We start from the raw sequence: 230,686 nt of genomic DNA on the forward strand, positions 1-230,686 counted from the left end.
AGGTGTATTTTTGATTCTCTCGTGCCTTTTTACTGCACCAACTGCAATGGCAGTGACGAAGACTTGTGATGGGTGCACGGACGCTCAAATGCAAACAATGGTTAGGCAGATACTAATCTTCGAGGGGGGCGCATATAAAAACCCCCGTCAACCCGCGTACGTGGCAAATCCCCAGTCAAAAACTGTCCTGAAGGGAACTTATAGTTGGAGTTATGAGTCGGATGGAGAAACAATTGTTCAACATGTCACAATGACCCCTGTAGAGAGTCAAATTCTGGGCTATGTCAATACTTTAGCTGCAGCATATGGCGACAGGATACTAACTAGCAGCGCTATAGGCCTACCGACTCCAATGGCCCGACCTCTGTCTATGACATCATAAACAATCCGTCTCGTGAGCAGCAGGTCGTCAGCGCAATCGAGAACTCAAAGGCGGACTTTTTTCAAAGAGCGGCAGAGGCTGCAAAAGTAATAAACCCATTTCCTGGCTTCAATCCAGGCGCGGTTGGTTTAACGGTGAAATTCTTTTTTAAAGACGGAAGCACTGCAACGTATACTTTTGACAGTCAAACGAAGTCCTGGGCGCGGGTGAAAGACAGCCAACGCGATTCTAGTGGCAATATCGTGCCCCTAACGAAGTCTGACTTCGCGGGGGGTCCCGGTAGTACGCGCACTTACGACTTCACCAATAGTCAGACTGACATGGATAAATTTTATTCATGGGCCAATCAAAATGGTATCAAGTTCACTCAAGCTACGGGATCTGGATCGAGGACGGGCGTGACTTGCATTAGCACTGAAGATGGCGTGGTCTGTCATATAGTTGCTTATTAGCCACATGAACCTTTCGAAAAGCTCAGCAAGGACCAGATGGTCCTTGCTGATTTTGTTCTGTGCACTTGCTGCACTCTTCTTTTTCTTGTTTTGTAAGACAGAGAGAGCTCCTGGGCGCAAAGAAACAGTGCCCTCATCCCATCAAGTGGTCGCTTTACATTCGGAAGGGAAATTTAACAGCCCATCCATTGATACGATCCCAACCACTTCTGTGCCCGCACGGATGTCCCTTGACGACTTGGAAAGGCAATCCAGCCGAGGCGATGCCAAGGCAGCGTGCCACGTGGCGGCTATTTATGAGCAATGCCTGATGCTACTCCGCCAATATGACGACATATTAGCGATGATCGAGACGAAGAACCAAGGCGCTTCTGGCTATTTTGAGGCACTTCGATTGCGCTCCGATTATTGTGCTGGCATCTCAATAAATACAAACGACGCCATCGACAAATGGAAAGATGCTGCACAGAAGGGCAGCACCAATGGCATGAGAGGTTACGTCAGCGGCTCTTCTCTCTTGGGGATTTCGGACGCCACAAAGTACCGTGATGCTCTCAGGGAATACTCTCGCTCTGCCGAGGGCTTCGCATGGAAACTAGCAGATCGGGGCGACATCAATGCAATTATTGCATTAGCGCACGCTTATAATAATGGACCTACGCCGGCCGGATCCAAGCTATCCCAAGTGGTAGAAAAAGACCAAGTCAAGGCACTGGCTATCTTTTATTATCTTCAGAACTCATCATCTCACATGACGACGCACTCTGCCTCTGAGAATCGAGTAATGGAGCTTGCATCGAGATCCATCAAGAAACTTGAATCCAGCTTGAGCGCGACATCGATTCGCGATTCAGCAATTATGGCAGGCACTTTAACAAAACGCTGGACCGCCCCTCTAAACTACGAAAAAATTTTCATGTCAACTCTTGAGGACGGAACATTAAGCTCTGCCCAAGCTGAAGACTGCCAAGATGAGGACAACCGCAATTGAAAATTAAACACAGTGCCTGCATCGCCGCGATCTTGATTTCTCTTGCATCGCTATGGCTCACGCAGTTCAATCAGTTCCATCGTTATTATTTAGCCCCCATTATTTTTTCAGCCGCTACGGTTGCGACCTTAACAACTCAAGAAAAAAGCATAGGTCGCCACTTTGAGATGGTTGCAACTCTAAGCATACTTGCTCTTTCTATTTTCTTAGGCTTACAGCACTATACTCTGTAGACATAATGAATTATTAGGGGTATGACTAGAGCGGCTAATAAAACTACTGCGGGCCGTCAGGCGTGCGTACACTGCGATTCTGAGCGTGCCGTCCGCACCCACCTGACGACCGCTCGCTACGTTTTGTTAGCCGCTCTTAGCCTCACCGGTGTGCAGGCCTGGAGGCAGCCGGGTTAGAGTTTTTTTGGCGAGCTTCTGGACCAGCAGCAGGTTGCGCACTCCGGCCGGAGTGTACCTTTCGGTGAGGCTCCACTGTATTCATGGCGCCTGCCAAAGTGCGATGGTCGCTAGCTACTGCGCTACTCTATCTCGTGACGGCGCGTCGTCGGCGACGCACGATAGCTGCAGGGGGACAGCTCGCTCTTCAGCGCATCCGCGCATATTCGATCAGCGGCGCTGCAAACCGCGCATCAAGTGATCGAAATCTAACGCGGCAATGGCGACAATGGCGGCCCACTTCCTACACAGGCTGCCCGTTCTCATGTCGCGTCCCTCGCTGACCCGCTTCCTGATCGAAGAGCAACACGCCGGCCGTATCGATGCGGAATTGCGCCAGCTGATCACCATCGTCTCGCGCGCCTGCAAGCGCATCTCCATCGCCGTGAGCAAGGGCGCCCTGGGCGGCGTGCTCGGCGATGCCGGCACCGGCAACGTGCAGGGCGAAGCACAGAAAAAGCTCGATGTGCTCAGCAACGACATCCTGCTCGAAGCCAATGCCTGGGGCGGCCATCTGGCCGCGTGCGCGTCCGAAGAAATGGACCACAGCCAGCCGGTGCCCGACCAATACCCCAGCGGCGATTTCCTGCTGTTGTTCGACCCGCTCGACGGCAGTTCCAACATCGACGTCAATGTCTCGGTGGGCACCATCTTCTCGGTGCTGCGCGCGCCCAAGGGCACGGAAAAGCCGCGCGATGAGCACTTCCTGCAGCCGGGCACCCAACAGGTCGCTGCCGGCTACTGCATCTACGGCCCCAGCACCATGCTGGTGCTCACCCTCGGCCACGGCACCCACGCCTTTACGCTGGAGCGCGAGGAAGGCAGCTTCCTGCTGACCCAGGCCAACATGCGCGTGCCCGAAGACACCGCCGAATACGCCATCAACATGTCCAACCAACGCCACTGGGAACCGGCAATGCAGGCCTACGCGGGCGACCTGCTGGCCGGCAAGGAGGGCGCACGCGGCAAGGATTTCAACATGCGCTGGATCGCCAGCATGGTGGCCGACGTGCACCGCATCCTCACCCGCGGCGGCATCTTCATCTACCCCTGGGACAAGAAGGACGCCTCCAAGCCGGGCAAGCTGCGCCTGATGTACGAAGCCAACCCGATGAGCATGCTGGTGGAACAGGCCGGCGGCGCGGCCACCACCGGGCGCGAACGCATCCTGGAGATCCAGCCCACACAATTGCACCAGCGCGTACCGGTGTTCCTGGGCTCGAAGAACGAAGTGGCCGAGGCCACGCGGTATCACCTGGATGCCGATAAGGCGTAAGGCTGCGGGTGCAGCTTGCAAGGCATGCACACTGGATTCCACAAGACACCCGCCTAGTGCGGGTGTCTTGGTTTATGGCGCCCGCTGATTGCACCGCTCATCAGACGATGGCAAACGAGGGCCGCCGGCGCGATATGTTTTCACGGGTCGTCATTTGACTCCACACGTGGCAGCAGTGAGTATCGCCCTCGGGCCGGCGCAGGAGTAGGACGGTCTACGCGAAGTCGATTCCCATCGCACTGCCTTGCAACAGTCGGCCGACTGCCCGCAAGGATCACGTCTGGATCAGGGAGTTCTCATGAAAACCGCACGCGTTGCACTGGTGGCTGCCGTCCTGTTGCAGGCCACCCCCGCCTTCTCCGCGCCGACCGCCGCATCGCCACTGGTCGGAACCTGGCTGCTGGACACCAGCAGCCTTCCTATGCCGGAAGCTGTACGCCCCAAGCGTGTCGTTTTGCAGTTCAAGCAGGTCTCGGGCAACAAGTGGGCAACCCATGCCGAAATCGTCGAACACGACGATACGAAGCTGCAAGCGCAATCCACGCTACTGCTGGATGGCACACCGGGTCGGGCGTCCGGTACATATCTGGTGGACCGTGCCGCGGTCAAAATGCCAGAGCCCGGTGTACTGGTGATGCAGCTGATGTATCAAGGCGTCCCCGCCTCCACCCGCACCTATACGGTCAGCGCCGACGGCAAAGTCATGACCGAAATCGAAGCGTATTTCAAAGATGGCAACCCGATGATGCGCACGGCCTATTTCAAGCGCGCGCCGAGTCAGAGCAGGTAAGCAACACCACGTCGTGCCCATTCACGGCGCGACGTGGTTTTCGAGGCGCCGGTGTAGGTCGACGGCTCGCCTCCCACGCCGCGTTGTGCGCTCCAGACAGTGAAGAGGCTGGAAGATGACCCTGATGGCACTCTGCACTAGCACTCCCAATGGCGGCGTGGGACCACTCGAGTTCGACATGCCGCAAGCGCAAGTTGCCGAGTTCGAAGCGGTCATGGGGCCTATCGAGGAAATCACCGCAGACTCGCTGCCTGCCGGTAGCCTCGCAATCAACCAGTTCCGTCATCGCGGTGCGCCGTTGTGTGCGTTTCACCGGGGGCGCTTGCGCTATCTCGATTGGGCCGTCCGACATCATCGCGGCCAGGTTCCAGGACATATCGCGATTCAGCGGCGATCCCAAACACGTGTATTGGACACCTGGACAGGCAGCCCGTGCCGTCCTTTGGCGTCACAACAGCGGTGTCCTGCCGTCGTTGGGGTTGGAATTGGCCGGTTTCGTGATCGAATACGGCCCGAAAGGCAAACCACTCGTGTTCGTCAGCACGACAACGGCATTTACCTGGCCACACCCGGCGCTCTTTCGACCCGGCCGGGAACGTTTCAGCAAAGGGGACCTGATCGCAACTTCCAACCTGGCAGCGTGAGACCGCGCCAGACAATCAGGCTTGATGGCAGCAACCGCCTCCTCCGTGGAGCGCTGACATTGATTCCCAGCATGGCCTTGTTTGCGGTGCGGCAGGCATGACGGAGCCGCTGCAGCGCAATACGCTGCTGCTGGCCATGGCACAGCTGACGAAAGCGGGATTGAAGATTATCGCCGCCTCGATATACGCGTGCTTTGCCGCCTCATTTTTCAGTGGCATCGTCCTGTTCATCCCGTTCCTTTTTTTTGGCGGTTTTGTCGTTCTTTTTATCTTTTTTGTTACGTCATTCGTGATGGAGTTGCCTGCATTCTTGATGGTGGGCGTGCCCGTCTTGCACTGGGATTCCCGCGCTGAAGTCCGCGCGTCCTCGCGATGCGGCGTTGGCGGGGGCAGTCAGTGCAGCTATCGTCGACTGCTACATTTATTGGGCTGGCTTTTTCCCGGATCTGACCCGTTCTTCAAAATCTGCGCCGCTATTTTTCGGATCCACCATTGTCTGGGCGGTCTTCGCTGGCTGGCTGTATCAGCGCGCCAGAAAACACCCTAAAACCACCTAGCCGCAGCGGGTAGTGGTGTTGCCTGCTGCGCACCGTCAAAGGCAAACATGCGGGACTGACGGATGCTCGCGCGGCGCAAAATGCCGGAATGCACATCGGCATGGCACCCGCTTGATCAGGCAGATCTTGTTGGGCGCAAAGCGCGGTCGCCAGCATCGGCAACCGTGCCAACGAGCGTGCTACGCGCCATCGCTACGCTTGACGATCGCCACCTGCTGGGCAGGTTGTTGTGGGTCATCGGCCGCGCTACCGGATGCGCTCGCCTCACACCTCTCGGCGTCTTGCCATTGCCCCTTGACCGCCAGCGCACACAACGGCCAGTCTCGAGGGCTGGCACGGCGGGGCCGTGTCGCGCGTCTTCAATGGAGAACCGCCGTGGACCGTCGTACCTTCCTCACCCTGTCCGGCATCGGTGCCGCCGGGCTGCTGCTGCCCAATACGCGGCTGATCGCCGCCGAGCAGTTGCTTGCGCCAGTGGATGCAGCACGCAACCGGCGCCTTTCCGATGCCGCGCTCACCACCGCCAAGGCCGCCGGTGCCAGCTATTGCGATGTGCGCGTGGGGCGCTATCTGCGTCAGTTCGTGATCACCCGCGAGGCGCAGGTGGAAAACGTGGTCAATGCCGAATCCAGCGGCGTGGGCGTGCGCGTGCTGGCCGATGGCGCCTGGGGGTTCGCGGCCACCAACACGCTGACCAGCGATGGTGTGGCCACCGCCACGCGGCAGGCGGTGGCCATTGCCAAGGCGAATGCGCGCTTGGGCGGCACGCCGGTGCAGCTGGCGCCGGTGACGCCGGCCGGACAGGTCAGCTGGAAGACGCCGATCAGGAAGAACGCCATGGAAGTGCCGCTGCAGGACAAGGTGGCACTGCTGATGGACGTCAACGCCGCTGCGCTCAATGCCGGTGCAACCTTCGTGGCCTCGCGCATGTTTGCGATCAATGAGCAAAAATATTTTGCCAGCAGCGATGGCTCCTATATCGATCAGGACGTGCACCGGTTGTGGCTGCCGTTCACCGTTACCGCAGTGGACAAGGCCAGCGGCAAGTTCCGCACCCGCGACGGACTGTCCTCGCCGATGGGCATGGGCTACGAATATCTGGATGGCGATGCCAGCCAGAAGCACCCGCTGCCAGGCGGGCTGATCGGTTACGGGCACAGCTACGATGCGCGCGAGGACGCGATCGCCGCGGCCAAGCAGGCACGCGCCAAACTCACCGCGCCGTCGGTAAAAGCAGGCAAGTACGATCTGGTGATCGACCCGAGCAATCTGTTCCTCACCATCCACGAATCGGTGGGGCATCCGCTGGAGCTCGATCGCGTGCTGGGTTACGAGGCCAACTACGCCGGCACCAGTTTCGCCACCCTGGACAAGCGCGATGCCAAGTTCCGCTGGGGCAGCGATGCGGTGACCTTCGTCGCCGACAAGACGCAGCCGGGCAGCCTGGGCGCGGTGGGCTACGACGATGAAGGAGTGAAGACCAAGCAGTGGGAACTGGTGAAGGACGGCATCCTGGTCGATTACTAATGCACGCGCGATCAGGCGCACCTGCTCGGCAAGACCGCGTCCGATGGTTGTAGCTACGCCGATTCATGGTCGAACGTGCAATTCCAACGCATGCCCAATGTGTCCTTGGCGCCAGGCAAGATGCCGTTGGCAGTTGCCGACATGATCAAGAACGTGGAGCGCGGCTTGTACATCCATGGGCGCGGTTCGTATTCGATCGATCAGCAGCGCTACAACGCGCAGTTCGGCGGACAGCTGTTCTACGAGATCGAAAATGGCCAGGTCACCCGCCTGGTGGAAGATGGCGCCTACCAGATCCGCACGCCGGAATTCTGGAATGCCTGCAGCGCGGTGTGCGATCAACGCGATTTCCGCCTGGGCGGCTCGTTCTTCGATGGCAAGGGTCAGCCCAGCCAGGTCTCGGCGGTGTCGCATGGTGCGTCTACTGCGCGTTTCGATGGCATCAACGTGATCAATACCGCGCGTTCGTTGGGGTGAGGCCAGCCAACCGTTGGATGGCAGGTGGCTTGGTTGAAACTGGCTTGGTTTTTGTGCAGATGGTGCATCCGCATCGTCCTGTCGCTTCGAAGCACGCGAAAATGTCGCTTTATTTGGTTGCCTGTTGGATCAAACTCTGTTGGTCGAGTGCGCGGTGTCCTCACCGCTCGCGGGACACGCCGTGAACCCGTCCATGGGGCTCGATGGCGGCATCCATACCGCCAACGGTCCCGCAATCGGTGAGGACACCGCGCCAGACAGTTGGCTGGTGGTTTGTTGAAGAGCAAAGACGCTGCGTCGCTAATGTGCTGATCGCTTGTTCAAACCTGTGCGCACCGATCAACGCGACTGGCCCTTGCCCGCCCACCGTCGCAGGACCCGTGGCGGCATGGATGCCGCCACGGAGCTTGCATGGACGTACTTGCAGCGTGTCCCGCGAGGGTGGGCGGGTAAGGGTCCTGCAGCGAGCGCACAGATCCTCCGCTCTGCACCTGAGTTTCCGCACGCATCCAAACGCCACGATTTCATCTGTTGCAATCGCTTGGCATGCGCCGACCCTGGTCAGTCGAAGGCACGGTGCCTCACCGCGCCAGGCAGTTGGTCGGTGGTCTGGTAAAGCTCTTTTGTTGCTCGGCTTTCGCTGAGAAGAGACCAGTCTGCGTATCCAACGCGCGGCAACAGTCCTCGCACACCGCCAGCCGCGCTCGCCACACATCAACGCAAGCCGGGAGTGCCACTGGCTTCGTACGGGCCAACGTTTGCACACGCACCCCTGCCGAAAGTCATTTGACGCAGCATTCATCGGCCGGCAAGAATCGGTGGATACCGCGCGCAGAGCCATGTGCGTGTCACCACACCACCTGCGCGCCGCGCGGGACTATTGGGGAGTTGCCCGTGCAGCGACGTGATTTCCTGGCCCTCACCGGGCTGACCATGGGCGGGCTGATCGTGCCGGCCTATTTCGGCAAGGCAATTGCCGCCGAACAGTTGTTGACACCCTTCGATGTGGGCCGCAAGAAACGCCTGGCCGATGCCGGCTTGAACGCTGCGCGCCAGGCCGGCGCCAGCTATTGCGATGTACGCATCGGCCGCTATCTGCGCCAGTTCGTGATCACCCGCGAGGACAAGGTGCAGAACGTGGTCAACACCGAGTCCATCGGTGCCGGCATCCGCGTCATCGTGGGCGGCGCGTGGGGCTTTGCCGCCACCAACGAGCTGACCGAACAAGGCGTGGCCAAGGCTGCCGCGCAGGCGGCGGCGATCGCCAAGGCCAACGCCAAGGTGCAGGGCACGCCGGTGCAACTGGCGCCGACGCCGGGCGTGGGCGAGGTGAGCTGGAAGACGCCGATCAAGAAGAACGCCATGGAAGTGCCGATCAAGGACAAGGTGGACCTGCTGCTCGGCGTCAACGCCGCAGCCACCGCGGCTGGCGCCAACTTCGTCAACTCGATGCTGTTCGTGGTCAACGAGCAGAAGTATTTCGCCAGCACCGACGGCTCCTACATCGACCAGGATGTGCACCGCATCTGGGCGCCGATGAGCGTGACCGCCATCGACAAGGCCAGCGGCAAGTTCCGCACCCGCGATGGCCTGTCCGCGCCGATGGGCCTGGGCTACGAATATCTGGATGGCGCCGCCTCCGGCAAGTTCGTCTCGCCCAACGGCGTGGTGAACTACGGCCTGTCCTACGACATGAAGGAAGACGCCATCGCCGCCGCCAAACAGGCGCAGGAAAAGCTCAAGGCGCCGTCGGTGAAGCCGGGCAAGTACGACCTGGTGCTGGACCCCTCGCACACCTGGCTCACCATCCACGAATCGGTGGGCCATCCGCTGGAGCTGGACCGCGTGCTCGGCTACGAAGCCAACTACGCCGGCACCAGCTTCGCCACGCTGGACAAGCTCAAGGCCGGCTTCCAGTACGGCAGCGACAAGGTGCATATCCTCGCCGACAAGACGCAGGCAGGCAGCCTGGGCGCGGTGGGCTACGACGATGAGGGCGTCAAGACCAAGCAGTGGGACCTGATCCGCGACGGCAAGCTGGTGGACTACCAGGCCATCCGCGATCAGGCGCATATCCTGGGCAAGACCGCCTCCGATGGTTGCTGCTACGCAGACTCGTGGTCGAGCGTGCAGTTCCAGCGCATGGCCAATGTGTCGCTGGCCGCCGGCAAGACGCCGCTGAGCGTGAGCGATCTGATCAAGAACGTGGAAAACGGCATCTACATCATCGGCGATGGCTCGTTTTCCATCGACCAGCAGCGCTACAACGCGCAGTTCGGTGGACAGCTGTTCTACGAGATCAAGAACGGCGCCATCACCCGCATGCTCGAAGACGTGGCCTACCAGATCCGCACGCCAGAATTCTGGAACGCCTGCAGTGCCGTGGCCGATCAACGCGACTACCGCCTGGGCGGCTCGTTCTTCGACGGCAAGGGCCAGCCGAGCCAGGTCTCGGCGGTCTCGCATGGTTCGTCCACCGCCCGCTTCGATGGCATCAACGTCATCAGCACCGCCCGCTCGCTCGGCTGACAGGAGAAACCCACATGAGCATCCTTACCGAAGCGCAGGCCAAGGTCATTCTGGACAAGGTCATCAAGCTGTCCAAGGCCGACGAGTGCACCGCCACGCTCACCGGCTCGATCGACGGCAATATCCGTTTTGCGCTCAACAACGTCTCCACCAGCGGCATCGTCGACAACACCGACCTGCAGGTGCAGGTGGCGTTCGGCAAGCGCGTGGGCGTTGCCACGATCAACGAGTTCGACGACGCCTCGCTGGAACGGGTGGTGCGTCGCGCCGAAGACCTGGCGCGACTGGCTCCGGAAAATCCGGAATTCATGCCGGCGGTCGACAAGCAGACCTACAAACCCAGCCCCACCTTCAGCGAATCCACCGCAGCGGTGGACCCGGCGTTCCGCGCGCAGGTGGCGGCCGATTCGATCGCCCCGTGCAAGGGCAAGGGCCTGATCGCCGCAGGCTTCCTGGAAGATGGCCAGAGCTTTACCGCATTCGCCAACAGCAAGGGCAATTTCGGTTACCAGCGCGGTGCGCGCTTCGACTACACCTGCACCGTGCGTACCGAAGACGGCCGCGGCTCGGGCTGGGTGGGCCGCAATCTGAAAGACGCCGCCGACTTCAAGGCCGAGCAGGACATCCGCATTGCGATGCGCAAGGCCAGCGATTCGGCCGAAGCCAAGGCGCTGGAGCCGGGCAAGTACACCGTGATCCTGGAGCCGGCCGCGGCAGCGGGGCTGATTTCCTTCATGATGAATTTCTTCGACGCACGCCGCGCCGATGAGGGGCGCAGCTTCCTGTCCAAGAAAGGCGGCGGCAACAAGCTGGGCGAGCAGGTCTACGACCCGCGCGTGAACATCACCGCCGATCCGTGGGATCCGCGTGCGGCGGTGATGCCGTGGGACGAAGAAGGCCTGCCGCGCGAAAAGATGGCCATCGTGGAAAACGGCAAGATCGCCAACCTGCAGTATTCGCGCTTCTGGGCACAGAAGAACGGCAAGCGCGCGGTCGGCGAACCAGGCAATCTGTTGATGGCCGGTGGCGAGAAGAACATCGCCGAGCTGGTGCGCGGCACCGAGAAGGGCATCCTGGTCACGCGGACCTGGTACATCCGCATGGTCGACCCGCAGACGGTGCTGCTGACCGGGCTCACCCGCGACGGCACCTTCTACATCGAGAACGGCCAGATCAAGTACCCGGTGAAGAACTTCCGCTTCAACGAATCGCCGGTGATCATGCTCAACAACATCGACGAGTTGGGCAAGCCGGTGCGCGTGGCCGGCGACGAATCCAACTTCGTGATGATGATTCCGCCGATGCGGCTACGCGACTTCACGTTTACCTCGTTGTCGGATGCGGTGTGACTGAGGGCCGGGAATTGGGAGTGGGGAATCGGGAATGGGAGAGCGGGAGCCGCTCCACTCAACCTGAGCGTTCACCAGTGCTTCCGGTTCCCGGTTCCCTCCCAGCGACGACATCGCGCCGTCGTTTCCTTGGCCTGCTGCTCGGCAGCGTCTCCACGTTGGCGTTGGCGCTGCCGCGGCAAGCACGTGCGGCCGGGGCTTACGATTTCTGGTTTACCCGGTTGCGCTACGACTCCGGCGATTGGGATGTGGATGCGCGCATGCCGTCCAACCTGATCACCTCGTTGATCGACTACACCCAGCTGCGCGTGGATCCGCAGGAACATGTGCTGGATCTGGCCGACCCCCGCATGTTGCAGGCGCCGTTCTGCTATCTGTCCGGGCACAAGCTGGTGGAGTTCAACCCGGCCGAGCGGCGCAATTTCGAGCGCTATGTGCGCAACGGCGGCTTCGTGTTCGTGGACGATTGCAACCACGATATCGATGGTTTGTTCGCCACTTCGTTCGAAGCGCAAATGACCTCGATCTTCGGCAAGAGCGCGCTGCAGAAACTGCCCAAGAACCATCGGCTCTACAGCGCCTTCTTCGCCTTCCCCGATGGCCCGCCGGCAACCGGTTTCGAGCTCAATGGCTGGGGCGACGATCTGGTGCACGACTATCTCAAGGGCATCAGCATCGATGGCCGCCTCGGGGTGCTCTACAGCAACAAGGATTACGGCTGCGAATGGGATTACGACTGGCGCAACAAGCGTTTTCTGGCCGAAGACAACACCAAGTTCGCCGTGAACATCGTGATGTATGCGTTGACCAATTGATCGCGGCATGTCGATCGCCCTGCAGGAGCACGCTCGCACGCGATGAAAATGTATCTGTGAAGCATCGCGCGCAGGCGCGCTCCTACATCAGCAGCCATCCAACGAGATCTCCCGTATGAACGCCCCCAACCACGACATCCTCGCCGCGCAACGTGCCCAGCTGGGCACGTTGCGCGCGGCCCTGGCCCAGGCGGTGGTGGGCCAGGACGCGGTGGTGGAGCAATTGCTGATCGGCCTGCTCGCCGGCGGCCATTGCCTGCTGGAAGGCGCGCCTGGCCTGGGCAAGACGCTGCTGGTGCGCTCGCTGGGGCAGGCGCTGGAACTGCAGTTTCGCCGCGTGCAGTTCACGCCCGACTTGATGCCCAGCGACATCCTGGGCACCGAGTTGCTGGAAGAAGACCACGGCACCGGGCATCGGCATTTCCGCTTTCAGCAGGGGCCGATCTTTACCAACCTGCTGCTGGCCGACGAACTCAACCGCACCCCGCCCAAGACGCAGGCCGCATTGCTGGAAGCGATGAGCGAACGCACCGTCAGCTATGCCGGCACCACCTATGCGCTGCCGGCACCGTTCTTCGTGCTGGCCACGCAGAACCCGATTGAACAGGCCGGCACCTACCCGTTGCCGGAAGCGCAGCTGGATCGCTTCCTGCTGCATGTGCGCGTGGGTTACCCCAGCGAACAGGAAGAGCGCGACATCCTCAGCCAGACCACCGGCAGCGCAAGCGCGCAGGTGCCCAAGGTGATGGACGCGGCCAGCGTGCAGGCGCTGCAGCAGCACGTGCGGCAAGTGCATGTGGGCGCGGAGTTGCTGACCTGGATCAACCGCCTGGTGCGTGCCAGCCGTCCCGGCCCGCAGGCCAGCGACGAGGTGCGCCAGTGGATCAAATGGGGCGCCGGCCCACGTGCGGGGCAGTCGCTGGTGCTGGCGTCCAAGGCGCGCGCACTGCTGCACGGCCGCTTTGCAGCCACCCGCGAAGACGTGGTGGCGCTTGCGGCGCCGGTGATGCGCCACCGCCTGTTGCTCTCGTTCGCCGCCGAAGCCGAACAACGCACGGCCGACGACGTGGTCGCCGCATTGCTGCGTGCCGTGCCGTTCCCGACGTGAGACATCGCGCGGCGTGAATGCAGACCTGCCGGCATTGATTCCCAGCGACGTGCGCAGCCGCCTGCGTGGTCTGCAGCTGCGTGCGCGCCACGCGCAGGGTGCGCACGGCATCGGCCAACATGCCAGCCGCAGCCGCGGCGCCGGGCTGGAATTCGCGCAATACCGCGCCTACGAACCGGGCGATGCGCTGCGCCAGATCGACTGGAAACTCTACGCACGCTCGGACCGCTTCTTCGTGCGCGAAGCCGAGCGCGAAAGTCCGCTCACGCTGTGGTTGTTGCTCGACGCCACCGCCTCTGCCAGCCAGGCCGACCACGCGCGCCCCGGCAGTACGCGCCTGCAGGCAATGGCGACGGTGGCAGCCTGCGCTGCGGAGATCGCGCTGCAGCAGGGCGATGAGGTCGGCCTGTTTGCGGTGCACGGCGGCGGGCTGGTGGCAGTGCCGGCCGGTACCGGGCCACGACAGCGCGACCGGTTATGGCTGGCCCTGCACGGACTGCAGGCCGGTGGGCGCTGGCCGGGCCTGGCCGCCGTACGCCCGCTGTGGGAACGCATCGCCACGCATGCGCTGGTGCTGTCGATCGGCGATGGCTTCGACGAAGAACTCAACACTGCACTGGAAAAACTTGCCGCCGCTCGTCGCCAGGTCATGCAACTGCAGGTGCTGACCTGCGACGAACGCGATTTCAGTTTCAGCGGCGGCCACCGCTTCCGCGACCCGGAAACCGGCGAGGAACTTTTGGGCGATGGCGCAGCGATGCGCGCCGATTATCTGCAACGCTTCGGCGCGGCACAGCGCGCGCAGCAGGCGCGCTGGCAGGCCGCCGGCATCGCGCACGCACTGCATTACCTGGACGCCGCACCCGACGCGGCGTTGCGCCAGTTGTTCGGGCAAGGCGCGCCGCGATGAGCTGGCAGGTCGGCCGCACGCAGGTCGCCAGGCGGGTGCCGCGATGAACCTGCTGTTGCTGTTCCCTGCCGGCCTGGCCGCGCTGGCCGCGTTGCTGCTGCCGCTGCTGATCCATCTGGCCCGGCGCAGCGAACACCGGCCGACCGATTTCGCCGCGCTGCGCTGGTTGCGTGCAATGCCGCGCCCACGCCACCGCGTGCGTCTGGACGAATGGCCGCTGCTACTGGTGCGGGTGTTGCTCCTGGTTGTGCTGGCGCTGCTGCTGGCCGAACCGGCCGTACGCGATCATGACGATGCACGCCCACGCATTGCGCTCAGCCCCGGGGTGGATGTGGCTGCCGCACGCCAGCTACGCCACGCCGCGAACGCGCAATGGCTGTGGCTGGCGCCGGGCTTCCCGCCGGTCGATGCAGATGCGAATGCCGATGTATCGAAGACACCCGCCACGCCTGCGGGCGCGGCACCACCGGTCTCCAGCCTGTTGCGCGAGCTCGATGCCAGCCTGCCGCCAGCTGCGGCGCTCAGCGTGATCGTGCCGGCCCAGTGGGGCCCGCTGGATGCGCAGCGTCTGCAGTTGTCGCATCCGGTGCGTTGGCAGGTCGTGCCCGGTCAATCACCAATTGCTGCGCCCGCCGCTGCCGCGCCGCTAGGCCTGCAGGCGATTGCCGACGACAACGCCGCGCCGGCCCTGCGCTATCTGCGCGCCGTGCATGCCGCCTGGGCGCTGCCGGGCAGCCTGCCGGTGGGCACGCCGGCCGATGCGCAGCCTGCGCGCTGGGCCCCCGGCACCGTGGTGGCCTGGCTGTCGCGCAGCGCGCCGCCGGCGCCGGTGATGGCCTGGGTCGCAGCCGGTGGGCAGCTGCTGCTGGATGCGCAGACACCCGTTCCACCCCGCCTTGCCGCGACCCTGCAGCCCGTGCAACAGACTGCCGCTGGCGCGCCATTGCTCGATGCCGCAGCGCTCGGCCGCGGACGCGTGCTGCGCTGGGCCGCACCGCTACAGCCGCGGCAACTGCCGGCGTTGCTGGATGCCGATTTTCCCACCCGCCTGCACGGCGCCCTGCAGCCGCTGCCCACACCACAACGCGCACTGGCGCAGACCCAGCAACCGCAGCGCGGTGCCGCCAGCCGCCTGACCACTGCACCGTGGCCGCTGGCGCCATGGCTGATCGGCCTGGTGCTGCTGCTGTTCGCGCTCGAACGCTGGCTGGCCACCGCACCGCGCCGGGCCACCGCCGCATGAGCACGCCTGCGCTGCAGCAGGCGTGGCAGGCGGCACGGCGGCGGCAGGCCGCTGGCGTGTTGTTGTTCGGGCTGCCGCTGGCAGCGGTGCCGGCGGCGCTGGCGTGGCGCGCCGGCGCACAGGTCGCCGTGGTGCTGCTGCTTCTGGGCTTGCTGGCACTGGGCGGCATGGCGCTGCTGGCCGCGCGGCGGCTCGACCAGGCCTGGCTGATCCGCCGGCTGGACCGCGATACCGATCTGGAAGACAGCAGCGACCTGCTGTTCGCCCCCGCCACCCAGCTCGGTCCGCTGCAGACCCTGCAACGGCAACGGCTGGAACAGCGCCTGCGCAGCCGCCCACGCGACCTGCGCCCGGCCTGGCCGTGGCGCCGCGCCTGGCCTTGGAGCGTGCTGGGTGTGCTCGCCTGCGCCGCGTTGCTGCTGTGGCCACCCCCGGCCACCCGACGCACCCCGCCAACCGACCGCGTGGCCGCCGCGCGTGCCATCAGTGGCGCCCCCACACTGCGGCACGCGCAGCTACGCAGCAGCCCGCCCGCCTATACCGGTCTGCCCGCCGCGCGCCTGCCCGGCCTGGACGCGAAGGTGCCGGTCGGCACCCGGCTGGATTGGCAACTGCAGGTCAGCCCGGCGCCGCGCAGCGTGGCCCTGCGGCTGACCGACGGCCGCACCGTCGCGCTGGCCCGACAGGGTGGCAGCGATGCGTGGCACGGCCAGTGGGTCACCGAGCGGGCCACCCTCTACCGCATCCTCATCGACGGCGCGCCGGCCGACCGCCAGCTGTATCGGCTGGACGTGCTGCCCGACCGCCCACCGCAGGTGCGCGTGCTCGCGCCCGAGCAAAGCCTGGTGCTGTGGTCGCCGGCCAACCGCAGCTGGACGCTGCGCTTCGAGGCCAGCGACGACTACGCGGTGGCCGCCAGCGCCGAGTTGCGCCTCACCCTGGCCCAGGGCAGCGGCGAAAACATCACCTTCACCACCCAGCGCCGCCCGCTCACCGGCAGCGGCACGGCCAGGCAACGCGGCTTCGCCACCACCCTGCAACCGCAAGCCCTGGGCATGAAAGCCGGCGACGACCTGATTGCCCAGCTCATCGTCCACGACACCCGCCAGCCCGGCCCGCAGGAAGGCCGCAGCGCCAGCGTGATCCTGCGCTGGCCGCCGCCCGAACAGACCATGGCCGCCGGTCTGGAAGCCAGCGTCAAGCAGACCTTGCCGGCCTACTTCCGCAGCCAGCGCCAGATCATCATCGACGCGCAGGCGCTGCTGAAGGAACAACCGCGCCTGGATGCAGCCACCTTCCTCAAGCGCTCCGACGCCATCGGCGTGGACCAACGCCTGCTGCGGCTGCGCTACGGCCAGTTCCTGGGCGAAGAAAGCGAAGGTGCGCCGCAAGGCCCGCCGACTGCCGACGCGCCACCCACCAGCGACGCCCCGGCCGACGATTTACCCACCGCCGACATGCCCACCGCCGATGCGCCAAGCACGCCCGCCGCGGCTTCTGACACGCAGGCCGGGCATGACCACGACCCTCACGATCACGACGCCCATGCCACCGAACCCGGCGCCGCCGCACTGGACGAGCACGATCACGACCATGACGCCCGCAACGGCCGGCCCGAGCGCAGCAGCTTCGGCCAGGCCGAGAACGTGCTGGCCGAATTCGGCCATACCCACGACCACGCCGAAGCCGCCACCCTGCTCGACCCGCAAACCCGCGCCCTGCTGCGCGCCGCGCTGGACCAGATGTGGCAGTCCGAAGGCGACCTGCGCCAGGGCCACCCCGAGCGCGCGCTGCCGTACGCCAACAAGGCGCTGGGCTTCATCAAACAGGTGCAGCAGGCCGAACGCATCTACCTGGCGCGCGTGGGCACGCAGTTGCCGCCGATCGACCCGAGCCGACGGCTGAGGGGCGATCGCGCCGGACTGGGCAACCGTGCCGCCGGGCTGGACACCCGCCCGGACCCGGACCCGTCCGCGCTGCAGCTGTGGGATGCATTGGGCGAGGCCGCCCCAGTGCCCGCTGCCACCCTGGCCCGCTACGCACAGTGGCTGCAGACCCAGCAAGATCGCCTGCACGACCCGCTGGGCCTGGCCGCCGCCGTGGAAACCCTGCGCGCCGAACCCGATTGCGCCGGCTGCCGCACCCAGCTGCGCGCCCAGGTCTGGCGCACCCTGCTCGCCCCACCGGCAGCACCGCATCGCCGCGCCGCGCCCGACCCGCGCGGCCAGCGCTACCTGGATGCGCTGCGGCAGGAGACGCAGCCGTGAGTCCCACCCTGATCCGCCTTCTTCCGGTGCACCGGTCGTTCGGACCGACGTGGCTTGTAGAGGTGGCAGCAAGCAGCCCGCAGCGGTGCGCTCGGCACGATGCCGATGCCTGTTGTCCCCGCCGATGCCTGGCGCCAGGAGCAGCAGCAATGAACCTCTCGATGCGACCGCCGTGCGCCATCGTCCGCTGCGGGCACGTGGCTGCAAGCCGCCGGCCACCCGCATGCGCGCACGCCGCGCAGCGCCGTGCGCGCGGACAATGCGTTGCGGGCGCATTGCGCCAGGAGCAGCAAGCATGACGCTCTCGCTGCCCTGGCTGGTCGGCGCCGCATTGCTGCTGATCGCCGTCGTCGGCTGCGTGCGCCTGCTGCGGGCGTACCACCGGCAGCCGTATTCGCGCACTCGGCTCTGGCTGCTGCTCGCCGCCCAAGCGTTACTCGCTGCATTGCTCTATCCGGTGCTGTTGCCCCCGCCGCGCGCCGGAACCGGTGCGGAACTGCATATCGCCACCGCCGGCACCGCCGTCGGGCAGCGCTCCACGGGTGACACGGCGCACTGGGTCGCCCTGCCGGAGGCGCCCGCCTTACCCGGCGTAACACGCGTACCGGACCTGGCCACCGCGCTGCGGCGCGCACCCGGCACCACGGTGCTGGTCGTGCATGGCAGCGGCCTGCCCGCTCGCGACCGCGAGGGCCTGAACATGCCGCTGCGGCTGAAGCTCGGTCCCGCCCCCCGCGGCGTGGTCGCGGTTTCGCCACCGCCGCCAGTGGCCCCGGGCGACACCATCGCGGTGGCTGCGCAGGTGCAAGGCCTTGCCGACGCGCGCGTGGAACTGCTCGATCCGGCCGGGCAGGTGGTGGACAGCGCCGTGGCCGACCGCGCCGGCCGCGTGCGCCTGCGCGGCCTGGCGCGCGCGCCGGGCCAGGTGCTGTTCGCCGTGCGTGCACGCGATGCCGCCGGTGCCGAACGCAGCCGCGTAGAGGTGCCGGTCCTGATCGCGGCCATGCCGCCGGCGCGCGTGCTGCTGCTGGCCGGCGCACCGCAGCCGGAGCTGAAGTACCTGCGCCGCTGGGCCAGCGACGCCGGGCTGGAGGTGCGTAGCCAGATCGCGGTCGGCCCTGGCGTGCAACTCGGCGAGGGCGCCGCGCTGGATGCGGCCAGCCTGGACCGGCTGGACCTGCTGATCGTCGACCCGCGCCGCCTGGTGGCGCTGGGCCCTGCGCAGCGCCTGACCCTGCGCGCGGCGATCCAGCGCGGCCTGGGCGTGCTGGTGCGCACCGACGGGCCGCTGGATGCCGGCACCCGCGTCGCCCTGGCCGAGCTGGGCCTTGCCATCATCGGCGGCGGCACCAGCAGCCCGGTGCCCGCACCGCAGCGGCTCTCGCCGCCGGTCGCAGCGGCCGATCCTGCCAGCGGCCCTGGCGACGCCCCAACGCTGGCGCCGCTGCAACGTCGCGACCTGCAACCGCAAGCCACCGACGCCCTGGTCGCCGCACGCGCCGACGATGGCAGCGCCCTGGGCTGGTGGCGCGCCCAAGGCCGCGGGCGCATCGGCATCGGCCTGGTCGAAGACAGCTTCGCGCTGGTTCTGGCCGGCCGCAGCGATCTGCACGCCGCGCTCTGGGCGCAATTGGCTGCCGCCGTCGCCCGCCCGGGCGGTGCGCTGCCCAGCCCGGTGCAGGAAGGCTGGTCGCAACAACGCATGACGCTGTGCGAGCTGCACGCCGACGCCTTCGTGACCGCCCCTGACCAAGCCCGCCAGCCGCTACTGCCTGAGCGCAACGGCAACGCGCCGCGTTGCGCTGGCTACTGGCCCGCCAGCAGCGGCTGGCATCGCCTGCACACCGGCACCTCGCAACGCTGGCTCTATGTCCGCGCGCCCAACGATGCAGCTGCCATGGACGCGCAGCAACGCCGACTCGCCACCCTTGCCATGGCGGCCGGCACTGCTTCGATTCCCATCGCCACATCTGCTGCCCAACCCGGCGCGCGCTGGCCGTGGCTGCTCGCCTGGCTCAGCGTGGCGGTAGCGCTGTGGTGGTTCGAGCGGCGGCGTGGGAGCCAGGCATCCGCGCGCTGACGGTGCAACACCACTGACGGCCGTTATAGCCTCTGAAAACGCGGCGGACCCTCACTATTGCGGCCGTCGCGAATCGGCGGCAGTGCCTATACCCTTCCGTTTAGGCGCCGCCTCATCATCGAAACACGTTGGGGACTGTATGAAGCTGCGTTGGTATTTCATCCCATGGCTCACATATGCGAGCCTGCTTGTACTCCTGCGCTTTACCTTCGTAGGTCCAAGCGAAGCACTGGCAACCGCTTATGGCTTCGGGAGCCTGCTGGTGCTCGGCATCCCCTGCTTGATTGGAAGTGCTCGGATCCGCCGCGAGCTGGAAGCGACGGATCGCAAGCTATAGGAACAGCTGACGCATTTCCCCGGGCTTGGCCCCGGTGCTTACAACAACTTCGCCACACTTGCCTGGATCACCCAACCCGCTTCATCGATTCCCGAGCACGTCAAACCACTATGGTTGAATGCGCGCAGGCTTCGCTGGATTGCGCTTGCCTGGTTCCTGACAGGTATCCCAATGATCACGCTCCTATCGATAGGGCATCCGTAACGGAAGCGAGCGTCTGCAGACCTGTCAGGGTCACCTGAGGTATCGCCAGCCGCATCGTCCCGCCGGGCAGCTTAGAATCAGAGGTGCCCTCGTTTAACGCCATAGCGGCACAAACTCTGCTCGTCACTGCATCTGCGCTTAGTGCGATGGGGCAAACGTTTCCTATGGACGTCGCCACACGCGGCAGTGATTGTTCGCCGGCATTGCTACGTCGTCGATCAGCTGCAACCCAACCGATGCTGCCAGCGCATCCACCGCTTCGGCATCACGGATGCCCGATGCAGGATCGCGCTCGCGCAGCATCGCGTCGAAGGCGCGATTGCTGTCGCTGGTAAATTGCCCATTGCGATTGAACGGCCCATACACCGCCAGCACTGCCTGCGGCGCCATTACTGCGGGTAAGCCTGCAAACAAGGCCTGCACCTGCGGCCAGCCCATGATGTGCAAGGTATTGGCGCTGTAGATCGCATCGAAGCCGCGCTGGCCGTCACGCAGCACGGGCAAGCTGGGCGCCGGTGCAAGCCCGGGCGTGGGTATCAACACGGCCTGGAGCGGAATTGGTGGCGGCGTGTTCGGCAGCGCCGCCTCGTCCAGCCATTGCCGCATGCCGGCAAGATGATCGAGGTGGTCGCTGGCCTGCCACTGCAACCACGGCATCGCCGCAGCGAAATGCACGGCGTGTTGCCCGGTGCCCGCACCGATTTCCAGCACCTGCTGCCGGTCGGCAAAGTGCGGGCGCAGTACCTCAAGAATCGGGTCGCGGTTGCGCGCGGACGCTGGCGAAAACGGTTTGGGCATCATCGGCATCTGTCGTGGTGGCGGTGATTATCGCGGGCAAGCATCGCTTGGCGGCAACCGTTCGGTGAACACGGTGCCGCTGCCCTTCGCCCGCAGCGCGTGGTGTTGCGTTGAGCAGCCTTGCCCATGGCTGCGGCTGCGGCACTGCACGCTGAGCGTGCAGCCATGCTGAGCTTCGCATGCAGCCGCACGCATCACCGCGGTGGCGGCAAGGCCTCATATGCACGCCGCACCGCATCTTCGCCGAAGCGACGTTCCAGCCGACGCACGATGAAATGGCCGTGCGCCATCGCCTGGAAGTGGCGCATGAACACGGTATTGAGCGTGGCACCGCTGACCGCGCCAACCAGCGGCACCGCCTGCACGGCGAGCTTTTCGCCCACATTGACCGAAAACTTCGCCGCGATGCGCGAGACCAGCGAGACCAGTGCCGGTGCACCCTTGCTGGCGAAGCCGTGTGCGGCCACGTAGCTGGCCGCGGCACTCAATTGCTGAGCCATCGCCGCACGGACCGCGAAGTAGCCGGATTCGGCGCCGTCGTCGCTGGCACTGCGCCCGCCATGCGCCAGCACTTCCAGGCACGCCAGCGCGGTGTCCGGGTCGTCCAGCGATTCGCCTTCGGCACGGGCAATATCGGCGATGGAGCGCAGCATCACCGTGGTGGTCACCGGCAGCTCCACCATCAAGCCCGGCAGCCCGAAAAACCCGCCCGCGCCACCGGAAACCGCCACCGCCAGCGTATGCCACGTCGTGGATGCCGGCTGCTGCGCATCGGCCTTGCCGCGCAGGCTCAGCAACGCCGATTTCATCGCCACCTGCAGCGCGCGCCGGGTCACACCGTCGATGCTGCGGGTCACCACCTTGGGAAGCCGTTTGGTGATCAGGCTCTCGATCGGCGCGCCCAGCGCATTGGCCAGTTGCGCTGCCACGCCGGGGTTTTCCAGTAATGCGTGGGCCGTGGCCAAGTCGCGCTGCGCGGCAGCGTCCATCACCGTTATCGGAAGCGTTGTCATGCCTGCTCATCATGGTTGGGACCTGGCCGATGGTACCCAGCGCGATGTGAGTGCCGCACAAGCGAACTGGACCCTTCTGGGCCTGCAGCGCAATTGGCTGTTAAAATGCGGCAATCATCGGCGTCCAGGTAGCAAATGCGCAGCAGATGAATTGCGAGATCCGCCACAGCATCGTCATTGCCGCAGCGCCGGAAGTGGTCTGCGCTGCGTTGTCAGAGCCCAAGCAGCTTGCGCGTTGGTGGACCCGCGAAGTGAGCCTGGCCGACGATCTGGTGCGGCTGGACTGGAGCCGGCAGGGCTGGCGTGTGGAACTGAGCATCGACGAAGGCGCCAATCACCAACTGGTGTGCTGGCGCTGCCACGCCTCCAACATGCTCGACACCGACGCCTGGAAAGGCACGGTGATGCGCTTTGAACTGCGCTCCATCAGCCAGGGCACGCAGGTGGATTTCGTGCAGTCCGGCTATCGCGATTCGCCGTGCAAGGAGGCCTGCGCGCGCGGCTGGCGTTTCTTTCTCGGCAGCAGCCTCAAACGCTATGTGGAAACCGGCGAAGGCGCGCCGTCGGCCGATATGCCCATGCCCCCGTTGCCAGAAGACAACCCGCACACCGCGCGCTGAGGGTAGCAGCGGCGAGCTGCAGCATCGTTCAACGCGCTGGGTCGATGACAGGCAACCGCGTGTGGACGCCAAACCTGGCAAGGTTTCCGCCCATCTTGTGCGTGACGAACAAGAGCAGCCAACAAGGCCGCTACGCAGACCGCCAAGCGGTTGCTGCGGCCTTCGCACACAGCGGTGAAGTGCACCTGCGCTGCGATGAACCATCGGGCCACTCACAAATCTCGGCATCTTCCGAACACGCGACGGTTGCTAGCCCGCAGAGCTTTATCTTCGAAGGTTCCGGCCGTCGCCCGCCGGCAAGTTGGCAGTGATGCGTCGCACCATCGCCCGCATCGCGTCTCGCATCAACTAACCGGTTACTGCAACCGCACGCCATGCGCCTGAAGCCACGGACGCATGCCGTGCGAATCGCCGGCAACTCACGCGGTGCGCGGTTGGCCCATCGACGCGGCGGTGGCAACCGGCAACTGCGCATCCACCGTCACCGGGCTGTCGGCCTGCAACAGGGCACGCGCTTCGGCATCGCTGGCCACCGCCGGCGGCGAGCCGCGTAGCGGCAATCCTGCGGTTTCGCGCACGAACAGCATGGTCAGCAAGCCGATCGCCGCCGCACCCATCAGGTAATACGCCGGCACCAGCGGGTCGCCGGTGCGCTCCACCAACCAGGCGGTGACCAACGGCGTGGTGCCGCCAAACAACGACACCGACACGTTGAAGGCAATCGACAGCGCGCTGTAGCGCACCGGCGTGTAGAACAGCGCCGGCAAGGTGGACGGCATCGAACTGGTGAAGCACACCAAGGCCAGGCCAAGCAGCATCAGCCCGGCGAAGATCAGCCCATCGTGGCCGCTGCCGATCAGCAACAGGCAGGGGATGGCCAGCGCAAACAGCGCAACGCAGGCACCGATGATCATCGGCCGCCGGCCCAGTCTGTCGCTGAACATGCCGCCGACGATGTTGAGCGGCATCATCACCAGCATCACCAGGATGATCAGCAACAAGCCCTTGCTCTCGGCGTAACCCATCGTGACGCTCAGATAGCTGGGCATGTAGGTCAGCAGCATGTAGTCGGTGACGTTGAACACCAGCACCAGGCCCACGCACTTGAGCAGCTGCGGCCAATGCAGGCGCAGCAGCGTGGTCAGGCCTTGTGCGGCGCTCTGCCGCTCGCGCTGTTCGGATTGTTCGGTGTAAGCGCGAAATGCCGGGGTTTCTTCCAGTTTCATGCGCATGTACAGGCCCAGCAACCCCAACGGCCCGGCGATCAGGAACGGCACGCGCCAGCCCCAGTCGAGCATCTGCGCCGGAGTGACGCTCATGTGCAAGGCCGTCACGGTGGCGGCGCCGGCGATGTAGCCGCCCAGCGTGCCGAACTCCAGCCAGCTGCCCATCAGGCCGCGATTGCGGTCGGTGGCGTATTCGGCAATGAAGGTGGCCGCGCCACCGTATTCGCCACCGGTGGAAAATCCCTGCAGCACGCGCGCCAGCAGCAGCAGTGCAGGCGCCCATAAGCCAATGCGCTCGTAGGCCGGAATCAGTCCGATGCTGAAGGTGCCCAGCGCCATCAGGATCATCGTGGCGGCCAGCACTTTCTGGCGCCCGTAACGGTCGCCGAGCGGTCCGAAGACCATGCCGCCGATCGGCCGCACCAGAAAGGCCACGGTGAAGGTGGCGAAGGTAGCGATCAATTGTGCAGTGGGGTTACTTGCCGGGAAGAACACCTGGCCCAGCGTCACCGCCAGATAGCCGTATACGCCGAAGTCGAACCACTCCATCGCATTGCCGAGCGCCGCAGCGCCGACGGCCTTGCGCAGCATGCTGCGGTCCACCACGGTAACGTCATCCAGTTGCAGCTGGCGGCGGCGTTTGAACCAGCCAAAGTGCGAACGCATCGCGCGGGCATCGTGCATCTATGGTCTCCGTAAGGTGCGCCTGGGATATCTCGCCGGGCGCAGGCCGTCGCTGCCCACTCGCCCTGGCAACGCACAGGACACGGCACATCACGCAAGCACGGCAGCGCAGTGCACTCAGATGACACCGGAGGCATTCCCGGACGGTCGCGTGGATTCAACGACGCTGCGGGACAGACGACCAAGGGATGGGCATTGCCCAAGGGCTTGATCAGCGCGTCATGTTACTACAGACGCACAATTGATGCAGGCGCGACGGTGCCAGGCGCGAAAAACGCCTTGTTTTCTGGCCGATTCGTCGGCGTTGGTGCGCGATGCGCGCATACCCGATCGCTCTACGTACGCATCCGCCGCGACGATGTCGCGCAGGCCTCGCGTGACGCCGCACAACGCATCGGATATCCACTTGTTACAGCGAAGATGAAAACTGCTGCGCCTGTGTCAGGCGACCGCACGCCAGCTTCCATTCGCCATTCTCAGTGCCGTGCAAGCGATCTCAAGGCACTGCGATGGTGCGCGCAATCAGGCTGGATCCAGCGCCGACAACAGGTCCTGTAGATCCTCACGCGTTTGCGGTCTGACGGCGCGCGCCACTTCCTGCCCATCGCGCAGCAGGATGATGGTGGGCCACAATTTGACGCGAAAAGAGCGACCTAGCGGCCGCCCTTTTCCATCTTCGATCTTGCGGTAATCGAGCGCTCCGTACCCGCCCAACAGCTTTTGCAGCAGCGGCTGCGCGGCGATGCAATGGCCGCACCAGTCGGTACCGAATTCCAGAACCTGCAGACCGGCCTGCGCCTCCAACGCGCTGCGTTCCGGGGCCTGGGTGGCGTACTGGCGAACGAAGCCCATCGTCTGGATGCTCCGCGTGATTACGACAAGGCACGCTGGATATCTTCCAGCGGCAGGTTGGTCAGATCCTTGGCCAGGTCGCCCACCAGGCGCTGCTGGGTTTCCTTGTGCAGCAGTGGGCGCACGCGGCCCAGCGTAGTCGGGTCGGCCACCAACACCAGGTGCGTGTATTCGTGCTTCAACGCGCCATCGTTCAAGGCGTGCGAAAGCTGCTTGGCGAAAGTCATTTCGTCCAGGTCTGTTTCGGTGAGGTCTTGCGGCGCCTTGCCGGCCGGGCCGTCGTCATCGACGTTCTGCACGTCGGTACGCGCGTGCTGGCGCAGCACCACCTTGGCTTCGTTGCCGGTATTGGTGAACCAGCGGGCTTCGCCGCCGTCGGCCACCACTACCAAGGCGCCCTGAGGAATTTGCAGACTCATCCGATTTCTCCTGGTCGATGTTGACGCTGCACGTGCAGCCAGTCGGTCTCAACCTAGGCGAGAAGATGTAAGGATTTCGCCTAGCCGCTGTCAGCATCGCGTTAGTGCTGCACATCCCATCGTGACGGCGGCAGTGCCAGCTGCTTACCGAAAAGCGCGCGAGGACGCGTAGCGCCTGCTGGCTTTCGCCAGCGCGTGAGCAATGGCAGGTATGCCGCCGTCGGTCTACACCCGCGCGGCGGCGCGCGCAGGTGTTGTTCGTTGCTTGGCGCCCTCCCGGCACCGCGGTGTCATCCCGTGCGCTTCGTTCGGCAGCGTTTCGAGCGCGGGACGTCACGTCCCACCTGAGCCGGTGCATTGCCATACAACGGCATTGCATCAGCCCAGATAGGGACGCTCGCTGTCGAACAGCAACTGCCGGGCGCCACGCCGCCATGCATCCGGGCAGCGCTGGCCCAGCAGCACCGCGGCCATCGTGTAGGCCAGGCCGCGGCCGACCAGGCTCACGCCGCCCAACGCCGCTTCGGCCTGCTGCTGGCTGCCGCCGGCCTGCACCGCGTCGAAGAACCGCGCAATGTAGGCGCCATCCTCGCCGGTGCCTTGCAGCGTTGCCGCGCGCAACGCATCGGTTTGCCAGCCCTCGCGCGCGGCCAGTGCCCAGGCGCTTGGTGCTGTGATGGCGTCGAGCCCGGCGTTGTCGGGTAGCACGCGCGCGCGCTGCAGCAATGCGGCGCTTGCGCCACGGGACGCGGCCGCGAGCCGGACGATGCGCGCCTGCACGTCGGCATCGGCGGCCGCCTCTGTCACTGCCGTGTCCAGTTGCCCGTGGGCCAGTGCGTAATAGCTGTGGTATGGCGTGCCCTGGGTGCGCTCACCGCCCTCCAGTGCCACGATCGATGCCAGTGATGGCGACTGCTGCGCCATGCCCGGCAGATCCGTCGCCAGGCCGCGGTAGCGCTGCAAACGGGCCAACAGCGGCAGCACTTCGTCGGCCAGTGCCGGCGCGCGCGCTGCCTGTTCGTACAGCGCCTGGGCCTGCGGCAGATGCAGCTGGCCGACGTGCACGGCCGCTGCAGCGCGCTGCAGCCACGGGTCGTTGGGCCAGCGCGCCTGTGCGGCGACAAACGCCTGGTCGCGCTCGGGCGTGTCGCTGCGGCAGCGGATCGCCGCGTACTGCAACGCAGGCGCATCCGGGTGCGCCTGCGCAGCGGCGGTCTGCTCGCCGCACACCTGCGCCCGTTGCTCGGGCGTGGCGGTGTCCTGCTGCATCCGCAGCGCCACCACGTCGTGCGGGTTGCGCTGCAGACGCTCGGCCAGAAGTGCAGGCACGGCCTGTGGCGCAGTGCGGCCCAACTGTTCCATCCACTGCTCCAGATACGCCGAGCCCGCATCGTCCCAGCGTGCGTGCGCGGTGATCAGGGCCAGATCGCGCTCCGGGCCCAGTTCGCCCAGCAGCTCGTGTGGCGAACGCCCGGACACGGCCGTCAGCACGTCGCGGTACTGGCCGCCCTTGCCACTGACCTTCTGCGGCGGCTCGCTGAAGATGTCCTGCGCCTGGGTGCGTTCCCAGCGTGTGGTGCTCAGGCTACGCGTGGTGTCTTCGCTGGCCGAGCCGTAGCTGGCGCGCCAGTTCAGCAGCAGCGCGGCACCGGCCACGTTGTAGGCGAACTGGCCGCCGTGGCCGCCACTGGGCGCATCGAAACTCTCGATCGTCGCGCCGTCGGCCGTGCGGGTTTCGACGTGATGGGTCGAACGCTCGGACAGGCGAAACACATGGCGGTCGTTGGCCGGGAGGGTGGCCGACTGCCCGTCGATGGCCACCGTCACGGTCTGCTGCAACCCGTTGTAGGCGACCACTTCGGCCATGCCCACCGCACCGCCGGCCCACAACACGCCAACCACGATCGATGCGGCCACCGCCACCCGCGCCACCGACGGAAACACGTCGTCGGCGGCCAGGAAGCGCTGCCACAGGTTCTGCCGCAGATCGCGTTGGCGCATCTCGCCCGGCAGGCGGATCGGGTAGTCGGCCGGCGCCGCCGCAGGGGTATCGTCGGTCGACGAAGCGTCGCCGTTGCGCAGCCGCTCGGCCACGGCATTTTCTGCACGCAGCAACTCTTCCAGGCTGGCATCGCGCAACGTGCCCAGGGCGTCCAGGGTGACTTGCACCCAGCTGCCGGCGGCCTTCATCCAGGCATTGATGTTGTCCTCGTCGGCCTCGACCAGACCGAATTCCGGCAGGCATTGCGACCACTGCGGCTTGTCCAGGGCCTGCGCCAGCGGCGCGTTCAACTGCACCTGCCCGGCTTGCGCATACACCTGACCCAGCGCGCGTTGCACCTGATTGCAGGCCGCCACCAGCTTGCGCAATTCCTTGGCCGAAACGCGGCCATCGGCAATCACGCTATGAAAGGTCTGCAGATACAGCAGGTTGGCGTCTTCCAGATCGGCGATGGTGTGGTCGGTGTAATGCAGCACCGCCAGATAGCCGCGCAGCAGCGCCGGCCAGCCGCCGCCGATACGGTTGGCGGCCGCCATGTGGACGCTGCGGCAACGCTGATCGTGGCCGCTGACGCGTGCGCGCAGCACCCGCAGTTCGTCGTCCAGCTCGGCGATCACCGCCGGCAGCTGTGTGCGCGACAGCGTCGTGCCCTTCCAGGTCACCACCCCGCCAGCGGCGCGCAATCCGCCATCCATCAAGCCTTGCAAGGTGGCGCGTTGGCGCTCGCGCTCGCGCAGCTGTTCGATCGCCTGGCCATCGTCGGGCAGGTACAGGCCGTCCAACGCCTGCAGCAGATCGCCCGACGGCAGCGGCGTGGCATACAGCTCGTCCAGGGTGCGCGCCGTGCGCGTGCACGAGCGACCCAGGTACAGCCCCTGGTAGCGCCGCGACAACGACAACGCGGCGAATTCGCGCTCCAACTGCTCCAACGAGACGGCAGTGTCCACGCAGGTGGGCGCCTGGCCGTTGAACATGCCCAGCGAAATACGCTCACGCAGCGCCTGGGCATCGTGCAGCAGCTCCATGGCCGGGCGCGCATCGATGGGGCAGGCGATGTAGCGGCGCTTGAGATTTTCCTCGCGCGCGGCACTGGGCGGATGCGTGGCCCACATCTGCGAGGGCTGCGCGATGTCGCTCTGAAACAGCCGGTGCATCGGCGCTGCCTCGCTCGGCACCGCCGGCACCGCCCCATGGCCGGGGTCGTTCAACACCACGCGCATGTGTTCGATGATGCGCGACTGGATGGCGAACAGGTCCTTGACCGGACGGTCCTGGGCGCACTCGCGCGCGGCAAAACGCAGCGCGCGCTGGAAGCCGTCATCGGCCGCTTCCAGCTTGTGCAAGGCGTGCACCAGCGCATCGCTGCCGGTGAGCGATGCGGCCACCAGGTCGGCCTGATATTCCATCTCGCGCGAGAGTGCGCGCTGCGCCAATACCACGCCGCGAAAGGTGATTTCGACCAGCGAGCGGATCGACCACACGATCAACGACAGCCCCCAGCCGATCCACGCCACGCGCAGGTCGATGCGCGACAGCGTGGCCAGCACGCGGTCCAGCGCATCGCGCTTGCCCACGATGTGCGCGGCGATCTGCTGGGCGATGTACACCCAACGGCCGACCGCCATGGTGCGCTGGGCGAAATGCCCGAATTCGTGCGCCAGCACCGCCTTCAATTCGCCCAGGTTGAGCACATTGACCAGGCCCAGGCCGATATCCAGATTCTTGCGCGAGGGCAGCAGCAGGTTGATCAGCGACAGGTCGTAGAACACCCCGGCGTTGACTTGCGCCGACAGATAGACCTTGTGCGGACGCGGTGCGCCGGCATCGTCGGCCAGCCGGTACAGGAAGGCGAACAGCGCCGGCTGCTCGGCGGGGGTGAGTTCCAGCGCGCGGGTGTCGCGTTCGGCGCGCTTGTTGAACACCAGCGCCTTGGCCATGAACACCGCCAGAAATGCAGCGCCGGCGGCCACCACCCATCGCCAGAACGCCTGCTCGCCACCGGAACCCTGCAGCAAGCCGGCGACCAGCCGGTAGGCGGTCCAGCCGAACCACACCAGCAAGCCCAGGTACACGGCGATGAAACCGCCCAGGCCGAGCATGGCCAGCCAGGCGTTGCGGCGATAGTTGCTACTGGGTGCAGTGAGCTGTTCCGGCACCACGGCCGGGCCTTGCGGATAGAGCGATTCCATTCGTGTCCCCTGATGAGTGGCCGGGCGCCACGCAGTCGTTCGGCATCCCGGCCGTGCGATTCGATCCGCCGGGCGCGGCGTCCCCTCGCCCCGGCAGCGCAGAAAATAGCCGAGCGTGGCGACAAAATCCATGTGGCCTGCGCGGCGCAGCACATGCCTGCCGCACGATTGCCTCAGCGCCGCTGTAACGCAGTCATGCCTGCGTGGCGGCGCGCTCGGCCCGCACCTGCTGCACCGCCTGCATGGCCGAGCGGGTCAATGGCGTGGGCAGGGCATCGAGTGCGAACCAACCAAGTTCCAGCAGCACCTGCGGTTCGCGCAGCACCGCCTGTTCCGGGCCCTGGATGCTGGCCAGATATACCGGCGCCACCCAATGCTGCGGCGGGTCCATGTCCGGCTCAAAGTGACTGACCACGCAGAGCACGCGCTGCGGGTGCACCTGTAGGCCGGTTTCTTCGAGCACTTCGCGCACCACCGTGGCTTCCACGGTTTCCATCCAGTCCACCTTGCCGCCGGGCAGCCCCCAATGGCCTTGCTCGGGCGCACGCCCGCGCAGCACCAGCAGCAAGCGCCCATCGGCCCGCTGGATGAAGGCACCGCAACCAACGCGCGGGCGTAATTCGGAAGACATCGGCATCGGCAACGCTCGCAGGCTCTGGCGCACCAGTGTCCTCGATGTGGCGGCTGCGGGGAATGCGGGCCGGCATGGTCGATCGCAACGCGCCTGGTTGTTTGAGGAGCGCCACGCAGCAAGCAACGGCCGCTGCGCGCAGAGACAAAAAGCATGCGCCTATCGCGTCATGGCAGTACCGATACGCGATGACATCGCCTTAGCACCGCATTGGCGAGGATGGCGGCTTTCGGCGCCATGCCGGCGCGCAGCTGTTGGAGAGGTGCATGTCCCGAGTTCTCGTCATCGGCGGCCACGGCAAGGTGGCGCGCCTGCTCACGCCGCTGTTGGTGCAAGGCGGGCATCAGGTCACCGCGCTGTTCCGCAACCCCGCACACGAAGACGACGTGATTGCAGATGGCGCCACGCCGGTGGTGTTCGATATCGAACACGCACAGACCGATGCCATCGCCGCGCAACTGGCCGGCCACGATGCGGTGGTGTGGTCGGCCGGGGCGGGCGGCGGCGATGCGGCGCGTACCTATGCGGTGGATCGCGATGCGGCCATTCGCTCGATGCACGCGGCCGAGCAGGCGCGCGTGCGTCGCTACGTGATGGTGTCCTATCTCGGCGCCGGGCTGGAACACGGCATCGGGCCAGACGATGGCTTCTTCGCCTATGCGCAGGCCAAGGCCGCTGCCGACGCGCACCTGCGCAGTACCACGCTGGACTGGACCGTCCTCGGCCCCGGCCGGCTCACGCTGGACCCGCCCTCGGGCCGCATCACCCGCGACCCGGGCAGCGATGCCGACGGCGGCGTCTCGCGGGCCAACGTGGCGCAGGTGATCGCCGCCGCACTGGCCACGCCGCACAGCATCGGCAAAACGATCGGCTTTATCGACGGACAGACCCCCATTGCGCAGGCGCTGTCGCAGCTGGAATGAACGCAATACCCCGCGCGATCCGCACTGCGCGCAGCAACCGGCTCCGGCTAACGAATTCCTAAAGCCGTCGCCCGCATAGTCGCCAGCGCAGCCATTGTGGAGGTCGCTTATGTCCGCGTTCGTCAGCCCGCGCCGCGCCGGGATCCTGCCGCCGTATCTGCTCGAACACGTGGCGCAGGCCGCGCCCGCACATGCGCGCCAGTGCGCGCTGCTGTCGCGGCACATCACTGCGCAGCTACGGCAGCAGCGCGCACTGGGGCTGCTGGCACGCACCGATGCGCTGGCGGCAGACGCCAAGGCGCAACAGACCGCCCAGGCGGTACAGCGGCGCATTTACGATGCCGAGCAAGGCACCGCCTTGCCCGGCACCCTGGTGCGTGACGAAGGTGCCCCTGCCACCCAGGATGTGGCGGTGACCGAAGCCTACGACTATCTGGGCGCCACCCACGATTTCTTCCAGACCGTGTACGGGCGCAATTCGATCGACGCGGCGGGCATGCCGCTGATCGGCACCGTGCACTACGAGCGCGGCTACGACAACGCGTTCTGGAACGGCGAGCAAATGGTGTTCGGCGATGGCGACGGCGAGGTGTTCAACCGCTTCACCATCGCCCTGGATGTGGTCGGGCACGAGCTCACCCACGGCGTCACCGAGCGCACCGCCAACCTGATCTATCAAGGCCAGTCCGGTGCCTTGAACGAATCGATTTCGGACGTGTTCGGCGTCCTGATCAAGCAGTACACGCTGCGCCAGAGCGCCGACCAGGCCGACTGGATCATCGGCGCCGGCTTGCTGATGCCAGGCATCCAGGGCGTGGGCCTGCGCTCGATGCAGGCGCCCGGCAGCGCGTACGATGACCCGGCTCTGGGCAAGGATCCGCAGCCGGCCACCATGGCCGGCTATGTCGACACGCAAGAGGACGATGGCGGCGTGCACTACAACTCCGGCATTCCCAATCACGCGTTCTATCGCGCCGCCGTCGCGATCGGTGGGGCGGCGTGGGAGAAGACCGGGCGCATCTGGTATCGCGCGCTCACTGGTGGCGAGCTGGCCGCCGGCGCCGACTTCGCCACGTTCGCCGACCTGACCGCCAGCGTGGCCAGCGCCGACTACGGCGCCAACAGCCGCGAGGCTGTGGCGGTCCGGCAAGCCTGGCGCGACGTGGGCGTGCTCGCATGAGCCCACAACGGCCACCGGTGGAAGCGGGCGTGACCTTGCGGCTGGCGCGCGAAGGCGGGGTGGCGGCGTTTCCGGCCATGCGCCGCGAGCGCCAGTTGGCGATGGATGCGCTGGACGATGCGCAACGGGAGCAGCTGCGCAGTCTGCTGGATCAGTGCATGGCGCACGCGTTGCCGGCGCCGCAAGCCGGCGGTGGCGACCGGCGCTATTTCAGCATCGTCTGGGACGGCGCCAGCGAGCCGCTGCGCATCCCCGAAGAACATGCGCCGGCCGAAATCGTGCAGCTGTGGAAGCAGGGCACGCTGTAGCGCAGGCCTTCGTCGCTGCGTCGCTTGCAGGTTTTGCTCTACGCCGCGCGTGCGCGCAAATCACGGCAGGCCCCTGCACGTAAACGAAAACACCGCGCAATGCGCGGTGTCTGTCGGTCGGCGAAGATGGTCCAACTGCGGATGCCTGCACCCTTTAAGCTGCCTAGATGCTCCAAGGCTGCACAGCTGGTGACGCATGGTGGCGTGCAGCGCGTTAGCGCCACGTGCAGCGCAGCGGTCAGTCTGAAGACATGCTCCTCATTGCTGCAGCGCACCGCCGTCCGCGCACGGGACAGCGCAGCTAGTGCTCCGGATGCGCTTCCACCAGATGCGCCAGCAGCATCAACGAATCCTGCCAGCCCAGATAGCAGGCATGCAGCGGAATCTGCTCGGGAATGCCTTCCTGCACCACATGCAGATCGGTACCGCACGGCAGCGTATGCAACTGCACCGTGGTCAGCATGGTGCCGGGCAGCGAGGGGTTGTCGAACGCATCGTCGTAGCGCAACAGCACGTTGGGCTGCAGCTCGCGATAGGTGCCACCGAACGCATGCCGCTGGCCATTGGCGAAATGAGTAAACGCCATGCGGAAGGTACCGCCGACATGCGCATGCAAATGCTCCACGGTGCAGGTGAAGCCATTGGGCGGCAGCCACTTTGCCACCGCGTCGGCTTGGAGGAAGGCACGATAGATCCGCTCGGGGCTGGCACGGATGACGCGGTGGAGCGTGACGGTGGACATGGGCACTCGCCTGGGCAGAGAACGTCTCTGCATCCTAGCGGCGGACCGGCGGTTGCACCTCATCGGCAGGCCATGGCCCGCATGCGCCACTCGCATGCCCGGGCCGCGACTGCTTCGGCACCGGCTGCTGACTGCCGTACGCAATGCGTTGCGTGAGCGGCGACGACGCGATGGTGGCCTTGCTGCATGTGCGCGCCGGCCTGCCGATCGGCCCCGCGGCAATGCCCAGCGACACACGCTCGCATTGCCGCCGCGACCGGCTTCGCGGATAGTCGCCGCACTGATCAGACGATTTTTCCATGATGCTTGTCACTGTGTTGCTGCTCGCCGCCGGACTGCTAGGTGCCGTTGTGCTCGTCGGAGGTCTGTGGTGGTGGCTGGCGCGACACCGCGACGCCAATGCCGATGACATCGCGCCGTCGGCCGGGAATGTGCCCACAGCACCAGCGTCGCCCTCGCCCATTGCACCGGAACCATCGCCCGCCGCGCCGCTGCAGCAGCCCGTGCCGCCGCCCGTTGCGCAGATGTTGCAGATCGAACCGCCACCGATGCGCCCGCTGCTGCGGCGCATGTACGCGGCGGTGATGGCCACGCCATCGCTGGCCGAGGGCACGCTGCCCGCCGACCCCGCCCAGGCCGAGGTGCTGGCCGCCGTCGCCGCCGCGCTCGAACATGTCGACCTGCGCCCGCAATTGCTGCCGCGTCGCCCGCACCTGCTGCCGCAGCTGATGCGTGCGGTGAACGACCCCGACGCCTCCGGCCGCGGCATCGCCGCAATCATCGCGCAGGACCCCGCGCTGGCAGCCAACCTGCTGCGCATCGCCAACAGCGCGCTGTACCGCCCGCAAGGCGGCCCGCTGGAAAGCCTGGAGCGCGCGGTCGTGCATATCGGCACCGAAGGCGTGCGCCAGATCGTCGCTGCGGCCGTCATGCAGCCGGTGCTGAGCCTGGATGGCGGGCTTTACTCGCGCCTGCCTGCCGCCGTGTGGGATTACGCCTTGCGCACCGCGGCCGCCGCGGCCGCCTATCTGCGCGAACGCGGCGGCGACACCTTGTCCGGTCAACTTGCCGGCCTGTTGCAGGGCCTGGGTGCGGTGGTGATCCTGCGCGTATTGCGCGACACCTATGCCGAACGCCCCGCCGTGCCCTACAGCCTGGAAGTGGCCGCCGCCCTGGTCGAGCGCCACACCGCCGCCGTGGCCAAGACCATTGCCACCGCCTGGGAACTGCCGCCACAGCTCGGCACCGCGCTGGACGAACAGCGCCCCGAACACGACACCAGCTTGCTCGCCACCCCGCTCGGCCTGGCATTACGCTACGGCCGCCTCGCCGCCGCGCTGGCCATGCTCGCCCGCCACGGCGCCGAGCACGAAGACCGCGCGCTCGGCATCCTGTCCACCCTGGAACCGGACAGCCAGGCCAACGCCGCCCTGTGGCAGCGGCTGGTGGCGGCGAGCGTGGAGTGAGTTGCTGCGATGCAACGGCCCTTGCGTTACCGCAGCATCCAGCGCCAATCGGCCGATGACCATGTCCACTGGGCGCGTTTGTAAATTCCGCTCAGCCATGGCCTGCCAGCTGCAAGCGGCTGGCACGAATGCATTCACGGGTTGAGTGCATTCGCAACTGGGGCATCCAGGCGCAAGCGCACATCATGCTCACACCGCCACGCACAGACTGGCCCGGTTCCCCAAACGATGAGAGACATCCCATGGATAAGAACCGTATCGAAGGCGCCGCCAAGCAGGTCAAGGGCTCGGTCAAGGAAGCCGTCGGCCATGTCACCGGCGACAAGAGCACCGAACTGGAAGGCGCCGCCGAAAAGAATGTCGGCAAGGTGCAGCGCAAGGCCGGCGAAGTGGCCGATGACGTGCGCGACGCGGTCAAATCGACCAAGTAAGTTGGTTGCATGATCGGTAGGCGGATGCCTGCAACGTTATAAACCGCATCAGGACTATGCGTCGCGTACATCGCAGTGAAGTAGCGCAAGCAGCACTCCATCACCAACGCCCTGCCTTGGTCGGGGCGTTGGCGTTTTGGAACACGGCTCTGACGCCGTATCGCACGTATGGAACAGCAGGCTGGCGTGCATTCCGAACTGGGTCTGCAGGTGGGTATGCAGATTAGCGAGCGCCTTGCCAGCACCGGACCTATCGGGGCCACTCACTGATGGCAGCGCCTGGCGTGACGGCTGCGAGACGGAAGGCAACCATCTCATCACCCGCGGCGGCAGCTTCGCTGCCTCACGCCAGGTGCTCCACAGTGCAGCACGCGGCAATGCGAGCCGCACCAATGCCAGCAGCCTGGACGAAGGCTTCCGCATTGCTGAATACCTCGGCACCTGCACCGCAAGTCCATGTAACGATGCAGATGCAGATTCGTGGCGGCGCTGGAAGCGGCGCGGCGGCGTGAGCGCGAACGACGTGCGGGAGAGACAATGCGGTGAGTGGGGTCGGCGCGTTTTCGGGCATCGGTCGGTGCAAAGGCTAGCGATTGAAGGCGATTTTTTAGGTCTCGTGGTTGTTGACAACATGGGTTAGTAAAACTAACGTCGCTGGCGTTAGAGTATCTTCCGGCATTTCGGTAATGGAAGACCGGCAGAAAGTGGCAGGCAGTGTGCAACAAGCACGGTCGCTGCTCAGATCATCAGGATCCCAATCCTAGGCCGCGGCGTTATTTAGAAATTGAGATGGTATGTGTGACACCGGCCTGGCACTGCGTCGCGTTGTTTTTGGATAGCAGTGACACAATCGAATACCTACGCCCAGATGACCCTGAGTCTGACATCGCTGAAGTACGATGGTCTGCCTACATGCACGCATCGATTATAAGACCCAGCAAGGTTGCAATATTCTCGGCTGCCATTCTCTGCGTAACTTCGCTATGTGCATGCGCACGTGCGCCTGGCAACCCAATTTCGCCACTTCCGAAGGAAGCCGCGCGCAATGACAACACCTGCTACTTCAATGGTCAACCCTACGCTTAGCGCTGGTGAGATTGGCGAAAGATTTCTGAAACTGCTTGGAGGTTTGGAATCCAGGAAAGATCTGACAGTCGATCGGGTCCGCGAAGTCACTGGCATTTCTCTGAAGAAAGTTTCCTTCCCCTCTGAGGGTCTTGAATCGTATATCCACGGCCAGGCGCTTACTAACGGCTGGAGCTACTTATTGGAGCTTACTCCCGAGTCTCGTGCTCTCAAACAGGGCATTGGCCTGTCTTTTGTCAACGAAGACAAAGGATCTTCAAGTCTTCAAGGTAACTGCGTCGACTTTGAGAAATACAAAGGTTCGCTTGTTGAGATAGGATTTGTGGATTCGCCCGTGCATGGTGAAATTGGCCAATTACAAAGCTGGCGGTTTGCCAAGTTGGCGAACGACAGAAGCGGAAACGATATTGTGATCTCGCTTGTCCCCCAAAATGAAGTGCCTGGTTCTCCCGGCAGGCTATGTGTCAAATCAGTTGGAACATTGAACTAACCAAGGACGGAAGCTGATGGCAGCGCCTAGCCCGCGACTCGAAGCAGCTCTCGCCAACTATGCTGCATCATGAATCCAGGCGTGTATGCTGCGTCTGTCACCTCTTAGGATCTGCTAAGGAAGGTCTGAACAACGCGATCGGAGGATGTGGTAAGCCATATCGGTCGCGGTGACCGCGCTCAGATCCTCGGTTTTTCGCCGTTTTTGGCGCTTTTTCGGGGTATCGTCCCGATTACGGGCGCACCTACCCCGCGGCGGTAATGAACTCTTTGCGCTTCAGCCACAGATTCGACAGCGCAAACAGCATCAGCATCTGTGCGGTGTTCTTCGCCAAACCGCGATAGCGCACCTTGACGTAGCCAAACTGGCGCTTGATCACCCGAAACGGGTGTTCCACCTTTGCACGCAGGCTGGCTTTTGTGTGCTCCCAGCGCTTGGCCAACTTCAGTTCGCGCTTGTTCTTAATCTGCTTCAGCTTCGAGGGCTTCTCCGCGATCAGGTAGCGCAGTTTGCGCTTGCGCTTCATCTCCTCGCGTTTCTCAAGCCCGGTGTAGCCGCTGTCCGCGCACAGCGTGTCCTCCTTGCCGTGCAGCAGCTTGTGCGCTTGTGTGATATCGGCCACGTTGGCCGCCGTGCACTCCACGTGGTGCACCAGCCCGGAGTCATCGTCCACCCCGATGTGCGCCTTCATCCCGAAGTAGTACTGGTTGCCCTTCTTGGTTTGGTGCATCTCCGGATCGCGCTCGCCATCCTTGTTCTTGGTCGAGCTGGGCGCAGCGATGATCGTGGCGTCCACGATCGTCCCGCCGCGCAAGCTCTGCCCCTTGCGCGACAGGTGCGCGTTGACCCGATTGAACAGCTTGCGCGCCAAATCGTGCTGCTCCAACAGATGGCGGAAGTTGAGAATCGTCGTCTCGTCCGGCACCTCATCCAGCCCGCCGATCTTGGCGAAACGGCGCATCGACACCGTGTCGTACAGCGCTTCTTCCGCCGATGGATCGCTCAGTGCATACCACTGCTGCAAAAAGTGGATGCGCAGCATGGTCTCCAGCCGATACGGCTGTCGCCCCGGCTGCCCCGACTTCGGGTAGTGCGGCTCGATCAGCGCCAGCAGGTCCTTCCACGGCACGACCTGGTCCATCTCGGCCAAGAACACCTCACGCCGCGTCCGCTTGCGCTTGCCGTTGTACTCCGCGTCGCCGAAGGTCAGCTGCATCGAAATCGTCTACTCGGGTCGTTGATCGATTGTGGCAGATCACGATGGATTGTTCAGAGTTTCCCTAATGCGCTTCTCTCGAGCCTTACTCTTCCTAGTTGCACTCTGTGCACCCGTACTGAGTGCTTGTGCCCATAGACCACTGAAGCCGCTTCCGAAGGAGCATGCTGACATGACTTTGCCAGAGGCTGTCACCGGCGACTAAATTACCCTTAGCGCCGAAGAAATCGGCGAGCGCTTTTTGAAGCTGATCGAGAGCCTTGATTCCCGAGATGACCTGGGTCCCGAGCGTATCCGGGAGAAGATTGGAATCACACTAAAGCAGCCAGAGCAGGGACGACTTTCGGTTGGCTACTGGAGCAACGACCTAGGGGACGGATGGCGGTACGCCTTTACCTACATGCCGGAATCGGCTTCTCTTTTAAAAGGCGTCGGGTTGACGTTTCAAAACAGCGTGGATGACTTTGGAAACATGTCTGCCATATGCAAGCTGGATTTTGAATACTACGATCGCAAGCTTAAAGAGATGGGCTTTAACGCGTCTCCTACCTATGGCCCGATTGGGCAGTTGGAGGATTGGCGCTATACAAAACTTGCGAAGAATGGGATTGGAAGGAACATCGTGATCTCCATCATTCCGCAGAATCTTGTGTCCGGTGAGCAGAAGCGCCTGTGTGTCAAATCGATCGGCACATTAAACGGACGCTAATTTTTTCGGGAGGTAGGACATGGCTAGGCCAAGCCCGCAACTGGAAGCTGCACTTTTACGTTTTTCTGCAAACTACGGCGTAAGCAACGACCAAGCCGCCCAGCTCAGCAATGCGATCAGAGCGCGCCAAATTGCTTGATCAGCTTGATCAGCAGGACTCAGGCGTGGCGACCGAGTCATAGTTCTCACCGCCAGATTTTTATACGCGGATGCACTGCTAACCACCGCGCCGACTAAGATAAGATGCGCTCTGGCAACTTTCGATTAACCGCTCATACTAATGGGATTTTGGATGCGCGCCCCCCGAACTTTTTTGCTTTTACTCACAGGCTTTTATGGCCTAAGGAAACTCTGAACAATCCATCGTGATCTGCCACAATCGATCAACGACCCGAGTAGACGATTTCGATGCAGCTGACCTTCGGCGACGCGGAGTACAACGGCAAGCGCAAGCGGACGCGGCGTGAGGTGTTCTTGGCCGAGATGGACCAGGTCGTGCCGTGGAAGGACCTGCTGGCGCTGATCGAGCCGCACTACCCGAAGTCGGGGCAGCCGGGGCGACAGCCGTATCGGCTGGAGACCATGCTGCGCATCCACTTTTTGCAGCAGTGGTATGCACTGAGCGATCCATCGGCGGAAGAAGCGCTGTACGACACGGTGTCGATGCGCCGTTTCGCCAAGATCGGCGGGCTGGATGAGGTGCCGGACGAGACGACGATTCTCAACTTCCGCCATCTGTTGGAGCAGCACGATTTGGCGCGCAAGCTGTTCAATCGGGTCAACGCGCACCTGTCGCGCAAGGGGCAGAGCTTGCGCGGCGGGACGATCGTGGACGCCACGATCATCGCTGCGCCCAGCTCGACCAAGAACAAGGATGGCGAGCGCGATCCGGAGATGCACCAAACCAAGAAGGGCAACCAGTACTACTTCGGGATGAAGGCGCACATCGGGGTGGACGATGACTCCGGGCTGGTGCACCACGTGGAGTGCACGGCGGCCAACGTGGCCGATATCACACAAGCGCACAAGCTGCTGCACGGCAAGGAGGACACGCTGTGCGCGGACAGCGGCTACACCGGGCTTGAGAAACGCGAGGAGATGAAGCGCAAGCGCAAACTGCGCTACCTGATCGCGGAGAAGCCCTCGAAGCTGAAGCAGATTAAGAACAAGCGCGAACTGAAGTTGGCCAAGCGCTGGGAGCACACAAAAGCCAGCCTGCGTGCAAAGGTGGAACACCCGTTTCGGGTGATCAAGCGCCAGTTTGGCTACGTCAAGGTGCGCTATCGCGGTTTGGCGAAGAACACCGCACAGATGCTGATGCTGTTTGCGCTGTCGAATCTGTGGCTGAAGCGCAAAGAGTTCATTACCGCCGCGGGGTAGGTGCGCCCGTAATCGGGACGATACCCCGAAAAAGCGCCAAAAACGGCGAAAAACCGAGGATCTGAGCGCGGTCACCGCGACCGATATGGCTTACCACATCCTCCGATCGCGTTGTTCAGACCTTCCCTAAGGAAACTCTGAACAATCCATCGTGATCTGCCACAATCGATCAACGACCCGAGTAGACGATTTCGATGCAGCTGACCTTCGGCGACGCGGAGTACAACGGCAAGCGCAAGCGGACGCGGCGTGAGGTGTTCTTGGCCGAGATGGACCAGGTCGTGCCGTGGAAGGACCTGCTGGCGCTGATCGAGCCGCACTACCCGAAGTCGGGGCAGCCGGGGCGACAGCCGTATCGGCTGGAGACCATGCTGCGCATCCACTTTTTGCAGCAGTGGTATGCACTGAGCGATCCATCGGCGGAAGAAGCGCTGTACGACACGGTGTCGATGCGCCGTTTCGCCAAGATCGGCGGGCTGGATGAGGTGCCGGACGAGACGACGATTCTCAACTTCCGCCATCTGTTGGAGCAGCACGATTTGGCGCGCAAGCTGTTCAATCGGGTCAACGCGCACCTGTCGCGCAAGGGGCAGAGCTTGCGCGGCGGGACGATCGTGGACGCCACGATCATCGCTGCGCCCAGCTCGACCAAGAACAAGGATGGCGAGCGCGATCCGGAGATGCACCAAACCAAGAAGGGCAACCAGTACTACTTCGGGATGAAGGCGCACATCGGGGTGGACGATGACTCCGGGCTGGTGCACCACGTGGAGTGCACGGCGGCCAACGTGGCCGATATCACACAAGCGCACAAGCTGCTGCACGGCAAGGAGGACACGCTGTGCGCGGACAGCGGCTACACCGGGCTTGAGAAACGCGAGGAGATGAAGCGCAAGCGCAAACTGCGCTACCTGATCGCGGAGAAGCCCTCGAAGCTGAAGCAGATTAAGAACAAGCGCGAACTGAAGTTGGCCAAGCGCTGGGAGCACACAAAAGCCAGCCTGCGTGCAAAGGTGGAACACCCGTTTCGGGTGATCAAGCGCCAGTTTGGCTACGTCAAGGTGCGCTATCGCGGTTTGGCGAAGAACACCGCACAGATGCTGATGCTGTTTGCGCTGTCGAATCTGTGGCTGAAGCGCAAAGAGTTCATTACCGCCGCGGGGTAGGTGCGCCCGTAATCGGGACGATACCCCGAAAAAGCGCCAAAAACGGCGAAAAACCGAGGATCTGAGCGCGGTCACCGCGACCGATATGGCTTACCACATCCTCCGATCGCGTTGTTCAGACCTTCCCTAATCCAGCCCGCCGACTTTGGCGAAACGGCGCATCGACACCGTGTCGTACAAGGCTTCTTGCGCCGATGGATCGCTCAATGCGTACCACTGCTGCAAAAAGTGGATGCGCAGCATCGTCTCCAGCCGATACGGCTGTCGTCCCGGTTGTCCCGACTTCGGGTAGCGCGGCTCGATCAGCGCCAGCCGCTCCTTCCACGGCACCTACCTGCTCCATCTCGGCCAAAAGCACCTCACGCCGCGTCCGCTTGCGCTTGCCGTCATACTCCGCGTCGCCGAAGGTCAACTGCATTGAAATCGTCCGCTCGATTGGTTGATCGATTGTGCCAAGTTAGGCCGATTTGTTCAGACCTTTCCTAAAGTGGCATCTCTCCCAACCACTGAAATAACGCATATGAACATTTCCATCATCGGCGCTGGTGCCATTGGCTCTGCGATCGCACGCAAGTTGGCCAAGGCTGGCATCTCGGCGACCATCGCCAATCAGCGTGGACCCGAATCGCTGAAGGCACTGGTTGCAGACCTCGCCCCCTACATTACAGCGGTGACAGTTGCAGAGGCGACCCAAGCGGACGTCGTCTTTGTCGCGGTGAATTGGGGCGGTGTCCAAGACGCGCTGGCCAACGCCAAGTCATGGAGCAACCGAATCGTTGTCGATGCTAACAACGCTGTCGAGGTTCCCTAGTATGCACCTGTGGACCTGGGCGGACTGGCCTCCAGCGAAGTGGTGGCGCAGTGGGCGCCGGGTGCGTGGGTCGTCAAGGCATTCAACCATCTGATTGCTACGACGCTGGATTCGGACCCTTCTGTCTAATGCGGCAAGCGGGTATTGTTTGTTTCCGGAGAAGACGCCGAGGCTAAGAGGGTCGTGAGCGATCTCGGAACGGAGATGGTTTTGCCGTAATTGACATCGGTGGTGTTCAGCAAGGAAGGTTGACTCAATTCCCGGGCGGGCCACTGGCCATTATCAATATTGCAAAGCTCGACTAAACGCCAGGCGCGGACAGTTTCCGATTAAAGGCCGTCTGTCGTTGTTTTTTGCCTGAGTGGACACTAACGAGTACCCGTCAGCTGGTACTCGTTGCTGCAGTCTCATAGATTACAAGAGTTCTGCGAGGTGGTACTGGTTACCTACATGCAGATCAAACCGGTCGCAGTGACCACTACTCAGGCGTCAGCAGACGGATGTGCATCCAGGCCTTGTAGACACCAAACCGCGCCGCTGCGCTGGCACTCCATCAAACGACGGTTGTTGGGGAGCGACGCGTCATCGACGTCCGTCTGTGCCCGCGAACGGTGCTCCAGATGGCAGGCGAGCGCCGCCCATTTCAGTGGATGCTTCGCCACGCCTGCATTGGCTAAGCGAACCGCCAACTCGCGATCCTCTGCGCCATAACCCTGCATCGCCTCGTCGAAACCGTTTACCCGCACAAGATCCTGGCGCCAAAAGCTCATATTGCAGCTCATTACCCGACCGCCGGGGCGAGCTGACTTCCAACGCGCCAGCCAAAGCTGGCGGAACGCATACAGACGTGGCGTTGCGTCGAATGCACGAAAATCCGCAGGTGCCCATGGGGTGTAGCTTGGCGGCCGGCGGCCGGCAAGAACCTCGATGGTGGCACGCTGATTGAGTTTGATCCGACCACCCTGCAGAAAGCGCCCGGGACGCGCCAGCGCCAGATGGTCGGCAACGAAATCGCGATGCAACAGCATGTCGCCGTCGATCAGGACTACATACTGCGCGCTGGTAGCGGCAATGCCCAGGTTGCGGCAGCGTGCAGCACGGAAGCCGCGATCCTCTTGCCACACGTGCCGCAGCGGCACCGGAAAATCAGGGATCAGCGCATTCATCAACGCGGAAGTCTCCGCGCCGGACCCGTCATCAACGACAATCACCTCGTCAGGCAGTCGTGACTGCCGTTTCACACTCTCTAAAACCAGACGTAGCGCCTGCGGCCAGTTATAGGTCAACACGATCAGGGCGCACGAAGGCAGCGAGGCGAAAGAGGCAGACATGGAAATAAATTTTAGGGAATTAGTGGAGGAAATATCATGCAGCAACGCACGAAATAGGTCCATTACATAGCTGATCGAGCTAATAGCGCCGGTCAGTGCCAGCACTTCGTCATCGGTCAGGATGAAAGTGAGATCCATCCTGCTAGCACATCGGCACGCACATGCAGCACGGACCACGATCTGTGACCGACTACATGCAGCAGACACCACACGTCAATCACGTCAAACGCACCATTGCAGGCAAACTCGGCCGCTAGCCCCGCCAAGGTTCTCAAAGTTCAAGCCCATCATCGGCAAGCCTTTAGCCAGTATGCGAACGCAGCCACGCCCAGTACAACGACTCTGGTGACGCAAAGATAGGAAATGCATTACGGGCCTGTAGCAGATGCGACACGTTGACACAAATAGCTTCCACGCGCTTTGACTTGCTGCATCATATCGAAAAGTTTCATTGGGGTGTATAACCTAGCAATTGCATCGCACCAGAATTATTAATCAGCATATCGACGCCACCAAATGTCTCGACCGCGGCAGCCAATGCTGCCAAGTTAAAATTTAATATACTAGACCGAAGAGACCTAACTATCCGCCACAGACTCAACATTTCTCTCATCGCTTTCCTCCCTTCCAATATTGCATCAGAGGCATTAGTGCAAAAACCGCCAGATACGTGCGCATCCAAGCGACGATCAAATAGCTCCCACTCCCATGCACACGATTTTTCTACCTGCCATATAGCCAAAATTATATTTTTATCGTCATTATTTTTGAACTAGCCTGCTCGACCGACAAGAATTTTTCATCAAAATTCCCACTGACACATCCATCGCCAAATATAGGAAGATCAACCTTCTGAGAATTTACGCCCGAAAGCAAATTACCAAAATAAACAATCGCACTTATTTTCATCGCAAAACTCCGATAACCGAATTATTATGATTATATTATTATCGATCGCCCGAGATCTCAAGCAAACCCTCTAGGGAAGGTATGAACAACGCGATCGGAGGATGTGGTAAGCCATATCGGTCGCGGTGACCGCGCTCAGATCCTCGGTTTTTCGCCGTTTTTGGCGCTTTTTCGGGGTATCGTCCCGATTACGGGCGCACCTACCCCGCGGCGGTAATGAACTCTTTGCGCTTCAGCCACAGATTCGACAGCGCAAACAGCATCAGCATCTGTGCGGTGTTCTTCGCCAAACCGCGATAGCGCACCTTGACGTAGCCAAACTGGCGCTTGATCACCCGAAACGGGTGTTCCACCTTTGCACGCAGGCTGGCTTTTGTGTGCTCCCAGCGCTTGGCCAACTTCAGTTCGCGCTTGTTCTTAATCTGCTTCAGCTTCGAGGGCTTCTCCGCGATCAGGTAGCGCAGTTTGCGCTTGCGCTTCATCTCCTCGCGTTTCTCAAGCCCGGTGTAGCCGCTGTCCGCGCACAGCGTGTCCTCCTTGCCGTGCAGCAGCTTGTGCGCTTGTGTGATATCGGCCACGTTGGCCGCCGTGCACTCCACGTGGTGCACCAGCCCGGAGTCATCGTCCACCCCGATGTGCGCCTTCATCCCGAAGTAGTACTGGTTGCCCTTCTTGGTTTGGTGCATCTCCGGATCGCGCTCGCCATCCTTGTTCTTGGTCGAGCTGGGCGCAGCGATGATCGTGGCGTCCACGATCGTCCCGCCGCGCAAGCTCTGCCCCTTGCGCGACAGGTGCGCGTTGACCCGATTGAACAGCTTGCGCGCCAAATCGTGCTGCTCCAACAGATGGCGGAAGTTGAGAATCGTCGTCTCGTCCGGCACCTCATCCAGCCCGCCGATCTTGGCGAAACGGCGCATCGACACCGTGTCGTACAGCGCTTCTTCCGCCGATGGATCGCTCAGTGCATACCACTGCTGCAAAAAGTGGATGCGCAGCATGGTCTCCAGCCGATACGGCTGTCGCCCCGGCTGCCCCGACTTCGGGTAGTGCGGCTCGATCAGCGCCAGCAGGTCCTTCCACGGCACGACCTGGTCCATCTCGGCCAAGAACACCTCACGCCGCGTCCGCTTGCGCTTGCCGTTGTACTCCGCGTCGCCGAAGGTCAGCTGCATCGAAATCGTCTACTCGGGTCGTTGATCGATTGTGGCAGATCACGATGGATTGTTCAGAGTTTCCCTAGCGCGTGTCATGAACTTTGCTCTTGCCACTCTAACGTATACGGATAGAACCGCGTAAGCCATATTGGACTGCTATCTCCGACGGAGAATGGGACTTTGCTGTGCCATAGTTGACATTGATGGCTGCGCAGGCGCCGCAGCGCTTCAAGGCGAATGCGATTTGCTCTTCGATGAACGTCGACTTCTTCATGGCGACGGGCCTCCTTGGGCCTGAGTGTCGCCGATTTTTCTATGTTTGGCTGGTCCAATACAAGCAGGAAGTCACTCATGCGTTGCTCCGGTAGGTTTGTGGTGTGGCTGGGCCAGGCTTTGGGCCAGACCCAGTTGGATGTGATACGTTCGGCCAGCATCATGGTGGTCCGTTCGTTGTCACTCATGCGCTTGACTGCCGCCGTTAGCTCAGGTCGTTAGTACGAAATCCGTTTTGAGTACGCCAGCGCTTTAGGAGCTGCGAGCGAGCTTCTGTATAGCGCTCGTCTAAGATAGTTGCCTGTGCGACCCGGTCTAAGCGGAACAGACGGAAGTCGTTGCGCAACTCGCACCAGGCGGCGAGAAAACGTCGGGACTCGATAAAGCCGATCAGAATGGGCCAGATCCTGCGGGTTGACGTTGATCCAGTGTCGTCGACATAGGCGATTTCGATTTTTCTCTGTTCCCGCAAAGCTCTGCGGAGAGACTTGAAGTCGATCGTAGCGGGTGGGGCGCTTGATTGCCGTCCGACATAACCCTGCTCGTCATGCAGTCTATGCTTCATTTCAGGAGCGATGACAGCACCAATCTTGCCGATCGCATTTCTTGCAGCAAGCGCAAGGTCCGGATCGGTTTGCCTGGTCACCCACTGGGCTCCCATGATCAGAGCATGGAGCTCATCTTCCGTGAAGGACATGGTTGGTAGCACGTAGCCATGTTTGAGGACATAGCCGATGCCTGCCTCGCCCTCAATATTTGCGCCCAGCGCCTGTAACTCTGTGACGTCCCTATACAGGGTCCTCAAAGAGGTGCCTGTCTCCGACGCCAACGCGGCCCCGGAGACAGGCGTGCTGCTGCGGCGCAGCACCTCAAGGATATCGAACAGGCGTTGACTTCTGGACATGGCAGATAGCCTAACCCATCACCACGACGCCTTTTCCTCCCAGACGTTTCCCGTTTTCGAGCTGAGCCAACAGGTCTATTGCCGCCTTCAAGGGAACAGACGCGCCAACCGTGGTCTTCAGTAGGCCATCTTGTGCTGCTACGGCGACCTTTTTTAGGATCTCTTTTCGCGGTTTGCAAACGACAACCTTGAGGGTACTGTTGAAGACCGATTGCAGAAATTTAGCAGGCGTCGGGTGAATATCTACGAATCGCCCACCACGCTTCAAGAGCTGCCTGCCTTGAGCTAGCCCGAGATGGCCCGAGGCATCCAAGACCATATCGAATTGACGTTGAAGCAACGAAAAATCGATGCTTCGATAGTCGTGGAGTTCCGCGAGACCCGCCTTATGCATCCTTTCAAACGCTTCAGCGCTGCAGCTCCCCGCGACATTTGCCCCAATCATCTGGCAGAGCTGTGCAGCCGCGCTTCCGACCGCGCCGCTGCAGCCGTTGATAAAGACACTCATGCCAGGGTGTAGGTTCCCCTTATCGATCAACGCATTCCATGCGGTGACGAAAGGCGTAGGCAGGCACGCCGCTTCCTCATGGGAGAGGTTTGTCGGTTTCCGGGCGATGAGACTATCCGTTGTTACGACGAATTCAGCGATTGCTCCGCTCTGCTTGAGAGGCACCATTCCTATAACTTCATCGCCTGGGGCCAACTCGTTAACACGAGCGCCGATTGCTGTGATGATGCCCGAGAAGTCACTCCCCAGTGCTCTTGGGAAGCTATTGCCTGTCACCATCCTTAGCTCCCCGTTCCGAACCTTCCAGTCGATTGGGTTTATCGCTGCGGCGCTAACCCGAACGATGACCTCCTGTTCCTCTGGCGGTGACAAGGTGTAGTCGTCGAGCTGCATGGCTGTTGCCGGGCCATAACTGTAGTACTGAACTCTGCGCATGAGATGTCTAGACGTTGGGGATGCGAAACCTTCAATGGAGCCAGGCTTTACTGGTCTTCGTGATGAATCTGCTTGACCTTCAGCTCTTCTGTAGGCTAGCAACGAAAGTGGCATAAGGCGCATAGTCGTAGATAACGTGGGTCGACTTGATCAGCCCTTCTTCAATGACGAGCAGCTCTGAAACGAACGAACCCTTAACCGGCACGGTATCCGCCTCATAGACAACCGTTGCATGAGTGTCACCAGCAAGGGCCGAGTAGAGCTCCGCCCGCTGGAGCATGCGCGAAAAGCCGGTTTGAAATTTTTCAAAGGCCTCGCGGCCCTCAACCGTTCCTAATGGACTGGTGCAGACAACATCATCCGCACTCATCGCCAGAATCGTAGCGACATCCTTGTCCCGAATCGCATTAAAATAGGACTGTGCAATTTCAATGGCACTGCGTTTTTGGTTGGTCATGGTGCGTGCGGCTCTTGTAGGTGAGTCAAGAGGCTAGCAGGGCCTACTGACACCATATGTCAGCAGTCAGGTCGCTTCCCGAGACGCCGCTAGCTCCAACGACGTCATCAAGCCGCTGGACGCGTCCAGAACATGGCTGGCCTTAGCAATTAGCCAGCTCTGTGCATCAATCTCTGTCTTGAAACCTTCAACGATGACGCGTTGCTCGCGGAATAGATCTGGCTCACCAGTAGCGAGTCGCTAGCTCATCGTTGAGGCTCCACGCCTCAGGCACTCAAGCTCCGCACCTGCTAGCTGTCGGGCGGTTGCCTCAGCGGCATACAACTCGCGCAGTCGCTTGGCATTATTGTCCGTGCCGATCAATACCAATTGCCGCCTGGCCTGGCCTTGCCTCTCTCTGCCCAGTACGCGTGCACCTCGGTGTAAGCATCTCGGTGGGCGACTGCGCAGCGGTGCTGATCGCCATGCGCCGGGTCAGCGTGGCAGTCGGCAGTGGCTTGCTGGTCGTCGTGGTGCCGGCGTCAATCGGAGTGAAGATCAGCGTGCCGGCTTCCATGGTGGCAACAGCGTCAAAGCGCTGCCCCAGTCGTGTCAGCAGATTCATATCGCTCTCGTTGGCCTGGTCCAGATGCGGCAGCTTGGTGCCCGCCAGCCCATCTGCCACTCGCGACGTCAGTCCGTGCTCGCCGGCCAGCGCATTGAGGACCGCGCCCAGCATGGTGTTGTGCCAGCTGCCTTCGCGCCGCGTGCGCATGTCAGCGGCGAGGTCGGCGCTACGCGCTCGCACGGTGATGATGTCGGGCGAACCGCTGTATTCACTTCGTCCACGATGAACGTGCCTTTTTCGAACAGGCCGGTGGCCTTCCAGCCCAGCGCGACGGCAAGCCGCACGCCGCGCTAGAGTAGCGCCATCTTGCCGTCGTGGTCGTGGATGCGCAGATCAAGTTGATCGGCCTCACTGTCACGGCACTCGGTGAGTGTGAGATCGAGCAGGCGCGGTGAAATGCGTGCGGTAAGGTCGGTGCCATCGAGCACGACAGGCCACTGTGGAATCGGGTAGCTCATGAAGCGGGCGACTCCAGAGCGATGTCGCCTGCGCAGCGCAGGCTCAGCTGGAACTCGATCCGGCGAGGTGTACCGTTCGGGAAGAACAGCGTCGCCGTCTCGTTGACCGCCAGCAACAGATACGGGCCATAGACCCAGCCCGTGCCATCGACCAGCGGCTGCGATTCACCAGCGGTGCCCAGTCTGCGCAACGTGGTCAGCGATCCACGCGAGCCGGTCAGATCTGGCGCGATCAGCCCCGACAGCTCAATGGTGTCCTCGCCAGGGCCGGGAACTGGCTGGCCGGCCGCGCCGACGCGCTCACTGCTGGAGTGGCGCCAACTCATCTGCCGCTGCAGCTGTGGGAATACCGCGCTTTCTAAAGAAAGCACGAAGCTGCCGTCGGACATCATCATCGGGGTGGATCCTCAGTCGTCGCGCAGGCTGAAGCGGCGGGCCGCCGCTGCGCGCCGGTCGCGCTCTTCAAGCAGGCGCGCCACTTCGCGCGCCAGTGCGGTGGTGTCCATGCCGGGTGCGGCGTGGATGTGGATGACGTAGCTGTTGCCGCCTGCAGCCGCGCTCGCGGCACGCTCAGGTGGCGACAGCGGAGCGCGGCTGTCGATCGCGGCCACTGGCGCTGTCGCTGTCGCCAGGGCCAGGCCGGCGCCGACCGCGCGCATGCGGTTGCCAAGCGCCGCCACGGCCTGCACAGGCGCGCCCTGGCCGCGCTGCAAGTCCGCGGTGAGGCCGGTGAAGTCGTCCAACTGCACAAGACGCGGGAGGGGCTGTGGATGCCCAGCAGGCCCTTGAAGCGGTCGACCACGCCGGTGCCCACGCTGGCGATCGCGTTGCCCGCGTTACCGAGCTTGGAGCGGATGCGCTGAAGCAGGCCGCTGATCATGTCGGTGCCGGCCCGCAGCATCCGCGCCGGCCAGTTGGCCAGCTGCAGGTTGATACCGGCCCACAGCTGCAAAAGGCCCTGACGGATGCGATCGCCGTTGCCGGTAAATACGCCGACGATCAACGACCAAGTGCCCTGGACGGTTTGCCACACGCCGCTGAGGCCCTGCTTGATCACCGGCAGCACGAACACGAACGCGCGCACCAGCAGCCGATCGCCTTTACCGCCATCAGTTGCACCGTGCAACTGGGCGGTGGTGGCCTCGAATGGCGTCAGCGGCTGCCTCACCCAACTATTCATTTCTAACAGACGTCAGGCCTTTGCTACGCGCTTAGCTGTCAGTCGGTGCCAATTCCCATCCGACATTTTCCCCGCTGGGGGATAGAGGATTGTCGTCGCCCGCGGAGGTAGGCAGGTCTGCCGGCGCTAGGGAGTAGCTAAACAGCTCATGCAATACCTGTTGCATTGGCGTGTAGTAGACGATGGAGCGGCCACCAGGCTCGCCGGAGGAGATAATCCCGAGCAGATGCCGGTCGTAACTAACGACGGGGCCGCCCGAGTCCCCGTTATCAATACTGCTAAACTCGGACGCGTCTGCTGCACTGATATGCTCATAGCTCGGTCTCCAGATTCCCGGTGCGAGAGACATACCTTGCCACACGCAGCGAACGCCGGTTCGCCAACCGCTTGTGCAGAACCGCCCATCTGGTGCGTTTGACCATCCGCTAACAGCGAGTCGTGCTTCCCGCCCCGCACGCGGCATGAAGACCTGATTGTTCGCTAGGGGAATATAAGACTGGATCGGATTACAGAACACCGCGCTACGGTGCGAAGCGCAGTACAGCGCTGTCGACGGATCCTGCATGGGCGACACTCGCACAAGCTCGATGTCCGAGGCAGCCGACTGCCAAACGACGGTTCCGATGGCAGTGGTACCTACGTGGATGCTCGCGTACATCGGCGCGCAGTGCTTGGCTAGTACGATCCAACGTGTGGCACGTTGGTAAGGTGTCAGTCTGTGAAAGATGCTCGTTGGGACCAACACTGCGCCCACCGTACATGACCCACCGGGAGTGCTGACTTTGGAGCCGGAGATGACTGGTAGGACGGCGCGGTCCGGATTACGAGGTTGTACGACGCCCGGGGTTTGCGCTGTGGCAACCGAGGATGTGAGCGCTGCGAAAAGGGCAATCGCAAGGGCTGCCACTTGCAGTTGTTGGGGATCGGCTTTCATTGGGCGAGAGTTCTCTTAGGGATTTGGAAGTTAGAAATGGTTGTTCGCGGAGCCATTCGAGCATCGACAGATCGGGGATATCTGCGCTTGACATCAGGCGTTCACTGTCGCCCAGCTTGCTACCATCAACACGCAAAATGACCGTTATCCCAACCTTAGTCGTGGTTGTCCTCGGCGGCTGCCATCATCGACGGCGTGTCCCAGCTCGGTGCTGCTCGCACACGAACTGCTGCATTGTGAAGCGAACGGGTGGACAGTGTGACTGCTACTTCGGCAGCAGCTCGATGAGTATTTCTCTGGTGTAGCGCTGGTGTCGATACAGCACTGGCGGACTTGTTGTGAGGCTTCGGCATGCACGCAACGTTTTCGAGCTCATCGCGGATTCGTGTGTGTGCCTTAAGGCCCTTGTAGGTGCATTGAGCCTTGAAAGCAGGCCCTTTCCGGCGCCCCAGAAGGTAGTGCATCCTGTGCTGACTTTTTGACGCGGTGTTGTGCATGAAAACGGGCCGTCGGCTAAGCGCGTTATTTTCCTTCCCCGCTTCGCGGCAGGGTCCACGCTGAAGGGCGTGTTCGGTGTCCCGAAGGCGCGGATCGTGACCTTGCGGCGCCGAAAAAGCAGCCGTGTGCTCCAACTGTGGCCATCGGTGTCGTAGCGGCTACGACAAGCGTCTGTGCCGCGCCCGCGAATTGCGCGTGGCCAGCTGGACGCTGTGTCAACTCCCCGTAAAATTGGTCCATCCATAGTTAGAGGTCTCCGGACACTAGCCACCGAGGAGACCAACGATGCGCAAGAGCAAGTTCACCGAGAGCCAGATTGTCGCCACGCTGAAGCAGGTTGAGGGCGGCCGCCAGGTCAAGGATGTGTGCCGTGAGCTGGGTATTTCCGACGCGACGTACTACGCCTGGAAGTCCAAGTACGGCGGCATGGAGGCCGCCGATGTGCAGCGCCTTCGCGACCTGGAGACCGAGCACAGTAAGCTCAAACGCATGTACGCCGAGCTCGCGATGGAAAACCATGAATTGAAGGATGTCATCGCAAAAAAGCTGTAGACCCGGCGCACAAACGCCCGCTTCTTGCCTGGCTCGTCGAGCAGCATGGCTGGAGCGAGCGCCGGGCCTGTGCGGTCGTTGGCGTGGCGAGCTCGACAGCGCGCTATCGGCGCCGTCCCGATCGCGACGAGGAGGTCATTGCGCTGCTGTACGAATTGGCTGAGCGCTTTCCCGAGCGTGGTTTTGGAAAGCTTTTTCAGATCATCCGGCGTCGCGGACACGTGTGGAATCACAAAAGGGTCTGGCGTGTGTATTGCCTGATGAAACTCAATCAACGGCGTCGCAGCAGGCGCCGGATCCCGACCCGTCATCCGCAGCCGCTGGCATGCGGTGATCGACCCAATGCTGGATGGTCGATCGGTAATCCCCCCGCTTTGAGCGTTCGCCAAAAGTGGAGCTAGGCGGCCATCGCCAATTTCATTGCTGGCGTGATACCGCCGAGCGCCATGTTGGGGCGCTCATGGTTGTACGTCCATAGCCAGCGCGTGGCCTTGTCCTGAACCTGCTCGATGGTGTCGAACAACGTTGTGGCCAGCCAGGCGTAGCGGACGGTGCGGTTGTAACGTTCGACATAGGCATTCTGCTGCGGCTTGCCTGGCTGGATGTGCTCGATCCGAATCCCGCGCTGCTGTGCCCAAGCTAGCAGCGCGCCGCTGATGTACTCCGGGCCGTTGTCGCAGCGAATGGCGTTTGGCTTGCCGCGCCAGTCAATGATCTGTTCCAACGAGCGGATCACCCGGGCCGATGGCAGCGATAAGTCGACCTCGATGCCCAGACCCTCACGGTTGAAGTCATCGAGCACATTGAACAACCGGAAGCTGCGGCCGTCGGCCAGCTGGTCGTGCATGAAATCCATCGACCAGACCTGGTTGATCGTCTCCGGCACCGCCAACGGCTCTGGCCGCTCGCGCACCAGCTGCTTCTTCGGCTTGATCCGCAGGTTCAACTCCAGCTCCCGATAGATGCGGTACACCCGCTTGTGATTCCAGCCAAAGCCCTTCACGTTGCGCAGGTGCAGAAAGCACAGGCCGAACCCCCAATCACGATAGGTTGTGGTCAACCGCACCAGCCAATCGGCAATCCGGGCGTTCTCCTCGCTGGCCTTGGCTTGATAGCGAAAGCAGGTCTCGCTCACCGCAAAGGTCCGGCAGGCATGCCGGATGTTCGTGTGGCCACCATCTACGGCCCATCGGGCCATCTCCCGGCGTTGAGATGGCCTCACCATTTTTTTGCCATCGCCTCCTTCAGCAGGTCGGCGCTGAGCTGGGCATCGGCGTACATCTTCTTCAGGCGCCGGTTCTCGTCCTGCAGCTCCCTGAGCTGGGACATCAGCGATGCGTCCATGCCGCCGAACTTGCTGCGCCACTTGTAGAACGTCGCCGAGCTGATGCCGTGTTCCCGGCACAACTCCGGCACGGGCGTGCCGGCCTCGGCCTGCTTGAGGACGGCAATGATCTGGCTGTCGGTGAAGCGGGATGTCTTCATGGAACCTCCTCGGAAAAGGGTACGAGAAAATTCCACTTCTGGCGTCAGCTAACCTGTGGGGGGATTACCGATCGACTTCATGTCCGATGCGCTATGGGATGGTCGACGCTTCCGTGCGTTCAATGTCATCGACGACTTCAGCCGGGAAGCCTTGGCGATCGAAGTGGACTTGAATATTCCAGCCGCCCGCGTCATCCGCACCTTGGAACGCATCGCAGCCTGGCGCGGCTACCCCGGCAAACTTAGCTTGGCCAATGGCCCGGAGTTTGTTGCATTGGCATTGGCCGAGTGGGCCGAGCGCAAGGACATCGCCTTGGACTTCATCGAGCCGGGGCGTCCAATGCAAAACGGTTTCATCGAACGCTTCAACGGCAGCTACCGGCGCAGTGTGCTGGACATGCATCTGTTCCACACGCTGAGCGAGGTTCGCGAGCATACCGAACATTGGCTGGCCGACTACAACCAGCAGATCTCGCACGACAGCCTGGGCGGGCTAACACGCGCCGAGTTCCGTGATCAACATCAATCGCAGACCTCCAGTTTTGGCTGGCACTGAATTGAGGGAAGTCGACAAGGTCGCCTTGCCAACTCCTCTAAGGAAGGTCTGAACAACGCGATCGGAGGATGTGGTAAGCCATATCGGTCGCGGTGACCGCGCTCAGATCCTCGGTTTTTCGCCGTTTTTGGCGCTTTTTCGGGGTATCGTCCCGATTACGGGCGCACCTACCCCGCGGCGGTAATGAACTCTTTGCGCTTCAGCCACAGATTCGACAGCGCAAACAGCATCAGCATCTGTGCGGTGTTCTTCGCCAAACCGCGATAGCGCACCTTGACGTAGCCAAACTGGCGCTTGATCACCCGAAACGGGTGTTCCACCTTTGCACGCAGGCTGGCTTTTGTGTGCTCCCAGCGCTTGGCCAACTTCAGTTCGCGCTTGTTCTTAATCTGCTTCAGCTTCGAGGGCTTCTCCGCGATCAGGTAGCGCAGTTTGCGCTTGCGCTTCATCTCCTCGCGTTTCTCAAGCCCGGTGTAGCCGCTGTCCGCGCACAGCGTGTCCTCCTTGCCGTGCAGCAGCTTGTGCGCTTGTGTGATATCGGCCACGTTGGCCGCCGTGCACTCCACGTGGTGCACCAGCCCGGAGTCATCGTCCACCCCGATGTGCGCCTTCATCCCGAAGTAGTACTGGTTGCCCTTCTTGGTTTGGTGCATCTCCGGATCGCGCTCGCCATCCTTGTTCTTGGTCGAGCTGGGCGCAGCGATGATCGTGGCGTCCACGATCGTCCCGCCGCGCAAGCTCTGCCCCTTGCGCGACAGGTGCGCGTTGACCCGATTGAACAGCTTGCGCGCCAAATCGTGCTGCTCCAACAGATGGCGGAAGTTGAGAATCGTCGTCTCGTCCGGCACCTCATCCAGCCCGCCGATCTTGGCGAAACGGCGCATCGACACCGTGTCGTACAGCGCTTCTTCCGCCGATGGATCGCTCAGTGCATACCACTGCTGCAAAAAGTGGATGCGCAGCATGGTCTCCAGCCGATACGGCTGTCGCCCCGGCTGCCCCGACTTCGGGTAGTGCGGCTCGATCAGCGCCAGCAGGTCCTTCCACGGCACGACCTGGTCCATCTCGGCCAAGAACACCTCACGCCGCGTCCGCTTGCGCTTGCCGTTGTACTCCGCGTCGCCGAAGGTCAGCTGCATCGAAATCGTCTACTCGGGTCGTTGATCGATTGTGGCAGATCACGATGGATTGTTCAGAGTTTCCCTAACTTGACTGTGGGAACTGTTTGCGCTGCATTAGCATTGCATAGACACGAATGACAGGGACGGCGCTGACAGCCAGGCGGCGCAGCCGAAGGGCACGATCTGGCCAGCGCAAGGATTGATCTGCCACGCGCTTGAGATCGCGGAACCAAACATCGTGGTCGCGCTGGTAATACACTCCGTTAAGTAGGCCCTCGAGCAAGGCAAAGCCACGCTCGCGCGAACTGCCTGGCGGTGCATACTCCAGATAGCGGAGGATCTCCATTAGTTGTGCGCGTTCGATGCGGCCGGTCACGTCGGTGTTTGCCGCCATACGTAGCGGTTCTGCATCGATTTGATCGAGGAACTCGCTTGATGCAGCGGCCAGTGCAGCGTCACGGAGTGGCTCTTGTCCAACGTAGCCAAGTAGCTGGGTGCGGATGTTGTAGCCAGCTTGGCGAATCAGGGATACAGCATCATCAACGTCTGATTTCGCTGAAACCGGTGTGCCTGCAGGTTCGCGGATTCTATCATCGGGTAGCTCCGCGACGTAGCGCTGCTCAAGTAGTCGATGGTTGCCAACTAAGCTAGCCGGACAACGAGTTGCTGACACATGCTCGTCCACATAGCTGCGATAACTGGCCCGCAATTGTGAGTGGATTCCAGGAATGCTTTCAACGCGCTGAAGTGCCAGTTGAATGTCCGACGCAACACTCAACTCGGTTGCCGTGAAAGTGGCGTCATCGCCCCGCGCACGCAGCAGCATCTTCGCCAGGCGTTGTGCAATCGCGACTTCAGTCGCCGGCGCTTCAAGAGGTAATGCAGTCACGAACTTTAGCGCAGGTGCGATTTCAGCCTCGCTCCGAGCGCGATCAACTTGGCCAAGGAGTAGTTCGGTGTTTTGGGAGGCATCATTGACAGAGAGTGTCGGAGCGACCGCGTAGATCGGCGTCGGGTCGTCCACGTAGTCGCTCTCGCAGTTGGCGACAGCAGGCCTGGGCAACTCCGTCAGCAGCGCGGTGGCGCGGCTGATTGAATGGCTTTTCATAGCAGAGATGGCGCGCGTCTGTAAGGTGAGCTGGTCCAGACCGGCGGTCCGTGCGCTTCGCAGCTCGTCCTCGCTTTCTTCACCCGCAAAACCGACAGTGGCAATACCGGGAAGTCTTCGCGTGGCGTGTTCAGCAAGGGTGTAGGCCTGCTCGCTGAGGCCTACGATCGCGCTGTCGCGAGCGCCGTGGTTTTCCAATAAGGGGATATCTTCGGACGCGGCCACACGCAAAAGCACATCGGCCTGGAAATCTGGAGGGAGTGCCGCCGCCGCGGTGATGACCTCTTGAGCGGACGGCCTGTCTTGCCCAGATTGCACAGGAGCCAACGCACTTCCGCTAGCTAAGGAAGGTCTGAACAACGCGATCGGAGGATGTGGTAAGCCATATCGGTCGCGGTGACCGCGCTCAGATCCTCGGTTTTTCGCCGTTTTTGGCGCTTTTTCGGGGTATCGTCCCGATTACGGGCGCACCTACCCCGCGGCGGTAATGAACTCTTTGCGCTTCAGCCACAGATTCGACAGCGCAAACAGCATCAGCATCTGTGCGGTGTTCTTCGCCAAACCGCGATAGCGCACCTTGACGTAGCCAAACTGGCGCTTGATCACCCGAAACGGGTGTTCCACCTTTGCACGCAGGCTGGCTTTTGTGTGCTCCCAGCGCTTGGCCAACTTCAGTTCGCGCTTGTTCTTAATCTGCTTCAGCTTCGAGGGCTTCTCCGCGATCAGGTAGCGCAGTTTGCGCTTGCGCTTCATCTCCTCGCGTTTCTCAAGCCCGGTGTAGCCGCTGTCCGCGCACAGCGTGTCCTCCTTGCCGTGCAGCAGCTTGTGCGCTTGTGTGATATCGGCCACGTTGGCCGCCGTGCACTCCACGTGGTGCACCAGCCCGGAGTCATCGTCCACCCCGATGTGCGCCTTCATCCCGAAGTAGTACTGGTTGCCCTTCTTGGTTTGGTGCATCTCCGGATCGCGCTCGCCATCCTTGTTCTTGGTCGAGCTGGGCGCAGCGATGATCGTGGCGTCCACGATCGTCCCGCCGCGCAAGCTCTGCCCCTTGCGCGACAGGTGCGCGTTGACCCGATTGAACAGCTTGCGCGCCAAATCGTGCTGCTCCAACAGATGGCGGAAGTTGAGAATCGTCGTCTCGTCCGGCACCTCATCCAGCCCGCCGATCTTGGCGAAACGGCGCATCGACACCGTGTCGTACAGCGCTTCTTCCGCCGATGGATCGCTCAGTGCATACCACTGCTGCAAAAAGTGGATGCGCAGCATGGTCTCCAGCCGATACGGCTGTCGCCCCGGCTGCCCCGACTTCGGGTAGTGCGGCTCGATCAGCGCCAGCAGGTCCTTCCACGGCACGACCTGGTCCATCTCGGCCAAGAACACCTCACGCCGCGTCCGCTTGCGCTTGCCGTTGTACTCCGCGTCGCCGAAGGTCAGCTGCATCGAAATCGTCTACTCGGGTCGTTGATCGATTGTGGCAGATCACGATGGATTGTTCAGAGTTTCCCTAAAGGGTGCTTCTGCACCTGGGAAAGCATGTTCGTTGACGGTGAAACACTCTTGGAGTCGTCAGCCTGTCGTAACAAGAGCCAGGCGAGGGCGGCGATTGCACTAACAATGAGGATGGATTTCCAACTGCTTGCAAGACGCATAAGGTGACCTGGCCCGGATAGGCTTGTCTTCGAACCGTTATGGAAGGGGCCGGCATGCGCCGGCCCCGTTTGGAAATCACAGGTAGCGAGTCGTATCGCGTTTGATAGAGGAACGAATAACGCCTAGCGGGTCGTCAGTGATGATGCTAGTGAAACCGGCAACCACCTGCAGCAGGTAGTTGTGACGCTCATCTGCGGTTTCATCACCGAAGTGCTTGGTGCGCGTCAGGTAATCACTCAGTGCAGCGCAACAGGTGCCATTGCTGCGGACGAAGTGATAACCATCGTGTGAGCTGACGCGATATTCCGACACCGGCGAGAACGCACCAATAGCCTCCTTTTTCGCTTGATTGTCCGCTAGCAGCTCGGCGGTGGGATCACCACGGCGCGGTTGCTTATTGCCAATTTCCAACCACGCGAAGTTTTGTTTGCCTCTGACCTGACTGATCCAGGCGTTGACTCGGCAGAACGGCGTGTCGCTACTGATCGTGCCGCATAGTCCGACATAGCCACCATCGGCAAGGTTGTCCATGTCGCCAGCGTAGATGGTGGGTGCAAATGCAACGCCCTTGGTATAATTGGTGATGCTGTCTGGGTTGCGCGCAAGTAGCGACGCACTGAACTTCAGGACGACCTGGTTCTCCATGCCATATGCCCGTGCAAGATCAGCGGCGCGCGATACTGCGTCAAGTATTTTCAAGTCCAGCACGATGACCATGTGATTCGCCGAGTCGCGAATCGTGGTAAGCGCGCGAGTCAGTGTGACGGGGTGGTAGCCCGTCTTGGCGAAGTTCCGATCGCGGAGCAACGCAGCATTGAGCTCCGCATTGCTCAACGTGCGCACGTCGGGATTCCAACCCGTCGGATTGTTAGCAGCCTGGAAAATATTGAAATTTGGGCTGTGCTCAAGAAGGCGCCCGACATTCTGATCGTGGAAGAGCCAAGGTGTTCCATCAGCGGACTGCTTGACATCCAGTTCGATCGCCTCAACATTGTTGTTGTAGGTGGCAAGGATTGAGCAGGACGAGTTCTCTGGGCAGCCGGCACTCACGACGCCACGATGTGCGATGACGGCGATACTGACGCCACTGATCTGATGCGGTCGCTTGAGCGCGCCGAGGATGTGCTGGGGATTCCAGTTGTTTGCAGCCGATGCTGCGCCGGAAAGCGCTGCAATTGCCAGGCAAGCAAGAGTGCAGATCGTTTTCTTCCAGGGACGCGTGGATCGTTTCACGATGGTTCTCCAGGAGGGTCAAGGGTAGTGAATGAGTGGTGCGATTACGAACAGCCTTACATCTCACGGCGCTCGCGATTTCTTGAGCAGCGTGAAGATCGTGGTGATGATTTAGCGCTTGTAGATAGCAACCACGGTCATGAGTAGGCCGCCCGCTTGTCTATCCGCGCGGCCTTTTATCTGCCTAGAGTATGAAATCGGTTAACGCAGTTTGCCTGGCCATAAAATGACCATCTAAAGTATTCGGCGCCCGTATTGCAGGTAGCTCTGTAGGGCAAAGGGTTGATCTGTTTGCATCATGCTGACACCGCGGTCGCGTAAGACTCCCCAGATCTTCGCCGGATCCCTCAGCGCTTTTGAATCGGTATAGTCGCCTGAAAGGTTCATCGGATGCCCGCTGGCAATATCGTTCGTCATTGTATTGACGAAAAGCCGGATCTTCCCTTTGGAAACGTGACGTGCCGTCTCGATGAGCGAAGCATCGTCGAACATAAGTTGTAGCGATGTAGGCCGCAACGTCGCGGCGCGTTGAAAAGCCTCTGCTGCAGCTATCTTGGTATCGCGTTCGATGTACAACACTTGCAGTGCAATATCAGAGCGATGCGCGCGTTCGACAATTTCGCTGGGCACACCTATCGGTACGTTCAGCAGGACGTCTCGCTGTGCATTGGCCGCCTCAACTGCATCCATGACCTGGCTCAACGAAGCATCCTTGACATCGAGGTTGATCAAGGTTTTCCCGCGCGCGACAGCAAGGGCTTGTGCAAAAGTGGGTGGATGCCACTCGGTCAATGAAGCGTCTGGGCCACCGCCTTTGGTGCGGATGCGCATACGTGCGATCTGTGCGGCGGTGAGATCGGTAACGGCGCCGTGACCGTTCGTGGTCCGGTCAACGCTATCGTCATGCATGAGGACCAGTTGTCCATCACGCGTGGTGCGGATGTCGATCTCTACCATGTCGATGCCGCGTGCCACGCATGCATTGATGCCAGCCAACGTGTTCTCCGCGGCCAGCATCCAGCAAGCACGATGCGAGACCACAATGGTGCCAGCATTGGGGTCGCGCAAGCGCTCGGACAACGTCAGTTTTGCTGGAGTCGAGGCAGCGACGTGGAACGTTGGCAACAACAGCGTCAGGACTGCAACCATAATGTGTGCACGCATGCTCACCACCTCCAGGTCAGCGATGCAGTGTAGTTACGCCCAAAGATGGGTCGCGCGTAGATCGCTTCAGCGGTGCCTTGACCAGACAAGGTATCTACGCGCGCATTGCCTTCGGTCAAGCCAACAACGTTGCTGATGTTGGCTGCATGTAGTTGCAGCTCCAGGTGCTTACTCAGGTAGGTGGATAGACCAAGGTCGTAGCTTGTGTAGGCGGGCAATGCGGTGGCGTTGGTGTAGTCGACGTAGCGCTGCCCGATACGATATGCCGTTGCGGTCAGCTCGGTGGGCTTGCCAGCGATATCGAAATACAGCGTCGGGCTTAACGAGACGATGTATTTCGGGATGCGTGAGATCTGGTTACCATTCAAACCAGGAACTGCGCTGTTGGTGGTCGCGTTGCTCAGGCTTTTAGTCTGCGGATCTTGTAGAGTCACAGAGCCCGTCATACCGAACAGGTCGACTGGACGCCACGTGAACTCAGATTCCAAACCAAGTGTTTGCGTGCTGCCGACCAGGTTGAGGTTCTGCACCGCGCCCGTTGCATCCAGAACGATTGCGCTGATCGAGAGATCATTGAAGCGGCTCCAGAACGCGACGCTGGAGAGCGAAAGCGCGTCGCCAACTGTGCCGCGCAGACCGACCTCGCCCTGGTCGATGTCGGTAACTGCTGCATTCTGGGTCTGGTAGACGTTTTGCAGGCGTGGCAGTCGCTGTGAGGCGGTGTAACGCGCGAAGGCCTGTAGCGCTGGGTTCACCGCATACTCGCCGCCGACGGTCCATTGCAACGCATGCTGGCGATCATCGCGCGCATTGAATGTGCCACTGAGGCCGCCAACGTTGTCGTCCGCCAATGTTGTTGGATCGCCAAGGTTTCGATTGGTGTTGGCGTAGACGCCGCCGTCGGCGGTATAGCGGGTGTAGCGCATGCCGGCGTCGAGACTAAAGCGTCCGAACTTCACCGAATCCCATAGATGCGGTGACAGGTAGGTGCCGCTTGCAAAGCCTCGCGTAACGCCGTTGCCGTAGCGAACAAAACCGTTCTGCGTGACAGCGCCTACCATGTTGCCGGCCGCGTCATAGGCCAGTACGTCCAGACGCTGTGGGTTGTTGCGTAGTGTGGTCAGCACCGTATTCTGCAGACGATCTTGCGCGTATTCGAAGTGCTGCACATTGATGCCGGCAGTCACCGTGTGTTGTCCGGCTTCACTGGCATCGAAGGCCTTGCTCAGGCGCAGGTCGTCGGACAACGTGCGCAGGCGGGTGCGGCTGTTCCACAAGCCGCTTTCCAATACCAGGCCGTTGCTGCCGGACGGGTCGTAAGGGAAGGTCTGAACAACGCGATCGGAGGATGTGGTAAGCCATATCGGTCGCGGTGACCGCGCTCAGATCCTCGGTTTTTCGCCGTTTTTGGCGCTTTTTCGGGGTATCGTCCCGATTACGGGCGCACCTACCCCGCGGCGGTAATGAACTCTTTGCGCTTCAGCCACAGATTCGACAGCGCAAACAGCATCAGCATCTGTGCGGTGTTCTTCGCCAAACCGCGATAGCGCACCTTGACGTAGCCAAACTGGCGCTTGATCACCCGAAACGGGTGTTCCACCTTTGCACGCAGGCTGGCTTTTGTGTGCTCCCAGCGCTTGGCCAACTTCAGTTCGCGCTTGTTCTTAATCTGCTTCAGCTTCGAGGGCTTCTCCGCGATCAGGTAGCGCAGTTTGCGCTTGCGCTTCATCTCCTCGCGTTTCTCAAGCCCGGTGTAGCCGCTGTCCGCGCACAGCGTGTCCTCCTTGCCGTGCAGCAGCTTGTGCGCTTGTGTGATATCGGCCACGTTGGCCGCCGTGCACTCCACGTGGTGCACCAGCCCGGAGTCATCGTCCACCCCGATGTGCGCCTTCATCCCGAAGTAGTACTGGTTGCCCTTCTTGGTTTGGTGCATCTCCGGATCGCGCTCGCCATCCTTGTTCTTGGTCGAGCTGGGCGCAGCGATGATCGTGGCGTCCACGATCGTCCCGCCGCGCAAGCTCTGCCCCTTGCGCGACAGGTGCGCGTTGACCCGATTGAACAGCTTGCGCGCCAAATCGTGCTGCTCCAACAGATGGCGGAAGTTGAGAATCGTCGTCTCGTCCGGCACCTCATCCAGCCCGCCGATCTTGGCGAAACGGCGCATCGACACCGTGTCGTACAGCGCTTCTTCCGCCGATGGATCGCTCAGTGCATACCACTGCTGCAAAAAGTGGATGCGCAGCATGGTCTCCAGCCGATACGGCTGTCGCCCCGGCTGCCCCGACTTCGGGTAGTGCGGCTCGATCAGCGCCAGCAGGTCCTTCCACGGCACGACCTGGTCCATCTCGGCCAAGAACACCTCACGCCGCGTCCGCTTGCGCTTGCCGTTGTACTCCGCGTCGCCGAAGGTCAGCTGCATCGAAATCGTCTACTCGGGTCGTTGATCGATTGTGGCAGATCACGATGGATTGTTCAGAGTTTCCTAAGGGCTGCCATCGGCGGCGATAACATAACCGGTGCGTGCAACGTTGGCGCCGAACCCGGTGCGCGCGCGCCCCAGTTGGGTGCCGAGATATCCTGCCGCATCGCTAGGGGCTGCGCCGGAGAACAGCGAGGTATAGTCGACCTGCGCACTGACATAGCGCATGCGGTTATCCAGCGTAACTCCATGCCCGAGGCCCCATTCCAGGTGTGTGCCGAACTGTTTGACGTTGGTGTGGATGCCGTCGGCAAGATCCAGGCTCCGCTGTTGGAGTTGGTTGCCGAAGAAGGTGGGCACGGTGGTATGTCGCAGATCGCTGGACAGCAAGGTACCGTCCAATGGATCGATCAGCGCCGAGAGCGAGCGATCGGGCACGCGTGGGTCCCGCAACGGGATCGGGTTGTAGAACGCGGTGCGGTCGTTGAGAAGTTTCGCATCCACATCCAACACCGCATCCCCCAGCAGAAAGGTGAGGGTGCCGCGCAACTGGCCTCCCTTGTCCGCTGTGTAGCCGGTGCGGCGCAAGCCATCGTCGGTACGATGGAAACCACCGATGCTGTAGAGCACGTTCTCGCTTAGCGGACCGGCACTGTAGGCATCCTGGCGCCACTGCCCATTACTTCCATTGGTTAGCCGAACCGCGCCCTCCGGCGTCGCGGTGCCATGCCGTGTGATCGCGTTGACAGTGCCGCCGGGCGCGTTGGTGGCAAACAGCGGCGAGGTGCCCCCGCGAACCACCTCCAGGCGCTCGGTCATCATGTCCAAGGAAAAGAGGTTGTCGATGTTGAGGAAGCTTTCCTGTGGCTCGTCGAACAGGGTCAGGCCATCTTCTTGGTACTGCATGTAGAACCAACCACCAGCGGGCAGTCCGCGCACGTAGAGGTTCTGGCCACCGCCTTGTCCGCCGGAGGGTTCAGCAGAGATCCCGGGCACTGCGCGAAGCATGTCCACGCTGCTGGTCGCCGAGCGGCGTTGCAAGGTCTCTTCGGAGATCACACTGATGGCGAACGGCGCGTCCTTCTGAGAGCGTCCATTGGGTGTTCCGGTTACAACGACAGCGTCCAAGTCGACGGCTTGCCGATTCATGGATTGAGCCTCTTGGGCGGACGCCCCGGAATGGGCGGTGGCGGCCGCCAAGGCAAGCGCCAACGCGGTGATGGAAGGTGAGGTAAACGGCATGCAAAGGTCCCCAGTAAAATAATGTGGGGGTAATACTATTTACCATGTATGAAATTATTGTGTCCACATGGTAGATTTGTCGCCCGCTCCATGCAGGGCCGCATCGCGTATTCATGATGGACGTTTCCTCTGGCGTTCCAAGCCCTGGCGGGCGCTTGCTACTTGACCATCTCTTCAAGTTCGGTGTGCAGAGCCAGGCCGCCTTACCGCGACTGCTGGGCCTCTCACAGCCCACCGTGGCCCGCTTGCTGCGGGGATTTGCGCAGAGCGATCTCTTGCGCCTTGCCTCCAGAGCGCCAGAGGGGCCGGGCAACCCAAGCGTGGACGTGCGCTTGAACCCCAACCATGCCTTTGCCTTCGGAGTCAGCATGATGGGTGACGCGTTCGCGATTGCCCTACTGGATCTGAGCGGCGCTGTGCGTGGGCAACGGCGACAGGCGATGGCACAGATGGATCGCGTGCAGGTGTTGGCGCAACTGCGTGAATTTGCTGATGAGCTGCTGGCAGAGGCGGGTGTTACGCCCACGCGCGTCCTCGGTGTGGGCGTGGGTATCTCCGCGTTTTTCAGCGGGCAGGGGGCCGAGATGGTGGGCCCACCCGCGCTGGAGGACTGGACAGGAATGGAGCTGGTGCCGTTGTTCGAACAGGCCCTCGGAGTTCCGGCGATCGTCGAAAACGACGGCGCAGTGGCCGCGGTCGCCGAGAGCCTTTACGGCATCGGTCGTGACTGCGCCGACTTCGTCTATCTCCATCTGACTAATGGATTCGGCGGCGGCATCATCAGCAACGGCCGCCTGCTCCGTGGTCATCGAGGCAATGCAGGCGAGTTCGGCGGCATCTGGACTGTGTCCGGTCTGGAGTATCCCAATCTTGACTCCTTACTGCGCTATGTGCAGGCCGCGGAAGGGAAGATGGAAACCGTCGAGCAATTGCTTCCAAACCTGACCATTGCAACGCCTGGTGTGGAAGCATGGCTCGCTATGGCCCAAGAGCCGTTCGCCCGACTCTGCAGCATCCTGTCCTATGGCCTAGACCCCCAAATGGTTATCATTGGCGGGCGGCTCCCAGCCCCATTGACAGAGGCCTTGGTGGCGCGTTTGCATGTCCCACGGGCGCCGAACCGTCACGGCCTGTCGCCGCCGCTACCTGAGCTCCGTGTCGCAGGCGTGCGTGGCGATGCCGTCATGCTTGGGGCGGGCTTGCTGCCGCTGCAGCGTGCTTTTTTTGTCTGATGTCTTTACTGGTTCAACCCAACAGCGTGAGATGAACTCCGAGCTCCCCCCGCGGCCGTAGGCGGATCAAAGAGTCATGCCCTTAACCGACTGACGTCCCTGATGAAGATCGGGACTTCGCAGCACCCTAGCTGGTGCTGGCACAAGGGCTCACGGTCGCTCAACCCGTGCGACGCCTGAGCCAACCCGTGCGACGCCTGAGCGGCAGCGTGCCCGTGCCTTACAAGATTCGACTCCCGCTGCTCTGGCAGTGCTGCGTTTCATGCAGTACGGAAGTTGCGCACACGGCTGAAAGTGTCTGGAAGGAAGTGGTTGTCGATGGTGTCGAAGGTTCTGGTGGGTCTGCTTTTGGTTTTTGCTTCGGTTGCTGGCATCGCAGCAGAATTGGTAGGCCGCGCCACGGTCACGGACGGCGATACCCTCACCGTGTCGAAGCAACGCATTCGCCTATGGGGGATCGACGCCCCGGAAAGTAACCAGCTATGCATCAGGAGCAACGGACGCTCCTGGCCATGTGGCCGGCGGTCCGCAGCCGCGCTAGACGACTATCTGCTGGACAAGACCGTTCGCTGCCAGCCCAAGGACACGGACCACTACGGCCGAGTGGTAGCCGAGTGCTTTCTCCACGGGGAGTCGGTCAACCGCTGGATGGTGAGTTCTGGTTGGGCAGTTGCGTATCGACAATATTCCACGTCCTTCGTTGCTGACGAGAGCATTGCTCAGCAACACAAGCTCAACATCTGGAGCGGCTCTTTTCAGTTGCCAGCAGACTTCAGACGCGCAAAGCGCGCTTCATCAGTTAAGACCTCATTTTCTACTACGCTCCCAGTCGCTACTGGCTGCAACATCAAAGGCAACCTCTCCCGCAACGGAAAGAGGATCTTTCACATGCCTGGGCAACGTGACTACGAACGCACTTACACAACTCCCGCACGGGGCAAGCGAATGTTCTGTACGCCCACCGAGGCCCTGAAGGCAGGATGGCAGCCGGCAAGGCGCTGATGCCCTTGCTGTGGAAGGCCGGCCCAGTCGGTATATAGGGAGGACTAAAGCAGGAAATTTGATGTGGAACATGGCACAACATAAAAGGGATGAGGGCCACATGTAATCGCTGGTGACAGATCAGCTAAGTACTGGCTTTTTTTTTTCGCGAAGTCAGGGGCGATGGGACGTGAAGTTGTTGGGTAGTTTTAGGGCGGCTTCAACAAGTCATGGTTGACGTTGACCGAGCGGCTTTCGCGTTTTCGTAGAGTGAGAGACCGCCCTTACTGACGGCACAGCTTACGGCTTCATCAACGCGCCAGCAATCCTGATTTTTCTGGCTCAGTTGCCCGAGTTGGTCGGCATGCCTTGGCAGGTCTACGCAGTCTGTGCGGTGGCCCTGGCCATCATCTATTTGCTGCCGCTGTTTACCAGGACGATTCCCTCGCCCTTGGTCGCGATCGTGGCGATGACGGCCGTATGCATGTTTTGGGGCATCGATATCCGTACTGTCGGCGACATGGGCAGATTGCCCGATAGCCTGCCGACATTTTTCCTGCCCGATGTTCCTTTGACCTCGGATACCTTTCGCATCCTGTTTCCGGTTTCGGCGACGTTGGCGATGGTGGGTGTACTGGAGTCGCTAATGACAGCGCAGATTGTGGAAGACATGACCGACACGCCTTCGCAACGCAATCGCGAATGTATCGGCCAGGGCGTGGCCAACATGATTGCTGGGTGTTTTGGCGGCATGGCAGGGTGCGCGATGGTCGGCCAGTCGGTGATCAACGTAAGTTCAGGCGGGCGCGGACGCCTGTCCTGCCTGGTGTCGGGCGTGGTGCTGCTGCTTATGGTGGTCTACGGCGGGCCATGGGTTAGCCAGATTCCGATGGCCGCGCTGGTGACGGTGATGATCATGGTGAGCATCGGCACTTTCAACTGGAGGTCGTTTGGCGACCTGAAGACTCACCCCAAGAGCTCGTCGGTGGTGATGATCGGGACGGTGGTCGTCACTGTGCTGACACACGACCTGGCCAGGGGAGTGCTGGCGGGCGTGCTGCTGTCTGCCTTGTTTTTTGCCCGCAAGGTTGGGCGCATGTTGAATGTCTTGGAGCGGGATGTTGATTCGGACACGCGCGTGTACGAGGTGCGTGGCCAGGTGTTCTTCGCCTCTGCTGGACAATTCGCGTCCAGCTTCGATTTCCTGAGCAGTCCGAAGAAAGTGATCGTCGATCTCACCCATGCCCACTTCTGGGACATCAGCGCGGTGGGGGCGCTAGATCGCGTGGTGCTGAAGCTGCGATCCCATGGGGTACAAGTCGATGTCATCGGCTTGAACGAGGCCAGCGATACGCTCATCGATCGGCTGGGAACCCATCGCCGGGAAGGTGCGACGCTGTCGCTTGGCCATTGAGGCCAACGGACACCAGCGTGCCAGTGGCATGGTGATGCCGGGTGCATGCCCATGTCTGCGAGCACGGCGGAGTGCCTGCGGCAGCCTGTCAGAGAGTGCGCCGGGGTGGCAGCCGCCCGGCTGGGTTACCGGCCGTCGGACTGGGGAGGGATCGCCTTGCGAGGCAACTGGATGGCGGCAAGGAGTCCGCCTCCATCCCGGTTGCTGAAGCTCAGCTGCCCACCGTGGGTCTGGCAGATCGCCGAAGCGATCGCCAGCCCCAGTCCACTTCCACCGGACTGTCGCGCGCGTGAGTGTTCTGCGCGCCAGAAGCGATCCATCAAGCGCGGAAGATCGCCAGGATCCACGCCGGGACCTCGGTCGCCGACAAGAATGTGGTACAGCTCTGGCTCGGCCGCGACGGACAGCTCCAGCACCTGGCCAGAGCTGCCGTAGCGGATGGCATTGTCGATCAGGATCGACACCACCTGACCCAGGCGAGCGCGGTCGCCCGGCACGTCCAGATCGGATGGAATGTTGCAGCTGATGGCCATACCTGCCCGGCTTAGTGCAGGAGTAGCCCATTCCAGCCGCTCGTTGATCAAATCGGTCAACGAGAAGTTATCTATCTCCAGGACCAACTGTCCGGCACGCGCAAGCGAAACCAGATGTAGCTCGCTCACCAGCCGGTTGATCTGTTCCAGCTGTGCATGCACCAGTGCCAATTGCTCCGGCGCACGTGGGAATACCTCGTCCAACATCCCTTGTACGCGACCCATCGCTGCGGTGAGCGGGGTACGCAGTTCATGCGCAAGCATGGCACTGGATTCGCGCAACTCCCGCTCATACTGCTGAAGCTTGGAGCTCATTCCATTGAAGTCAACCGCGAGTCCGGTGAGTTCCCTGGGGGCGCCATCCACGACGGGGACGCTCCCGCCGAACTGACCCTCACTGACCCGATGTGCGACGCGAGCGACATGCAGCAGCTGCCGTGAAAGCGGCCGGGCAATCAATAATCCACAGAGCAGGATCAACGGAATAAACACCACCACCATGCTACTCAACACAACCCAGTCCGGATTGCTCATTCTAGGAAGCACCAGATGGATGTCGTAGTAACGTTCGAGCAATTGCCACAAGCGCGCCTCGTTTACGTCGGGCTGTGCCCGCAACAACTGGATCTCTGCCTGAACGTCTGGTGGAACATCGCGCAGGATTAGGTAATCTCGGATATTGAAGTACGTCCACATGCTGAATGCGATCAAGCAGACCGTGGTGATCGCCAGGCCACTGATACGCATCCCGATCCACAACGAAAGCGGCGCGTTGCGGTGTGCCATGAGCCATCTGCGTAGTTTCCGCATCATTCTCACTTGAACCGGTATCCGACAGAGCGGACTGTAATCAGCACGCCGGTGATGCCGTGTTGATCGAGCTTGCGTCGTAGATTCAGGACGTGAGTATCCAGAACCCGCTCCAACGCATCGCTATCGGGCAGACAGGCCTCCAGTAACTCGCTACGCGTAAAGGCCTTGGAGGGGGTCCGCAGAAGGGTCATCAGGAGCGTGAATTCGGTGCGAGTCAGCTCCAATGGCACGAGGCTGCCGTCTGCGGACTCGATGTGCGCCGCGAAGCTGGCGGGATCTACACGCAGGCGCTCATAGCGGAGTACTTCTTCGATGTTGCGCGTTGTCATCGTGCGGCGCATGACGGCAAAGACCCGTGCTACCACTTCCTTGGGGCTGTAAGGCTTGACGACGTAATCATCGGCGCCGTAGCGCAAGGCGCCGAGCTTTTCCGACTCATCACCAATGGCAGTCACCATGATGACAGGGGTGTCGCCCACTCGGCGGATCGCCGACAACACTTCGATGCCACTCAAGGCGGGCAGCATCATGTCCAGCAGGACAAGGTCAGGCTTCCACTGCGCATGCAATTGCACCGCGCGAATCCCGTCTGCGGCAATCGCGACATCGAAACCTTCCCTGCGCAGGTATGCCTCCAGAACGCTGGCGCTATCAGCGTCGTCCTCGACGACCAGGACCTTCTTTGCTGCCATGCGTCCTCCGGTGTTCTTGTCTTGATGAAATCTTGATGAAGTCCCGAGGGAACCTTGAATATCGGCCCCGATGCTATGCCTCGGTCGGTCCACAGGCATATCCCATGATTCCACAGATTGCAGCAGGCAACCCCGTCAGACATGCGGCCCTGGCGCTGGCATTGGCCGCCGTATTGGGTGGCTGTTCACTTGCGCCTACCTATGAACGCCCCTCGGTGGCGTTGCCGGCCAGTTTTGCTGCCGCGCAGGCACCTGCCGCCGGTGCACCAGATGCGACGGCGCAGGCCCAGGAATTGACCGCACAGGAACTGGAGTTCTTGCGGTCCTTCGCTCCCCGCACCGACCTGGCGCCGCTGGTGAAGGCCGCGCTGGCTCACAATGCCGATTACCGCCTGGCAGCACTGCAGGTCGAACAGGCGCGCGCGCAGTACCGCATCGAGCGCTCGGCGCGCCTGCCGACGGTGGGAGTGGATGCGCAGCGCATTCGCCAGATCTACGATGACCCGGACCTGCAACTGCGTTTCCAGCAGGAACTGTCGGTGGCCACGGTCGGTATTGGCGATTTCGAGCTGGATTTCTTCGGCAAGCTGAAGTCCCTGTCCGACGCCGCACGTGCACGCTACCTGGCCTCCACGCACGGCCAACAGGCTGCGCGTGGGGCTCTGATCGCCGAGGTAGTGCGCGCCTACACGCTGGAGCGTACCGCCGCGCAATCGCTGGCGATCCAACGGTCCATCGAGGCGGACGCCACTATTTTACTGGGCTATGCCGCCCGCCAGCATGCGGTGGGCCTGCTGTCGCAGGATGACCTTGGCCGGCAGCGCGCCGAGGCCGATCTAGTGCATGTGCGCACGCGCCAGGCTGCGGACGACCATCGCGCCGCACAACGCGCCTTGCGCGTTCTGGCCGGCTTCGATGCCGGCCAGACGGGGGGCGAACTGAACGCCTTGGTTAGCGACCAGGTCGCGACTACCGCATTGCGTGGGCTGAACTCGGAGGTGTTGCTTCAACGTCCGGATGTGCAACAGGCCGAGGCCGAATTGCGGGCGCGCAATGCCGATATTGGTGCAGCCCGCGCGGCCTTCTTCCCCTCCATCCGCCTGAGCACGGGGCTTGGAACGGCAAGCAGTGCGCTCAGCGGCCTGTTCGACAGCGGTAGCCGGACCTGGTCCTTCATCCCGCAGATCACGCTGCCGATCTTCGACTTCGGCCGCAACCGTTCCAATCTGGATCTGGCGCAGGTGCGCAAGCAGGCCGGCATCGTCGAGTACGAGCGCACCATCGAGTCGGCGTTCCGCGAGGTGGCCGATGCACTCGATGCGCATGCCACGCTGGGCGATGCACGCCAGCGCAGCCAGGCCTACGTGCAGCGCGAGCAAGCACGAGTGGAGCGCATGAGGGTGCGGGTAGAGCACGGCCTGCAGGACCGTAGTGCGTTGCTGGAGGAACGGGTGCAGCTCGGACGCGCGGAGCTGGACAACCTGGCGGTCGAGCGCGATGTCGCGCTGAACCGGATCGCCGTGTTCCGCGCGTTCTACGGCGTCCGGCTTCCCGCCGCATCGTGACAGCCAGCCTTCGGCAACAGCGTTTTCCAACGCACTGATGGTGCCCACTTCTTTTGATCATCAAACACTCGGACAGGACTTCTCGTGACCATGCAATCCTCCATTCTCACCACTGCCCTGCTTGCCGCACTACTGGCGCTGCCGGGTTGTTCCAACGATGCCAAGCCTGCACAGGATGCTCCGCGCGCGGTCAAGCTGACCCCCATCGGGACCGACATCGCCGGTCCGACGCGCTTCACGGCCACCGTCCGGCAGGAGCAGCGCAGCGAGCTGGCATTCGAAAACGGCGGGCGCATCAAGGCCATCTATGTGGATGTGGGTGACCGCGTGCGCGAGGGGCAACTGCTGGCGCAACTGGACCTGGAGCCGGCGCGTCTTCGCTTGCAGCAAGCCCAGGCCAATGCGGCATCGGCCGCCGCCGACCTGCGCGAGCGCAAGATTCAGCTAGACCAGCAGACTGCCATGTTCACCGATGGCGCCACCTCGCAGGCCACCTTGACCACCGCCACCGTGGCAGCCGATGCCGCCCGGGCGCGGCTGCAGGTGGCCGAGTCCGATCGTGCTCTGGCTCAGCGCGCGCTGCGTCAGGCCGATATCCGTGCGCCGTTCGATGGCAACGTAGTTGCCCGCCTGCAGCAGCCGCACGTGGATGTGCCGGCCGGCCAGGGGGTACTGCAATTGGAAGGGCAGGGCCGGACCCAGGTGGTGGCTTTGTTGCCGCCGCAGGTAGCCGACCTCAGCCCCGGAAGCACGGTTGCCGCGACACGCACCGACGTGGCCAAGGAGCCTGTGATGCTGCGCCTGCGCAGCGTGGCCGCCGGCCTGGATAACGCCGCCACCGTACAGGCGATCTTTGATGTGCAATCCGGTGGCGGCACCCTGCGCAGCGGCGAGAGCATGCTGCTGTCTCTGCCCGGTGCGCACGAGGCGCAGCCATCGCTGCCGCTTGCCGCGCTTTTGCCTCATCGCGATAACCGCAGCGGCACGGTCTTCGTCTACGTTTCGGGCAAGGGGCGGGTGGAGCGCCGCAAAGTGACCATCGGAGCGATCGAGGGTGATCGGGTGCAGATCCGTGCGGGCCTGCGTGCTGGTGAGCAAGTGGTCAGCGCAGGCGCGGCGTTCCTCACCGATGGCCAGCCGGTGGTGCCCTTCGCTTCCAGTAGCAAGCTCACTGCGGGAGGTGCGCTGTGAATCTCACCCGATCGGCGCTTGCATCGAGCCGCCTGACCCTGTTCACCGCACTGCTGGTACTGGTGGGCGGTGTGCTGACGTTTCTCAATTTTCCATCGCAGGAGGAACCCTCGGTCACCATCCGCGATGCAGTCGTGCAGTTGGCCTATCCGGGCATGCCGACAGAGAAGGTGGAAACCCTGCTTGCGCGTCCGGTGGAAGAAAACCTGCGCAGTCTAGCGGGCATCAAGAAGATCGTGACGACCGTGCGCCCGGGCAGCGCCATCTTGCAAATCACCGCCCACGATTCGGTGGCCGATCTGCCCGCGCTATGGTTGCGTGTCCGCGCCAAGGCCGCGGAGGTAGGGGGCGCCCTGCCGGCCGGCACGATGGGGCCCTTCGTGGATGACGACTTCGGGCGCGTATCGGTGGCCTCAATCGCCGTGACCGCACCGGGTTTCAGTATGAGCGAAATGCGCGGGCCGCTGCGCAAGATGCGCGAACAGCTCTACACGCTGCCCGGCGTGGAGCGCGTATCGCTGTATGGCTTGCAGGAAGACCGCGTCTACATTGCCTTTGATCGTGTGCGCCTAGTCGAAGCCGGCCTGAGTCCGGCATCGGTGATCGACCAGCTGCGCCGCCAGAACGTCGTTGTCCCCGGTGGGCTGGTATCGGCCTCCGGGATGGCGATGACGGTGGCCACCTCCGGCGAGGTCGGCAACGTACAGGCCCTGAAGCAGGTGCTGATCAACACGCAGGGCAGCGGTGGTGCGCGCGAGATCGCGCTGGGTGCACTGGCCCAGGTGCAGGTCATGCCTGCCGATCCCCCGGAAACGGCAGCTATCTACCAAGGACAGCCGGCAGTAGTGGTGGCCGTATCGATGGCCAGTGGCTACAACGTGGTGAGTTTCGGCAAGGCGCTGCGCGAGAAATTGGTGGAAACCGCCAGCCTGCTGCCCACCGGCTTCCAACAGCATGTGGTGACCTTCCAGGCCGACGTTGTCGACCGCGAAATGAGCAAGATGCACCAAGTGATGGGCGAGACGGTGGTGATCGTCATGGCCGTGGTCATGCTGTTCCTGGGCTGGCGTACAGGATTGATCGTCGGTGCGATCGTGCCCCTGACCATCCTTGGCTCGCTGATCCTGATGCGCGTGTTGAACGTTGAACTGCAGACCGTATCGATCGCGGCCATCATCCTGGCCCTGGGGTTGCTGGTGGACAACGGCATCGTGATCGCCGAGGACATCGAGCGACGCCTCATGGCCGGTGAAGAACGCTTCCATGCCTGCGTGGAGGCCGGGCGTACGCTGGCGATCCCGCTGCTGACATCTTCGTTGGTGATCGTGTTGGCCTTCTCGCCGTTCTTTTTCGGGCAGACAAGCACCAACGAATATATGCGTTCGCTGGCAGTCGTGCTGGCCATCACCCTGCTCGGCTCGTGGCTGCTCAGCATTACCGTCACCCCGCTGCTGTGTCTGTACTTTGCGCGCGCACATGCCGGTGAGCACAACGAGGGCAACTACAACTCCAAGTTCTATCGCGCCTACCGTGCAGTTATCGAGCGTCTGCTCGAGTTCAAGTTGCTGTTCATCAGCACGATGCTGCTAGCGCTGGGCGGCGCGGTCGTGGTCCTGTCTTCGATTCCCTATGACTTCTTGCCCAAGTCTGACCGGCTGCAATTTCAGATCCCGGTCACCCTGCGCGCCGGCGCGGACTCACGCCAGACCCTGCAGTCGGTGGAGACCATGAGCCGCTGGTTGGCCGACAAACGCGCTAATCCGGAGATTGTCGACAGCATCGGCTACGTGGCCGACGGCGGTCCCCGCATCGTTCTCGGTCTTAACCCTCCGCTGCCTGGCTCCAACATCGCCTACTTCACCGTGAGCGTGAAGCCTAAGACCGATATCGACCAGGTCATCGACCGTGTCCGCCAGTACGTGCGCAAGACCCTGCCGGACGTACGCGCCGAACCCAAGCGTTTCTCCCTCGGTGCCACCGAAGCCGGCGTGGCGGTGTATCGGGTGACTGGTGCCGATGAGCAGGTGCTGCGAACGGCCGCCGACCAGATTGCCGATGCATTGCGCAGCTTGCCGGGAACCCTGGATGTCACCGATGACTGGCAGGCACGCATCCCACGTTACATAGTGCAGGTGGACCAGTTGAAGGCACGCCGTGCAGGGGTCAGCAGCGACGACATCGCACAGGCACTGCAACTGCGCTATAGCGGCGTGCCGGCCTCGCAGATACGCGACGATGGTGTCGACGTGCCGATCTTGCTGCGTGGCGATGCGGGCGAGCGTGCGGGCAACGGGAGCCCAGCCGACACCCTGGTGTACCCGCAGAGCGGCGGCAAGCCATTGCCACTTTCGGCAATCGCCAGCATCCAGCATGACAGCGAGCCTTCCACCCTGATGCGGCGCAACCTGGAGCGTGCTATCACCGTCACCGGCCGCAATCCGGACTCCACCACCAGCGAAATGGTTGCCGCGCTGGCTGACAAGATCGCCAAGATCACGTTGCCACCCGGTTACCGTATCGAACTGGGTGGAGAGATCGAAGACTCGGCCGAAGCCAACCAGGCCCTGCTGGAGTACATGCCGCACGCATTGGGAGCGATCCTGCTGCTGTTCATCTGGCAATTCAACTCTTTCCGCAAGTTGTTCATCGTGGTGTCGGCGATCCCCTTCGTACTGATTGGCGCTGCCCTTGCCTTGCTGGTCACCGGCTATCCGTTCGGCTTCATGGCTACCTTCGGCCTGCTTGCCTTAGCCGGTATCATCGTCAACAACGCAGTACTGTTGCTGGAGCGCATCGAAGCCGAACTGGCCGAAGGTCTGCCGCGACGCGAGGCGGTGATCTCTGCGGCAGTCAAGCGGCTACGCCCCATCGTGATGACCAAGCTCACGTGCATCGTCGGCCTGATCCCGTTGATGCTATTTGCCGGCCCGTTGTGGACCGGTATGGCCATCACCATGATCGGCGGCTTGGCATTGGGAACCCTGGTCACCCTGGGGATGATCCCGATCCTGTACGACGTGCTGTTTGGACTGCGCTTGCTGGAACGCGACAAGAGTGTCCCATGACATGAGACTGTTGCCGCGACGTTCCAGTGTGTGTCGTCTGTCCTGCCTGCTGTGGCTGCTGGTCGTGATTACGGCCAGTGGCTGCGCGGCGGTGACGCTCAAGCCTGTCAAGCCACGCGCCTATCTAGAGATGCGCCGCGGCGATGCACTCACGACCGGTCAACTGGGCGACAGCACGACCGAAAGCCTGCGTCTGCTCGGATTGGATCGCGCCCGCTGCATGCATGCCCGCAACCAGTGTATCCAGGCGCTTCTGCACGAGGGGGCGCTGACCTCGGAGCGGGGCTTGTCGGCGGCGGCGGAGGTGTCTTTGCTGCATGCGCTCAAGCAAACATCCGGTGCCAGCGATGCCATGTCCGACACTACACTTTCCGGTTGGCTGGAAACGGCCCGGTATGCCTACGCCTATCTGTTCTTCAGTGAGCGCGCACCGGACAAGCGTGCTTTCGAGGATCGCCAAACCCAGGTCCGCGATTACTACAACTATGCGACCGAGCAGATCGTGGCGGGACTGTTCCAGCGTTACCGGCAGCTGACACCGGAGGGTGGCACCTCCACCCATCTGCCCGCACCCGCGCCCTGGCAGATTGATCTGGATGTCAGCGCGCTAGGGCCGCTAGAGCAGATTCCCATGCCCGAGGCATTGATTCCGGCCTCGAAGATGCAGTTCAAGGGGCTACGCAGCGTGTACCGGCGTGATGGATTTGGTACGGAAATGGTAGCGGTGCTGCCAGATCAGGAACACCAGGCTCCAGCTGCCTCCGACAATGTGGTGATGCCTGGTGACTTCAGCGAAATGCACACGCCCAACATCACTGCCGTGCTGCGCTTCAAAGGCGACTCGCTCGCCGAGGTGCTTGCGACCTCCCGACTCATCCTGGAAGGTTACGATCCATTGCAGAGCGACAGCGCGCGGTTCGGCGGTTACCAGGTCCCGCTGGCAGCGAACTACACGGCCGGCTATGGGGTTTGGTTGGCACGCTCGGGCTTTGCCGGACAATCACTGCGCACTTTGTTCGGGATGCGCAAAGGCTTGACCCAGCCACGCCTGATCATGCTGCAACCCTACGACCCGAATAGACGGGTCCTACTCCTCATGCACGGACTTGGCAGCAGCCCCGAAGCCTGGGTGAATCTGGCCAGTGAAGTGGTTGGCGACGCCTCCCTGCGCCAGCGCTATCAGATCTGGATGATGTACTACCCTACCAATCTGCCGCTGGCCTACAACCATATCGCTATCCGCCGTACCATCGAGCGCGCGTTGAACGCCTTCGACCCCCAACGCCGCAACCCAGCATCCGGGCACATGGTGCTGGTTGGCCACAGCATGGGCGGAGTGTTGGCGAGGCTGATGATTTCTTCCAGTGACGGCGACCTATTATGGCAACGCCTGCTCGGTGAACTCCAGCAGGAGCGCAGCGTACGCGCACGCAGCAAGTTGGGGCCGTTGCTGCAGTTCGAACCGATGCCGGAGATCGGGCGGGCGGTGTTCATCGCTGCCCCACAGCGCGGGACGGTGGCAGCCAGCGGCATGATGGCCGGCGTCGTGCGTCGCATGGTCGGTATTCCTAAAGCATTCCTGCATCGCTTTGCCGATGTCATGGATGTCGCCAGCGATATCCCCAACCGTCTGCCCACCAGCATGGACAACCTGCGCGAGAGCGATCCGTTCATCCAGGCTGTCGTAGACCTGCCCATCAGCCCGCAGGTCCCTTATCACTCCATCATTGCCCGGCGCTCGGAGCAGGGTGACCTGTCGCTTGCCGACGATGGCTTTGTTCCTTACAGCAGCGCGCACCTGCCAGGCGCCGTGTCGGAGAAGATCATCTTCTCCGGGCACAGCGTACAAGAAACACCTGGAGCCATCCTTGAAATAAAACGTATCTTAAGTACAGATTAACGAACCAACTAAAGGAGATTTGAAATAAAAATCAGCGCGCAGCCGTAAGATGGGCAATCTTGTGTAGTAGATCATTGAAAAAATGGGGCTTGCTGATAAATATTGTTCTTGGAGGAAGGCCTCTAGGGAAGGTCTGAACAACGCGATCGGAGGATGTGGTAAGCCATATCGGTCGCGGTGACCGCGCTCAGATCCTCGGTTTTTCGCCGTTTTTGGCGCTTTTTCGGGGTATCGTCCCGATTACGGGCGCACCTACCCCGCGGCGGTAATGAACTCTTTGCGCTTCAGCCACAGATTCGACAGCGCAAACAGCATCAGCATCTGTGCGGTGTTCTTCGCCAAACCGCGATAGCGCACCTTGACGTAGCCAAACTGGCGCTTGATCACCCGAAACGGGTGTTCCACCTTTGCACGCAGGCTGGCTTTTGTGTGCTCCCAGCGCTTGGCCAACTTCAGTTCGCGCTTGTTCTTAATCTGCTTCAGCTTCGAGGGCTTCTCCGCGATCAGGTAGCGCAGTTTGCGCTTGCGCTTCATCTCCTCGCGTTTCTCAAGCCCGGTGTAGCCGCTGTCCGCGCACAGCGTGTCCTCCTTGCCGTGCAGCAGCTTGTGCGCTTGTGTGATATCGGCCACGTTGGCCGCCGTGCACTCCACGTGGTGCACCAGCCCGGAGTCATCGTCCACCCCGATGTGCGCCTTCATCCCGAAGTAGTACTGGTTGCCCTTCTTGGTTTGGTGCATCTCCGGATCGCGCTCGCCATCCTTGTTCTTGGTCGAGCTGGGCGCAGCGATGATCGTGGCGTCCACGATCGTCCCGCCGCGCAAGCTCTGCCCCTTGCGCGACAGGTGCGCGTTGACCCGATTGAACAGCTTGCGCGCCAAATCGTGCTGCTCCAACAGATAGCGGAAGTTGAGAATCGTCGTCTCGTCCGGCACCTCATCCAGCCCGCCGATCTTGGCGAAACGGCGCATCGACACCGTGTCGTACAGCGCTTCTTCCGCCGATGGATCGCTCAGTGCATACCACTGCTGCAAAAAGTGGATGCGCAGCATGGTCTCCAGCCGATACGGCTGTCGCCCCGGCTGCCCCGACTTCGGGTAGTGCGGCTCGATCAGCGCCAGCAGGTCCTTCCACGGCACGACCTGGTCCATCTCGGCCAAGAACACCTCACGCCGCGTCCGCTTGCGCTTGCCGTTGTACTCCGCGTCGCCGAAGGTCAGCTGCATCGAAATCGTCTACTCGGGTCGTTGATCGATTGTGGCAGATCACGATGGATTGTTCAGAGTTTCCCTAGGTGATCACCCCAGCCCAGACGTTAACATGGCTGGCAAGTTGTTGCCTCTAGAACGGAGAAAAGAAATTAGTCCGTAGCCATCCAGTTCGCCTGATATCTGAAGGTCCGTGAATATCAAGAATATCTCGGGTGCTCTTTAATCAGTGAAATCGCTTCCAGAGGGTTTGATGCTTCGAGCGTTCTATACACCCGTGAGCTTCCCAGCCTGACAGACACCGCATAAGTAGATATTTCTGGCATCGTTACCTCAGCCAGGAGTTTCTATGCGCACCTCAAAAGTCACCGGGACGTAGAGCGTCGCGACGCTCAAGCAGGCCGACGCCGGCGTGGCCGTCAAGGACATCTGTCGCCAGGTCGGTATCAGCACAGCGACCTACTGCCAGTGGAAGAGCAAGTACGGAAGCCTGGGGGGCTTCGGAGCTGCTGCGGGTCAAGGAGCTTGAGCCCGAAAACGCCAAGCTCAAACGGATGTACGCCGAGTTGGCGCTCGAAAACGCAGCCATGAAGGATCTCATTGCAAAAAACTCTAGGGCCGGCGCGCAAGCGCGAGGCCGTGCGGTACCTGATCGAGGTGCATGCGCGGCCGCTGCGTCGGTCCTGTGCATGCGTCGGGCTTGCACGTGCGGCGTGGTAAGTGCTACCGCTCGACTGGACAGTACGCGATGCCGAGTTGATCTCGGCGATCGCACGTGTGGTCGAAGATCGGCCGACTCGCGGCTTTTGGAAATGCAGCGACGTGCTGCGCAGGACGCGCTCTGACTGGAACCCGAAGAGAATTTGTCGCGTGTATAAGGCCATGCGGCTCAACCTGCGCCGCGCTGCGAAGCGGCGACTTCCCAAGCGCGAGCATGTCGCGCTGTATGTCCCAAGGTTGCCTGATACCGTCTGGTCGGTCGACTTCATGAGCGACGCTTTGGCGTGTGGCCAGCACTTTCGCACCTTCAACGTGGTCGACGACTTCAACCGCGAGATGCTTCACATCGAGGTTGATACGTCGATCAACTCGCATCGTCTGGTGCGCGTGTTCGAGCAGATCAAGCACGATCATGGCCTGCCGCAGGTCGTGCGTTCCGACTACGGGCCCGATTTTCTGGGCGAAGCACTTACCAGCTGGCTGAAAGTCAATGGCGTGACGATCAACTACATCAAACCCGGCAAACCGAACCAGAACGCCTTCATCGAACGTTTCAACCGCACCTTCCGCTACGCCTAGCTGGCCACAACATTATTCGACACCATCGAGCAGGTTCAGGACAAGGCCACGCGCTGGCTATGGACGTACAACCATGAGCGCCCCAACATGGCACTCGGCGGCATCACCCCAGCAATGAAATTGGCGATGGCCGCGTAGCTCCACTTTTGGCGAACGCTAGGGAAGGTCTGAACAACGCGATCGGAGGATGTGGTAAGCCATATCGGTCGCGGTGACCGCGCTCAGATCCTCGGTTTTTCGCCGTTTTTGGCGCTTTTTCGGGGTATCGTCCCGATTACGGGCGCACCTACCCCGCGGCGGTAATGAACTCTTTGCGCTTCAGCCACAGATTCGACAGCGCAAACAGCATCAGCATCTGTGCGGTGTTCTTCGCCAAACCGCGATAGCGCACCTTGACGTAGCCAAACTGGCGCTTGATCACCCGAAACGGGTGTTCCACCTTTGCACGCAGGCTGGCTTTTGTGTGCTCCCAGCGCTTGGCCAACTTCAGTTCGCGCTTGTTCTTAATCTGCTTCAGCTTCGAGGGCTTCTCCGCGATCAGGTAGCGCAGTTTGCGCTTGCGCTTCATCTCCTCGCGTTTCTCAAGCCCGGTGTAGCCGCTGTCCGCGCACAGCGTGTCCTCCTTGCCGTGCAGCAGCTTGTGCGCTTGTGTGATATCGGCCACGTTGGCCGCCGTGCACTCCACGTGGTGCACCAGCCCGGAGTCATCGTCCACCCCGATGTGCGCCTTCATCCCGAAGTAGTACTGGTTGCCCTTCTTGGTTTGGTGCATCTCCGGATCGCGCTCGCCATCCTTGTTCTTGGTCGAGCTGGGCGCAGCGATGATCGTGGCGTCCACGATCGTCCCGCCGCGCAAGCTCTGCCCCTTGCGCGACAGGTGCGCGTTGACCCGATTGAACAGCTTGCGCGCCAAATCGTGCTGCTCCAACAGATGGCGGAAGTTGAGAATCGTCGTCTCGTCCGGCACCTCATCCAGCCCGCCGATCTTGGCGAAACGGCGCATCGACACCGTGTCGTACAGCGCTTCTTCCGCCGATGGATCGCTCAGTGCATACCACTGCTGCAAAAAGTGGATGCGCAGCATGGTCTCCAGCCGATACGGCTGTCGCCCCGGCTGCCCCGACTTCGGGTAGTGCGGCTCGATCAGCGCCAGCAGGTCCTTCCACGGCACGACCTGGTCCATCTCGGCCAAGAACACCTCACGCCGCGTCCGCTTGCGCTTGCCGTTGTACTCCGCGTCGCCGAAGGTCAGCTGCATCGAAATCGTCTACTCGGGTCGTTGATCGATTGTGGCAGATCACGATGGATTGTTCAGAGTTTCCTTAAGCGCCGGAGCATGCCGCGCATCGTTGCGTCGTCGGCTGGGGGGAAGGACTGGCCGATGACCTGCAGGACGCGAAGGCTGGGCCGACTCAACCACTGGAATGCTGACGCGATGAATCCGACCACGTTGTTGCTGGTGCAGTTGGTAGTGATCCTGGGCGCTGCGCGCTTGTGCGGTGCGGTGTTGCAACGCATTGGGCAGCCACCGGTCATCGGCGAAATGGCGGCAGGGTTGTTGCTCGGCCCGATTGCCTTCGGTGCCTGGCTGCCCGAGCTGCACACGGCGTTGTTCGCCGCCAACAGCCTGCCGCCGCTGTCCGGCCTGGCCACGATGGGCGTGGTGCTTTTCATGTTCGTGGTCGGCGCGGAATTGCGGGCGCCGGAAGGCACCAAGGCGCAAGTGCGCGCCTCGATCCTGGTGGGCGTGTCCGGCATCGTGTTGCCGCTGCTGCTCGGGCTGGCTGCCGCACCGTGGCTGTTCCCGCGCTTCGCACCGCACGGCATCGGCTTCTGGCCGTTCGCGCTGTTCATCGCCGCGGCGATGTCGGTGACGGCATTTCCGGTGCTGGCGCGCATCCTCAAGGACCGCAACATGACCCGCACCCCGGCCGGCCGCCTGGCGCTGGGCGCGGCCGTGATCGACGATGCCACGGTCTGGATCTTCCTGGCGATCGTACTGACCCTGACCGGCAACAACGCGCATGGCGGCGTGGCGTTCACGGCCATCGGTGCGTTGGTCCTGATCGCCGCCGTGTTGGGTGTGCTCAAGCCTGCCTATGCGCGCCTGCTGCGCTCCCGCGCGCATGACGGCCGGTATGCACCGAGCGCGTTGGTATGGGTCTTGATCGGTCTGCTGGCGTGCGCTGCGCTGGCCGAGTGGATCGGGCTGCATGCGATCTTTGGCGCCTTCCTGTTCGGTATTTGCCTTCCGCGCGATGACCGCCTGCTGGAGCATCTGGCCGGGCGTATCGAACCGCTGGCCATCACCTTGCTGATGCCGGTGCTGTTTGCGGTTGCCGGTCAAGCCACCAGCCCTGGCGCGTTCGCCGGCGCCGGCCTGAGCGGACTTGTGCTGGTGATCGGCGTGGCGGTAAGCGGCAAGTTGCTCGGCTGCACGCTGGGCGCGCGCCTGAGTGGCCATCAATGGCGCGACAGTCTCACCGTCGGCTCGCTGATGAACGCACGCGGGCTGATGGAGTTGGTGGTGATCAAGATCGGCCTGGATAGCGGTGTGATCGGGCCGGACCTGTTTACGCTGTTGTTCGGCATGACGCTGGTGACCACGGTGATGGCCTCGCCGATGGTGGCATGGTTCCAGCGCAAACGGCACGCAGCCGCCGATGCGCTGGCCGCAAGCAACTCGCCTCGATGATGAGGGCGCGATGCTGCTGCAGTGCCGCGATGGGCCGGATATCGTGCATGCAACTGAGCTGGAGCCGAGCGCACAGTGTTGAATCGCCGCACGCTCCACGTTGCGGCACTGCGCACACCCGCATCCGCTTCCACGCAGGGCGCCATCATGTCCAACCCAGCTGAGCCGTGTTATGCCGAAAGCGCGGCACCGCCTGCATTACGCGCGCAGCTGCAGTGCACTTGGCAATTTCGCCAGGGCAATCACACGCCACAACCGGTGCTGGTGTTGCCCGATGGCAGCGTCGATCTGATCTGGAATGGCAGCGAAGTGTTCGTTGCCGGGCCGGATCGCACTGCCAATCCCGCACTGGTGGCAGCAGGCACGACGCTGACCGGCGTCCGTCTGGCGGCGGGCGTGGCGGCCGGTCTGCTGCAGCTGCCCTTACACGCCATTGCCGACCAACGCGTCGCGCTGGAAACGCTGTGGGGCGTGCAGGGCCGCACGTGGCAGCATCGCCTGGAAGACGGCGCCGACCCGTTACAGATATTGCAGACACTGTGCCAACAGCACGCCGCAGCGCGCGATCGGCAGATGGCGTGGCTGTTCGAACAACTCACCGTCGGCACGCCGCCACGGCTAAGCGCGTTGACCGAGGCGTTGGGCATCAGCGAGCGCTCGCTGCGCCGCCGCTGCCAGGACGCATTCGGCTACGGCAGCAAGACGCTGGAGCGCGTTCTACGCCTGCAGCGCTTTCTGCGGATCGTGCGAAGGCACCGCAACTTGACCGAGGCCGCGCTGCACGCCGGCTACGGCGATGCGCCGCATCTGGTGCGCGATGCGCGCCAACTGACCGGTCTGAGCCCGCGCGCACTGGTGCAGCAGCACGCCCGCTGACTTGGCCGTTTTCGCCAAGCCAGCGGCCTGCGCCATCTGCATGCTGTGCACTCGCTCAGGAGCACGCCATGACCGACACCACGCAACACCGCATCGATTACCTGGAATTTGCCGTCGACTCGATCGCCGTCGCCAAAGCTTTTTATGGCCAGGCCTTCGGCTGGACATTTCAGGACTACGGCCCGGACTACTGCGAATTCCGCGACGGCCGCCTGAGCGGCGGTTTCTTCCATGGCACGCCGCAACCGGGTGGCGCGCTGGTGGTGCTCGCCGCCGATGATCTGGCCCGCAGCCAGGCGCGTATCGAGGCGGCAGGTGGACGCATCACCCAAGCGGTGTTCGCGTTTCCGGGCGGGCGCCGTTTTCACTTTGCCGACCCGCATGGCTATGCCTTGGCGGCGTGGTCCAAAGACTAAGCGCAGCGACCGAAACGCCTACGCGCACCGCCTGGCGGGCGCAGTCGGTGCGCGGAATCGGCCGGTACCACTTGTGCACTGCTGTTCCGGGCGCGCTGTCGGCGCCCACCTGAAGACTGTTCGCAATGCTTGTTAGCCAATCAAAGAGCACAAGTGAGCGTGCTGCCCGCGCTCACTTGCGCGCGTACAGCCCCAAAAACATCGCCACCGCCGATTCGGCCACCTGCGTCCGTTGCTGCGGCGACAGCGGCGGCTGGCCCATGGTGATCTGTGGCCAGAACGCAAAGCCCTTCACCAGCGCCTGCAACTGCTGCGCGGCGAATTCCGGCTCCACCCCTGCCAGCCGGCCGTCGGCCAGTGCGGCACGCAGCCAGGTGGTGGTGCCCTCTTCCTTGCTGCCCAGCTGCGACAACAATTCGCGCGCGCGCGCCGGCGAGTGAATGCCTTCGGCGATGGCCACGCGCGACAGATCGATAAACGCCGGGTCGTCCAACAGCCGCAGTTTCTGTTGCAGCAGCGCGATCAACTGCAGGTGCAGCGGTTGATCGGACCGATACGCCAGATTCACCGCCTCGGCGCTGCGTTGCCACAGCCCGCGCAAAATCTCGCCGAACAAGGCGTCCTTGCTTGGGAAGTGGTTATAGACCGTGCGTTTGGAAACGCCGGCGGTGGCGGCCACGCGGTCCATGCTGGTCGCTTCGAAGCCATGCTGCCGGAACTCGGCAATGGCGGCCTCGACGATGGCGTTGCGCTTGCGGTCGGTCAGGCGCTGGGGCGTGGTCGGTGAGGAAGAGGTGGTCGACATCCGGCAATTTTACACCCGGTAGTTTACTTTCACGCAGATAAAACTACACTGTGTAGTGTAATCGATCTGGTACTGCTGGCCCGCCGTTGTCATCTCGCCGCAGTTGGTCTGTAGGAACCTGCCTGTACGCCCGTCCATGCCGATCCTGACGCCAGTTGCATCCAGTGCTTGCTGCATCGCCGTTGCCTGATCGCTCGTCCTTTTGCTTTCCCACGTCTTGCTCGGACTTCCCATGGCCTCCCCACGTCCCTCCCCGTATGCCGATTCGCCACAGTTTCGCGCTGGCCGCTTCCGTAATGCGATGCCGTTGCCAACCACCGTCATGACCCTGCGCGAACAGCTCGGCCTGATGTGGGCCATGGTGTTCGGCAAGCCCCGCACCACGGTGCCCGCCGCGCCCTTGCCGGTGCAGCCGCTGACGGGCGCGCAACTGCTGGCCGCGCCGGATCGCAGCCTGTACCGGCTGGGCCATTCCACACTGCTGATGAAGCTGGCGGGCGGGCTGTGGCTGACCGACCCGGTGTTTTCCAAACGCGCCTCGCCGGTGCCGTTCGCCGGACCCAAGCGCTTCCACGCCCCGCCGATCGCGCTGGACGCACTGCCGCCGCTGGCTGGGGTGATCCTGTCGCATGACCACTACGACCATCTCGACCGCGCCACCATCCGCGCGCTGGCCGACCGCGTCGGCGTGTTTGTGGTCCCGTTGGGCGTGGGCGACCTGCTGGTACGCTGGGGCGTGGACCCGGCCAAGGTGCGGCAGCTGGATTGGTGGGAGTCGATCAGCGTTGCCGGCCTGCAGCTGACCTCTACCCCGTCGCAACATTTTTCCGGCCGCGGGCTGTTCGACAACGGGCGCGCGCTGTGGTGTTCCTGGGTGATCCAGGCAGGCGACCTGCGCCTGTTTTTCAGCGGCGACGGCGGTTATGGCCCGCACTTCAAGACCATCGGTGAGCAGCTCGGGCCGTTCGATGTGGCATTGATCGAAAACGGCGCCTACGACCAGATGTGGCCGCACGTGCACATGCAGCCGGAACAGAGCCTGCAGGCGTTCATCGACGTCGGCGGCCGTAGCCTGCTGCCGATCCACAACGGCACCTTCGATCTGGCCTTGCACGCGTGGCAGGAGCCGCTGGACCGGATCGTGGCGCTGGCCGACTCCGCTGGTGTCGCACTGATCACCCCGTGCATGGGCGAGCGCGTGGACTTGAATGCCCCTGGCAACCGGGTGCGTTGGTGGCGGCAGGACGCTGCGGCCACCGCATCGGATGGATTGGTGGCAACGCCGTAAGCGGCGGGCGGCGGGCTGGCGTGGGTTGCGGGTGTGACTACGCCATGGTGCTTGTGATGCTTGTCGGCATCCTGGTGACTGCGTGCACCGCGTGAGGCAAACATCGGCGATGTCAGTCTGTTTGACATCGCGAGTGCCATTGCCACGCGTCTGGATCTGCGTGTCTCGATCTTCGCGTCTGGCACTGCAACGGCGGGCAGTCGGAGACGACCGGCACGATATGGCATCACCCTGCGCACGGTGCGTTGAAGAACTGAATGCTGATCCTGAAAGTGGCAACACCATCATCTAGTGCGTTACATCCGCACAAACAAAGACGGGATGGCCATGGCCATCCCGTCTTTGTTTGCTAGTCGTACTGGCCAGGCATGCATGCCTGCGCATGCAAACATCGCCTACGCACGCGCATCGCTCACTCGGTCAGCCCGCGGTTTTCCAGCAACGCCTTGACGCTGGGATCCTTGCCACGGAAATCGCGGTACAGCGTGGCCAGATCGACGGTGTTGCCGCGCGAGAGGATCTTGGCGCGGAAGGTGTCGCCGTTCTTGCGGGTCAGGCCGCCATTTTCCTTGAACCATTCGAAGGCATCGTCGTCGAGCACTTCCGACCAGAAGTACGCGTAGTACCCGGCCGAATAACCGCCGCCCCAGATGTGGTCGAAATAGCTGCTGCGGTAGCGCGGCGGCACTTCAGCCAGATCCACCTTGAAGCGCTTCAAGGCGTCGGCTTCGAACTTGCTCACATCCTGCAACGGCGCATCGGCCGGCTGGGTGTGCCAGGCCAGATCCAGCAGCGCGGCCGACAGGTATTCGGTGGTGGCGTAGCCGCTGTTGAAGGTCTTGGCCTTCTTGATCTTTTCCACCAGCTCGGCCGGCATTGCAGCGCCGGTCTGGTAGTGCTTGGCGTAGTTGGCGAAGACCTTCGGATCGGACGCCCAGTGCTCGTTGAACTGCGAGGGGAATTCCACGAAGTCGCGCGAGGTGCTGGTACCGGCAATCGAGGGGTACTTCACCTTGGAGAACATGCCATGCAACGCATGACCAAACTCATGGAACAGCGTGGTGACGTCGTCGAAGCTCAGCAACGCCGGCTGGCCGGCGGCCGGCTTGGTGAAGTTGCACACGTTGTAGACCACCGGCTTGGCGCCGGTGAGGCCGTCCTGTTCGACGAACACGTCCATCCACGCGCCGCCGGACTTGCTGTCGCGCTTGAAGTAGTCGGTGTAGAACAGCGCCATCGAGGTGCCGTCGGCATCGAACACCTCGTACACCTTCATATCCGCGTGGTAGGTCGGGATGTCGGTGCGCTGCTTGAAGGTGATGCCATACAACTGCGTGGCCGCATAAAACACGCCGTTCTGCAGCACGTTGTCCAGTTCGAAGTACGGCTTGATCTGCGATTCGTCCAGGTCGTACTTGGCCTTGCGCACCTGCTCGGCGTAGAAGTCCCAATCGGACGCGGCGAGTTTGAAATCTCCGGTCTTTGCATCAGCACTCTGCGCGTCGATCACCTTCTGCATTTCGGCCACTTCGCGGCGCGCCTTGGCGGTGGCCGCCGGCACGGTGTCGGTCAGCAGCTTGAGCGCAGCGTCCGGCGTCTTGGCCATCTGGTCGCCCAGGCTGTAGGCGGCGTAGTTGTCGAAGCCCAGCAACTTGGCTTTCTGTGCGCGCAGCTGGGCCAAGCGCTGGATGGTCTGGCGGGTGTCGTTGGCATCGCCCTTTTCCGCACGCGTTTCAGAGGCCTTGAGCACGTCGGCGCGCAGCTGGCGGTCCTTCAACGAGGCCAGTACCGGCTGCTGCGTGGTGTTCTGCAGGGTGAGCAGATACTTGCCGTCGAGCTTGCGCGCCTTGGCGGCATCGGCCGCAGCGGCGATATCGCCTTCGCTCAGGCCATCGAGCTTGGCCTTGTCGTCCACCGCCACCGCACCGGCGGCGGAAGCGGCGACCAGGCGGGTATGGAACTGCGTGGAGAGGGTGGTTTCTTCCACGTTGAGCTTGCGCAGGCTGTCCTTGTCGGCATCGGACAACTGCGCGCCGGCGCGTACCAGCTCTTCGTAGTCGCGCTCGACCAGACGCTTCTGCTCCGGGTCCAGATTCAGCGTGTCGCGCTGGTCGTAGATGGTTTTGACGCGCGCGAAGAGTTTGGGGTCCAGATTGATCTCGTCCTGGTGCGCGGCCAGCTTGGGCGCGATCTCTTCCTGGATCTTCTGGCGTGCGTCGCTGGTATCGGCCTGCACCAGCCCGAAGAAGATGCGCGACACGCGCGTGAGCGTTTCGCCACCGCGCTCCATCGCTTCGATGGTGTTGTCGAAGGTCGCCGCTTCCGGGTTATCGGCGATCTTGCGGATGTCGGCCAGATGCTGGCGCATGCCTTCTTCGAACGCCGGCAGGTAATCGGCGTCCTTGATCTTGTCGAACGGCGGCGCCTGGAACGGCAGCGTGCTGGCGGTCAGCAAGGGGTTGGATGCAGCATCCGCGGCCGGGGCCGGGGCAGTTTTTTCGGGCACGGTGGAGGACTCCTGGCCGGACGACTCTTTTCCAGAACAAGCAGCCAGTGCCAGGGTGATGGCAGCGGCCAGAACGACGGTACGCGACATGGCGTGTGATTCCTGAGTGGGTAGTGCAGCCGGCCACGCTAGCGGGTTTCGCGGCCGCCGGCATGTGCCGTTGGCTGGGCATCGATGAATGGCGCTGTGCGGAGCAAAGGCGGCTGGCGGTGCGGCGCCCTCATCCGCCCTTCGGGCACCTTCTCCCGCGTGCGGGAGAAGGACGAGGCGGTGAGCCATGCAAGCGGCTTCGGTATGCGGCGACAGCGGCCAAAGCCGGCCGTCAGCACCGTTCCGGCCTTGGTAACGCTGCCGGCCAGCGACGGCACAGTGCCAACGCGCTGCGCTCCCTCAAAGCGTCTCATCCTTGAAGATCGCCACATGCGGGGCGCCGTCCGCACCGATCCAGCCGCGGTACATGCCTTCGGTATTGAACGGAAGCGCCACGTTGCCTTGCGCATCCAGCGCAATGGCCCCGCCGTCGCCGCCGGCAGTGGGGATCTCCTGGTCAATCACCGTCTCGGCCGCCTGCCGTAACGACTGGCCGGCGTATTTCATGCGTGCGCAGATGTCGTAGGCCGCCACGGCGCGAATGTAGAACTCGCCCCAGCCGGTGCCCGAGACCGCGCATTGGCTGTTGGCATAGGTGCCGGCGCCGATGATGGGTGCATCGCCGACCCGGCCATAGCGTTTGTTGGTCATGCCGCCAGTGGAGGTACCGGCAGCCAGATGGCCGTCGCGGTCCAGCGCCAGCGCGCCGACGGTGCCGAAGTGCTTGGCGGTTTCCAGATCCAGCGCGGCCTGCGCCTGGCGATCGCCGGCCTCGGCCTTGAGCGCTTTTTGCAATTGCTGCCAGCGCTTGTCGGTGCGGAAATAACTCGGATCGACCAGGGTAATGCCCTGCTCGCGTGCGAATTGTTCGGCGCCATCGCCGACCAGCATCACGTGCTTGGAGTGGTCCATCACGCTGCGCGCCAGCTGGATCGGGTTCTTGACCGTGTGCACGCCGGCAATCGCACCGGCCTTGCCGCTGGCGCCATCCATGATGGCCGCATCCAGTTCGTTCTTGCCGTCGTGGGTAAACACCGCACCACGCCCCGCATTGAACTGCGGCGCATCCTCCAGCACGGTGATGGTGGCGGCCACTGCATCCACTGCACTGCCACCGCGGTTCAACACCGCGTGCCCGGCGCGCAGTGCGCGTTGCATCGCCTCGCGCGCCTGGGCTTGTTCGTCGGCCGAGAGGCTGGATTTCTCCACGCCCGCACCGCCGTGGATCACCAGCATCGGCGTGGCTGCGAGCGCCGGGCCGGTAGATAGCAACAAGGACAGGCAGAGCGCGCGGGCGGATAAGTTGATCATGATGTTTCCTCCTTCAAGTGATCAAGATAACCGGTGGGGCGGGCACGGGCCGGCTCTCTCTCTCGCAAGCGAGAAAGACATGTTCGGCATTTAGCGAGGCGTTCGATTGCAAGTAACCGCAGCGCCGGAGTGAGGTGCTGCACGGGGCACGCAGGAACTGAAGCAGCCAACCGATGAAAAACATCTAGCCTGCGCGCTTTTCAGGGAAGATCACGCATTGCGGCGGACAGTCGTTGTTGAAAAGTCGTCCCCAGCATGCGATCCACCGCGCCGAGCCTGGTGGCCACACTCTCAGGATCGAACGACCGGCCTTGCAGGACCGCCTCCGCATCGCTGTGCAGTGCATACGCCAAGTGCGCGGCGGCACGCACCGATAGAGGCGATTCACTCTGGCTTCCGAGGTGCCCGGCCAGCAGGAGCCGAATCTCGTAGAGCGCGAATGCGAACAGCTGTTCCTGGGACATGCTCATTCGAACACTCTCTATCCTGTGCCCGTAGGCCTGATCCGACTGCCGCGCACCGCACCATGCTTTAGAACGGCCGCGGCGCACGGTGGACTCACACACACGTGCGGCGACCCGTCCGCCTCCTACAACGTATCGCGATGCTTGCCCCGCCACGGCCGGTACCAGGTACGAATGGCGGCGATGTCGGCGGCCATGTCGTCACCGGTCCAGAACGGCTCGCCGATGCCCACGGTCTTGCTGGGGTAGTCGAAATACACCGGCAGGATGGGCACGTTGGAATCGGAGGCGATCTTCCAGAAGCCGGCCTTCCACTGCTCAACGCGTTTGCGCGTGCCTTCCGGGGTGATCACGTACCACATCTGCTCGGAGTTGCGGATCAGCCGCACCGCCTGGCCGATGGTGCCCTGCGGCGAGCTGCGGTCCAGCGGGATGCCACCGAGCTTGCGCAGCAGCGGGCCCAGCGGCCACCAGAACAGCTGCGCCTTGCCCAGCACGCGCACTTCGAAACCCAACGCGAACTTGGCCGCAAAGCCCAGGAAGCCGTCCCAGTTGGACGAATGCGGGGCCACGATCATGACCAGCTTGGGCTCGTCGGGCAGCCGCCCGAGCAGACGCCAGCCAGTCACGCGCAAGGCGGTACGGCCCAGCCAGCGGATGAAGCGGCCATGGGCACGCGGCATCCGGGGCGGAGGTGGCTGCAGCAGGATGTTGGCCTGTGTTACCGGTGGCAACGACGGGTCGGGTTGACTCACGCTTACTCCCAGTGGGACGCAGAGCGTCCACGCTTGATTTGGCTGCGTTCCCGCTTGGCATCCAGCCGCCGCAGCTTGGCACCATGACTCGGTTTGGTGGCGACCCGGCGCTTGGGCACCGACAGGCACGCACTGATGATCTCGACCAGCCGCTCGCGCGCATCGTCGCGGTTGCGGTCCTGGGTGCGGAAGCGCTGCGCGTCGATCACCAGCACGCCCTCGGCAGTCATGCGGCGGTCGCGCCGCGACAGCAACCGCGCCCGCAATGGCTCGGGCAGCGAGGGCGAGCCAGCCACGTCGAAACGCAGCTCCACCGCAGTGGACACCTTGTTGACGTTCTGCCCGCCCGCGCCGCTGGCACGCACGAAGCGCTCGACGAGTTCGCTGGGCGGAATCGTCAGGCTGGGGGTGATCTGGATCGGGTCGCTGGCCATGTGCGCCGATTGTATCGGCAGCGGCGTGGACGCGCGCGCGAACGCCGGCTTCCCGTATGCTGCGGCCGGTCCCCCGTTTGCAGGATGCTCCGATGACACCTACTTGTTCTCTCGCTGCCACGCGCCGCCTCGCACGCCGGCTGCTGCTGTCGGCCCTGCTGGCCGTGGCCGCCCCGGCGGCACTGGCGCAGGCGCCCAGCGATGCCGACATCAACCGTCTGCTGGCCGCCTCGCGCGCGCAAACCATGCTGGACACGATGCTGCCACAGATCGAAGCACTGCAGCAGCAGCAATTCGCCCAGCTCACCGCACAGCGCCAGCTCGACCCCGACCAACAGGCGCAGCTGCAACGCATCCAGGAACGCACCCGCCAGACCGTGCGCAAGGCACTGTCGTGGTCGGAACTGCGCCCGATGTATGTGGATATCTACAAGCGCTCGTTCTCGCGCGAGGACGTGCTGGCCATGGCCGAGTTCTACGAGAGCTCGGCAGGCCAGAGCCTGCTCGACAAGACCCCGGCCCTGACCCAGAACCTGATGGGCGCCATCCAGCAGAGGATGCTGCCGCTGTTTGCCGACCTGCAGAAGGATCTGGAGACCATCGTCAACGAGCCGGCGCCGGCGAAGAAGCCCTGAGGGGCGGGGAATCGGGAATCGGGAATCGGGAATCGTTAGAGCATGGCTTGCTGGTATTTAGATCAATAGGGCGCTTTGGTGAAGCCCTCTCCTGCGGGGCCAGAAGGCACCGCTTACGCGTCACTTGCGCGCGTGCCTTGGAACGCCCTCGCTGCTAGCGCAGGCCGGGGCGTGGAGCGAGGGTTGGGGTGACGGTATGGGGCGAAGCCCTCGCGGTACCAACTGCACGAGGCTTCGCCCGTCCCCTCATCCGTCCCTGCGGGGCGCCTTCTCCCCCATGACGGGGGACAATGTCCCGGTGGGGGAAGGAAGTATTTGCTCACACGAGTGAGCCGCTGCCGCGAGAAACAACACGATACGCATGCAACGCCCCTCTCCCTGCGGGCGAGAAGGCGCCGCTTGTGCGCGTGCCTTGGAACGCCCGCGCTGCTAGCGCGGGCCGGGGCGCGGGGCGGGGATTGGGGTGAGGGTGAGGGTACGGTTCACCAGACGCGTTGCCGATCGCCACTGCGGCGTCGACAGACCGCTGCGCACCCCCGCATCACCGTGCGAGTGGCATCGCCTGCAATTGCGCCATGTCCCAATCAAACAACGCACACGCCTTGGCAAATTCCGCATCCAGCGGCGCGGTGACGCTGATGCGCCGGCCATCGCCCGGATGCGGAAATTCCAGGCGTTCGGCGTGCAGCAACATGCGGTGGATGCCGAGCATGCGGAAACTGCGGTTGTGGCGGCCGTCGCCGTGGCTGGTGTCGCCGATCATGTGATGCGACAGATGCTTCATGTGCCGGCGAATCTGCCGGAAGCGGCCGGTTTGCGGCTGACAGCGCAGCAGTGCGTAGCGCGAGGTGGTGAACCCGGTGGACGGAATCTCCAGCTCGCCGGTGGCCAGACGCTGGAAATGCGTCACCGCCGGCTTCTTGACCGGCTTGCCCGGCCCGCCGTCCAGGTCATGGTCGACGATGAAGCGCTGCTCGGCCGGCCAGCCGCGACAGACGGTGAGATAGTGTTTCTCCACCTCGCCCGCCATCAAGGCCTTGCCCAGCGCACTGGCGCTGTCGCGATCGAAGGCCAGCAGCAGGCAGCCGCTGGTGGCGCGGTCGAGCCGGTGCACCAGGAAGATCGGCTTGCCCAGCTGCTCGCGCAGGCGGTCGGCCAGGAAATCGTCTTCCCCGCGTGCCAACTTGCTGTCATGGACCATTAGGCCGGCGGGTTTGTCGACCACGGCCAGGACATCGTCCTGGTAGAGAATCTGCAGATGCTTGGGGGATATGCTCACCGGCGGATTATCCGCGTCGCCGACACCGCATGCCACTGCATCGCTGCGCTGCCAGCAGCGAACGCAGCCACGGTGGCGTCGCCAGGCCACGCGCACGGCAACGGCTGCGGCCCGCACCGCGCGTACGCTACGATCGCTGCGCGCCCCCCACTCAGCTGATGCCTGCCCGCTGCGTGCGTGGCTGCCTGACGTCTCACTTGCCCGAACCACGCCAGCGTCAGAGCAGGCGGATACGCGTATCGCCGTATGTTGGACCATCGTGCAACGCCAATAGAGGGCCCCCCACCGGCGCGCTCAGTAGGGCGTGCCGTCCTTGTGCCGGTACGCGCGCTGGCCGTCTGCCAGGGGGACCAGCATCAGGTCATCGTCCGGATAGGTCACGCAATCGCCGGCACTGCGGTCGCCCACTTCCAGGTACGTCACCACCGCCTGGCTGCGATTGATCAGGCAATGCGCATCGCCATCGCCGGCGCGGAAGCCGACGCACATGCCCGGCTGCAGCAACTGCTCGCCGGCGTTGGTGATCAGGCTAGGCGCGCCGCTGACGATGTAGACGAACTCGTCCTGCTGCGAATGCCCGTGCCGCAGCGCCGAACGTGCACCCGGCGCCAGCGTGGTCAGGTTGACGCCGAAGTTGCGCAGCCCGAACACCTCGCCCAGCGCGCGCTTCTGGCGGCCGCCCATCTGCGCGGCGAACACCGGCGGATAGCTGGATTCTTGCGTGCGCGGTGGCGCATCCAGCGCAGCCATCGCCGCCACCGGTGTGCTCGCGTCCAGGGCATCGGTTGCGTCAGGCATGGTCGTCCCCTACCGCCGCAACCAGGCAACCAGCAGCGCGGCCGAACCGGCGCCGCCGCTGATCCAGCTCCACACCGGCACCGTGCCCAGGTACCAGCCATCCGGATGCAGGCCATAGAGCACGGCCGCGACCACCAGTAACCCGCTGCCGGTGATGGCGGTCACCACGCGGGTCTGCAGCTTGCGCAGGCTCAGGTCCAGGGCGAGCAGTTCGGGCGAGCGGATGTCGATCTGATGGCGGCCTTCCACCTGCTGCTTCAGCCAGCTGTGCACCAGCCGCGGCATGTCCGGCGCATGGGTCATGATCTCCGGCAACCGCTTGCCCAGTTCGCGCAGCACGCGGCGCGGGCTGTAGCGCTCGCGCAGGATGCGTTCGAGCACCGGTCGCGCCACCGCCCAGATGTCCAGCTTGGGGTCCAGCTGACGGCCCACGCCTTCGATATTGAGCAGCGTCTTCTGCAGCAGGATCAGTTGCGGCTGCAGCGTCAACTCATAGCGCTGCGCCACCCGGAACAACTTGATCAGCACCTGCGCCAGCGAAATTTCCGACAGCGGCCGGGTGAAATACGGCTCGCAGACCGAGCGCGCGGCCGCTTCGAGTTCGTCGATGCGCACGTTGGACGGCATCCAGCCAGCCTCCACGTGCAACTCGGCCATGCGGCGGTAATCCTTGTGGAAGATCGCCATGAAGTTCTCGGCCAGGTAGTACTGATCCTCCTGCGAGAGCTGGCCCATGATGCCGAAATCCAGCGCGATGAAGCGCGGATTGAGCCGACGCTGCGGATCCGAATCGACCCAGATGTTGCCGGCGTGCGCATCGGCATGGAAGAAGTTGTCGCGGAACACCTGGGTGTAGAACACGCGCACACCCTTGGCCGCGAGCGCCTTGCGATCGATGCCGGCCGCATCGAGCTTGGCGATGTCGTCGGACGGAATGCCGTACACGCGCTCCAGCGTGAGCGCGCGCTCGGCGGTGTGCGACCAGATCACTTCCGGCACGTACAGATCGTCCGAGCCTTCCCAGAACCGGCGCAGCACGCTGGCGTTGGCGCCTTCGCGTTGCAGGTCCAGTTCGGCGGCCAGCGTGCCTTCGATCTCGGCCACCACTTCGCGCGGACGGATCTTGTCGGCGCGCGGATGGGTGCGCTCGACCAAGGTGGCCAGCGAGTGCAGCAACGCGATGTCGGCATCGATCTGGCGTTCGATGTCCGGACGCAGCACCTTGACCACCACTTCGCGGCGCACGCCGTTGGCATCGGGCGGCAACGTGGCCGCATGCACCTGCGCGATCGATGCCGAGGCCAGCGGCACGGTATCGAAGCTGGCGAACGCCACGCTGACCGGCAGGCCGAGTGCGGCTTCGACGATCAGGCGTGCAGCCTCGCCATCGAACGGCTTGACCCGGTCCTGCAGCAAGGTGAGTTCTTCGGCTACGTCGGCCGGAATCAGATCGCGCCGGGTGGACAGAATCTGTCCGAACTTGACGAAGATCGGCCCCAGTTCCTGCAGCGCCAGGCGCAGCCGCGCGCCGCGCGATTGCGCGGCGATTTCGGCGCTGGCACGCGGCACGAAGGGTTTGGCCAAACGCAACCAGCGCTCGGCCGGGGTGCCTTCCAGCAAGGCATCCAGGCGATAGCGCAAGATCACCCGGCCGATGCGGCTTGCCCGCAGGATCGCCTTCATGCCGCGCCTCCGCTCGCACGCAGGCGGCTCACGCGCGCGGCCAGCCGTTCGACGTCATCGCGTAGCTCGTCCACGTCGTCATGGAACGCCTCTAGCTCGGCGCGGGGCACTACGTCGCGCGATTCTTCGGTGACGAATTCGGCCGCGCTATGCGCCAGATCCACCGCACTGCGACGTGCCTGCTGCAGCGCTGCGCGCACCGCACCGGCGATCTGCACGCCCAGAATCTCGCCGAACACCGCAACGAACGGCAACTGCCAATCCGGGTCGAAGCGGCTGGCCAGTTGCTGCAGCTGGCGCGCCAACTCGGCATCGCCGGACACCTTGAGCCGACCGGCCGGCGCGCCGCTCCGACGTGCATTGGCCAGCAGCGGCAGTTGCCCGAGCAAGCCGGCCAGGCTGCTGCGCACCGCCAGGTCAGGTTCCTGTGCCGGATCGACCGGGCCGACCAGCAACCGGCGCTCGTGCACGCGGATCTGCAGGGCCAGCGCGGGCGCCTCCAGGGTCAGCGCGATGCGCTGGCCTTCCAGCGGCAGCAGGGCGTCGCGCGTATCCGGGTCCAGCGCCAGCGCACGGTTGAGCGCTGCCTGCAGGGCCTGGCCGGCGAGCGGCTTGAGGGAATTGAAGAGTGATCCGGGCATGGGCGCATTCTACCGCCCCTGCATGTCGCAGCTGCCTGACGGCGGTGTGGCACGTGTGCCGGCTGCCGGCGTGGCGGTTGTGCGGTCGTTGCTAGGGTGCGTTGCCGGGCAAGGTAGGGCATTGACAGGCGCATTGGGCACGCCGGCGTTGTTTGCCATGGCTGGCTGCAGCAAGACTTCCTTCAGCGCATGCGCCACAGGCATCCTGTCCACTTCGAATGGCAGGAGCAGGCAATGCGCATGATTCGGGTCGGCCTCATCTTCGGTGGCAAATCGGCCGAGCACGAGGTCTCGTTGCAATCGGCGCGCAATATCCTGGATGCGCTGGACCCGCAGCGCTTCGAGCCGGTGCTGATCGGTATCGACAAGCAAGGTCAGTGGCACGTCAACGACCCCGACAGCTTCCTGCTGCATGCCGACGACCCGGCGCGCATCGCGCTGCATCGCAGCGGCCGCGGCGTGGCGCTGCTGCCGGGCGCGCAACAGCAGCAGGTGCGCCCGATCCAGCCGGAGCAGGCACTGGCGCAGATCGATGTGGTGTTTCCCATCGTGCACGGCACCCTGGGCGAAGACGGCTCGCTGCAGGGGCTGCTGCGCATGGCCAACCTGCCGTTCGTCGGCTCCGGCGTACTCGGTTCGGCGGTCGCGATGGACAAGGACATGGCCAAGCGCGTGTTGCGCGATGCCGGGCTGGCGGTGGCGCCGTTCGCCTGCTTCAACCGCCACACCGCCGCCATGGCCGATGTGGATGCGTTGATCGCGCAGTTGGGCTTGCCGCTGTTCGTCAAACCGGCCAACCAGGGCTCGTCGGTCGGCGTCAGCCAGGTGCGCAGCGCCGACCAGTTCGCCGCTGCACTCGCCCTGGCCTTGGCCTACGACCATAAGGTGCTGGTGGAAGCGGCCATTGCCGTGCGCGAAATCGAATGTGCCGTGCTGGGCAACGATGCGCCCCAAGCGAGCGTCTGTGGCGAAGTGGTGGTGCACGATGCGTTCTATTCGTACGAAACCAAATACATCAGCGAACACGGTGCGGAGATCGTGATCCCGGCTGCCATCGATGCGCAGACCCAGCAGCGCATCCAACAAGTCGCGGTGCAGGCCTACCAGGCGCTGGACTGTGCAGGCATGGCGCGCGTGGACGTCTTTCTGTGCGCCGATGGACGCATCGTGATCAACGAGGTCAACACGCTGCCGGGCTTTACCCGCATCAGCATGTATCCGAAATTGTGGCAAGCAAGCGGGCTGGACTATCGCAGCCTGATCACGCGGTTGATCGAGCTCGCACTACAGCGGCATGCCGAGGACCAACTGCTGCGCAGTGCGGTCCAAACGCAGTGATGGCGCTGCCGCCGCGACATGCCGTACCGCCGCACAACCACGACGCGGCGCTTGCGCTCAACAACACCGATGCCACCGCTGGTCCTTGCTCGATTTCGATGGCCTCGCCGCGTTGCTGGCAATGGCTTGGCGCCTCCGTATCGTCGCGCCGGCTGACGGCTTGCTGCTCGCGCTGGATCAGGATGCGACGTGCCACTGCGAACTTCGGGTGGACGGCCGAGCGCGTTGCACGCTTCATGGAAGTCGGTCGCATCGTGATCGCCGCACCCGCACGTCGGCGAGGTCTTGCCACGCAGGCGCATGGCGAACTCATCCGTCAGTCGCGTGCAGCAGGACAGCGGCGACTGGTGTGCGAGGTCGATCCGAGGCCTGCCAAAGCCGCCTTCAGCGCGCTGCATCGGTCACTGGAATTTGCTGCGATCGGCGATGCCGTGCCGGCCAATGGCAAGCACGTGCGGTCTAAGGGAAAACAGCGGTAATCAGCCAAAATCCGGGCACTTGCCGCCACAACGCACAGGGCCCGCGTCCTTGCGGAAGCGGGCCCTGTGAGCGCCAACCGGCAGCGCCGCTGCCGTGACGTATCGCAGCGAAGCGTTATACCTTGCCGCGACGGAACATCGAGATCACTGCCAGGATCAGGAACACCACGAACAGGATCCAGGCGATGTTGGTCGCCGCACCGGCGATACCGCTAAAGCCCAGCACAGCAGCGATGATGGCGATGACGAAAAAGATGATGGCGTAATGCAGCATGGCAAGGTATCCAAAAGTTGTCGTGCCGAATCGGCGCAGACGTATCTTGTGGATATGCCGGTCTTTATCCGGTGATGGCGATGTCGTTGGAAGATGAGGATCGCAGCCGTTGCAGGCCTTCTTCGATGCTGACGCGCGGTACATAGCCGAAGTCGCGACGTGCCGGCTCCATGCTGTACCAATGCGGCGTACACAGCTGTTCCACCAGGAAACGGGTCAACGGCACCTCGCCTGGCAGACGCAACAGTGGCCATAGCGTTTCGCACACAGCACCGATGCGGTAGGCGGTGTTGAACGACAACGAACGCGTGACTGCCGGCGCACCCACTGCAGCCAGCAAACGATTGAGCAACTCGCGCATCGGCAGCGGTTCGCCATTGGAAATGAAGTACGCCTTGCCTGCGCAGGCAGCGCCCACGGCAAGGTGCTCGAACGCATCGAAATGCGCCTGCGCGGCGTTGTCGATGTATGTGCTGTCGACCAGATTGCTGCCATCGCCGACCATGCGCAGCCGCCCGGAACGTGCACGCGCTGCCAGGCGCGGCAGCAAATGATTGTCGCCCGGACCCCAGATCAGGCGCGGTCGCAGTGCCACTGTCGCCAACTGGGCGCCGTTGGCGGCCAGTACTGCACGTTCGGCAATGGCCTTGGTCGCCGCGTAGGCGGCGCGCAGATTGTCGCCATACGGCACTTCATCGGCACCGAGTCCTTCCACCGGGTTGGTGGCGCGATGGGTGACGCTGGGCGTGGAGGTATAGATCAGCCGCGGCACGCCATTGGCGCGACAGGCCTCGATCACGTTCTGCGTGCCCACCACATTGGCCTGGTGGTAGCTGTCGTAACTGCCCCAGGCGCCGGCCTTGGCGGCATTGTGGAACACCGCATCGATCCCGGCAAAGGCATGCCGCACCGCCTGCGGGTCGGCCAGGTCGCCGCGGATCTGGCCCACGCCCAGGTGTTGCAGCACCGGGTAATCGCCGCGCTGGAAGCTCACCACCTCGTGCCCACGTGCGCGCAGGCCGCGGCACAACGCCTGGCCGAGAAAGCCGCCACCACCGGTCACCAATACCTTCATCGCACCACACCTCGCCTTTGAGGGACGACACCATAGCCGGCCACACCCGACTTGGCGATCTTGCCTCGACGCGCGGCCACGCAATCTGACGCAGGCGACCCGAAGCGACCAACGCACACTGCGCCTGATGTCCGGCGCAGTGTGCAGTGCTCGGAATCGATCGCTCGCACACTGCGATTTCTGAGCGCGCCATCCACGCCCGCCTGACCACTGCGCGCGCCCTGTGGTCAGCCGCTCTCCTGCAGCTGCTGCGCTGCCCACACCGCCAGCGTTTCGCGGCCGATCTTGGCGTTATGGCGGATATCCACCGGAAAGCCCGGATGGCACAGGAAATCGGCGATGCCGGCGGTGAGCGGATGCGCTGCAGCGGTACTGCGCAGCTGCTGCCTGAAATCCTCCTGCTCCATCGGGCTGGACATCCAGGCGTAGGCGTCCGGTTCGTAGCACAGCACCGGACGCTGCCGGCCCCTCTCGCCCACGCCCACCAGCGCGCTGCGCCCCATCCCGGGTAGCGCATTGAAGATCTGCTCCACCTGCTCGGTGTACATCGGGCCTTGCGCGGTTTCCACGCGCTGGGTCTTGCGCCCGCAGAACCACAAGCGTCCCTCGGCATCGAAATACCCCACATCGCCCATGCGGTGCACGATGCGCTCGCTGCCATCGCCGCAACGTTCGCGGATCTTGGCGATGCGCGTGGCCGCATCGCGGTTGAAATAGGTGTCGGTGGCGGTGGGGCCGGCCACGGTGATCTCGCCGACCTCACCCGTCGCCAGTTCGCGCACGCCGCTCCAGTCGGCAATGGCCGCATCGTCAATCGCAATGATGCGCACCTGGTTGGGCGGCACCACATGGCCCACGCAGGTGCCGGCACCGGCTTCCGTGGCGCTGCGCGTCGCTTCCAGGGTGCGGCCTTCGATCGCGGCCACCGGCAGGCACTCGGTGGCGCCGTACGGGGTCCAAAACTGCGCATCGGCCGGCAGCAGCGCGCGGATCTTGGCCACCACATCCGGCGGCACCGGCGCACCGGCCGAAGTGGCCAGGCGCACGTTGGGAAGCGGCTGGCCATACTCGGCCAGCACGCGCATCAAGGCGGGCGAACCGAACAACTGGGTGACGCCAAAGCGCGCGATCGCATCATGCAACTTGCGCGGGTCGGCGCTGCCCGGGCGCGTCGGGTCCATGTCCGGAATCACCGAGGTCAGCCCCAGCGCGGGGTCGAACAAGGCAAATGGCGGGAACGTCGGCAAGTCCACGCCGCCGGGCTGCATACCGAAGGCATTGCGCAGCAATTCGATCTGCCCGACAAAATGCCGGTGCCGGTAGACCACGCCCTTGGGCACGCCGGTAGAGCCGCTGGTGAACAGGATCGCCGCCACATCGTCGGGCGCGGTGTCGGCCAACTGGCTGCCTGCGCCGGCGCCATCGCGCTCTACACGCGCCAGCGTGACTCCGCCCCAGCCGTAAGGTCCGCCGACGGTGACGATCTGCTTTGCCGAGCGCGCCCAGCGCAACAGGCGACGCGCCAGCTGCGCCAGCGCAAGGCCGATAAACGCCTGCGGCTGCGCTTCGTCCAGACACTGCTTGAGCGCGCGCTTGTCGATGCCCGGGTCCACCAGCACCGGCACCGCGCCAGCCTTGAACAAGGCGAACATCAGCAAAAAGAATTCCGGCGACGGCCGCACCATCACCACCGCACGCGCGCCGCGCCCGATGCCGTGGCGTGCCAGTCCGGCGGCAATCGCATCGCTGCGCGTATCCAGCTCGGCATAGCTCAAGGTCACATCGTAGGCGGCAAACCCGTTGGCGCCGCGACCGCCCGGGCAGCGGATGGCGATCTGGTCGGGGCGCTCGCGCGCCAGTTGCGGAAGGGTGGCCGCGATATTGCAGAGGGTCGTCATGGGCGCATTATCACTCATGCACCAATGCCGCCGGCCGCCTGCAGGCTACCTGGAGACAACGCGCGGCGCAGGGGGAGGCAGGCGCGGCTCACCATCGCGCGGCGCCCATGACGCATCGACGCGCGACAGTGGCCGACCCAATCGCGGCAATAGGTTCGCAGCGCATGCCAGAGCGCGACGGCACGCGTGGAGCCCCGCGTCCCCAGGCATGGCGGCGCATCTGAATCGCTAACCGGTCACCGCAGCACGCTACTTGTATCGCGGCGCGGTTCGGTCAAAATGCCGCGCTTCCCACGCGATTTCGCCGCGCCAGGCCCGGCATTCCATGGCACACCCCTGCCTTACCTGCGGCGCCTGCTGCGCCTATTTCCGCGTCAGTTTCCATTGGAGCGAGGCCGATCCTGCATTGGGCGGCAGGGTGCCGATCGAGCTGACCGAGGCGCTACGCACGCATGAGCGGGTGATGCGCGGCACCTCGCAATCGCAGCCGCGCTGCATCGCGCTGGACGCAGACATCGGGCGCTACAGCCGCTGCAGCATCCACGACCGCCGCCCATCGTCCTGCGCGGCCGTGCCGGCCTCACTGGAATTCGGGCAGCGCAGTGCGCAATGCGATAAATCGCGCCTGGCGCACGGCCTGCACGCGCTGACCGATGCCGATTGGGTCGGCGTGGACGACGCGCAACGCAATCCGCTGCCGCCGGTGTAACACCGTAGCGCAGCACCTGTGTCGTGCTCGCAACAGCGTGGGCAGGCAGATGGCCCAGATGTCCGGTGCGCTGCATCGGATGTCGATGCAGTCATTCCAGTCATTGCGTGCGGTGAGCTGACGTGTTCCCGCACGCTGTGCCGGCGCGATGCGCTACAGCCGATTGCGCTCCAGAAACGCGCGAATCGCCGGCACCAACACCTCATGCTTGTCTTCCAGCACATAGTGATTGGCATCGTCGAATGCGGTCACTTCGGCCTGTGGCAATGCCTTGCGAAAGCCGGCCAGGAAGTGCTTGTCGAAACAGATGTCGCGCAGGCCCCAGGCAATGAAGACCGGGCGATCGGCGAACGCAGACAGCGCCTGCGCCGAGCGCTCCAGCAGCGACCACCCCTTGTCGGCCGGCGACAGCGGAATATCCTGCATAAAGCGGATGGTGGAGATGCGATTGCGCCAGTTGTTGTATGGCGCCACATACGCACGACGCACTGCTGCCGGCATCCGCCGCGACACGCCTAGCCACGAAGCGCCGGACGAGAACGCATTGAACGTGCGGATGAACCACTCGCCCAGCCGCCAGTGCCGGCCCATCGCAATCTGCCATGGCATCGGTTTTTCCGCCGGCAGCGGGAACGCGGCCGTATTGGTGATGACCAGCCGCTTGACCTGCGCGTGATGCGACAACGCCCACCCGAAACCGATCATGCCGCCCCAATCGTGCACCGCCAGCGTGACTGGCCCGGTAATGCCCAGATGCCGCAACAAGGTGTCCAGATCGTCCACGCGCGATTGCAGCGTGTAGTCATAACGCGGCTGCGCGTCGGGTGCATCGTCCGGCTTGTCGGACAAGCCCATGCCGATGTGATCGGGCACGATGCAGCGGTAGCGATCGGACAGGCCGCTCACCAGATGCCGCCACAAATAGCTCCACGACGGATTGCCATGCAGCATGACAACCACCTCGCCATCGCGCGGGCCTTCGTCCAGATACGACATCGCAACGCCGGGTCGCACCTCAAGGCGCTTGGGGGTGAAGGGATAGCCGGGGTAGTTCATGATCTCTCGATGTAAAGCAGGGACTGGAATGTGTCTGGCGCCTGGTCAACACCATCGCGCCCCACGATCGCTACAACGTTGACCTGTGTTGCATAGGCAGCAGCAGTGATGAGCGACGTGATTACTTACAGCGGTTGCGCTCCTTCGCTGAGGATGTCGAGATATGCCTGATAGGCAAAGATGCGATGCCGCTGCTGGCCGGTGAGTTCATTGACGATTTCCAGCTCTTGCAGCGTGCGTACCGCTGCGCGGATTGTCGGCACACTCAGCGACAGATGCGGCGCAACCTGCGGCACCGCCAGCACCACACGCCGCGCGAATTGCTCAAACACCAAGCCCACATTGCCCGCACGCTGGCCCAGGGCAGCAATGCGTGCGCGGTCCCGCGCCAATAGCGCGAGCAATCGCTGCGCGGTATCGACAGCTTGCTGGGCGGTTTCGGCCACGCCGTCCAGAAAGAAGCCCAGCCACCCTTCCCAGTCGCCATTGAGCCGGACTGCATTGAGACGGTCATAATAGTCGGCGCGGCGCCGCTTGAAATACAGACTCAGATACAGGCTCGGCTCCCGCAGCACACCCTCGCTACACAGGATCAAGGTAATCAGGAGCCGTCCCAATCTTCCATTGCCATCACTGAAAGGATGGATGGTTTCGAACTGGACATGCGCAAGCGCCGCTTTCACCAAGGGCGGTATCTGCCCTGGTGGCGCATGCAGAAATTGTTCGAGTGCCGCCAGGGTGCCGGGCACTGCGTCGGGCGGCGGAGGCACGAAATGGGCGAGCGCCGGCGACGATCCTCCTATCCACACCTGACTGCGACGGAATTCCCCGGGCTGCTTGCTGGCGCCGCGGCCACCCTGAAGCAATAACGCGTGCATTTCGCGGATCAGTCGCAAGGACAGCGGGAAATCGTCATCACGCAGACGACGCAGCCCATGATTGAGGGCGGCAACGTAGTTGGAGACCTCTTCGACGTCGTCCATGGGGACGCCCGGTGCCGCGTCCATTTCAAACAACAGCAAATCCGAGAGCGACGATTGCGTCCCTTCGATTTGGGACGACAACAAGGCTTCCTTGCGAACATACTGATAAAGGAACAGCTCCGGGTCCGGTAGCATCAACGTAATGCCGTCAAGCCGTCCCAACGCCTGATCAGCGCGTTCCTTGCGCGCAACCAACTCGACCTGTGCGAAGTCCAATGCCGGCACCGGCGGCAGTGGGCCGGGCACGAACGCTTGATAGCGGCTACCGGCTAGGGCGCCAGCCACATAATGCCCGGTCGTGCGATGCGGCATCTTCTTTCCTTACAGTCAGCAATGGTTCTTGCAAGGAAACTTAGATAGCACTTTTTTTCTTAAGCAGCGATGTTGCACGGCATGCAGCGACGCAGGCCGTGCAAATGCGCATCACCAAACCACTTCCGCCATCGAGCAATTCAGGCCCGAGCCAATGCCCAGCAGCGCGATGCGGTCGCCCTTCTTCAGGCGCCCAAGCTCCTTGAGCTTGCTCAGCACGATCGGCACCGAGGCCGGGCCGATGTTGCCGTGCTCGCCGAAGATGGTCATGACCTTGGCCGGGTCGATGCCGAACGACTTGACGAAGGCGGCGGTATGCGGGCGGCTGACCTGGTGGATGACGAACTGGTCCAGCTCGTCCACCGCCCAGCCCAGCACCTGCCTGGCGGCCATGAAGGTCTTCTGGGCCAGCTTGATGCCTTCGATCAGCAGCAGGCGGGTATCGGTGACCATACGATCCAGGTTGCCCCGGCACAGCTTGTTCCACTCGGTGGCCGAGCGGGTCACGCCTCCCTTGTAGCGCGGCGCGTCGGGCACCAGTTCGGTGCGCGCCATGACCATGGCTGCTGCACCGCACCCCAGGGTCAGCGCGGCAAGTTCATTGCGGAACTCCTCCTCGGTGACATCCGGCGAGGTCATGCGCTCAAGGGTCTTTTCGTAGACCAGGTTGGCCGTCTCGCCATCCACGACCAAGGCATAGTCGATCTCGCCGCGCTCGAGCATGCGCGCGGCGATGTCCATGCCATTGATGAAGGCAAGGCAGGCATTGGCCACGTCGAAGGTGACGCAGTGGTCGCCCACGCCCAGGTTGCCGGACACGATGGACGCCGTGGACGGCTCCAGGTAGTCGCGGCTCACCGAGGTGTTGACCAGCAAGCCGATCTTCTCGATGCCGATACCGGCATCGATCAGCGCCTTGCGCGCGGCCTGGGTGGCGGCGTCCGATGCCTGGACATCCTGGTCCCACAAGCGCCGTGCATGGATACCGGCAACGTCGCCCAACACGTCGGTCTTGATCCCGAGACGGTCGTAGGTCGGTTGCAGGCGTTCGTTGATTTCCTTGGAAGTCAGCGTGTGCGGCGCATCAACATGCGCCAGTCCCGCGATGGAGACATTCTGGAAGAGCATCGAAGTAGCGCCATGGCGTCAGGCGAGGGGGCGCTAGTCTAGCCGCTGGCCGGTTTTACCGCATCTTTACAATTCGCCTGCGCCCCAGCCCAACGGTTCAGCGCGGCGGGCAGCGGAAGGCGTTGAAACGCTGGCTGCCGTCAGCCGGCTGGCCTTGCGCCTGCACCGCATTGGCGTTGGCGCCGGGGGCCTCGTTGCGCGCCAGCGTTTCCAGCTCTTCCTGCACGCGCAGTGGGTTGCGATTGTAGAAACCGACCTTGCTCTTGACCGTCACCACCACTTCGCCCTGCTGCTGACACCCCGCTGGCACAGGGCCTGCGGGCAGCACCCGCACGCTTTTGCCGCTTTGTTCGATCGGCACCCAGGTGCACGCCGCAGTGGTGGTGGCAACCAGAACAGACAGCATCAGCACGCGCATACGTCATCACACCTGTGGGGAAAGCCGGATTGTGCCGCAGTTGCCTGCTGGCGATCCGGCGCGCCGTGGTACCCGCCATCCACCCATTCAGCGCACCGAACCGCCCTGCCTTGAGCGCTCATAGCTGTCTGGCCGCGATGTCCGGCGTCCTGTAGTGCGTCCGGGTGTCCGGACGCGGACACCTTCAAGCATCTAAAAACCCTTTAAAAACAATGGTCTTTGGTTGGCACATTATTTGCTCTGCTGTATCTCGCAACCGCCGGCAGGAGACGAAACTGACTTTTCGCTGAACAAAATAAAAAACCACGCAAAAGTTCTTGTACATACCGAAACGGTGTACTACATTACTACCACACCACTGACTAACAACACCAAGAGACCTCGCCATGAAGACCCAGACCCTGCGCATCGCCCTCTCTACCGCCCTGCTCGCTGGCGCCACCCTGGCCGGGCTTGCCCAGGCCACCAGCCTGACCACCCTGGAGACCGTGCAGGTACGCCCGGCCGCCGACCAGATCGCCCAGCAGACAGTGGAGCGCAATAGCGACATTCGCACCCTGACTGCCGTGCAAGTGCGTCCCTCGGCCGAGCAGGTGGCCGCCCTGGCCGCCGAACAGGCTGGCCCGCGCATCGTCACCCTGGCGGCGGTGCAAGTGCGCCCTTCGGCCGAACAGCGTGCCGATCTGGTGGTGCGCAGCGCTGCCGCCAGCGCGCAGAGCGTCACCGGCCAGGCAGCTGGCGCCATCGGGGCACTGATGGGCCAGGTCATCGTGAACCTGCCGACGCCGCAGCTGCAGCCCTCGCCGGCCGAACTGGAAGCGCTGGTCAACGCCGCCATCAGCCTTTAAGCACGCGCGCCGCTACACTTGCGCGCATGCCAGCACCTGTCCTCGACGTCATCCTGTTTCAGCCCGAAATTCCGCCCAATACGGGCAATGTGATTCGCTTGTGCGCCAATACCGGCGCGCGCCTGCACCTGATCGAGCCGCTCGGCTTCGACCTCAGCGACAAGCAGCTCAAGCGCGCCGGCCTGGACTACCACGAATACGCGCCATTGCAGGTGCACACCGACCTGCCTAGCGCACTGGCCGCGATCGCGCCCAAGCGCGTCTTCGCACTGAGCACCCGCAGTACGGTGCGCTACGACACGCCGCAGTTCGCCGATGGCGATGCGTTTTTATTTGGTCCGGAAACCCGCGGCCTGCCGGCCGAGGTGCTGGAGTCGATTCCGCCGCAGCACCGGCTCCGTCTGCCGATGCGCCCGGACAACCGCAGCCTCAATCTGTCCAATACCGTTGCGGTGATGGTGTTCGAAGCCTGGCGGCAATGGAATTTCGCCGGCGGCCAGTAGCCACGCAATCGCCGGAACCGTGCGCAACGGCATGTGAATGCGTGCCCGCTGGCAAGACCGCATCGCGGACGCGCGGGCAGATCCTGGCTGTCGCATCTGCTCTCTCGCCAAGACACGTCATCTGTGTTGGCGGCGATCGGTGGACGGCCAACGACAGTGCATCGATCCGGACTCACGAAGCGATGCTGCGCGTCGCGTCATCTGCGCGCCTTACAGGCGTCCTCGCCGACGCGACCTGCCGCTGGACAGCATGCACTTGCCCGCCCTTGCCCGCGCAGTGCGGTCGATAAAGCGCAAGCCGCAACGAACATCGATCGGTCGTCACCTGCGTGCGCGCACTGCGCACCGGTCACAGCCCTGTCTCGGCCTGCATAGAAGCCGCTGCCTGCAACATGCCGCGGCAGCCGGCCCACAGCGCCACCGCCAGCAGCGCGATCGCACCCAAGGTCAGAAACGCAACGCGGTAACCGAAGGCATGCGCCAACCAGCCACCGAACGCAGGACTCAGTGCCGCACCGACGCCCTGCACGGTCATGACCGCACCCTGGCCGACATTCACACGCCCGGTGCCCTGCAACAACCGCGCGACCAGCGCCGGCACCACCACGCTTTGCAAGCCGGCACCCAGCCCATCGAGGATCTGCACCGGGAACACGCCCCAGCCGTGGATCACCGATGCCGCCACCAGGGCGCGCAATGGCAACGCCATGAACGCCACCAGCAGCACCCACCAGTGCCCATGCACGCGAATCCAGCGCATCGCCAGCAGCGCGACCACCACCATCGTGGCCTGTGCCACCACGATGGTGGTGGCCGTCAATGCACTCGGATCGCCGGCGTGCGCCGCCACGATCGCCATGCCGTACAGCGGCAGCATCGCCGCATTGCCTAGATGGAACAGCCCCAGCGTCACCGCCAGCAGCGCCAACGGGCGGCAGGTCAGCAGCACACGCCACCCACTCAGCGCATCGCCACCGTTGGTAGTTGCCAGACCGCGTGCTGCGCGGTGGTCGATGGTCGCAGCCGGAATCGCCAGCACGGCCACCAGCGCCAGGGCGCCGAAGAATGCGGTCAGCAGGAACACCGCGGCAAACCCATAGCGCCATCCCAACCAGCCGGCCAGCACCGCGGCCAGCACGTTGCCGGCATGGTTGGCCACCTGATTGCGCGCCAGTTGATGGTCGAAACCGTGCGCGTGCACCAGCCCCAACGTAATGCCCGTCAATGCCGGGCCGATGCCGGCGGCCGCCAACGCCGAGGCGATCTGTGCGGCGACCACGCCGGAAGAAGTGGGCTGCAGCCAGATCAAGGCGGTGGCAAGCAGGATCGCCAGGCAACCGATGACCACCACGGCGCGTTTGCGCCGGGTGGCATCGACCAGCGCGCCGGCCGGCGTGGTGGCGAGCATGCCGGCAATGCCGCCCACGCTCATCACCGTGCCGATCGCCGCCACCGACCAGCCTTTGGATTGCAGGAACACGCTGAGGAACGGCCCCAGCCCGTCCTGCACGTCGGCCACGCTGAAGTGCAATGCTTCCAGCGCGCGCGTCCCCCGTGGCCTGGCCTTGGTCATTGGCATGGCACTGCTCCGCTGCAAGCGCGCACGAAGGCGTACGTGCCAGACCAGTAGGCGAGCATCTCCGTGGCGCGCGGTGGCCGCATGTCCGGCTCCTAGTGTTTGGGCTTGGGTTTGGGTTTGTGCCCAGGGCCGTGCGGTGGATGCGCGATCGGCTTCAGCGTCGCCGCCTTGCCGCCCAAGGCATGGGCATGGATCAGCACACCGTGCGGCGTGGCCTTGGTCTCGCCTTCGGCCACCAGCGGCTTGCCGACCACCAGCTGTTTGGCGAAGTCGCCACCGGCATGCGGCGGAAACCGCACCGTGACCGCATCGTCCAGCAGCACGCCATGCACCTGCCCATGCGGACCGTGCAGCAACCGGGTGATGGTGCCGCTGTGCTGGGCTACTTCCGGCTTGGGCGGTTTGCCGGGCGGCTTGGGTTTGGGCTTGGGATGCGGCCCGTGCGGGCCTTCATCGAGAATGCGCTTGCCGCCTTCCGGATCGATGGCCAGCGCCACCAACATGTCCACATCGCGCGGCTTGAGGCCACGCACAGTGAGCGTGCTACCAGGCTTGAGCGCCTTCAGCAGCGCCTCGGACAGATGCGGCGGGGTGTGCACTTCGGTGCCATCGGTGAGCAGCAGACCGTCGATATCGGCCTTGGGGTTGAGCAGAAAACGCGCCAGGGTGCCGCGGGTGGCGGGGAGGAAATCAGGGTCGACCCAATGCATGGTGTTACTCCGAAAAAGGACCGGCATTACCGGTCAAGCCGCTGGCCGCGCGGAGGCGTGACCAGCGGAGGAAACCGACGAACAAGACAGGGGCGCTACGGTTCAACGGCCGGCCGGCGGAACCGGAGCGCCCGGCGGCGGTGGCGGCAGCGGGCCGTCCGGACGCGGCGCGCTGAACAGCGCACGCAGCGAGGAGCGATCACGCCCCAACTGGGTCGCCTCGATCGCACGCCCGTCCGGAGTGGCCACACCGAAGCCGCTGGCACTCAGTGGTGCGCCCACGCGCAGCAGATCGGTGAACTGCAGCGCCAGATGCGGCGGCATCCGCACCACCGTGCCATCGCTGACCAGCGCACCATTGACCTCGCCGGCAGGTCCATAGACCAGGCGCTGGATGGTGCCATCGGACTGCAACGGGGTCAGCTGGCCGGGGGTCGGCGGCGGCGGCGGGGCAGCGCCGAAGGTGGGCGGACGGTCGACCACCTCGCGGCCGCTACGGCCGGAGCGGATCGAACTGACCTGCAGCACCGGCAGATTGCCCAGGCGGAAGCCCTTGACGACGACACTGTCGCCGGCACGCACGGCCGCCTTCACTTCGCTGGAAAGATGCGGCGGAAACCCGACCTGGGTGCCGTCGCGCAGCCACAGTCCGTCGACCTCGCCATTGGGGTTGAGCAGGAACCGCTCGACGGTACCGCTCACGCTGACCGGCGTGGCGGCGACGGGGGTCGGCGGGGCCGGCGGAGCGCCGACCGGACCATTGGGAGCCGGGGGCGGCGGCGGCGCGGCCACCTGTGCGGCGGCGGCGCCGATGGTGCAGGCCAGGGCAATTGCAAGAACAGTGTGACGCATCATGGGGATATCTCCTGCGCGGCGGGAAAGGGCCGCGTACCAGAGACGAAGCAGCAATCGTGCCAACCTATAAGTAACTGTTTTAAAATGACTTTATCTGGTCGATCGCTGTGTGGAGACGTCTGCATTTCATCCATCCTGTCCGGTTTGGGGACACCTGCCCCGCAGTCTGCGATCGATGCGCGCACGCGTGTCACAAGCCGTATTCCTCCAGCTTGCGATAGAGCAACTGCCGGTGGATGCCCAGCCGGCGCGCGGCCTCGGCGCGATTGCCCTGGCTTTGTTCCAGCGCCGACCGGATCATCTGCGTTTCCAGCCGCGCCACCGCTTCGGGCAGGGTGCCGGTGACCGCCGATGGCTGCGGCGGCGGCAACTCGCCCGCCTCGCCCAGCGCGTCATCCAGATCCGCCGCATCGATGCTGGCGCCGCGCACCAACACCTGGCTGCGCTGCATGACGTTGCGCAATTCACGCACGTTGCCAGGCCAGCGGTGCGCAAGCAGGCGCTCCTGCGCGGCCGGCGACAGGCTCTGCGCACGCGCTGCATCGGCGCTCAGGAAGTGCTGCGCCAGCAGCAGGATGTCCTGGCCACGCTCGGGCAACGGAGGCAGTTCGATCGGCACCACATTGAGGCGGTAACGCAGATCGCTACGAAAGCGCCCGTCGGCCACGCAGGCCGCCAGGTCGCGATGGGTGGCGGCCAGCACCCGCACATCCACCTTCTGCGGGCCGCTGCCACCCAATGGCGTCACCTCGCCTTCTTGCAGGAAACGCAGCAGCTTGGCTTGCATCGGCAATGGCATGTCGCCGATTTCGTCCAGAAACAACGTGCCGCCATCGGCTTCGCGAATCAGCCCGCGGCGGTCGCTGCTGGCGCCGGAAAACGCCCCCTTGCGATGGCCGAACAACTCGCTCTCCATCAATTCCAGCGGAATGGCCGCGCAGTTGACTGCAACAAATGGCGCACTGGCGCGCGGGCTGGCGCGATGCAGCGCGCGTGCGGCCAATTCCTTGCCGGTGCCGGTTTCACCGGTGATCAGCACCGGCAGATCGGACGCCGCTGCCAGCCCGATGCGCTTGTGCACGGTGCGCATCGCCGGGCTGTGGCCGACCAGTGCATCGTCGTCCTCGACCGGCGCAGGCGAGCTGTCTGCCGCTGCAGCCTGCGCATCGGCGCGACTGAGCAGCGCACGCTCCACTACCTCCACGATATCGGCACGACCGACCGGCTTGACCAGATGATCGAAGGCGCCCAGCGTCATCGCCTCGATCGTGTTGCCGCTGGAGACATGCGCGGTCAGCATCACCAGCGGCACCTGGCGCGCCTGCGCATCGTCCAGGCGCGCACGCAGCACCGCGATGCCATCCATGCCCGGCATGCGGAAATCCACGAACGCCATGTCGATGCCGCCTTCGCTCAGACGCGCCAGCCCGTCCGGCCCGTTCTCGGCGGCGACCACCGCATGCCCGAGCGAGCGCAAGGTGACCTGCAAGGTGGTACGAAACGCCGCATCGTCGTCGATGATCAGGATGCGCGCCATGGCAACTCCAGGATGAAATGGGTCAGCCCGTCGGCATGTGCGTAGCGCGCGTGTCCGCCATGCGCACGCGCGATCTCGCGCACCAGCGCCAGCCCCAGGCCATTGCCGTCGGCGCGGCCGCTGACGAACGGTTCGAACAACTGCGCAGCGATCGGTTCGGCGACCGGCGCGCCGCGGTTGCAGACATCCACTTGCAACATGCCCTCCACTGCTGCCGCTTGCAGCGTAACCTCGCTGCCTGGCTCGGCATGCTGCGCGGCATTGCGCAGCAGGTTGTGCACCGCGCGCCCCAATTGCTGCGGATCCAGCATCCAGCGCAGCGGCGCCGCCGGCAGCAACAGACGGGGCGATGGCATCCCCGGCGGTAAGGGACTGTGTTCCAGTAGCCTCGCCAACCAGTCCTGCACCACCACCGTCTCCAGGTGCAGGCGAATCGGCTGCACCATGCCGAGCAGGCTCTCGACCACACCATCCAGGCGACGCATCTGCCCCAGCATCAACTCGCCATGCGCCGTGTCGTGAGGCGTCGCATCGCCGCGCGCGATCTCGTTTTCCAGCGCCAACCGCATCGTGGCGATCGGGTTGCGGATTTCATGCGCCACGGTGGCCGTCATGCGCCCGAGTGCGGCAAGCCGTTCGTGCCGCGACAGCTCGTCGGCCAGCCGGCGCGTCTGCGCCAGCGCCTGCGCGTTGCGCTGCGCATAGTCGTTGACCGCCGCGCCCAGACGGTCCAGTTCCGGCGTACCGGTCGGCGGAATGTGCGGCATCTCGGTGTCGGCCGCCAGCGCCTGCTGGATACGCTGCAGGCGCTGGCTCCAGCGCCGCACCAGCACGCCCAGCGCAATGGCCGATATCGCCACCATCGCGAAGATCAGCAACATGCCAACGACCAACGGCCGCCATGCGTCGGCCTTGCTGGCCGGCACCCGCGTCATGGCCCATGCCGCGCTGCTAGATGCCAACGGACAGGCGCTGATCAGCAGCACCTCGCGGCGACCGTCGCGACGGTATTGCGCCGCCTGCCTTGTCGTCACGCTCTGCTGCGCCGTGTGGACGATGTTGGCCCACTCGGCGGCGGGAATATCGGTCTTGTGATCGCTGCCGTCGTAGGTCGGGTACGCATAGGCGACAAAGCCCTTGTGCAGGTCCCAGACACCGCCTTCGACACCTGGCGCATCGGCCAGCACCAACTGCACCACCACCGCTGCCAGGCCCACGCCATCGTCGCCGCGACGCGCCGCCTCGCTTGCCCCGGCATAACGCTGCACGATGCGCGCGCATTGCCCGTCCAATTGCTGGCGCGCCTCCTCCAGCCGCACTCCCTCGGTCTGCCGATACAGGCCGTACAACATCGTGGCCACGCCCACACAGGCGGCCACGATCACCATCCAGATCAGCAACAGTTGCCGGAGCAGCGAACGGGGCATGGACAAAGCGGCCTGAAGAGGACAGCCAGTGTGCGTGAGTGCAACTGAATTAACGCAGGTTGGTCTTGACCAACGCGATGACCTCATCGCCACGTCCGCTCATCACCGCCTTGAGCAGATACAGGCCCATGCCCTTGGCCTGTTCGAGCTTGATCGCCGGTGGCACCGCCAGCTCCTGCGTGGCGATGCGCACATCCACCAGCGCCGGACCCGAATGCGCGAAGGCCTGGCGCAGTGCCCGCTCCAGTTGCGACGACTCATCGACACGAATGCCGAGAATACCCATCGCGTTGCTCATCGCCGCGAAATCCGGATTGCGCAACTCGGTACCGGTATCCAGGTAACCGGCCGTCTTCATCTCCATCGCCACGAATCCCAGCGAGGCGTTGTTGAACACCACCACCTTCACCGGCAGATTCAATTGCGCCAGCGAGATGAAGTCGCCCATCAACATTGCAAAGCCGCCATCGCCCGATAGCGAAATCACCTGTCGCCCGGGAAACGCCGCTTGTGCGCCCAGCGCCTGCGGCATGGCATTGGCCATCGAGCCATGATTGAACGATCCCAGCAGGCGGCGCTTGCCGTTCATGCGCAAGTAGCGCGCCGCCCACACCGTGGGTGTGCCGACATCGCAGGTGAACACTGCATCCTGATCGGCAATCTGGCTGATCAGGCGGGTCACGAACTGCGGGTGCAGCGGCTCGCCAGGATCTGCCGGCACCGCCAGATCGTCCAGCCCCTCGCGCGCGGTGCGGTAATGCGCAAGCGATTTCTCCAGAAAGCCACGCTCCTCGCGGCGCTGCAGCTGCGGCAGCAATGCCGCGATGGTTTCGCCCACATCGGCGGCAATGCCTAATTGAAGCGGCGTGCGCCGCCCCAGCGCGCTCGGATCGCGATCCACCTGCACGATGGTCGCGTCCTTCGGGTAGAACTGCCGGTACGGAAAATCCGTGCCGAGCATGAGCAAGGTGTCGCAATTGAGCATCGCGTGATAACCGGAACTGAAACCGATCAAGCCGGTCATGCCGACATCGAACGGGTTGTCCCACTCCACGTATTCCTTGCCGCGCAGCGCATGCACGATCGGCGCGCCCAGCGTATCGGCCAGCGCCACCACCGCATCGTGCGCATCGGCGCAGCCACTGCCGCACAGCAAGGTCACCGCCTTGCTCTGCTGCAAGAGCCCGGCCAGTTGCTGCACATCCTCGGCCGCCGGCAGCACGCGCGGCGCACGCAGCGCCGGCCATTGACTCGACAAATGCTTGTCCACCTCCAGCAGCGCGATATCGCCCGGAATCACCACCACCGCCACGCCCTGCTGCAGGATCGCCGAGCGCATCGCCCGATGCAGCACTTCCGGCAACTGCGCCGGGTTGGTCACCAACTCCACGAAGTGACTGCACTCGCGAAACAGCTCCTGCGGGTGGGTCTCCTGAAAATAGCTCAGCCCGATTTCGGACGAGGGGATATGCGCGGCGATTGCCAGCACCGGCTGGCGGCTGCGATGGCAATCGAACAGCCCGTTGATCAGGTGCAGATTGCCCGGACCGCAGCTACCCGCACACACCGCCAGCTGGCCGGTCACCGCCGCTTCGGCGCCTGCGGCGAACGCAGCCACTTCCTCGTGCCGCACATGCATCCACTCGATGGTCTGCATCTCGCGCAAGGCATCGGTCAAGCCATTGAGGCTGTCGCCGGTCACGCCCCAGATCCGCTCGACCCCGGCGCTCTCCAGCGTCTCGGCCAGAAACCGCGCCAACGTTCTCTTCTTCGCCACGATGCAGCTCCGCAAGTATGTTCACCAGGCGTGCAATGCTCCCAGCGGCGGCGTCAGTGCAATGTGCTCATATAGCGAGGGCGCGCAAAACGCTGGAAACCAGGCGATCTATCGCGTTTGGGCACACACACCTCACATCGGCGCCATGTAAGCGCTAGAGCATCACGTTTTGCACGTGCTGTACGCGCATTCGCATGCGACACAAGAAAGCGCAGCTGAATGTGACGCGATGATTCATCAACTGGTCAGTCCAAAATTCATGTCGCGTTCCATCGAATAACGGAGAATTTACATCTCGGCAGCGAACGGCATCCGCCTCAGCGCCGGTCCAATCAAATAAGTACAGGTATCCCGATCATGAAGACTTCTTTGCTGGCCCTCGGCCTTCTCGCAGCCCTGCCGTTTGCGGCCTCCGCTGCTGAAAACCTCTCCTACAACTTCGTCGAAGGCGACTATGTGCGCACTCCGACCGAAGGTCGCGATGCGGACGGTTGGGGCGTGAAGGCCTCGTACGCCATCGCTCCGAACTTCCACGTGTTCGGCGATTACAGCAAGCAGAACGCTGACGACAACAACAACGTGTTCGAGAACACCGACTCGGACTTCCAGCAGTGGGGCGTCGGCGTGGGCTTCAACCACGAAATCGCCACGAGCACCGACTTCGTTGCGCGCGTTGCCTACCGCAAGCTGGACCTGGACACCCCGAACATCAACTTCGACGGCTACAGCGTTGAAGCCGGTCTGCGTAACGCCTTCGGCGAGCACTTCGAAGTCTATGCCCTGGCTGGCTACGAAGATTTCTCCAAGAAGCGTGGCATCGACATCGGCGACAACTTCTACGGCCGCCTTGGCGCCCAGGTGAAGTTGAACCAGAACTGGGGCATCAACGGCGACATCCGTATGGATGGCGACGGCAACAAGGAATGGTCGGTCGGCCCGCGCTTCAGCTGGTAAGCCGCACGTTTGACTGCAACGCGATCTCTCTCCCGCGTTGCACTGGAAGCCCGGTCCCCCGACCGGGCTTCTTTCTTTTGGGCGACCGGTAGCCGGTGTGGGCACGCAGGTCACGACACGCGTCGCTTGGCACAGGGAACCTCGCCACCGATGTACCTGCGCCACCAGGGTTGGCCGCGCTCGCGTCGGGCCCCAACTACCTGGCGCCTGATCCGCCAAGGCCGTGCTTGCGCCACGCACCACGCAGCCAAACAAAAACGCCCGGTACTGCCGGGCGTTGTGTTGTGGTGCCGAGGTATTACCGGACCTGGCGCGGCGAACAAAACCGAGCGAGCAATCGTCCGGGGGCGTGGCCGGGGCGCGGACCAAAATGAAAGCATGGTGCGCGAAGATTCCGCGCACTAACCACGCAGGGCCGGGCAGTAGGCGCGGCCGTTTTGTCGACGTTCTCAGGTAAACAAGGTCTGCGGGTACTCTGGCTTGCGCTCGCGTGCCAGCAGCTCCTTCAAGCCTTCTTCCGGGGTGATTTCACCGTGCAATACCGCGCGCACGGCATTGGAGATCGGCAATTCGATGCCGTGGTGTTCGGCCTGGCGCATGACCTCATCGGCCGTCTGCACCGATTCGACCACCTGGCCGATCTCACGGATCGCATCGTCCAAGCTCTGCCCGCGCCCCAGGGCCAGACCCAGGCGCCGGTTGCGCGACAGATCGCCGGTGCAGGTCAGCACCAGATCGCCCAATCCGGCCAGGCCCATCAGGGTTTCCGGGCGCGCACCGATGACCGCGGCCAGACGCAACATCTCGTTCAAGCCCCGCGTGATCAGCCCGGCCCGGGCATTGAGACCAAGCTGCATGCCATCGGCCACGCCGGTGGCCACCGCCAGCACGTTCTTCATCGCCCCGCCGAGTTCGGCGCCCACCATGTCATCGCCGGTGTAGGCGCGGAAGGTGGGGCCATGCATCGCGTCGGCCACCACTTGCGGAAACGCCGCATCGTCGCCGTGCACGGTGATGGCGGTCGGCAGGCCAAGCGTGACTTCCTTGGCGAAGGAGGGCCCGGTCACCACGGCCAGCGGAACGCTGGGGCCGAGGATGTCGCGCGCAACCTCATGCAGGAACCGCCCGGAACCGGGCTCGAAACCTTTGGTCGCCCAGGCCACGCCGGCACCGACCGGGCGCAGCGGTGCGATCAGCCGGATGGTCTCGGTGAAGGCATGCGAGGGCACCACCACCAGGATCCAGGTGGCGTCGGCGACCGCCGCCCGCAGGTCGGTGGTGGCACGCAGGCTGTCGGGCAATGCAATGCCCGGCAGATAGCGCGCGTTCTCGTGGGTGCGGTCGATGGTGTCCACCATCGCCGCATCGCGCCCCCAGAGCACGGTGGGATGACCGTGTCTGGCGAGCAGCGCGGCCAGGGCCGTGCCCCAGGAACCGGCGCCGAGAACGGCGATCTTGTGGGTCCAATCGCTCATCGGCGCAATCAACGCTTAGGCGTTGCCGGCCGGCTCGGAATCGGCCAGCGAGGTGCCTTCGTTCTGACGCTGACGCAGGGTTTCTGCGTACAGGGCTTCGAAATTGATCGGCTGCAGATAGAACGGCGGGAAGCCACCGGCCTGGATCAGGTCGCTGACCAGGGTGCGCACGTATGGGAACAGGATGTTCGGGCACTGGGTGCCGAGCAGCACGTCGATCGCCTGCGGGTCCAGGCCGACCAGGCCGAACACGCCGGCCTGCTGCACTTCGGCCACATAGGCCGTCTTGCCGCCGGCGGTGCAGGTCAGGGTCACGGCCAACACCACTTCGAACGCGTTGTCGTTGAGGCGCTGCACCTTCTGGTTGAGGTTCAACTGCAGCTCGGGCTGGTTGGCGTCATTGAAGACGGCCGGTGCGTTCGGAGATTCGAAGGACACGTCCTTGACGTAAATCTTTTCGATGGTGAAGGCGGGACCAGCAGCGGCGTCGGCCGGCGCAGCGGCGCCGTTGAGGATTTCGTCGGACATTCCTAACTCCAGAAACGGTTCGGTGGATGCAGCGTTGAGTGATGCGAACGTGAAAGCGCAAGTCTCTCACGCCAGCAATGGGGGCGTGCTGGTTGCCGCACAAGGCGGATCAGCGGCCCTTGATCAGTGGCAGCTCGGCCATCTGCCAGGCAGCCACGCCGCCTTCGAGCCAGTACACCTTCTCGAAGCCGGCCTTCTTGAGCGTCTTGGCCGCGCCCGCGGAGGTGTTGCCGCTACGGCAGACCACCACCACGGGCGATGCCTTGGCGTTGGCCAGCAGCTTGCCGGCCGGATCGAACTTGGCCAGCGCCACGTTGCGGCTGCCGGCGATATGGCCCTTCTCGAAATCGGCGGTGGGCGACAGGTCGATCACCAGCGCGTTTTCGCTGTTGATCAGACGGGTCAGCTCGGCCGGCTTGAGCGCGCGATAGCCGCGGAACAGGCGCGCGACCTCGGTGACGATCAGGGCGATGGTCAGGCCCACCAGGGCCAGCGACAACATGGGGTTGCGGCCGACAAAGGCCTGCAGCTCTTCAAAATTCACGGGGTCAGGGTCAGTCGAGCGGGCGGGAATTGTCGCACAGCTGGCGCACGCGACGCCCGGCGCGCAGGGGCCAGGCTACTGGCCCTTCCACAGGTCAGGCAGGCCGCTGGCCAGCCACCAGCGCTTCTGCTCGGGATTCCAGCGCCAGAGCTCGACGCTGCGCACCAGCCGTTCGGCCTGGGTATTGCGGTTGATCACCCGCAACTCGACCTCGCGCCGCAGGTCGCCATTGGGGTCTTGACCCACGCGCACTTCGCGATAGCCGGAAATCTGCACCTGCTCGTAGCGCGAGCGTTCCAGGTCGCTGAGCGGGTGCGCCTGGGCATAGGCCGGCTCGACGAAGCCCTGCGCGGCATCGAAATCGTTCCAGCGCACGGCGGCCGTGTAGGCGGCCTGGGTGGTTTCCAGCGCACGCGCCTGGGCACGGCTGCCGGCATTGGCCACCCCGCTCAGCAGTGCCAGCCCAAGCAGCACGATCGTTGTAATGACTGCACGCATGCGTATTCCCCGGATCCAGCCGGCATCCTACCGTTTTGGAAACGCCACGAAACGCCCGCTCAAGGTGGCCGCGGCAGCGCCGGAGCCCAGCGCGATCTGCGCGCGCATGCCGATGCGCGCCTTGCCGCGCTGCCGGAACGTCGCCAGAAAGGCCTCCCAGCTTCCCAACTCGGACGGCTCGGCATTGGCGACCAGGTCTTCGTACACCGGCGCGACATAGCGCAGCTGGCTGTCGGCGACGTAGACATCGGCGTGATGCCCGGCCAGTTGCAGCTGCAGTGTCAGCCAGCCCCAGCTGGCCAGCGTCATCAGAGAGGCCAGGCTGCCGCCGAAGGCATTGGCCTTGTCGTTGACGTTGGCCTGCAGCGGCGCCCGCAGGCGCAACGCACCATCGTGCAACCCGTCAACGGCGATGCCCATCGACAGCACCGGCGGCATGGCGATGAACTGCTGCTGCAGCGACTGCAGGGCGGATGCGAGCGTGCACGAAGGAGTCATCGGCAAAGACTAAAGACGGCGAAGGGCGGCATCATGCCGCAATGTGCTGCAAGCGTCTTGTGCACCTGCATGACATGCGGTACCGCATGGTGAATGCAGTCATCGCCACCTGCGATGTGCGGGCCGGCATCGCCCTGGTGGCGTGCAACAAACGTCTCGACATCTTGGCCCAGCCCGGATCACGCGCTCGGTCAGCGAGCGGTGTCCGCCACGGTGCCTGCCGGTGGCGTTGCAGATAGCGCACCATGCCTAAAACCGCCCGCCAACGACCGTGCAATCGCCAGGCACAACCAACGCCTGCGCGCGACGGTTTGTTTGCCGCGCTACGGCGCAAAGACCACCTTGCGATAGCCCTGCGCCACGCGCAACAGCGCGATGGCCTTGGCTTTCCAATGCGTACTGCGCCGCTTCTGTGCGTGCGTCAGCGGCGCATCGATCGTGCTGGTAAACACGATGTTTTCCGCAGCTGCGTGGAAGAGTTTGTCCTGGATACACGCAGCCGGCGAGAGTTGATAGGTGGACAACTGATGCGCCACTGGCGACTCGTTCCAGCCGAACAAAAAAATATCGGCCATGGTGTGCCAGCGCGCCTGTGCGGCCAACAGCAATCGCGCTGCATCCCTGCTGATGATCAGCGCGCCGGCACACACCGGCCAGCAATGCTGATACGTCGATGGCCGCACCAGGCGCAGTTGGCGCCCGGCGACATCCGCCACCTTGGCATCGAGCTTGATGCGGTTGTAGGACGGCTCCAGCCGCACGATGCTGGGGCCGCCCGGCAGCCAGTGGGTGCTGCCCAGCAACGCCGGCAGTGCATCGGACAGATGCATGTCGTCTTCGAAAATCGCCGTGTAGGCGTCGTCGGAATCGGCCGCAATGCGCCACGCTGCCTGGTGACTGAGAAAACAGCCGATGTTGGACGCTGTCCACTTGCGCGGGCCGGTGCTGAAGGCATCGCCCGACCCTTCCAGCGGGCGCTCGCGTACGAACTCGGCGATCTGCTCGTCCGTCAGCGTGGCGCCATCGACGGCAGCAATGCGCTCGAACGGCAGGCCCAGCGCATCCAAGCGCGCCGACATGGCCTGCAGCCGGTCGCCGCTGCGCTGCATATTGATGAGGTAGGACTTGATCACTTCGCCGCTCCGGCACGGTTGTCGGCCAGGAGCGTGACCGGATTCCCAGCGCTTGCAAGAGGTTCTGGAATGAGTCGAAGGGCTCCGGTCAGGATGCCAACATCATCACTCCGGTTGCCGGCACTCGCCGACGATTCGCACTGGCACCCCTGGATGCGGCGACAGTGCGCCGCAGGTGACCGGCGCTCTCGCATAATCACCTCATGACCGGCCTTGCCCATCCCGATGCTGCCTGGACCCTGATCTCGCTACGCCCCAGCGGTGAACATGCGCCGCTACGGCGGGCAGTTGCGCGGCATGGCGGACGGGTACTTGCGCTGTCGCCGTGGCGCTTGCAGACCAACGACACCGCACAGGCGCGGGACGCGCTGCGGCAGGCGCTGGCAGCGCCGATTGCGATCTTCACCAGCCCGGCAGCGGTGCAGGCCGCGCATCGTCTGGCGCCGCTGCAGCGCCCGGCGCAGGCGCACTGGGTCAGCGTGGGCGAAGGCACTGCGCGCGCACTGCACGCCTGCGGCATCGACACCGTGATACGGCCGGCGCGCATGGACAGCGAAGGCCTGCTTGCGCTGCCCATGCTGCAGGCGCCGCTACAGGCCGTCGGGCTGATCACCGCCCCCGGCGGACGCGGCATGCTGGCGCCAACGCTGCAGCAGCGCGGTGCGCGCATCGTGCGTGCCGATGTCTATCAACGCATCCCGCTGCGCTTGCGCGCCTCGGCCATCCAGGCATTGTCGCTTGCGCTGCCGCGCAGCGTGCTGGCGCTCAGTAGCGCAGAAGCGCTGGCACTGGTTCTGCAGCAGCTGCCTGCCGAACTGGTCGCTGCGTGGCAACAGCGTCCGGTGGTGGCATCCAGCGATCGCATGCTCGAAGCCGCACACGCCGCCGGCTTCGTGCATGGCATGCGCGCACATGGCCCGCTGCCGTTGCAGCTTGCAGCTGCTGCCGAAGCGGCGATCATGACACCACCGCGACCTTGCTGAACTGCGAACTCAAGCACAGCTTGCCGCCGTCCGGCGCTGCACGCCATGCTGTGTGCGATGACTGCGGCGCCTGCGCCGGTCGTGACTGCCCGAGGATGTCCGAATGACCGAAATGCCCGCTCCTGCGCGACGCTTTCCCTTGGCATGGCTGCTGCTTGTATTGGCCGTGGCGGCCGTCGGCGTGGCGCTGTTGCTGGGCTGGCGGGCGTGGCAGAACTATCAGGCAACGCAACTGCAGGCCGCGCAGGCGCAGCAGCAACGCTGGGACGCCACCCAGCAACTGCTGGAGACGCTGCGCCGCGATCAGCGCCTGGCCAATGAGCGCCTGCAGGATGCGTCGGCCACCAACCGCGTACTGCGCGACGAGATGCTGGGCCTGAGTCAGCGCAGCGCCTTGCTCGAAGACACCGTGCAAAAGCTGGCCGACCCCAACCGTCATGGCGCACAGGCGCTGCGCCTGGATGAAGTGGAGCTGCTGCTGCGGCTTGGCCAGCAGCGCCTGAGTATCGCCGGCGATGCCGACGGCGCGCGGCGCGCCTATGCGTTGGCCAACAGCGCACTCAACGGCATCGACGACCCCGGTTACCTCAATCTGCGTCAGGCATTGGTGCAGGAACGCGATGCGCTGGAGCGTCTCGGGGCCGGCCCGCAGGCGGAGGCCGGCAAGAATCTGGACACCTTGGCCGCCGAGTTGCAGCGCCTGCCGGAACAGCCCGCACAGGCCAGCGACGCGGCGCAACCGTGGTGGCAAAAGGCGCTGGCGCCGCTGGTGGACATCCGTCCCAGCCGCGGCGACGCCTTGCTGACCGGCGCCGACCGGCGTGCTGCGCGCGATGCCGCGCAGATCGAAATCAGCCTAGCCCGCGCGGCCGCCGAACGTGGCGATGCTGCCGGTTTTGCGCAATCGCTGCGCCGCGTGGACACCTGGGCCACCCGGCTCTGGCCGGATTCGCCGCAACGTCGTCAGCTGCGTGCACGCTTGCGCAGCCTGCAACAAGCGCCACTGCGTCCGCGCCTGCCGGAGCTGGGCACCACCCTGCTGCAACTGCAGGCCATGCGTGAAGGGAGATCTACCCAATGAAAGTGTTGCGTACCGTCTTGATCCTGCTGGTTGCCGTGGCGCTGGGCGTGCTCGGCGCACAGTGGCTGTCGCACCAGAACAGCTACGACCTGGGCAATGTCGTTGTCAGCGTGGGCGGTAACGACTATCACGCCGCCATGCCGCAGGCGCTGCTGATCCTGCTGATCGCATTGCTGGTGCTGTGGCTGCTATGGACGTTGATCAGCCTGCCCTTCCGCGTGTGGGGCAAGTACCGCCGCAACAAGGGCCGTGCGCGTTTGATCGAAGGTCTGCGCGCTGCCGATCATGGCCAATGGCAGCGCGCCGAGCGGCTGCTGGTCAGTGCCAGCGAAGACGACGAGGTGAGCGGCATTGCCCTGGCCAGCGCGGTGCGCGTGGCCGATGCGCGCGGCGACGAGGCAGCGGCCACCGCACTTGCAAAGCAACTGGCCGAGCGCGACCCGACAGGATATGCGCTGTTGCAGGGCGAGCGGCACCTGGCGCGCCAGCGCCCGGTGGATGCGATCAACGCACTGGATAGCGCCAACGCGCAGCCGTTGCCGGCGCGCGGCCTGCTGTTGCGCACCCACGCCCTGGCGCAGATCGGCCGCGCCGACGAAGCCTATGGACAGCTCGGCGCCCTGCGTCAGCAGGCGGTCCTGGCGCCCGATGCCTACAGCACGCTGGAAGCGACGCTGGCCGAGCAGACCCTGTTGCAGGCCAGCGACGCCAATGCATTGGCCGAGCGCTGGGAAGCATTGCCCAAGGCATTACGCACCATTCCCGCAGTGGTGGGCGCCTATGCGCAGCGCGCGGCCGTGCTGCATTGGGACGATGCCGCCGTGCATAGCCTGGAACAGGCGCTGGACGCGCAATGGGACGAATCGCTGGTACGCCTGTACGGCGTGCTGCCGCTGGAAAAATACGATTCGCGCCGCGCCAGCGCGCAACGCTGGCTCACCCAATATCCCGACAGCCCAGGTCTGTTGCTGACCCTGGCGCGGCTTGCGCGGCATCAACAGCAGTGGTCGCAAGCCGAGGAATTCCTGCATCGCGCCATCGCAGCCGGCGCCGGCAGCGAGGCCTGGGAAGAGCTCGGACACGGGTTTGCCGCCTCCGGCGACCTGCTTTCGGCACAGCATTGCTACGCCAATGCCTTGCGCGCTGCGCGCGGCGAGCCGGTGATCGAGGACATGCCACAGCAGTCGTTGCGCGGGCCGGTCGTGAGCGCGTACGACCCCGCGCCCATCGATCCGCACGCAGCGGACGATCGCATCCTGTAATCAAGACAGCGGCGGTATGCGATGTGCGTACCGCCGCATTGCACTCCGAAGAACGAGGCGACTGCGCGCCAAGCGGGCATCTACTTCATCGAAGAAGTTGACGTCGCGCTGTTGCCACGCAGCGATGGAATTCAGGATAGAGGATCCGCAAAGGCCGCGACTGCACCTGCGAATCCCGAATCACCAATGCCCAATCCCCTGCCGCGCGGCGGCATCAGCGCTCGACGATGGCCACCACGCCCATGCCGCCGGCGGTGCAGATCGAAATCAATGCACGTCCGCCGCCGCGTTCTTCCAGCTGTTTGGCAGCGGTGGCCACCACACGTGCGCCAGTGGCGGCGAACGGGTGGCCGGTAGCCAGCGACGAGCCCAGCGGATTGATCTTGTCCGGATCGATGCGACCCAGCGACGCGTCCAGCCCGAGGCGATTGCGGCAGTAATCCTCGCTTTCCCAGGCGCGCAGCGTGCACAGCACCTGCGCGGCGAAGGCCTCGTGGATTTCGTAGATATCGAAGTCCTGCAGGGTCAGGCCCTGGCGCGCCAGCATCTGCGGCACCGCGATGGTGGGCGCCATCAGCAGGCCTTCGCCATGCACGAAATCCACTGCCGCCACCTGCGCATCGCGCAGGTAGGCCATCGGCGTGTGGCCATGCGCCAGCGCCCAGGCTTCGCTGGAGAGCAGCACCGCGGCGGCGCCATCGGTGAGCGGGGTGGAGTTGGCGGCGGTGAGCGTGCCGCGGCCGGAGGTCTTGTCGAATGCCGGGCGCAAGGTCGCGAGTTTTTCCAGCGAGGTGTCGGCGCGCAGGATGTTGTCGCGCGAGACGCCGCGGAATGGCGCGATCAGGCTGTCGAAGAAGCCGCGCTCATAGGCAGCGGCCAGCTTGTGGTGCGAGGCCACCGCCCATTCGTCCTGCGAATCGCGCGAGATGTTCCATTCCTTGGCCATGTCTTCGCAATGGTCGCCCATGCTCTTGCCGGTGCGCGGCTCGGCCACGCCGGGAAATTCGGGCTTGAGTTCGGCCAGCTTGAAGCCGCGCAGCAGGGCCTTGAGCTTGTCGCCGGTGGCCTTGGCGCGGTTGGCAGCCAGCAGCCGTGCGCGCAACTTCTTGCCGTACACGATCGGCACTTCGGAGGTGGTGTCAGAGCCGCCGCCGATACCCGAGTCGATCTGCCCCAGCGCGATCTTGTTGGCGATGGTGATCACCGAATCCAGGCTGGTGCCGCAGGCGCGCTGTAGGGTGATGCCCGGCGTCAGCGGCGACAGACCCGACGACAGCGCCGCCTCGCGCGCCAGGTTCCAGTCGGCGGAGTGCTTGATCACCGCGCCCATCGCCACTTCGCCCAATTGCTGCCCATGCAACCCGAAGCGCTCGACCAACGCGCCCAGCGTGCGCACCGACATGCCCAGGTTGCCCACATCCGCATACGCGGTGTTCTGACGACAGAACGGGATACGAACGCCGCCCAGAATGGCGACGGGACGGGCTGCGGGCATCGGTTGACCTGGCATGGAGGACTCGGGGACATGGCCTGCACAGGGCCGGCAGGCATAATCGCCGCAGTGTAGCTTCGACCCCGTGATGGGCCAACCGCGAATCATGAGCAAGACCGAACAAAGCGTCACCGCCATGGGTGTGCTGGCGCTGGAATTGACCGGCGGAAGCGCCCCCGAGCGCGGCGCCTTGGTGCCGGCGCAGGCCGGCATGCTGGCCGAACGCATCGGCCGCGACTTGGCGCAATGGATCCCGGAAGTCCGCGATCTGGAATTGAGCGTGGCATTGGCGCATTTCGATCCGGCCGAGGTACTGCGACCGGGCTGGCCGCTGCACCGGCGCCTGGAAGAGCTGCAGGCGCGTGCGCCAGGGCGCGACCAGGGCCCGCGGGTGCTGGCCTTCGGTGCCGACGCGCAAGGCGAGATTCCGCTGCCGTTCCAGGCCGATGCGCAACTGGTCGGCGGTGGGTTGCGCGTGCTGCCGTTCGTGCTTTCCGGCGACCCGCAGACGGTTGCCACCGTGGCCGATGCGATGGAAGAGGTGCTACTGGCCCAAGGCATGGCGCAGGCCGATACCGCGTTGCTGGCGCAGGAAAGCTTCGGCGCCCGCATCGAGCATGCGCGGTATCTCACCGCCAACGATCTGGCGGCGATGATGTCGATGCAGTACGACAATCAGGGCCTGGCGCCGCTGTGGCCGCTGATCGAAGCCGCACTGCTGGCACCGCACACCGAAGAATGGCTGGAGCAGCCCCCCGAACCGGTATTGCGCTACACCGAAGGCGAAGTGCGCATCGCCCTGTTCGACCCGGCAGGCTGGTGCGATTACTACGCGCACGACCGCGAAGACTGCGAACGCCTGCGCGGGGTGTACGAGCACTATCTGGCACGCCAGCGGCAGATGGCCGCGGTGCTGGAAGCGCACGGGCTACCTGTGCTTTACGTGCATATCGAGCCGGGCCAGGATCCGCGGCAGGCGCTGGCGGCCTAACCAATGCGCACTGCCTGCCCGACCTGCACGGTCGCGCCTGGCGGCAGCACCGCTTCTACCGTCACGCGACGGCATAGTTCCGCCGTATGACGACAGGCAGCGCGCTTATCCGCTGGCGTGGGCACCGAAACATCGCCGGCATGTGAAGCGCACCTGTAGGCCCGCGGCGTTGCAGCCAAAACCCGCATCTACCTCCCGGTGGCGGTAGGCACCTGTCTTTCTGCGGCCCCTGCCAGCATCTCATCGACTGACCACCGCTGGCTCCGGTCGGATCACCTAGGCCTGTGCATCGTTGACGTTCGTGCTTTTCGACTTGCCGTATCAGGCGTTTTGCACTCGGTCGGGCATCCGGGCGTAGACGGCGTAGAGAACCGCGCTGTGGTCGGTTACATGCCGTTCGGAATGGACACCGCTCAGGCGGGTGCTGTTCCGGGGCTTGCTAACGAGACGCAGCGTCGTCTTCATCCCATACGGCTCTCGCCCGACTGCACCAACGTCGGCTGATACGGCGCGATCAGCGCCAGGAAGGGCCTGCCATGTCACAACCTGATCCATCTGTGCCAAGAACACCTCGCGCCGCGTGCGCGCATGGTGTACTCCGCGCCTCCAAAGAAAGCTGCATCGCCATCTTCCGATTCGGCTCAGTGTGTCTTTTTTGCAAGCGTCTGATGGGAGTTGTAATTATTCAAGCCTTCCCGAGTCAACGTGATGCGGACACGCTTACACCAAACCGAAATGCATCGGTCCGCCTGGTGCGATCGCCGAGCTTTCGCACAGCCACTCGTTTGTGACATCGCTTTTTCGCATTCGAGATGCAGACAGCTCAGGCCTTCAGGAAAATAGGTCGTTAATCCGGTAGCAGTGGAATACACGGCGTTATATGCACATTTACGTTCTTGTCATCCCGATGGCTTGTCGCTCCGGATCGCTGGTGACTCACCACGGTCGATGAGTGCCGCCAGCTCAGGCACGCACAGTCAACACAGCCTCACCGCGGACTGATAGCAATCTTCCATGTGATACCCGCAGAGTCGATCGATATGTCGTCGGTAACGCGCGGCCATGCTTTTCATAGGCCCTATTCCATTCGTCCATCAGCACTTCGCCTAGTCAACAAGCTCCGATGGCTCCGAGCATGCATTCGGCGGCGTCGCCGGTTTCTGTCCTGCACTTGAGAGATACATCCATGCGCACCAAAGCCCAACTCCCATTGACTGCCATTCAACGGTTTCTTGCCCATGATGCAGCGTCAACGCAGCCCCCCTCTGCGTCGGCATCCACATCGCTCCACAAAAATGAGACCGCAGGCTTGCTGGCAGCCTTGCCAGCGCGAAACGCCAGGCAAGGAGCGCAGAGGAAGTCCGGCGAAAAAGAAGGCGCACGCCAAAACAACGGGGGCCGGGGCGGACAATGGGCATCTCGGGCGGCCAAGTACGCCCTGGGCATCGCCGGTGCTGGCTATGTTGCAGACAATTTCTTTCTGTCCACGACATCGCTGGTCGATGGCAAAGGCGGCTTTACCAGTAATGATCGTTTGGATAAAGGATGCGCAAAGGCCGAGACGTATTACGCCCGGTACCACAGTGCCACTGAGGAGGAGCGTGCATCCCATAGCCGCCCCTTTGTACCGATCAGAACGTGCGGTTCCAACCAGTTCGCCACCATGACCGATTACCGCGCGGCGACCAAGGTCTATGTCGGTCATCTTTTCGACAGCCAAGCCGCGCGGGAATCGCTTCTCACCAACTTCGCTTGCCTCAAGGGGGAGCGGATCAAGCGGGAGTGCATTACCAAGTATGCACCTGAGCAAATGCCAGCGGATCCGGACCTGAGCAAGAGCGAGCTGTACGACAGGAAAAACAAGTACTCGTTGGTTGGCGTGCCCAACGTCCAAACCGGAGCAAGTGGATATACCTCACGCTCGATCACCCGGCCCTTCATCAACCGCGGCATGCAGCACTTCAAACAGGCCTCACAGAGCGACAAGGCACTGTCCCTGAAGCAGTGCATGCAATCGTTTGAACGGGCACTGGAGGACACTGACAAGCTTGGCAAGCAAGCACAGCACGCCGCCGGCCAGGCAATATTGAATTTCCGGCAAGTCTATGCAGCCGACGAGCATTGGGGTCACCCGGAGAAAATCATCATGAAGACCCTGATCGCCAACGGACTGCTATCGCAAGAGCAAACCGACAGGATCGATGCGACCCTGATGTTCGAAGATCCCTCCATCAGTGTCCTGAAAAGAAATACCAGCATCGCCGGACCGTTACTGCAAAAGCTGGAAACGAAGATTCAGTCAAGACGTCTGCAGGATCAACCTGAAACGCTTGCAGACTTCATGAAAATGGCTAAGCAGAAGAACATGGAAGGCCTGCCGATCGCGCACTTCAAACTCAACGCAGAAGGCACCGGCTTTGAAGACTGCTCTGGCCTGGGCGACTCGTTCACTAGTGCAAATGCCGTTGCATGCATCAACCATGCACGCTTGATGAGCGGAGAGCCGCGCCTTTCGAAAGAGGATGTCGGTGTCGTGGTTGCCTGCCTCAATGCTGTATACGACGATGCCAGCAGCATCCGGCACTCGCTTCATGAAATCGCACGCGGATGCTTCGTGGGTGCCGGCTACACCACCGAAGACGCCGATGCATTCTATGAGCAGATTTGCAAGGATGCTGCACAGGCATTCTATGCAGGAAAGTCGATGACCAGCAGCGACTAGGGAAACTCTGAACAATCCATCGTGATCTGCCACAATCGATCAACGACCCGAGTAGACGATTTCGATGCAGCTGACCTTCGGCGACGCGGAGTACAACGGCAAGCGCAAGCGGACGCGGCGTGAGGTGTTCTTGGCCGAGATGGACCAGGTCGTGCCGTGGAAGGACCTGCTGGCGCTGATCGAGCCGCACTACCCGAAGTCGGGGCAGCCGGGGCGACAGCCGTATCGGCTGGAGACCATGCTGCGCATCCACTTTTTGCAGCAGTGGTATGCACTGAGCGATCCATCGGCGGAAGAAGCGCTGTACGACACGGTGTCGATGCGCCGTTTCGCCAAGATCGGCGGGCTGGATGAGGTGCCGGACGAGACGACGATTCTCAACTTCCGCCATCTGTTGGAGCAGCACGATTTGGCGCGCAAGCTGTTCAATCGGGTCAACGCGCACCTGTCGCGCAAGGGGCAGAGCTTGCGCGGCGGGACGATCGTGGACGCCACGATCATCGCTGCGCCCAGCTCGACCAAGAACAAGGATGGCGAGCGCGATCCGGAGATGCACCAAACCAAGAAGGGCAACCAGTACTACTTCGGGATGAAGGCGCACATCGGGGTGGACGATGACTCCGGGCTGGTGCACCACGTGGAGTGCACGGCGGCCAACGTGGCCGATATCACACAAGCGCACAAGCTGCTGCACGGCAAGGAGGACACGCTGTGCGCGGACAGCGGCTACACCGGGCTTGAGAAACGCGAGGAGATGAAGCGCAAGCGCAAACTGCGCTACCTGATCGCGGAGAAGCCCTCGAAGCTGAAGCAGATTAAGAACAAGCGCGAACTGAAGTTGGCCAAGCGCTGGGAGCACACAAAAGCCAGCCTGCGTGCAAAGGTGGAACACCCGTTTCGGGTGATCAAGCGCCAGTTTGGCTACGTCAAGGTGCGCTATCGCGGTTTGGCGAAGAACACCGCACAGATGCTGATGCTGTTTGCGCTGTCGAATCTGTGGCTGAAGCGCAAAGAGTTCATTACCGCCGCGGGGTAGGTGCGCCCGTAATCGGGACGATACCCCGAAAAAGCGCCAAAAACGGCGAAAAACCGAGGATCTGAGCGCGGTCACCGCGACCGATATGGCTTACCACATCCTCCGATCGCGTTGTTCAGACCTTCCCTAAGTCTTTGTTCACTACTTCGTGAGGCGACTTGTTATCGTAAGGCGCAAGTTTGAGAGTTCTGGCGCCTAGGCTGGACATTGCTAAGCGCTGCCTGTGGATCAGAGTTAGAACATTGACAGATGGAATAACGCCAGCATGGGTAGGCTTTCGTGAGGCGCCCCATCGTTCTGCATCCCTTGTTCCTGCTTCGTGCACTATAACTGCGTACTCAGCAAAGGCCCATGAGTCTCCTGTGTCCAACTCGTCGAGATCCTTTATGCCCTCATCAATCATGAAGCTCGCGAGATCCCTTACTCCAATAAGAACCCTTTGTAGCCCGCCCGCAGTTGTAGCTGCAGATCCCTGCGGCATGTAAACCAGCGTCCATACGAAACATTTGAGAGAGAAGAGAAGATCCTGATGTTCAGGCGCGAAAAGCGACTCCCCGTTTATGAGAGGCCTGTCCCATCTCATGACCGCGTTTTTTTTTACCTGACCAGGAGTTTCATTGAGAAGCATCCATACGCGAGCGTTAAAATCTGCGCCTGCAAAAGTAAATTGGCTCAGCTTTTTTCTTTCACGTGATGACATATTCTATTCCAACGGCGGTATGGGATTGAGGACTATTTGTTCCAGTCGCTTCACATTTGCTTTCTTAAGCGTGTATGCGAGAGACGAACCAAGGCGATCGTATGCGCTTCCATACCGCTCTCTGAAGCGCTGCGTGCCAAGAGTGCGGAGCGCCGCACTGTACCTCTCGAAAAGTTGAATTCTTCGTAGGATAGAAACTTCATCATTCATTTCGACCGAAAGTGCACATGCCGGACACAATCCATAGCCAGTGCACATACGTCCGTCAATTTGACCGGGCATCGGACTTTGAAATGGATCCAAACATCGATAGCCGGGTGACGCTGCAGACCGATCACCGAAGTGACTGCGAGAGTCAACTTTTGCGTTGCTATCGTGGTATCGAAACTGTAAAGCCATGGCTCCAGCCAGCGATTCCTCGTCACGTCTGCGAGTTGCCTTAGAACGATAGTTTTCGAGTGTGACCGAGACCGTGCTGTGTCCAAGGAGAACACTGACCTTCTCGGTATCTCCAAGTATCTCATTGAGGTACTCGGCTGCAGCTAACCGAATGGCGCTTGAGCCTGCGGCTTTGAGGCCTCGGTCCCTGAAGAACCTGGACTTCCTTTCGGCTGAAAGATTGTAGGTCCCACGTAGCGGCTGTCCCAGCGAGCGGATTGCTCCGATCTTTCTAGTCTTGAACTTGCACGCGTACAGAAATAGATCGTCACGTATTCGTTGGGGCGCGTACGCCCGAAGGTGTTTGGTCCATCGCTCAATAAAGTCTATAACGTTGCAGGGATTGAACAACTCGTCGCTTTTAAAGAACGAGCGATGAACCATGCCTTTTCCACGAAACTTTATACTCGATAGTTTGTACTTATTTGAGAATAATCCTGAACACCTGTCGATATTTGAGATGCGCAAGCAGCACATTGGCTGTTCGTTCCAATGTGTGAAGCACTGAAGAATGATGAATGCAGGTATCAGATCATGTACGTTTGGATTGATAATTTGAGCGACACGCAGGTAACCCACCTCTTCCAAGCGAAGAAAGAAATTAGGTTCGTGTTGCTTTAGCCATTTGCGCTCCGGAAGTACGCCTCCATACTTGACTATCGCCTGAGCGCACACTCCCTCAAGTGTGTTTGGAATAACTGAGTGACTTTTGATAAGAGCAAGATGGTGGTCAATCTGTGTAAGCGAGAGATCCAACTCTCTAAAATTTTGTTCATGCGCATTTATCGCGGCGGTCATCAACCTCAAAAAATGCTCTTGTGATATTGCTTCCTTCTCTTTCCCCTCATTTCTGTGTGGATTTTCTCCAGGCCACGGATTAATTGGAATATCATGCTGGACGCCGAGCTTTGATAGCTTTGGAGAAAGCCGTGAGATCAACTTACGTAGGGCACTCAGCTTGTGCATCCTATCGGAATAGCCCCAAACGCATTTTTGTCCATCTCTTCTTTTTCTTAGCCATTGTGTAAAATCTTGAAAAGTTGCTCGATCAAGGCTACGTAGCTCGGTGTGAGGAGAGGTTTCGTTCAGGTATTGAATAATTCCGTAGCGAAGCGATCGGTGCGTTCCGTTCCGAGTTGTTGCTCTTTCTGATGCAAGGATGGCAAGTGTTGCATCAATGAGATCTTCGGCGATTTGAGAGAGACCTGCCCATCCGGAAAAGTCGTAAAGCTTGATATCTTCATCGAGTGGCCCTTCGCACTGAAAGTGCAGTAATCCTTTTTTCTCAACTCGAGAGAAGCGCACTTGAGTAGGACCGAATGAATTCTGGCCGGACTTCGTTCGAAATCGCGTACGTTTCATGTTGCGTACCCATCCAGTGCATTCATTAGATGGCGTTGATCCTTCTCGGACAGCTCTTCTTCTAGTAGCAGGCTCTCGTTTAGGTATATTTGTTCTGTGGTAGATCTGTTTGCATGTCCAAGAAGCGCCTGAACTTTCTTTGCCGGGTCGGGATTTCCCGCACGCGCTTCCAAGATGAAGTGCCACAAAGCAAAAGAATGTCTACAAGCGTGCGGGGACGGGATACTGTTGTTTACGGTTTCTCCAACTGCACGTATTGCGGCGCGCCTCATTATCTTTCTGAAGTTATTTGCTGTTAGCGCTTGACCACGAGAATAACGAGCAATCGCATGATTGACGAAGACTTGGTTATGCTGTGCCTTTCCTTTCGAAGCGAGTACGGCGTCGGCACGCTCGGTAGAAACATAGATACTTAGTTCTGCCAATAGCCAAATAGGGACAATGAGTTTTCGATGCGTTACTCCTTTTCCCATTACTTGTATGTGGCAAGCTGCAAGGGAATTCTCCTTACCGACTTTTTGAAATGGCAGCTCGCTAATCTTGATTGATAGCGCCTCTGAGATTCGGGCACCGGTATTCAGCAAGAAGGCAAACAAGAGGCGATCCCGAGTCAGAACTTGCGTTTTTTCACTGGGCATCTGGCCAAGGTTTTTGCTAATTGCCTCTACAAGGTCCGTAGCAATATGTTTCACCAGCGCATCCGTTGCAGGTGTCTTTGGCACTTGAACGTCCGGGGCTATGACAAGCTTTTCCATTCCTCTTCGCAGGACCTTTGCGATTTTGAAGCGATTTTTCAAACAGCCGTTATTCTGTAGATAATGAAAGAGCCGCTTTGCAGTCGATACCCTCTTGATGACTGTCCGATCTGCATAGTTCAGAGATGTCTGCGGACTCACTACATACAACATGCTATCGGCATACTGCTGGAGCAGTTCTTCCGAGAACTCTGCAAGCGTTGTGTTGATTTCGTTGGCGAAGAAGAGCAGGTCAACCAAGTCTTCAGCGTTAGCCTTACTTGTATTGGACTGGTGGCGAAGCTTTGGCCTACCCAGCAGGCTGACGTTCTCCGAAATCAAGAAGTCGTAGACATCGGGGATAGGAACTGACGTACGTCTATCGACAACGAAGTAGAAGCCCGCGGGAAGGGCGGCGGTAGACCCCAGCAAGTGACGCGCCTGCCCGCGGGCAGGCAGAGCAACTACTTGGGCGATCTGAGGCTGGTAGATATCCAAGACTGCTTCTCCCGGGGGCCGGAACGAAGAAATCACGGCCTTGGGGGTCATGCAATCTAGCGAGCGGCCAACATCGGGCCAAGTTGAACACTGTCGACCAAGGCTTCGGAACCTAGCTTAGTTCGTTCAGTGCTCCATCTCAACGAAAGCGCTGCTAACCAACGTCCAACGCAGCCCCTAGTTGTGAACAATCTACCAAAACACCATACCATGCTCACATCCCCGGTACGGGTTCACCGACTGCGAGAACCCGATGTCGGGCGAGTTGTTGCGGCTGATGATGCTGCGCGCGATTTCCTCGGCCACCACGGTCTTGGGACGCATGGCAGTCTCGCCATCGGCATCGGCCGCGCCCCAACCATCGTCTATCTCGACGGCGGTGGTGACCGAGAAGCGACCGGGCACGTAGGCGGTGGTGCCGCGCCCCTTGATGACCGTGCGCGAGCTGCGGACATCCCGCTCGGTTGCCGTGCTCGCGCTGGGGAAAGAGTTCTTCTGCATCCAGTTAGTATTCTTACTAACGAGGCGCGGTGCAAGCGAGATGTACTGGACAAAGGAGCGAGCCGAAGCATTGCAATGCAGGGCGTACTCAAGCGCTGTGTAGTTGCGGGAATGGGGCGTCGGCAAAACAACAGCAACAGCCACCGCCGACAGCTCCGCCGTTGCGATTGCCCATTCCCGATTCCCTATTCCCCGCCGTAAAGTGACTGCGCCGACTGAAACAGAATCCAGCTGGTGGCAATGAACTTGTCGCCTCCCACCGGGCGGTTGCCGCGGTGGGTGTGGGTGAAGGCGGTGGGAGCGATCAGCAGGCTGCCGGTGCGTGGGCGCGCCTTGCGTTGCTGGAACAGGAATTCGGTTTCGCCCTGCGCGAATTCCTCGTTGAGATACAGCGTCCACAGCAGATGCCGATGCAGCGTTTCGGCACTGGCATCGCGCGGATACAGCTCGCAATGCCAGTACGGGTAGCCGCCCTGGTCGGCGGTGTACCACTGCAGATTGATCGCGCCCGGGCGCAGGCAGGTGCGTGCCAGATCGCCCAGCGCCTGGTCGCTCATCTGCGCGATATCCTCGGCCACCAGGCGATGCGGTGTGCCATCGGCCGTGGTCACCTGCAGCATCAGCGGTGAAATCAACGCTTGCGGATACTGCCGCAGATAGGTGAGCAGGCCCTCGAACACGGCCTGTTGCAGGCGGCTTTCCACTTCCGCCCATTCGGCCATCCCGCTGATGCGCAGATCGCGGCTGTGTTTGAGGTCTGGGAATACACCGCCACCGATGCGGCCCGGATGCAGCTGCTGGCTCTGGCGCATGCGCTGCACGATGGCCAGGCAATCCTCGCGCGCGATGGCGTTGTCGGTGATCTGGATGAAGTCGGGTTGGCTCATGCGCCTGACCATAGCAATCCGGCGCGCCGGCTGCAGCGTTCGGCAGGCGTTGCGTGCCGGCGGGATCCGCGCGCGAGGTTGTCGGGATCACCAGTGCGTGTTGAGGTGGGGCCGTCGCGCAGGGTGGGCAAGCGCTGCGCCGAGGCGATCTGTCCTGTCTTTGCTTGTTGCTTGGTGCCGGCCGCCCGTGTCGTGGGTGGCGCGTGCAAGGCACCAAAAAAAACCCCGCCGAAGCGGGGTTTTTCGTCACGCAACGCGTGCTGCGGCGATCAGAACTTGTAGTTGATCGAAGCGGCCAGCACGTCGCCCTTCACGTCGTAGCTGCCGGCCAGACGGTCGCCGGTGGCACTGCGGGTGTCGCTGGTCGGGTCGCTGGTGAACAGGTGGGTGTAACCGAAGTTGTACTCGGTCTGCGCCGACGGACGCCAGCTCATGCCCAGCGACACCCACTTGCGGCTTGCGTCCGGCACGCGCACGTCGCGGTGTTCGGCCGTGGTCGGGGTCTGGTCGTAGGCCAGGCCGCCGCGCAGGGTCACCGTATCGCTCATGCGGTAGTCGGCACCGATCGAGGCGAAGGTGGTATCGCGGTAGGAGAAGTCCAGCACGCTGTCGGGCTGGTTGGACGCGAAGTCCACGGTCACCTGGTCGAACTTGCTCCAGGCGGTGCGGGTCACGTCGGCCATGATCGACCACTGCTCGTTCACGTTGTGCGTGAAGCTGGCGGTGGCGCTGGCCGGCAGCTTGACGGTGGCGCGGCCCTTGGTATCGACGAAGGTACCCGGCGCGGCCACGCTCAGCACGGCGGCAGCACTGCCCGGCACGGTGAAGTCGGCGGTGCCGTCGGTGATCTTGTGTTCCACCTGCGAGCGGTAGCTGAAGCCGATGTGGGTGTTCTCATCGATGCTGAACAAGCCGCCCAGGGTGAAGCCCACTTCGGTGCTGTCGCCCTTGATGCGCGAGTAGCCATCGGCGCTGCCCGGCGCGAAGCCCGGCACGCGGCGCGCAGCCAGCACGCTGCCGAAGTCCACCGCGTTGGCCAGGTCGATATCCAGACGCTCGGCGAACACCGAGGCACCGAAGGACACGTACGGGTTCACGTCATAGGAGAACGCGACGTTGAAGTCGATCGCCTGCAGCTCGGTCTTGGTGCCGTGGTAGCGGCCGACCCAGTCGCGGTCGTATTCGGTCTTGAAGCCGAACGGCACGGTCAGCGAGGTGCCCAGGTGCATGTTGTCGTTCTCGCCGAACGGCACGTGGAAGTACATCGCCGGGACCGGCGCGATCATGCCGGCGTCGCCGCCGTTGCCGCCGGAGACCGGAGCGCCGTTGGCGTAGGCCGCGGTGTCGGGCTGGAACTTGGCCGAGAAGCTGATGGCGCTGACGTCGGCCTGGAACAGGCGACCGTCCAGCTGGCGCATGCCTGCCGGGTTGTTGGCGATGATGGAGGCATCATCCGGGGCGCTGCCCGAACCTGCGAATGCGCGGCCGAGGCCCTTGGCGCTGTTTTCCTTCAGCTGGAACGCGGCGCCGTGCGCCTGACCAACGGCCAGCACGCCAGCGATACCGACGGCCAACAGGGTGGCGCGGCTGAGAGTGGAAGCGGTAGACATAAGTTGTAGCTCTCCGGATAAAGACTGCAATGGTCGGTTCAGCGCCCGCGTCCAGCACCAATCCAGTGCCCGGAGCGCGCCGGAGACCCCCCCCCCCCCCGACATACGACGCCGTACGCAGTATACCCATGACGATTAACCGAACAATAACGAGGCGCGCGCTGAACGTGCCGTCAGGTTAGGGTTGGGTTCAGCAGCGTGGACCGGCTATTGTCCCCGTCCGATGTTCGTCTCTCTCCCTTCCCGCAAGAAACCCACCCCGCGCTGGGCGGTGCCGTTGCTGTTCGCCGCGGTGTGGCTGGCGTATCTGTGGTCGATCAGCCGGCCGGGCGAGGCGCGCAATACCTTGTGGCTGGACTGGGGCGCGCTCTCCAGCGGGGTCTCCAATCTGGGCGACTGGTGGGCCACCTTGCGCGACGGCAGCGTGCTGCGCCTGTTCACCGCGCTGTTCCTGCACGCGGACTGGTCGCATCTGCTCGGCAACCTGGTGTTCCTGCTGATCTTCGGGCTGCCGGCCGAACGCATCCTGGGCCCGTGGCGGTTGTTGCTGCTGTTCCTGGTGGGCGGCGCGGCCTCCAACCTGGCGGCGATCTTTGCCATCGGCACGCCGGACCGGGTGATCATCGGCGCCTCGGGTGCGGTGTCGGCATTGATCGGCACGTACCTGGCGCTGTTTCCTGGCGCCAAGCTGGGCGTGGTGCTGCCGCTGGGTGTGTTTCTGGAATTCATCCGGGTGCCGGCGCCGTTGTTGATCGGCGCCTGGGCGCTGCTGCAGGTGGTGTTCGCCTATATCGGGCCGGCGTTCGGCATGGTGGCGTGGTCGGCGCATATCGCCGGCTTCGTGTTCGGCATCGTGTACGGCCTGTACGTGCGCGCGGCGATCGCGCGGCGGCTGCGCAAGCGCCACGGTTTCTGAGGCGCACAGCACACACGCTGTAGCCGCAGGCCGCCACCCGTGCGGCCGAGGTACCGGCACGATGCGGCGCACGTCGCTGCCCAGGCGCGCGCCTATAATCGGGCGCATGTCCAAGTCTCTGTACAAAGTCACCTTCCTCAACCACGGCAAGGTGTACGAGCTCTACGCGCGCGAGGTCACCGGCAGCCATCTGTGGGGCTTCAACCAGATCGGCGAGCTGGTGTTCGACGTGCACGACGGGCTGGTGGTGGACCCCACCGAAGAACGCCTGCGCGAAGAATTCGGCAATACCAAGACCTTGCACCTGCCGATGCAGAGCATCGTGCGGATCGAAGAAGTCGAGAAAAAAAGGCCAGTCGGTGATTCGCGATGCCACCACCGGCGACAAGGTGGTCACCCCGTTCCCCTCGCCGATCAAGCCACGCTGATGCGCATCGTGGTGCCCGACGACGACCAGGGCGCCGTTGCGCAGCTGCCCTGCCTGCAGCAACTGCAGGGCCACCAGGTGCAGGTGCTGGGTGCGTTGGATGCGGAGCTCGATGCGCGCGCCGCATCTCTGGCCGACGCCGACGCGTTGGTGCTGATCCGCGAACGCACGCGGGTGGATGCGGCGCTGCTGCAACGGCTGCCGCGGCTGAAACTGATCAGCCAGACCGGGCGCGTCGGCGCGCACGTGGATGTGGCGGCGTGCACCGCATTGGGTGTGGCGGTGGCCGAAGGCGTCGGTTCGCCGGTGGCGCCGGCCGAGCTGACCTGGGCGCTGATCCTGTCGGCCAGCCGCCGGCTGACCGACTACCAGCATGCCTTGCGGCAGGGCCGCTGGCAGGCGCTTGGAGATCCCGGCTTGGGCCATGTGCTGCATGGGCGCACGCTGGGCATCTGGAGTTATGGGCGGATTGGCCAACGCGTGGCCAGCTTCGGCCGCGCGTTCGGCATGCAGGTGTTGGTGTGGGGCGGGCCGGCATCCTGTGCGCAGGCAGCACGCGATGGGTTCGCGATCGCGGGCAGCCGCGAGGAACTGTTCGAATGCAGCGACGTGCTGTCGCTGCATCGGCGCCTGACTGCGCAGACACGGCATGACGTCACCGCACAGGATCTGGCGCGCATGCGCGAGGACGCGTTGCTGGTCAACACCAGCCGCGCCGAGTTGATCGCCCCGGGCGCCTTGCTCGCTGCGTTGGACGCGGGCCGGCCGGCGCAGGCCGCGCTGGATGTGTTCGAGCACGAGCCGGTGCTGGACCTGCGCGATCCGCTGCTGCGGCATGCGCGCGTGCTGGCGACACCGCATCTGGGCTACGTGGAGCGCGACAGCTACGCGCTGTATTTCGGCGCGGCGTTCGACAATGTGCTGGCGTTCGCCGCGGGCACACCGCGCAACCTGGTCAATCCCGAGGTGTTGGCTACAACGCAGCGGTTGTGATTCCCCGCTTGGTTGGCGCGGCCTTGAAGCAGCCGACCGGCCGCGCGCGCTGCTGCCAGGTGCGCGGCGATCGATGTCGGGTGCCGCATGCACCACTCCCACACCGATCCCGGTGAGACGGCCAAGCCCGCCTGACGACGGGCCGCGACGTTGCGGTGGCCGCTCTCAGTTGGCCGGTTCGGTGGACGTTGGCTTGTTTGCTGGCGGCGACGGCTGCACCGGTTCGGCTGGCGCTGCGGGCGCAGTGGCCGGCTTGGCCTTGCCTGCCGGTTCTGCCGGTTTGGCTTTGTCCGTGGTCGCCGGGCGCGCTGCCGGCGGCTTGGGCTCGGCACCGGTCTTGCTGGCGGCCTTCGCCTTCTGCGCTGCTTGCGCCTTGGCCTTGCGCGCGGCTTGCGCCTTGGCGGCGGAGCCGGGTTGCTTGAGTTCGGCCAGGGCTTCGGCGATCGGGCCGTCGCCCGGCAGCACGTCGCCGGCGCTGTAGCCCTCTTCGCCTTCGTCGTCGCCGCGCAGGTGGCCCGGCAAGGTGGCTTCGCTGTAGTCGGTCAGGCTGGCCGGCACATCGGCGTCGCCCGGCTGCGGTTCGGGCGTGAGCAGGACGTCCGGCACGATGCCGCTGGCCTGGATCGACTTGCCGCTGGGCGTGTAATAGCGCGCGGTGGTGAGCTTGACCGAGTCGCCGTTGTCCAGCGGCAGCACGGTCTGCACCGAGCCCTTGCCGAAGGTGCGGCTGCCGATGATGCGTGCGCGCTTGTTGTCGCGCAGCGCGCCGGCCAGCACTTCCGAGGCACTGGCCGAGCCGGCGTCCACCAGCACCACGACCGGTGCGCCATTGAGCAGATCGCCCGGGGTGGCGTCGAACTTGGCATCGCTGATCGAGATGCGCCCGCGCGTGCTGACGATATTGCCCTTGTCCAGCAGATCGTCGGCCACCTGCACCGCCGAGGTCAGCAGACCACCGGGGTTGCTGCGCAGATCCAGCACCAGTCCGCGCAACTTGCCGCCGGCCTGCAGCTGCTTGAGGTTCTTCTGGAAGTCGGCACCGGTGTCGGCCTGGAAGGTGCTGATGCGGATGTAGCCGTAGCCCGGCTCCAGCAGCTTGCTGCGCACGCTGGCCACGCGGATGGTTTCGCGCTGCAGGGTCACATCGAACGGCTTGGGCGTCTTGTCGCGCATGATGGTCAACACGACCTTGCTGCCGGATTCGCCGCGCAGCGGCTCCATCGCCTTGCTGGCATCGATCGGCTTGCCGTCGATGGCCACGATCACATCGCCGGCGCGGATGCCGGCGCGCGCGGCCGGGGTGTCGTCGATCGGCGCAATCACCTTAAGGGTGTTGTCCTGCTGCTGCAGCAATTCCACGCCGATGCCGTCGTAGGCGCCGGTGGCCTGTTCGTCGAAGGCTTCGGCATCTTCCTTGTCGAAATAGGTGCTGTGCGGGTCCAGGTCCGAGAGCAGGCCGCGCACGGCGGAGTGCATCAGCTTCTTGTCTTCGACCGGGTCGACGTAGGCCTGCTTGACCGCGTTGTAGACCGCCACGAAACGGCGAATCTCATCCAGCGGCACCTTGGACACAGCGGCTTCATTGGCTTCCGGGTCGTCCGCGCTGGCCTGGGCGGCGGCGGGGCCGGCCTTCTGCGCCCAACCAGGCGACGCGAACAGGGCCAGCGACAGGGCAACGGACAGGACGGCTACGCGCATGAAGCACTCCGACAAAGAGATAAGGCGCCCCGCAGCGCGGAGCTGACCGGATTATGCGCGAAGCAGCGGTAAATCCGCGTTGAATCGCGGGCGGTGCGCGGCGCTCAGCGGCGTTGCAGCCAGCTCGATGGATCCACCGGCTGCCCGTTGCGACGCAATTCGAAATACAGCGCCGGCACGCCCTGCCCGCCGGAACTGCCGACCTTGGCCACCGCCTCGCCCCGTTTGATCGATGCGCCGGCATCGCGCAGCAAGGTGTCGTTATGCGCGTACAGGCTCATGTAGCCGTTGCCGTGGTCCACGATCAGGATCATGCCGTAGCCGGTCATCCAGTCGGAAAACACCACCGTGCCATCGGCCACCGCGGTTACGGTGCTGCCCTTGGGCGCGCCGATCAGCACGCCCTTGCTGGTGTGGCCATCGGGCAAGGTGGCGTTGAAGCGCGCCAGCAGATTGCCCGCCACCGGCCAGCTGAGCCCACCGACCTTGGGCGCCGGTGCGTTGGCGACCACCTTGGGCGGCGTCTTGCCGGGGCGATCGGAACGCTCGGTCTTGCTGCGTTTGGCCTGCGCGGCGGCTTCGGCGGCAGCGCGTTTGGCGGCAGCGCGCCGTTCGGCTTCGGCCTTGGCGGCCGCTGCGCGCAGATTGGCGAGCAGTTGTTCCAGCGCCTTGGCGTCCTGGCCGATCGCCTTTTCGCGCTCGGCACGCTGTTTGTAGCGGTCGTCCAGTTGCGCGACGGTGGCCGCCTGTTGCGAGCGATCTTTCTGCAACGTGGCCGCTTGCGCCTTTTGCTGCGCGCGTGCGGCATCCAGCGCCTGGCGGCGGGTGGCGATGTCCTGTTCCACTTTCGCCAGGGCATCCAGTTGCGTGGTCAGGGCGTGGATGCGCTGCGCACGCGCGTTCTGCACATAGCGGTGATCGGCCAGCATGCGTGTGGCATCGCCCACCGTGTCTTGCGACAGCAGCACCTTCAACGGCGCATTGCGGCCCACCTGATCGGCAGCGCGCAACAATGCCGCCAGCTGCGTGCACTGGCTCTGCAGGCCGCGCTGCAACTGCGCGCGTTCCTGCTGCAGGGTGGACAGATGCTGTTCCTGCGTGCGCATCGCCGCTTCGGTTTCGCTCAAGGCGCGTGCGGTCTTGGCCACCTTCTCGTCGGCCTGGCGCAACTGTTGCGCGGCGGTGCCGCGCTTGCCTTCCAGCTCGCGTCGATCGGCGCTGATGGTCTTGAGCTCATCGCGCAGCTGCTGCAGTTTGCGCTCGGTCTCGCGCTGGCTCTGCGCGTTTGCGCCAACGCTGCCCAGCAACGTGCAGGCCAGCACACCCGCCGCCAGCCACATCCGTCCACGGCCGGTGGACGGAGCGAGCGGCAGGCGCGGCAGCGGTGCGGACGAAGGGGGCAACGAAAGATCCAGTGACTTCAGGCAGGTGCGCGATTGTAGCCAAGCATGATGTGATCGCCGCCACGCCCCAGACAACCACCGCCGCGCGAGGTTCAGCATGAAGCCCCAAATTCTCCTCCTGGCACTGTCCCTGGTCTGCACGAGCGCCTGGGCCGACGAGGACGTCAGCAAGGTCAACGGCAGGATCAGCGCAGATGCCGGCAGGACCTATGGCGCCCTGGAAACGGTCAACGGCTCCATCGAGATCGGTGCCGGTGCGCAAACCAAGAACGTGGAAACCGTCAATGGCGGCATCCGCATCGGCGACAACGCGCGCACCGGTGGCGTGGAAACGGTCAACGGCTCGATCACGCTGGGCCAGAAAGTGACGGTGTCCGGCGGGCTGGAAACGGTCAACGGCAGCATCCTGGCCGAGCGCGGCAGCCGGATCAGCGGCGGCGTGGAAACGGTCAACGGCAGCATTGGGCTGGTGGGGACCGAGCTCGGCAAGGGCATCGAGACGGTCAACGGCGATATCACGGTCGGGGTGGGCTCGCATGTGCGCGGCGGCATCGAAGTGAGCAAGCCGAGCTTCGGTTTTTCGTTCCAGCCCTCGCGCAAGCCGCGTGTGGTGATCGGCCCGGATGCGGTGGTCGATGGGCCGTTGCACTTCGAGCGCGAGGTCAACCTGTACGTGCACCGCAGCGCCAAGATCGGCGCGGTGAGCGGCGCCACCGCGCGCAGTTTCGACAGCGACGTCGCGCCGAAGGACTGACCGAGGCCGCACGCACCTGCCGGTGCGTGCGCCGGAGCCAGGGCGCCTGCTCCAGATGCCCTGCCCTGCCCGTCATGCAACTGCAGCACACGCAGCCGCGCGCTCACCTCACCATGCGGCGCACGCTCTAAGATCGGGATTCCGCCGCACGAGGAGTTCCGATGCCCCGCAAGATCCTGTTGTGCCTGGCCGCGACGCTGGCCCTGGCCGGCTGCAAACGCGAACCCGCCGATGCGCCGGGCGCGCCTGCCGCGCAGACGCCAACCGATAGCGCGCCTAGCGCGCCGGTCAGCCGTCACACCTTCTCCCCGGACATGACCACCGGCGACTTCGCCGAACTGGTCAAGACACTGGCGTCGGACGACTTCGAAGGCCGCGGCCCGGGCACGCCCGGCGAAGAAAAGACCGTGACCTATATCCGCGACCAGATGCAGCGCATCGGGCTGCAGCCGGGCAATGGCGACAGCTGGTTCCAGGAGGTGCCGATGGTGGAAACCACCGCCGATGCATCCACCGCGCCCAGCCTGCGCAGCGGCGCGCAGACCCGCACCCTCGCCTTCGGCACCGACATCGTGGTCGGCACGCGCACAGGGCAAGCCGAGGTCAAACTGGACAACAGCGAGCTGGTGTTCGTCGGCTACGGCGTGGACGCGCCCGAGCAGCAGTGGAACGACTACGCCGGCCAGGAGTGGAAGGGCAAGACGGTGGTGATGTTCGTCAACGACCCGGGCTTCCACACCGACGATGCCAAGTTGTTCGACGGCAAGCGCATGACCTACTACGGGCGCTGGACCTACAAGTTCGAAGAAGCCGCACGCAAGGGCGCGGCCGCGGCGTTGATCGTGCACGACACGCCCGGCGCCAGCTACGGCTGGGACGTGGTGAAACATTCCTGGTCCGGCCCGCAATACGACCTGCCGGCCAAGGACGACCCGGACCCGCGCCTGCCGGTGCAGGGCTGGATCAGCGCCGAAACCGCCAAGCAACTGTTCGCCGATGCCGGGCTGGACCTGGCGCAGGCCTACAAGGACGCCAGCAAGCGCGGCTTCAAGCCGGTGCCGTTGAAGGCCAGCTGGTCGGTGGACCTGAAGAGCACCATCGCACAGAAGACCTCGCGCAACGTGGTCGGCGTGTTGCCGGGCACCAGCCACGCCGACGAGGCGGTGCTGTACATGGCGCACTGGGATCACCTGGGCAAACATCCGGGCGAAAGCGGCGACAACATCTACAACGGCGCGGTGGACAACGCCACCGGCGTGGCCGGCATCCTGGAAATTGCCGATGCATTCGCGCACCAGGACCCCAAGCCGGCGCGCTCGGTGGTGTTCCTGGCGGTGACGCTGGAAGAATCGGGCCTGCTGGGCTCCAAGTACTACGTGGCCAACCCGAGCTTCCCGCTGGACAAGATCGCGGCGGTGATCAATCTGGATGCGATGTCGGTGGCCGGACGTGCCCGCGATGTCACCGTGGTAGGCATGGGCAGTTCGGAGCTGGAGGACATCCTCAAGCCGCTCGCCGCCATGCAGGGGCGCACCCTGCACGCAGAAGCCACCCCGCAGAGCGGCTCGTACTTCCGTTCGGATCACTTCAACTTCGCCAAGGCCGGCGTGCCGGCGTTGTATGCCGATGGCGGCGAAGACCTGCGCGAGGGCGGCACCGCTGCCGGACGTGCCGCAGCCGAGTACTACGGACGCCATCGTTATCACGCGCCTGGCGATGAATACGATGCCGCCACCTGGAAGCTCGATGGCACCATCGAAGACCTGCAGGTGGTGTATGGCGTGGGCAAGGAAGTTGCCGCTGGCGACCGTTGGCCCAACTGGTACCCAGGCAACCCGTTCAAGGCTGCGCGCGATCGCATGATGGCCGGCAGGCCTGGCGCAAGCGCGGCGACCGCGCAGCCGGCCGACGCGTCCAGCACGGCCCCGCAGACGAACAAGGCCAAGTCGCCACACTGAGGCCGCCACGCCGATATTGCCACGCGGCGTGGCACGACTGCATGAGCAATCTGCCTTGGGCGCGCATTGTTGAAAGCCATCCGTCATGCAAAAGGCCTCCCACCGGAGGCCTTTTGCATTGTTGCCTCATGTGAAGCGTCTGGCGATCAATCGCACGACATCGCTCAGCTGCGCTTCTGCGCGATCAGTAGCGTGCTGCATCGACGCGACAGGTCCGCCTACGGGTTGGCCGTGTGGTCGTGCGGCGTACGTGCATTCTGTGCGACTCTCGATCTACCCTGCCCGCCCGGCGGGCGAGCGTGACGCACACGTACTCAGTCGTTATCCACGCTCACCACGTGGCCGTCTTCCGGATCCACGTGCAGTTCGACCTTTTGCCCGTTGCGCTTGGCATCGGCCTTCCACAGGCCATCCTTGAACTTGAGGTCGTGCACATCGGCATAGCCGCCGGTGGACAGCGATGCGCGCACGTCGGCTTCGCTGAGCTTGGAGGTGGTCTGGTCGCCGTAGACGCGGCCGGTCACCGGGTCGATATGCACGTCCACGTCCTTGCCGTCGCCGCTGCGCGCGTCTGCGGTCCAGACGCCATGCTCGAACTTGACGTCATGCACCTTGGTATAGCCCTTCGCGGTAAGCATGCTGGTGACCTCACCGGAGGTGAGCGCCTTGGTGGGCTTGTCGGCCGCCTGTGCCAACGCGCCCTGCGATAGCAAGGCAAGTGCGCCGATCAGTGCAGTCTTCATCAATCGCTGAGTCATGGGAGTGCTCCTGCAGTGAAGTGTGCTCATGCTGGAGCGCCGCCTATCGCCATCAGGTGAAAACAGGCAAGCGGCCGCAACGAAAGTTCAGTTAGCTGAAACACCCAGGTGCTCACTCACCTGCGATGCACGCGATGTTTACATCGAAGCGGAAGGCGCGGTTGAGCACGCATCGTCGTGTTCATCCACGCTGGAAATCGCCGCAATCTGCGCGCATCTCGTCATGCCCATGCGGTGTGCCCACGCGCGCTGCGTGCGTTCAGAAGCAAAGCCGCCTTGCGGCGGCTTCGTTTGGGATCAACGTGTCGTGCGTGCAGCGGATGTGCTTGTTGCAGAAGTCGATGCAGCGGCGCTGCGCACCGCGGCAGCAGCAACCGGTGCACGCGTGGCCAGTGCGGCCTGTGGCGACAGGATCGCCATCTGCGGCTTGTCGGTGCCGTCCTTGTTGGGGTGCACGCTGTACGCGTAGCTGAGGTTCCACCACGAACCGGCCGCCCACCAGGTCCAACCCAGCCACACATCTGCATTGGTTTCCATATGGGACAACATGCCTTGCAGCGCCTGGTTGCACACCGCATTGTTGGCGGTGCCGAATTCGGCCAGAAAGCCGCGCTTGCGGTTGGTGCGCAGCCACTGCGTGAAGTTGCGCAGGCGCTCGGCGCCAATGGTGCTGCTGACACAGGTGCTGCTGGTGCCGCTGGAATCGGCATCCAGATACTGATGCACTTCGAAGGCGTAGCGATCGAGCGGGTCGTAGATGGACGTCAGCGCGGTGGCGTTGGAGTAGCCATCGTTGGTGGTGGAATACCAACTGTGCGCGCCGGTCCACAATGCGCCGGGCACCAGAATCAGGTTATTGGCGCCGGTCCTGCGGATGGCATCGATGGCGGCCTGCGCTGCGCCGGCCCATTCGCTGGCCGAAATATTGTTGGGTTCATTCATCAGCCCGAACATCACCGCGTTGTCGCTGTTGAACGCCAGTGCGAGACGACGCCATAGATCGGTGAACGTGGCCACCGGTACTTCCGGGCTGCCGATCTTGTAGCCGTAATACTTGGCGTAGTTATGGATGTCGATGACAAGATACATGCCGGCTGCCTTGGCGCGTGCCACGGCCTGTTGCAGCAACGCGAGTTGGGCCGGATCCAGTTCGCCGCCCGCGGTGGGCTGCAGCCGTTCCCACAGGATCGGCAGGCGGATGGTATTCATGCCGACACCGGCGAAATAGGTGTAATCGCTGGCCGCGGCGTACATATAGTCCTTGTTGAGGACTCCGGGCTTTTTGGAAGATGCGTATTCGGCACCGGACAGATTGACGCCGGCATAGGTGAGCGCGCGCGTCTGCGCGTGGGCCAACGGCAGGCTGCCAAACACGATGAAAAGCAGCGTGGAGCGCAGTAGCGTGCGCAACGAAAAACAGACAGCGGACATGACACAACTCCTCAGACGGGGGAGATGCAGCCGAGTGCGTGCGCGTTGCGCGCGATGCGCTGCATCGGTCTGAGTCAATGCATCAGCCGTGCCCAAATGCTGCGTGTCGTCGATCCAGCGCCGATATGCGAACTGCATCGCAGTCACACTCTGCAAGGCGCGTTGTCGAGATTTATAGGCCGCACAAAAGCGCGTGATATCACCCGATATTTGCGTCAGTGCGGCATGCGCTCTTCCACGCTGTCGATTTTGCGTCGTATGGAAGCGCCTGCCGTCAGTTGCATGGCGTCATGTCCATGACGTTATGCCGCATTGAAACTGCCACCGAGACTGCAGGCATAGGCTGCCTCAATCCCTTCCGAGAAAAGACGGGCAGAGCGGCCAATCGCGGTAAGGCTCAGCCCGGTAGAACGCGCGTGCTCGCTACCGTCTAGAAACGTGATCTGCGTGGCGACGATGCCTGCTGCGCCCGCGCGCGTCTGCCGTTGCGAACAGCAGCCAAAGCACCGGCGTGCAAGCGTCAGGCGGGCGCGGCGGGCGTTGGCGTGGACCACCTGCGTTGTGCTTTGCGCGCCATTCGCGCCTGCCTGACGACAACTCGCTACGTGCGTCGGTCGCGTTTAATCGGTAATCCGGCGCGCACGCGCGCTCAATATCGACATCTGCGGCTTGTCGCGCCCATGCGCATCCGGTTGCACGTTGAACGGATACGCCGCGCTCCACCACGCGCCTGCCGCCCACCAGGACCAGCCGATCCACACATCGCTGTTGGATTCCATGTAGCCCAGCATGCCGTTGAGCGCGAGATTGCAGGTGACCGTATTGCCGGTGCCGAATTCGCCGAGAAAGCCGCGCTTTTTGTTCAAACGCAGCCATTCGGTGAAGCTGCGCAGCCGTTCGACCCCGACCGTGGCGCTGACGCAACCGCCGCTGGTGCCGCTGGAATCGGCATCCAGATATTGATGCGCTTCGATGGCATACCGATTGAGCGGGTCGCGAATGGATGCCATCGCCACTGCATTGGATTGCCCGGCCACCGTGGAGTACCAGCTATGCGCGCCTGTCCATAACGCACCCGGCACCAGAATCAGATTGTTCGCGCCGGTCTTGCGAATGGTGTCGATCGACGCCTGTGCGGCCGTTGCCCACGCCTGCGGATCGATGTCGTAAGGCTCATTCATCAGTCCGAAGATCACGGCGTTGTCGTTCTTGAAGGCGATTGCCAGCCGTCGCCATAGATCGTTGAAGGTGCTGATCGGCACTTTCGTGCTGCCGATGGTGTGGCCGTAATACTTGGCGTAGTTGTGCACATCCACGATCACGTACATTTTTGCCGCCTTGGCGTTGGCGACTGCCTGCCGGATCAACGCCAGCTGGGCCGGATCCAGCTCGCCACCTGTCTTTGGCTGCAGCCGTTCCCACAGGATCGGCAAGCGCACGGTGTTCATGTGCTTGCCGGCGAAGTAGGCGTATTCATCGGCCGCCGGATAACGGTAGTCGATGTTGAGCACGCCGGGCTTTTGCGAGGATTTGATCTCGGCGCCGGAAAGATTGACGCCTGCATACTTCAGGCCGGTGGCGCTTTGCGCCTGCGCCAGGGGCATGGTGGCCAGCAATAGGAAAGACAGCGCGCGGCAACGCAGCCGGCGCGTATGCGTGGTGAGGGATTTCATGGGGGAACTCCTGAGACTTCTGCGTGCGAAAGAGCTGTGCAAGGACGACGTGCCGAGACGGGCATGAGCTCGTTCGATGTACGACAGCAACGCGTCCATCACCAGACTAGGCGTATGCGCCCGCACAAACTACGGTTGAGAGGGATCAATCGGCCAAGCTGTGCAGTGACACGCAGTTCTTGTGTTAGAGCGCGCACGCATGGCCCGAACGCACCGCACCGTTTGCACATGCTTCATGCGCGTGGCACACACCATGACCTGCGCGACGGCGTGCTGCGCATCGTGCGAGTGCAGCTGCGTTGCAGGCAATGCCTGGGCACTGCAGCGCGCATCTGCCATCGCGAAGGGTGCCTGATTGATGATGCTGTGGAGCGGGGAGTGCGATGCCACGTCGGCCGGCAGTGCGCAGATATAGTGCGTTTCGCGCACGCGATAGCGCGTGTTGGATGAGACCGCTTTTGCGATATCCACGTCGCGTGGCGCAATCGCATCGCATCAGCGCGTGCCGTTGCACGCCATCGAAGCGCGCACACGGCAACACGTAGCACGTGGACTGGCGCAGGATTGCCGCTGCCTTCTGCTACACGCAGCGAGCCAGCAGCGGTCTGCTTTTCTCCGAAGCAGGCTGCCCCACGCGGTACACGGCAATGACAAAAAAAGTGGCCGCAACACGGGTTGCGACCACTCTTTAGCCTGCGCCGCCGCTTATTTGCCGGCGCGGCGTGCGTACTTGCTCAGGATCGCCATCTGCGGCTTGTCGCTGCCGTCCTTGCCCGGCTGCACGGTGAAGGGGTAGTCCGGCTTCCACCAGGAACCGGCCGCCCACCAGGTCCAGCCCAGCCACACGTCGCTGTTCTTTTCCATGTAGGTCAGCATGCCTTCCAGCGCCTTGTCGCAGACGGGATTGTTGGCCGTGGCGAATTCGCCCAGAAAGCCCTTCTGCTTGTTCTCGCGCAGCCACGAGGTGAAGCCCTGCAGCTTTTCTTGGCCGACCGAGTCGCTGATGCATACCGGCTTGGTGCCGCTGTAGTCCTTGTCCAGATATTGATGCGCTTCGAAGGCCAGGTTGTTGCCCGGGTCCTTGAGGATTTCCAGCGCCTTTGCGTTGGAGACGCCGTAGCTGGTGCTGCGCCAGCTGTGCGCGCCGGTATAGGCGGTGCCCGGCACCAGGATCAGGTTCTTCGCGGCGGTCTTGCGGATCGCGTTGATCGCTCCCTGCGCGGCATTGGCCCAGTCGGGTGCGGAAATGCCATTGGGCTCGTTCATCAGCCCGAAGATCACCGCCTTGTCGTCCTTGAACTCCAGCGCCAGCCGGCGCCAGAGATCGGCCAACGCGCCGGCCGGCACATCGCTGGTGCCGATGCGCTTGCCGTTGTACGTGGCGTAGTTGTGCAGGTCCAGGATCAGGTACTGCTTGTTGGCCTTGGCTGCCTCAAGCGACTTCTTGATCAGCCCCAATTGGGCCTGGTCCAACTGGCCATTGAGTTCGGGCTGCACGCGTTCCCACAGGAACGGCAGGCGGATCGTATTCATGCCCTTGCCGGCGAAATAGCTGAAGTCCGAGGCGGCAGGGTAGGTGTAGTCCTTGAACAAGGTGCCGGGCTTCTTGCGCGAGTTGAACTCGGCGCCGGACAGATTGACGCCGACATACTTCAGGCCGGCGGTTTCCTTCCTGGGGCCGGGCGGCTCCTTGGCCTGGACCAACGGACCGGCGGCGAGCAGGGTCAGCGCGAGCGCGGCGATGCGCAAGCGGGGAAAGTGCGGGGGAGTGCGGAACATGGAAAGTCTCCTTCGGCATCGACGTGGGCGGTCGCGGGGGAGGGCACGGCCAGCGCAGATGGTGCAGCGCCATCTGCTGCTGCGTGAGTCTGGAAGCTCGCACGTTAGCGCGCCATTCACGCGCAACGCCCGGATTTGACCGCCTGCGAACAAGCGCAAGGCGCATCATGCCGCTGCGCTCGCGTTCGCAAGAGACCAGGTAAGACGCACTGTCGCAGGAGTGCGACATCTACGCGTTTTAAGCTATCGATCCCCTCTCCCCGTTGTTGGCGCGCCTCGCCGACGACGCAACACCCCGGAGTTTTCCATGAGCACAGCCCACGCCTACGCTGCCCAGGCCGCCGACCAACCACTTGCCCCGTTTGTGTTCGAGCGCCGCGCGCCCGGCCCCAACGACGTGCAGATCGACATCGCCTACTGCGGCGTGTGTCACTCGGACCTGCATACCGCACGCAACGAATGGCACAACACGCTGTACCCCTCGGTGCCCGGCCACGAGATCGTCGGCCGCGTCACGGCGGTGGGCAATGCGGTCACCGGCTTCAAGGTTGGCGACCTTGCCGGTGTTGGCTGCATGGTCGACAGCTGCCGCAGCTGCGCCTCCTGCCAGGAAGGCGAAGAACAGTATTGCGAACAGGGTTTCACTGGCACGTACAACGGGCCGATGTTCGGCGGCGGCGAGAACACCTACGGCGGCTACTCCGACCATATCGTGGTCGACCAGAAGTACGTGCTGCGCATCACCCACAGCGACAACCTGGCCGCGGTGGCACCGCTGCTGTGCGCCGGCATCACCACCTATTCGCCGTTGGCACACTGGAAGGTGGGTCCGGGCCAGAAGGTGGGCGTGGTCGGTCTCGGCGGCCTGGGCCACATGGCGGTGAAGATCGCCAAGGCGATGGGCGCCACCGTGGTGCTGTTCACCACTTCCGAAAGCAAGCGCGCCGATGCGATGCGCCTGGGCGCCAGCGAAGTGGTGATTTCCAAGGATGAAGCGCAGATGGCCGCGCAGTACAACACCCTGGATTTCATCCTCAACACCGTGGCCGCGCCGCACAACCTGGACCCGTTCCTCAATGCGCTCAAGCGCGACGGTGCCATGGTGCTGGTTGGCGTGCCCGAGCAATCGCATCCGTCGCCGGCGGTGTTCAACCTGGTGATGAAGCGCCGCACCCTGGCCGGCTCGCTGATCGGCGGCATCCGCCAGACCCAGGAAATGCTGGATTTCTGCGCCAAGCACAACATCGTCTCCGACATCCAAACCATCCGCGCCGACCAGATCAACGAGGCCTACGAGCGCATGCTCAAGAGCGACGTGAAGTACCGCTTCGTGATCGACATGGCGACGCTGGATAAGGCGGCCTGATCGCCCCGCATTAGCTTGATGTCACTGCCTGCGTCTTCATTCGACGCAGGCAGTGGCGCATAAAAACAGTGCCTGCTTAAGAAAGGGGCCAAGCCACATGGCATGCCTACTCAATGGACTGTCGCAATCGCGACATATATTCGCCCAGCGTGAGCCCACTTTTGTCTACTTCTTCGGCAAGATATACGATCTTTCCACTCTTGTCTGCCGCCAGCTTCAAGGGCCCCGGCTTTTCATCGTTCGTCAGCACGAAGGCGCCAAACAAGCGGGCAGCTAAAGATGCATCAGCTTGATTATTACTCAACCCGGTCTTGCGTGAGCTTTTCCGCGTAACTGGCACTTAATCTCTGGCAATGCATAAAATTTTCGATCTGCGTCGGATTGAAACGTGCCCTGTCCGAATCCGCCGTAAACTTGGGCTTTTGAGGGCAAGCCGTCAGATCGAGGGTTTGGAAGCCGAATACTGATGCCGTCTTTATAGACGAACGCTCAATACTAGCGAAAATGTAGGCCTTGAGCGCTTCCTTTTTACCGCCGTTAGGGATCGCTTCAATTTCGATTTCTGCTTCTCTAGTGAGGTGTAGCGTATATATGTCGGACGGAAGTTCAGTTGCGAGATCTATTGCCCTGTCGTGAAGGTAGTTCCACGCGCAGCTATCGATATAGATGGCAATGGTCATATCTAAAATCTTAATTAAGTGAAGCGTGCAAAACGCAGCTCGATTATGAGACTCGAATGCTCAGCACGCCAAGTACACATCTTCCGCGTACAAGCGCGTAACCCGAGGCAAACGGCTTGCCACTCGCTGGCCAGAGCTGCTCATAAGCCAGAAAATAATCTCCAGGCCGATATTGCTCCTTGAGCCACAACCAATCTTTGTTGGCATAAGCAAATGGCACTTGCGGTGCCTTTGTATTTTTAGCGGCGTACGTGAAACCAATCTGCTCCATCTGCACAATGGAAAGAGGCAAGCCATCAAACCGCAGATTGTCCGATTCTTGGCATGTGGCGGCCGGTGCTGCAATAGCGCTACTGGCTGTCAAGATAAGCAGACAGGTAACGAGTGACCTGAGCATGGGGCCAGCGCCTCTCACGCCGCAGCCGGCTCCTTGACCTGCGCCTTCACTCCCAGCATCTGCACGATGCTGCCCGCCGCGTCGCGGCCTTCGGCCACTGCGGTGACCACCAGATCCGCGCCGCGCACGCAGTCGCCGCCGGCGAACAGGCGCGGGTTGCTGGTCTGGTAGGGCAGGCGGCCGTTGCCATCGGATGGGGCGACGATGCGACCGTTGCTGCCCGCTTCCACGCCTTGCGAGGCCAGCCAGTGGGGCAGGGTGGGCGAGAAGCCGAAGGCGATGATCACCACGTCCGCTTCCAGCAGCGATTCGCTGCCTTCCACCGGCACCGCATTGCGGCGGCCGCTGGCATCGGGCTCGCCGAGTTTGGTTTCCACCACGGTCACGCCGATGGCTTCGTCGTCGGCGCCGGATTCGATCGACAGCGGTTGGCGGTTGAACAAAAAGCGGACGCCTTCTTCGCGGGCGTTGGCCACCTCGCGTGCCGAGCCGGGCATGCTGGCCTCGTCGCGGCGGTAGGCGCAGGTGACCTTGGCTGCGCCCAGGCGGATGGCGCTGCGCACGCAGTCCATGCCGGTGTCGCCGCCGCCCAGTACCACGACGCGCTTGCCGTTGAGGTCGGGCAGGGCGAGCTGGTCTTCCCAGCCGGCGATCGGCCGGCCGTGTGGGTCGTTGCCGCTGACGATGCGGCTGTTGTGCACCAGGAACGGCAGCGCGGGCAGCACGTTCTTCAGGTCCTGCCCGGGCAGGCCGCCGTCGGTATAGCGATACGCGCCGGTCCCTAAGAACACCGCGTCGTATTCGGCCAGCAGCTGCTCGATGCTGACGTCGCGACCGATCTCCACGCCCAGGCGGAACTGCACGCCCATGCCTTCGAGAATCTCGCGGCGCTTGCCGATCACCGACTTGTCCAGCTTGAAGCTGGGAATGCCGAACTGCAGCAGGCCGCCGATCTGCTCATAGCGGTCGTACACGACCGCTTCGATGCCGGCACGTGCCAACCGGTCCGCACACGCCAGGCCGGCCGGGCCGGCACCGATCACCGCCACGCGATGGCCGCTGGGCTGCACGTTGCCCAGGTCCGGTCGCCAGCCCATCTTGAAGGCGGTGTCGACGATATACTTCTCCACCGCGCCGATGGTGACTGCGCCGAATTCCTCCAGCGTGCAGCTGCCCTCGCACAGGCGGTCCTGCGGACACACGCGCCCGCACACTTCCGGCAGCGGGTTGGTGGAATGGCACAGCGCGGCGGCTTCTTCGATGCGGTTTTCCTGCACCAGCTGCAGCCACTGCGGGATGGCGTTGTGCACCGGGCATTTCCAGCTGCAATACGGATTGCCGCAGTCCAGGCAACGGCCGGCCTGGTATTGCGCATCGGCCTTGTCGAACTTGCCGTACAACTCGCCCCAGTCGCCGGACGTACGCAGTTCCACCGGAATGCGCGTGGGCATGGTCCGCGGCAGGTCGAGGAATTGGAAGGCTTGTTTGCGGCTCATAAGAAAATCCGTGGCTGATTCCCTTCTCCCGCGTGCGGGAGAAGGTGCCCCCGAAGGGGCGGATGAGGGGCGGCGGGGCCTGTGCCCTCACCCCCGACCCCTCTCCCGCGCGCGGGAGAGGGGAGCACAACTCAGGCTGCGCGGCGCAGCGACTCGGTGAGCGACTCGATGCTGGCGGCCTTGGGTTTGACCAGCCAGAACTTGCCGATGTAGTCGCGGAACTCGTCCAGGATCTGCTGCGCCCAGATGCTGCCAGTGAGTTCGCGGTGGCGGCTGATCAAGGTGTGCAGGTGCTGGCGATGGTTCTCGAAGCCTTCGGCCGAGACGCGATGGATGTCGATCAGCTCGTGGTTGTAGCGGTCCACGAAGTCGCGCTCGATATCCAGCACATAGGCCAGGCCGCCGGTGAAGCCGGCACCGAAGTTCAGGCCGACCTTGCCCAGCACCAACACGATGCCATCGGTCATGTATTCGCAGCAGTGGTCGCCAGCACCTTCCACCACCGCCAGCGCGCCGGAGTTGCGCACCGCGAAGCGTTCGCCGGCGCGGCCAGCGGCGAACAGCTCGCCGCCGGTGGCACCGTACAGGCAGGTGTTGCCGACGATCGGGGTGTTGCGTGCCTCGAAGCGCGCGCCGCGTGGCGGACGCACCACCAGCCGGCCGCCGGCCATGCCCTTGCCGACGTAGTCGTTGGCTTCGCCTTCCAGTTCCAGCTGCAGGCCGCCGGCATTGAAGGCGCCGAAGCTCTGCCCGGCGGTGCCGCGGAAGCGCAGGTTCAGCGGCGCATCGCTCATGCCGTGGTTGCCGTGCGCGCGCGCGATGGCACCGGACAGGCGCGCGCCGATCGAGCGGTCGGTGTTGTGGATCAGAAAGCGATGGTCGCCGCCGGTCTTGTTGGCGATCGCATCGGCGAGCAGGCCGTCCATCTGCGTGGCCAGGCTGTCGGGCGATTCGTACAGGCGCTGGGCGGCGCAGTGGCTGCCGTCATAGCGCGCATGGGTGAGCAGGCGCGACAGGTCGACCTTGACGCCCGGGCGCGGCGACACCTCCAGCTGTTCGAGCAGGTCGGTGCGGCCGACGATTTCGTCCAGCGAGCGCACGCCCAGGTACGACAACCACTGCCGCACTTCTTCGGCCAGCAAGCGGAAGAAGTGCTCCACGCGTTCCGGCAGGCCGGTGAAGTAGCCGGCACGCAGGCGCTCGTCCTGGGTGGCCACGCCGGTGGCGCAGTTGTTGAGGTGACAGATGCGCAGGTACTTGCAGCCCAGCACGATCATCGGCGCGGTGCCGAAGCCGAAGCTGTCGGCGCCGAGCAGCGCGGCCTTGACCACGTCCAGGCCGGTCTTCAACCCGCCATCGGTCTGCAGGATGGTGCGCTCGCGCAGGTCGTTGGCCACCAGCGCCTGGTGCGATTCGGCCACGCCGAGCTCCCACGGTACGCCGGCATAGCGGATCGAGCTGACTGGGCTGGCACCGGTGCCGCCGTCGTGGCCGGACACGGTGATCAGGTCGGCGCCGGCCTTGACCACGCCGGCGGCGATCGTGCCGACGCCGGCATGCGCGACCAGCTTCACCGACACCAGCGCGGTCGGATTGACCTGCTTGAGGTCGTAGATCAGCTGCGCCAGATCCTCGATCGAATAGATGTCGTGATGCGGCGGTGGCGAGATCAGGCCGATGCCGGGCTTGGCGTAGCGCAGCCGGGCGATCAGTTCGTTGACCTTGTGGCCGGGCAGCTGGCCGCCTTCGCCGGGCTTGGCACCCTGGGCGACCTTGATCTGCAGCACCTCGGCATTGACCAGGTATTCCGGGGTCACGCCGAAGCGGCCGGAAGCCACCTGCTTGATCTTGGAGCGCTTCTCGGTGCCGTAGCGGGCCGGGTCTTCGCCGCCTTCGCCGGAATTGCTGCGTCCGCCCAGGCGGTTCATCGCAATCGCCAGCGCTTCGTGCGCTTCCGGCGACAACGCGCCCAGGCTGATCGCGGCGCTGTCGAAACGCCGCAACACGTCCTCGGCCGGGGCGACCTGATCCAGCGGGGTCGGGGTGTCGGCACGCTTGAGCTGCACCAGGTCGCGCAGCGTGGAGGCCGGGCGTGCGTGCACCGCGTCCATGTACTTCTGCCAGTCGCCGGCATCGCCGGTGCGGGTGGCACGCTGCAGCGTCATGACCACGTCGGGGTTGTACATGTGGTACTCGCCGCCGTGCACGTACTTGAGCAGGCCGCCCACTTCCGGCTTGAGCTGGTCGTTCCAGGCGCGCACGGTGAGTTCGCGCGCCTCGGTGTCCAGCCGCGCCAGGTCCACGCCGCCGATGCGTGCCGGGGTGTCGGCAAAGCACAAGTCCACCACGTCCGGATCCAGCCCGACGATCTCGAACAGCTGCGCGCCGCGGTAGCTGGCGATGGTGCAGATGCCCATCTTGGAGATGATCTTCGACAGGCCCTTGTAGATGCCCTTGCGGTAGCGGCGGCCGATCTGCGACTGCTCACCGCCCTTGCTCAGTTGCAGGATGCCGCGACGGCCCAGGTCGAACAGCGTCTGGTAGGCCAGGTACGGATACACCGCGGTGGCGCCGACGCCGAGCAGGCAGGCCATGTGGTGCGGGTCGCGCGCGGTGCCGGTCTCGATGATCAGGTTGACGTCGCAGCGCAGGCCCACCTTGCACAGGTGGTGGTGCACTGCGCCGGTGGCCAGCAGCGCATGCGCCATCGGCCGGTCCGGCACCGGGGAGCGGTCGGACAGCAGCAGCATGACGGCGCCATCGCGCGCAGCCGCTTCCACCTCCTGGCAGATGCGTTCCAGCCCGGCCTTGAGGCCTTCTTCCAGGCTGTAGGACAGGTCGATCAGGCGATTGCGCTCGACGTACTGCTCCATCTTCAGCAGCTGGCGCAGCTTGCGCTGGCTGAGCACCGGCGAATTGAGGATGACGTGGTTCACCGTCTCCGCACCGGCATGGAAGATGTTGGTCTCCCTGCCGAGCTGGGTGGTCAGCGACATCGCGATGCCTTCGCGCAGCGGGTCGATCGGCGGGTTGGTGACTTGCGCGAACGCCTGGCGGAAGTAGTCGTACAACGGCCGGGTCTGGCGGCTGAGCACCGCCATCGGGGTGTCGTCGCCCATCGAGCCGGTGGCTTCCTGCTCGGTTTCGGCCAGCGGGCGCAGCACCTGCTCCACTTCCTCGGTGCTGAGCTGGAACAGCTTGTGGTAGCTGCGCAGGGTCTGTTCGCTGAAAGGTTCTTCCACCAGCGAGGGGTCGATCAGTTCGGTCTGCAGATAGGTCACGCCCTGCTGCAGCCACTGCTTGTACGGCGCGCGCGCGCGGTTGATGCGGTCGATGGCATCGGAATCGAGCAGGTCGCCGCGCTTGAGATCGATGGCCATCATTTCGCCCGGGCCCAGCTTGCCCTTGCGGGTGATGCGCTCGGCCGGCAATTCCCACACACCGGCCTCAGAGGCCACCAGGAAATGGCGGTCGGAGGTCAGCATCCAGCGCGCCGGGCGCAGGCCGTTGCGGTCGAGCATGCACGCCGCATAGCGGCTGTCGCAGGCGACGATGCCGGCCGGGCCGTCCCATGGCTCGGTATTGAGGCCGTAGAACTCGTAGAACGCGGCCAGGTCGGCGTCCTTGAACTCCAGCGACTGGGTCGCCGGCGGCACCAGGATGCGCAGCGCCTGCAGCAGGTCCATGCCACCGGCGATCAGCAGCTCCAGCATGTTGTCCAGGCTCTGCGAATCGGAGCCGTGCATGGAGATCACTGGGTCGAACTGCGCGATATCGAAACGCGGGGTCTGCCACACCTTGCTGCGCGCCTGCGCCCAGCGTCGGTTGCCTTCGATGGTATTGATTTCGCCGTTGTGGGCGAGCAACCGGAACGGATGCGCCAGCGGCCAGCGCGGCAGCGTATTTGTGGAAAAGCGCTGGTGAAACACAATGGCGCTGGAGGACAGGTCGCTGCGCTGCAGGTCCGGGTAGAACGTGCTCAGCTTGTCGGGCAGCACCATGCCCTTGTAGCTGATGCCGTTGGGCGAGAGTGTGGTGACATAGAAGTCCTGCACGCCCTGCAGCTGCTGCTCGGCGCGGCGGCGCGCCAGGAACAGTGCCAGGGTAAAGCCGTCTTCGGTCTGCTCCGCGCCGGCATCGACAAACACCTGCTCGATGCGCGGCAGGGTGTCGCGCGCCAGCTGGCCGCACACGCTGTCGTCGGTGGGCACCACGCGCCAGCCGCGCAGCTGCACGCCGGCGCTGAGCAACTGGCGTTCCAGTTCGGCGCGACAGCGCGCCGCATCACTTTCGTCCAGCGGCAGGAACACCACACCGGCTGCGTAGCGCGAGCCCAGGGTGATGCCGGCATCGCGCGCAAGTCCGCGCAAGAACGCATCGGGTTTGCGGATCAGCAACCCGCAGCCATCGCCGGTGAGCCCGTCGGCGGCCACGCCGCCGCGGTGGGTCATGCGCGAAAGCGCCGCAATCGCGGTATCCACCAGCGCGCGGGAGGGTTGGTCGTCCAGCTGGGCGACCATGCCAAACCCACATGCGTCGCGCTCATCGCGCACGCTGTTGTAGAGACCGTAGTCGTTGAGCCCTTGGCGAATGCGGGGGGCCATGTCTGCCTCTTTGCGATCTTAGGAGAGCGGCGACGACGTTGCAGCGCTCGATCCGTGGAGCGTTCGAAGAGGTCACCGGATGATCGACTAGACCACAGTTGATGCGGTGCCGCAATACACCGTTACAGCTGCAACGAGAACCGCTGCAAGCCCTTGTGCCAGCAGGCTTGGCGCCGGTCTTCCGACCGACGCCAACGCCGTATCAGCCGCAGCGCACCGAGGTGATCACGTTCTTGGCGTCCACTTCCAGATTGAGCCGTTCGCCGTTGAATTCCATGGTGGTCATCTGGCCGGGTTTGAGCACACGTACCGACTTGGCGCCGGCATCGCTGCGCGCCTGTTCGCCCACCGCATCGGTCAATGGCTGGCCCACCAGCGACTGCACCTGGGTGGCATCGCAGGTACCGATCGGTGGCGCGTCCGGCGCTGCATCCGGCGCGGGCGCAGCGGCTTGTTCGGCCGCGTGCTGGGCCTTGGCGGTGACGGCTTCCTGCTCGTCGGGTTGCGGTTTGTTGCAGGCAGTCAATGCAGCCAGCATCACCAGGGTGCAGGTCAGGCGAGCAACAGGTAGAACAGCGCGCATCGATCACTCCAGCAAAGGGGGATGCCCAAGCATAAGCACAAAGTCACGCGACGGGCATGGCTTGCGCACACGGCGTTGTCGCAGCGTTGACGCAGCCTAGTCTTGCTGCGGCCAACAATCGCGGCCAGTCCCTCGACCTGTGCGCAATGAAAGCCAAACGTGTTGTTCGCAATGCCGCCGTCGCCGTCAGTACCGCCGGCAAGCTCGCGGCGGTCGCCACCGGCGCCGCCGTCGCCACGGCCGCCGTGGCAAGCGCAGCCGCTGTGGCGCAGGCCAGGGCGACCGCGCGTGCGGCCGGGCTGACCTACGTCAACGATCAACAGCCCGGCATCAGCCGCCGCAAGGCCGGCAAGAGCTTCAGTTACCGCGATGCCGACGGGCAGCGCGTTGCCGATGCCGAGACCTTGCAGCGCATCCGTTCGCTGGCGATTCCGCCGGCCTATACCGAAGTGTGGATCTGCGCCAAGCCCAACGGGCATCTGCAGGCCACCGGGCGCGATGCCCGGCGGCGCAAGCAATATCGCTATCACCCCGAGTGGGCGCAGGTACGCGGCGAGGGCAAGTTCGAACGCGTGATCGCCTTCGGCACTGCGCTGCCCAAACTGCGGCGGCGCTTGCGTCGCGATCTGCTGCTGCCGGGCTTCCCTCGCGAAAAGGTGCTGGCGATCGTGGTGGCGTTGCTGGCCGACACCCTGGTGCGCGTGGGCAACGCCGAATACGCGCGCAGCAATCGCTCCTACGGGCTGACCACGCTGCGCAACCGGCACATGGAATTTCTCAAGGGCGGACGCGCGCGGCTGAAGTTCCGCGGCAAGAGCGGCCAGGACCACGATATCGAAGTGGACGACAAGCAGCTGGTCAAACTCATCCGCGAATGCCAGCAGCTACCCGGCCAATCGCTGTTCCAGTACCGCGACGACGATGGCCAGTTGCAGCCGGTGGATTCGGGGGAGGTCAACGATTATCTGCGCGAGGCGATGGGCGAAGACTTCACCGCCAAGGATTTCCGCACCTGGGGCGGCACCTTGGCGGCATTGCAGCGGTTGGCACGCCTGCCCTTGCCCGAGCGCAGCAGCGAACGCGCGCTGACCCAGGTGCAGAACGATGTCATCCGTGAAGTGGCCGATGCCTTGGGCAACACGCCCTCGGTGTGTCGCAAGGCCTATATCGACCCCTGCGTGTTCGAAGGCTGGCGTGCGGGCCAGCTGCAGGCCATGGCCACCGGCGTGCGTGGCGAACGCCAGTGGGAAGCGGCCACGCTGAAGTTCTTGAGCGCTTCGCGCAGCAAGCTCAAGGCACAGGCGAAGTCTGCGACAAGGCGCAAGTCGGCGTAAGCGCCCGACGCCACGGCGTTCGCCACAGCCAAGGGGTCGGCGTGCGCGGGCATCATGTACCGTGCGCGCGCCGGTTCCTGCGCGTCGCGCATGTCCGCCTGGCGACGATCAGCGGCGCGGCGTCAACCATTCCAGGTGGTCGTCTCGGGACGCAGGCAGCGGCGAGTGCCGTACCGAATCCCGAATGTCGACTCCCCAATCCCGAATCTTCAGCCGCAATAAATGGCCGTGATGCTGTTGTTCGGGCCGGTTTCGATGGTGAGCTGATCGCCGCCGCTTTCGCTGGCGCCCTGGGCCGGGTCGGCCAGGCCACTGGCGGTGGTGCCGCCGGTGGCGCGCTCGCCGCGGCGCACGATGACGCGCTGGCTATCGCTATCCACGCGTGCACGTTCGATGGTCTGCGCCGCTGCCGCCAGACCCACCGCACCTCGCACCTTGTCGCTATGGCACTGGCCGGAGATGGCGCCGTCGATGGGCTGCACCTGCGCCACCTGGTTGGAGGCACAAGCCGACAACAACGCAGCGGCAGCGAGTGGGGCGAGGATACGGATCATCGGGAAGCTCCAGGGCAAGAATGCCGCAAGCGTGAAGGTGGTGTTGTCGGGATGGCATGAAGATGCTGCGCCACGCCTTGCGAGGACAGGCGCCACCTGGCTGGTCGCGCGCCGCCAGCCGGTTCTAGGTGGATGGTCGTGGCGCAGTGCGCCTCTGTGCGAAGGCCGACGAGGGTGGATGACCGCGACCTCGGACGGCTTGCTGCGGCTGCCTGTGCGCGCGCTGCGATGGATGCCGCTGCCGCCGACAGACCTTCGAACCGGTGGCCAGACACGTGCAGCAGCAACAACGCCGGCCTGATCCGGGCCCCGCGCATTGCACAGCAAACGCGAACCTCTGCGCGCTTGCTGCACCGCTGGCTGTGCCGCGTGCGCTCATGCCGGCGCAGTCGCCTCGCGCACGAAGGCCTCATAGGTGCGCAGCGGACGTCCCAGCAGCGCCTGCAACTGCGCCACCGTGCCGTCTGCCGCGTGCATGCCCAGGCGCTGGATGCTGGCCATCATCAGGCGCATGTCATAGGCCAGCCACGACGGGCCGTACGTCGCCAGCTGTGCCTCGAAGGCGGCCACGTCGTCGCCGGCGTAGACGATCTCGCGCCCAAGCGCTGCGCTCCAGACCTTGGCAGCGTCCACGCCGGTCAGCGCCTGCGGACCGACCAAATCGAGCGTGACGCGCGGCAGCGGACCGTCTGCACGGTCGCGGCGCAGCAGCTCGACCACGGCGATCTCGGCGATGTCGCGCGCATCGATCATCGCGATGCCCTGCGCGCCGATCGGCATCGGGTAGACGCCGTATTCGGTGATCGTCTGCTGCACCATGCCTTCGTTCTGCATGAAGTACGCCGGGCGCAGGATCGTTGCCGGAATGTCCAGGCTTTCGATCATGCGCTCGACGGTGTGCTTGCCGGTGAAGTGCGGCACGTTGGTGTAGGTGTCGGCATGGATCACTGACAGATACACGATGCGCTCGATGCCGGCTTCCTTGGCCAGGTTCAAGGCGATCAGCGCCTGGGTCACTTCGTCGGGAGTGACCGCATTCAACAGGAACAGGGTGCGCACCGGTGCCAGTGCGGCGCGCATCGATGCGACGTCGGTGAGGTCTGCCACCACTTCGGTGACGCCGGCCGGAAAGGGGCGTTTGCCTTGCTGGCGGACCAGCGCCTTGACCTGCGCGCCGGCGTCGGCAAGGCCTTGGGTGACCAGGGAACCGACGGTGCCGGTGGCACCGGTGACGAGAATGCTCATGGTGAATCTCCTGCGTTGGATGGAAGGTTGGGTGGGTGCCAAGCGGCCTGTGCGGTGTGCTGATGCCGGTGCGGCCGCTTGCTCGGTGGGGCAACGATATGCCGTTGCACTGCCAGTACGAAGACGCCAGGATGTAGACATCTCGTTTCAGATCTGGAACAGCATGGACCTCAATGCCCTGATCGATTTCGCGCTGGTGGCCGCCAACCAGGGGCTGGGCAAGGCCAGCCGCGCGAGCGGCAGATCGAAGGCGACCTTGTCGCGGCGCATCACCGAACTGGAGGAACAGCTGGGGGTGCGCCTGGTCGAACGCAGTGCGCGGGGACTCAAGCTCACCGAGGCAGGGCAGCAATTGATGGAGCGCACCCAGGTGCCGCTGAGCGAAGTGGCCGAGGCGCTGACGGCCGCACGCGAGGGGCTGACCACACCGCGGGGCCGCTTGCGCGTGGCGGCCCCGGTGTTGTTCTCCCAGTTGGCGATGGGGCACATCGGCGCCGACTTCTGTGCGGCCTATCCGGAGATCACACTGGAGGTGGTGGCCGAGGACCGTACGGTCGATCTGATGGAAGAGCAGTTCGATGTCGCCATCCGCATCAACCCAAGCCCGGACAGCCGCCTGGTCGGACGTTGCTTTGCCAAGGACCGGTTGGTGGTGGTGGCCGCACCGTCCATTGCGATGCCGTCCGGCGATGCGGTGCATCCGGTGCCAGGCGTGGTGATGTCGAGCTTCGAGCCCACTACCTGGACGCTGGATGGCGGGCGGCTGGTCCTGGAGCCGATTCCGCGGATGCGGTTTTCCTCATTCCTGATGGTGCGCGATGCGGTGATTGCCGGTGGCGGCGTTGCGTTGATTCCGCAGTCGATTGCCGGGGATCAACTGGCGCGCGGCGAGTTGCTGCAGTGGGGCACGATCTCCGGCGTGGAGCCAGCGTTGTGGGTATTGCACACCTCCAGGCGCCTGGCTGCACCAAAGGTGCGCGCCTTCGTGGATTTCATCTGCGCCCGCTATCCGGACGCGTCGTTGGTGTTGAAGGGGTAGGGCGGTGGCGCCTTTTTGTTGACGTGCGCCAGGTGCGCCGGCGCGTGGCGAGCTTCTGCGCGCAAGCGGTTGCCCGTGTCGTCTGGCCTGGGCAGCGGCAAACGGACGCCACGGCCACCCACACCTCCCCCTGCCATCCGACCTATTGACGACAGCTGTCGTCAGGCTTACGGTAGCGACAACTGTAGTCATGGAGAGCGCCATGCGTGGCAAGACCATTGGGGACCAGGAGCTGGCCCTGCTGCAATACATCGAAGAACAGCGGCATGCCAGCGTGGGCGAAGTGGCGGGGGCGTTCGGTGAGCCACGCGGGCTCGCGCGCTCCACCGTGCTGACCATGATGGAGCGGCTGCGGGCCAAGGGCTTCCTGCGCCGCAAGCAGGTCGAGGGTGTGTACCGCTACAGCGCCACCGCCGGCCAGGACGATGTGGTGCGCGGGGCGGTGGGGCAATTCGTCGAGAAGACCCTGCAGGGTTCGGTTTCGCCGTTCGTGGCATGGATGTCGCAGCGTGCCGAAGTCAGCGATACCGAACTGGCCGAACTCGAAGCATTGGTTGCCAAGCTGCAATCGCAGCGCAAGGAGGATTGAGTCATGTCGCCCCTGATCGAAGCGGTGTTATGGAAGCTTGGCGCCACCAGCGTGCAGACCGCGGTGCTGGTGCTGGTGGTGTGGGCGCTGTGCCGCGGCGTGCGCCGCCTGCCGGCAGCCACGCAGACCTGGTTGTGGTGGCTGGTGGGGGTGCAGGCGATGGTGGGCCTGGTGTGGAGCAACCCGGTGCAGCTGCCGGTGCTGCCCGCGCACAGCGTGACCACGGCACTGGGCTCGGCCGACAGCCTGGCGCCACTGGCGAACGCCACCGCCGCGGCATCCACGGCCGCGCATGCAGGCGTCGCCGCGCAGGCCATGCCGGTTGGCGCGTGGTCGACCTGGCCGGTGGCATTGCTGGCGCTATGGGCGGCCGGCGTGCTGGTGCTGGCCGCCGGCACGGCGCGCGCGTATCTGCGCAGCCGTGCATTGGTGCGCGCGGCGCAGCCCTGCACCGACCGCGCCCTGGTACAGGCGTTGCAGATGGCCTCCGAAGCACATGGTTTGTCGCGCCCGCCGGCGCTGCGGCTGTCGGCGCAGATCGATTCGCCCCAGTTGATCGGCCCATGGCACCCAGTGTTGTTGTTGCCTGCTGCGCGGCTGCCGCACATGGCCGATGACGATCTGGACATGGCGCTGACCCATGAGTTGGTCCATCTGCGTCGTGGCGATCTGTGGTGGGGACTGCTGCCGGCGCTGGCGCAGCACCTGTTCTTCTTCCACCCGCTGGTGCACCTGGCCGCGCGCGAATATGCAATCGCCCGCGAAGCCGCCTGCGATGCCGCCGTGGTCGCCGGGCACCGCCATTGCCGCCACGACTACGGCCGCCTGCTGCTGCAACTGGGTGTGGCGCCGCGCCCGCGCGGTGGCGTGGCAAGCGCCTCGCCGTCGTTCATCAGCTTGAAGCGCAGGCTGTCGATGTTGCAGCACACCCACGCGTTTCCGCGGGTGGCCGCCACGATGATTCTGGCCACGGTAGCGGTGTGCGGTGTGTTGCCGCTGCGCCTGGTGGCCATGCCGGTGCCGGCACCGGTGACGTCTGCCGGCATGCAGCCGGTCGTGGTGACGGCCCCGGCAGCGCCACCTGCACAGGTCAGCAGCATGGCGGAGCCTGCCGAGGCCGCAACGCCGATGCGCGGGTTGCCTGCACCGGCGGCGCCGGCTGCGCCTGCGCAAGCGGCCGCGCCTGCCACGCACGGTGTGATCGCCGATGTGCTGGGCACCGAACCGCTGCATGACCAGGACGCAGACCCGATAGACAGCGGCTGGAATCTCGACCTGGACCGCATCCGCCGCGACGCCAGCCGTGACGCGCAAGCCGCCGTGCACGATGCGCTCGCTGCCGACAACCACGATCTTGAACTGCAGCAAGACCGCATGCAGGCCGCACAAGAAGCATTGCAGGACGCACGCGAAGAACTGGCCTCGTTGGGCCCGGAACTGGCGCAGGCCAAACAGGAGGCGCAACAGCAAGCACGCGAAGCCGAGCAGCAGATTCGCGAAATGACGCAGCAGCATCGTCAGGCGCAATACGCATATGCGGCTGCGGTGCGCCAAGCGGATGCGTTGTCGCGGCGTCAGGTCGAAATGGCCAAGCAGGCCGCCCTTCAGGGCCGCGCCGAGGCCGAACGCGGGCAACGGGAAGCGGCGCAAGCGCAACGGCAGGCAGCGCAAGCGCAGGTCGAGGCCGAAAAAGCGCGAGCAGAGGCAGACCGAGCGCAAGCAGAAGCAGAACGCGCGAAGTACCACTAGGCGCGATCGACCAAACGACTGCGCTCACCGTCAGGCGCGCGTGGTCGGGACCGGGAGTCGGCATGCACCACGCGCAGGTTCGGCGACGTACCGCTTCTGGCCTGCTCGCGACGCCAGCTGGCCGCCATCGCCGACAGCTGTTCGCACCGGCTTGCCGGTTGCCGCAGCGGTCCGATAGACAGAGCCAGCGTCGCCGGTCGCGGTAGACCGCACGCTACCGCCGCGATGGGGTTCCGTTGGCCACGGAGCAGCAACGCGTGGCGTGCGGCCGGCTCCACCTCCGGCCGTGCACGGCCGGAAGACACGCGGCCGCAATCACGGCGGAGAACAGAACGTAGCGAGCAGTCGTCGGGTGGGCGTGGCCAGCGCGATCGCACATCGCAGCGTAGGCGCGGGATATGCCGACGCAGCACATCGGCCGCACCCACCGGGCGGTGAGTGAAGCCACCATTGTTGCTGTTTTTCCGCGCAGTTCTTGATGTCAGCACCTGCCGGCGCGATGCGCTGGCATCGCATGGTCACGGCAGTATCCGCATCACACGGGCTCGCCACAGCCCGGCACTCCTGCGTCACGACGCCTGCAGCGTCGGCAACGCCGTGGCCGCGTGATCGCTGTTTCCATCCGCCGATGCGCACTGCTCAGGCGGCACTCAACTTGCTGTGCTCTTTCGTGGAGATCTCACATGATCCAGACCACTTCCCGCGTGCTGTGCCTGCGTTCGGCGTTGCTGTTGGCCGTTGCCGGCAGCGCGGCCATCGCACACGCCTCTGCCGTGCCTATGGTTATCGGCGCGCGCCCCGCACCTGCTGCGCCGGTAGTTGCGGGTCTTTCTGCGCCTTCAACGATGCCGGTTGCATCCATTGCCGATGTCTTGCCTGCCAGTGGCATCGCAACGGCTGCGCCGGTCACACCGCAGATGACCGTGGCACGAACCGCGCCTGTTGTCGCCGCAGCGCGCGCGCCTGCGATCACTGCGCTGGCGCCGACCGCTCCCATGGCACCGGCGCTTGCCGTGGCCGGTGCCCGGGCGGCACCAGCAGCGCGCGCGGCCAACGCAGCACCTGCTGCACCTGCCATTTTTCCAGCAACACCGGTCGCTCCCACTGCAGCGGCTGCACCGGCGCGGCCGCGCATGGGCATGCAGACATCCTGCGGCCATGCCATTGCAAATACGCAGGGCGAAGGCGATGCCTACGTGCTGGCGCATGGCGATCGCGAGGTGATGCATGGCACGCCCGATGATCTGCGCACGGCGCGCCGCTACGCTGGCGATGGACGACGCGTGCTGTGGTTTCGCGCCGATGGCAAGCAGTACCTGGTGCGTGATCCAACCTTGCTCCATCGGCTGGCTGCTGCGCATCTGCGCAGCCAGCAGTTGGCCGACGTTCAAGCCAGACTGGCCGCACGTCAGCAGGCCTTGAGCGAACGGCAGGCTGCACTCGCCGCGCAACTGTCTGCGCACGCCGAGCCGCGCCTGCTGCAGGCCTCGACACGCACGGCACCGGCCATGACCTCCACCGCGGCGCAGCCGCCTGCAACCCCCGATGCCCTGCAGGCGTTGGCCAGCCAGCAACAGGCACTGGCGCAACAGCAGGCGGTGCTGGCAAGCAAGCAGGCCGGTGCGTCCAGGCTGGCCACGCAGCAGGCATTGAAGGTACTGCGCGAAGCACTGAGAAGCGGTCTGGCAACCCGTCTCGGCACTTAGTTGCACAGTGCCGGTCACGCAACAGCGCAAGCGCAGATGACGGTGCGCTTCGCCGATACTGTGCGCAGACACAGGCGGCGAGCAGGCCATGACGTATCGGGTACTGGTATTGGGTGGCTTCGGTCATTTCGGCGCACGCATCGTGCGCGCGCTGGCGGCAACGGCGCAGATCCATGTCATCGCGGCAGGGCGGCATCCGGGCGATGTAGCGAGCAAATGGCCGGGTGCCGCACCTGGCCGCATCTCCACATGCCGCCTGGATATCGATGCCAGCGACTTTGCCGCGCAGCTGGCGGCCACCGGTGCCGATGCGGTGGTGCATACCGCCGGGCCGTTCCAGGGACAGGAGTACGCGGTGGCCCGCTGCTGCCTGCAGGCCGGCATGCACTACATCGATCTGGCCGATGGCCGCGCCTTCGTCCGCGATTTTACCGCAGCGATGGATGCCGTCGCGCGCCAGGCCCAGCGCGTGGCGATCAGCGGCGCCAGTACCTTGCCGGCGTTGTCCAGCGCGGTGATCGATGCGCTGTTGCCGCGCTTTTCGGCATTGCACGAGATCGGCATGGTCATTGCGCCCGCACAGGGCACGCCGTTGGGCCTGGCCACGGTGCGTGCGGTGCTGTCGTATTGCGGCACGCCGTTCACCTGGTGGCAGGGCGGTCGCTGGCAGCAGGTGGTGGGCTGGGCGTGTCCCACGCGCGTGCACTTCGCGCAGCTCGCCCCACGCCTGGCCTCGCCGTGCGATGTGCCCGATCACGACCTGTTGCCGCAGCGCTATCCCGGCGTGCAGACCGTGCAATTTCGTGCGGCGCTGGAAGTGCCGTTGCTGCAGCGCTGCCTGGCCGGCGTTGCCTGGTTACGTCAACGCGGCGTGCCGCTACCGATGCAGCGCCTGGCCGCTGTATTTGCCAACGCCGGGCGCTGGTTCGACCGCTTCGGCACCGATCTGGGCGGCATGCGCGTAGAGCTACGCGGCAGCTGCGATGGCACGCACGGGGCAAGCCGCCCGCTGGTGCTGCATTGGGACCTCACCGCAGCGATGCTGCACGGCCCGGAAATTCCCTGTTTCGCCACTGTCTTGCTGATACGCAAACTTGCTGCCGGGCATCGGTTGCCGATCGGTGCGCATGCCTGCATGGGCCTGCTGACGCTGGCCGAGTTCGAGCAGGAATTTGCCGCGTGGCAGATGACCACGGCGGTGACGCAAGCGCAGCGCTAACCGGGCGATGCGCAGCACAAATGCAGCGCCCGGCCTCGCCAAGCACACCAGGCGGAAACGAAGCGCTCGGTGCGCTACGGGAAGTCTTGAAACCACGTAGCCGGCACACGGCGCTGCGTCGCTGTCTCAACGCAACCTCAGACCTCGTACACCGTGCGAAACGCGTCCATGTCCTTGAACGTACAAAAATGAAAGCGCCGCACCGTGATCGGTCCCGCGGCTGCCAGCTGCGTGAGCCAGCCGCGCACCGCCGTGCGATACGCCGTTTGCTCTGCCGCATCCAGCGTGTCGCACAGGTAAGCCAGCGAAATATGAAACTGGAAGTTGGTGTAGTCGGGGCGTTGCAAGCGTGTCAGTTGCATCAGCGCTTGGCGCGCCGCTTCCAGGCGCTGCGCGGTTTGCGTGTCGGCCGGCTTCAACGGAATCAGCAGATTGTCGTTGATGCCGGTCTTGGCTGCGGTCGGGTTGACCAGGAAGCGGCACGCGCCCAGCGGCGGCGCGGCGCGCTCCTTCAACCGTGCCAGATAGGCCGCGTCGATATCGGCCAAGGCATGGTCGCGCGGCAGATCGTTCGGCCAGGGCCCGCTCGCACGGTCGATCTCATTGACCCCGCCCAACAAGGTCACGTGGTAGCTGCTCGGCGGCAACAGGGCGAACTTGTGGGCAAAGCGCTGCTCGGGGAACTGGCGGTAGATGTTCAGCACGCGGTCGAAGCTGTCGTAGCCATCGCCCTGTTGTTCCAGATGACCCACAAAGGTATTGCCGGCAAACGGCATCGGCCGTCGCGAGCGCAGAAACTTGCGGCCCACATCCGCTGGTGACGGCGTCATGGCCAGCGTGGGCAGACCGGTGGCCAGCAGCGAGGTGCCGGCGGCGGCCATCAGGTGGCGGCGGCTGATGCGTGTGTCCAGAAGCGACGACATGGGAAAAGCCTCAGAGTTTGACGTTGATGCCGAGCATCACGGTGGGTGCCATTTTCCAGGCCGATTGCACGTATTCCTGGTGGCGGCCGATGCGGTATTCGTAGCCCTGGCCGGTCAGGTTGAGCACATCCAGGCTCACTGCCACTGCCGGCGAGACATCCCAGGCCAGTTTCAGGTCGAGACGGTCCAGCGGCTGTTGGTAGCGGTTGCGATAAAACTCCTGCTGGTTGCTGTAGTTGGGGTAACGGTCGTCCCACAGCTCGCCGGTACGGCTCCAGGCCAGGGTGCTGCGCAGCGGCCCACGGGCGTAGTTCAGGGTCAGATTCCACAGCTGCTTGGGCTGTTGCGGCAGCACCGACAAGGTGGTGCGGCTGCCGTCGCCGAGCACCACCGGGTAGTCCACGTCCAGGAAGGTGACATTGGCACCGACCGACAGCCCGGCCAGTGCGGGCAGCCACGGGCCCAGTTCCTTGATCGCGCCGAGTTCGGCGCCGCGCATGCGGACTGGCCGGTCGGTATTGCGCGGTTGGGTGACCAGCACCTGCTCGCCGTCGATGCTCTGCAGCTGGCCGTAACGGAAAATCTCGTTGTCGATGGTCTTGTGGAACAGCGCGATCGACAGCAGGCTGCCACCGTCGTCGAACGTCCAGTCGTGGCCAAGGTCCAGATTCTGCGAGCGACGCGGCTGCAGGTCCGGGTTGCCCTGGTTGAGCGTGGGCGGGTTGCTGCCCAACCTGAGCACGCCGCCGTTCAACGCCATCTGGTCCAGGCGCGGTCGCCCGATCGAGCGCGAGGCGCCGAAGCGTAACGTGCCGTTGGCACTGGTCTGCACCTGGCCGGCCAGCGATGGCAACCAGTTGCGGTAGGTGCGTTGCGCACTGACAGGCGCCCAGACGCTGCCGCTCAATTGCTGGCCGCTGCTGCCGAAGCGGGTCTGCTCCAGGCGCACGCCGCCGGACAACCGCCAGCGCTCGCCGCGCCACTGTGCTTGTGCGAAGCCGGCACGCACCTGCTCATCCACGCTGTAGGTGCCGCTGTTCTGCGCGGTGATGTCCGCCACGCCGCGCGCCTGGTCGGACACCGCATCCCAGCGCGCATCGGCCAGGTCCGGGTCGATGATCAACATGGGCGCATTGCAACCCAGGGCGCAGGTGGGGTTGCCCAGCACATCGGCCAGCGAATAAGGCAACCCGCTCCAGGTCGTGCGCTGGAACGCGGTCTGCATGTGCGTGCGCACCTGTCGCAGGCCAAAGGCCAGTCCCAGCCCCTGGCTGTCTTCGTCCATGTTGCGACGCAGCTCCAGTTGCAGGTCGCTCACCCGTTCGGCGTAGGTCGTGCGCTCCTGCTGGTGGTTGAGGTTGGCGTAACGGGTCGGGTCGTCGGCCAGGGCCGGATCCAGGGCCGTGAATGCCGGCAGGGTGCCATTCCAATCGAAGCCGTAAGCCAGGCGGTTCTGCTGGAAGCGGTCCCAGGTCTGCGGGTTGTCCACCGTGGCGCGCGAGGTGCTTGCGCGCAGCGCGCCGCGCCACTGGTCAGGCAGCTCGGCCAGCAGTTCGCCGTTGATGCCGGACAGCCCGCGCTTCCAGCGCAGCTGCCCCAACTCGACGAGCTGGTTGAGATTGTCCAGCGTGCCGCTTTGCGGGCCGCTGCGGGTCAGGCGCGCGCTGTTCTGCACCTGGGCGACCTGGGCATTGCGGTCGGAAGATTCGTGCTGGTTGAACGTGTATCCGGACACATGGCCGCTGAGCGGACCATCCGGCTGCCAATCCACGCGTGCGGTCACACCGCGCCGTTCGCGGGTGTTGTCGTAGTTGTACCAGCGCCGTTCGCTGGGCACCGCCGCCCCGGTGCCGCCATAGGCCGACGACGCGCGCGTGCCGGCGGCGTTGTACCAGTTCAGGGCGCCGCCATTTTCCTGCTGCGGCACCGAAATCTCACGGCGCCAGACGCTGGCCGCGCCCAAAAACGCGAACTGGCCGTCACGCCCGAAGCGCTTGCCCCATTTCAGCTCGCCTTCGCCCACCGGCGTGCGGCCGCCATAGCGGCTTCCCATGAGGTTGGCGCCGCCCTTGGCCGAGGCGGTCAGCAGGCCATCGGGCCGGGCAAAGCCGGTGGCGGTGACCAGATTGGTGACACCACCGATCGCGCCGCCATCGTTCTCCGGCAGCAGCGACTTCACCACATCGATGCGGTCCACGAAGTTGGCCGGCAGCACATCCATCAGCGCCTGGCGGCTACCGATGTCGTTGCTGGCGAAGGCAAAGCCGTCGATCAGCATGCTGTTGTAGTTGCCGTTGAGGCCGCGCACCGTCACATAGCGTGGTTCGCCCTGGTACTCGACCGTGCTCACGCCGGTGACCCGGCGCAGCGCATCGCCCACATTGAAGTCCGGCAATTGCCCGATGCTGTCGGCGGCAACCGAATCCACGATGGTGGGCGCCGCCTGCTTGGTGGCGATGGCGCGCGTGTTCTGCGACTGGAACGGGTTGCGCACCTGCACCGCGTCCAGGGTCAGCGCGTCGCCTCCGCCGGACATGTCGGCGGAGGTGGCGTACGAAGGAAGCCAGGCGATCAAGGCCAGCCCCAGCGCAAGCGACAGCGCATGCGGAGGCGGTGGGCAAGACGGGGCAGCGCAAGGGGGGCGGGACGGGGAATGCAACAGGCGCATGGCACGATATCAACGTCGGTGGCCCCAACGCAGGGCCGCGGACGGATTAAATTAAGCTGCTTAATTAAAGCAATTATGACAACGACGGACGTTTCGCCCTGCATCCCTCTTTGTTCGCAAACGCAGCCATTCGTTCGCATTACCGTCGTCGCAGCGATGGGCAGGCCGCCGGTTCCAGCGAGCGCCTGCTGCTGGATCTGATCCGCAGGGCAGGGCAATTCGAGCGTGCGGATCTGCCGCGCGCCAGCGGGCTCAGCGTGCCCGGCATCAAGGGCATCGTCGACCCGCTGGTGGCGCACGGCCTGCTGCAGCTGCGGCCCTCGCTGCGGCGTGGCCGTGGCCAACCGAGCGCGCAGGTGAGCCTGGTGCCGGGGTATGCCTACAGCGTGGGGGTGTCGGTGATGGTCGATGGCTTTGCGGTGGTGCTGATCGACTTTGCCGGCCAGGTCCGCGGCATGCGCCAGCTCACGGCCTTCCCGCTGACGCTGGCGGCGGTGCGTGCACAACTGCCGGCCCTGGTGGAGGCGCTGCTCATGGCGGCCGGCGTGGATCGGCAGCATGTGTTCGGCGTCGGTCTGAGCATGACCGGCCCGCGCATCGGCGACGGCACCCGGGTCAATCCGCCCCTGTCGCTGGCAGCGGAATGGATGCAGGTGGAACTGGACCGGTTTGTCGCCGATTGCCTGCAGCTACCGGTCTGGATGGACAACGACGCCCATTGCGCCGCCCTGGCCGAGGCCGTGTACGGCATTGGCCGCCAATCGCCGGACCTGGTTTATCTGTCGATCTCCGACGGCTTTGCTGCCGGCGTGATTGCTGCCGGCAACGTGCGCCGCGGCGCACACGGCAATGTGGGCGAACTGGGGCGCATTTCGGCCATCACCGGCATGGCGCGGCCGACCCTGGAAAGCCTGCGCCAGGCGCTGGTCGCCGATGGCCACGCGCTGCCGGACCTGCACACCATGCTGCAGCACTACGATGCGGCGTGGCCGCAGATCGATGCGTGGCTGGATGCAGTGGAGCCGACCGTGACGCTTGCGGTGGCGGCGATCATTGCGTTGATCGATCCGCGTGTGATTGTGTTTGGCGCGCGCCTGCCAACCGATCTTGCGCAACGGCTGATCGCCCGCATCGCCTTCGAACCTGCGCCGCGGCGTGGCGTTGCATTGCCGTATCCCACGCTGCAGGTCGGGCAGGTGACGGCGCATGCCACCGTGCTGGGCGCGGCCATGCTGCCGTTCAAGGAAACACTGTTCTAGCGCACCGCATGCGCGGCGATATACGCGCCAAGTGCTGGGTAACGCGTTCAAACAAGACCTGCGCTGCACGCCTGCCAACGCGCGCAACGCAGGCATCGTTTCGCATCCGGGCGGTACTTTTCGCCTAAATTGCGAATTGTCATATGCCACGCGCTTTACTGGCCGCCCGCCGCATTTTCGAGGTCATCATGCGTATCGGTCCTCTGCAACCTTCTGTCGCGCACACGGCTGCGCCGGCACTCCCGACGCACACCAATGCGATCAGCCCGACGCAGGTGCCGCACATGCCGGGCAACACCCCGCCACTGCGAGAAAGGCCGCGTCGCCGCGTCGGCAATATGCCCCCGCTGGTGCCGTTGAACGGCAGCGCGATGACTGGCAGGCCGGCGCTGGTGGCGCTCGATAGCGAATTCTCCGAGCAGCGCCTGGCCGAAGTGCAGGCGCGCCAGATCACCGTCCAGACACTGCAAACAAAGCTTGCCACGCATCTGGCGCAGGCCGATACGGCGCCCAAACCCGACAGCATTGCGGCACGTTTTGCCGCCGGGACACTGGAGCCGGTGTATCTGGATACCGCCGCCTTCAATGTCATGTCGCGCGGGCTGCCCGCACGCGCACGTGCGGCGGCAGGCCCGGTGCTGATCGATGCACAACAAGGTCGCATCATCTTCAACCTGCAACGCGCGTTTGCGCCTGGCGACACCTTCAGCGACGCGGCGCTTGCCGCGCTTGGCAAGCAGTTGAATCTCTCCGGCCACGGGCTGGCGACGCCGGACTGGCTGCAGCCTGCCGCAGGCACGCCGGGGCGGCGCAAGCTGCAGCAAGCCGCGCGCTACCACGGCCACGAGGTGCCGGCCCGCGACGGTGGTGCCGGGTTCTTCAAGGCCAACGACCATCGTCTGCTGGAAGGCAAGCAAGCGCTGTTGCGCAATCATCGAAAATCGCTCGTGCACGACCACTACTTCGAAGCACCCAGCACGCGTGCGTTCGGAAAGGACGTCATGGTGCATCGCGGGCTGTTCGATAATCACGCCGGCATTCCGGAAAACTCGCTGGCGTCCATCGATCATGCCTACGAGCAGGGCTACCGCAATCTGGAGCTGGACGTCGAAGTCAGTTCCGATGGCGTGCCGGTGTTGATGCACGATTTCAGCATCGGCCGCATGGCAGGTGACCCGCAGAACCGATTGGTGTCGCAGGTGCCGTTTGCCGAGCTGCGTGAAATGCCGTTGGTGATTCGCAACCCGTCTGATGGAAACTACGTCAAGACCGACCAGACCATCGCCGGTGTGGAGCAGATGCTGGAGCACGTGCTCAAAAAGCCCGAGCCGATGTCGGTGGCGCTGGACTGCAAGGAAAATACCGGCGAAGCGGTGGCGATGCTGCTGATGCGCCGGCCGGACCTGCGCCAGGCTGCGGCGATCAAGGTCTATGCCAAGTACTACACGGGCGGCTTTGACCAATTCCTGTCCAATTTGTACAAGCACTACCAGATCAACCCGTTGCACTCGCAGGATGCGCCACGCCGCGCCGCGCTGGACCGCTTGCTGGCCAAGATCAACGTGGTGCCGGTCTTGAGCCAGGGCATGTTGAACGACGAGCGCTTGCGCGGCTTCTTTCGAAGCAATGAGCAGGGCGCCGCAGGGCTCGCAGACACCGCAATGCAGTGGCTGGATAGCTGGACCAAGATGCGCCCGGTGATCGTGGAGGCGGTGGCCACCGACGACAGCGATGCCGGCAAGGCCATGGAAATGGCGCGGACGCGGATGCGCCAGCCGGACTCGGCCTACGCGAAGGCCGCGTATTCGGTGAGCTACCGGTATGAGGACTTTTCCGTGCCGCGCGCCAATCACGACAAGGACTACTACGTTTACCGCAACTTCGGTGAACTCCAAAAGCTCACCAACGAGGACTTCGGCGTCAAGCGCACCACGGCCGGCGCGTTTCGCGACGATGGCGAAAGCCTGTTGACCGATCAGCCCGAGGCGGAATTGCTCGCCATCCTGGAAAACCGCACGCTGGCCCGGGGCCATACCGGCAACGAACTCGACGTGCCGCCGGAAACGCCCATCGACATCAACCGGGACGCGGAGATCGTGAAGCAGCGAACCCAGCAATTCCAGGCCAGCTCCATCCCCGCCGATCCGAACCACATCGCCGCGGTTCGCGAAGGCAAACAACACGATCGCACCGCAGACATGGTCAATGACCCTGCAGCAGTGCGTGCGCTGGACAAGCACGCCGAAGCGCTTGGCTTGTTGACCGACAAATACCGTGGCGTGCCTGTGACCCACTATCTCAATGAGCAGGCCAGGCAGACCGAGACGGATTGAACCTTCCAACCACCGCTTCGTTTGGCAGGTTGAGCGCTTGGGGCGGCATGCAGACGCCCCAAGCCACGCCCGGGCAGCGTCAGGGATTGCGAGAGATCACGCGCCTGCACCGGCAAGCCGGCGCCGGGAGCGATGGTGCAGCTGATCAGGCGCGAGGCAGTGCCCTGCGTCCACGTGCCGCGGCGTGCGGCGCCGCGTTACCTGCGTACGCATCCGCCGTTGCCTCCCGTCGATTCATCGATGGAAGTGGCTGCGTGGTCTTATCGGAATGACCCGCAGCCGCCTGCAGTGCGCCATCACGGCGTTGCGTGTCGTCCACCGCAAACATCCGCCCATGGCTGGCGCGCCACGTGGCTCAACACGCCGCAATGAATGACCGGACGGGTGGTCGTGGATTGCACGCAGCGTGCGTCAAGCGCCCTGTCGTGGGGCAAGTCCGGCCGACATCCTGCCCCGAACTAATTCCCCACCCAAATCGCATGACCGGTCAAGGCGTGCACGCCAACGTCAGCGCATTGCGCTCCTGCGCGTCCACCGCCACCAGCCGTTGCATCAGCAGCGACAGCGTCACCACGTCCTGGTGATTGTGCTCGGCCACGCGGCGCAGGTTGCGCGCGCTGCCGCCGCGCAGGTAACTCAACCAGGCGGCCGGGGCCTCGGAGCCGGGCAGGTCGTCTTCGCGCACCACGCGCAGCAGTTGCCGCTCGATGGTGGACAGCTTGCAGTTCTCCCAGATGCCGCGATACCGGCGGCGGGTGGGGAACAGCAGATCCACATGGTCCAGTGCAGAAATCGGGTCGCCGCGACGCGCCAGGCGGTAGCGCGTCTTCAGCAGCGGCGCGTCGTAGCAGCGGCCGTTGTAGCTGGACAGCACGGTGCGCGGTGTCAGCCAGGTGCGGAACAGATCCAGCATCGCGCTTTCGGCCGCCATCGTGGACATCATCAATTGACGCACGCGCAGGCCGCTGCCTTGCGCGGCATCGACCACCCAATCGGCCACCCCGATCATGAAGGCACGGGTGCCGGTGCCGCCGGCCAGGCCGGTGGTTTCGGTATCGAAGAACAGCAGGTCCATCGGGTCGACGGCATCGTCGCGTTTGGCGAAGGCCAGCGAGAGCGCCTGTGTGGGAATCGCCTGCGGCAGGAACGCCTGGATCAGATGCAGGCCGGGCGCCATCTCGTTGCCAGGCAGAAATCGGTCGCTGGATGGCGCGCGCACCGGTGCATGTGCCGAGACCGCGCGTTCGCGCAGGCCGATCATCTTGCGCAAGCCGGCGATGTCGGTGCGGCGTTGCGCCGGATGTGCCAGCGACATCGCCGCGGGCGCCGCGGTCGTTGTGCTGCGCGCTGTCGGGCAGTGGCGTGCGCGATCGGCAGCCACGGCGCTGATTGCATCGACATCACCATTCGATGGCAGTGCCGGCTTGTGGCGCACATCGTGCTCCACCCACGCAAAGACCGATGCGTCGCGCGCGGGCGGCGCAGGCACGGGCGACTGCAAGGCGCGGCGGGCGAGCGTCGATGCGGCGCGCGCCGCGTCAGGGCCGCCGGCCGCCGCGCCATGACCTGCAGCTGCGTTCTCTCGCAGCGGCAAGCGCGCAGCAGGTGACGCGGTGCTGGAGACCGCCGCCCGCTGTGCGCGTGTCGGCATGACCGCATCGTCGTTGCGCGCGGCAGGCGTCAGCCCGCCAACCTGACGGCGCAGCAGGCGCAGCCGTTCGGCGCTGACGCCCGGCGCATGACCAGGCGCAGGCAAGGCGCCCTGCGTGTCCGCGCCGGACGCCGGCTGCGCGAGCTCACCGACAGGCGCGGTATCCGCGGCCTTCGCATCGACTGCCGACGCATCGTGCAGCGCATCGCCATCGCCATCCTTCACCGGCGCAGGCACATCCGCCTGCCCGGCCTGACGCCGCAACAAACGCAGCCGGTCCGCACTCACACTCATGCAAGCACGTCCAGCGCCAGGTCGTCGTCCACCTGCATGGCATGTGGCAACGGTGCATCGGCATCGAACAACAACGCCAGCACCGTGAGTGCCAGCGACTTCGGCTTGGTGTAGTCGATGCTGTCGGTGTAGTAGTCCACATGCGTGCGCGTCACGTACGCCTTGCGGCCTTCCCAATCCAGCCGCTCCACCTGGTAGGGCGTGCTCTGCACCATGTGGATAGCGCCTTCGTACAAGGTGAGCGCAGCGGCCGAATAATCCACCTCGGCGATGATCTGCTGCTTGCCATCGCTCTTGTCCACCACCACGAAATTGCCGTCGGCCACCGAACGCAGGCTCACCGCGTTGGCCGGGTAGCTGTCGGCGATCCATTCCCAGCGGTCGCCTTCCTGGTGGATCACTTCGCTTTCGGCCAGCGCTTCCAGGAACACCAGCGGGTCGATCGGGCCGAATGGCTCGCTGGCAATGAACGGCAGCTCGAATGCCGCGCAACGGATGTGATCGAACAGGATCAGCGGCTGGTCCGGCGCGATGCGCGCATGTTCGGGCGAGGCATCGGCGAAGAAATCCGGGTGCCGCACCACGTATTGGTCCAGCGGTTGCGAGCTGGCCACCAGCACGCCCAGCGCCGGCTGCTGGCGCCGCCCGGCGCGGCCGAAGCGCTGCCAGGTGGCCGCCACGCTACCGGGGTAGCCGTTGAGGATCACCACATCCAGCGCGCCGATATCCACGCCCAGTTCCAACGCAGAAGTCGAAATGATGCCGTCGATGTTGCCGGCGCGCATCGCCCGTTCCACCTCGCGGCGCTCGGTGGGCAGATAACCGCCGCGGTAGGCACGAATCCGCGCCGGCTTGCGCGGATCGTGGTCGAAGATGTCCTTCAGATACTTGGTCAGCACTTCCACCATCAGCCGCGTCTGCGCGAACACCAGCGTCTTCAGCCCACTCTTGATGGCGATGCGCGCAATGCGGTTGCTCTGCGAGCGCGCCGAGGCGCGCAGGCCCAGATCGGCATTGACCACCGGCGGGTTCCACAACAGCACATGCTTGTCGCCGGTGGGCGCACCGGACTCGGTGATGGCATGCACCTGCTCTTCGATCAAGGCCTGCGCGTGCGCATGCGGGTTGCCGATGGTGGCCGAGCACAGGATGAATTGCGGGGTGGCGCCATAGAACGCGCAGATGCGCTTGAGCCGGCGCAGCACGTTGGTGACATGGCTGCCGAACACGCCGCGGTAGGTGTGGATCTCGTCGATCACCACATAGCGCAGGTTTTCGAAGAACTGCGCCCACTTGGTGTGATGCGGCAGGATCGCCTGGTGCAGCATGTCCGGGTTGCTCACCACGATATCGCCATGTAGCCGAATCGCCTGGCGCGCATCGCCCGGCGTGTCGCCATCGAAGGTGAAGGCTTTCACGCCCAGCTCGCCAGCGCGGTTCAACTCCAGCAGCTCGGCCACCTGGTCCTGCGCCAGCGCCTTGGTCGGAAACAGGTACAAGGCCTTGGCGCCGCTGGTCATCGCCGCGCTCACCACCGGCAGCGTGTAGCACAGCGATTTGCCCGAGGCGGTGGGCGTGACGATCGCCACATGCTCGCCGCGTTGGGTGGCTGCCCACGCGTCGGCCTGGTGGCTGTAGAGCTGGCTGATGCCGCGCGCCTGCAGCGCATCGGCCAGTGCGCTGGGCACATCGTCGGGGATCGGCGCGTAGCTTCCCGCGCGCCCGGGAATGGTGAAGCTGCCGGTGATGCGGTCGTGGTAACGCCGTTCCAGGCGCTGCGTGAGCAGCGCACCATCGCGGCTGGGTCGGCCGTCGGTGGTGGCCAGTGCGCGTTCGGCGGTTTCGGTGCGGGGAGCGAGGGCAAACGGAGGCATACGGCAAGGGCTCCCAAAGAGGGAGATCAAACGAAAAGGATGTCTCAGGGTATGAGACCGGCGCGCCTGCGCCCAGCCTGCCTCACTGAGCGGATTCAGCAAGCCGGGTATCCTGTCGCCCCCACAGCGTCACGGCTGTCTTGCACGCTGTGGGATCCCCCACATCGAAGAAACGCCGTGCCCGTGCCTGCCAACGTCACTGCTCCGCATTACAAGTCCGTTTCTGCCCGCCGCGCCGATATCGCGGTACATGCCGCCGGCCTGTTGCTGGCCATCGTGGGCGGCGCCTGGATGGTGGTGCGCGCGCACGCCAACCAGACCATGCTGCTGGCCACCTGCATCTACGCGCTGGGGCTGCTGGTGATGTTCGCCTGTTCGGCGGCCTACAACTTCGCCCCACCGCAGCGCCAGCCGATGCTGCGCAAGTTCGACCACGCCGGCATCTTCGTCATGATTGCCGGCTCCTACACGCCGTTTTTCCTGGTGGCACTGGACGGCACCTGGCGCTGGGTGATGATCCTCAGTGTCTGGTGCGTGGCCTTGTTCGGCGTGTTCGCCAAGCTGTGCCTGCCCGGCATCGCCAAGGGCTTCTGGGTGGCGATCTACCTGCTGCTGGGCTGGGCCGGCATCGTGGTGATCAACCAGATGATCGCCGGGCTGGACAGCGCGGTGCTCTGGCTCATCGTCGCCGGCGGTGCGTTCTACACGGTGGGCGTGTGCTTCTACGTGCGCAAGTCCATGGTCTACAACCGCGCCATCTGGCACGCCCACGTGCTGGGCGGCGCGCTGTCGCACTGGTGCGCCATCTGGTTGTGCCTGCGGCCGTTGGGCGAGGGGTGACCACGCAGTGTGACGTCCTTGGGCCGGCCGCGTGCCTCGCCCGAAGTGATACTGCAATGTCACTGCATGGGCACCGAACTTGTCACCACGCTCAAGCGTCAGGCGACCGAACTCCTTGCAGCTGCAGCGCGCGACAAGGAGCCAATCCTGATCACACAGCACGGTTTACCCAGTGCCTATCTGGTGGATGTTGCCAGCGATGAGCGCATGCAGCAGCGCATTGCGCTTCTCCAAGGAATCGCCCGTGGAGAAATGGCAGTCGCGGAAGGCCGTACGCTGAGCCATGAACAGGCACGGCAGCGCATGGCGCGATAGCTGAAATAATCTGGTCGGTGCCGGCATTGGCTGATCTGGACGCAATTGCCGACTACATCGCAATCGATAACGCACCCCCTGCAGCGGCGCGGGTCAAACGGGTGTTCGCGCAGGTTGAGCAATTGATCGAACGCCCCGGACAGCGGAAGCCGGCCACAGGAACTCACGCGCCAGCTATCGCCAGATTGTCGACCACCTTGCCGCGTGTTCTACCGCGTGGATGGGCAGCGCATCGTGGTGGTGCACGTCATGCGGTGGGAGCGCGCGCTTCGCAGGAACCGTCTTTCACGCTAAGAGCGGCCAACAAAACCACGGCATAGCCGCCAGGCAGGCGCGGCCGGTGCTCGGTGCGGCATGCACCACGCCGACACTCCGGTGGTGAGTGCGCCGTCCACATCCAGCTGACCACTGCTCGCCACCGTCTGTTAGCCGCTCTACGGCCGGCAGGCACTCCAAGCGCCTGCCGCATCCCATCATTCCACCACGCGCGGTGCCAACAGGTCGCCCAATCCCGCACGGTGCAGCATCTCTGCGCGCAAGCGGTCGAGCACGGCAAAGCCGACGTCGGCGCCATCGCCCGCCGGGTCGATATGCACCCGGAACGGCCGCTTGCCGAACGGTGCGTTCACCACCTGCACGATCGCCTGCGCCACCTCGGCCACGTCGGCGTCTTCGGGCACCAGGCGCGCAAACGCCTGCTGCACCTGTTCGCCAAAACCTGCATAGGGGCCGGCCGCGTAGGCCGCGGCGCGTGCGGCATCGTCCGGTGTGCCGGCATGGGCAAAGTGGTTGGTGCCCTTGGTGAAGGCACCCGGCACGATGATCGAAGTCTCGATGCCCCAGCGCGCCAACTCGCGTGCGTACTGCACTGCCAAGGCATCCATCGCCGCCTTGGCCGCGAAATAGGGGCCCAGATACGGCGGTGTGCCGCCGGCCGAGCTGCTGCTGGACACCCACACCAGCAGACCCTGCTGCTGTGCCCGCAATTGCGGCAATGCCGCGCGGTTGACCCGCTGCGTGCCCAGCACGTTGATGTCGTAGACCTGCGCCAGCTGTTCGGCGGTAAACGCCTCGGCCGGGCCGAACACCATGTGCCCGGCGTTGTGCACCACCACGTCCAGCCCACCGGCCTGCGCCACGATGGATGCCACCGCCGCGTCGGCCGAGGCCTGCGATTGCACGTCCAGCTCGACCGTGTGCAAGGCCAGCTGCTGCTTGTCCGCCAATTCGGCCATCGCCTGCGCCACGCCGGCATTGCGCCCGGCGGTATCGCGCATGGAGGCGTAGACGGTGTGGCCGGCGGCGGCCAGCGCTTGCGCGGCCAATCGGCCGAAGCCGCTGGACGCGCCAGTGACCAGGATGCGTTTGCTCATGTCAGTGCTCCTTGAAAGGGAAAACCAGCAGCGTGCGCACTGCCGCGCGCCACAGCGGGTCAGACCATGCCGCCGTTGGCGCGCAGCACCTGGCCGTTGATCCAGCCGCCATCGGGGCCGACCAGGAACGCCACCGCCGCCGCGATGTCGTCCGGGCAGCCAAGGCGTTCCAGCGGATTGGCCTTGGACAAGCGTTCGATCAATTCTGGTGACTTGCCGTCCAGGAACAGCGCCGTGCCGGTCGGGCCAGGCGCCACCGCGTTGACGGTGATGGCACGCCCGCGCAATTCCTTGGACAAGATCGCCGTCAGCGTTTCCACCGCCGCCTTGGTGGCCGCATACACCCCGTAGGTTTCCAGCTTCAGGCCGACCACGCTGGTGGAGAGGTTGACGATGCGGCCCCCGTTGCGCAGCCGGCGTGCGCCTGGCGCAACGTGTTGAAGGTGCCTTTCAGATTGATCGCGATGTGTTTGTCGAACAAGCCATCGTCGCTGTCGGCCAGGGTGGCCAGCTGCATGATGCCGGCGTTGTTGACCAGCACATCCACCCCGCCGAACGCAGCCTCGGCGGCGGCAAACAGGCGCTCGACGGCGGCCGGGTCGCTGACATCGGCCTGCACACCGATCGCGCGGCCACCGGCCGCTTCGATGCTGCGCACCTGTTGATCGGCCTCATCCGCATGGCCGGCGTAGTTGAGCACGACGGCAAAGCCATCGCCGGCCAATCGCTGCGCGATGGCAGCGCCAATACCGCGCGAGGCTCCGGTCACCAATGCCACTTTCTGCTGCTGAGTCATGCATGTTCTTCCGTTATGCCGCGGGCTGCGGCGTTGCGGAAACTATCCAATGCAATGACACGACGATAATCACACTAAACTGCACAGCACTGTTTCCAGCGCCCGAACAGTGGGCAAGGGGTGCCATGGATCGGTTCGACGCCATGCGCTTGTTCGTGCGGATCGTGGAGCGGCGCAGCTTCACTGCAGCGGCCAACGACATGGAAATTCCGCGCTCCACCGCCACCAAGGTGATTGCCGAGATGGAAGCGCGCCTGGGCGTGCGCCTGTTGCAGCGCACCACGCGCGTGGTGCGGCCCACGCTCGATGGCGAGCTCTTCCATCAACGCTGCATGCGCATTCTCGACGATGTGGACGATGCCGAAGGCGGCTTCCGCGGCGTGGCACCCAAGGGGGTGCTGCGGGTGGAAGTGCAGGGCACGCTGGCGCGGCACTTCCTGCTGCCCGGCTTGCCCGCATTCTTTGCGCAGTACCCGCAGATCCAGCTGGTGATGAGCGAGAGCGACCGCTGGGTGGATCTGGTGGAAGAAGGCATCGACTGCGTGTTGCGCTATGGCCCGCTGCGCGACAGCGAACTGGTCGCACGCCGCGTGGCCATGCTCGAACGCCTCACCTGCGCCACGCCGCAGTACCTGCAACGTTTCGGCATGCCTGCGCAGCTGGAAGCGCTGGACCACCACCGCATGGTTGGCTTGCGTTCGATCACCACCGGCGTGGTCACCCCGCTGGAGTTCCAGACCGCGCAGGGGCTGCGCACCTTCGCATTGCCCAGCCCGCTCAGCGTCACCGGTACCGAGAGCTATCTGGCCGGCATCCGGCTTGGCCTGGGCATCGCGCAGGTGCCGCGTTTCCATGTGGCGCACGACTTGCAGCAAGGCACGCTGGTGGAAATCCTGCGCGATACCCCGCCGCCGTCCAACCCGGTGTCGCTGCTGTATTCCCGCGCCCGTCAGCTGTCGCCGCGGGTGCGCGTGTTTCTGGACTGGGCCGCTGGCGAATTTGCCAAACAGGCGGGCGTGGCTGCGCCAATTGGATAGGCGCAACGGCGGGCTCTGTAGTGCGTAACCGGCGTGGCAGCGGCAGCTGGTTGGTGATATCCGCAGCACGCCGCGCGGCGGCAACCTGCACCCTCCGCATCGCTGCCAGACATCATCGGCTGCGTGCACCGCATGCCGAAGCGCCGCAGTCATCGGGCGATGCAACGGCGCGCTGCATCGGCATCGCCTGCGCAGTGCACCTGCGCAGACGCTTCACCGCTGTGGCACGCGCCCGCCCACACCAAACCCTCGCATCGGCAGTCCCGGTGCTTCAGGCGCGCGCCGCTGCACCCACATCTCGCCCATCATCCGGTCCAGCCCACGGTCCAAACCGGTCACCAACCCGGCGCCGGGGGTGAAGGTGAGTTCGCCGAAATACACCTGCCCGTGCTGGATATACCAATCCACCCGCACATAATCGAAGTCGCTGGCCAGCACCTTGCTCAGTTCCAGCGCCTGCTCGAGCAGCTCCGGTGCACACGGCGGTGCGCGACCGTCGTCGCGGATGCGGTGAAAAGCCTCATGCAAGTTGCCGACGAAAAACGTCATCGCCAATTTCGGCGTGTCGAAGCGCCCGTAGATCACCTGCAGCACGTACTTGAACGTGCCATCGGTCTGGCGAAACATGTGGAACTTGTAATCCACCGGCACCTGCTGCGCATCGCCGATATAGGTTTCCACCAGGATGCGTGGCGGAATATCGCGGTAATGGATCTCACGCACCATGTCGGAAAAATCGGTGCGCAGCCATTGGCCGCAACGCGCGATGATGCGGCGCTTCTGCTGCGCGTCCGGCTCTTCGCGCACCACCTCCACCATGGCTGCGCCATGGTTGGCCTTGATCACCGTTTGCTGCCACTGCGGCAACCGCAGCAAGTCCTGCGGATCGGTGGTGTCCAGCAATAGCGGGATCAGATGCGCCTGGCCGATCCTGGCCGCCACATACGGCCGCACCGCGAACTTGTCGGCCAACCGCTGGTATTGCAGGTAATCACCGTGCACGCATTTGCGGTAGAGGATCTTCTCGTTGAAGCACTTGGGTGTGTACAGATCGGGCAGGCGTCCAAACGTATGCAGGAAATACAGCCGGTCCTGATGCCGCCAGGGCAAGGTGCGCACCAGGCTGCGCGCGCCCTTGCGCAGCAGACGCTTGAGGCTGGCCGCATCTGCCGCGGTGCGCGTCGGGGCTGCCGGGCGACCAGTGCCTGCGGGCGGTGCCAACCCCGGCAACAGTGCAGCCCATGGCTGGGCTGCCGCCCGCTCTCCACCCACCGGCTGCGTTTGCAGCCCCATCCTGTTCTCTGTCACGGCCAGCTCCTTCTCGAATATGAGATGCACATCACGTTTTACAGTGATGGGCGCCACGGTATACGAGAAAAGCCAGATCTGCGTCACATTACGTCTCAAGCCGCCCTACTGTGCAAATCCGGCCGCGTTTTCGGTCCAACGATGCCGGATCCGACCACGGTTGCGTCCGCTTTGATGCATTGCGGGAGTAGGCGCGAGGGCAACCACCAGAGCAACCGCCAGAGCTGGGGCACCACCCACCCACCGGCCGTCGATCGAACCAACGCCACTGGCCCCGCATCGCGGGCACGGCCAAAGCGTTCAACGCTGCCAGCCAGCCCCATGCCGCGTACTCGGCCGCCTGTCAGCCCGCGTCACCGCCAGCGAACGCTGCGATACAGATCGACGTGCGTCTGCTGCGCCTTCGCCACGTGCCACGGGCGATGCACGGCGTAACTACCAGGCGACAGCAGCGTGCAGCGGACTTGACCGCGTCATCGCTGCCACGCAAGGTGCAGGCGCAAGGAGCAACGCAGCTGCGGCATGTGCGCCCCGCACGTCTCGCACGCCACCAGGGACAGCCCAATGAAATTCGCTAGCACCGCATTGATCGCGCTCACTGCAATGGCCCTGGGCAGCTGCACCGACACGCCGCCGCCAGCGCAAACGACCTCAGCCAGCGCGCCTACCGTCCACGTGCGCACCACCGGCCACGGCAGCGCACCGAACAAGCTGTCGCGGTCACCGGCGGCGCGTGTAGCGCAAACCCATGCCGACACAGCGCCATATCTGTGCCACCCCGGCTCAGACGCCTGCAGCGCTGGCGGCCCGCTGCTGGCCAGCTCGCAGGCCGAAGCGCGCTGGCTGATCGCCCACGGCTACCCATCGCCGGCCGAGCACGCACGCTTGAGCAGGATGGATCAGGCCCAGTTGCAGGCTCAATCGCTGGCGGGCAATCCGGCGGCCACGGTGCTCTACGGCAGCAAGACCGCGCTCAGTGGCCGCTTCGAGAGCGGCGTGGCGATATTGCGCAAGGCCGCAGCCACCGGAAATCTCTACGCCTACTCTGGGCTGTCCGAGGCCTACAACGGCGACACTCCGCAAAAGAACCTGGTCGAGAGTGCGGCGTATCTGCGGCTCGCCTATCTGCTGGGCGATCGCAAGGCATCGGCAGCGATTGCACAACGCGACTTGAGTGACATCGAGAACGTCCTCGCAGACGAGCGTGCGGCAGTGCTGTACCAGACCTTTGCCAAATCCCAGAGGCCTTCTCCCCGGCCGTTCGAGTGATGTCTGGCGGGGGGCGACGCGTTGCCGCACGCCCCCGGACGCGTGGCTGCCTAGATTGCATGCGTTACCAGTACACGGTGATGCGGTGGCACGTCAGGAGTAGAGCTGCAGTCGTGCAAGCCACGGCACAACGCGCGAGCGTTATTGGCATGCAGGCATGCAGGCATGCAGGCATACGGGCATACGGGCATACGGGCAGCTGGTCGGGCCTGCCAGTCATCATGACGCAGCAGCTGCAGCCTGGAGTCAGCTGGGTTCGCTACCGGCAGAGGCTCTTGCGCCAAACAACCGCGCGCCAATCGCCCGCGCCGTGTCGAAATGCGATTGCGGAAAGGCCGCATCCGGCACCGTCAGCAGCTCGGAGGTGCGCACCGGCGCCCCGCAGAAATCGAAGATGCCGTGGGCGATCTGCGTCTTCATCGCACCGAAGTAGCCGTGCCGCGCGTAGGTGCGCTCGTCCGCACCGCCAATGGCCAGCAGGTGCACATCAAGGCGCTGCAGCTTCTTCACGATCTTGCCATCGGCGCTTTCGTCGAACGCCCAGCCCAGCGTAAATACCCGGTCGATCCAGCCTTTGAGCAGCGCAGGAAACGACCACCAGTAAATCGGAAACACCAGCACCAGCGCATCGGCGCGGTCCAGGCGCGCGTGTTCGGCTGCTACATCCGGCGCGGGTGCCGCGCGCTGCTGAAAGAGTGCGACATCGGCCTGGTTGAAGCGCGGGTCGAAGCCTTCCTGCGCCAGATCGGCAACCTCGACCGTATGCGTTGCATCGGATGCCAGCACGGCATCGCGCACCTGGGCAGCCACTGCGTGCGTGTGCGAGCGGGGATCCGGGTGCGCAACAACAATCAAGGCATGCATCACATGGGTCTCCAAGCGAAAGAGCGCCGTAGCGTACCTGCGTTCGTTGACTCTCGTACACGCATGCCATGCGGACTGAGCTGATGCACGAGCCGGTATCCATGCACACGGCCGCAACGTTGCGGTGTAGTCCTACCGATTCAAAAGCAACGCAGCAGTGCAGCTCTGTGCACCCAAGCATCACCGGCTAGGCGCTTGGGATGCCACCACCGGAAGCCTGCTTCATAGCGGCATCAACGCAAGCAAGCAAAGCAGCAGGCCAGGCGCCAGTGCCTACGCAATGTGTGGTCCCCGCATCTCACCAGGCGTGTGGTTAGGCCAATCGTCACCACCGTGATCGCAAAGCTGATCGCAAAAGCAAATATCCAATTCGTTTTGTGTCTCAACCTTTAGACCGCAGGGAATTCGTCAGTCGCAGCTTGCAGGACTTCGCTTTTCCGCTCAATCTTGGCGTCACACAGTTGAACCTTCAGGAGCTTATATGGACGCACTTGAGGCTTGCGTAGATGGCTTGTGGTCTGATTTGAAGGAGGATGAACACTTTCCTTCAAAACGCCCCCTGCTCGCGCACTACACTTCTCTTTCGACGATGGAATCAATTTTCCGCGGGGAAGAAATATGGATGTCGCATCCTTTTTTGATGAATGACGATGAAGAGCTTAAGGAAGGTCTGAACAACGCGATCGGAGGATGTGGTAAGCCATATCGGTCGCGGTGACCGCGCTCAGATCCTCGGTTTTTCGCCGTTTTTGGCGCTTTTTCGGGGTATCGTCCCGATTACGGGCGCACCTACCCCGCGGCGGTAATGAACTCTTTGCGCTTCAGCCACAGATTCGACAGCGCAAACAGCATCAGCATCTGTGCGGTGTTCTTCGCCAAACCGCGATAGCGCACCTTGACGTAGCCAAACTGGCGCTTGATCACCCGAAACGGGTGTTCCACCTTTGCACGCAGGCTGGCTTTTGTGTGCTCCCAGCGCTTGGCCAACTTCAGTTCGCGCTTGTTCTTAATCTGCTTCAGCTTCGAGGGCTTCTCCGCGATCAGGTAGCGCAGTTTGCGCTTGCGCTTCATCTCCTCGCGTTTCTCAAGCCCGGTGTAGCCGCTGTCCGCGCACAGCGTGTCCTCCTTGCCGTGCAGCAGCTTGTGCGCTTGTGTGATATCGGCCACGTTGGCCGCCGTGCACTCCACGTGGTGCACCAGCCCGGAGTCATCGTCCACCCCGATGTGCGCCTTCATCCCGAAGTAGTACTGGTTGCCCTTCTTGGTTTGGTGCATCTCCGGATCGCGCTCGCCATCCTTGTTCTTGGTCGAGCTGGGCGCAGCGATGATCGTGGCGTCCACGATCGTCCCGCCGCGCAAGCTCTGCCCCTTGCGCGACAGGTGCGCGTTGACCCGATTGAACAGCTTGCGCGCCAAATCGTGCTGCTCCAACAGATGGCGGAAGTTGAGAATCGTCGTCTCGTCCGGCACCTCATCCAGCCCGCCGATCTTGGCGAAACGGCGCATCGACACCGTGTCGTACAGCGCTTCTTCCGCCGATGGATCGCTCAGTGCATACCACTGCTGCAAAAAGTGGATGCGCAGCATGGTCTCCAGCCGATACGGCTGTCGCCCCGGCTGCCCCGACTTCGGGTAGTGCGGCTCGATCAGCGCCAGCAGGTCCTTCCACGGCACGACCTGGTCCATCTCGGCCAAGAACACCTCACGCCGCGTCCGCTTGCGCTTGCCGTTGTACTCCGCGTCGCCGAAGGTCAGCTGCATCGAAATCGTCTACTCGGGTCGTTGATCGATTGTGGCAGATCACGATGGATTGTTCAGAGTTTCCTTAGGAATGACGCAGCTACAACCTTGGAAAGCGCCGTTTTCATCTCCCAAAGATCAGTCCAGCTCTAAGCAGTAGCCAGGATCCATCTCTGCTCCATTGAGTTATCGAAGCCAGGGTAATCTTTGGTCATCCCGGCGCGCAGCGCCTCGCGTCTCTACGAGGACCTGGCACGCTGGCAGCGGTCGGTGTGAACGTAAGCTCCCCGGTAATCCCCCCGCTTTGAGCGTTCGCCAAAAGTGGAGCTAGGCGGCCATCGCCAATTTCATTGCTGGCGTGATACCGCCGAGCGCCATGTTGGGGCGCTCATGGTTGTACGTCCATAGCCAGCGCGTGGCCTTGTCCTGAACCTGCTCGATGGTGTCGAACAACGTTGTGGCCAGCCAGGCGTAGCGGACGGTGCGGTTGTAACGTTCGACATAGGCATTCTGCTGCGGCTTGCCTGGCTGGATGTGCTCGATCCGAATCCCGCGCTGCTGTGCCCAAGCTAGCAGCGCGCCGCTGATGTACTCCGGGCCGTTGTCGCAGCGAATGGCGTTTGGCTTGCCGCGCCAGTCAATGATCTGTTCCAACGAGCGGATCACCCGGGCCGATGGCAGCGATAAGTCGACCTCGATGCCCAGACCCTCACGGTTGAAGTCATCGAGCACATTGAACAACCGGAAGCTGCGGCCGTCGGCCAGCTGGTCGTGCATGAAATCCATCGACCAGACCTGGTTGATCGTCTCCGGCACCGCCAACGGCTCTGGCCGCTCGCGCACCAGCCGCTTCTTCGGCTTGATCCGCAGGTTCAACTCCAGCTCCCGATAGATGCGGTACACCCGCTTGTGATTCCAGCCAAAGCCCTTCACGTTGCGCAGGTGCAGAAAGCACAGGCCGAACCCCCAATCACGATAGGTTGTGGTCAACCGCACCAGCCAATCGGCAATCCGGGCGTTCTCCTCGCTGGCCTTGGCTTGATAGCGAAAGCAGGTCTCGCTCACCGCAAAGGTCCGGCAGGCATGCCGGATGTTCGTGTGGCCACCATCTACGGCCCATCGGGCCATCTCCCGGCGTTGAGATGGCCTCACCATTTTTTTGCCATCGCCTCCTTCAGCAGGTCGGCGCTGAGCTGGGCATCGGCGTACATCTTCTTCAGGCGCCGGTTCTCGTCCTGCAGCTCCCTGAGCTGGGACATCAGCGATGCGTCCATGCCGCCGAACTTGCTGCGCCACTTGTAGAACGTCGCCGAGCTGATGCCGTGTTCCCGGCACAACTCCGGCACGGGCGTGCCGGCCTCGGCCTGCTTGAGGACGGCAATGATCTGGCTGTCGGTGAAGCGGGATGTCTTCATGGAACCTCCTCGGAAAAGGGTACGAGAAAATTCCACTTCTGGCGTCAGCTAACCTGTGGGGGGATTACCCCCCAGCCTGACAGACACCGCATAAGTGGATATTTCTGGCATCGTTACCTCAGCCAGGAGGTTCTATGCGCACCTCAAAGTTCACCGAGACGCAGATCGTCGCGACGCTCAAGCAGGCCGACGCCGGCGTGCCGGTCAAGGACGTCTGTCGCCAGGTTGGTATCAGCACAGCGACGTACTACCAGTGGAAGAGTAAGTACGGAGGCCTGGAGGCTTCGGAGCTGCGGCGGGTCAAGGAGCTTGAGTCGGAGAACGCCAAGCTCAAGCGGATGTACGCCGAGTTGGCGCTCGACAATGCGGCCATGAAGGATCTCATCGCAAAAAAACTCTAGGGCCGGCGCGCAAGCGCGAGGCCGTGCGGTACCTGATCGAGGTACACGCGCGGCCGCTGCGTCGGTCCTGTGCATGCGTCGGGCTTGCACGTGCGGCGTGGTATGCGCCACCGCTCGACTGGACAGTACGCGATGCCGAGTTGATCGCGGCGATCGCACGTGTCGTCGAAGACCGCCCCAGTCGCGGCTTTTGGAAATGCAGCGACGTACTGCGCAGGACGCGACCTGACTGGAACCCGAAGCGAATCTATCGCGTGTACAAGGCCATGCGGCTCAACCTGCGCCGCGCTGCGAAGCGGCGGCTTCCCAAGCGCGAGCGTGTCGCGCTGTATGTCCCAAGGTTGCCTGATACCGTCTGGTCGGTCGACTTCATGAGCGACGCTCTGGCGTGCGGCCGACGCTTCCGCACCTTCAACGTGGTCGACGACTTCAACCGCGAGGTGCTCCACATCGAGGTGGATACGTCGATCAACTCGCATCGTCTGGTACGCGTGTTCGAGCAGATCAAGCACGATCATGGCCTGCCGCAGGTCGTGCGTTCCGACAACGGACCAGAGTTTCTGGGCGACGCATTTACCAGCTGGCTGAAGGTCAATGGCGTGGCGATCCAGTACATCCAGCCCGGCAAGCCGAACCAGAACGCCTTCATCGAACGTTTCAACCGCACCTTCCGGGAAGAAGTGCTCGACCAGCACCTCTTCACCCGCCTCGACGATATCCGCGAAGCTACCCATTGGTGGATGATCGATTACAACGAACAGCGGCCCCATGACGCGCTCGGCGGCCTAAGGAAACTCTGAACAATCCATCGTGATCTGCCACAATCGATCAACGACCCGAGTAGACGATTTCGATGCAGCTGACCTTCGGCGACGCGGAGTACAACGGCAAGCGCAAGCGGACGCGGCGTGAGGTGTTCTTGGCCGAGATGGACCAGGTCGTGCCGTGGAAGGACCTGCTGGCGCTGATCGAGCCGCACTACCCGAAGTCGGGGCAGCCGGGGCGACAGCCGTATCGGCTGGAGACCATGCTGCGCATCCACTTTTTGCAGCAGTGGTATGCACTGAGCGATCCATCGGCGGAAGAAGCGCTGTACGACACGGTGTCGATGCGCCGTTTCGCCAAGATCGGCGGGCTGGATGAGGTGCCGGACGAGACGACGATTCTCAACTTCCGCCATCTGTTGGAGCAGCACGATTTGGCGCGCAAGCTGTTCAATCGGGTCAACGCGCACCTGTCGCGCAAGGGGCAGAGCTTGCGCGGCGGGACGATCGTGGACGCCACGATCATCGCTGCGCCCAGCTCGACCAAGAACAAGGATGGCGAGCGCGATCCGGAGATGCACCAAACCAAGAAGGGCAACCAGTACTACTTCGGGATGAAGGCGCACATCGGGGTGGACGATGACTCCGGGCTGGTGCACCACGTGGAGTGCACGGCGGCCAACGTGGCCGATATCACACAAGCGCACAAGCTGCTGCACGGCAAGGAGGACACGCTGTGCGCGGACAGCGGCTACACCGGGCTTGAGAAACGCGAGGAGATGAAGCGCAAGCGCAAACTGCGCTACCTGATCGCGGAGAAGCCCTCGAAGCTGAAGCAGATTAAGAACAAGCGCGAACTGAAGTTGGCCAAGCGCTGGGAGCACACAAAAGCCAGCCTGCGTGCAAAGGTGGAACACCCGTTTCGGGTGATCAAGCGCCAGTTTGGCTACGTCAAGGTGCGCTATCGCGGTTTGGCGAAGAACACCGCACAGATGCTGATGCTGTGTGCGCTGTCGAATCTGTGGCTGAAGCGCAAAGAGTTCATTACCGCCGCGGGGTAGGTGCGCCCGTAATCGGGACGATACCCCGAAAAAGCGCCAAAAACGGCGAAAAACCGAGGATCTGAGCGCGGTCACCGCGACCGATATGGCTTACCACATCCTCCGATCGCGTTGTTCAGACCTTCCCTAACGCCGACCGAGTACCGCAACCAACACGCCAGAAGGTCTACTTTTGGACTGTCTGCTTGACGGGGGAGCTTACGTGAATGCCTGGGAGCACGAAAGCTGCTACAAATTTAGAGTTATCGCCGGTACAAGCACTATATTTTTTGCATCAGTCCATGGATAAAAGCGCTGAGCAAGACGAGCATTGCGCCAACGCCAGTGAGCGTTGCGATTCCGCTGCAGACGACCCACGCTTTCGCAGAACGCCGGGCTATATTTTGCATATATTATGAGTGCGCAAGCATCCTCTTCGGAAAACTCTTCAAATCAGCAACGCTTTTGGCCATGCCGAGAAGATTTCGCGAACGTATCGTCATTCCGTAGAGTTCCCAGCCCACAAAAAACGACAGGGAAACAATCATTAAAATTGCGGCCGCAAGCATTGTATTGTCAGTGAACCTATCCTTCATCTGACTCCAGATTGCAAATAACGCAGCGTATCCAGCAAGCATAATCACGTTGGTGTACTGGCCTGCTGTGCTCATCCCTTCTTTAAGTAGCTCCTTCTGGGCTGCAAATGCTCTTTCGTCAAAGCAGACCGTCCACCACTCGATAATGGCGCGCGCATCTTCGGCCTTCAACGCTTCGTCTACCCAGACCGTAACTTCGTGCCCGCGGACGTTGTATTCGCGCCTAGCGTAACGGGTGGCATCCACGCCATTCTTCTGCCAGGTTTCGAAGCCGTCTTCCCAGTCACCTGGCACTTTCTCGGCATGACCAGCACCACCAAGCAACCGATTGATATCTAGATATGCCATTAACGTCATGCTCAAAATTTTTTTGGAGACAATACTAAAGCCGGACCGACGAATATGGCTAGCGGGCTGAGCAACATTTCCGAGAGACGTACAATGCAAAAAGTCCGTAAAAGACTCGGGCTTTTTTTCGGAGTTCTTGACAGCGCCTAATTTGAGCATTTTTCTGTGCAATTTATCAATGACCGCCGTCCCAAGGCACCAAAACAATGAAGGCAGGCGGCGTTTCGCCTGTTGCAGGAGGCACAACAAATTACTGATAGCGTCGCTGCTTAGTTTCTCCCCAGATGTCAAATTCCGCTCGCCAATCAGAATTGGCGGTCACGCTGCTCTTCTGAAGAAAAAATTTGAGCGGAAGCGATCTACGGCGACCTTCCCCATGCCTCTCACACGCCTCGTCCGGTATTTCGTCTGAAAACGGAGTCAGGTTGACCTTTTTTGAGTAAACCTAACGCCGTTCTTCTTTCCAAGGAATACTTCGTCTTGCTCATGGCCCCATCTTCTCAAGAGATGGAGCGTCCCAGCTTCACGGGGCAGCTCAATAACGGGAACGAGACATTTGGTCTCTACATCGTCATTCGAGGCCCCTGCTCCTGTTGGGTTGCCTGCTGCTGAGTTTGCTCCAACGCCTGCTGACGCACCTGATCTTGTTTGATGGCCTCCGATTGCTGCAGGCTCTGCTGGGCCGGCTGCCGGGACGCCTCGCGCCCATCGACATGTGCGTGAAACATGGGCGCGACTCCCATCCCATGCGGGGCGTAAACCGCAAAGACGTTGTGGGCACCATCCTTCCCCAGGCCGCCTGTGACATGGTCCACGCGCTTCAGCAAAGGGTCTTCGATCTGCTGCTTGTAGAGGGCTGCGGTGACGTTCCGGCTCTCTTCGTCGTTCCAGTTGCCGGTGCCCTGCACCCAGGAGTGGATCTGCTGATAGGTCGAGTGGTCCGAGTGAGCGGGATTGTCGGCCAGCACCCGCGAAGGTGACTGAAGCGAGAGAGGCTCAATATCCGGGCGATGCTGCGCTGTGCCCTGTTGACGCACCTCGACTTCTCGCTGCTGACCATGGGAGGTATCGACGAATCCAAACACTCTGCCCTGCCCGCCCAAGTTCAGACCGGCGCCCTCCAGCTTGGCCGTATCGGTGCCGAGCTCTGCGAGGTTGTAACCCAGGCGCGGCAACGCCTGGGTAGTCGAGCCTGCGCGCTCTTTCAGCAAGGCAGCGCCCGCACTCACGGCATCGGCCGCGTAATAACCGGTGTAGTTGGAACTGCCCTGACTGCCCATACTGCTGTCACTTCGATCGAAGTGACACACGGCGACCGCTTCCACGGCAGGACTGGAAATGCTGTTTCCCGTCCGCTGAAGTCCGCGCTCGTCCAAATGGATGCCTGGCTCTAGCTTTCCGTCTTTCACGCAAGCGGTTATTGGCTCGACGCGACGCAGAAACTGGGCCTGGTTGAACTCTCCCGTGGTCGTCGTCACTCGACTGGCAACGGAATTCATGCTCACCAACTCTGCTAAGGCTTCGTTCTGCCTCGCGGACGCGAAGTAGTCCTTGGATGGCGCGGTCACATCAACCACCGACTCACCGTATTGGACGCCGTCTTTTAGAGCGGTATCGAGCTTGAACACAAAGGTGTTCAGGGAAACCTGCGCCGACGGCGCCATCAGCGCATGCCCGGTCTCGTGTCCCAATGTTCCGGCCAACATGTCCAAGCGGTCGGACCGGATGGACGGCGCGAAAATCGAGGTGTTGATGCTGACGGTGCCCGTCTTGTCATCGTAGTGCCCGCCCTCGTTCGGATGGTTGGACACTTCCATGCGACGCAAGGTGCCCAGGTCGATGGCTTGCGTCATCACCGAAGTCAAATAAGGCGATGTATCGATGGCCTCTCGAAGGTCACGCACTGCGCCCTTGGGGAGGCCCGGCTGCTGCTCCAGGTCCTGTAGCAACCGGTCAATATCGCGCTGATCAGCCATCACGCGGCTCCATTTCGAGCCTCACCCGCGAAACGCAGCGTGGGTCGTCGTGCTTGTCCGTGCTGACGACCACATACAAGCCAAGCCCTTCTGCGAGTGCTCGCTCAAAGTAAACCCTCGGCTTGAAGCCCACCGCGCTCTTGGTCACACCGAACCCGGCGGCAACCAACGGGTCATGCAGCGATTTGAACGACAGCTCGCAGGCCTCGGATGGCTGCACGGTCAGCTCGATGGTGTGGCCAGGATGACGTGCGTAGGGCTTCCACACAGCGAACTCGTATCGCCCCGCAACTAGTGCGCCCTGGAGCCCTGTGCGCCGCCCTTGACTGTCTGGCGCCACCTTAAGCCCTGACACTTGCGCAACATGCATCGGCGCCATGTCTGCTCTGGTTTCGAATGATTTGGCCATTCGAACGATGGCTTCGACCAATACACCTGACGTTAGCGCCGGGCCTTGCGGCAATGGTGGGTAATCGCCCAACACCACAGCATTGGGAGCGGCTCGCCGGCTGGCCTCGTCTGCAGCCCTGTCCGCAATAGCAGCGCCTTTGTCTTGCTCGGAGCGCACGTCTGCGGCGCTGGGGGGATGTCCTTCCATCGTTTTCTCCTGAGAGGCATGGTCAGTCCCCGGTCCCTGAGCACAGGCCAGCGTGCCTAACGAAAGGGTAAACACCACAATGCTGCGAATCAGTAACCGCAAGCTGAGGCTCCGTGGATGCTCGATGTGCTTCGTTGCCGCCAGAGTCTAATCGTCAGGTATGGCGCTCGTCCAAGGATGGAATCACGCTCGGATCACTGGTGCCATCAGCACCGTCTACGACAGCGAAGTCACTCGCCAGCCGTCCATAAGCATCGCTAAGCGCATCGGCGATGTCTTCTTCGCTCGCGCATTCGACCATGGCTTCAGTGGGCAATACAGGATGCTTGCCATCGGCCTTCCACACACTCCCGCGCACGTGAAACGCTTTCATTCCCACTCCTTGGATATGGATCTGCCTTCGCAGGCTAGCGTCGGGCAGACTGCGTCGGTGAAGGGGTAGGCTACACCGACCCGCCTTGCCGCCAGGCGATCTGGAAACCCGCTCAGCCCGACCTTCTGAGTGCACTTGACCTGATACGCCCAGGGTTTCGTAGACACTCGAGACACCCGTTGCGCGTAGCGCCGTTCAAACTCTCAGGAAACAGGTCGCTCATTGAACTAAGGTGGCGTCGGGAGTGTTGAATATCCCGATGCAATCGAGCACCTCTGCGCGGGCGGCGCACCTGGGCAATAGAGAAACATCGCCCGATCCTCTCGCCTTCGGGCTGGCCGAAGAAGCTCTCCACTAGGGAGCACTGGCGCTCCCGTGCTGTTGCCGACGTCGCAGGCATACCGACCGCGGCGACGCCACGTCACGCGTGAGGCGCAGTCGCAGCCACAGGGTGCGGTCGAATCACCACCAACGCGTCTCCCGCGGCGACAGGCTTGCCCGCCTTGCAATGCAAGGCCGCGACCGTTCCTGCCTGACGTGCGGCGACCTGGAACTCCATCTTCATGGCTTCCAGGATCACCAGCGGTTCGCCGATCTGGACTTGCTGTCCGACGTCGACAAGAACCTTCCACACATTGCCCCACATGTCCGCCACCACCGCGCTTCCGTGGACAGCCTGCATGACGGCCTCCTCGGCATCCTCCACCGCGTCCACCTTGGGGTCGTTCTGCCACAGCGCCACTTCGGCGGCGTAGGCGGCCTGCTGCCGCTCCCGGAATGCGTCGATACTGCTTGCGTCTTGCGCTAGCAGCCGCTCGTGCTCGGCCAGATCAAACACAGCATCTTCGACTTTGATGTGCGTGCGGCCGGCACGGAAGTCGGCCCGGAACCGATCCAGTTCGACTTCGGTCACTGCATAGAAGCGCACCCGGTCGAAGAAGCGCAGCAGCCAGGGTTCCGCACCGAACTGGCGGTTTCTCAGGAACGTGTTCCAGATCGGCACCGTACGGCCCACAAGCTGGTAGCCGCCGGGCGAGTCCATGCCATAGATGCACATGTACACGCCGCCAATGCCCACCGTGCCTTCAGCCGTGAAGGTGCGTGCCGGGTTGTACTTGGACGTGAGCAGCCGATGGCGCGGGTCCAGCGGCACGGCACAGGGCGCGCCCAGGTACACGTCGCCCAGCCCCAGCACCATGTAGCTGGCTTCAAACACCGTGGTGCGAACATCCTCGCGGCTTTCCAGGCCGTTGATGCGCTGGATGAAGTCCACGTTGTTGGGCAGCCAGGGGGCGTCGCCCTTCACCGTTTCGATGTAGCGCGTGACCGCGCCCAGCGTGGCCGAATCCTCGAAGGCCATGGGGAGATGCACGATGCGGCTCGGGACCTGAAGACCCTCCACGCTGGGCAATTGCGTTTCCAAGGCGATCAGGCGTTCGACCAGTACCGACTGCGCGATGACGCGGCTGTCGTAGTGGATTTGCACAGAGCGCACGCCGGGCGAAAGCTCATGCACGCCGTCCAGCTTCGCGGCCTTGAGCGCTTCCATGAGTAGATGGACGCGCAGCCGCAGCCGAAGGTCGAGTACGTTGGGGCCGTATTCGAGCAGGATGTACTTGTCGCCAGCCTGCCGGTAGGCCACGGCCGGGCGTTCGCCTTCGGCAGACAGCTCGGCCAGCACGCATTCGGAAACCGTCGCCGGTGCCGCGGGAAGATCCAGCGCGGGCAGGTCCGGCAGCGGGCGCAGCAGGCGGATGGCCTCGTCCTGCGCCTTCTCCAGCGCCAGGGCTTCATCGAAGCCCATGCGCCTGAAACGGATGGTGTCGCCCGGCTTGACCTGGCCCACCTTCCAGAGCTCGGCCTTGACGATGGTTGCCGGGCACACGAAGCCGCCCAGGCTGGGGCCATCGCAGGTCAGGATCACCGGCGTATCGCCGGTGAAGTTGATGCTGCCGATGGCATACACGCAGTCGTGCACATTCGATGGATGCAGCCCGGCCTCGCCGCCGTCGCTGCGCGTCCACTTGGGCGTGGGGCCCACCAGCCGCACACCCAGGCGGTTGGAGTTGTAGTGCACCTGGTAGTCGGTGGTGAAAAAACTGGCGATGCTGTCTTCGCTGAAGAAATCCGGTGCGCCGTGGGGGCCGTACAACACGCCGATGTCCCAGTGCTTGCCATAGCTGGGCACCAGTTCGTGCGGTGCCATGGCCGGCACGCAGGCCGGCGCTGGCGTGGCGCAGACCGCCAGCTCGGGCCGGCTGATGGGCAGCACATCGCCCACGCGCAGCGTGCGCCCGGCATGGCCGCCGAACTGCCCGAGCACGAAGGTGGACCTGCTGCCCAGGTACTCGGGCACATCGATGCCACGCCGGATCGCGATGTAGCTGCGGCAACCGCTGCTGGCCTTGGCGATGCGCAGCACCTGGCCGGCGCGCACTGCGATCGGCGTCCACCAGGGCAGCGGTTCACCGTCGTCCAGGGTCGCCGGTGCCGGCGCGCCGGTGAGCGCGATCACCGCATCGCCATGGAACTTGAGTGTCGGCCCTTGCAGCGTGCATTCCAGGCCGGCAGCGCTCTCGTGGTTGCCGACGATGCTGTTGGCAAGGCGAAAGGCATAGTCGTCCATCGGTCCGGAGGGCGGCACGCCGATGTCCCAATAGCCGGTACGCCCAGGGTAATCCTGCACCGTCGTGTAGGTCCCCGATTCCAGCACCTCGACCACGGGCGAGACATAGTCGTAGCGGTCCAGCAACGAGGTGGACACCGTCCCGGCCGAAAATTCCCTGCTTTGCACGATGCTGCGCAGGTAGTCCAGGTTGGTGGCGCTGCCGTCAAGGCGCGTCGACTCCAGCGCCATCAGCAATTTCTGGCGGGCTTGCTCACGGTCTGAGCCGTGGGCGATGACCTTGGCGATCAGTGGGTCGTAATGGGCAGACACCTCGGTACCGGTCTGCACCCATGTGTCCACGCGCACGCCTTCGGGGAACTGAACATCGGTCAGTACGCCGGGCGCAGGCTGAAAGCCGCGCACCGGGTTCTCGGCATAGACGCGCACTTCGATGGCAGCGCCCCGCGGTGTGGGCAGATCGTCGAAGGATGGCGGCTCGCCAGCGGCAATGCGCAGCATCCATTCGACCAGGTCCAGCCCGGTGACCGCCTCGGTGATGGGATGCTCGACCTGCAGGCGCGTGTTGACCTCAAGAAAATAGAAGGCATCGCGCGCAGCGTCATAAATGAATTCCACCGTGCCGGCCGAGACATAGTTCACCGCTTCGCCCAGCTTCACGGCGGCGTCCAGCAAGGCGGCGCGGGTCGCGTGCGGCAGGTGCGGCGCAGGTGTTTCCTCAACCACCTTCTGGTGCCGCCGCTGCAGCGAGCAGTCGCGCTCGCCCAGCGCCACAACGCGGCCCTTGCCGTCGCCGAAGATCTGCACTTCGACATGGCGCGCATCGGCAACGAAGCGTTCGATGAACACGCCGCTGTCCTTGAAGAAGTTCTGGCCAAGGCGCTGCACCGAATCGTAGGCCGTGGCCAGTTCGGCGGCGTTATCGCAGCGCGACAGACCGATGCCACCGCCGCCGGCCGTGCTCTTGAGCATGACGGGATACCCGATGCGCTGTGCGGCGACTTTCGCATCGTCCAGACGTTGCAACAGGCCGGTGCCAGGTGTCAGCGGCACGCCGGCGGCCTCGGCGATCGCGCGCGCGGTGTGCTTGAGGCCAAAGCGGCGCACTTGCTCGGGTGTGGGGCCGACGAAGACGACGCCGGCCTGCGCACATTGCTCGGCGAACGCGGTGTTTTCGGACAGAAACCCATAGCCGGGGATGACGGCCCCGGCACCGGTCGTCCGGGCAATCTCCAGGATGCGATCGCCACGCAAGTAGGTCTCGGCGGCGCTGCTGCCACCGCCGCTGTTCAGCGCCACCGCTTCGTCGGCAACGCTCACGTGCAGGCTGTCATGGTCGGCGTCGGAATACACCGCGACCGATGTCACCCCCATCTTCTTGAGCGTGCGCGCGATGCGCACCGCGATCTCCCCACGATTGGCGATGAGGACCTTCTTGAACATATGGCGTGCTCCGGTCGATGCAGCGGCTTGGCTTCGGACCGGAGCCCACTGCGAATGGGTAGGTGAAGTTCGTGCGCGATGGTCTAGTCCTTCCGGGCGACGTAGGCACGCCAACCGCCCAGCACAGTGATGTCCTCCGCTCCCCGCGTGGCCCAGGACTCGCAGACGAACCCCTGGACCGTGCGGCCATCGATCAGATCCAGGCTGCCGATACCCAAGGGCGATGGGATCAAGGCGACGAAGGAGCCATAGCGCTCGACCGGCATGGCCCATAGTTCGACCGCGATGGGCGCGCCTTCGCCCGCGCGCAGCAGCCCCGGCTTGGGCGGCACGGTGCCGGGCAAGGCATAGAGGCGATACGCCGCCGAGGTGTGCGTGCTCTCCAGCAGCGTGGCGCCGCGCTCGGTGAGCTGCCCGTTCAAAGGCATGCCCGATAGGTGCGCGCCGACGACCGCGACGACGACTTGGCCATCGAGGCTTGGGGCGGCTGGCGCATCGACCGGTGGCAGATCCTGCTGCGAAGCACCGCGCTTCCAAGGCGCGGCCGCCTGCCAGCGCCGGCCGAACGCGACCAGCCGCGCCTCGTGCCAAGCCGGTGCGATCAGCGTGATGCCGGCCGGCAACCCATCGGCGCGCATGCCGGCCGGCAGCGCAATGGCGCTAAAGTCGAGCAGGTTCACGAAGTTCGTGTAGACGCCCATGCGCGCGTTCATCGTCACCGGGTCGGCCAGCAACTGCTCGATGGTGTAGATGCTGGGCGCGGTGGGCACTAGCAGGCCATCCAGGCCTTGCATGAGAGCGTCGGCCTTGCGTGCCAGCGCCATGCGGCGGTACTCGGCCTTGTAGGCGTCCACCGCGCTGTAATTCGTCGCCTTTTGGACGATGTCGCGCACCACCGGGTGCACGACCTCTGGCTTGGCGTTCATCAGCTCCTCGATGGCGGCGTAGCGTTCGCCGACCCAGGGGCCTTCGTAGAGCAGCGCAGCGACCTCGAACAACGGCGCGAAGTCGATCGGCTCCAGTTCCACGCCGATGGTTTGCAACTGTCGCAGCGCATCGGTGTAGACGCGCTCGGCCTGGATGTCGCCAAACCAGTCGGGCGAGGCGGGAATGCCCAGCACGGGCCTGGCGGGCCAGCTGGCGGGACGGACCGGTGCCTGACGCGAATACGCATCGGAGGCATCGAAGCCGCCCATCACGCGCAGCGCTGCATCGGCGTCATCTACGCTCAGCGCCAGCACCGTGATGCAATCCAGCGTACGGCAGGCAGGCACCAGTCCGCTGGTGCTGACCATTCCGCGCGTAGGCTTCAGGCCTACCAGGTTGTTGTGGCCGGCCGGCACGCGGCCGGAGCCGGCGGTATCGGTGCCCAGCGCAAACGGCACCAGGCCACGGGCCACCACGGAGGCCGAGCCCGAACTGGATCCACCACTGATGTACTCGGCCTTGAAGGCATTGGGCACCGGGCCATAGGGCGAGCGCGTGCCCACCAGGCCGGTGGCGAACTGGTCGAGGTTGGTCTTGCCGATGACCACCGCGCCAGCGGCTTCAAGCCGATCGATCACGGTGGCGTTGTGCGTCGGCTGGTAAGCGAATTCCGGGCAGGCACAGGTCGTGGGCAACCCCGCGACATCGATGTTGTCCTTCGCGGCGAAGGGCACGCCGTAGAGGGGCAGCTTGGACAGGTCGCCGCCAACGCGCATCAGTTGTTGGGCAAGTCCGGCAAGCCGCGACTGCAGACCGTCCAGGGAGAGCAGGGAAATCCAGGCGACATCACCTTGCGGCAGGCCGGCGATGAGGGAAGACAGCAGTTGGGCAGGAGCGGCGCCCTGCGCATACGCCGATTGCCAATCGGCCAGGGTCCAAAAAGCGGTGGTGGTCATGGTCACTCGACAAGTTGGATGGTCGCGGGAAGCTCCTCGGCACGCGCAGCAACTGGTCGACTCAACAACTGAGACCCATCTGAGAATTCTTGAGGTGATCGCGCATTCCGACGCCCATAGATACGTCAGGTGGCGCAGGAACGGGATTTTTTGCGAGAAGCGACGACGTCCTTTGCGAAGGAATTATCCTGAGTGATCGAAAATGAGGTCAGGTCGACTTTCTGAGCGGACTTGACCCTCTGCCTTGCGGCCTCCTCCTCTTTGCGTGCCGATGCCACGCCCTGAGCAAGACCCCGAGCGGAACCACTGCCGAGGGCTTTTTTCTTGTTCGCCCGGAAACCCATACATACCCCGACGTCCCCCATCCTAAGTAGCAGTCGGGTTTGGAGTCTGTGGTTGATGATCTCGCTGTTGGCTAGGTGCTGGGCGTAGGAAGCCGGTGCCATGACGCCGATCGCTTTTTTGGGTCGATTCTCGTTGTACTAGCGTCGCCACCGTCCGATGTCAGTGGGCCATTGACCGATTCGACGTAGGCATTTTGGTTTGGCTTTCCGGGTTGTATCAGCCGTAACTGGACGCCATGATCGTGCGCCCAGGCAACCATGGCCTTGCCGCAGAATTCCCGCCGTGATGCCCCGAGGGAAGGCACGCTCGTTACGGATCGTCTTTGGCAGGCCGCGACTGTGCGCCAGTCGCTCCAGCACGCGTGCCACACCATGGCCGAAGATGGCGCGCTCCACCTCTAATGGCGACTGCTTCGTGCGTGGCATCGTCCACGATCACCAGGCACTTGGTTGCCCGGGCTTCGGCTGTGCGGTCGAACACGAAATCCATCGGCCATACCTGGTTGACCTGCACTGGCCGCAGAAGCGGTTGACGCTCACTGATCGACACTTTTCTGCGCCTGCCGCGCCGCACTTGCAGGTGCTGCTCGCATACAACCTCTCCACACGCTTGGAGTTCACGACACAACCTACCTGTCTCAATTTGAGATAGATCATCCCTGCGCCATCGCGGCGATGGCGATGTGCCAACGCAAGGATGCGCTCGCGCAACTCAATGTTGCGATCCTCGCGCGGACAATAGCGCAGCGCACTGGCGCTCATGCCGAACGCTGCTAGGGGCAACGTTCGCCGGCACCGCCTTGGATCCACTCGCGCGCCGGGTCGCTGACTATTTTGTTCGCAGCGCTTCTCTGATCAAGTCGTTCTCGAACAGCGGTTCGGCCAGCAACCTCTTCAGCCGTGCGTTCTCGGACTCCAGATGCGTGAGCCGCGAGGCATTGGGCACGCTCATGCCGCCGAACTTGCTGCGCCACAGGTAATACGAGGCATCACTGAAGCCGTGCCGCCGCCATCGATCCTTGATTGCTGCACCGGCCTCGGCTTCGCGCAAGGAGCTGATGGTCTGATCTTCGGAAAACCGCTTCTTCACGCCCAATCTCCTCGGAGTAGGAGAATTGGAATCCAAACCGATGTGCTACTCAAACTCGGGGGGGCGTCGAACACAAACGCTTGCTGGGGTTGATCGGTAACATTCCGTCAGCAGAAGCCGAAGACGCTTACTATCGACAACAGGCCGGTTACGCCAAAGTGGCGTGACTCAAACCAAACAGCCTTCCAACTTTTCGGGGCGGTTCATCCATTTAGGATACCCGCGCCAGCCTCAAGTTTATAACAGGCTCTAATTTCATAAGTTACCAGAGTAGGGTGTTGCCCTGATCGCAGCGATGGCGTATACAGCACCGATGGCGCCGCACGAGGCGGAACGCCATACACAGGAAGTGCCTCCAGGACGCAGCAAAGCGGCCTGTTCATAAGGACTGTATGACGCATGTAGCGCGCCCACAGACCCGCCCTCTAACTTTCGTCGCACACGGAAGGGCTGTCCCTGCATGTCATCTTTCTGCTCATTCAAAAGAGGCAAATACCGTCTCGCCGCTCAAGATCAAGATCAGGACTAATCAACCAAGGAAATGGATGAAAATGATGGCAACCAATCGTAGCCGTATCTCGCTTCTCGCTATGACAATAAGCGTAGCTGGGCCAGGTTTCGCACAACAGTGCGCATCAACGAGCGCACAACTGACATTCAGTGAGTTTCCGGTTGGAACTACCATTACCACGCAGTATCAAGGCAAAGGCTTCAATTTCCCTGCAAGTCCGGCAGCGCAAATTGTGTCGGATAGCTTCAATCCAAGCTCACCTGTATTATCCGGCACGCCCAAGTTCCAGGGCCCGATCGTTGCTGAACTGGTTGATCCCAGCAATCCTGCTACGAAGCTGACTGCAACCTCGCTAAGCTTCCAAGCCGGATACTTCGATCAAGTAGCCTCCACCGTGGTCGAATTTCGCGACATCAATGGTGCAGTTCTTAGCACAGCAAGCAACCAGTCCACCGGTATTGTGACCTTTACTGCACCCGCGGGCACGCACTCTTTCCAAATTGCGGACGCGGGCGGGGATCAAAATGGCTTTGCCATCGACAATCTACAATTCAGCGCTCAAAGCGGCGGCGCGTTGCGTATTTCAATTCCGACCAAAGATGCAGAGTTCGAGCTTAACCAGCAGAACCAGACACGGTCTGAGGACATTAGCTTCACTGCAGCAGGTAGCGCGGCAACCGGCACTGTGAACTGGACCGCCGAGCTGGAATACGACACATCCACACCTCGGTCAATGCCAGGCCTCACCAGCACTTTCACCACGAATGGCACTGCTACGCACAAGCTCTACTATCAGTCGCGGGGCGGACGCTTGAAGGTCGCAGCTTCGACCAGCGCAGCGCAAGCATGCCCGGTTGAGTATGTCTACATTTTGGGCAGTCAGATCCCGAATGACACCATCACCACGCGCCTGGTTTCGCTTTACACCGGCGGACCCACTCCGCGTCTTTACACAGGCATTGCAACCCAGGAAAGCAACTACCATCAGTTCACGCAAAGCACGAAGTATGGTCATGCAGGCCTATGGCCGACAGAGAGCTACGATGGCGGAAGCCATGTAGGGCTAATGCAAGTTGCAACCTCAGGCAGCACAATCACTGGCTCACAAGGCGTCTTTAACGGCTGGAGTTGGATCGAAAATACAGCCTCTGCAGACACGCTCTTTCGCGAGAAGATGCGCATAGCAGCGCGTCTTTACCTTCGCATGCGCACCGCAGCCCCGGGTATTCGCGAGCTAACGGGAGTAGAACTTGAGAGTATGGCCATCACGCTCTACGGCCCCGGTGCCGCGTCGGGCCTGGAGAATCAGTATTACCGAGCGGTTAACACTGGTGGCTCCTGGAATTGGGTGGTCAACACCCAGAACAACCCGACGGGTGTAAATTACACGAATGAAGTGAGGTCGAAAATCCAATGAAGATGAACGTCTTACTACTCACACTCGTTATAGCTTCTTCCGCTCCACTCGTCGCTTGGAGCGCCGATCTTGGCCAACCCTTGACTTGGCAATCATCCCAAGCCGCCAAGCTCAATCAGACGCCGGACCTTGCTAGGGTCGCTGAGAGGCTTATCGTCCAATACGACCTTGATGGCGACACCGTGCAACCCATAGTTGGCGAAGCCAAGTTCATTGACCTGGATGGTGACGGGACCTTAGAGCTTGTTGCACTGGTTGACTACTCCGGCCGTTTGTTCTTCAACAATATCGCCATCATTACGGCGAGAACAGATAGTCCGGTCGTTACGATCTATCGAAGCAACGGGACAAACATGCATGATCTGGATCAGCGGATCATTTCTAAGCCAGGCTCACCAAAAAAGCTCTTGGTCGTAGACCGCTTCATTGATCGGTACGAGGGCTCGTTACCCAGTCCAAAGGAGCAGCGATTGCTCGAACTCAATTCGAGTGGTTTGCAAGATGTAAGCAAACAGCATCGCGACTACTATTTGAAGCGCCTGGAAGTGCTTGAAAAACAGGCTGGAATGTTTGCAGGCGCCAGTGCCAAGAGCGCGAGCATTGCCAGTTCAACAAGTCCAACCGAGCGGGACGAAAATTTCGTGCTCAAGCAGGAATTGGAGCGCACCCGAATGCAGACACTGGGTGAGTGATTGGAAAGGGCCCTGGCATATCTGCTGGGGCTCTTAACTTCTACTGTAAGAAGCCCGAGTTAATCCAGACTGGCTTCAATCGGTGCTTACACTGGAGAACATAGCCAGCGACGCCCCCTCATCCTGAGTAGCAGTCGGGTTTGGAGTCGGTGGTTGATGATATCGCTGTTGGCCAGGTGCTGGGCATAGGCAGCCGGTGTCATGACGCCGATCGCTTTTTTGGGTCGATCCTTGTTGTACTCGCGTCGCCACCGTTCGATGGCGGTACGCGCATGTAGCAGCGTTGGGAATCTGTGTTCATTGAGGCATTCGTCGCGCAGTGGGCGGGGGAAACGGGGGGCAGGTCGACTTTCTAGGGAAGGTCTGAACAACGCGATCGGAGGATGTGGTAAGCCATATCGGTCGCGGTGACCGCGCTCAGATCCTCGGTTTTTCGCCGTTTTTGGCGCTTTTTCGGGGTATCGTCCCGATTACGGGCGCACCTACCCCGCGGCGGTAATGAACTCTTTGCGCTTCAGCCACAGATTCGACAGCGCAAACAGCATCAGCATCTGTGCGGTGTTCTTCGCCAAACCGCGATAGCGCACCTTGACGTAGCCAAACTGGCGCTTGATCACCCGAAACGGGTGTTCCACCTTTGCACGCAGGCTGGCTTTTGTGTGCTCCCAGCGCTTGGCCAACTTCAGTTCGCGCTTGTTCTTAATCTGCTTCAGCTTCGAGGGCTTCTCCGCGATCAGGTAGCGCAGTTTGCGCTTGCGCTTCATCTCCTCGCGTTTCTCAAGCCCGGTGTAGCCGCTGTCCGCGCACAGCGTGTCCTCCTTGCCGTGCAGCAGCTTGTGCGCTTGTGTGATATCGGCCACGTTGGCCGCCGTGCACTCCACGTGGTGCACCAGCCCGGAGTCATCGTCCACCCCGATGTGCGCCTTCATCCCGAAGTAGTACTGGTTGCCCTTCTTGGTTTGGTGCATCTCCGGATCGCGCTCGCCATCCTTGTTCTTGGTCGAGCTGGGCGCAGCGATGATCGTGGCGTCCACGATCGTCCCGCCGCGCAAGCTCTGCCCCTTGCGCGACAGGTGCGCGTTGACCCGATTGAACAGCTTGCGCGCCAAATCGTGCTGCTCCAACAGATGGCGGAAGTTGAGAATCGTCGTCTCGTCCGGCACCTCATCCAGCCCGCCGATCTTGGCGAAACGGCGCATCGACACCGTGTCGTACAGCGCTTCTTCCGCCGATGGATCGCTCAGTGCATACCACTGCTGCAAAAAGTGGATGCGCAGCATGGTCTCCAGCCGATACGGCTGTCGCCCCGGCTGCCCCGACTTCGGGTAGTGCGGCTCGATCAGCGCCAGCAGGTCCTTCCACGGCACGACCTGGTCCATCTCGGCCAAGAACACCTCACGCCGCGTCCGCTTGCGCTTGCCGTTGTACTCCGCGTCGCCGAAGGTCAGCTGCATCGAAATCGTCTACTCGGGTCGTTGATCGATTGTGGCAGATCACGATGGATTGTTCAGAGTTTCCCTAGGCGAACTTGACCCTCTGCCTTGCAGCCTCCTCCTCTTTGCGTGCCGATGCCACGGCCCTGAGCGAGACAAAAGCCCCGAGCGGAACCACTGCCGAGGGCTTTTTTCTTATTCGCTTGGGAATCGTCACATACCCAGGTCAGACAGCCCTGGATGATCATCCGGGCGACGGCCCAGCGGCCAGTGGAATTTGCGGTCGCTCTCCTTGATCGGCATGTCGTTGATGCACGAGAAGCGGCGTTCCATCAGGCCATCGGCGCCGAATTCCCAGTTCTCGTTGCCGTAGGAGCGGAACCAATTGCCTGAGTCATCGCGCCATTCGTAGGCGTAGCGCACGGCAATACGGTTTTCGGTAAAGGCCCACAGCTCCTTGATCAAGCGGTACTCGAGCTCCTTATTCCACTTGCGCGCAAGGAACTGCCGGGCTTGTTCCCGGCCGTTGGTGAACTCGGCACGGTTTCGCCATTGGGTGTCGAGCGAATAGGCAAGCGACACTTTATCGGCGTCGCGGGAATTCCAACCGTCTTCGGCAAGCCGTATCTTTTCGATCGCCGATTCGCGGGTGAACGGGGGAAGCGGCGGGCGAGCGTGAGCGTTGGACATGGCAAAGCCTCCAATCGAAGTGGATACATCGGTGTTTTGAGAGTGCGGCGGAGCGTCAGGCCGCTAGCCGGTGGCCTGTTTTAGCAACAACTGCGCGATATCCCTTGCGGTGTCTGCGGCGTCCTCGTCACCCATCACGCGCGAGACGGTGATTGCGCCTTCCATGAGAAGCAGCAGCTGGCGCGCCAGTGCGTCCGGCTGCGTGATACCCAGTTGCCCGGTCAGTTCCAGCGTGTAGTCGAGCAACTTTTGCTTGTGATGCCTGGCGATCTTGCGAACCGGATCGTCGGGGTCCCCGACCTCGCCTGCGGTGTTGATGAACGCACAGCCGCGGTAACCCTCCGACTGGAACCATTCCTTGAGCACCGTAAACATGCGCAGGATGCGCGCCTCGGGACGGTCGGCCTTGTCACATTGCTGCCTGAACCACGCGAGCCAACGGACGTCGCGCGCGTTCAATGCAGCGGCGGCCACCTCGTCCTTGTTATCGAAGTGGCGGTAGATGCTTTTCCGCGCCACGCCTGAGGTCTTCACCAGCAGGTCCATGCCGGTGGCATGGATGCCGTGCTGGTAGATCAGCGCCTCTGCCGTTGCCAGGATCTTCTGTTGGGTGTCGTTGGTTGGCTTGTCCACGGCGTCAAGGTAGAACGATCGTTCTCCCATGTCAACGCCTGCGCGTTGCGTGGGTTGCTCGCCATCACCCAAGACGACGATGAAGCACTCTAGGCGCCAGCGCGTTGGCGGCTGACTTACGCAGCCGCTCCCGCCCCTGGCGCTGCAATGCCGTCGACGAACAGCCCGATCAGGTGCGCGATGCGCGTCTTTGGGGAGCCAAGCTGTTCGGTGGCCAGCGAGGTCGCAATGGCGACGACGACGAGATCGTCGAAGGACACATCGCGGCGGACGACGCCGCGCTTCTGGGCGCTGCGCAACAGCTGCTGCCCTTGCTTGCTGACGGCCTCGCACCCTGGCGTGCCGCTCTGCAGCACTGCGCCCAGCGACGCAGCCAGCCCACGATAGACACTGGTATGCAGTGCCAGATCCTCGAGATACGCGCGCAGCGCAGCCAGCGCGTCGAGCGAACTGGCGCGCGCGTGACTGGCAGCAGCCAGCGACAAGAAACGCCCGCTATAGGCCGCGGCAAACAACGACTCGCGGGTGGGGAAGCGCCGATACAACGTGCCGATCCCGACGCCGGCGCGTTTTGCGACGTCTTCCATCGACGCTTCGGCACCGCGCTCCAGGAAGACCTGCTCAGCTGCGGCGAGCAGGCGTTCGCGGTTTCGCTGGGCATCGGCGCGCAAGGGCGTATCGGCGGTCAACGGGCTCTTCCGACGTGGCTTGTGGAAGTGGAGGCTACCTCCATATACTAAGTGGAGCAACCCTCCACTTATCAGGGAAGCACAATGGGCAAGCGATTCGGAGGCAAGGTGGTCGTGGTTACCGGCGGCACCGACGGTATCGGGCTGGTGACGGCGAAGGCGTTTTCGGCCGAGGGCGCGCAGGTCTACATCACCGGGCGGCGGCAGGACCGGCTGGACGCTGCGGTGGCGGAGATCGGCGGCGGCGCGGTGGGCGTGCAGGGCGATGTCGGCGTGCCCGAGGACATGGACCGGCTTTATGCGTGCATCCAGCAGGAGCACGGCCGGCTGGATGTCGTCTTCGCCAACGCGGGCGTTTCCGAGTCGGCCGCGCTGGGCGAGATCGACATCGCACACCTGGAGCGCCTGTTGGCGACCAACATCAAGGGCACGGTCTTCACCGTGCAGAATGCACTGCCGCTGATGGCCAGCGGTGGGGCTGTGATCCTGGCCGGCTCCGTGGCAGGCAGCAAGGGCATCGGCGCGCTCTCGGTCTACAGCGCCACCAAGGCGGCCATCCGCTCGTTCGCCCGCACCTGGACGAGCGACCTGAAACGCCGCGGCATCCGCGTGAACGTGATGTCGCCCGGCATGGTGCACACACCGGCCATGCAGACCTACCTGGACGCCAATGCAGGAGCCGAGGACGCGTTCAAGCAGATGATTCCGTTCGGGCGTTTGGGCGATGCCGAAGAGATCGCCGAGGCGGTGCTGTTCCTGGCCTCGGATGCGTCCAGCTTCATCGCGGAGCACGAGTTGTTTATCGATGGCGGGGTCATGGCGATTTAGGCCGCCTGCCAGAGCGCTGCATCAGCCAGAGCGACTGCGCGCTCGACCGCGCGCAGGTGACGGTTGTCGCCATGTTGGCGGGCAACGTCGCCGGGCTCACTTCTTCGGCGGCCTTGTCCAATGGTTGCCGCCGATCCGGGGGACTCCGGCACCGCGTCGCCACGCCATGTCGCCTTGCGCGCTGGCCGTGCGAAGCAACACCGAGAACCGATCGATCTGCTCCAGCGTGGCACCGAACCTGCAGCGCGATATTGGGTGACACCTGAGCGCGGTTTTTTTGCGGTTTCCTGCCTGTGCCATGTCGCGCGCTCCAGTCGCCTGACGAATGGTCGTCATCAGCGCTGGAGTGTCTTCCAACGATCGATCAGGACGCCGAACGCGCGACCGTGCAGTGCTGAACCACGCACATGATGGCGGTGATTGTGCCGCCTGCGCCCGCAGCCCCCGCGTCGCTCACAGTGCCAAGGCGTTGCATGTGCGCCACCATCGGGGCCAGGTTGTCGCCCCCGTTGTTGGTCCAGGTGCCAGAGAGTTCGCTGGCTTGGCTCGGAATCGATTGGCCCGCTGCTGTTCTTTCGCTACCGGGTTCGGATTTTCCGTTGGCCTGATTCACATCAACGATCACGCCGACATAGGAGCCGTCCTTGAAGACAACCCTGAAAAGCAGGTTTGCCCGATGCGGGTTGGCCAGCGACGCCGTGGTCCCGGAGCCTGTGACCTGTCGTATCAGCGAGCTGCTGCCCGTGGCAGATTCAACCATGGCCCTCAGATTTGCGTCGGTGACGTAATCGTATGCGCTTTTCTCGCGTGCATGAGAATTCAATCCCAGCATCTCGATCGGGATATTGTAGATAGGTCGAATGGTGCCCGCGCCGATCACGTGGAACGTGTGCGCATTCGCGACCTGTCGTGTCGCTCCCGTTGATGGCCTCTGCTGCGGCACGACGGGTGTCGGTGGAGTTTTCACCGCCGCCAGCACTGTGTCGCCGTCCGATCCAACGGACCACTGTTGAACCAGGTTATCTTTTACGTTGTAGACGATGTGGGTGCCAGGTCCCCTGCCCATCGCTTCAGCACGAAAATCGCTGTCTACTCGGCAAGTGTCGCACCGGATTGCAACGGCCTCGGCCCACGTCGAGACAACGGCACATCCTGTCGCCAGCACCGCTATCCATATGTGCTTCACGCTATCTCCGTACTTTTTGCGAAGGCAGTTCGACAGCGTATTTGAGCGGGTCTTCTGTCGCAACAGGTTCGCACGTGACGCGTTGTCGGGCTTGGCGGATAGACAAGCGCGACGGACCCTACATCAATGCCCATCTAGGTCATCAGCATGCATCGGTCGCATGCAGAAGTTGTTTGCAGTGACATGCGCTGGATGCACGGCCCAATTGATGAACTTCATCAACGCATCTTCCACGGCCTCCTCCATGGAACCCCCCGTCCCGGATAGCCAAAACGTGCTGCCATCTTCTTCGATCAAGCCAAGGCTACTTTCGACTTCTTTGTAGCCGGGCCAAACTTCTGCTGCGGGACATAATTCGAAGACACGGAATTCTGCAGGGAAGGCATCGCTCAAGGTAACTTCAAACCCTTTGCCGCAGCGGACGACGCGGACCAGATAGGGGTGCGAGATCTGGATATGGTCTACAAGCGACACGTTGGTACTCGTTGGTCGGAGAATCGCCAGGCGTCTGTTCCATCGCGTCGTCCCTTCAGACGCAGCACTACCAGAGCGATCAACCCAGCCAGAGGCGTTGTTATCTCGCTCAAAAGTACATCAGGGCGGTGCGCCATGCATCATGGCGGCTCCTTGACCTCCCATACATCCCCCACCCGCCATCCTCGCTGCAGCCTCAACTGGAGAATGCACGATGATGAAGTGGATGGGCACCGCGCTGGCCGCGGCACTGTTGATGAGCGGTTGCGCCAAGGTGGAAGGCGAGAAGTTCGTTGGGCACTGGGTCAACCTGCAGTCGCAGGACGAGACGATGGACATCGAGCGCAATGGCGAGACCTTCATGGTCCGCAGCACCACGCCCAAGTTCTTCAGCCGCCAGCCCAAGACCGAAAGCTACCCGGCGGTCTACAAGGACGGCGCGCTGCAGGTGACCAACGATGGCGAGACGGTGAACTTCGCCATCGACGAAAGCAACGGCCATCTCAACACCGGTGGAGAGCAGTACGAGCGCGTGCCGGCCAAATAAGGGCAGCGAACAAAACCACTGCGCAGCCGCCAGGCGGGCGCGGCCGGTGCTCGGAATCGGCATGTAGCACTCGTCCACTGCGGTTCTGAGCGCGCCGTCCGCACCCACCTGAGGACTGCTCGCCACGTGGTGTAAGCCGCTCCAAGGCCGCAGTTGTCACCGGCGCCCGCGTGCAGACCTTGACGGTCGCACGGGCGTTCGGGCTGTGGACACGTGTGTGTTCTTCGATGCGGGTGAACGCGCTAAAAGCGAGCTGGAGCAGCGCGCTGTTTTCGAGATGGCTGCAGGGTGTTGCAGGCGTATAGGATCACGGCCTTGTTCAAGGCCGTGCAATGCGCATCCATTCAAGCCACATCCCCCCTTTTTGCTTTGCGCGTGCGTCGGTCTTGGCGGTGGTGCTCGCACTGTTCGCAGGTCAAGGGTTCGCGCAATCCAGTCGCGGCCCGACCTACATTGCCCCGACACCGACGGTTGCGCCGCCGGTAGACCACGCCTTTGCCGGGGTGATGCGCGTGGACGTGGATGCCACCGACGTCGCGCGCCGCATCTTCACTGTGCACCAGCAGATACCGGTGGACGCGAGCGGTGCGGTGACGCTGCTGTATCCACGTTGGGAGGCTGCCAGCCATGGGCCGAGTCTGACGGTGACCGATCTTGCCGGCCTGGAGGTCAGCGCAGCGGGGCGCCGCCTGGCATGGCGGCGCGATGCCTACGAACCGCATGCCTTCCATGTAGAGGTGCCGGCTGGTGTGCAGCAACTCGACGTGCAGTTCCAGATGCTGGCCGGCGGCGAGTTGCTGACGCGCGACATCGTGTCCGTGCCCTGGCAGCGGTTGGTGCTGTATCCGGCCGGTTGGTATGCCCGCAACATTGCGGTGGCCGCCATGCTGACGCTGCCGGACGGGCTGCGACCGTTCAGTGCGTTGGACGTGGAGCGCGTGCGCGGCAAGCACTACGCCTTCAAGACGACATCGCTGGAAACGTTGCTGGACGCGCCGGTGCTTGCCGGCAGATTTGCCGCGCAGCTGCCGCTGACCGGGACGGTATCGCTGGATATCGTGGCGCAGCGGCCCGCCGACCTGCAGGTGCCGCCCGCACGCGTGGCCGAACTCCGTTCGCTGCTTGCGCAGCTAGGCGCGGTGTTCGGCCCGCCGCCGTTTGCGCGCTACGCCATCCTGGCGCGGCTGAGCGATGAGGGCGCTTCCGGCGGCACCGAGCATCGCGCCTCCAGCGAGAACGGTCTGGCGTCGTCGCATTTCCAGGACTGGCCGGGCCAACTCCTCGCGCGCGACCTGATTGCGCACGAAATCGTGCATGCCTGGAACGGCTTTTACCGGACGCCTGCCGATCTATGGGCACCGACGCCGAACGTGCCGGTCTCCGGAAGCCTGCTGTGGATGTACGAAGGACAGACCGAGTTCTGGGGACGGGTGCTGGCGACGCGTGCCGGCCAGTTCACGCCCGATGAGGTGCGCGACCGCCTGGCGCTGGAAGCGGCGGAGATCGCAACGCGGCCCGGGCGGGCATGGCGCTCTTTAGCCGACGACGTGCACTACCCGGCTTTCATGTTGCGCCAGCCGGTGGCGTGGCGCGACTGGCAGCGCCGGCGCGATTACTACGCCGAAGGCGTGATGCTGTGGCTGGCGGTGGATGCCGAACTGCGCGCGCGCAGCGGGGGCAAGCGCAGCATCGACGATTTCGCGCAGCGCTTCTTCGCCGGCGCCACCCCGGACGCGCCCACGCGCACCTATACGTTCGAGGACATCTGCGCCACCTTGCATACCGTGGCGCCAGCCAACTGGGCAGGCTTCCTGCGCGGATGGATCGATGCCCACGACGAACTGGACACCACACGCGGCCTGACCCAGCACGGTTGGTCGCTGGTCTACACCGACACGCCGACGGCGGCGTTCCGTGCCAGCGAAGACGAAGCGGGCGTTGCCGATCTCACCTACTCAATCGGATTGACGGCGCGCGCCGACGGCATGCTGCGCACGGTGGCCTGGAACGGCCCCGCCTTCGCCGCCGGGCTGCGGCCGGGCACGCGCGTGTCGACCGTCAATGGATCGCCGTTCTCGCAGGACGCGTTGCGCGATGCGGTGCGCGGCGCGGCACGCCGCCCCATCGTGTTGGGCATTGCGCAGGACGGGCAGCGCGCGGACGTGCAGATCCAGTACACCGGGCCGCTGCGCTACCCACGGCTGGAACGGCTGGCCGGGCGGCCCGATACCCTTGCCAGGCTGCTTGCGCCACGCTGAGGCGATGGGCGCCGGCGGCCGCCACCCGGTGTCACGTACTCCACTGCGCCAGACCCTCTGCCCTTCGATGGCGCACAAGCCTTACAGTGCGCTGGCACGCCGGGTCCGGCGCTGCCAGCGCGTTCAATCCAGCAACCACGAGGGTGTCATGAGCAAGGGGATGGACCAGAAGAAGAACCAGAAGAAAGAGCCGACCAAGACGCTGAAAGAAAAGCGCGCGGCCAAGCAGGAAAAGAAGGGCAAGTAAGCCGCCCGACCTGGTCGCAGGCGGACGAATTGGAGGGGATGCCCAACCTCGCGCTTCGCGGATGACGCCGGACGGCGCCACTCCGCGAATGCTGCCAACTGCTCAGCGCGCGTGTTGCCCCTGGTCCTGCTGGGCGAGCGCGGCCTTGGCCAGCGCCGACAGCAACAACCTGGCTTTTTCCGGACGCACAACCTCGGCGTGTCCCACGTGCTCCACCGGGCTGGCTCCCTCGCGGTGCATGGGCGTTGGCTGGAACAGCAGGCGCGCGGTGCCGGGCAGCGCCGCCAGCAAGGTCAGCGGATCGTAGAGATTGAGCTTGGTCACCTGCGGCCAGATGGCGTCGAAGCTCATGGCAGCTTGCCGACCCGCTGCCGCAGCCTCTTGGGCTTCTGCTGTGACGAACGTACGGAAGAACCACGCCGAATCCAGGCCGGGGATCAGGTTGGCCTGGATGCCTTCCCACAGGCCTTTCAAGGCGTTTTTCTGGACATCGCGCAGGTACTCGCCCACGGGGTGGCCATTGCGTGCGATGCCTTCGTAGAACGCCGGCGGCACGGCGGCCCTGTAGGCAGCCTCCTTGCTCAGGATGCGCAGGGGAATGCCGAGTTGCTGCGCGCGGCGGTAGAGCGCACGGGCGGCGTGGATGTCGGTGGCGTTGTTGTAGGCACGCGTGTCCGGTTGCACGAGGCCATCGGCGTCTTTGGCCGGGTCGATGCCTCCCATGATGGTGATGGACGCGACCTTGTCCCGCACCAGATCGCCCGCCTCGGCAAGCAGGGCGCTGGCATCGGTCATTCCGGCGATGACCACCATGCCGAGCTTGTGGGGCGAGCTCGCCAGGCGCTGACGCATCGCACCGACGCCATCGGTGTGCACCGCGTCCGGCGCCGCACGCAGCGCGGCTCCCTCGGCGAGGAACTTGGAATGCTCCCGGGCCTGCGTGGGCGTCATGGGATAGTCCTGGCCGCGCGCGACGCGCACATCCGGCAAAGCCAGGCGATCGAAGACACCTTTTGCCAGCTGCGCGCGTTGCGATCGCATGGTGGCATCGCCCAGGGTGACGACGACATCGGTCAGACGCAAAAAGCCTTCGACCTGCAGCTGCTTGGCGATGGTGTAGGTCACGACATCGTCGGGGTCCTTGTTCGGGTCGGTGAACAGCAGCGTGTCCAGCGGGAGCTGCGGCCGGTGCAGACGCAGCTCCCGCAGCACGGCCGCCTCGGTGGGCGTCAGCACGGGCGTGTCGGCGACGCCGAGTTCGGCCAGCATGCTGCGCTGGGCAGGCGTCAATCGCGCGGGCAGGCTCTGCGTGCGTCGGTGCCGTGGCGCGTCCGGGCGGGGAGCACGGCCAATCATCGCCTGCAAGGCATCCGGCGGCGCCGCGGCTGCGGAGGACTGTGCCTGCGCGGAGACGGGTGGAGGATCGCGCAGGTCAGCCGTCATGTCTGCGCTGGGCAAGCCGGCGGTGGAACGGATTGCGGTGGGCTGCATGGGAGGACCTCTGAGAGTGAACGGCGGTGCTGGCAGCGCCTGTTGGCAACACGACAGACCGGGCTCACGGTCATGCAGGCGCAACGCCGCGCGAAACAGTCGCGTGTCAGCGCTGACGCGTGCGTCAGTGGGCCGCGGCCCTGCGTACGGCGCGATCACGCGATCCAGCGGACGGCCAGGCGCGCAACGTTACCCACGTCCATGCCAGCGCCATGGCGGCGTGGTGAATTCCTGTGTGCGGTGACGAAGAATCACCGGTCGGCACGCCGCCGCATCGACCCAACCCGACGCCGGTGTTGGCGAGCAGCGCAGACGCTGCGCCGACTTAGCAGCATGTGCTGGAAGCCGCCCGGATCATGCCGCCAGCCGCTTGATCCGCGCCGGCAAGTCGCCCAGCGCGCGATGCGCCTGCTCCAGCTCGTAGTCGGCCTGCAGGCCAAGCCAGAAGCGCTCGGAGGTTCCCAACGCGGCGGCCAGACGCACGGCAGTGTCGGCAGTGATGCCGCGCTTGCCCAGCACGATTTCGTTGATACGGCGCGGCGGGACGCCGGTGGCGCGTGCCAGTGCGTTCTGGCTGATGCCCAGAGGCTCGAAAAACTCCTCAAGCAGAATTGCGCCAGGGTGGATATTGGGTAGGACCGTCATCGACAGATGCCTCGTGCTCAGTGGTAATCGACGATTTCGACCTGCACCACATCGCCTTCCATCCATCGGAAGCAGATGCCCCATTGATCGTTGATCCGGATGCTGTACTGGCCGCGCCGCTCGCCCTTCAACGCTTCCAGCCGGTTGGCGGGCGGGATCCGTAGATCGTCGAGATGGGCTCGGCGGCATTGAGCATGCGCAACTTGCGGCGCGCGACCAATTGGATGCCGGCAGGCAACCGGCGGGAACGCGCACCCAGCCAGATCTTTCGGCTTCCTTGTCGATAAAGCTCCTGATCATGTGACAGCCATAACGGCCTGCGTTATATGACGCAACCCGTTACGAACGTGCAGCCTGCCATTGCGGGACAAGCGCCGGCACCGACTGGATTGGATCAGAACAGCGCACCTTGCACAGGCGCACTAGGCGGCGGTTGTGGAAGCGGCGCTGGCGTGGGTGCTGGAACTGGCGGTGGCTTGTCGTCTTTTGCACCCAAGCGCCACGCCAACCCCGAGATGCGTGCGGCGTGCCGCGCCAGCGCGGCGCGCATGACCGCTTCGCTGCCGGCCAAGTGCAGGGCGCGGCGGGCGCGGGTGAGGCCGGTATAGAGCAGTTCGCGGCTGAGTACGCGGGCGTCGCGGGTGGGCAGTTGCAGCCAGACCTCGTCGAATTCGCTGCCTTGGGCCTTGTGCACGGTCATGGCGAAGGCGCTTTCGTGCGCGGGAAGTGCGGCGGGATGGAAGCCGCGCACCTGGCCGTCGCCGTCGCCTTCGAACCAGGCGACCAAGGGGCCTTGGGCACGGCTGTCGGTGGCGGGGGTGTCATGGTGTGCGCGGTCGCCGGCGTGGCCCGGCCTTGGCGACGGTGGCACGTGGCCACGCGTGGTCACGGCACTTGCATCGCCCTGCCCGGGGGACGGGCGCGCGTCGCTGCGGCCAGGCAAGGCGCCCGGGTCGCTGCGCAGGCAGATACCGACGTCGCCGTTGAACAGGCCGTGGCGGTAGCTGTTTTCGGTGATCAGCAGCAGGCGGCCCTGGAACCAGGGCGAGGCGCCGCCCAGACGACGGGCGCCGGCGCCGGTGTCGGCCAGCAGTTGTTCGATGCGGGCGTTGAGGCCGCGCGCGCCTTGCGGGCCGGCGCGCACCGCGGTGAGCAGGCGCAGGCGGGCGGCATCGCGCAGGGCGGCGGCGGGGTCTTGCGCGTTGGCCAGCGCGCGCCAGTGGGCGAGCAGCGCATCGCGGCCGAGTGTCAGCGGGTCTTCGCCGTCTTCGTGGAAGTACACGCCGGGCAGTTCGCCGCTGCGTAGCAGGGCCAAGGCGGTGTCGGCATCGCCGGCGCGGATGGCGTCGGCCAGTGGCGCCAGTGCGAAATCCTCCGCCTGGCGATAGCCGCGCAGCAGGTGCACGCGGTGGCCGGCCAGGCCGCCGTTGCGGGTGGCGGAGGTGACCGCAGGCGGATCGACAGGCGCGCTGCCGAGCAGCGGTTGCAGGGCCTGGGCATCCTCGGGCTGCAGGGCATCGCCCGGGCCGGCGGCCTGCAGGATGGCGGCCAGCACATCGCCGGCTTCCACCGAAGGCAGCTGGTCGGCATCGCCGAGCAGGATCAGCTGGGTGCCATCGGCGACGGCTTCGACCAGTTTGCACATCAGCGGCAGGTCGACCATGGACGCTTCGTCGACCACGATCAGGTCGAACGGCAGCGGGTTGTCGGCATTGTGGTGGAAGTGTGGGGAATCCGGGATGACGCCGAGCAGACGATGCAGGGTGCTGGCGCCGCTGGGCAGGGCGGAGTTCCCGTACGGGTCGATGGGCGCACTGCCCTCACCCGCCCTGCGGGCACCCTCTCCCGCGGGCGGGAGAGGGAAAGCGTCTGGGTGCGGTGCGGTAGGCGGGAGATCGGTGGGGGGGCTGCCTTCACCCGCCCTGCGGGCGCCCTCTCCCGCAGGCGGAAGAGGGAAAACGCCTGGGTCCGGTGCGGTGGACGGGAGATCGGTAGGGGCGCTGCCCTCACCCGCCCTGCGGGCACCCTCTCCCGCAGGCAGGAGAGGGAAAGCGTCTGGGTCCGGTGCGGTGGACGGGAAATCGGTGGGGGGGCTGCCCTCACCCGCCCTGCGGGCACCCTCTCCCGCAGGCGGGAGAGGGAAAGCGTCTGGGTGCGGTGCGGTGGACGGGAGAGGGGACATCTCCGGGGTCGGTGTGTCGCAGGGAGGCGGCAGCCCTTGCTCCATGGCGCGGGCCACGGCCAGGCGCAGGCTCTCGGCCATGCGCTCGGCGGCGCGGCCGGTGGGCGCGGCCAGGGCGATGCGCGGCGGCGATGTGCCGGCGGCCCGGGCCTGGGCGATGCGCAGCAGCAGCATGCGGGCGATGGTGGTGGTCTTGCCGGTGCCGGGGCCGCCGGTGACCAGCAGCAGCATGCGGCGCAGCGCGAGGGCCGCGGCCTGGGCTTGGCGGTCGGGGCTGCGGGCTGGCGCTGCCTGGTTCGACCCTGTGATGGACGGCGCAGGCGGATTTGTGCCCTCTTGCCGGAGGGAGGGCGCGGGCAGGCCCGACCCCTCACCCGCCCCGCGGGCACCCTCTGCCGGGGGGAGAGGGGTTGGGGCCGCGCTGCGAGGCGTTGCGGTGGCGTTCGGGAACAACTGCGCGAACAGCGGCGCCAGCGTGGCGGCGTCGACCGGCGGCGGCGCTTGCGCGGCGATGCGTTGCAGGCCCAGGGCCAGGCGGCGTTCGTACTCGCGATAGCGGCGCAGGTAGAGCAGGCCGCGTTCGAGGACGAGCGGGCAATCGGCGGCCGCCGGGGCCTCGGGCTGCGGTTGATCGACCCAACGCGAGGCGGCCAGGCTGCGTTGCCAGTCGGCGGGATCCGGGAAGGTCGGCGGCGGGCCGTCGCGCGCGTCCAGCACCATGGCGGCGCGGGCCGGGTCCAGCCCGGCGTGGCCGCTGGTCACTGCCAGCGAGGCGAGCGCGGCGCCGGCCAGCACCTGTGGATCGGTGTCCGGTTCCAGGCGTTGCAGGCTTTGCGCGAAGGCCAGATCCAGGGTGCGCAGGGCGCCGCTCTGGTTGAGGGCGGCGAACAGGTTTGGGGGGTTCATGGCGTTGGCATTCCGTTGGCGGATACGCGCTCGCGCCCGGTCATGCTGCGCCCACCTGTGTTGGCGTGCAGTGCGGGCGCGCAGCAGCGTTGACGCCGATGACGCGCGGGCGGTGCGTGCTCGGCGCGATCGCTGAGAGGCGCGAACGCGGTGCGGGCCAGCCATGCGACTGGCGCGGTGCATTGGTTCATGGGGTGGGTGTCCCTGGTGCGGACGTACCCTCACCCCACCCCTTCTCCCGGGGGGAGAGGGGCTCAGGGTGGTTGGCGCCACCTTGCGCTGGCGCGTCATTGGACAGCGCATCTGCAGGCTTGCCGGCGAACAAGGCGTCCACGGCGTGCACCAGCGCTGGTTCGAAGCGCCAGGCGTGGATGCCCGGTGCCGGATCGCCAAGCGGCGCGCGCGGAACGCCGGCGGTCGTGGCGACGGCGTTCGGAGCGGAGTCGGGTCTGTCGCCGGTGGAATCGCGCGTGGGTGCGGACGTACGCTGGCCCGCGATGGAATGGCCATGGGTTTCGTCAGCGGCTTCCGACCCGGCAGCCTCCGCAGGGCGCCCGGCATCCAGGCCGCGACAGAACAGATAGCGCACGCCGCCGAAGTCGCGGGCGTAGTCGTAGGCATCGCCCAGGCGGAAGCGCAGCCAGCGGTGCAACGCCACGGTGTAGATCAGCGCCTGCAGTTCGTACTCGCTGTGCGCCATGGCCCGCGCCAGGGCGTCGGCGTCGTAGCTGGGCAGGCGGTTGGATTTGTAGTCCAGCACATACCAGCGCCCGTCCACGCTGTAGGTGAGGTCGATCAGGCCGGTCATCAGGCCTTCCAGGCGCTGGCGCGCGCCGAAGGCCTGGCGGTCGCCGACCACGCCAAACCGATGCAGCAGGGCCAGCAACGCATCGACGCGGGTGGGCCGCATGGCGAAATGGAATTCCATTTCGTTGCGGCGCTGCGGTTCGGGCACGTCGGCCAGGCAGGTGCCTTCGGGCAAGGCCACGGTGAGCGTGTGGCCGATCAGCGCGGTGAGCATGCGCAGGCCGTCGTCGAGGTCGTCCTGGGCGTAGCCGCCGCGTTGCAGGGCCTCGTGGATGGGTGCGGCCTGGCCGTCAGGCGCAGGTTGGCCCGGCCGCCAGGCCTGCCAGGCGGCGAAGTCGCAACGTTCGAACACGTCGTGCATCACCACGCCGAAGCGGTTGCCGGCAAAGCGGGGATCGAACGGTTCGGCGTCGCTGGCAACGGCCACGGCAACCGCCTCGCTGCCGGACGGTTCATCGCTGCCGCCGCTGCCGACGACGGTGGCGCTGGCCATCGGGTCGGTGACCGCGCCGGCGTCGGCGTTGGCCAGTTGGGTGAAGCTGTACACCCACCATTCCGGGGCGATGTGCCGTTGCGCGCTGCGCGCAGGCGGCACCTGCGCCTCGCTCGGCGCCGGCAGCCGCGGCAGGTGGGCCGGCGGCGTGCGGGTGTCCACCGCCACGGTGCCCTCGCCCGCCGCGCCCTGCAGCGCATCGAGCGCACGCAGCATGGGCGACAACGCGGTGCGTTCGTGCTGATGGAACGGGCCGCTGGCGATCCACAGCGCGTGCTCGGCGCGGGTGAGACCGACATACAGCAGGCGCGCATCTTCGGCGCGTTGTTCCTGCTTCCAGGCGGCTTCGGCGGCGCTCCAGCTCGGGTCGTCGCGCTCTGTCTTCCAGTGCAGCTGACGGCCCAGGTCCGGCGCATGCACCACGCAATGGCGGCCGGCGCCCTTGTCGCTGCGGCCGATGCCGACATACGGCAGGAACACCAGCGGATATTCCAGGCCCTTGCTCTTGTGCAGGGTGACGATCTGCACGCGGCGCGCGTCCGATTCCAGCCGCAATTGCTGGGTTTCGTCGTTGTCGTCGGCATTGGCGATGCGCCGCGCCAGCCAGTCGACCAGGCCATGCGGGCCGAGTGCGCGCGCGTCGGCTTCCTGCAGCAGTTCGGCCAGTTGCAGATAGTTGGTGAGGCGCCGCTCGCCATCGACCAGGGCGAGCAGGCGCTGCCCGTGCGTGGCGCCGAGCTCGCCGAGCAGGGCGAGCGGGCCGCCGCGCTGCCAGCGTTCGCGCCAGTCCAGCGCCTGTTGCTGCCAGCGGCGGTGACGCTCGCCGTCGCGCTCAAGTGCGGCGATGGCGATGGCGTCTTCGCCGATCAACACCGTGGCCAAGGCGGCGCGCAGGCGGCTGTCGTCGCCCGGGTCGAGCAAGGCCTGCAGCAAGGCAAGCACTTCCAGCGCCTGTTCGGTGGCGAACAGGCTTTGCTTGCCGGCGGCCACCGCCGGGATGCCCACCGCGCCGAGCGCCTGCTGGATGCGCGTGGCCTCGCCGTGGCTGCGCACCAGCACGGCGATATCGCCGGCCTGCACCGGGCGTCCGCACACCGTGGCCGTGCTGTCGCGGGCAGCGGCCAACCAGCCGCGGATCGCGGCAACGCAGGCGGCGGTGGCCAGCTCGCGCGCGCGGCCGGCGCTCCAGGGCCTGGGCTTGCCTTTCGCAGGCGGCGGCGGTTCCGGCGCGCGCCACAGCGTCAACGCCGGCGCAGCGACGCCATCGCGTTGCAGGTCTTCATCCACCCGCTTGGTCCCGGCCTGCACCGGGTGGAAGGCGATGCCGTCGGTGAGGAAGGCATCGGTGTAGCCGGCCTGCGCGTAGAGCGCGTCGATGGCGGCCAGTACGCCCGGGCGCGAGCGGAAATTGTGGCTCAGCGGCGGCGCCAGTTCGGCGGTCATTGCAGCGGCCAGATAGGTGCGCACATCGCCGCCACGGAAGCCGTAGATGGCCTGCTTGGGGTCGCCGATCAGAAACAGCGCCGGCTCCAGCCCTGCTGCTTGTGCGAGCGGGCCTTCGCCGAACACGTTGGAAAAGATCGACCACTGACGGTCGTCGGTGTCCTGGAATTCGTCCACCAGCGCGATGGCGTATTGCGTGCGCAAGCGTTTGACCAAGGCGTCGGCCTGTGCGCCTTGCAATGCGTGCGCGACCCCATCGACCAGGTCGTCGTAGGTCTGCACGCGGCGTTGCCGCTTGAGCAGCGCCAGCCGTGCGATGGCATCGTCGCGTAGCGCGTGCAGCAGGGCGATACGGCGCCGGCTGCGCCACGCTTCGACGTGCACCAGCGCGGTGAGATAGCCATCGATCTGGTGGCTCATCGGCGAAGACGGCGTGCGATCGAGAAACTTCTTGTTGGTGCCGGCGGCCAGTTCCGCCGCGGTCAACTTGAGCAGTTTGGCGTGTGGCGCGGTGTTGGACGATGGCGCGGCAGCGAAGCTTTCGAACCACTGCCACAGCGATGCCAGCCATTCCGGCTTGTAGCTGACCTTGCTCAGGATGCCGCCCTCGATGGCCGACATGATGGCCTCGAAAAATGCGGTGCCATGCGTGTTGAATGCGTCAGCCAGTGCGTTGGCCGCCGCGTGCACGGCCTGCAACAAGGCGGGCGCATCGTCGGTGGTCGTGGCGACTGCCGGCAACAGCGTCGGATGCCGCACCAGCGTGCGCAGATCGCTGGCCAAGGCCTCGGGGCCGCCCGACCACAGCGCGATGAGATCTTCGGCCATCACCGCATCGGCGGCGCGCTGCCGCCACAGGTCGGCCGCGACTTCGCCGAGCAATTGGCGATCGTTGGCGAGCAATTCCGGCGCAGCTAACGCCTGGCCGCTTTCCAGCGCGTGCTCGCGCAGCACGCGCGCACAAAAGCCGTGGATGGTGAACACCGCGGCCAGATCGATTTCTTCCACCGCCTGCTGCAGGCGGCGACGCAATGCGGCGGGCGTTTCGCTGCCGCCGGCCAGGTGCGTGACCAGGATGGCGCGGGTGAGCAGCACGTCGGGGGGGTCGCGTAGGAGCGGACCTGGCTGCGACGGGTCGTCGGCGAGGTCGGTCACGGCCTGGGCCGCTGCTACGACAAGCGATGGCGCATCGGGGACCAGGCTTGCGGCCAGCACCAGGCGTTCGCGGATGCGGCGGCGCAGCTCCTGGGTGGCGGCTTCGGTGAAGGTCATCGCGAGGATCTGGCCGATGCGCAGGCCGCGTTCGACCACCAGCCGGGTGAACAGCGTGGCCAGCGTAAAGGTCTTGCCGGTGCCGGCGCTGGCCTCGATCAGGCGCACGCCGTGCAGCGGCAACTGCAGGTATGGGTCGGTGACGGAACTGACGCTCATTCGGCGTCTTCCTGCGCGCCGTGCCAATGCCGCCAGCTGTCGATCACGCGCTCGGTCTCGAGCGGCGCGCCGGTGTGTCCCTGTTCGAGCAATGCATACACACGGTGGCTGGTGGCGGCGAACTCGGCAAAGCGTTGCGCGTCGCCAAACGGGTCGCGGCCGCGGGTGACCAGGCGCAGTTCCGGACTGTGCGATTCGCTCCAGCCAAAACCCGATTGCCACTGCCCGGCCGCCTCCTTGATGGCCTTGTCCAGGTCGCCGCTGCGTGCGGCCTGGTGATACTTCCAGCTGCTGTACGGCGCGAACGCCAGCGGCGCCTGCAAGCCGTGGCGATACAGCTGCAGCAGTTCGGCCAATGCGGCGCGCGCCTGTGTCTGCGACAGCGGCTGCGCATCGATGGGATGCGGGCCCAGGCCGTCGTCGTGTTCGAAGAAACGCACGTACGGGGCGTGCTCGCCGGCGGCGCGCAGCAGCAGCCATTCCAGCCCATGACGGATGGCGCTGCGGCCGCTGAGCGCGCCGACCTGCACGCGCCCCACGCCGCTGGCGTACCAGCCCGGCACACGGCCGTGGATTTCGATCTCGTCCATCTGCACCTGCAACCGGCGCGACTGGGCCGGGGACTCGCCGCGCCACTGGCGGAACGCGTCGGCATACGGGCGCAATTGCGCCACGCGCTCGTCGAGCTGGCGCTGCCCCAGCGGGCCGGACGGCAGCAGCGCGCGGGCACGCAGACGCGCGTACAGGTACTCGGTGTCGCCTGCCAGTGCAGCGTCGAATATCTGCTGCTGCAAACCATATTGATCCAGCCCGCGCGTGGGAGCGAGCAAAGGTTCCAGATCGCTGTCCTGCCCGGCCGGATCGGGCAGGCGCATGCCCAACCGATGACGCAGGAACTGCCCGGCCGGGTCGGTCAGCAGCCGGCGCAACGCGTCGATGGAGACGCTGGCCGGCAACACGATCTCGTCAGCCGGCAATGCACCGGCCACCCACGGCGCCAGCGGCTGCCGCTGGCCGACCAGGCTGTCCACCGCCGGGCGCCATTGTCGGCGATAACTGAAACGGCGCGGGTCGGCGCCGTCGTCGCCCAGCGCACCGAACGCAGCGGCGGCGAAGGGCTGCAACGGGTGCCGCACCACCAGCGTGTCGAGCGCGTTGCTGGCGGCGTGGTACTGCGCGGCGCTTGCCAGCAATTCGCTGACCAGCACCGACGGCTCGCGCACGCTGCCATCGCGCGCATCGGCGCCGAGATAGCTGAGGTAGAACACGTCCTGCGCGGAGGCGAACAACTGCAGGAACAAAAAGCGGTCGTCCTCGCGCGTGGAGCGGTCGCCGTGCCGGCGACGTTCGGTCCCCAGTTCCGCGGTGAGGCGATTGAGCCCGGCGGCCGGGTCGCGCCGCGGGAAATCGCCATCGTTCATGCCGAGCAGGCAGATCACGCGGAACGGCAGCAAGCGCATCGGCACCATGCGCCCGAAACTGATGCCGCCGGTGAGCAGCGGCGCGCGCGTATCCGATTCGCCCAGCACCGCCGCGAAATGCGCACGCACCACCTCGGCCGGCACCACGCCGGCGTACTCGGCGCGTACCGCGTCGCGGGCGAATTGGTCGATCAAGGTGCGCAAGCGATCCAGCGCGCGTTGCGCGCGCGGCGCCGTTGGCGTGGTCGGAATCAATGCCTCGAGCAGGCCCAGCAAACGCTCGCGCCACTCGACCGGTGTCATCGCCTCGGCCAGCGCAGCTTGATGCCGTTCGAGCACGCGCAACAGCCGCAACAACGTGTCGAGTGCGGCCAGCGCGCTGCCTTCCAGCTGCGGCCACGGCGCTACCCCCTCCATGTCCTCGTCGGCGCCGCTGGCATGGCCGAGCAGCAGCCGGTCCAGCGCAAAACGCCAGGTATAGGCGTCGTCGCCCGGTGCCTGGTGCTGGCGCCGGTGCGCCGCATCCAGGCCCCAGCGCGCGCCGGCCGCGTGCAGCCAGCTGCGCAGGCGTTCCAGCCCGGCTTCGTCCAGGCCGGCGGCTTCGGCGATCGGCGCGCTGGCCAGCAGGTCGAGGATTTCATGCAGCCCGAAACGCGCGATCGGCAAACCGAGCAAGGTGAGGAACACCTCGGCCAGCGGCTCGCTCGCCAACGGGCTGGCATCGGCCAGCGCATAGGGCAGCGCGTCGTCGTTGCCATGGCTGCCGAACACCGCATCCAGATACGGCACGTACGGGTCGATATTGGGCGACAGCACCGCGATCTCGCGCGGCTGCAGGGGCGGGTCGAAGCGTGGGTCGTCGAGCAGCGCGCGCAGTTGGTCGTGCAACACCTGCAACTCGCGCAGCCGCGTGTGGCAGGCGTGCACCTGCAGGCTGGGGTCGTGCAGATTCACCGCCGGCAATACCGCTTCCGCCGCGGGCGCGCGGCGATGGAACAGATCGCTCTGCATGCGCCGCAACAGGCTGTCGCCCAGCCCGCCATTGGCCAGCGTGCGGCGACCGGAATCCAGCGGGTCGGCGTAGGCGGCAATTTCCGCCAGTGGGTGCACCACTTCGTAGTCGCCTACCAATGCCATGAAATCGCGCCCGGCTGCGCCCCAGGCCTGCAACAAGGGGTTTTCCTGCACCTGCTCGGCGAACAGCTGCACGGCGCCATCTTCGCGCCGACGTTGCCACACGCTCTGCAGGTCGCCCCAGTACCCCTGCGTCGGTGTGGGCAGATAGAAATGCAGCGTGCCCACGCGCGCCTGCGTGGCCAGCACGCGCAAGACGTCCGGCGAGATGTTCAAGATGGCGAACGCGAACACGCGCGGCGGCAAACCCTGCGGCAACGGGCCATCGGCACGCGCGTAGCGATCCAGATACTGGCCGATGCGCCGTGCGCGGTATTGCCGGCCGGTGGCGATGCTGCGCCACAACCGGGCCTGCGGATCGTCCGGGTCGGCGCCCGCTTCCCAGCGCAGCAGCCAGTCGCGGCGCCAGGCCTGGTATTTCTCGAACACGCTGCCCAATTCGCCGGCCAGCGTCCACGGCTTGAGCGCATCGCCATCGGCCAGATAGCCGGCCAGCGGCGCCAACGCCGCATCGCGGCCCAGGTCCGATTGCAGGGCCGCATACAACCGCCACTGCGTGGTGGCCATGTCCAGGTCGTCGTCGGCCGCGCCGAGGTTGCGCTCCAGCGCACGCGCGACGAATTCGCCGGGCGTGAGAAATTCCAGATTCGCCGCAACACCGTGCTCGGCCGCAAGCGTGGACTGCAACCAGCGCCGCATCGCCACCTGCGGAATCAGCACCACCTCCGGCTGCAGCAACGGTTGCTCCGGCATCGGCCGGCGCAACTCCTGCGCGAGCAAGGCGGCCAGGGTATCCAGCGCATTGGATGGATAAAGACGGAAATCGGGCGCGGAAGTGGCGTGCATGCGTGGCGCATTGTGCCGGATGCGCGCGTGAGGCGTTATTTGCCGCCGTGTCGGCGCCCGGTGGCCGCGCTGAAACGCAAGGCCGCACGACACAGTGTAACAGCGCTACGCGAAAGATGCCGAGCAACGGCGCGCCACACACCGTGCATCGACAACTGCAATCAGGCCTCACGCCGCAGA

Annotated in this window: 178 protein-coding genes, 4 other RNA genes and 20 pseudogenes; 86 read left to right on the top strand and 116 right to left on the bottom strand. The window is 63.9% G+C overall.

The features are described 5' to 3' along the window. Nucleotides 1-877 precede the first annotated feature (877 nt). The 16 genes and pseudogenes from ACCQ03_RS20755 to ACCQ03_RS20830 all read left to right on the top strand — a co-directional run bounded on the left by ACCQ03_RS20755 (nucleotide 878) and on the right by ACCQ03_RS20830 (nucleotide 19,846). Nucleotides 878-1,825: a hypothetical protein gene (locus tag ACCQ03_RS20755; RefSeq protein ID WP_240476563.1), complete on the top strand. Its 948-nt coding sequence runs from the start codon at nucleotides 878-880 to the stop codon at nucleotides 1,823-1,825. Then, entirely contained in the window at nucleotides 1,822-2,058 is a 237-nt protein-coding gene (locus ACCQ03_RS20760; RefSeq protein ID WP_139791005.1) for a hypothetical protein, read from the top strand. Before ACCQ03_RS20755 ends, ACCQ03_RS20760 begins: the two co-directional genes overlap by 4 nt. Before the next feature lie 62 nt (nucleotides 2,059-2,120). Next, nucleotides 2,121-2,190: non-coding RNA, sX9 sRNA (locus ACCQ03_RS20765), on the top strand. A 349-nt stretch (nucleotides 2,191-2,539) separates the two neighbouring features. Further along, nucleotides 2,540-3,550 carry a class 1 fructose-bisphosphatase gene (locus ACCQ03_RS20770; RefSeq protein ID WP_209226273.1) on the top strand — a complete coding sequence of 337 codons (1,011 nt, stop codon included), beginning with the start codon at nucleotides 2,540-2,542 and terminating at the stop codon, nucleotides 3,548-3,550. A 322-nt stretch (nucleotides 3,551-3,872) separates the two neighbouring features. Then, complete coding sequence (locus ACCQ03_RS20775) at nucleotides 3,873-4,340, top strand: hypothetical protein (protein WP_017157969.1); 468 nt, start codon at nucleotides 3,873-3,875, stop codon at nucleotides 4,338-4,340. A gap of 404 nt (nucleotides 4,341-4,744) precedes the next feature. Then, nucleotides 4,745-4,984 carry a hypothetical protein gene (locus tag ACCQ03_RS20780; protein WP_081023096.1) on the top strand — a complete coding sequence of 80 codons (240 nt, stop codon included), beginning with the start codon at nucleotides 4,745-4,747 and terminating at the stop codon, nucleotides 4,982-4,984. A 97-nt stretch (nucleotides 4,985-5,081) separates the two neighbouring features. After that, a pseudogene (locus ACCQ03_RS20785) lies at nucleotides 5,082-5,541 on the top strand (hypothetical protein). Nucleotides 5,542-5,916: 375 nt separating this feature from the next. Continuing rightward, a pseudogene (locus ACCQ03_RS20790) lies at nucleotides 5,917-7,545 on the top strand (TldD/PmbA family protein). A gap of 894 nt (nucleotides 7,546-8,439) precedes the next feature. Continuing rightward, complete coding sequence (locus ACCQ03_RS20795; RefSeq protein WP_057678686.1) at nucleotides 8,440-10,074, top strand: TldD/PmbA family protein; 1,635 nt, start codon at nucleotides 8,440-8,442, stop codon at nucleotides 10,072-10,074. 14 nt (nucleotides 10,075-10,088) lie between these two features. Next, entirely contained in the window at nucleotides 10,089-11,423 is a 1,335-nt protein-coding gene (locus tag ACCQ03_RS20800; RefSeq protein ID WP_057678685.1) for a TldD/PmbA family protein, read from the top strand. Next, a complete protein-coding gene (locus ACCQ03_RS20805) occupies nucleotides 11,420-12,238 on the top strand; it encodes a DUF4159 domain-containing protein (protein WP_057663577.1) in 819 nt (272 codons plus the stop codon). The genes ACCQ03_RS20800 and ACCQ03_RS20805 overlap by 4 nt, the downstream gene beginning before the upstream one ends. A 115-nt stretch (nucleotides 12,239-12,353) precedes the next feature. Continuing rightward, a complete protein-coding gene (locus ACCQ03_RS20810) occupies nucleotides 12,354-13,346 on the top strand; it encodes an AAA family ATPase (RefSeq protein ID WP_057678684.1) in 993 nt (330 codons plus the stop codon). Nucleotides 13,347-13,359: 13 nt separating this feature from the next. Continuing rightward, complete coding sequence (locus ACCQ03_RS20815) at nucleotides 13,360-14,256, top strand: DUF58 domain-containing protein (protein ID WP_057678683.1); 897 nt, start codon at nucleotides 13,360-13,362, stop codon at nucleotides 14,254-14,256. A 43-nt stretch (nucleotides 14,257-14,299) separates the two neighbouring features. Next, the gene (locus tag ACCQ03_RS20820) at nucleotides 14,300-15,499 is read left to right on the top strand and encodes a BatA domain-containing protein (protein WP_057678682.1); all 1,200 of its coding nucleotides are present in this window, start codon (nucleotides 14,300-14,302) and stop codon (nucleotides 15,497-15,499) included. Further along, on the top strand, nucleotides 15,496-17,766 hold the full coding sequence (locus ACCQ03_RS20825; RefSeq protein ID WP_209226268.1) for a hypothetical protein: 2,271 nt from the start codon (nucleotides 15,496-15,498) through the stop codon (nucleotides 17,764-17,766). The genes ACCQ03_RS20820 and ACCQ03_RS20825 overlap by 4 nt, the downstream gene beginning before the upstream one ends. A gap of 124 nt (nucleotides 17,767-17,890) precedes the next feature. Continuing rightward, a complete protein-coding gene (locus tag ACCQ03_RS20830) occupies nucleotides 17,891-19,846 on the top strand; it encodes a carboxypeptidase-like regulatory domain-containing protein (protein ID WP_209226261.1) in 1,956 nt (651 codons plus the stop codon). A gap of 703 nt (nucleotides 19,847-20,549) precedes the next feature. Here the strand turns inward: ACCQ03_RS20830 and ACCQ03_RS20835 are convergent. Continuing rightward, a complete protein-coding gene (locus ACCQ03_RS20835) occupies nucleotides 20,550-21,194 on the bottom strand; it encodes a DUF938 domain-containing protein (RefSeq protein ID WP_372359834.1) in 645 nt (214 codons plus the stop codon). 185 nt (nucleotides 21,195-21,379) lie between these two features. Then, nucleotides 21,380-22,174 (bottom strand): EcsC family protein, encoded by a 795-nt coding sequence (locus ACCQ03_RS20840; protein ID WP_209226292.1) that lies wholly within the window; start codon nucleotides 22,172-22,174, stop codon nucleotides 21,380-21,382. Nucleotides 22,175-22,344: 170 nt separating this feature from the next. On the opposite strand from ACCQ03_RS20840, the gene ACCQ03_RS20845 reads away from it, so the two are divergent. After that, nucleotides 22,345-22,818 (top strand): SRPBCC family protein, encoded by a 474-nt coding sequence (locus tag ACCQ03_RS20845; protein WP_209226253.1) that lies wholly within the window; start codon nucleotides 22,345-22,347, stop codon nucleotides 22,816-22,818. Nucleotides 22,819-23,237: 419 nt separating this feature from the next. On the opposite strand, the gene proP is transcribed toward ACCQ03_RS20845, so the two are convergent. From proP to ACCQ03_RS20870, 5 genes are all read right to left on the bottom strand, one after another. Continuing rightward, the gene (proP, locus tag ACCQ03_RS20850) at nucleotides 23,238-24,728 is read right to left on the bottom strand and encodes a glycine betaine/L-proline transporter ProP (protein ID WP_209226250.1); all 1,491 of its coding nucleotides are present in this window, start codon (nucleotides 24,726-24,728) and stop codon (nucleotides 23,238-23,240) included. Nucleotides 24,729-25,250: 522 nt separating this feature from the next. After that, nucleotides 25,251-25,580 (bottom strand): thioredoxin family protein, encoded by a 330-nt coding sequence (locus ACCQ03_RS20855; protein WP_057678678.1) that lies wholly within the window; start codon nucleotides 25,578-25,580, stop codon nucleotides 25,251-25,253. 20 nt (nucleotides 25,581-25,600) lie between these two features. Continuing rightward, nucleotides 25,601-25,999, bottom strand: a complete 399-nt coding sequence (locus ACCQ03_RS20860; protein ID WP_003487911.1) for a host attachment family protein — start codon at nucleotides 25,997-25,999, stop codon at nucleotides 25,601-25,603. Nucleotides 26,000-26,377: 378 nt separating this feature from the next. Beyond that, a complete protein-coding gene (locus tag ACCQ03_RS20865; protein WP_209226289.1) occupies nucleotides 26,378-30,100 on the bottom strand; it encodes a M48 family metallopeptidase in 3,723 nt (1,240 codons plus the stop codon). A 283-nt stretch (nucleotides 30,101-30,383) separates the two neighbouring features. Then, on the bottom strand, nucleotides 30,384-30,854 hold the full coding sequence (locus tag ACCQ03_RS20870; protein ID WP_057678677.1) for an NUDIX domain-containing protein: 471 nt from the start codon (nucleotides 30,852-30,854) through the stop codon (nucleotides 30,384-30,386). 233 nt (nucleotides 30,855-31,087) lie between these two features. Here ACCQ03_RS20870 and ACCQ03_RS20875 point away from each other — a divergent pair, with 233 nt between their 5' ends. From ACCQ03_RS20875 to ACCQ03_RS20885, 3 genes are all read left to right on the top strand, one after another. Then, a complete protein-coding gene (locus tag ACCQ03_RS20875; RefSeq protein ID WP_057678676.1) occupies nucleotides 31,088-31,744 on the top strand; it encodes an SDR family oxidoreductase in 657 nt (218 codons plus the stop codon). A 109-nt stretch (nucleotides 31,745-31,853) separates the two neighbouring features. Continuing rightward, a complete protein-coding gene (locus ACCQ03_RS20880; RefSeq protein ID WP_057678675.1) occupies nucleotides 31,854-32,924 on the top strand; it encodes a M4 family metallopeptidase in 1,071 nt (356 codons plus the stop codon). Beyond that, nucleotides 32,921-33,232: a protealysin inhibitor emfourin gene (locus tag ACCQ03_RS20885; protein ID WP_017157989.1), complete on the top strand. Its 312-nt coding sequence runs from the start codon at nucleotides 32,921-32,923 to the stop codon at nucleotides 33,230-33,232. The genes ACCQ03_RS20880 and ACCQ03_RS20885 overlap by 4 nt, the downstream gene beginning before the upstream one ends. Before the next feature lie 301 nt (nucleotides 33,233-33,533). Here ACCQ03_RS20885 and ACCQ03_RS20890 read toward each other — a convergent pair whose 3' ends face one another. Beyond that, nucleotides 33,534-34,064, bottom strand: coding sequence for an SRPBCC family protein (locus tag ACCQ03_RS20890; RefSeq protein ID WP_057678674.1), 531 nt, complete (start codon nucleotides 34,062-34,064; stop codon nucleotides 33,534-33,536). A gap of 209 nt (nucleotides 34,065-34,273) precedes the next feature. Between ACCQ03_RS20890 and ACCQ03_RS20895 the strand changes: the two genes are divergently transcribed. The 4 genes from ACCQ03_RS20895 (at nucleotide 34,274) to ACCQ03_RS20910 (ending at nucleotide 37,447) form a co-directional block, all read left to right on the top strand. After that, on the top strand, nucleotides 34,274-35,440 hold the full coding sequence (locus tag ACCQ03_RS20895) for an HDOD domain-containing protein (RefSeq protein ID WP_057678673.1): 1,167 nt from the start codon (nucleotides 34,274-34,276) through the stop codon (nucleotides 35,438-35,440). A gap of 242 nt (nucleotides 35,441-35,682) precedes the next feature. Beyond that, the gene (locus tag ACCQ03_RS20900; RefSeq protein WP_057687046.1) at nucleotides 35,683-35,871 is read left to right on the top strand and encodes a CsbD family protein; all 189 of its coding nucleotides are present in this window, start codon (nucleotides 35,683-35,685) and stop codon (nucleotides 35,869-35,871) included. A gap of 235 nt (nucleotides 35,872-36,106) precedes the next feature. Further along, entirely contained in the window at nucleotides 36,107-36,511 is a 405-nt protein-coding gene (locus ACCQ03_RS20905) for a hypothetical protein (RefSeq protein WP_244664201.1), read from the top strand. 405 nt (nucleotides 36,512-36,916) lie between these two features. After that, nucleotides 36,917-37,447, top strand: a complete 531-nt coding sequence (locus ACCQ03_RS20910) for a hypothetical protein (protein WP_237377069.1) — start codon at nucleotides 36,917-36,919, stop codon at nucleotides 37,445-37,447. 244 nt (nucleotides 37,448-37,691) lie between these two features. Here ACCQ03_RS20910 and ACCQ03_RS20915 read toward each other — a convergent pair whose 3' ends face one another. Beyond that, complete coding sequence (locus ACCQ03_RS20915) at nucleotides 37,692-38,663, bottom strand: IS5 family transposase (protein ID WP_150147813.1); 972 nt, start codon at nucleotides 38,661-38,663, stop codon at nucleotides 37,692-37,694. A 205-nt stretch (nucleotides 38,664-38,868) separates the two neighbouring features. Here ACCQ03_RS20915 and ACCQ03_RS20920 point away from each other — a divergent pair, with 205 nt between their 5' ends. The 3 genes from ACCQ03_RS20920 to ACCQ03_RS20930 all read left to right on the top strand — a co-directional run bounded on the left by ACCQ03_RS20920 (nucleotide 38,869) and on the right by ACCQ03_RS20930 (nucleotide 41,918). Then, complete coding sequence (locus ACCQ03_RS20920; RefSeq protein WP_237377091.1) at nucleotides 38,869-39,372, top strand: hypothetical protein; 504 nt, start codon at nucleotides 38,869-38,871, stop codon at nucleotides 39,370-39,372. Between the two features lie 408 nt (nucleotides 39,373-39,780). After that, entirely contained in the window at nucleotides 39,781-40,752 is a 972-nt protein-coding gene (locus ACCQ03_RS20925; RefSeq protein ID WP_150147813.1) for an IS5 family transposase, read from the top strand. A gap of 194 nt (nucleotides 40,753-40,946) precedes the next feature. Next, nucleotides 40,947-41,918 carry an IS5 family transposase gene (locus tag ACCQ03_RS20930; RefSeq protein ID WP_150147813.1) on the top strand — a complete coding sequence of 324 codons (972 nt, stop codon included), beginning with the start codon at nucleotides 40,947-40,949 and terminating at the stop codon, nucleotides 41,916-41,918. A 129-nt stretch (nucleotides 41,919-42,047) separates the two neighbouring features. Here the strand turns inward: ACCQ03_RS20930 and ACCQ03_RS20935 are convergent. Further along, nucleotides 42,048-42,336: pseudogene (locus tag ACCQ03_RS20935) on the bottom strand (transposase); the annotation flags it as partial. Nucleotides 42,337-42,438: 102 nt separating this feature from the next. Between ACCQ03_RS20935 and ACCQ03_RS20940 the strand changes: the two are divergent. Continuing rightward, complete coding sequence (locus tag ACCQ03_RS20940; RefSeq protein ID WP_204243828.1) at nucleotides 42,439-42,729, top strand: NADPH-dependent F420 reductase; 291 nt, start codon at nucleotides 42,439-42,441, stop codon at nucleotides 42,727-42,729. A 482-nt stretch (nucleotides 42,730-43,211) separates the two neighbouring features. Here ACCQ03_RS20940 and ACCQ03_RS20945 read toward each other — a convergent pair whose 3' ends face one another. The 10 genes and pseudogenes from ACCQ03_RS20945 to ACCQ03_RS20990 all read right to left on the bottom strand — a co-directional run bounded on the left by ACCQ03_RS20945 (nucleotide 43,212) and on the right by ACCQ03_RS20990 (nucleotide 51,879). Continuing rightward, nucleotides 43,212-44,198, bottom strand: coding sequence for a glycosyltransferase family 2 protein (locus ACCQ03_RS20945; protein ID WP_244664261.1), 987 nt, complete (start codon nucleotides 44,196-44,198; stop codon nucleotides 43,212-43,214). Between the two features lie 971 nt (nucleotides 44,199-45,169). Next, complete coding sequence (locus tag ACCQ03_RS20950) at nucleotides 45,170-46,141, bottom strand: IS5 family transposase (RefSeq protein WP_150147813.1); 972 nt, start codon at nucleotides 46,139-46,141, stop codon at nucleotides 45,170-45,172. Nucleotides 46,142-46,215: 74 nt separating this feature from the next. After that, entirely contained in the window at nucleotides 46,216-46,584 is a 369-nt protein-coding gene (locus tag ACCQ03_RS20955; protein WP_139790943.1) for a hypothetical protein, read from the bottom strand. 17 nt (nucleotides 46,585-46,601) lie between these two features. Beyond that, nucleotides 46,602-47,300 carry a helix-turn-helix transcriptional regulator gene (locus ACCQ03_RS20960; RefSeq protein WP_057678154.1) on the bottom strand — a complete coding sequence of 233 codons (699 nt, stop codon included), beginning with the start codon at nucleotides 47,298-47,300 and terminating at the stop codon, nucleotides 46,602-46,604. Between the two features lie 10 nt (nucleotides 47,301-47,310). Beyond that, a complete protein-coding gene (locus tag ACCQ03_RS20965; protein ID WP_204243827.1) occupies nucleotides 47,311-48,201 on the bottom strand; it encodes an NAD(P)-dependent alcohol dehydrogenase in 891 nt (296 codons plus the stop codon). Between the two features lie 121 nt (nucleotides 48,202-48,322). After that, complete coding sequence (locus ACCQ03_RS20970; RefSeq protein ID WP_057678156.1) at nucleotides 48,323-48,700, bottom strand: nuclear transport factor 2 family protein; 378 nt, start codon at nucleotides 48,698-48,700, stop codon at nucleotides 48,323-48,325. Between the two features lie 66 nt (nucleotides 48,701-48,766). After that, nucleotides 48,767-49,765, bottom strand: a pseudogene (locus tag ACCQ03_RS20975) (contractile injection system protein, VgrG/Pvc8 family). Then, nucleotides 49,762-50,160, bottom strand: a complete 399-nt coding sequence (locus ACCQ03_RS20980) for a phage tail protein (protein ID WP_057678157.1) — start codon at nucleotides 50,158-50,160, stop codon at nucleotides 49,762-49,764. The pseudogene ACCQ03_RS20975 and the gene ACCQ03_RS20980 overlap by 4 nt, the downstream one beginning before the upstream one ends. A 12-nt stretch (nucleotides 50,161-50,172) precedes the next feature. Continuing rightward, nucleotides 50,173-50,852 (bottom strand): annotated as a pseudogene (locus ACCQ03_RS20985) (phage tail protein); the annotation flags it as partial. 124 nt (nucleotides 50,853-50,976) lie between these two features. Next, on the bottom strand, nucleotides 50,977-51,879 hold the full coding sequence (locus ACCQ03_RS20990; protein WP_057678160.1) for a trypsin-like serine protease: 903 nt from the start codon (nucleotides 51,877-51,879) through the stop codon (nucleotides 50,977-50,979). Between the two features lie 783 nt (nucleotides 51,880-52,662). Between ACCQ03_RS20990 and ACCQ03_RS20995 the strand changes: the two are divergent. Next, nucleotides 52,663-53,288, top strand: a pseudogene (locus ACCQ03_RS20995) (transposase); the annotation flags it as partial. A 38-nt stretch (nucleotides 53,289-53,326) separates the two neighbouring features. On the opposite strand, the gene ACCQ03_RS21000 reads toward ACCQ03_RS20995, so the two are convergent. Continuing rightward, nucleotides 53,327-54,414, bottom strand: a protein-coding gene (locus ACCQ03_RS21000; protein WP_412566722.1) for an IS3-like element ISXcd1 family transposase whose coding sequence is annotated in 2 segments (ribosomal slippage) — nucleotides 53,327-54,162 and nucleotides 54,162-54,414 — 1,089 coding nt in all. Because the reading frame shifts where the segments join, the coding sequence is not laid out codon by codon here. 52 nt (nucleotides 54,415-54,466) lie between these two features. On the opposite strand from ACCQ03_RS21000, the pseudogene ACCQ03_RS21005 reads away from it, so the two are divergent. Then, a pseudogene (locus ACCQ03_RS21005) lies at nucleotides 54,467-54,970 on the top strand (integrase core domain-containing protein); the annotation flags it as partial. A gap of 167 nt (nucleotides 54,971-55,137) precedes the next feature. Here ACCQ03_RS21005 and ACCQ03_RS21010 read toward each other — a convergent pair. From ACCQ03_RS21010 to ACCQ03_RS21045, 8 genes are all read right to left on the bottom strand, one after another. Continuing rightward, on the bottom strand, nucleotides 55,138-56,109 hold the full coding sequence (locus ACCQ03_RS21010) for an IS5 family transposase (protein WP_150147813.1): 972 nt from the start codon (nucleotides 56,107-56,109) through the stop codon (nucleotides 55,138-55,140). A 64-nt stretch (nucleotides 56,110-56,173) separates the two neighbouring features. After that, entirely contained in the window at nucleotides 56,174-57,517 is a 1,344-nt protein-coding gene (locus tag ACCQ03_RS21015) for a hypothetical protein (RefSeq protein ID WP_209227972.1), read from the bottom strand. A gap of 153 nt (nucleotides 57,518-57,670) precedes the next feature. Continuing rightward, entirely contained in the window at nucleotides 57,671-58,642 is a 972-nt protein-coding gene (locus tag ACCQ03_RS21020) for an IS5 family transposase (RefSeq protein ID WP_150147813.1), read from the bottom strand. 285 nt (nucleotides 58,643-58,927) lie between these two features. After that, the gene (locus ACCQ03_RS21025; RefSeq protein ID WP_209227443.1) at nucleotides 58,928-60,085 is read right to left on the bottom strand and encodes a glycerophosphodiester phosphodiesterase family protein; all 1,158 of its coding nucleotides are present in this window, start codon (nucleotides 60,083-60,085) and stop codon (nucleotides 58,928-58,930) included. A 234-nt stretch (nucleotides 60,086-60,319) separates the two neighbouring features. Next, complete coding sequence (locus ACCQ03_RS21030; RefSeq protein ID WP_237377046.1) at nucleotides 60,320-61,249, bottom strand: glycerophosphodiester phosphodiesterase family protein; 930 nt, start codon at nucleotides 61,247-61,249, stop codon at nucleotides 60,320-60,322. 2 nt (nucleotides 61,250-61,251) lie between these two features. Next, on the bottom strand, nucleotides 61,252-62,496 hold the full coding sequence (locus ACCQ03_RS21035; protein WP_506185204.1) for a TonB-dependent receptor domain-containing protein: 1,245 nt from the start codon (nucleotides 62,494-62,496) through the stop codon (nucleotides 61,252-61,254). 200 nt (nucleotides 62,497-62,696) lie between these two features. Then, on the bottom strand, nucleotides 62,697-63,668 hold the full coding sequence (locus ACCQ03_RS21040; RefSeq protein WP_150147813.1) for an IS5 family transposase: 972 nt from the start codon (nucleotides 63,666-63,668) through the stop codon (nucleotides 62,697-62,699). Between the two features lie 63 nt (nucleotides 63,669-63,731). Beyond that, nucleotides 63,732-64,910 (bottom strand): TonB-dependent receptor plug domain-containing protein, encoded by a 1,179-nt coding sequence (locus ACCQ03_RS21045; protein ID WP_372359835.1) that lies wholly within the window; start codon nucleotides 64,908-64,910, stop codon nucleotides 63,732-63,734. A 113-nt stretch (nucleotides 64,911-65,023) separates the two neighbouring features. On the opposite strand from ACCQ03_RS21045, the gene ACCQ03_RS21050 reads away from it, so the two are divergent. From ACCQ03_RS21050 to ACCQ03_RS21060, 3 genes and pseudogenes are all read left to right on the top strand, one after another. Beyond that, the gene (locus tag ACCQ03_RS21050) at nucleotides 65,024-66,142 is read left to right on the top strand and encodes an ROK family protein (RefSeq protein ID WP_057678164.1); all 1,119 of its coding nucleotides are present in this window, start codon (nucleotides 65,024-65,026) and stop codon (nucleotides 66,140-66,142) included. 318 nt (nucleotides 66,143-66,460) lie between these two features. Further along, nucleotides 66,461-67,144, top strand: coding sequence for a thermonuclease family protein (locus tag ACCQ03_RS21055; protein ID WP_081023106.1), 684 nt, complete (start codon nucleotides 66,461-66,463; stop codon nucleotides 67,142-67,144). 283 nt (nucleotides 67,145-67,427) lie between these two features. Continuing rightward, nucleotides 67,428-68,537: pseudogene (locus ACCQ03_RS21060) on the top strand (SulP family inorganic anion transporter); the annotation flags it as partial. A gap of 125 nt (nucleotides 68,538-68,662) precedes the next feature. Here the strand turns inward: ACCQ03_RS21060 and ACCQ03_RS21065 are convergent. Both ACCQ03_RS21065 and ACCQ03_RS21070 read right to left on the bottom strand, forming a co-directional pair. Further along, on the bottom strand, nucleotides 68,663-69,880 hold the full coding sequence (locus ACCQ03_RS21065; protein ID WP_209227958.1) for a sensor histidine kinase: 1,218 nt from the start codon (nucleotides 69,878-69,880) through the stop codon (nucleotides 68,663-68,665). A gap of 5 nt (nucleotides 69,881-69,885) precedes the next feature. Continuing rightward, nucleotides 69,886-70,575, bottom strand: coding sequence for a response regulator (locus ACCQ03_RS21070; RefSeq protein ID WP_209227955.1), 690 nt, complete (start codon nucleotides 70,573-70,575; stop codon nucleotides 69,886-69,888). A gap of 104 nt (nucleotides 70,576-70,679) precedes the next feature. Between ACCQ03_RS21070 and ACCQ03_RS21075 the strand changes: the two genes are divergently transcribed. From ACCQ03_RS21075 to ACCQ03_RS21090, 4 genes are all read left to right on the top strand, one after another. Next, complete coding sequence (locus ACCQ03_RS21075) at nucleotides 70,680-72,140, top strand: efflux transporter outer membrane subunit (protein ID WP_057678166.1); 1,461 nt, start codon at nucleotides 70,680-70,682, stop codon at nucleotides 72,138-72,140. A 90-nt stretch (nucleotides 72,141-72,230) separates the two neighbouring features. Further along, nucleotides 72,231-73,331 carry an efflux RND transporter periplasmic adaptor subunit gene (locus ACCQ03_RS21080; RefSeq protein WP_057678167.1) on the top strand — a complete coding sequence of 367 codons (1,101 nt, stop codon included), beginning with the start codon at nucleotides 72,231-72,233 and terminating at the stop codon, nucleotides 73,329-73,331. Further along, on the top strand, nucleotides 73,328-76,396 hold the full coding sequence (locus ACCQ03_RS21085) for an efflux RND transporter permease subunit (RefSeq protein WP_209227956.1): 3,069 nt from the start codon (nucleotides 73,328-73,330) through the stop codon (nucleotides 76,394-76,396). The genes ACCQ03_RS21080 and ACCQ03_RS21085 overlap by 4 nt, the downstream gene beginning before the upstream one ends. 7 nt (nucleotides 76,397-76,403) lie before the next feature. Next, nucleotides 76,404-78,296, top strand: a complete 1,893-nt coding sequence (locus tag ACCQ03_RS21090; RefSeq protein WP_372359849.1) for an esterase/lipase family protein — start codon at nucleotides 76,404-76,406, stop codon at nucleotides 78,294-78,296. A 252-nt stretch (nucleotides 78,297-78,548) separates the two neighbouring features. Here ACCQ03_RS21090 and ACCQ03_RS21095 read toward each other — a convergent pair whose 3' ends face one another. Then, the gene (locus ACCQ03_RS21095; RefSeq protein ID WP_412566721.1) at nucleotides 78,549-79,520 is read right to left on the bottom strand and encodes an IS5 family transposase; all 972 of its coding nucleotides are present in this window, start codon (nucleotides 79,518-79,520) and stop codon (nucleotides 78,549-78,551) included. Between the two features lie 373 nt (nucleotides 79,521-79,893). Here ACCQ03_RS21095 and ACCQ03_RS21100 point away from each other — a divergent pair. Next, nucleotides 79,894-80,939, top strand: a pseudogene (locus ACCQ03_RS21100) (IS3 family transposase); the annotation flags it as partial. Between the two features lie 148 nt (nucleotides 80,940-81,087). Here ACCQ03_RS21100 and ACCQ03_RS21105 read toward each other — a convergent pair. Continuing rightward, entirely contained in the window at nucleotides 81,088-82,059 is a 972-nt protein-coding gene (locus tag ACCQ03_RS21105; protein ID WP_150147813.1) for an IS5 family transposase, read from the bottom strand. Nucleotides 82,060-82,236: 177 nt separating this feature from the next. On the opposite strand from ACCQ03_RS21105, the gene ACCQ03_RS21110 reads away from it, so the two are divergent. The 4 genes from ACCQ03_RS21110 (at nucleotide 82,237) to ACCQ03_RS21125 (ending at nucleotide 84,926) form a co-directional block, all read left to right on the top strand. Beyond that, on the top strand, nucleotides 82,237-83,496 hold the full coding sequence (locus tag ACCQ03_RS21110; RefSeq protein ID WP_209226769.1) for a cation:proton antiporter: 1,260 nt from the start codon (nucleotides 82,237-82,239) through the stop codon (nucleotides 83,494-83,496). A 147-nt stretch (nucleotides 83,497-83,643) separates the two neighbouring features. After that, nucleotides 83,644-84,372: a helix-turn-helix domain-containing protein gene (locus ACCQ03_RS21115; protein ID WP_209226767.1), complete on the top strand. Its 729-nt coding sequence runs from the start codon at nucleotides 83,644-83,646 to the stop codon at nucleotides 84,370-84,372. A 68-nt stretch (nucleotides 84,373-84,440) separates the two neighbouring features. After that, entirely contained in the window at nucleotides 84,441-84,788 is a 348-nt protein-coding gene (locus tag ACCQ03_RS21120) for a VOC family protein (RefSeq protein ID WP_209226766.1), read from the top strand. Between the two features lie 62 nt (nucleotides 84,789-84,850). Then, a non-coding RNA gene (locus ACCQ03_RS21125) (sX9 sRNA) lies at nucleotides 84,851-84,926 on the top strand. Nucleotides 84,927-84,960: 34 nt separating this feature from the next. Here ACCQ03_RS21125 and ACCQ03_RS21130 read toward each other — a convergent pair. Both ACCQ03_RS21130 and ACCQ03_RS21135 read right to left on the bottom strand, forming a co-directional pair. Beyond that, complete coding sequence (locus ACCQ03_RS21130; RefSeq protein WP_209226765.1) at nucleotides 84,961-85,593, bottom strand: TetR/AcrR family transcriptional regulator; 633 nt, start codon at nucleotides 85,591-85,593, stop codon at nucleotides 84,961-84,963. Between the two features lie 9 nt (nucleotides 85,594-85,602). After that, nucleotides 85,603-85,827, bottom strand: a complete 225-nt coding sequence (locus tag ACCQ03_RS21135; protein WP_057679089.1) for a hypothetical protein — start codon at nucleotides 85,825-85,827, stop codon at nucleotides 85,603-85,605. Between ACCQ03_RS21135 and ACCQ03_RS21140 the strand changes: the two genes are divergently transcribed. Continuing rightward, nucleotides 85,826-86,881, top strand: coding sequence for an MBL fold metallo-hydrolase (locus tag ACCQ03_RS21140; protein ID WP_057679088.1), 1,056 nt, complete (start codon nucleotides 85,826-85,828; stop codon nucleotides 86,879-86,881). The genes ACCQ03_RS21135 and ACCQ03_RS21140 overlap by 2 nt on opposite strands. Nucleotides 86,882-87,293: 412 nt before the next feature. On the opposite strand, the gene dcp is transcribed toward ACCQ03_RS21140, so the two are convergent. The 5 genes from dcp to arfB all read right to left on the bottom strand — a co-directional run bounded on the left by dcp (nucleotide 87,294) and on the right by arfB (nucleotide 92,441). Next, nucleotides 87,294-89,477, bottom strand: coding sequence for a peptidyl-dipeptidase Dcp (gene dcp, locus ACCQ03_RS21145; protein WP_057679087.1), 2,184 nt, complete (start codon nucleotides 89,475-89,477; stop codon nucleotides 87,294-87,296). A gap of 300 nt (nucleotides 89,478-89,777) precedes the next feature. Further along, complete coding sequence (locus tag ACCQ03_RS21150; RefSeq protein ID WP_057679326.1) at nucleotides 89,778-90,788, bottom strand: isoaspartyl peptidase/L-asparaginase family protein; 1,011 nt, start codon at nucleotides 90,786-90,788, stop codon at nucleotides 89,778-89,780. A gap of 200 nt (nucleotides 90,789-90,988) precedes the next feature. Continuing rightward, nucleotides 90,989-91,258, bottom strand: coding sequence for a hypothetical protein (locus ACCQ03_RS21155; RefSeq protein ID WP_017156434.1), 270 nt, complete (start codon nucleotides 91,256-91,258; stop codon nucleotides 90,989-90,991). Nucleotides 91,259-91,377: 119 nt separating this feature from the next. Beyond that, nucleotides 91,378-92,007 carry a lysophosphatidylcholine acyltransferase gene (locus ACCQ03_RS21160; RefSeq protein WP_057679328.1) on the bottom strand — a complete coding sequence of 210 codons (630 nt, stop codon included), beginning with the start codon at nucleotides 92,005-92,007 and terminating at the stop codon, nucleotides 91,378-91,380. Between the two features lie 2 nt (nucleotides 92,008-92,009). Then, the gene (gene arfB, locus ACCQ03_RS21165) at nucleotides 92,010-92,441 is read right to left on the bottom strand and encodes an alternative ribosome rescue aminoacyl-tRNA hydrolase ArfB (RefSeq protein ID WP_017156432.1); all 432 of its coding nucleotides are present in this window, start codon (nucleotides 92,439-92,441) and stop codon (nucleotides 92,010-92,012) included. A 56-nt stretch (nucleotides 92,442-92,497) separates the two neighbouring features. Here arfB and ACCQ03_RS21170 point away from each other — a divergent pair, with 56 nt between their 5' ends. Then, a complete protein-coding gene (locus tag ACCQ03_RS21170; protein WP_209226763.1) occupies nucleotides 92,498-93,076 on the top strand; it encodes a DUF2059 domain-containing protein in 579 nt (192 codons plus the stop codon). Between the two features lie 541 nt (nucleotides 93,077-93,617). Here ACCQ03_RS21170 and ACCQ03_RS21175 read toward each other — a convergent pair. The 4 genes from ACCQ03_RS21175 to ACCQ03_RS21190 form a co-directional block, all read right to left on the bottom strand. Then, complete coding sequence (locus ACCQ03_RS21175; RefSeq protein ID WP_209226760.1) at nucleotides 93,618-94,472, bottom strand: pseudouridine synthase; 855 nt, start codon at nucleotides 94,470-94,472, stop codon at nucleotides 93,618-93,620. 177 nt (nucleotides 94,473-94,649) lie between these two features. After that, entirely contained in the window at nucleotides 94,650-95,153 is a 504-nt protein-coding gene (locus ACCQ03_RS21180; RefSeq protein WP_017156429.1) for a cupin domain-containing protein, read from the bottom strand. 9 nt (nucleotides 95,154-95,162) lie between these two features. Next, nucleotides 95,163-96,836, bottom strand: coding sequence for a ubiquinone biosynthesis regulatory protein kinase UbiB (gene ubiB, locus ACCQ03_RS21185; protein WP_057679332.1), 1,674 nt, complete (start codon nucleotides 96,834-96,836; stop codon nucleotides 95,163-95,165). Further along, on the bottom strand, nucleotides 96,833-97,477 hold the full coding sequence (locus ACCQ03_RS21190; protein ID WP_057679333.1) for a ubiquinone biosynthesis accessory factor UbiJ: 645 nt from the start codon (nucleotides 97,475-97,477) through the stop codon (nucleotides 96,833-96,835). Before ACCQ03_RS21190 ends, ubiB begins: the two co-directional genes overlap by 4 nt. A 234-nt stretch (nucleotides 97,478-97,711) precedes the next feature. Here ACCQ03_RS21190 and ddlA point away from each other — a divergent pair, with 234 nt between their 5' ends. Beyond that, entirely contained in the window at nucleotides 97,712-98,815 is a 1,104-nt protein-coding gene (ddlA, locus tag ACCQ03_RS21195; protein ID WP_209226758.1) for a D-alanine--D-alanine ligase, read from the top strand. A 57-nt stretch (nucleotides 98,816-98,872) separates the two neighbouring features. On the opposite strand, the pseudogene ACCQ03_RS21200 reads toward ddlA, so the two are convergent. Further along, nucleotides 98,873-99,053 (bottom strand): annotated as a pseudogene (locus ACCQ03_RS21200) (hypothetical protein). Between ACCQ03_RS21200 and ACCQ03_RS21205 the strand changes: the two are divergent. Continuing rightward, the gene (locus ACCQ03_RS21205) at nucleotides 99,052-99,294 is read left to right on the top strand and encodes an acetyltransferase (RefSeq protein WP_057679334.1); all 243 of its coding nucleotides are present in this window, start codon (nucleotides 99,052-99,054) and stop codon (nucleotides 99,292-99,294) included. The pseudogene ACCQ03_RS21200 and the gene ACCQ03_RS21205 sit on opposite strands and share 2 nt — an antisense overlap. 115 nt (nucleotides 99,295-99,409) lie before the next feature. On the opposite strand, the gene ACCQ03_RS21210 is transcribed toward ACCQ03_RS21205, so the two are convergent. The 3 genes from ACCQ03_RS21210 to oleC all read right to left on the bottom strand — a co-directional run bounded on the left by ACCQ03_RS21210 (nucleotide 99,410) and on the right by oleC (nucleotide 102,541). Further along, the gene (locus ACCQ03_RS21210; protein WP_003468167.1) at nucleotides 99,410-99,568 is read right to left on the bottom strand and encodes a DUF1328 domain-containing protein; all 159 of its coding nucleotides are present in this window, start codon (nucleotides 99,566-99,568) and stop codon (nucleotides 99,410-99,412) included. A gap of 64 nt (nucleotides 99,569-99,632) precedes the next feature. Then, on the bottom strand, nucleotides 99,633-100,643 hold the full coding sequence (gene oleD / locus ACCQ03_RS21215) for a 2-alkyl-3-oxoalkanoate reductase (protein ID WP_057679152.1): 1,011 nt from the start codon (nucleotides 100,641-100,643) through the stop codon (nucleotides 99,633-99,635). Nucleotides 100,644-100,870: 227 nt separating this feature from the next. Next, complete coding sequence (oleC, locus tag ACCQ03_RS21220; RefSeq protein WP_057679153.1) at nucleotides 100,871-102,541, bottom strand: olefin beta-lactone synthetase; 1,671 nt, start codon at nucleotides 102,539-102,541, stop codon at nucleotides 100,871-100,873. Nucleotides 102,542-102,866: 325 nt separating this feature from the next. On the opposite strand from oleC, the gene ACCQ03_RS21225 reads away from it, so the two are divergent. Continuing rightward, nucleotides 102,867-103,250, top strand: a complete 384-nt coding sequence (locus ACCQ03_RS21225) for a YkgJ family cysteine cluster protein (protein WP_005928616.1) — start codon at nucleotides 102,867-102,869, stop codon at nucleotides 103,248-103,250. Nucleotides 103,251-103,403: 153 nt separating this feature from the next. Here the strand turns inward: ACCQ03_RS21225 and ACCQ03_RS21230 are convergent, their stop codons facing one another. The 4 genes from ACCQ03_RS21230 to ACCQ03_RS21245 form a co-directional block, all read right to left on the bottom strand. Next, the gene (locus ACCQ03_RS21230; protein WP_057679154.1) at nucleotides 103,404-104,306 is read right to left on the bottom strand and encodes an alpha/beta fold hydrolase; all 903 of its coding nucleotides are present in this window, start codon (nucleotides 104,304-104,306) and stop codon (nucleotides 103,404-103,406) included. 125 nt (nucleotides 104,307-104,431) lie between these two features. After that, complete coding sequence (locus tag ACCQ03_RS21235) at nucleotides 104,432-105,601, bottom strand: Fic family protein (RefSeq protein WP_209226757.1); 1,170 nt, start codon at nucleotides 105,599-105,601, stop codon at nucleotides 104,432-104,434. Nucleotides 105,602-105,712: 111 nt separating this feature from the next. Then, a complete protein-coding gene (locus tag ACCQ03_RS21240) occupies nucleotides 105,713-106,729 on the bottom strand; it encodes a 3-oxoacyl-ACP synthase III (RefSeq protein WP_005912222.1) in 1,017 nt (338 codons plus the stop codon). A 97-nt stretch (nucleotides 106,730-106,826) separates the two neighbouring features. Further along, nucleotides 106,827-107,147 (bottom strand): DUF4156 domain-containing protein, encoded by a 321-nt coding sequence (locus ACCQ03_RS21245; protein ID WP_008572192.1) that lies wholly within the window; start codon nucleotides 107,145-107,147, stop codon nucleotides 106,827-106,829. Between the two features lie 386 nt (nucleotides 107,148-107,533). Here ACCQ03_RS21245 and ACCQ03_RS21250 point away from each other — a divergent pair, with 386 nt between their 5' ends. Further along, on the top strand, nucleotides 107,534-107,995 hold the full coding sequence (locus ACCQ03_RS21250) for an XAC0231 family protein (RefSeq protein ID WP_057679155.1): 462 nt from the start codon (nucleotides 107,534-107,536) through the stop codon (nucleotides 107,993-107,995). Nucleotides 107,996-108,021: 26 nt separating this feature from the next. Then, nucleotides 108,022-108,498: a tRNA (cytidine(34)-2'-O)-methyltransferase gene (locus tag ACCQ03_RS21255; protein WP_008572190.1), complete on the top strand. Its 477-nt coding sequence runs from the start codon at nucleotides 108,022-108,024 to the stop codon at nucleotides 108,496-108,498. 349 nt (nucleotides 108,499-108,847) lie between these two features. Here ACCQ03_RS21255 and ACCQ03_RS21260 read toward each other — a convergent pair whose 3' ends face one another. The 6 genes from ACCQ03_RS21260 to poxB all read right to left on the bottom strand — a co-directional run bounded on the left by ACCQ03_RS21260 (nucleotide 108,848) and on the right by poxB (nucleotide 116,365). Then, the gene (locus ACCQ03_RS21260; RefSeq protein ID WP_057679157.1) at nucleotides 108,848-110,077 is read right to left on the bottom strand and encodes an MFS transporter; all 1,230 of its coding nucleotides are present in this window, start codon (nucleotides 110,075-110,077) and stop codon (nucleotides 108,848-108,850) included. Between the two features lie 92 nt (nucleotides 110,078-110,169). After that, nucleotides 110,170-110,787, bottom strand: coding sequence for a hypothetical protein (locus ACCQ03_RS21265; RefSeq protein ID WP_150145320.1), 618 nt, complete (start codon nucleotides 110,785-110,787; stop codon nucleotides 110,170-110,172). 102 nt (nucleotides 110,788-110,889) lie between these two features. Beyond that, nucleotides 110,890-111,642, bottom strand: coding sequence for a hypothetical protein (locus ACCQ03_RS21270; protein ID WP_057679159.1), 753 nt, complete (start codon nucleotides 111,640-111,642; stop codon nucleotides 110,890-110,892). Nucleotides 111,643-111,832: 190 nt separating this feature from the next. Beyond that, nucleotides 111,833-113,179, bottom strand: a complete 1,347-nt coding sequence (locus ACCQ03_RS21275; RefSeq protein ID WP_057679160.1) for a sigma-54-dependent transcriptional regulator — start codon at nucleotides 113,177-113,179, stop codon at nucleotides 111,833-111,835. After that, nucleotides 113,164-114,606: a sensor histidine kinase gene (locus tag ACCQ03_RS21280; protein ID WP_209226756.1), complete on the bottom strand. Its 1,443-nt coding sequence runs from the start codon at nucleotides 114,604-114,606 to the stop codon at nucleotides 113,164-113,166. Before ACCQ03_RS21280 ends, ACCQ03_RS21275 begins: the two co-directional genes overlap by 16 nt. 49 nt (nucleotides 114,607-114,655) lie before the next feature. Further along, entirely contained in the window at nucleotides 114,656-116,365 is a 1,710-nt protein-coding gene (gene poxB / locus ACCQ03_RS21285) for a ubiquinone-dependent pyruvate dehydrogenase (RefSeq protein ID WP_209226771.1), read from the bottom strand. A gap of 375 nt (nucleotides 116,366-116,740) precedes the next feature. Here poxB and ACCQ03_RS21290 point away from each other — a divergent pair, with 375 nt between their 5' ends. Beyond that, nucleotides 116,741-117,337, top strand: a complete 597-nt coding sequence (locus ACCQ03_RS21290) for an OmpO family porin (protein WP_003488520.1) — start codon at nucleotides 116,741-116,743, stop codon at nucleotides 117,335-117,337. A gap of 449 nt (nucleotides 117,338-117,786) precedes the next feature. Here ACCQ03_RS21290 and ACCQ03_RS21295 read toward each other — a convergent pair whose 3' ends face one another. From ACCQ03_RS21295 to ACCQ03_RS21320, 6 genes are all read right to left on the bottom strand, one after another. Then, nucleotides 117,787-118,812: an NAD(P)H-dependent glycerol-3-phosphate dehydrogenase gene (locus ACCQ03_RS21295; protein ID WP_209226754.1), complete on the bottom strand. Its 1,026-nt coding sequence runs from the start codon at nucleotides 118,810-118,812 to the stop codon at nucleotides 117,787-117,789. 15 nt (nucleotides 118,813-118,827) lie between these two features. Beyond that, nucleotides 118,828-119,340 carry a protein-export chaperone SecB gene (secB, locus tag ACCQ03_RS21300; protein ID WP_003488515.1) on the bottom strand — a complete coding sequence of 171 codons (513 nt, stop codon included), beginning with the start codon at nucleotides 119,338-119,340 and terminating at the stop codon, nucleotides 118,828-118,830. Between the two features lie 109 nt (nucleotides 119,341-119,449). Continuing rightward, a complete protein-coding gene (locus ACCQ03_RS21305; RefSeq protein WP_017156410.1) occupies nucleotides 119,450-119,884 on the bottom strand; it encodes a rhodanese-like domain-containing protein in 435 nt (144 codons plus the stop codon). Between the two features lie 75 nt (nucleotides 119,885-119,959). Beyond that, on the bottom strand, nucleotides 119,960-120,382 hold the full coding sequence (locus ACCQ03_RS21310; protein WP_057679162.1) for a hypothetical protein: 423 nt from the start codon (nucleotides 120,380-120,382) through the stop codon (nucleotides 119,960-119,962). Between the two features lie 27 nt (nucleotides 120,383-120,409). After that, a complete protein-coding gene (locus tag ACCQ03_RS21315) occupies nucleotides 120,410-120,880 on the bottom strand; it encodes a YiiD C-terminal domain-containing protein (RefSeq protein ID WP_017156408.1) in 471 nt (156 codons plus the stop codon). Nucleotides 120,881-121,203: 323 nt separating this feature from the next. Further along, the gene (locus ACCQ03_RS21320) at nucleotides 121,204-122,013 is read right to left on the bottom strand and encodes a glycosyltransferase family 25 protein (RefSeq protein WP_150145312.1); all 810 of its coding nucleotides are present in this window, start codon (nucleotides 122,011-122,013) and stop codon (nucleotides 121,204-121,206) included. A gap of 203 nt (nucleotides 122,014-122,216) precedes the next feature. Here ACCQ03_RS21320 and ACCQ03_RS21325 point away from each other — a divergent pair, with 203 nt between their 5' ends. The 3 genes from ACCQ03_RS21325 to ACCQ03_RS21335 all read left to right on the top strand — a co-directional run bounded on the left by ACCQ03_RS21325 (nucleotide 122,217) and on the right by ACCQ03_RS21335 (nucleotide 125,339). Further along, nucleotides 122,217-122,996: a uroporphyrinogen-III synthase gene (locus ACCQ03_RS21325; protein ID WP_057679164.1), complete on the top strand. Its 780-nt coding sequence runs from the start codon at nucleotides 122,217-122,219 to the stop codon at nucleotides 122,994-122,996. A gap of 103 nt (nucleotides 122,997-123,099) precedes the next feature. After that, nucleotides 123,100-124,077: a uroporphyrinogen-III C-methyltransferase gene (locus tag ACCQ03_RS21330; RefSeq protein WP_057679165.1), complete on the top strand. Its 978-nt coding sequence runs from the start codon at nucleotides 123,100-123,102 to the stop codon at nucleotides 124,075-124,077. Then, a complete protein-coding gene (locus ACCQ03_RS21335) occupies nucleotides 124,074-125,339 on the top strand; it encodes a heme biosynthesis protein HemY (protein WP_150145309.1) in 1,266 nt (421 codons plus the stop codon). The genes ACCQ03_RS21330 and ACCQ03_RS21335 overlap by 4 nt, the downstream gene beginning before the upstream one ends. Nucleotides 125,340-125,553: 214 nt before the next feature. Here the strand turns inward: ACCQ03_RS21335 and ACCQ03_RS21340 are convergent, their stop codons facing one another. Then, entirely contained in the window at nucleotides 125,554-126,849 is a 1,296-nt protein-coding gene (locus ACCQ03_RS21340; RefSeq protein ID WP_057679167.1) for an acetyl-CoA C-acetyltransferase, read from the bottom strand. 88 nt (nucleotides 126,850-126,937) lie between these two features. Here ACCQ03_RS21340 and ACCQ03_RS21345 point away from each other — a divergent pair, with 88 nt between their 5' ends. The 3 genes from ACCQ03_RS21345 to ACCQ03_RS21355 all read left to right on the top strand — a co-directional run bounded on the left by ACCQ03_RS21345 (nucleotide 126,938) and on the right by ACCQ03_RS21355 (nucleotide 131,580). Continuing rightward, the gene (locus ACCQ03_RS21345) at nucleotides 126,938-127,822 is read left to right on the top strand and encodes a hypothetical protein (RefSeq protein WP_057659320.1); all 885 of its coding nucleotides are present in this window, start codon (nucleotides 126,938-126,940) and stop codon (nucleotides 127,820-127,822) included. Nucleotides 127,823-129,302: 1,480 nt separating this feature from the next. Beyond that, nucleotides 129,303-130,544, top strand: a complete 1,242-nt coding sequence (xopAG, locus tag ACCQ03_RS21350; RefSeq protein WP_209028916.1) for a XopAG/AvrGf1 family type III secretion system effector — start codon at nucleotides 129,303-129,305, stop codon at nucleotides 130,542-130,544. 64 nt (nucleotides 130,545-130,608) lie between these two features. Further along, on the top strand, nucleotides 130,609-131,580 hold the full coding sequence (locus tag ACCQ03_RS21355) for an IS5 family transposase (RefSeq protein WP_150147813.1): 972 nt from the start codon (nucleotides 130,609-130,611) through the stop codon (nucleotides 131,578-131,580). Nucleotides 131,581-131,695: 115 nt separating this feature from the next. Here ACCQ03_RS21355 and ACCQ03_RS21360 read toward each other — a convergent pair whose 3' ends face one another. From ACCQ03_RS21360 to ACCQ03_RS21385, 6 genes and pseudogenes are all read right to left on the bottom strand, one after another. After that, nucleotides 131,696-132,280: a hypothetical protein gene (locus ACCQ03_RS21360; RefSeq protein ID WP_209226167.1), complete on the bottom strand. Its 585-nt coding sequence runs from the start codon at nucleotides 132,278-132,280 to the stop codon at nucleotides 131,696-131,698. A 3-nt stretch (nucleotides 132,281-132,283) separates the two neighbouring features. Further along, nucleotides 132,284-134,080 (bottom strand): site-specific integrase, encoded by a 1,797-nt coding sequence (locus ACCQ03_RS21365; protein ID WP_209226170.1) that lies wholly within the window; start codon nucleotides 134,078-134,080, stop codon nucleotides 132,284-132,286. Next, on the bottom strand, nucleotides 134,077-135,363 hold the full coding sequence (locus tag ACCQ03_RS21370) for a tyrosine-type recombinase/integrase (RefSeq protein WP_506185205.1): 1,287 nt from the start codon (nucleotides 135,361-135,363) through the stop codon (nucleotides 134,077-134,079). The genes ACCQ03_RS21365 and ACCQ03_RS21370 overlap by 4 nt, the downstream gene beginning before the upstream one ends. Nucleotides 135,364-135,510: 147 nt before the next feature. After that, nucleotides 135,511-135,813 (bottom strand): annotated as a pseudogene (locus ACCQ03_RS21375) (PA0069 family radical SAM protein); the annotation flags it as partial. Nucleotides 135,814-135,998: 185 nt separating this feature from the next. After that, complete coding sequence (locus ACCQ03_RS21380; protein ID WP_057679172.1) at nucleotides 135,999-136,700, bottom strand: 2OG-Fe(II) oxygenase; 702 nt, start codon at nucleotides 136,698-136,700, stop codon at nucleotides 135,999-136,001. 269 nt (nucleotides 136,701-136,969) lie between these two features. Further along, complete coding sequence (locus ACCQ03_RS21385; protein WP_057679173.1) at nucleotides 136,970-138,310, bottom strand: outer membrane protein transport protein; 1,341 nt, start codon at nucleotides 138,308-138,310, stop codon at nucleotides 136,970-136,972. Nucleotides 138,311-138,533: 223 nt separating this feature from the next. Between ACCQ03_RS21385 and ACCQ03_RS21390 the strand changes: the two genes are divergently transcribed. The 3 genes and pseudogenes from ACCQ03_RS21390 to ACCQ03_RS21400 all read left to right on the top strand — a co-directional run bounded on the left by ACCQ03_RS21390 (nucleotide 138,534) and on the right by ACCQ03_RS21400 (nucleotide 140,646). Then, nucleotides 138,534-139,226, top strand: coding sequence for a rhomboid family intramembrane serine protease (locus ACCQ03_RS21390; protein ID WP_017155963.1), 693 nt, complete (start codon nucleotides 138,534-138,536; stop codon nucleotides 139,224-139,226). A gap of 106 nt (nucleotides 139,227-139,332) precedes the next feature. After that, nucleotides 139,333-139,654 (top strand): annotated as a pseudogene (locus tag ACCQ03_RS21395) (DUF1820 family protein). Then, on the top strand, nucleotides 139,654-140,646 hold the full coding sequence (locus ACCQ03_RS21400; RefSeq protein WP_209226178.1) for a D-2-hydroxyacid dehydrogenase family protein: 993 nt from the start codon (nucleotides 139,654-139,656) through the stop codon (nucleotides 140,644-140,646). The pseudogene ACCQ03_RS21395 and the gene ACCQ03_RS21400 overlap by 1 nt, the downstream one beginning before the upstream one ends. A 165-nt stretch (nucleotides 140,647-140,811) precedes the next feature. Here the strand turns inward: ACCQ03_RS21400 and ACCQ03_RS21405 are convergent, their stop codons facing one another. Both ACCQ03_RS21405 and ACCQ03_RS21410 read right to left on the bottom strand, forming a co-directional pair. Beyond that, a complete protein-coding gene (locus ACCQ03_RS21405; RefSeq protein ID WP_209226182.1) occupies nucleotides 140,812-142,344 on the bottom strand; it encodes a S41 family peptidase in 1,533 nt (510 codons plus the stop codon). A gap of 104 nt (nucleotides 142,345-142,448) precedes the next feature. Continuing rightward, nucleotides 142,449-143,747 (bottom strand): murein hydrolase activator EnvC family protein, encoded by a 1,299-nt coding sequence (locus ACCQ03_RS21410; protein WP_209226186.1) that lies wholly within the window; start codon nucleotides 143,745-143,747, stop codon nucleotides 142,449-142,451. A 97-nt stretch (nucleotides 143,748-143,844) separates the two neighbouring features. Between ACCQ03_RS21410 and ACCQ03_RS21415 the strand changes: the two genes are divergently transcribed. Both ACCQ03_RS21415 and ACCQ03_RS21420 read left to right on the top strand, forming a co-directional pair. Further along, a complete protein-coding gene (locus tag ACCQ03_RS21415) occupies nucleotides 143,845-144,501 on the top strand; it encodes a DUF4097 family beta strand repeat-containing protein (RefSeq protein WP_209226190.1) in 657 nt (218 codons plus the stop codon). 161 nt (nucleotides 144,502-144,662) lie between these two features. After that, nucleotides 144,663-146,459: a M28 family metallopeptidase gene (locus ACCQ03_RS21420; RefSeq protein WP_209226195.1), complete on the top strand. Its 1,797-nt coding sequence runs from the start codon at nucleotides 144,663-144,665 to the stop codon at nucleotides 146,457-146,459. A gap of 314 nt (nucleotides 146,460-146,773) precedes the next feature. Here the strand turns inward: ACCQ03_RS21420 and ACCQ03_RS21425 are convergent, their stop codons facing one another. The 5 genes from ACCQ03_RS21425 to ACCQ03_RS21445 form a co-directional block, all read right to left on the bottom strand. Further along, a complete protein-coding gene (locus ACCQ03_RS21425; protein ID WP_150147401.1) occupies nucleotides 146,774-147,217 on the bottom strand; it encodes a PepSY domain-containing protein in 444 nt (147 codons plus the stop codon). A gap of 297 nt (nucleotides 147,218-147,514) precedes the next feature. Continuing rightward, nucleotides 147,515-148,648: a glycoside hydrolase family 5 protein gene (locus ACCQ03_RS21430; protein WP_209226204.1), complete on the bottom strand. Its 1,134-nt coding sequence runs from the start codon at nucleotides 148,646-148,648 to the stop codon at nucleotides 147,515-147,517. Nucleotides 148,649-149,268: 620 nt separating this feature from the next. Further along, nucleotides 149,269-150,321, bottom strand: coding sequence for a glycoside hydrolase family 5 protein (locus ACCQ03_RS21435; protein ID WP_057679179.1), 1,053 nt, complete (start codon nucleotides 150,319-150,321; stop codon nucleotides 149,269-149,271). Nucleotides 150,322-150,450: 129 nt separating this feature from the next. Further along, nucleotides 150,451-150,807, bottom strand: coding sequence for a hypothetical protein (locus ACCQ03_RS21440; protein ID WP_342343562.1), 357 nt, complete (start codon nucleotides 150,805-150,807; stop codon nucleotides 150,451-150,453). 219 nt (nucleotides 150,808-151,026) lie between these two features. Then, nucleotides 151,027-152,100 (bottom strand): glycoside hydrolase family 5 protein, encoded by a 1,074-nt coding sequence (locus tag ACCQ03_RS21445; RefSeq protein WP_057679181.1) that lies wholly within the window; start codon nucleotides 152,098-152,100, stop codon nucleotides 151,027-151,029. A 307-nt stretch (nucleotides 152,101-152,407) separates the two neighbouring features. On the opposite strand from ACCQ03_RS21445, the gene ACCQ03_RS21450 reads away from it, so the two are divergent. Beyond that, the gene (locus ACCQ03_RS21450; RefSeq protein ID WP_209226210.1) at nucleotides 152,408-153,466 is read left to right on the top strand and encodes an NAD(P)-dependent alcohol dehydrogenase; all 1,059 of its coding nucleotides are present in this window, start codon (nucleotides 152,408-152,410) and stop codon (nucleotides 153,464-153,466) included. A gap of 106 nt (nucleotides 153,467-153,572) precedes the next feature. On the opposite strand, the pseudogene ACCQ03_RS21455 reads toward ACCQ03_RS21450, so the two are convergent. From ACCQ03_RS21455 to ACCQ03_RS21475, 5 genes and pseudogenes are all read right to left on the bottom strand, one after another. Beyond that, nucleotides 153,573-154,146: pseudogene (locus ACCQ03_RS21455) on the bottom strand (hypothetical protein). A 43-nt stretch (nucleotides 154,147-154,189) separates the two neighbouring features. Next, a complete protein-coding gene (locus ACCQ03_RS21460; RefSeq protein WP_169790125.1) occupies nucleotides 154,190-154,543 on the bottom strand; it encodes a hypothetical protein in 354 nt (117 codons plus the stop codon). Nucleotides 154,544-154,557: 14 nt separating this feature from the next. Continuing rightward, nucleotides 154,558-156,039, bottom strand: coding sequence for a glutamate synthase small subunit GltD family protein (locus ACCQ03_RS21465; protein ID WP_057678649.1), 1,482 nt, complete (start codon nucleotides 156,037-156,039; stop codon nucleotides 154,558-154,560). Between the two features lie 131 nt (nucleotides 156,040-156,170). Further along, nucleotides 156,171-160,643 (bottom strand): glutamate synthase large subunit, encoded by a 4,473-nt coding sequence (gltB, locus tag ACCQ03_RS21470; RefSeq protein WP_209226214.1) that lies wholly within the window; start codon nucleotides 160,641-160,643, stop codon nucleotides 156,171-156,173. A gap of 202 nt (nucleotides 160,644-160,845) precedes the next feature. Further along, the gene (locus tag ACCQ03_RS21475) at nucleotides 160,846-161,226 is read right to left on the bottom strand and encodes an I78 family peptidase inhibitor (RefSeq protein WP_057678651.1); all 381 of its coding nucleotides are present in this window, start codon (nucleotides 161,224-161,226) and stop codon (nucleotides 160,846-160,848) included. A 56-nt stretch (nucleotides 161,227-161,282) separates the two neighbouring features. Between ACCQ03_RS21475 and ACCQ03_RS21480 the strand changes: the two genes are divergently transcribed. Next, complete coding sequence (locus ACCQ03_RS21480) at nucleotides 161,283-162,560, top strand: DNA topoisomerase IB (protein WP_057678652.1); 1,278 nt, start codon at nucleotides 161,283-161,285, stop codon at nucleotides 162,558-162,560. Between the two features lie 209 nt (nucleotides 162,561-162,769). Here ACCQ03_RS21480 and ACCQ03_RS21485 read toward each other — a convergent pair whose 3' ends face one another. Together ACCQ03_RS21485 and ACCQ03_RS21490 are read right to left on the bottom strand one after the other, a co-directional pair. Further along, nucleotides 162,770-163,114 carry a hypothetical protein gene (locus ACCQ03_RS21485; protein WP_008572913.1) on the bottom strand — a complete coding sequence of 115 codons (345 nt, stop codon included), beginning with the start codon at nucleotides 163,112-163,114 and terminating at the stop codon, nucleotides 162,770-162,772. A 375-nt stretch (nucleotides 163,115-163,489) separates the two neighbouring features. Then, on the bottom strand, nucleotides 163,490-164,359 hold the full coding sequence (locus tag ACCQ03_RS21490; RefSeq protein WP_150147408.1) for an SDR family oxidoreductase: 870 nt from the start codon (nucleotides 164,357-164,359) through the stop codon (nucleotides 163,490-163,492). 163 nt (nucleotides 164,360-164,522) lie between these two features. On the opposite strand from ACCQ03_RS21490, the gene ACCQ03_RS21495 reads away from it, so the two are divergent. From ACCQ03_RS21495 to ACCQ03_RS21505, 3 genes are all read left to right on the top strand, one after another. After that, nucleotides 164,523-165,398, top strand: coding sequence for a LysR family transcriptional regulator (locus tag ACCQ03_RS21495; protein WP_017154812.1), 876 nt, complete (start codon nucleotides 164,523-164,525; stop codon nucleotides 165,396-165,398). A 190-nt stretch (nucleotides 165,399-165,588) separates the two neighbouring features. Further along, nucleotides 165,589-165,987, top strand: a complete 399-nt coding sequence (locus ACCQ03_RS21500) for a BlaI/MecI/CopY family transcriptional regulator (protein WP_008572904.1) — start codon at nucleotides 165,589-165,591, stop codon at nucleotides 165,985-165,987. A 3-nt stretch (nucleotides 165,988-165,990) separates the two neighbouring features. Next, nucleotides 165,991-167,736 carry a M56 family metallopeptidase gene (locus tag ACCQ03_RS21505; RefSeq protein ID WP_150147412.1) on the top strand — a complete coding sequence of 582 codons (1,746 nt, stop codon included), beginning with the start codon at nucleotides 165,991-165,993 and terminating at the stop codon, nucleotides 167,734-167,736. Between the two features lie 969 nt (nucleotides 167,737-168,705). Here ACCQ03_RS21505 and ACCQ03_RS21510 read toward each other — a convergent pair. Further along, nucleotides 168,706-168,885, bottom strand: a complete 180-nt coding sequence (locus ACCQ03_RS21510) for a hypothetical protein (protein WP_057678687.1) — start codon at nucleotides 168,883-168,885, stop codon at nucleotides 168,706-168,708. Between ACCQ03_RS21510 and ACCQ03_RS21515 the strand changes: the two genes are divergently transcribed. Both ACCQ03_RS21515 and ACCQ03_RS21520 read left to right on the top strand, forming a co-directional pair. Beyond that, entirely contained in the window at nucleotides 168,876-169,442 is a 567-nt protein-coding gene (locus tag ACCQ03_RS21515; protein ID WP_057678688.1) for a hypothetical protein, read from the top strand. The two genes, ACCQ03_RS21510 and ACCQ03_RS21515, sit on opposite strands and share 10 nt — an antisense overlap. 88 nt (nucleotides 169,443-169,530) lie before the next feature. Then, a complete protein-coding gene (locus tag ACCQ03_RS21520) occupies nucleotides 169,531-170,661 on the top strand; it encodes a saccharopine dehydrogenase family protein (protein WP_057678655.1) in 1,131 nt (376 codons plus the stop codon). Between the two features lie 137 nt (nucleotides 170,662-170,798). Here the strand turns inward: ACCQ03_RS21520 and ACCQ03_RS21525 are convergent, their stop codons facing one another. Further along, nucleotides 170,799-171,584, bottom strand: coding sequence for a DUF1868 domain-containing protein (locus ACCQ03_RS21525; RefSeq protein ID WP_057678656.1), 786 nt, complete (start codon nucleotides 171,582-171,584; stop codon nucleotides 170,799-170,801). 10 nt (nucleotides 171,585-171,594) lie between these two features. After that, nucleotides 171,595-174,252, bottom strand: a complete 2,658-nt coding sequence (locus tag ACCQ03_RS21530; protein WP_209226217.1) for a TonB-dependent receptor — start codon at nucleotides 174,250-174,252, stop codon at nucleotides 171,595-171,597. A 110-nt stretch (nucleotides 174,253-174,362) separates the two neighbouring features. On the opposite strand from ACCQ03_RS21530, the gene ACCQ03_RS21535 reads away from it, so the two are divergent. Continuing rightward, nucleotides 174,363-175,511 carry an ROK family protein gene (locus ACCQ03_RS21535; RefSeq protein WP_209226222.1) on the top strand — a complete coding sequence of 383 codons (1,149 nt, stop codon included), beginning with the start codon at nucleotides 174,363-174,365 and terminating at the stop codon, nucleotides 175,509-175,511. Nucleotides 175,512-175,654: 143 nt separating this feature from the next. Then, the gene (gene avrBs2 / locus ACCQ03_RS21540; protein ID WP_209226225.1) at nucleotides 175,655-177,844 is read left to right on the top strand and encodes a type III secretion system effector avirulence protein AvrBs2; all 2,190 of its coding nucleotides are present in this window, start codon (nucleotides 175,655-175,657) and stop codon (nucleotides 177,842-177,844) included. A gap of 487 nt (nucleotides 177,845-178,331) precedes the next feature. On the opposite strand, the gene ACCQ03_RS21545 is transcribed toward avrBs2, so the two are convergent. Both ACCQ03_RS21545 and ACCQ03_RS21550 read right to left on the bottom strand, forming a co-directional pair. Next, entirely contained in the window at nucleotides 178,332-179,789 is a 1,458-nt protein-coding gene (locus ACCQ03_RS21545; protein WP_209226230.1) for a ribonuclease H-like domain-containing protein, read from the bottom strand. Nucleotides 179,790-179,881: 92 nt separating this feature from the next. Then, nucleotides 179,882-181,663: pseudogene (locus tag ACCQ03_RS21550) on the bottom strand (DEAD/DEAH box helicase); the annotation flags it as partial. Nucleotides 181,664-181,840: 177 nt separating this feature from the next. Here ACCQ03_RS21550 and trhA point away from each other — a divergent pair. From trhA to ACCQ03_RS21570, 4 genes and pseudogenes are all read left to right on the top strand, one after another. Next, entirely contained in the window at nucleotides 181,841-182,503 is a 663-nt protein-coding gene (gene trhA / locus ACCQ03_RS21555) for a PAQR family membrane homeostasis protein TrhA (RefSeq protein WP_057678662.1), read from the top strand. Nucleotides 182,504-182,569: 66 nt separating this feature from the next. Then, nucleotides 182,570-182,818, top strand: coding sequence for a type II toxin-antitoxin system Phd/YefM family antitoxin (locus ACCQ03_RS21560; RefSeq protein WP_057678663.1), 249 nt, complete (start codon nucleotides 182,570-182,572; stop codon nucleotides 182,816-182,818). Next, a pseudogene (locus ACCQ03_RS21565) lies at nucleotides 182,815-183,112 on the top strand (type II toxin-antitoxin system RelE/ParE family toxin). The gene ACCQ03_RS21560 and the pseudogene ACCQ03_RS21565 overlap by 4 nt, the downstream one beginning before the upstream one ends. A gap of 60 nt (nucleotides 183,113-183,172) precedes the next feature. Beyond that, nucleotides 183,173-183,249: non-coding RNA, sX9 sRNA (locus ACCQ03_RS21570), on the top strand. 42 nt (nucleotides 183,250-183,291) lie between these two features. Here the strand turns inward: ACCQ03_RS21570 and ACCQ03_RS21575 are convergent. Both ACCQ03_RS21575 and ACCQ03_RS21580 read right to left on the bottom strand, forming a co-directional pair. Next, complete coding sequence (locus ACCQ03_RS21575) at nucleotides 183,292-184,191, bottom strand: SDR family NAD(P)-dependent oxidoreductase (RefSeq protein WP_057678664.1); 900 nt, start codon at nucleotides 184,189-184,191, stop codon at nucleotides 183,292-183,294. Between the two features lie 59 nt (nucleotides 184,192-184,250). Next, nucleotides 184,251-184,987: pseudogene (locus ACCQ03_RS21580) on the bottom strand (SDR family oxidoreductase). A gap of 125 nt (nucleotides 184,988-185,112) precedes the next feature. Between ACCQ03_RS21580 and ACCQ03_RS21585 the strand changes: the two are divergent. Beyond that, entirely contained in the window at nucleotides 185,113-186,024 is a 912-nt protein-coding gene (locus ACCQ03_RS21585; RefSeq protein WP_150147421.1) for a LysR family transcriptional regulator, read from the top strand. A gap of 213 nt (nucleotides 186,025-186,237) precedes the next feature. Here ACCQ03_RS21585 and ACCQ03_RS21590 read toward each other — a convergent pair whose 3' ends face one another. Continuing rightward, complete coding sequence (locus ACCQ03_RS21590; protein ID WP_209226241.1) at nucleotides 186,238-187,317, bottom strand: ATP-grasp fold amidoligase family protein; 1,080 nt, start codon at nucleotides 187,315-187,317, stop codon at nucleotides 186,238-186,240. A 600-nt stretch (nucleotides 187,318-187,917) separates the two neighbouring features. On the opposite strand from ACCQ03_RS21590, the gene ACCQ03_RS21595 reads away from it, so the two are divergent. Next, nucleotides 187,918-188,601 carry a hypothetical protein gene (locus ACCQ03_RS21595; RefSeq protein ID WP_081022958.1) on the top strand — a complete coding sequence of 228 codons (684 nt, stop codon included), beginning with the start codon at nucleotides 187,918-187,920 and terminating at the stop codon, nucleotides 188,599-188,601. Between the two features lie 246 nt (nucleotides 188,602-188,847). On the opposite strand, the gene ACCQ03_RS21600 is transcribed toward ACCQ03_RS21595, so the two are convergent. After that, nucleotides 188,848-189,465 (bottom strand): NAD(P)H-dependent oxidoreductase, encoded by a 618-nt coding sequence (locus ACCQ03_RS21600; RefSeq protein WP_057678669.1) that lies wholly within the window; start codon nucleotides 189,463-189,465, stop codon nucleotides 188,848-188,850. A gap of 481 nt (nucleotides 189,466-189,946) precedes the next feature. On the opposite strand from ACCQ03_RS21600, the gene ACCQ03_RS21605 reads away from it, so the two are divergent. Then, entirely contained in the window at nucleotides 189,947-190,183 is a 237-nt protein-coding gene (locus ACCQ03_RS21605) for a hypothetical protein (RefSeq protein WP_209226237.1), read from the top strand. A 71-nt stretch (nucleotides 190,184-190,254) separates the two neighbouring features. Here ACCQ03_RS21605 and ACCQ03_RS21610 read toward each other — a convergent pair whose 3' ends face one another. Continuing rightward, nucleotides 190,255-191,226 carry an IS5 family transposase gene (locus ACCQ03_RS21610; RefSeq protein ID WP_150147813.1) on the bottom strand — a complete coding sequence of 324 codons (972 nt, stop codon included), beginning with the start codon at nucleotides 191,224-191,226 and terminating at the stop codon, nucleotides 190,255-190,257. Nucleotides 191,227-191,532: 306 nt separating this feature from the next. Continuing rightward, nucleotides 191,533-192,620 (bottom strand): IS3-like element ISXcd1 family transposase gene (locus tag ACCQ03_RS21615; protein ID WP_223842567.1). Its coding sequence is split into 2 segments (ribosomal slippage): nucleotides 191,533-192,368 and nucleotides 192,368-192,620, totalling 1,089 coding nucleotides; the frame shifts between segments, so codons are not numbered across the junction. Nucleotides 192,621-192,754: 134 nt separating this feature from the next. Between ACCQ03_RS21615 and ACCQ03_RS21620 the strand changes: the two genes are divergently transcribed. Further along, nucleotides 192,755-193,821, top strand: a protein-coding gene (locus ACCQ03_RS21620; RefSeq protein ID WP_372359836.1) for an IS3 family transposase whose coding sequence is annotated in 2 segments (ribosomal slippage) — nucleotides 192,755-193,009 and nucleotides 193,012-193,821 — 1,065 coding nt in all. Because the reading frame shifts where the segments join, the coding sequence is not laid out codon by codon here. A gap of 53 nt (nucleotides 193,822-193,874) precedes the next feature. Further along, complete coding sequence (locus ACCQ03_RS21625) at nucleotides 193,875-194,846, top strand: IS5 family transposase (protein WP_372359820.1); 972 nt, start codon at nucleotides 193,875-193,877, stop codon at nucleotides 194,844-194,846. Nucleotides 194,847-195,238: 392 nt separating this feature from the next. On the opposite strand, the gene ACCQ03_RS21630 is transcribed toward ACCQ03_RS21625, so the two are convergent. From ACCQ03_RS21630 to ACCQ03_RS21660, 7 genes and pseudogenes are all read right to left on the bottom strand, one after another. Next, the gene (locus ACCQ03_RS21630) at nucleotides 195,239-196,018 is read right to left on the bottom strand and encodes a hypothetical protein (RefSeq protein ID WP_139790885.1); all 780 of its coding nucleotides are present in this window, start codon (nucleotides 196,016-196,018) and stop codon (nucleotides 195,239-195,241) included. A 314-nt stretch (nucleotides 196,019-196,332) separates the two neighbouring features. Beyond that, a pseudogene (locus tag ACCQ03_RS21635) lies at nucleotides 196,333-196,749 on the bottom strand (XVIPCD domain-containing protein); the annotation flags it as partial. A gap of 988 nt (nucleotides 196,750-197,737) precedes the next feature. Continuing rightward, nucleotides 197,738-198,445 (bottom strand): hypothetical protein, encoded by a 708-nt coding sequence (locus tag ACCQ03_RS21640; protein WP_139790887.1) that lies wholly within the window; start codon nucleotides 198,443-198,445, stop codon nucleotides 197,738-197,740. Nucleotides 198,446-198,497: 52 nt separating this feature from the next. Continuing rightward, entirely contained in the window at nucleotides 198,498-198,716 is a 219-nt protein-coding gene (locus tag ACCQ03_RS21645; RefSeq protein ID WP_081023071.1) for a hypothetical protein, read from the bottom strand. A gap of 421 nt (nucleotides 198,717-199,137) precedes the next feature. Beyond that, complete coding sequence (gene uca / locus ACCQ03_RS21650) at nucleotides 199,138-202,785, bottom strand: urea carboxylase (protein ID WP_209227920.1); 3,648 nt, start codon at nucleotides 202,783-202,785, stop codon at nucleotides 199,138-199,140. Between the two features lie 83 nt (nucleotides 202,786-202,868). After that, nucleotides 202,869-204,668 (bottom strand): allophanate hydrolase, encoded by a 1,800-nt coding sequence (atzF, locus tag ACCQ03_RS21655; RefSeq protein WP_209227922.1) that lies wholly within the window; start codon nucleotides 204,666-204,668, stop codon nucleotides 202,869-202,871. Between the two features lie 395 nt (nucleotides 204,669-205,063). After that, nucleotides 205,064-206,102 (bottom strand): annotated as a pseudogene (locus tag ACCQ03_RS21660) (IS3 family transposase); the annotation flags it as partial. A gap of 545 nt (nucleotides 206,103-206,647) precedes the next feature. Here ACCQ03_RS21660 and ACCQ03_RS21665 point away from each other — a divergent pair. Both ACCQ03_RS21665 and ACCQ03_RS21670 read left to right on the top strand, forming a co-directional pair. Then, nucleotides 206,648-208,030, top strand: coding sequence for a hypothetical protein (locus ACCQ03_RS21665; protein ID WP_244664244.1), 1,383 nt, complete (start codon nucleotides 206,648-206,650; stop codon nucleotides 208,028-208,030). Then, complete coding sequence (locus ACCQ03_RS21670; protein WP_057678182.1) at nucleotides 208,027-208,722, top strand: hypothetical protein; 696 nt, start codon at nucleotides 208,027-208,029, stop codon at nucleotides 208,720-208,722. Before ACCQ03_RS21665 ends, ACCQ03_RS21670 begins: the two co-directional genes overlap by 4 nt. An 86-nt stretch (nucleotides 208,723-208,808) precedes the next feature. Here the strand turns inward: ACCQ03_RS21670 and ACCQ03_RS21675 are convergent. The 5 genes and pseudogenes from ACCQ03_RS21675 to ACCQ03_RS21695 form a co-directional block, all read right to left on the bottom strand. Next, a pseudogene (locus tag ACCQ03_RS21675) lies at nucleotides 208,809-209,042 on the bottom strand (integrase core domain-containing protein); the annotation flags it as partial. Between the two features lie 162 nt (nucleotides 209,043-209,204). Beyond that, the gene (locus tag ACCQ03_RS21680) at nucleotides 209,205-210,176 is read right to left on the bottom strand and encodes an IS5 family transposase (RefSeq protein ID WP_150147813.1); all 972 of its coding nucleotides are present in this window, start codon (nucleotides 210,174-210,176) and stop codon (nucleotides 209,205-209,207) included. Between the two features lie 192 nt (nucleotides 210,177-210,368). Beyond that, nucleotides 210,369-210,845: a nuclear transport factor 2 family protein gene (locus ACCQ03_RS21685; RefSeq protein WP_039574558.1), complete on the bottom strand. Its 477-nt coding sequence runs from the start codon at nucleotides 210,843-210,845 to the stop codon at nucleotides 210,369-210,371. Between the two features lie 63 nt (nucleotides 210,846-210,908). Beyond that, nucleotides 210,909-211,478: a TetR/AcrR family transcriptional regulator gene (locus ACCQ03_RS21690; RefSeq protein WP_057678191.1), complete on the bottom strand. Its 570-nt coding sequence runs from the start codon at nucleotides 211,476-211,478 to the stop codon at nucleotides 210,909-210,911. A 116-nt stretch (nucleotides 211,479-211,594) separates the two neighbouring features. Further along, nucleotides 211,595-212,167, bottom strand: a complete 573-nt coding sequence (locus tag ACCQ03_RS21695; RefSeq protein ID WP_017158948.1) for a TetR/AcrR family transcriptional regulator — start codon at nucleotides 212,165-212,167, stop codon at nucleotides 211,595-211,597. Between the two features lie 84 nt (nucleotides 212,168-212,251). Here ACCQ03_RS21695 and ACCQ03_RS21700 point away from each other — a divergent pair, with 84 nt between their 5' ends. Then, nucleotides 212,252-212,995 (top strand): SDR family oxidoreductase, encoded by a 744-nt coding sequence (locus ACCQ03_RS21700; RefSeq protein WP_209227192.1) that lies wholly within the window; start codon nucleotides 212,252-212,254, stop codon nucleotides 212,993-212,995. Between the two features lie 364 nt (nucleotides 212,996-213,359). Here ACCQ03_RS21700 and ACCQ03_RS21705 read toward each other — a convergent pair whose 3' ends face one another. Both ACCQ03_RS21705 and ACCQ03_RS21710 read right to left on the bottom strand, forming a co-directional pair. Then, on the bottom strand, nucleotides 213,360-213,875 hold the full coding sequence (locus tag ACCQ03_RS21705; RefSeq protein WP_057678192.1) for a hypothetical protein: 516 nt from the start codon (nucleotides 213,873-213,875) through the stop codon (nucleotides 213,360-213,362). A gap of 429 nt (nucleotides 213,876-214,304) precedes the next feature. Further along, a complete protein-coding gene (locus tag ACCQ03_RS21710; RefSeq protein WP_237377042.1) occupies nucleotides 214,305-214,655 on the bottom strand; it encodes a hypothetical protein in 351 nt (116 codons plus the stop codon). 214 nt (nucleotides 214,656-214,869) lie between these two features. On the opposite strand from ACCQ03_RS21710, the gene ACCQ03_RS21715 reads away from it, so the two are divergent. The 4 genes from ACCQ03_RS21715 (at nucleotide 214,870) to ACCQ03_RS21730 (ending at nucleotide 217,707) form a co-directional block, all read left to right on the top strand. Beyond that, nucleotides 214,870-215,202 carry a hypothetical protein gene (locus ACCQ03_RS21715; RefSeq protein WP_003482333.1) on the top strand — a complete coding sequence of 111 codons (333 nt, stop codon included), beginning with the start codon at nucleotides 214,870-214,872 and terminating at the stop codon, nucleotides 215,200-215,202. A gap of 61 nt (nucleotides 215,203-215,263) precedes the next feature. After that, nucleotides 215,264-215,340, top strand: a non-coding RNA gene (locus ACCQ03_RS21720) — sX9 sRNA. Between the two features lie 194 nt (nucleotides 215,341-215,534). Further along, the gene (locus ACCQ03_RS21725; RefSeq protein WP_057678185.1) at nucleotides 215,535-217,460 is read left to right on the top strand and encodes a M61 family metallopeptidase; all 1,926 of its coding nucleotides are present in this window, start codon (nucleotides 215,535-215,537) and stop codon (nucleotides 217,458-217,460) included. A gap of 67 nt (nucleotides 217,461-217,527) precedes the next feature. Next, nucleotides 217,528-217,707, top strand: a complete 180-nt coding sequence (locus tag ACCQ03_RS21730; RefSeq protein ID WP_057678186.1) for a hypothetical protein — start codon at nucleotides 217,528-217,530, stop codon at nucleotides 217,705-217,707. A 102-nt stretch (nucleotides 217,708-217,809) separates the two neighbouring features. Here ACCQ03_RS21730 and xopQ read toward each other — a convergent pair whose 3' ends face one another. The 6 genes and pseudogenes from xopQ to recC all read right to left on the bottom strand — a co-directional run bounded on the left by xopQ (nucleotide 217,810) and on the right by recC (nucleotide 230,506). Further along, the gene (gene xopQ / locus ACCQ03_RS21735; protein WP_057678187.1) at nucleotides 217,810-219,198 is read right to left on the bottom strand and encodes a type III secretion system effector XopQ; all 1,389 of its coding nucleotides are present in this window, start codon (nucleotides 219,196-219,198) and stop codon (nucleotides 217,810-217,812) included. A 354-nt stretch (nucleotides 219,199-219,552) separates the two neighbouring features. Further along, a complete protein-coding gene (locus tag ACCQ03_RS21740; protein WP_057678188.1) occupies nucleotides 219,553-219,843 on the bottom strand; it encodes a HigA family addiction module antitoxin in 291 nt (96 codons plus the stop codon). 17 nt (nucleotides 219,844-219,860) lie between these two features. Then, nucleotides 219,861-220,143 (bottom strand): annotated as a pseudogene (locus tag ACCQ03_RS21745) (type II toxin-antitoxin system RelE/ParE family toxin). 94 nt (nucleotides 220,144-220,237) lie between these two features. Further along, the gene (locus ACCQ03_RS21750; RefSeq protein ID WP_372359837.1) at nucleotides 220,238-222,931 is read right to left on the bottom strand and encodes an AAA family ATPase; all 2,694 of its coding nucleotides are present in this window, start codon (nucleotides 222,929-222,931) and stop codon (nucleotides 220,238-220,240) included. A 187-nt stretch (nucleotides 222,932-223,118) separates the two neighbouring features. Further along, nucleotides 223,119-227,105 (bottom strand): exodeoxyribonuclease V subunit beta, encoded by a 3,987-nt coding sequence (gene recB, locus ACCQ03_RS21755; protein WP_209227189.1) that lies wholly within the window; start codon nucleotides 227,103-227,105, stop codon nucleotides 223,119-223,121. Beyond that, nucleotides 227,102-230,506: an exodeoxyribonuclease V subunit gamma gene (gene recC, locus ACCQ03_RS21760; protein WP_209227186.1), complete on the bottom strand. Its 3,405-nt coding sequence runs from the start codon at nucleotides 230,504-230,506 to the stop codon at nucleotides 227,102-227,104. Before recC ends, recB begins: the two co-directional genes overlap by 4 nt. Nucleotides 230,507-230,686: the final 180 nt, after the last annotated feature.

This window comes from Xanthomonas sp. NCPPB 3569 (genome assembly GCF_041475645.2).
Lineage (GTDB): Bacteria > Pseudomonadota > Gammaproteobacteria > Xanthomonadales > Xanthomonadaceae > Xanthomonas > Xanthomonas phaseoli.

What these genes read in the sequence shown, in the direction of transcription:
- ACCQ03_RS20770 (WP_209226273.1), top strand. Translation starts at nt 2,540, where the DNA reads ATGTCGCGTCCCTCGCTGACCCGCTTCCTGATCGAAGAGCAACACGCC.
- ACCQ03_RS20800 (WP_057678685.1), top strand. Translation starts at nt 10,089, where the DNA reads ATGAGCATCCTTACCGAAGCGCAGGCCAAGGTCATTCTGGACAAGGTC.
- ACCQ03_RS20810 (WP_057678684.1), top strand. Translation starts at nt 12,354, where the DNA reads ATGAACGCCCCCAACCACGACATCCTCGCCGCGCAACGTGCCCAGCTG.
- ACCQ03_RS20820 (WP_057678682.1), top strand. Translation starts at nt 14,300, where the DNA reads ATGAACCTGCTGTTGCTGTTCCCTGCCGGCCTGGCCGCGCTGGCCGCG.
- ACCQ03_RS20825 (WP_209226268.1), top strand. Translation starts at nt 15,496, where the DNA reads ATGAGCACGCCTGCGCTGCAGCAGGCGTGGCAGGCGGCACGGCGGCGG.
- ACCQ03_RS20830 (WP_209226261.1), top strand. Translation starts at nt 17,891, where the DNA reads ATGCCTGGCGCCAGGAGCAGCAGCAATGAACCTCTCGATGCGACCGCC.
- ACCQ03_RS20835 (WP_372359834.1), bottom strand. Translation starts at nt 21,194, where the DNA reads ATGCCGATGATGCCCAAACCGTTTTCGCCAGCGTCCGCGCGCAACCGC.
- ACCQ03_RS20840 (WP_209226292.1), bottom strand. Translation starts at nt 22,174, where the DNA reads ATGGACGCTGCCGCGCAGCGCGACTTGGCCACGGCCCACGCATTACTG.
- ACCQ03_RS20845 (WP_209226253.1), top strand. Translation starts at nt 22,345, where the DNA reads ATGAATTGCGAGATCCGCCACAGCATCGTCATTGCCGCAGCGCCGGAA.
- proP (WP_209226250.1), bottom strand. Translation starts at nt 24,728, where the DNA reads ATGCACGATGCCCGCGCGATGCGTTCGCACTTTGGCTGGTTCAAACGC.
- ACCQ03_RS20855 (WP_057678678.1), bottom strand. Translation starts at nt 25,580, where the DNA reads ATGGGCTTCGTTCGCCAGTACGCCACCCAGGCCCCGGAACGCAGCGCG.
- ACCQ03_RS20860 (WP_003487911.1), bottom strand. Translation starts at nt 25,999, where the DNA reads ATGAGTCTGCAAATTCCTCAGGGCGCCTTGGTAGTGGTGGCCGACGGC.
- ACCQ03_RS20865 (WP_209226289.1), bottom strand. Translation starts at nt 30,100, where the DNA reads ATGCTCGGCCTGGGCGGTTTCATCGCCGTGTACCTGGGCTTGCTGGTG.
- ACCQ03_RS20875 (WP_057678676.1), top strand. Translation starts at nt 31,088, where the DNA reads ATGTCCCGAGTTCTCGTCATCGGCGGCCACGGCAAGGTGGCGCGCCTG.
- ACCQ03_RS20880 (WP_057678675.1), top strand. Translation starts at nt 31,854, where the DNA reads ATGTCCGCGTTCGTCAGCCCGCGCCGCGCCGGGATCCTGCCGCCGTAT.
- ACCQ03_RS20885 (WP_017157989.1), top strand. Translation starts at nt 32,921, where the DNA reads ATGAGCCCACAACGGCCACCGGTGGAAGCGGGCGTGACCTTGCGGCTG.
- ACCQ03_RS20895 (WP_057678673.1), top strand. Translation starts at nt 34,274, where the DNA reads ATGATGCTTGTCACTGTGTTGCTGCTCGCCGCCGGACTGCTAGGTGCC.
- ACCQ03_RS20900 (WP_057687046.1), top strand. Translation starts at nt 35,683, where the DNA reads ATGGATAAGAACCGTATCGAAGGCGCCGCCAAGCAGGTCAAGGGCTCG.
- ACCQ03_RS20910 (WP_237377069.1), top strand. Translation starts at nt 36,917, where the DNA reads ATGACAACACCTGCTACTTCAATGGTCAACCCTACGCTTAGCGCTGGT.
- ACCQ03_RS20915 (WP_150147813.1), bottom strand. Translation starts at nt 38,663, where the DNA reads ATGCAGCTGACCTTCGGCGACGCGGAGTACAACGGCAAGCGCAAGCGG.
- ACCQ03_RS20925 (WP_150147813.1), top strand. Translation starts at nt 39,781, where the DNA reads ATGCAGCTGACCTTCGGCGACGCGGAGTACAACGGCAAGCGCAAGCGG.
- ACCQ03_RS20930 (WP_150147813.1), top strand. Translation starts at nt 40,947, where the DNA reads ATGCAGCTGACCTTCGGCGACGCGGAGTACAACGGCAAGCGCAAGCGG.
- ACCQ03_RS20940 (WP_204243828.1), top strand. Translation starts at nt 42,439, where the DNA reads ATGAACATTTCCATCATCGGCGCTGGTGCCATTGGCTCTGCGATCGCA.
- ACCQ03_RS20945 (WP_244664261.1), bottom strand. Translation starts at nt 44,198, where the DNA reads ATGGATCTCACTTTCATCCTGACCGATGACGAAGTGCTGGCACTGACC.
- ACCQ03_RS20950 (WP_150147813.1), bottom strand. Translation starts at nt 46,141, where the DNA reads ATGCAGCTGACCTTCGGCGACGCGGAGTACAACGGCAAGCGCAAGCGG.
- ACCQ03_RS20955 (WP_139790943.1), bottom strand. Translation starts at nt 46,584, where the DNA reads ATGAGTGACAACGAACGGACCACCATGATGCTGGCCGAACGTATCACA.
- ACCQ03_RS20960 (WP_057678154.1), bottom strand. Translation starts at nt 47,300, where the DNA reads ATGTCCAGAAGTCAACGCCTGTTCGATATCCTTGAGGTGCTGCGCCGC.
- ACCQ03_RS20965 (WP_204243827.1), bottom strand. Translation starts at nt 48,201, where the DNA reads ATGCAGCTCGACGACTACACCTTGTCACCGCCAGAGGAACAGGAGGTC.
- ACCQ03_RS20970 (WP_057678156.1), bottom strand. Translation starts at nt 48,700, where the DNA reads ATGACCAACCAAAAACGCAGTGCCATTGAAATTGCACAGTCCTATTTT.
- ACCQ03_RS20980 (WP_057678157.1), bottom strand. Translation starts at nt 50,160, where the DNA reads ATGATGATGTCCGACGGCAGCTTCGTGCTTTCTTTAGAAAGCGCGGTA.
- ACCQ03_RS20990 (WP_057678160.1), bottom strand. Translation starts at nt 51,879, where the DNA reads ATGAAAGCCGATCCCCAACAACTGCAAGTGGCAGCCCTTGCGATTGCC.
- ACCQ03_RS21010 (WP_150147813.1), bottom strand. Translation starts at nt 56,109, where the DNA reads ATGCAGCTGACCTTCGGCGACGCGGAGTACAACGGCAAGCGCAAGCGG.
- ACCQ03_RS21020 (WP_150147813.1), bottom strand. Translation starts at nt 58,642, where the DNA reads ATGCAGCTGACCTTCGGCGACGCGGAGTACAACGGCAAGCGCAAGCGG.
- ACCQ03_RS21030 (WP_237377046.1), bottom strand. Translation starts at nt 61,249, where the DNA reads ATGCGTGCACACATTATGGTTGCAGTCCTGACGCTGTTGTTGCCAACG.
- ACCQ03_RS21040 (WP_150147813.1), bottom strand. Translation starts at nt 63,668, where the DNA reads ATGCAGCTGACCTTCGGCGACGCGGAGTACAACGGCAAGCGCAAGCGG.
- ACCQ03_RS21045 (WP_372359835.1), bottom strand. Translation starts at nt 64,910, where the DNA reads ATGCCGTTTACCTCACCTTCCATCACCGCGTTGGCGCTTGCCTTGGCG.
- ACCQ03_RS21050 (WP_057678164.1), top strand. Translation starts at nt 65,024, where the DNA reads ATGATGGACGTTTCCTCTGGCGTTCCAAGCCCTGGCGGGCGCTTGCTA.
- ACCQ03_RS21055 (WP_081023106.1), top strand. Translation starts at nt 66,461, where the DNA reads ATGGTGTCGAAGGTTCTGGTGGGTCTGCTTTTGGTTTTTGCTTCGGTT.
- ACCQ03_RS21065 (WP_209227958.1), bottom strand. Translation starts at nt 69,880, where the DNA reads ATGCGGAAACTACGCAGATGGCTCATGGCACACCGCAACGCGCCGCTT.
- ACCQ03_RS21070 (WP_209227955.1), bottom strand. Translation starts at nt 70,575, where the DNA reads ATGGCAGCAAAGAAGGTCCTGGTCGTCGAGGACGACGCTGATAGCGCC.
- ACCQ03_RS21075 (WP_057678166.1), top strand. Translation starts at nt 70,680, where the DNA reads ATGATTCCACAGATTGCAGCAGGCAACCCCGTCAGACATGCGGCCCTG.
- ACCQ03_RS21080 (WP_057678167.1), top strand. Translation starts at nt 72,231, where the DNA reads ATGCAATCCTCCATTCTCACCACTGCCCTGCTTGCCGCACTACTGGCG.
- ACCQ03_RS21095 (WP_412566721.1), bottom strand. Translation starts at nt 79,520, where the DNA reads ATGCAGCTGACCTTCGGCGACGCGGAGTACAACGGCAAGCGCAAGCGG.
- ACCQ03_RS21105 (WP_150147813.1), bottom strand. Translation starts at nt 82,059, where the DNA reads ATGCAGCTGACCTTCGGCGACGCGGAGTACAACGGCAAGCGCAAGCGG.
- ACCQ03_RS21110 (WP_209226769.1), top strand. Translation starts at nt 82,237, where the DNA reads ATGAATCCGACCACGTTGTTGCTGGTGCAGTTGGTAGTGATCCTGGGC.
- ACCQ03_RS21115 (WP_209226767.1), top strand. Translation starts at nt 83,644, where the DNA reads ATGTCCAACCCAGCTGAGCCGTGTTATGCCGAAAGCGCGGCACCGCCT.
- ACCQ03_RS21120 (WP_209226766.1), top strand. Translation starts at nt 84,441, where the DNA reads ATGACCGACACCACGCAACACCGCATCGATTACCTGGAATTTGCCGTC.
- ACCQ03_RS21130 (WP_209226765.1), bottom strand. Translation starts at nt 85,593, where the DNA reads ATGTCGACCACCTCTTCCTCACCGACCACGCCCCAGCGCCTGACCGAC.
- ACCQ03_RS21140 (WP_057679088.1), top strand. Translation starts at nt 85,826, where the DNA reads ATGGCCTCCCCACGTCCCTCCCCGTATGCCGATTCGCCACAGTTTCGC.
- ACCQ03_RS21135 (WP_057679089.1), bottom strand. Translation starts at nt 85,827, where the DNA reads ATGGGAAGTCCGAGCAAGACGTGGGAAAGCAAAAGGACGAGCGATCAG.
- dcp (WP_057679087.1), bottom strand. Translation starts at nt 89,477, where the DNA reads ATGTCGCGTACCGTCGTTCTGGCCGCTGCCATCACCCTGGCACTGGCT.
- ACCQ03_RS21150 (WP_057679326.1), bottom strand. Translation starts at nt 90,788, where the DNA reads ATGATCAACTTATCCGCCCGCGCGCTCTGCCTGTCCTTGTTGCTATCT.
- ACCQ03_RS21155 (WP_017156434.1), bottom strand. Translation starts at nt 91,258, where the DNA reads ATGAGCATGTCCCAGGAACAGCTGTTCGCATTCGCGCTCTACGAGATT.
- arfB (WP_017156432.1), bottom strand. Translation starts at nt 92,441, where the DNA reads ATGGCCAGCGACCCGATCCAGATCACCCCCAGCCTGACGATTCCGCCC.
- ACCQ03_RS21170 (WP_209226763.1), top strand. Translation starts at nt 92,498, where the DNA reads ATGCTGCGGCCGGTCCCCCGTTTGCAGGATGCTCCGATGACACCTACT.
- ACCQ03_RS21180 (WP_017156429.1), bottom strand. Translation starts at nt 95,153, where the DNA reads ATGCCTGACGCAACCGATGCCCTGGACGCGAGCACACCGGTGGCGGCG.
- ubiB (WP_057679332.1), bottom strand. Translation starts at nt 96,836, where the DNA reads ATGAAGGCGATCCTGCGGGCAAGCCGCATCGGCCGGGTGATCTTGCGC.
- ACCQ03_RS21190 (WP_057679333.1), bottom strand. Translation starts at nt 97,477, where the DNA reads ATGCCCGGATCACTCTTCAATTCCCTCAAGCCGCTCGCCGGCCAGGCC.
- ddlA (WP_209226758.1), top strand. Translation starts at nt 97,712, where the DNA reads ATGCGCATGATTCGGGTCGGCCTCATCTTCGGTGGCAAATCGGCCGAG.
- ACCQ03_RS21205 (WP_057679334.1), top strand. Translation starts at nt 99,052, where the DNA reads ATGGAAGTCGGTCGCATCGTGATCGCCGCACCCGCACGTCGGCGAGGT.
- ACCQ03_RS21210 (WP_003468167.1), bottom strand. Translation starts at nt 99,568, where the DNA reads ATGCTGCATTACGCCATCATCTTTTTCGTCATCGCCATCATCGCTGCT.
- oleD (WP_057679152.1), bottom strand. Translation starts at nt 100,643, where the DNA reads ATGAAGGTATTGGTGACCGGTGGTGGCGGCTTTCTCGGCCAGGCGTTG.
- oleC (WP_057679153.1), bottom strand. Translation starts at nt 102,541, where the DNA reads ATGACGACCCTCTGCAATATCGCGGCCACCCTTCCGCAACTGGCGCGC.
- ACCQ03_RS21225 (WP_005928616.1), top strand. Translation starts at nt 102,867, where the DNA reads ATGGCACACCCCTGCCTTACCTGCGGCGCCTGCTGCGCCTATTTCCGC.
- ACCQ03_RS21230 (WP_057679154.1), bottom strand. Translation starts at nt 104,306, where the DNA reads ATGAACTACCCCGGCTATCCCTTCACCCCCAAGCGCCTTGAGGTGCGA.
- ACCQ03_RS21235 (WP_209226757.1), bottom strand. Translation starts at nt 105,601, where the DNA reads ATGCCGCATCGCACGACCGGGCATTATGTGGCTGGCGCCCTAGCCGGT.
- ACCQ03_RS21240 (WP_005912222.1), bottom strand. Translation starts at nt 106,729, where the DNA reads ATGCTCTTCCAGAATGTCTCCATCGCGGGACTGGCGCATGTTGATGCG.
- ACCQ03_RS21245 (WP_008572192.1), bottom strand. Translation starts at nt 107,147, where the DNA reads ATGCGCGTGCTGATGCTGTCTGTTCTGGTTGCCACCACCACTGCGGCG.
- ACCQ03_RS21250 (WP_057679155.1), top strand. Translation starts at nt 107,534, where the DNA reads ATGAAGACCCAGACCCTGCGCATCGCCCTCTCTACCGCCCTGCTCGCT.
- ACCQ03_RS21255 (WP_008572190.1), top strand. Translation starts at nt 108,022, where the DNA reads ATGCCAGCACCTGTCCTCGACGTCATCCTGTTTCAGCCCGAAATTCCG.
- ACCQ03_RS21260 (WP_057679157.1), bottom strand. Translation starts at nt 110,077, where the DNA reads ATGCCAATGACCAAGGCCAGGCCACGGGGGACGCGCGCGCTGGAAGCA.
- ACCQ03_RS21265 (WP_150145320.1), bottom strand. Translation starts at nt 110,787, where the DNA reads ATGCATTGGGTCGACCCTGATTTCCTCCCCGCCACCCGCGGCACCCTG.
- ACCQ03_RS21270 (WP_057679159.1), bottom strand. Translation starts at nt 111,642, where the DNA reads ATGATGCGTCACACTGTTCTTGCAATTGCCCTGGCCTGCACCATCGGC.
- ACCQ03_RS21275 (WP_057679160.1), bottom strand. Translation starts at nt 113,179, where the DNA reads ATGGCGCGCATCCTGATCATCGACGACGATGCGGCGTTTCGTACCACC.
- ACCQ03_RS21280 (WP_209226756.1), bottom strand. Translation starts at nt 114,606, where the DNA reads ATGCCCCGTTCGCTGCTCCGGCAACTGTTGCTGATCTGGATGGTGATC.
- ACCQ03_RS21290 (WP_003488520.1), top strand. Translation starts at nt 116,741, where the DNA reads ATGAAGACTTCTTTGCTGGCCCTCGGCCTTCTCGCAGCCCTGCCGTTT.
- ACCQ03_RS21295 (WP_209226754.1), bottom strand. Translation starts at nt 118,812, where the DNA reads ATGAGCGATTGGACCCACAAGATCGCCGTTCTCGGCGCCGGTTCCTGG.
- secB (WP_003488515.1), bottom strand. Translation starts at nt 119,340, where the DNA reads ATGTCCGACGAAATCCTCAACGGCGCCGCTGCGCCGGCCGACGCCGCT.
- ACCQ03_RS21310 (WP_057679162.1), bottom strand. Translation starts at nt 120,382, where the DNA reads ATGCGTGCAGTCATTACAACGATCGTGCTGCTTGGGCTGGCACTGCTG.
- ACCQ03_RS21315 (WP_017156408.1), bottom strand. Translation starts at nt 120,880, where the DNA reads ATGACTCCTTCGTGCACGCTCGCATCCGCCCTGCAGTCGCTGCAGCAG.
- ACCQ03_RS21325 (WP_057679164.1), top strand. Translation starts at nt 122,217, where the DNA reads ATGACCGGCCTTGCCCATCCCGATGCTGCCTGGACCCTGATCTCGCTA.
- ACCQ03_RS21330 (WP_057679165.1), top strand. Translation starts at nt 123,100, where the DNA reads ATGACCGAAATGCCCGCTCCTGCGCGACGCTTTCCCTTGGCATGGCTG.
- ACCQ03_RS21335 (WP_150145309.1), top strand. Translation starts at nt 124,074, where the DNA reads ATGAAAGTGTTGCGTACCGTCTTGATCCTGCTGGTTGCCGTGGCGCTG.
- ACCQ03_RS21340 (WP_057679167.1), bottom strand. Translation starts at nt 126,849, where the DNA reads ATGCCAGGTCAACCGATGCCCGCAGCCCGTCCCGTCGCCATTCTGGGC.
- ACCQ03_RS21345 (WP_057659320.1), top strand. Translation starts at nt 126,938, where the DNA reads ATGAGCAAGACCGAACAAAGCGTCACCGCCATGGGTGTGCTGGCGCTG.
- ACCQ03_RS21355 (WP_150147813.1), top strand. Translation starts at nt 130,609, where the DNA reads ATGCAGCTGACCTTCGGCGACGCGGAGTACAACGGCAAGCGCAAGCGG.
- ACCQ03_RS21360 (WP_209226167.1), bottom strand. Translation starts at nt 132,280, where the DNA reads ATGTCATCACGTGAAAGAAAAAAGCTGAGCCAATTTACTTTTGCAGGC.
- ACCQ03_RS21365 (WP_209226170.1), bottom strand. Translation starts at nt 134,080, where the DNA reads ATGAAACGTACGCGATTTCGAACGAAGTCCGGCCAGAATTCATTCGGT.
- ACCQ03_RS21370 (WP_506185205.1), bottom strand. Translation starts at nt 135,363, where the DNA reads ATGACCCCCAAGGCCGTGATTTCTTCGTTCCGGCCCCCGGGAGAAGCA.
- ACCQ03_RS21380 (WP_057679172.1), bottom strand. Translation starts at nt 136,700, where the DNA reads ATGAGCCAACCCGACTTCATCCAGATCACCGACAACGCCATCGCGCGC.
- ACCQ03_RS21385 (WP_057679173.1), bottom strand. Translation starts at nt 138,310, where the DNA reads ATGTCTACCGCTTCCACTCTCAGCCGCGCCACCCTGTTGGCCGTCGGT.
- ACCQ03_RS21390 (WP_017155963.1), top strand. Translation starts at nt 138,534, where the DNA reads ATGTTCGTCTCTCTCCCTTCCCGCAAGAAACCCACCCCGCGCTGGGCG.
- ACCQ03_RS21400 (WP_209226178.1), top strand. Translation starts at nt 139,654, where the DNA reads ATGCGCATCGTGGTGCCCGACGACGACCAGGGCGCCGTTGCGCAGCTG.
- ACCQ03_RS21405 (WP_209226182.1), bottom strand. Translation starts at nt 142,344, where the DNA reads ATGCGCGTAGCCGTCCTGTCCGTTGCCCTGTCGCTGGCCCTGTTCGCG.
- ACCQ03_RS21415 (WP_209226190.1), top strand. Translation starts at nt 143,845, where the DNA reads ATGAAGCCCCAAATTCTCCTCCTGGCACTGTCCCTGGTCTGCACGAGC.
- ACCQ03_RS21420 (WP_209226195.1), top strand. Translation starts at nt 144,663, where the DNA reads ATGCCCCGCAAGATCCTGTTGTGCCTGGCCGCGACGCTGGCCCTGGCC.
- ACCQ03_RS21425 (WP_150147401.1), bottom strand. Translation starts at nt 147,217, where the DNA reads ATGACTCAGCGATTGATGAAGACTGCACTGATCGGCGCACTTGCCTTG.
- ACCQ03_RS21430 (WP_209226204.1), bottom strand. Translation starts at nt 148,648, where the DNA reads ATGTCCGCTGTCTGTTTTTCGTTGCGCACGCTACTGCGCTCCACGCTG.
- ACCQ03_RS21435 (WP_057679179.1), bottom strand. Translation starts at nt 150,321, where the DNA reads ATGAAATCCCTCACCACGCATACGCGCCGGCTGCGTTGCCGCGCGCTG.
- ACCQ03_RS21445 (WP_057679181.1), bottom strand. Translation starts at nt 152,100, where the DNA reads ATGTTCCGCACTCCCCCGCACTTTCCCCGCTTGCGCATCGCCGCGCTC.
- ACCQ03_RS21450 (WP_209226210.1), top strand. Translation starts at nt 152,408, where the DNA reads ATGAGCACAGCCCACGCCTACGCTGCCCAGGCCGCCGACCAACCACTT.
- ACCQ03_RS21460 (WP_169790125.1), bottom strand. Translation starts at nt 154,543, where the DNA reads ATGCTCAGGTCACTCGTTACCTGTCTGCTTATCTTGACAGCCAGTAGC.
- ACCQ03_RS21465 (WP_057678649.1), bottom strand. Translation starts at nt 156,039, where the DNA reads ATGAGCCGCAAACAAGCCTTCCAATTCCTCGACCTGCCGCGGACCATG.
- gltB (WP_209226214.1), bottom strand. Translation starts at nt 160,643, where the DNA reads ATGGCCCCCCGCATTCGCCAAGGGCTCAACGACTACGGTCTCTACAAC.
- ACCQ03_RS21475 (WP_057678651.1), bottom strand. Translation starts at nt 161,226, where the DNA reads ATGCGCGCTGTTCTACCTGTTGCTCGCCTGACCTGCACCCTGGTGATG.
- ACCQ03_RS21480 (WP_057678652.1), top strand. Translation starts at nt 161,283, where the DNA reads ATGGCTTGCGCACACGGCGTTGTCGCAGCGTTGACGCAGCCTAGTCTT.
- ACCQ03_RS21485 (WP_008572913.1), bottom strand. Translation starts at nt 163,114, where the DNA reads ATGATCCGTATCCTCGCCCCACTCGCTGCCGCTGCGTTGTTGTCGGCT.
- ACCQ03_RS21490 (WP_150147408.1), bottom strand. Translation starts at nt 164,359, where the DNA reads ATGAGCATTCTCGTCACCGGTGCCACCGGCACCGTCGGTTCCCTGGTC.
- ACCQ03_RS21495 (WP_017154812.1), top strand. Translation starts at nt 164,523, where the DNA reads ATGGACCTCAATGCCCTGATCGATTTCGCGCTGGTGGCCGCCAACCAG.
- ACCQ03_RS21500 (WP_008572904.1), top strand. Translation starts at nt 165,589, where the DNA reads ATGGAGAGCGCCATGCGTGGCAAGACCATTGGGGACCAGGAGCTGGCC.
- ACCQ03_RS21505 (WP_150147412.1), top strand. Translation starts at nt 165,991, where the DNA reads ATGTCGCCCCTGATCGAAGCGGTGTTATGGAAGCTTGGCGCCACCAGC.
- ACCQ03_RS21515 (WP_057678688.1), top strand. Translation starts at nt 168,876, where the DNA reads ATGCAGACATCCTGCGGCCATGCCATTGCAAATACGCAGGGCGAAGGC.
- ACCQ03_RS21510 (WP_057678687.1), bottom strand. Translation starts at nt 168,885, where the DNA reads ATGTCTGCATGCCCATGCGCGGCCGCGCCGGTGCAGCCGCTGCAGTGG.
- ACCQ03_RS21520 (WP_057678655.1), top strand. Translation starts at nt 169,531, where the DNA reads ATGACGTATCGGGTACTGGTATTGGGTGGCTTCGGTCATTTCGGCGCA.
- ACCQ03_RS21525 (WP_057678656.1), bottom strand. Translation starts at nt 171,584, where the DNA reads ATGTCGTCGCTTCTGGACACACGCATCAGCCGCCGCCACCTGATGGCC.
- ACCQ03_RS21530 (WP_209226217.1), bottom strand. Translation starts at nt 174,252, where the DNA reads ATGCGCCTGTTGCATTCCCCGTCCCGCCCCCCTTGCGCTGCCCCGTCT.
- avrBs2 (WP_209226225.1), top strand. Translation starts at nt 175,655, where the DNA reads ATGCCACGCGCTTTACTGGCCGCCCGCCGCATTTTCGAGGTCATCATG.
- ACCQ03_RS21545 (WP_209226230.1), bottom strand. Translation starts at nt 179,789, where the DNA reads ATGAGTGTGAGTGCGGACCGGCTGCGTTTGTTGCGGCGTCAGGCCGGG.
- ACCQ03_RS21560 (WP_057678663.1), top strand. Translation starts at nt 182,570, where the DNA reads ATGGGCACCGAACTTGTCACCACGCTCAAGCGTCAGGCGACCGAACTC.
- ACCQ03_RS21575 (WP_057678664.1), bottom strand. Translation starts at nt 184,191, where the DNA reads ATGAGCAAACGCATCCTGGTCACTGGCGCGTCCAGCGGCTTCGGCCGA.
- ACCQ03_RS21585 (WP_150147421.1), top strand. Translation starts at nt 185,113, where the DNA reads ATGGATCGGTTCGACGCCATGCGCTTGTTCGTGCGGATCGTGGAGCGG.
- ACCQ03_RS21590 (WP_209226241.1), bottom strand. Translation starts at nt 187,317, where the DNA reads ATGGGGCTGCAAACGCAGCCGGTGGGTGGAGAGCGGGCGGCAGCCCAG.
- ACCQ03_RS21600 (WP_057678669.1), bottom strand. Translation starts at nt 189,465, where the DNA reads ATGCATGCCTTGATTGTTGTTGCGCACCCGGATCCCCGCTCGCACACG.
- ACCQ03_RS21605 (WP_209226237.1), top strand. Translation starts at nt 189,947, where the DNA reads ATGGACGCACTTGAGGCTTGCGTAGATGGCTTGTGGTCTGATTTGAAG.
- ACCQ03_RS21610 (WP_150147813.1), bottom strand. Translation starts at nt 191,226, where the DNA reads ATGCAGCTGACCTTCGGCGACGCGGAGTACAACGGCAAGCGCAAGCGG.
- ACCQ03_RS21625 (WP_372359820.1), top strand. Translation starts at nt 193,875, where the DNA reads ATGCAGCTGACCTTCGGCGACGCGGAGTACAACGGCAAGCGCAAGCGG.
- ACCQ03_RS21645 (WP_081023071.1), bottom strand. Translation starts at nt 198,716, where the DNA reads ATGAAAGCGTTTCACGTGCGCGGGAGTGTGTGGAAGGCCGATGGCAAG.
- uca (WP_209227920.1), bottom strand. Translation starts at nt 202,785, where the DNA reads ATGTTCAAGAAGGTCCTCATCGCCAATCGTGGGGAGATCGCGGTGCGC.
- atzF (WP_209227922.1), bottom strand. Translation starts at nt 204,668, where the DNA reads ATGACCACCACCGCTTTTTGGACCCTGGCCGATTGGCAATCGGCGTAT.
- ACCQ03_RS21665 (WP_244664244.1), top strand. Translation starts at nt 206,648, where the DNA reads ATGAAAATGATGGCAACCAATCGTAGCCGTATCTCGCTTCTCGCTATG.
- ACCQ03_RS21670 (WP_057678182.1), top strand. Translation starts at nt 208,027, where the DNA reads ATGAAGATGAACGTCTTACTACTCACACTCGTTATAGCTTCTTCCGCT.
- ACCQ03_RS21680 (WP_150147813.1), bottom strand. Translation starts at nt 210,176, where the DNA reads ATGCAGCTGACCTTCGGCGACGCGGAGTACAACGGCAAGCGCAAGCGG.
- ACCQ03_RS21685 (WP_039574558.1), bottom strand. Translation starts at nt 210,845, where the DNA reads ATGTCCAACGCTCACGCTCGCCCGCCGCTTCCCCCGTTCACCCGCGAA.
- ACCQ03_RS21700 (WP_209227192.1), top strand. Translation starts at nt 212,252, where the DNA reads ATGGGCAAGCGATTCGGAGGCAAGGTGGTCGTGGTTACCGGCGGCACC.
- ACCQ03_RS21715 (WP_003482333.1), top strand. Translation starts at nt 214,870, where the DNA reads ATGATGAAGTGGATGGGCACCGCGCTGGCCGCGGCACTGTTGATGAGC.
- ACCQ03_RS21725 (WP_057678185.1), top strand. Translation starts at nt 215,535, where the DNA reads ATGCGCATCCATTCAAGCCACATCCCCCCTTTTTGCTTTGCGCGTGCG.
- ACCQ03_RS21730 (WP_057678186.1), top strand. Translation starts at nt 217,528, where the DNA reads ATGGCGCACAAGCCTTACAGTGCGCTGGCACGCCGGGTCCGGCGCTGC.
- xopQ (WP_057678187.1), bottom strand. Translation starts at nt 219,198, where the DNA reads ATGCAGCCCACCGCAATCCGTTCCACCGCCGGCTTGCCCAGCGCAGAC.
- ACCQ03_RS21740 (WP_057678188.1), bottom strand. Translation starts at nt 219,843, where the DNA reads ATGACGGTCCTACCCAATATCCACCCTGGCGCAATTCTGCTTGAGGAG.
- ACCQ03_RS21750 (WP_372359837.1), bottom strand. Translation starts at nt 222,931, where the DNA reads ATGAACCCCCCAAACCTGTTCGCCGCCCTCAACCAGAGCGGCGCCCTG.
- recB (WP_209227189.1), bottom strand. Translation starts at nt 227,105, where the DNA reads ATGAGCGTCAGTTCCGTCACCGACCCATACCTGCAGTTGCCGCTGCAC.
- recC (WP_209227186.1), bottom strand. Translation starts at nt 230,506, where the DNA reads ATGCACGCCACTTCCGCGCCCGATTTCCGTCTTTATCCATCCAATGCG.